151 protein-coding genes, 2 tRNA genes, 2 other RNA genes and 2 pseudogenes (1 of these 157 running past the window's edge) are annotated in these 171,108 nt (G+C 42.0%); 123 read left to right on the top strand and 34 right to left on the bottom strand.

The window, feature by feature from the left end; all coding sequences use genetic code 11:
* Positions 1–363 precede the first annotated feature (363 nt).
* From BVE84_RS10815 to BVE84_RS01300, 3 genes are all read left to right on the top strand, one after another.
* On the top strand, positions 364–540 hold the full coding sequence (locus tag BVE84_RS10815; protein ID WP_158071993.1) for a hypothetical protein: 177 nt from the start codon (positions 364–366) through the stop codon (positions 538–540).
* Between the two features lie 510 nt (positions 541–1,050).
* The gene (gene malQ, locus BVE84_RS01305; protein WP_076995272.1) at positions 1,051–2,571 is read left to right on the top strand and encodes a 4-alpha-glucanotransferase; all 1,521 of its coding nucleotides are present in this window, start codon (positions 1,051–1,053) and stop codon (positions 2,569–2,571) included.
* 103 nt (positions 2,572–2,674) lie between these two features.
* Positions 2,675–3,202, top strand: coding sequence for an ABC transporter permease (locus BVE84_RS01300; protein WP_076995271.1), 528 nt, complete (start codon positions 2,675–2,677; stop codon positions 3,200–3,202).
* A 38-nt stretch (positions 3,203–3,240) separates the two neighbouring features.
* Here BVE84_RS01300 and argS read toward each other — a convergent pair whose 3' ends face one another.
* Entirely contained in the window at positions 3,241–4,929 is a 1,689-nt protein-coding gene (gene argS / locus BVE84_RS01295) for an arginine--tRNA ligase (protein ID WP_076995270.1), read from the bottom strand.
* Between the two features lie 111 nt (positions 4,930–5,040).
* Here argS and argR point away from each other — a divergent pair, with 111 nt between their 5' ends.
* From argR to BVE84_RS01190, 22 genes are all read left to right on the top strand, one after another.
* Positions 5,041–5,478 (top strand): arginine repressor, encoded by a 438-nt coding sequence (argR, locus tag BVE84_RS01290; protein WP_076995269.1) that lies wholly within the window; start codon positions 5,041–5,043, stop codon positions 5,476–5,478.
* Between the two features lie 10 nt (positions 5,479–5,488).
* On the top strand, positions 5,489–8,020 hold the full coding sequence (gene mutS / locus BVE84_RS01285; RefSeq protein ID WP_076995268.1) for a DNA mismatch repair protein MutS: 2,532 nt from the start codon (positions 5,489–5,491) through the stop codon (positions 8,018–8,020).
* A 409-nt stretch (positions 8,021–8,429) separates the two neighbouring features.
* A complete protein-coding gene (mutL, locus tag BVE84_RS01280) occupies positions 8,430–10,370 on the top strand; it encodes a DNA mismatch repair endonuclease MutL (protein WP_076995267.1) in 1,941 nt (646 codons plus the stop codon).
* A gap of 13 nt (positions 10,371–10,383) precedes the next feature.
* Positions 10,384–10,974 carry a Holliday junction branch migration protein RuvA gene (gene ruvA / locus BVE84_RS01275; protein ID WP_076995266.1) on the top strand — a complete coding sequence of 197 codons (591 nt, stop codon included), beginning with the start codon at positions 10,384–10,386 and terminating at the stop codon, positions 10,972–10,974.
* Between the two features lie 8 nt (positions 10,975–10,982).
* Positions 10,983–11,543 carry a DNA-3-methyladenine glycosylase I gene (locus BVE84_RS01270; RefSeq protein ID WP_076995265.1) on the top strand — a complete coding sequence of 187 codons (561 nt, stop codon included), beginning with the start codon at positions 10,983–10,985 and terminating at the stop codon, positions 11,541–11,543.
* A gap of 270 nt (positions 11,544–11,813) precedes the next feature.
* Positions 11,814–13,016 carry a competence/damage-inducible protein A gene (locus BVE84_RS01265; RefSeq protein WP_076995264.1) on the top strand — a complete coding sequence of 401 codons (1,203 nt, stop codon included), beginning with the start codon at positions 11,814–11,816 and terminating at the stop codon, positions 13,014–13,016.
* A gap of 34 nt (positions 13,017–13,050) precedes the next feature.
* Positions 13,051–14,196: a recombinase RecA gene (gene recA, locus BVE84_RS01260; RefSeq protein WP_076995263.1), complete on the top strand. Its 1,146-nt coding sequence runs from the start codon at positions 13,051–13,053 to the stop codon at positions 14,194–14,196.
* A 202-nt stretch (positions 14,197–14,398) separates the two neighbouring features.
* Entirely contained in the window at positions 14,399–14,797 is a 399-nt protein-coding gene (spx, locus tag BVE84_RS01255; RefSeq protein WP_075099515.1) for a transcriptional regulator Spx, read from the top strand.
* Between the two features lie 185 nt (positions 14,798–14,982).
* Entirely contained in the window at positions 14,983–15,249 is a 267-nt protein-coding gene (locus BVE84_RS01250) for an IreB family regulatory phosphoprotein (protein WP_075099514.1), read from the top strand.
* Positions 15,249–15,668: a Holliday junction resolvase RuvX gene (gene ruvX, locus BVE84_RS01245; protein ID WP_076995262.1), complete on the top strand. Its 420-nt coding sequence runs from the start codon at positions 15,249–15,251 to the stop codon at positions 15,666–15,668. The genes BVE84_RS01250 and ruvX overlap by 1 nt, the downstream gene beginning before the upstream one ends.
* 10 nt (positions 15,669–15,678) lie before the next feature.
* On the top strand, positions 15,679–15,978 hold the full coding sequence (locus BVE84_RS01240) for a DUF1292 domain-containing protein (protein ID WP_076995261.1): 300 nt from the start codon (positions 15,679–15,681) through the stop codon (positions 15,976–15,978).
* Between the two features lie 741 nt (positions 15,979–16,719).
* A complete protein-coding gene (locus tag BVE84_RS01235; RefSeq protein WP_076995260.1) occupies positions 16,720–17,649 on the top strand; it encodes a helix-turn-helix domain-containing protein in 930 nt (309 codons plus the stop codon).
* 178 nt (positions 17,650–17,827) lie between these two features.
* On the top strand, positions 17,828–19,066 hold the full coding sequence (locus BVE84_RS01230; protein WP_076995259.1) for a bifunctional folylpolyglutamate synthase/dihydrofolate synthase: 1,239 nt from the start codon (positions 17,828–17,830) through the stop codon (positions 19,064–19,066).
* Positions 19,067–19,974: 908 nt separating this feature from the next.
* Positions 19,975–21,516, top strand: coding sequence for a quinol oxidase (locus BVE84_RS01225; protein ID WP_076995258.1), 1,542 nt, complete (start codon positions 19,975–19,977; stop codon positions 21,514–21,516).
* A 151-nt stretch (positions 21,517–21,667) separates the two neighbouring features.
* Positions 21,668–23,878 carry an anaerobic ribonucleoside-triphosphate reductase gene (gene nrdD, locus BVE84_RS01220; protein WP_076995257.1) on the top strand — a complete coding sequence of 737 codons (2,211 nt, stop codon included), beginning with the start codon at positions 21,668–21,670 and terminating at the stop codon, positions 23,876–23,878.
* Entirely contained in the window at positions 23,856–23,993 is a 138-nt protein-coding gene (locus tag BVE84_RS10935) for a hypothetical protein (protein WP_167366950.1), read from the top strand. The genes nrdD and BVE84_RS10935 overlap by 23 nt, the downstream gene beginning before the upstream one ends.
* Before the next feature lie 44 nt (positions 23,994–24,037).
* Positions 24,038–24,538, top strand: a complete 501-nt coding sequence (locus BVE84_RS01215; protein ID WP_076995256.1) for a GNAT family N-acetyltransferase — start codon at positions 24,038–24,040, stop codon at positions 24,536–24,538.
* Entirely contained in the window at positions 24,538–25,134 is a 597-nt protein-coding gene (nrdG, locus tag BVE84_RS01210; protein WP_076995255.1) for an anaerobic ribonucleoside-triphosphate reductase activating protein, read from the top strand. The genes BVE84_RS01215 and nrdG overlap by 1 nt, the downstream gene beginning before the upstream one ends.
* 78 nt (positions 25,135–25,212) lie before the next feature.
* Complete coding sequence (gene glf / locus BVE84_RS01205) at positions 25,213–26,316, top strand: UDP-galactopyranose mutase (protein ID WP_076995254.1); 1,104 nt, start codon at positions 25,213–25,215, stop codon at positions 26,314–26,316.
* Positions 26,317–26,757: 441 nt separating this feature from the next.
* On the top strand, positions 26,758–26,862 hold the full coding sequence (locus BVE84_RS01200) for a putative holin-like toxin (RefSeq protein ID WP_076995253.1): 105 nt from the start codon (positions 26,758–26,760) through the stop codon (positions 26,860–26,862).
* A gap of 281 nt (positions 26,863–27,143) precedes the next feature.
* A complete protein-coding gene (locus BVE84_RS01195) occupies positions 27,144–27,230 on the top strand; it encodes a putative holin-like toxin (RefSeq protein ID WP_341864562.1) in 87 nt (28 codons plus the stop codon).
* 195 nt (positions 27,231–27,425) lie between these two features.
* Positions 27,426–27,854, top strand: coding sequence for a DUF771 domain-containing protein (locus BVE84_RS01190; protein ID WP_076995252.1), 429 nt, complete (start codon positions 27,426–27,428; stop codon positions 27,852–27,854).
* Between the two features lie 91 nt (positions 27,855–27,945).
* Here the strand turns inward: BVE84_RS01190 and BVE84_RS01185 are convergent.
* From BVE84_RS01185 to BVE84_RS01175, 3 genes are all read right to left on the bottom strand, one after another.
* Positions 27,946–28,018 (bottom strand) — tRNA-Lys (locus tag BVE84_RS01185).
* Positions 28,019–28,023: 5 nt separating this feature from the next.
* Positions 28,024–28,219, bottom strand: a non-coding RNA gene (gene ssrS, locus BVE84_RS01180) — 6S RNA.
* A gap of 96 nt (positions 28,220–28,315) precedes the next feature.
* Positions 28,316–29,602 carry a replication-associated recombination protein A gene (locus tag BVE84_RS01175; RefSeq protein ID WP_076995251.1) on the bottom strand — a complete coding sequence of 429 codons (1,287 nt, stop codon included), beginning with the start codon at positions 29,600–29,602 and terminating at the stop codon, positions 28,316–28,318.
* A gap of 86 nt (positions 29,603–29,688) precedes the next feature.
* On the opposite strand from BVE84_RS01175, the gene BVE84_RS01170 reads away from it, so the two are divergent.
* From BVE84_RS01170 to dtd, 5 genes are all read left to right on the top strand, one after another.
* Positions 29,689–30,159 (top strand): DUF3013 family protein, encoded by a 471-nt coding sequence (locus tag BVE84_RS01170; RefSeq protein WP_076995250.1) that lies wholly within the window; start codon positions 29,689–29,691, stop codon positions 30,157–30,159.
* A 133-nt stretch (positions 30,160–30,292) separates the two neighbouring features.
* Entirely contained in the window at positions 30,293–31,237 is a 945-nt protein-coding gene (gene prmA, locus BVE84_RS01165) for a 50S ribosomal protein L11 methyltransferase (protein WP_076995249.1), read from the top strand.
* A 1-nt stretch (position 31,238) separates the two neighbouring features.
* Positions 31,239–31,988 (top strand): 16S rRNA (uracil(1498)-N(3))-methyltransferase, encoded by a 750-nt coding sequence (locus tag BVE84_RS01160; protein WP_076995248.1) that lies wholly within the window; start codon positions 31,239–31,241, stop codon positions 31,986–31,988.
* 266 nt (positions 31,989–32,254) lie between these two features.
* The gene (locus tag BVE84_RS01155) at positions 32,255–34,456 is read left to right on the top strand and encodes a RelA/SpoT family protein (protein WP_076995247.1); all 2,202 of its coding nucleotides are present in this window, start codon (positions 32,255–32,257) and stop codon (positions 34,454–34,456) included.
* Between the two features lie 8 nt (positions 34,457–34,464).
* Positions 34,465–34,908 carry a D-aminoacyl-tRNA deacylase gene (gene dtd, locus BVE84_RS01150; RefSeq protein ID WP_076995246.1) on the top strand — a complete coding sequence of 148 codons (444 nt, stop codon included), beginning with the start codon at positions 34,465–34,467 and terminating at the stop codon, positions 34,906–34,908.
* Positions 34,909–35,342: 434 nt separating this feature from the next.
* On the opposite strand, the gene BVE84_RS01145 is transcribed toward dtd, so the two are convergent.
* The 4 genes from BVE84_RS01145 to BVE84_RS01130 form a co-directional block, all read right to left on the bottom strand.
* Entirely contained in the window at positions 35,343–35,990 is a 648-nt protein-coding gene (locus BVE84_RS01145; RefSeq protein WP_076995245.1) for a metal-dependent transcriptional regulator, read from the bottom strand.
* A gap of 727 nt (positions 35,991–36,717) precedes the next feature.
* A complete protein-coding gene (locus BVE84_RS01140) occupies positions 36,718–37,650 on the bottom strand; it encodes a metal ABC transporter substrate-binding protein (protein ID WP_076995244.1) in 933 nt (310 codons plus the stop codon).
* A 10-nt stretch (positions 37,651–37,660) separates the two neighbouring features.
* Positions 37,661–38,512, bottom strand: coding sequence for a metal ABC transporter permease (locus BVE84_RS01135; RefSeq protein WP_076995243.1), 852 nt, complete (start codon positions 38,510–38,512; stop codon positions 37,661–37,663).
* Entirely contained in the window at positions 38,509–39,234 is a 726-nt protein-coding gene (locus tag BVE84_RS01130) for a metal ABC transporter ATP-binding protein (protein WP_076995242.1), read from the bottom strand. The genes BVE84_RS01135 and BVE84_RS01130 overlap by 4 nt, the downstream gene beginning before the upstream one ends.
* A gap of 297 nt (positions 39,235–39,531) precedes the next feature.
* On the opposite strand from BVE84_RS01130, the gene BVE84_RS01125 reads away from it, so the two are divergent.
* From BVE84_RS01125 to BVE84_RS01115, 3 genes are all read left to right on the top strand, one after another.
* Positions 39,532–41,565 (top strand): bacteriocin-associated integral membrane family protein, encoded by a 2,034-nt coding sequence (locus BVE84_RS01125; protein WP_076995241.1) that lies wholly within the window; start codon positions 39,532–39,534, stop codon positions 41,563–41,565.
* A 1-nt stretch (position 41,566) separates the two neighbouring features.
* Positions 41,567–42,199, top strand: a complete 633-nt coding sequence (locus BVE84_RS01120; protein ID WP_076995240.1) for a putative bacteriocin export ABC transporter — start codon at positions 41,567–41,569, stop codon at positions 42,197–42,199.
* Between the two features lie 131 nt (positions 42,200–42,330).
* Entirely contained in the window at positions 42,331–44,223 is a 1,893-nt protein-coding gene (locus BVE84_RS01115) for a M13-type metalloendopeptidase (protein WP_076995239.1), read from the top strand.
* Between the two features lie 76 nt (positions 44,224–44,299).
* Here the strand turns inward: BVE84_RS01115 and BVE84_RS01110 are convergent, their stop codons facing one another.
* Positions 44,300–45,076: a glycyl-radical enzyme activating protein gene (locus BVE84_RS01110; protein ID WP_076995238.1), complete on the bottom strand. Its 777-nt coding sequence runs from the start codon at positions 45,074–45,076 to the stop codon at positions 44,300–44,302.
* Between the two features lie 120 nt (positions 45,077–45,196).
* Between BVE84_RS01110 and BVE84_RS01105 the strand changes: the two genes are divergently transcribed.
* From BVE84_RS01105 to BVE84_RS11285, 14 genes are all read left to right on the top strand, one after another.
* The gene (locus tag BVE84_RS01105) at positions 45,197–45,943 is read left to right on the top strand and encodes a DeoR/GlpR family DNA-binding transcription regulator (protein WP_076995237.1); all 747 of its coding nucleotides are present in this window, start codon (positions 45,197–45,199) and stop codon (positions 45,941–45,943) included.
* A 29-nt stretch (positions 45,944–45,972) separates the two neighbouring features.
* The gene (locus BVE84_RS01100; protein ID WP_370592822.1) at positions 45,973–46,956 is read left to right on the top strand and encodes a sugar-binding transcriptional regulator; all 984 of its coding nucleotides are present in this window, start codon (positions 45,973–45,975) and stop codon (positions 46,954–46,956) included.
* Positions 46,957–48,006: 1,050 nt separating this feature from the next.
* A complete protein-coding gene (locus BVE84_RS01095; RefSeq protein ID WP_076995235.1) occupies positions 48,007–48,327 on the top strand; it encodes a PTS lactose/cellobiose transporter subunit IIA in 321 nt (106 codons plus the stop codon).
* 17 nt (positions 48,328–48,344) lie between these two features.
* The gene (locus BVE84_RS01090) at positions 48,345–48,650 is read left to right on the top strand and encodes a PTS sugar transporter subunit IIB (protein WP_076995234.1); all 306 of its coding nucleotides are present in this window, start codon (positions 48,345–48,347) and stop codon (positions 48,648–48,650) included.
* 16 nt (positions 48,651–48,666) lie between these two features.
* Complete coding sequence (locus tag BVE84_RS01085) at positions 48,667–49,968, top strand: PTS sugar transporter subunit IIC (RefSeq protein ID WP_076995233.1); 1,302 nt, start codon at positions 48,667–48,669, stop codon at positions 49,966–49,968.
* Between the two features lie 132 nt (positions 49,969–50,100).
* The gene (locus BVE84_RS01080) at positions 50,101–52,542 is read left to right on the top strand and encodes a glycyl radical protein (protein WP_076995232.1); all 2,442 of its coding nucleotides are present in this window, start codon (positions 50,101–50,103) and stop codon (positions 52,540–52,542) included.
* A 12-nt stretch (positions 52,543–52,554) separates the two neighbouring features.
* Entirely contained in the window at positions 52,555–53,223 is a 669-nt protein-coding gene (locus tag BVE84_RS01075) for a fructose-6-phosphate aldolase (RefSeq protein ID WP_076995231.1), read from the top strand.
* Positions 53,224–53,240: 17 nt separating this feature from the next.
* Positions 53,241–54,332, top strand: a complete 1,092-nt coding sequence (locus BVE84_RS01070) for a glycerol dehydrogenase (RefSeq protein WP_076995230.1) — start codon at positions 53,241–53,243, stop codon at positions 54,330–54,332.
* 268 nt (positions 54,333–54,600) lie between these two features.
* Entirely contained in the window at positions 54,601–57,102 is a 2,502-nt protein-coding gene (gene leuS, locus BVE84_RS01065) for a leucine--tRNA ligase (RefSeq protein WP_076995229.1), read from the top strand.
* 21 nt (positions 57,103–57,123) lie between these two features.
* Complete coding sequence (locus tag BVE84_RS01060; RefSeq protein WP_076995228.1) at positions 57,124–58,083, top strand: hypothetical protein; 960 nt, start codon at positions 57,124–57,126, stop codon at positions 58,081–58,083.
* A 786-nt stretch (positions 58,084–58,869) separates the two neighbouring features.
* Positions 58,870–59,676, top strand: coding sequence for an amino acid ABC transporter substrate-binding protein (locus BVE84_RS01055; protein WP_076995227.1), 807 nt, complete (start codon positions 58,870–58,872; stop codon positions 59,674–59,676).
* Between the two features lie 8 nt (positions 59,677–59,684).
* Positions 59,685–60,344 carry an amino acid ABC transporter permease gene (locus BVE84_RS01050; protein WP_076995226.1) on the top strand — a complete coding sequence of 220 codons (660 nt, stop codon included), beginning with the start codon at positions 59,685–59,687 and terminating at the stop codon, positions 60,342–60,344.
* 12 nt (positions 60,345–60,356) lie between these two features.
* A complete protein-coding gene (locus BVE84_RS01045) occupies positions 60,357–61,091 on the top strand; it encodes an amino acid ABC transporter ATP-binding protein (RefSeq protein ID WP_076995225.1) in 735 nt (244 codons plus the stop codon).
* A 384-nt stretch (positions 61,092–61,475) separates the two neighbouring features.
* A complete protein-coding gene (locus tag BVE84_RS11285) occupies positions 61,476–61,841 on the top strand; it encodes a type II toxin-antitoxin system RelB/DinJ family antitoxin (RefSeq protein ID WP_083708202.1) in 366 nt (121 codons plus the stop codon).
* On the opposite strand, the gene BVE84_RS01035 is transcribed toward BVE84_RS11285, so the two are convergent.
* Positions 61,831–62,592 carry a trypsin-like serine protease gene (locus tag BVE84_RS01035; protein WP_076995223.1) on the bottom strand — a complete coding sequence of 254 codons (762 nt, stop codon included), beginning with the start codon at positions 62,590–62,592 and terminating at the stop codon, positions 61,831–61,833. The two genes, BVE84_RS11285 and BVE84_RS01035, sit on opposite strands and share 11 nt — an antisense overlap.
* Before the next feature lie 302 nt (positions 62,593–62,894).
* On the opposite strand from BVE84_RS01035, the gene BVE84_RS01030 reads away from it, so the two are divergent.
* The 11 genes from BVE84_RS01030 to BVE84_RS00980 all read left to right on the top strand — a co-directional run bounded on the left by BVE84_RS01030 (position 62,895) and on the right by BVE84_RS00980 (position 75,979).
* A complete protein-coding gene (locus BVE84_RS01030; RefSeq protein WP_076995222.1) occupies positions 62,895–64,124 on the top strand; it encodes an IS110 family RNA-guided transposase in 1,230 nt (409 codons plus the stop codon).
* 1,082 nt (positions 64,125–65,206) lie between these two features.
* On the top strand, positions 65,207–65,734 hold the full coding sequence (gene tadA / locus BVE84_RS01025) for a tRNA adenosine(34) deaminase TadA (protein ID WP_076995221.1): 528 nt from the start codon (positions 65,207–65,209) through the stop codon (positions 65,732–65,734).
* Between the two features lie 30 nt (positions 65,735–65,764).
* An RNA gene (gene ffs, locus BVE84_RS01020) (signal recognition particle sRNA small type) lies at positions 65,765–65,863 on the top strand.
* Between the two features lie 921 nt (positions 65,864–66,784).
* On the top strand, positions 66,785–68,134 hold the full coding sequence (locus BVE84_RS01015) for a glucose-6-phosphate isomerase (protein ID WP_076995220.1): 1,350 nt from the start codon (positions 66,785–66,787) through the stop codon (positions 68,132–68,134).
* Between the two features lie 466 nt (positions 68,135–68,600).
* Positions 68,601–70,052, top strand: coding sequence for a PTS ascorbate transporter subunit IIC (locus BVE84_RS01010; RefSeq protein WP_076995219.1), 1,452 nt, complete (start codon positions 68,601–68,603; stop codon positions 70,050–70,052).
* A gap of 143 nt (positions 70,053–70,195) precedes the next feature.
* Positions 70,196–70,474, top strand: coding sequence for a PTS sugar transporter subunit IIB (locus BVE84_RS01005; RefSeq protein ID WP_076995218.1), 279 nt, complete (start codon positions 70,196–70,198; stop codon positions 70,472–70,474).
* Between the two features lie 86 nt (positions 70,475–70,560).
* A complete protein-coding gene (locus BVE84_RS01000) occupies positions 70,561–71,046 on the top strand; it encodes a PTS sugar transporter subunit IIA (RefSeq protein ID WP_076995217.1) in 486 nt (161 codons plus the stop codon).
* An 854-nt stretch (positions 71,047–71,900) separates the two neighbouring features.
* Positions 71,901–72,566: a 3-keto-L-gulonate-6-phosphate decarboxylase UlaD gene (locus BVE84_RS00995; RefSeq protein WP_076995216.1), complete on the top strand. Its 666-nt coding sequence runs from the start codon at positions 71,901–71,903 to the stop codon at positions 72,564–72,566.
* Between the two features lie 3 nt (positions 72,567–72,569).
* Positions 72,570–73,433: an L-ribulose-5-phosphate 3-epimerase gene (locus BVE84_RS00990; protein WP_076995215.1), complete on the top strand. Its 864-nt coding sequence runs from the start codon at positions 72,570–72,572 to the stop codon at positions 73,431–73,433.
* Positions 73,434–74,150, top strand: coding sequence for an L-ribulose-5-phosphate 4-epimerase (locus BVE84_RS00985; protein ID WP_076995214.1), 717 nt, complete (start codon positions 73,434–73,436; stop codon positions 74,148–74,150).
* A gap of 134 nt (positions 74,151–74,284) precedes the next feature.
* Positions 74,285–75,979: a BglG family transcription antiterminator gene (locus tag BVE84_RS00980; RefSeq protein WP_076995284.1), complete on the top strand. Its 1,695-nt coding sequence runs from the start codon at positions 74,285–74,287 to the stop codon at positions 75,977–75,979.
* 239 nt (positions 75,980–76,218) lie between these two features.
* Here the strand turns inward: BVE84_RS00980 and BVE84_RS00975 are convergent, their stop codons facing one another.
* From BVE84_RS00975 to BVE84_RS00965, 3 genes are all read right to left on the bottom strand, one after another.
* Positions 76,219–76,998 (bottom strand): formate/nitrite transporter family protein, encoded by a 780-nt coding sequence (locus BVE84_RS00975; RefSeq protein ID WP_076995213.1) that lies wholly within the window; start codon positions 76,996–76,998, stop codon positions 76,219–76,221.
* A gap of 376 nt (positions 76,999–77,374) precedes the next feature.
* A complete protein-coding gene (locus BVE84_RS00970) occupies positions 77,375–78,619 on the bottom strand; it encodes an NAD(P)H-dependent oxidoreductase (protein ID WP_076995212.1) in 1,245 nt (414 codons plus the stop codon).
* Positions 78,620–78,631: 12 nt separating this feature from the next.
* The gene (locus tag BVE84_RS00965) at positions 78,632–79,234 is read right to left on the bottom strand and encodes an NADPH-dependent FMN reductase (RefSeq protein ID WP_076995211.1); all 603 of its coding nucleotides are present in this window, start codon (positions 79,232–79,234) and stop codon (positions 78,632–78,634) included.
* A 104-nt stretch (positions 79,235–79,338) separates the two neighbouring features.
* Here BVE84_RS00965 and BVE84_RS00960 point away from each other — a divergent pair, with 104 nt between their 5' ends.
* From BVE84_RS00960 to BVE84_RS00930, 7 genes are all read left to right on the top strand, one after another.
* Positions 79,339–79,704, top strand: coding sequence for a YbaN family protein (locus tag BVE84_RS00960; protein ID WP_076995210.1), 366 nt, complete (start codon positions 79,339–79,341; stop codon positions 79,702–79,704).
* Between the two features lie 161 nt (positions 79,705–79,865).
* Positions 79,866–80,957 carry an L-ascorbate 6-phosphate lactonase gene (gene ulaG, locus BVE84_RS00955; RefSeq protein WP_076995209.1) on the top strand — a complete coding sequence of 364 codons (1,092 nt, stop codon included), beginning with the start codon at positions 79,866–79,868 and terminating at the stop codon, positions 80,955–80,957.
* Positions 80,958–81,476: 519 nt separating this feature from the next.
* Complete coding sequence (gene tkt, locus BVE84_RS00950; protein WP_076995208.1) at positions 81,477–83,447, top strand: transketolase; 1,971 nt, start codon at positions 81,477–81,479, stop codon at positions 83,445–83,447.
* 213 nt (positions 83,448–83,660) lie between these two features.
* Entirely contained in the window at positions 83,661–84,359 is a 699-nt protein-coding gene (gene dapD / locus BVE84_RS00945; protein WP_076995207.1) for a 2,3,4,5-tetrahydropyridine-2,6-dicarboxylate N-acetyltransferase, read from the top strand.
* An 8-nt stretch (positions 84,360–84,367) separates the two neighbouring features.
* On the top strand, positions 84,368–85,498 hold the full coding sequence (locus tag BVE84_RS00940) for an N-acetyldiaminopimelate deacetylase (protein WP_076995206.1): 1,131 nt from the start codon (positions 84,368–84,370) through the stop codon (positions 85,496–85,498).
* 734 nt (positions 85,499–86,232) lie between these two features.
* Complete coding sequence (locus tag BVE84_RS00935) at positions 86,233–86,772, top strand: 5-formyltetrahydrofolate cyclo-ligase (protein WP_076995205.1); 540 nt, start codon at positions 86,233–86,235, stop codon at positions 86,770–86,772.
* Positions 86,756–87,430 carry a rhomboid family intramembrane serine protease gene (locus BVE84_RS00930; protein ID WP_076995204.1) on the top strand — a complete coding sequence of 225 codons (675 nt, stop codon included), beginning with the start codon at positions 86,756–86,758 and terminating at the stop codon, positions 87,428–87,430. Before BVE84_RS00935 ends, BVE84_RS00930 begins: the two co-directional genes overlap by 17 nt.
* A 313-nt stretch (positions 87,431–87,743) precedes the next feature.
* Here BVE84_RS00930 and galU read toward each other — a convergent pair whose 3' ends face one another.
* Entirely contained in the window at positions 87,744–88,643 is a 900-nt protein-coding gene (gene galU / locus BVE84_RS00925; RefSeq protein ID WP_076995203.1) for a UTP--glucose-1-phosphate uridylyltransferase GalU, read from the bottom strand.
* 11 nt (positions 88,644–88,654) lie between these two features.
* Positions 88,655–89,671: an NAD(P)H-dependent glycerol-3-phosphate dehydrogenase gene (locus tag BVE84_RS00920; protein WP_076995202.1), complete on the bottom strand. Its 1,017-nt coding sequence runs from the start codon at positions 89,669–89,671 to the stop codon at positions 88,655–88,657.
* Positions 89,672–89,929: 258 nt separating this feature from the next.
* On the opposite strand from BVE84_RS00920, the gene BVE84_RS00915 reads away from it, so the two are divergent.
* The 6 genes and pseudogenes from BVE84_RS00915 (at position 89,930) to BVE84_RS00890 (ending at position 97,141) form a co-directional block, all read left to right on the top strand.
* A complete protein-coding gene (locus BVE84_RS00915; protein ID WP_076995283.1) occupies positions 89,930–91,639 on the top strand; it encodes an ABC transporter ATP-binding protein in 1,710 nt (569 codons plus the stop codon).
* Positions 91,640–93,403, top strand: coding sequence for an ABC transporter ATP-binding protein (locus BVE84_RS00910; protein ID WP_076995201.1), 1,764 nt, complete (start codon positions 91,640–91,642; stop codon positions 93,401–93,403).
* A 470-nt stretch (positions 93,404–93,873) separates the two neighbouring features.
* Positions 93,874–94,317, top strand: coding sequence for a dUTP diphosphatase (locus tag BVE84_RS00905; RefSeq protein ID WP_076995200.1), 444 nt, complete (start codon positions 93,874–93,876; stop codon positions 94,315–94,317).
* 2 nt (positions 94,318–94,319) lie between these two features.
* On the top strand, positions 94,320–95,681 hold the full coding sequence (radA, locus tag BVE84_RS00900; protein ID WP_076995199.1) for a DNA repair protein RadA: 1,362 nt from the start codon (positions 94,320–94,322) through the stop codon (positions 95,679–95,681).
* Between the two features lie 171 nt (positions 95,682–95,852).
* Positions 95,853–96,317 (top strand): annotated as a pseudogene (locus tag BVE84_RS00895) (beta-class carbonic anhydrase).
* 68 nt (positions 96,318–96,385) lie between these two features.
* Entirely contained in the window at positions 96,386–97,141 is a 756-nt protein-coding gene (locus tag BVE84_RS00890) for a TIGR00266 family protein (protein ID WP_076995198.1), read from the top strand.
* Positions 97,142–97,533: 392 nt separating this feature from the next.
* On the opposite strand, the gene BVE84_RS00885 is transcribed toward BVE84_RS00890, so the two are convergent.
* The 7 genes and pseudogenes from BVE84_RS00885 to BVE84_RS00855 form a co-directional block, all read right to left on the bottom strand.
* The gene (locus tag BVE84_RS00885; RefSeq protein ID WP_076995197.1) at positions 97,534–98,799 is read right to left on the bottom strand and encodes a tyrosine-type recombinase/integrase; all 1,266 of its coding nucleotides are present in this window, start codon (positions 98,797–98,799) and stop codon (positions 97,534–97,536) included.
* Complete coding sequence (locus BVE84_RS00880; protein WP_083708200.1) at positions 98,774–99,139, bottom strand: MerR family transcriptional regulator; 366 nt, start codon at positions 99,137–99,139, stop codon at positions 98,774–98,776. Before BVE84_RS00880 ends, BVE84_RS00885 begins: the two co-directional genes overlap by 26 nt.
* Positions 99,117–99,740 carry a replication protein gene (locus BVE84_RS00875; protein WP_076995282.1) on the bottom strand — a complete coding sequence of 208 codons (624 nt, stop codon included), beginning with the start codon at positions 99,738–99,740 and terminating at the stop codon, positions 99,117–99,119. The genes BVE84_RS00880 and BVE84_RS00875 overlap by 23 nt, the downstream gene beginning before the upstream one ends.
* 152 nt (positions 99,741–99,892) lie before the next feature.
* Positions 99,893–100,393, bottom strand: coding sequence for a hypothetical protein (locus BVE84_RS00870; RefSeq protein ID WP_228062206.1), 501 nt, complete (start codon positions 100,391–100,393; stop codon positions 99,893–99,895).
* Positions 100,394–100,495: 102 nt separating this feature from the next.
* Positions 100,496–101,526, bottom strand: a pseudogene (locus BVE84_RS00865) (ATP-binding protein).
* A 55-nt stretch (positions 101,527–101,581) separates the two neighbouring features.
* Complete coding sequence (locus BVE84_RS00860) at positions 101,582–101,890, bottom strand: hypothetical protein (protein ID WP_076995281.1); 309 nt, start codon at positions 101,888–101,890, stop codon at positions 101,582–101,584.
* Positions 101,891–102,164: 274 nt separating this feature from the next.
* Positions 102,165–102,596 carry a sigma-70 RNA polymerase sigma factor region 4 domain-containing protein gene (locus tag BVE84_RS00855; RefSeq protein ID WP_076995195.1) on the bottom strand — a complete coding sequence of 144 codons (432 nt, stop codon included), beginning with the start codon at positions 102,594–102,596 and terminating at the stop codon, positions 102,165–102,167.
* A gap of 341 nt (positions 102,597–102,937) precedes the next feature.
* Here BVE84_RS00855 and BVE84_RS11070 point away from each other — a divergent pair, with 341 nt between their 5' ends.
* The 6 genes from BVE84_RS11070 to BVE84_RS00835 are packed head-to-tail and all read left to right on the top strand — an operon-like array spanning position 102,938 to position 106,518.
* Positions 102,938–103,252, top strand: a complete 315-nt coding sequence (locus tag BVE84_RS11070; protein ID WP_228062202.1) for a hypothetical protein — start codon at positions 102,938–102,940, stop codon at positions 103,250–103,252.
* Positions 103,253–103,257: 5 nt separating this feature from the next.
* Positions 103,258–103,584, top strand: a complete 327-nt coding sequence (locus BVE84_RS11065) for a hypothetical protein (RefSeq protein WP_228062203.1) — start codon at positions 103,258–103,260, stop codon at positions 103,582–103,584.
* Complete coding sequence (locus tag BVE84_RS11060; protein WP_228062204.1) at positions 103,542–103,793, top strand: hypothetical protein; 252 nt, start codon at positions 103,542–103,544, stop codon at positions 103,791–103,793. Before BVE84_RS11065 ends, BVE84_RS11060 begins: the two co-directional genes overlap by 43 nt.
* Before the next feature lie 10 nt (positions 103,794–103,803).
* Entirely contained in the window at positions 103,804–104,364 is a 561-nt protein-coding gene (locus BVE84_RS00845) for a hypothetical protein (RefSeq protein ID WP_076995194.1), read from the top strand.
* Positions 104,361–105,011 carry a type II restriction-modification system restriction endonuclease gene (locus BVE84_RS00840; RefSeq protein ID WP_167366949.1) on the top strand — a complete coding sequence of 217 codons (651 nt, stop codon included), beginning with the start codon at positions 104,361–104,363 and terminating at the stop codon, positions 105,009–105,011. The genes BVE84_RS00845 and BVE84_RS00840 overlap by 4 nt, the downstream gene beginning before the upstream one ends.
* Complete coding sequence (locus tag BVE84_RS00835) at positions 105,001–106,518, top strand: methyltransferase (protein ID WP_076995192.1); 1,518 nt, start codon at positions 105,001–105,003, stop codon at positions 106,516–106,518. The genes BVE84_RS00840 and BVE84_RS00835 overlap by 11 nt, the downstream gene beginning before the upstream one ends.
* 415 nt (positions 106,519–106,933) lie before the next feature.
* On the opposite strand, the gene BVE84_RS00830 is transcribed toward BVE84_RS00835, so the two are convergent.
* The 7 genes from BVE84_RS00830 to BVE84_RS11045 form a co-directional block, all read right to left on the bottom strand.
* The gene (locus tag BVE84_RS00830; RefSeq protein ID WP_076995191.1) at positions 106,934–108,199 is read right to left on the bottom strand and encodes a tyrosine-type recombinase/integrase; all 1,266 of its coding nucleotides are present in this window, start codon (positions 108,197–108,199) and stop codon (positions 106,934–106,936) included.
* An 86-nt stretch (positions 108,200–108,285) separates the two neighbouring features.
* Entirely contained in the window at positions 108,286–108,537 is a 252-nt protein-coding gene (locus BVE84_RS00825) for a helix-turn-helix transcriptional regulator (protein WP_018376544.1), read from the bottom strand.
* A gap of 70 nt (positions 108,538–108,607) precedes the next feature.
* A complete protein-coding gene (locus tag BVE84_RS11055) occupies positions 108,608–108,766 on the bottom strand; it encodes a hypothetical protein (protein ID WP_244157385.1) in 159 nt (52 codons plus the stop codon).
* Between the two features lie 209 nt (positions 108,767–108,975).
* A complete protein-coding gene (locus BVE84_RS00820; RefSeq protein ID WP_244157384.1) occupies positions 108,976–109,986 on the bottom strand; it encodes a Rep family protein in 1,011 nt (336 codons plus the stop codon).
* Positions 109,987–110,085: 99 nt separating this feature from the next.
* Positions 110,086–110,364: a hypothetical protein gene (locus tag BVE84_RS00815; protein ID WP_076995190.1), complete on the bottom strand. Its 279-nt coding sequence runs from the start codon at positions 110,362–110,364 to the stop codon at positions 110,086–110,088.
* A 501-nt stretch (positions 110,365–110,865) separates the two neighbouring features.
* Entirely contained in the window at positions 110,866–111,129 is a 264-nt protein-coding gene (locus BVE84_RS11050) for a coiled-coil domain-containing protein (protein ID WP_244157383.1), read from the bottom strand.
* Positions 111,083–111,376 (bottom strand): hypothetical protein, encoded by a 294-nt coding sequence (locus BVE84_RS11045; protein ID WP_244157382.1) that lies wholly within the window; start codon positions 111,374–111,376, stop codon positions 111,083–111,085. Before BVE84_RS11045 ends, BVE84_RS11050 begins: the two co-directional genes overlap by 47 nt.
* A 217-nt stretch (positions 111,377–111,593) precedes the next feature.
* Here BVE84_RS11045 and BVE84_RS00805 point away from each other — a divergent pair, with 217 nt between their 5' ends.
* Entirely contained in the window at positions 111,594–112,967 is a 1,374-nt protein-coding gene (locus BVE84_RS00805; protein ID WP_076995189.1) for a hypothetical protein, read from the top strand.
* 49 nt (positions 112,968–113,016) lie between these two features.
* Here BVE84_RS00805 and BVE84_RS00800 read toward each other — a convergent pair whose 3' ends face one another.
* Together BVE84_RS00800 and BVE84_RS10985 are read right to left on the bottom strand one after the other, a co-directional pair.
* Positions 113,017–113,352 carry a hypothetical protein gene (locus BVE84_RS00800; protein ID WP_076995188.1) on the bottom strand — a complete coding sequence of 112 codons (336 nt, stop codon included), beginning with the start codon at positions 113,350–113,352 and terminating at the stop codon, positions 113,017–113,019.
* Between the two features lie 15 nt (positions 113,353–113,367).
* Positions 113,368–114,390 carry a hypothetical protein gene (locus BVE84_RS10985; RefSeq protein ID WP_179098460.1) on the bottom strand — a complete coding sequence of 341 codons (1,023 nt, stop codon included), beginning with the start codon at positions 114,388–114,390 and terminating at the stop codon, positions 113,368–113,370.
* Positions 114,391–114,576: 186 nt separating this feature from the next.
* Here BVE84_RS10985 and BVE84_RS00785 point away from each other — a divergent pair, with 186 nt between their 5' ends.
* The 3 genes from BVE84_RS00785 (at position 114,577) to BVE84_RS00770 (ending at position 117,887) form a co-directional block, all read left to right on the top strand.
* Positions 114,577–114,894 carry a helix-turn-helix domain-containing protein gene (locus BVE84_RS00785; protein ID WP_003032102.1) on the top strand — a complete coding sequence of 106 codons (318 nt, stop codon included), beginning with the start codon at positions 114,577–114,579 and terminating at the stop codon, positions 114,892–114,894.
* Between the two features lie 55 nt (positions 114,895–114,949).
* Positions 114,950–115,795 (top strand): hypothetical protein, encoded by an 846-nt coding sequence (locus BVE84_RS00780; protein ID WP_076995186.1) that lies wholly within the window; start codon positions 114,950–114,952, stop codon positions 115,793–115,795.
* Positions 115,796–116,414: 619 nt separating this feature from the next.
* Entirely contained in the window at positions 116,415–117,887 is a 1,473-nt protein-coding gene (locus BVE84_RS00770) for a serine/threonine-protein kinase (protein ID WP_076995184.1), read from the top strand.
* 225 nt (positions 117,888–118,112) lie between these two features.
* Here the strand turns inward: BVE84_RS00770 and rpmG are convergent, their stop codons facing one another.
* Entirely contained in the window at positions 118,113–118,262 is a 150-nt protein-coding gene (rpmG, locus tag BVE84_RS00765; RefSeq protein WP_002262412.1) for a 50S ribosomal protein L33, read from the bottom strand.
* A 15-nt stretch (positions 118,263–118,277) separates the two neighbouring features.
* The gene (rpmF, locus tag BVE84_RS00760) at positions 118,278–118,460 is read right to left on the bottom strand and encodes a 50S ribosomal protein L32 (RefSeq protein WP_076995183.1); all 183 of its coding nucleotides are present in this window, start codon (positions 118,458–118,460) and stop codon (positions 118,278–118,280) included.
* 316 nt (positions 118,461–118,776) lie between these two features.
* Here rpmF and hisS point away from each other — a divergent pair, with 316 nt between their 5' ends.
* The 33 genes from hisS to BVE84_RS00595 all read left to right on the top strand — a co-directional run bounded on the left by hisS (position 118,777) and on the right by BVE84_RS00595 (position 162,769).
* Positions 118,777–120,057, top strand: coding sequence for a histidine--tRNA ligase (gene hisS, locus BVE84_RS00755; RefSeq protein WP_076995182.1), 1,281 nt, complete (start codon positions 118,777–118,779; stop codon positions 120,055–120,057).
* A 256-nt stretch (positions 120,058–120,313) separates the two neighbouring features.
* Positions 120,314–122,962, top strand: a complete 2,649-nt coding sequence (gene adhE / locus BVE84_RS00750) for a bifunctional acetaldehyde-CoA/alcohol dehydrogenase (RefSeq protein WP_076995181.1) — start codon at positions 120,314–120,316, stop codon at positions 122,960–122,962.
* A gap of 484 nt (positions 122,963–123,446) precedes the next feature.
* Complete coding sequence (locus tag BVE84_RS00745; RefSeq protein ID WP_076995180.1) at positions 123,447–124,439, top strand: acetylxylan esterase; 993 nt, start codon at positions 123,447–123,449, stop codon at positions 124,437–124,439.
* Between the two features lie 88 nt (positions 124,440–124,527).
* On the top strand, positions 124,528–125,235 hold the full coding sequence (locus BVE84_RS00740) for an N-acetylmannosamine-6-phosphate 2-epimerase (RefSeq protein ID WP_076995179.1): 708 nt from the start codon (positions 124,528–124,530) through the stop codon (positions 125,233–125,235).
* Positions 125,236–125,391: 156 nt separating this feature from the next.
* The gene (locus tag BVE84_RS00735; protein WP_076995178.1) at positions 125,392–126,717 is read left to right on the top strand and encodes an ABC transporter substrate-binding protein; all 1,326 of its coding nucleotides are present in this window, start codon (positions 125,392–125,394) and stop codon (positions 126,715–126,717) included.
* A gap of 219 nt (positions 126,718–126,936) precedes the next feature.
* Positions 126,937–127,824, top strand: a complete 888-nt coding sequence (locus BVE84_RS00730; protein WP_076995177.1) for a carbohydrate ABC transporter permease — start codon at positions 126,937–126,939, stop codon at positions 127,822–127,824.
* A 10-nt stretch (positions 127,825–127,834) separates the two neighbouring features.
* On the top strand, positions 127,835–128,665 hold the full coding sequence (locus BVE84_RS00725; RefSeq protein WP_076995176.1) for a carbohydrate ABC transporter permease: 831 nt from the start codon (positions 127,835–127,837) through the stop codon (positions 128,663–128,665).
* Between the two features lie 792 nt (positions 128,666–129,457).
* The gene (locus tag BVE84_RS00720; RefSeq protein WP_076995175.1) at positions 129,458–129,910 is read left to right on the top strand and encodes a NanQ anomerase/TabA/YiaL family protein; all 453 of its coding nucleotides are present in this window, start codon (positions 129,458–129,460) and stop codon (positions 129,908–129,910) included.
* A 14-nt stretch (positions 129,911–129,924) separates the two neighbouring features.
* On the top strand, positions 129,925–130,578 hold the full coding sequence (locus BVE84_RS00715) for a YesL family protein (protein WP_076995174.1): 654 nt from the start codon (positions 129,925–129,927) through the stop codon (positions 130,576–130,578).
* Between the two features lie 134 nt (positions 130,579–130,712).
* Positions 130,713–131,639, top strand: a complete 927-nt coding sequence (locus tag BVE84_RS00710; RefSeq protein WP_076995173.1) for a dihydrodipicolinate synthase family protein — start codon at positions 130,713–130,715, stop codon at positions 131,637–131,639.
* A gap of 52 nt (positions 131,640–131,691) precedes the next feature.
* Complete coding sequence (locus tag BVE84_RS00705; RefSeq protein ID WP_076995172.1) at positions 131,692–132,603, top strand: ROK family protein; 912 nt, start codon at positions 131,692–131,694, stop codon at positions 132,601–132,603.
* Between the two features lie 257 nt (positions 132,604–132,860).
* Positions 132,861–139,379 (top strand): sialidase domain-containing protein, encoded by a 6,519-nt coding sequence (locus BVE84_RS00700; RefSeq protein ID WP_076995171.1) that lies wholly within the window; start codon positions 132,861–132,863, stop codon positions 139,377–139,379.
* Between the two features lie 460 nt (positions 139,380–139,839).
* The gene (locus BVE84_RS00695) at positions 139,840–140,688 is read left to right on the top strand and encodes a MurR/RpiR family transcriptional regulator (protein ID WP_076995170.1); all 849 of its coding nucleotides are present in this window, start codon (positions 139,840–139,842) and stop codon (positions 140,686–140,688) included.
* Between the two features lie 650 nt (positions 140,689–141,338).
* On the top strand, positions 141,339–142,130 hold the full coding sequence (locus tag BVE84_RS00690) for a hypothetical protein (protein WP_083708233.1): 792 nt from the start codon (positions 141,339–141,341) through the stop codon (positions 142,128–142,130).
* 126 nt (positions 142,131–142,256) lie between these two features.
* Positions 142,257–143,741: a threonine synthase gene (thrC, locus tag BVE84_RS00685; RefSeq protein ID WP_076995169.1), complete on the top strand. Its 1,485-nt coding sequence runs from the start codon at positions 142,257–142,259 to the stop codon at positions 143,739–143,741.
* A gap of 126 nt (positions 143,742–143,867) precedes the next feature.
* On the top strand, positions 143,868–145,145 hold the full coding sequence (locus BVE84_RS00680) for an MATE family efflux transporter (RefSeq protein ID WP_076995168.1): 1,278 nt from the start codon (positions 143,868–143,870) through the stop codon (positions 145,143–145,145).
* 165 nt (positions 145,146–145,310) lie between these two features.
* Positions 145,311–146,165 (top strand): DNA adenine methylase, encoded by an 855-nt coding sequence (locus BVE84_RS00675; protein ID WP_076995167.1) that lies wholly within the window; start codon positions 145,311–145,313, stop codon positions 146,163–146,165.
* Positions 146,155–146,961, top strand: coding sequence for a DNA-methyltransferase (locus BVE84_RS00670; RefSeq protein ID WP_076995166.1), 807 nt, complete (start codon positions 146,155–146,157; stop codon positions 146,959–146,961). The genes BVE84_RS00675 and BVE84_RS00670 overlap by 11 nt, the downstream gene beginning before the upstream one ends.
* Positions 146,948–147,814, top strand: a complete 867-nt coding sequence (locus BVE84_RS00665) for a type II restriction endonuclease (RefSeq protein WP_076995165.1) — start codon at positions 146,948–146,950, stop codon at positions 147,812–147,814. Before BVE84_RS00670 ends, BVE84_RS00665 begins: the two co-directional genes overlap by 14 nt.
* A gap of 630 nt (positions 147,815–148,444) precedes the next feature.
* Positions 148,445–148,711 carry an ACT domain-containing protein gene (locus BVE84_RS00660; protein WP_076995164.1) on the top strand — a complete coding sequence of 89 codons (267 nt, stop codon included), beginning with the start codon at positions 148,445–148,447 and terminating at the stop codon, positions 148,709–148,711.
* A gap of 10 nt (positions 148,712–148,721) precedes the next feature.
* Positions 148,722–150,059 carry a PFL family protein gene (locus BVE84_RS00655; protein ID WP_076995163.1) on the top strand — a complete coding sequence of 446 codons (1,338 nt, stop codon included), beginning with the start codon at positions 148,722–148,724 and terminating at the stop codon, positions 150,057–150,059.
* Positions 150,060–150,128: 69 nt separating this feature from the next.
* Positions 150,129–150,824: a histidine phosphatase family protein gene (locus BVE84_RS00650; protein WP_076995162.1), complete on the top strand. Its 696-nt coding sequence runs from the start codon at positions 150,129–150,131 to the stop codon at positions 150,822–150,824.
* Positions 150,825–151,093: 269 nt separating this feature from the next.
* Positions 151,094–151,414: a PadR family transcriptional regulator gene (locus BVE84_RS00645; RefSeq protein WP_083708235.1), complete on the top strand. Its 321-nt coding sequence runs from the start codon at positions 151,094–151,096 to the stop codon at positions 151,412–151,414.
* Positions 151,415–151,532: 118 nt separating this feature from the next.
* Complete coding sequence (locus BVE84_RS00640) at positions 151,533–152,060, top strand: DUF2812 domain-containing protein (protein ID WP_076995160.1); 528 nt, start codon at positions 151,533–151,535, stop codon at positions 152,058–152,060.
* Complete coding sequence (locus BVE84_RS00635; protein WP_076995159.1) at positions 152,057–152,266, top strand: hypothetical protein; 210 nt, start codon at positions 152,057–152,059, stop codon at positions 152,264–152,266. The genes BVE84_RS00640 and BVE84_RS00635 overlap by 4 nt, the downstream gene beginning before the upstream one ends.
* Positions 152,263–152,949 (top strand): CPBP family intramembrane glutamic endopeptidase, encoded by a 687-nt coding sequence (locus BVE84_RS00630; protein ID WP_076995158.1) that lies wholly within the window; start codon positions 152,263–152,265, stop codon positions 152,947–152,949. The genes BVE84_RS00635 and BVE84_RS00630 overlap by 4 nt, the downstream gene beginning before the upstream one ends.
* A gap of 160 nt (positions 152,950–153,109) precedes the next feature.
* A complete protein-coding gene (hrcA, locus tag BVE84_RS00625; protein ID WP_076995157.1) occupies positions 153,110–154,144 on the top strand; it encodes a heat-inducible transcriptional repressor HrcA in 1,035 nt (344 codons plus the stop codon).
* A gap of 274 nt (positions 154,145–154,418) precedes the next feature.
* Positions 154,419–154,943, top strand: a complete 525-nt coding sequence (grpE, locus tag BVE84_RS00620; RefSeq protein ID WP_076995156.1) for a nucleotide exchange factor GrpE — start codon at positions 154,419–154,421, stop codon at positions 154,941–154,943.
* A 65-nt stretch (positions 154,944–155,008) separates the two neighbouring features.
* The gene (gene dnaK, locus BVE84_RS00615) at positions 155,009–156,832 is read left to right on the top strand and encodes a molecular chaperone DnaK (protein WP_076995155.1); all 1,824 of its coding nucleotides are present in this window, start codon (positions 155,009–155,011) and stop codon (positions 156,830–156,832) included.
* Positions 156,833–157,728: 896 nt separating this feature from the next.
* Entirely contained in the window at positions 157,729–158,859 is a 1,131-nt protein-coding gene (gene dnaJ / locus BVE84_RS00610; RefSeq protein ID WP_076995154.1) for a molecular chaperone DnaJ, read from the top strand.
* 261 nt (positions 158,860–159,120) lie between these two features.
* On the top strand, positions 159,121–160,554 hold the full coding sequence (locus BVE84_RS00605; RefSeq protein WP_076995153.1) for an amidase: 1,434 nt from the start codon (positions 159,121–159,123) through the stop codon (positions 160,552–160,554).
* Positions 160,555–161,129: 575 nt separating this feature from the next.
* Positions 161,130–162,008: a transporter substrate-binding domain-containing protein gene (locus tag BVE84_RS00600; RefSeq protein ID WP_076995152.1), complete on the top strand. Its 879-nt coding sequence runs from the start codon at positions 161,130–161,132 to the stop codon at positions 162,006–162,008.
* A 92-nt stretch (positions 162,009–162,100) separates the two neighbouring features.
* Complete coding sequence (locus tag BVE84_RS00595; protein ID WP_179098463.1) at positions 162,101–162,769, top strand: amino acid ABC transporter permease; 669 nt, start codon at positions 162,101–162,103, stop codon at positions 162,767–162,769.
* A gap of 135 nt (positions 162,770–162,904) precedes the next feature.
* On the opposite strand, the gene BVE84_RS00590 is transcribed toward BVE84_RS00595, so the two are convergent.
* A complete protein-coding gene (locus tag BVE84_RS00590; RefSeq protein WP_076995150.1) occupies positions 162,905–163,360 on the bottom strand; it encodes a Fur family transcriptional regulator in 456 nt (151 codons plus the stop codon).
* Between the two features lie 146 nt (positions 163,361–163,506).
* Between BVE84_RS00590 and truA the strand changes: the two genes are divergently transcribed.
* The 9 genes from truA to BVE84_RS00545 form a co-directional block, all read left to right on the top strand.
* Positions 163,507–164,256 (top strand): tRNA pseudouridine(38-40) synthase TruA, encoded by a 750-nt coding sequence (gene truA / locus BVE84_RS00585; protein WP_076995149.1) that lies wholly within the window; start codon positions 163,507–163,509, stop codon positions 164,254–164,256.
* Complete coding sequence (locus tag BVE84_RS00580) at positions 164,246–165,007, top strand: bifunctional hydroxymethylpyrimidine kinase/phosphomethylpyrimidine kinase (protein WP_076995148.1); 762 nt, start codon at positions 164,246–164,248, stop codon at positions 165,005–165,007. The genes truA and BVE84_RS00580 overlap by 11 nt, the downstream gene beginning before the upstream one ends.
* On the top strand, positions 164,997–165,473 hold the full coding sequence (locus BVE84_RS00575) for an ECF transporter S component (protein ID WP_076995147.1): 477 nt from the start codon (positions 164,997–164,999) through the stop codon (positions 165,471–165,473). The genes BVE84_RS00580 and BVE84_RS00575 overlap by 11 nt, the downstream gene beginning before the upstream one ends.
* A gap of 5 nt (positions 165,474–165,478) precedes the next feature.
* A complete protein-coding gene (locus BVE84_RS00570) occupies positions 165,479–166,036 on the top strand; it encodes a TIGR01440 family protein (protein ID WP_076995279.1) in 558 nt (185 codons plus the stop codon).
* A gap of 117 nt (positions 166,037–166,153) precedes the next feature.
* Positions 166,154–167,437 carry a trigger factor gene (gene tig, locus BVE84_RS00565; RefSeq protein ID WP_076995146.1) on the top strand — a complete coding sequence of 428 codons (1,284 nt, stop codon included), beginning with the start codon at positions 166,154–166,156 and terminating at the stop codon, positions 167,435–167,437.
* A 202-nt stretch (positions 167,438–167,639) separates the two neighbouring features.
* Positions 167,640–168,233 (top strand): DNA-directed RNA polymerase subunit delta, encoded by a 594-nt coding sequence (gene rpoE / locus BVE84_RS00560; protein ID WP_076995145.1) that lies wholly within the window; start codon positions 167,640–167,642, stop codon positions 168,231–168,233.
* 113 nt (positions 168,234–168,346) lie between these two features.
* Entirely contained in the window at positions 168,347–169,951 is a 1,605-nt protein-coding gene (locus BVE84_RS00555) for a CTP synthase (protein WP_076995144.1), read from the top strand.
* 114 nt (positions 169,952–170,065) lie between these two features.
* Positions 170,066–170,151 (top strand) — tRNA-Leu (locus BVE84_RS00550).
* 180 nt (positions 170,152–170,331) lie between these two features.
* On the top strand, positions 170,332–171,108 hold the 5' portion of the coding sequence (locus tag BVE84_RS00545) for a class II fructose-bisphosphate aldolase (RefSeq protein ID WP_076995143.1). The gene runs 105 nt beyond the window's last position; 777 of the gene's 882 nt are visible here — the first part of the coding sequence; it begins with the start codon at positions 170,332–170,334; the stop codon falls past the right edge of the window.

The following is a 171,108-nucleotide window of genomic DNA, read 5'->3' as shown; positions in this document are numbered from 1 at the left end:
ATAAAGCATCACAACGTCAAGTTTTTCTTCTACCGACTTTGGACTTCTTTTTGACATACGAAAACTCCCCTTATAGTTTCTAGTGAATTTTTGTTTTTTCACTGTCCACTATAAGGGGAGTATATCATTTCGGATAGGTCTTGATTTGTTAGCGTTATCATTATATAATGTAAACAAGCAAACGTTTGCGATTATTACTCTATCAACATCAATATCTGAATCACCAGGAAAACTGAGGGTAGTTGAAATAGTGGAAGACTATTCAAGTTGGAAAGGAGCGGGCTGAAAACCTTCACCGGAGCTTTCCACTCGTTAAAACTCCTATTTTTGCTTTGCTCGCTTCAACAGTCTAGGAATAGACTGTTGAAGGTGGGAAATAAAACGAGTGAAACTCGTGTCAAACAGTCTAGGAATAGACTGTTGAAGGTGGGAAATAAAACGAGTGAAACTCGTGTCAAACAGTCTAGGGATAGATTGTTGAAGGTTGGAAATAGAACGAGTGAAACTCGTGTCAAACGCTCTTGTATCTTGACGAATTGAACACGCCCTAAACTCTGTGCGAAAAAGACAAATCTTCCTAGAGTCTAACAACTCTTCGTCAGATTTCCTATTTTCGCTTTGAGTTTTTTCCGGGCTTTGTATCTTAGCTAATTGAACACGGGCTAAAAGCTCGGAAAATAGATAATCTTTCCTAGAATCAAGGATTCTTCGTCAAGATTCCTAATTTTCATTCGCTTTTGATACGCCCTTTGTATCTTGTGTCAGGACATCAGAGGTTGATTTTTGACGAGTATAGTCATTTAGTTTATACCTAAAGGTAGCCACAGCTGTCATTGACGAAAGCCGAAACAAATCAAAAGGATACTTCGCCAAGAGTCTCGGTGAATTGAACACGGGCTAAAAGCTCGGAAATAAAACGAGTGCAACTCGTGTCAAACAGTCTAGGGATAGACTGTTGAAGTAGCCTGCAGCTCGTTGCATAGTACTAAAAGTAAACTAAAAGACTATATAAACAAACAGTAGCTATACTATTTAAAGGAGTTTAGTAATATGAAAGAAAGACAAAGTGGGGTACTGCTCCATGTCTCCTCGTTGCCAGGAAAATATGGGATTGGAACTTTCGGGCAGTCTGCTTATGACTTTATTGATTTTTTGGTGAGAACCAAGCAGCGCTATTGGCAGATTTTGCCGCTAGGAACGACGAGTTATGGGGATTCTCCTTATCAGTCTTTCTCGGCTTTTGCAGGTAATACCCATTTCATTGATTTTGACTTATTGATAGAAGAGGGTTGGCTAGAGGCTCACGAGGTAGAAGGAATTGATTTTGGCGCTAACCCGACAGAAGTGGATTATGCGAAAGTTTTCCATGGACGCCGTCCAGTTTTAGAAAAAGTTGTTGCTCGCATGAAGGCACAGGGCCTCCCAGCAGATTATTATACTTTCTTAGAAGAGCAGGCTTCTTGGCTGGATAATTTTGCAGATTATATGGCGATTAAGGAGCATTTTGACCTCAAAGCATGGACAGAGTGGGAAGATAGTGCTATTCGCAGACGAGAAGAGGTAGCTCTAATCGCTTATCGTGAACAATTAGGCGATCGAATCGATTATCACCGCGTGACCCAGTATCTTTTCTTCCGCCAATGGGGTGCTTTGAAAGCGTACGCCAACGACCGCGGTATAGAGATTGTTGGGGATATGCCGATTTATATTGCGGCAGACTCGGCTGATATGTGGGCCAATCCTCAATTTTTTAAAACAGATGAAGAGGGGCGTCCAAGCGTCGTGGCAGGTTGCCCACCAGATGCCTTTTCAGAGATTGGTCAGTTATGGGGGAATCCAATTTATGACTGGGAAGCAATGAAGGAAGATGGTTTTTCTTGGTGGATTGCGCGCTTGCGTGAGAGCTTCAAGCTGTATGATATGGTAAGGATTGATCACTTCATTGGCTTTGCTTCTTTCTGGGAAATTCCAGCAGGCGAGACAACGGCTGTCAATGGGCGCCGCGTTGAAGCACCTGGTTTTGAATTATTTGCAGCTATTAAAGAAGCCTTGGGTGATTTGAACATCATTGCAGAGGACCTAGGTTCTGTGACCGATAAGGTGCTGGAGCTACGCGACACGACAGGCTTCCCTGGTATGAAAGTCCTACAATTTGCCTTTGACCCCCATGGAGATAGCATTGAAATTCCGCATAACCACCGTCGAAATGTCGTCGCCTATACCGGTACGCATGACAATAGTACGATTCGTGGTTGGTATGACAATGAAGTGAGCGACGAAGCGAAAGCCTACTTAGATATGTACAGCAATCGTCATCCTGATGAGTCTATCAACCATGCCATGCTTCGGATGCTGTTTGGCTCAGTTGCCTTTATGGCTGTTGCAACGATGCAGGATTTACTGGGATTGGATGGTTCAGCGCGAATGAATTTACCAAATACCTTGGGGGGGAACTGGACCTGGCGTATGACAGCAGAGCAATTAACTCCAGACGTAGAGGCAAATTTACTTGAATTGACGACGACCTACCGTCGCCAAAATGTGAGACAATTCTCCATTACCAACCAATAAAAGGCGCAGTTTCGAGTTTTCTTCTCACCTAGGGATTGACAAGGCAAAAATAAAGGGGTATAATGTTTGTAACAAAACAATCATACAAAAAGGAGATTATGTGATGAAAAAACCAATTCATTTATATATTTTGGCTACACTTTCTGGTCTTGCAAGCCTTATGGGAATTTGGGGAGCATTTTTTGGGAAATTTGATGAAGAGGCAATCCGAGCATCTTACGCTAGTTTCCAAGCTAAAGGGGTCGATGTAGATCAGCTGGTGAATGCCGCCAAGGCAAGTATGGAATTTAGTACAAATGGAATCAATAAGACCTTGATAATCATCCAGTTGGTACTGATTATTGCGACCATTGTTTTTCTATTCCAAAAGAAAAATGAAACGGCTTCCTATACTTATATTGGTTATCTGTTTACGACCTTAATCACCTCTACTTATGGCTATATTGGTGCGAAAGGGTTGAGTGCCATATATACAGATGAGCTATCCCGTAAAGCTACTGAGGTAGCCGCTTTAGGAGCCTATATTTTTAGTATCGTTCTCTTTGTCCTCTTCTTCGGTTTGACTGTTTTCTTCTTGCTTCGTAAACCAAAAGAAAAACCATCTGTGGCGCAGACAGCTACTGATATTTAACGAACAGAAAACTCCTTGAATGTTCAAGGAGTTTTGTTTTACATTTTTTCAGGAGCTTCCACGCCGAGGAGACGAAGGGCTTCTTTGAGGACAACGCCTGTCGTATAAGCTAGGGCTAGGCGACTATCGCGTTCTGGATTTTCGTCGAGAATACGGGTATGTGCATAGTACTTGTTAAACGACTGGGCAAGTTGGATTGCGTACTTGGCAATCAAGGATGGGTCATACTTATCGGCTGCTTTTTCGATGACAGTTGCGAAGTTTTGGAGATGCTTGATAATCTCCCAGCTTTCGGCATCTGTCAGCTGATACTGATTGTCAACCTTAGGTGTAAAGTTAGCCTTACGAAGAATGGATTGAATCCGTGCATAAGCGTATTGGACGTAGGGACCAGTTTCGCCTTCAAAGGATACCATAGCTTCTAAGTCAAAGTCATATCCATTTTCGCGGTCTGTTTTAAGGTCGAAAAATTTGACGGCACCGACTCCAACTGCTTCTGCAACAGCTTCCTTATTTTCTAAATCGGGATTCTTTGCTTCGATTTGGGATAAGGCACGAGAAACGGCTTCGTCGAGGGTCGGTTCCAAGAGGATGATGTTTCCTTTACGGGTAGATAATTTCTTCTTGTCTTTTGTCACCAGACCAAAGGCGATATGAAGTAGGTCATCGCTCCAGTCATATCCCATTTTCTTGAGGACAGCTTTCAGTTGTTTGAAGTGATTGGCTTGCTCTTGACCAACGACATAGATACTTTTGGCAAAGTTGTAATTTTCCTTACGGTAAAGAGCTGTTGCAATATCGCGCGTGATGTAGAGGGTAGCACCATCTGATTTCATGATGAGAGCTGGCGGTAGGTTGTCGTTTTCAAGGTTGACAATCATCGCACCGTTTGATTCTTGTAGGAGGTTTTTCTCCTTTAGCATCTCAATTCCCTTATCCATCTTATCATTATAGAAGGCTTCTCCTTGGATATAGTCAAAGGTGATGTTTAGCTTGTCATAAATACGGTTAAATTCAACCAAACTTTCATCGCGGAACCATTGCCAGAGTTCAAGGGCCTCTGCATCACCGTCTTCCAATTTTTTAAACCATTTGCGGCCTTCTTCGTCCAATTCAGGATTTTCATCTGCCTCAGCATTGATACGCACGTAGAGTTTGAGCAACTCTGCGATTGGATTTGCCTCAACAGCTGCCTTGTCTCCCCATAATTTGTAGGCGACAATCAAGAGACCAAACTGTTTGCCCCAGTCACCTAAGTGGTTAATCCGAAGTGCCTTGTATCCCATTTTTTCATAGATATTGGCAAGGGCATCTCCGATGACGGTGGAGCGTAGGTGACCGACAGAGAAGGGCTTGGCGATGTTGGGGCTTGACATATCAATCGTGACGTTTTGCCCGTTGCCACGGTGCTGTTGACCGTAGTGGTCATTTTCTTTTATGACTTGGGTTAGGGTTGCGTGTGAAATGGCAGCCTTATCTAGGAAAAAGTTGACGTAAGGTCCAGTTGCAACAATTTTTTCAAAACCTTCCGAGTCAAGTGTTTCAACGATGTCAGCTGCAATGGCTTGAGGAGCCTTTCGTTCGACCTTTGCTAATGAAAAAGCTGGGAAAGCAATGTCCCCCATTTCAGATGATTTTGGTTTTTCTAATAGTGTGTAGATAGCTTCTAAATCGAGACTAGAAATAGCAGTTGCCAGTTTTTCAGCAACAAGCATTTTTTGATTCATAGTAAACCTCCAGAGTTATTCATTCTATTTTAACATATTTCTGCTTTTACGCATGAGAAAACGGCTAAAATTTGTTATAATACTCATTATCATACAGTTAGAGGTAGATGAGTGAATAAAGCAGAACGACAACAGTTAATTCAAACCATGATTCGTCAGGAAAAGATTCGCACTCAGGCAGAAATCAAGCAAGGACTTGAGCAACATGGTATTTCCGTAACTCAGACGACCTTGTCAAGGGACTTGCGTGAATTGGGATTAGTGAAAATGCATGAAAATGGCAGCTCTTACTATAGCCTGTCTAGGAGTGAAGAAGCAGATTTTAGTCAGCTATTGGCTCAATATGCCTATAAGGTAGAGCGGGCTAGTTTCATCTTGGTGCTTCATTCAGAACTGGGAGAGGCAGCCTTAATGGCTAATATTATTGATATTGAAAAGCCTGCGACTATTTTAGGAACCCTGGCAGGTGCAGATACCTTGCTCGTCATCTGTCGTGATGAAGAGGCAGCCAAGCAGGTTGAAGCAGAGATAAACTCTTATTTAGACTGAGAGGGGCGGGATGACAAAAGAAAAAATTTCACCTGGTATGCAGCAGTATCTGGATATTAAAGCCAATTATCCAGATGCTTTTTTACTCTTTCGTATGGGCGACTTCTATGAATTATTTTATGATGACGCGGTTGAGGCAGCACAGATTTTGGAGTTGGCCTTGACCAGTCGTAATCGCAATGCGGAAAATCCAATACCAATGGCAGGAGTACCTTATCATGCGGCTCAGCAATACATCGATACTCTGGTCGATTTGGGACATAAGGTCGCAGTTGCAGAACAAGTAGAAGACCCCAAGACAGCTGTCGGTGTTGTCAAGCGTGAAGTGGTGCAAATCATCACACCTGGAACCGTTGTGGATTCGTCGAAGATTGGTTCGGAGAGTAATTTTCTAGTGGCTATTGAGCGTCAGGGAGCAACCTATGCTTTGTCTTATATGGATGTGGCAACAGGTCAGTTTTTCGTGACGAGTCTGGATGATTTTACAAGTTTGTGCGGGGAGATTCGCAATTTGCGGGCGCGTGAACTGGTCATTGGCTACCAGTTGCCAGAAGAGGAAGAGCAAGTGCTGACTAGTCAGATGAATCTTCTCCTATCGTATGAGGAGACGGTAGCAGATGACATTGAGCTGATTGATCCGTCCCTGATTGAAGTAGAAAAACGTGTTGCCGGAAAGCTACTTAGTTACGTCTTGCGGACGCAGCTGCGTGATTTGGTACATTTGCAAAAAGTACAACATTATGAGATTAAGGATTACCTGCAAATGGACTATGCTACTAAGTCCAGCCTTGATTTATTGGAAAATGCTCGGACAGGTAAGAAGCACGGCAGCCTCTATTGGCTCCTTGATGAGACCAAGACAGCGATGGGCTTACGCTTGTTACGTTCTTGGATTGATCGTCCCTTAATTGATCGAACCAAAATTGAATCCCGCCAACGTGTTGTGCAGGTATTTTTGGACCATTTCTTTGAGCGCAGTGATTTGATTGAGAGCTTAAAAGGTGTCTATGATATTGAACGTTTAGCCAGTCGTGTCTCTTTTGGTAAAACCTTGCCCAAAGACTTGTTACAATTAGTTCAGACTCTGGAGAATGTTCCTGCGATGAAGGCCATTTTAGAGCAGATGAACGAATCTGTCCTCGCACCATTGATTGCAGGATTGGATACGATTCCAGAACTTCATACCTTGATCAGTGAAGCGATTGATCCAGCCGCTCAAGGTGCGATTACAGACGGAGATATTATTAAAACAGGTTTTGATGCAACTTTGGATCAATACCGCTTGGTCATGCGAGAAGGGACAGGATGGATTGCTGAAATTGAGGCTAAGGAGCGGGAAAATTCGGGAATTAATAATCTAAAAATTGATTATAATAAAAAAGATGGTTACTACTTCCATGTGACCAATGCAAATCGCAATAATGTTCCAGAGCATTTTTTCCGTAAGGCAACCTTGAAAAATTCAGAACGCTACGGTACGGAGGAACTAGCCAAGATTGAAGGGCAGATGCTTGAAGCGCGTGATAAGTCGGCTCATCTGGAGTATGAAATTTTCATGCGTATCCGTCAAGAGGTGGAAAAATATATCAGTCGCTTGCAGCGTTTGGCGCGAGTCATTGCGACGGTTGATGTCCTTCAAGCCTTTGCAGTTGTTGCAGAAAAACAGCGCTATGTATGTCCACATTTTACCGATAGTCGTCAGTTGACCATTGAGCAGGGACGCCATGCAGTTGTTGAGAAGGTCATGGGCAAACAGACCTATATCCCCAACTCGATAGTCCTTGGTGAAACGACCAACATGCAACTGATTACAGGACCAAATATGAGTGGGAAGTCCACCTATATGCGCCAGTTAGGTATGATCGTTATCATGGCACAGATGGGTTCCTATGTTCCTGCCGAACATGCTACTTTGCCGATTTTTGATGCTATCTTCACGCGGATTGGGGCTGCGGATGATTTGGTCAGCGGTCAGTCTACTTTCATGGTAGAGATGATGGAGGCTAATAAGGCAGTTCGTTTGGCTAGTGAGCAATCGCTGATTCTTTTTGATGAATTGGGGCGTGGAACCGCGACCTATGATGGAATGGCTCTCGCTCAGTCCATTATCGAATATATCCATGATCGCATTGGTGCTAAGACTCTTTTTGCGACCCATTACCATGAGTTGACAGATTTGAGTGAAACCTTAAAGCACTTGGAAAATGTCCATGTTTCGACCTTGGAAAATGATGGTCAAGTGACCTTCCTGCATAAGATTGCACCAGGTCCAGCGGATAAATCTTACGGAATTCACGTGGCAAAAATTGCTGGGATGCCAGAGGAATTGTTGCAGAGGGCAGATACCATTTTAAAATCCTTGGAAAATCAAGTTCAAGTACCGCAGGAAGTGGAAAAACTATCGCAGGCAGAGCCGCTTGGGCAACTGGATCTCTTTGCTGAGCAGCATCCAGCGTTAGAGCGCTTAGCGCTACTTGATGTATATAGCATGACACCACTTGAAGCTATGAATGCCTTAGCAGAGCTAAAAACACTACTGTAAAAAAGAGGAGTAAGAAAGAATCGAGATGTTGAGGACTCGATTGTACTTGCTCTTTTTTGTGATTAGAATGGGGGGAATCCTCTTTGATACTCCCTACAATCCAAAATGCCCCATTGTTAACCTATCTCGGTGAATGGATCTCGGACTACAATCTGTGCAAAAAAGATAGGCAGCTGTTTTGGCTTCAGCCAATTACAGATGAGAATCCCTTTAAGATATAGGCTGGAGCAGAGTTTTATCTCCGTCTTTGTTTCCTAGTCTACTGCTGATGTTTATTGAGTATTATTTTCTGCAACAAGGAGCAGTCTACTAAAGAGCGGGAAGAGCTTACTCTCCCCTGCTTTTTTCCTCATCTCATATTTGTCACCTTTGTGGTATAATAGGGGCATTAGAAAGATAGGAATAGACTATGGCAACAATTATTGAATTACCAGAAGTCCTAGCCAATCAGATTGCAGCAGGAGAAGTGATTGAGCGTCCTGCTAGTGTGGTCAAAGAATTGGTCGAAAATTCTATCGATGCGGGCGCTACTCAAATCAGTGTTAGTATTGAAGAATCGGGACTCAAAAAAATTGAAATTAGTGATAACGGGGAAGGGATTGCACCAGATCAGGTATCGCTGGCTCTTCGTCGTCATGCGACCAGTAAAATAAAAACCCAGTCAGACTTATTCCGCATTCGGACGTTGGGCTTTCGTGGGGAGGCCCTACCCTCTATAGCCTCCGTTAGTCGCATTCGGATTGAGACTGCGACAGAGATGGTAAATTACGGTCTTGTCCTTGAAGCAGAAGCAGGGCAAGTGACAAGAGAAGAGGTGCTCAGTCGCCCTGTTGGTACACGAATGACTGTGGAAGACCTGTTCTACAATACTCCCGCGCGGCTCAAATATATAAAAAGCCAGCAGGCGGAACTATCCCATATTGTGGATGTGATGAATCGATTGAGTTTAGCTCATCCTGATATTGCCTTTAGCTTGATAAACGAAGGGCGAGAGTTGATTCAAACAGCAGGTACCGGAAATCTCCGACAGGCTATTTCCGGTGTTTATGGAATTGCTTCAGCCAAAAAAATGATTGAGATTGTAGCAGAGGATTTAGATTTTCAAGTATCAGGCTATGTATCCTTGCCCGAATTGACACGAGCTAATCGCAATTATATTAGTATCTTTATCAATGGACGCTATATCAAAAATTTCCTGCTGAATCGTGCGATTTTAGATGGCTATGGTAGCAAATTGATGGTTGGACGTTTTCCCTTAGCTGTGATTGATATTCAGATTGATCCTTATTTGGCAGATGTCAATGTTCACCCCACCAAGCAGGAAGTGCGACTGTCTAAGGAAAAAGAATTGATGAGTCTCCTTAGCGGAGCAATTACAACAGCGCTCAAAGAGCAAGATTTGATTCCAGATGCCTTGGAAAATCTGGCTAAATCAAGTGCTAGATCTAGGATTCAGACTGAACAAATGGCTCTACCGTTGAAAGAAAGCAATCTATACTACGATAGCGTTCGACAGGATTTTTTTGTCAAACCTCAAATGGTTTCTGAGGATATGAAGGAAGTGGAGATAGTTCAGCAGCTTGACAAAGGAAAGGAAGAACTTGTTGACAAGCCTGTCAACATCAAATTTGCCCACCGAGAGGAAGTCGTATCAGATGATTCAGATCATCCACCTCTTGGAAGAAAAGAGCTAGGAAAATTACTCGAACGATTAGAGAGTGAAGAGACTTCAACGTTTCCTGAATTGGAATATTTTGGTCAAATGCATGGAACCTACCTATTTGCTCAAGGGAAAGCAGGCCTCTATATTATCGATCAGCACGCAGCTCAGGAACGGGTCAAGTATGAGGAATATCGTGATAGCATTGGGAATGTAGACAGTTCTTCTCAGCAGCTATTGGTTCCCTATCTCTTTGATTTTCCTGCGAATGATGCGCTGGTTCTCAAACAAAAATTAGATGCCTTGTGTCAAGTTGGTGTCAACTTAGAGGAATACGGTGTCAACCAATTCATTTTGCGGGAACATCCGATTTGGATGAAAGAAGATGAGATTGAAGCGGCAATTTATGAAATGTGCGACATGCTCTTATTGACAGACGAGGTCTCTATTAAGCGTTACCGTGCAGAGCTAGCTATCATGATGTCCTGCAAGCGGTCGATTAAGGCCAACCATTCTTTGGATGCTTACTCAGCTCGCCATTTGTTACAGCAACTAGCGACCTGTAAAAATCCTTATAATTGCCCGCACGGTCGACCAGTTCTTGTCCATTTCACAACATCAGATATGGAGAAAATGTTCAGACGCATTCAAGAAAATCATACCAGTTTGCGAGAGCTAGGTAAATATTAGAGAGAAAGAAAATATGTACGACTATATTAAAGGGATATTAACCAAAATAACCGCTAAGTATATTGTAGTGGAGCTAGGAGGCATTGGGTTTATCTTACAGGTTGCCAATCCTTACGCCTATTCGGGAGCCATGAATCAGCAGGTGACAGTCTATACCCACCAAGTGATTCGTGAGGATGCCCACCTCTTGTATGGCTTTCGGACAGAGGCTGAAAAATCTGTTTTTTTGAGCTTAATTTCTGTTTCAGGAATTGGTCCGACAACGGCTCTCGCCATCATCGCGGTGGATGATAACGAGGGGTTAGTGCGAGCAATTGAGCAGAAAAATATAGCCTATCTGACTAAGTTTCCAAAGATTGGTAAAAAAACAGCCCAGCAAATGGTACTGGATTTGGAGGGCGAGTTTGTCCTCTCTAGTCAGGCAGAGCCTCCAAGTCTCGCTGTTGAAACATCAGAGAATAGAGCCTTGGATGAAGCTATGGAAGCTATGGAAGCCTTAGGTTACCGTCCGGCTGAATTGAAGAAAATCAAAAAATTCTTTGAGGGTACAACAGATACGGCTGAAAATTATATCAAATCAGCCCTCAAGATGTTAATGAGATAGGTGAGAGAATGAAGCGATGTGCTTGGGTTAAAGAAAGCAACCCTTTGTATATAGCCTACCATGATCAAGAATGGGGGCGAGCGGTTAAGGAAGATCAGGCTCTTTTTGAACTCCTCTGCTTAGAAAGCTATCAGGCTGGCTTATCTTGGGAGACTATCCTGCATAAACGGAGCGCTTTTCGCCAAGTTTTTTATGAGTATGATGTTGAAAAAGTGGCACAGATGTCGGACAGTGAGTTGGAGAAGCTACTAGAAAATCCAGCTATTGTCCGCCACAGAGCCAAGATATTTGCCACACGGCAGAATGCCCAAGCCTTTCTCAGGGTTCAGAAGGAATATGGGACCTTTGCGGCCTATCTTTGGTCTTGGGTGGACTTTACACCGATTGACAATCATGTAAAGGATTATCAAGAAATTCCGAGCAAGACTCCCCTGTCAGAACAACTATCGAAAGACTTAAAAAAGCGAGGTTTTAATTTTGTTGGACCAGTTTGTATCTATTCGTATATGCAGGCGACAGGTCTTGTCAACGATCATGAGATAGATTGTCTCGTCCGTCAGCCAGTATGAAAAGGCATTTGTATGGGTGGTTAGGAGGCTAGCTATTGCGATATGAATGAAGAGGAACTACATCGAAAATAATAGCTCCAGTCATTAAAAGGAATCTATGCTCTCTGATAATGAGAGAGGCTAGTCGAGTAGCGCCTGGTCCTCGAATTTCCGTCACATGATTGTATCCATGCTAGGGGAATCTATTTCAACGAATGGTGTGATTCTTTTTGTACTATGATGCTATTCTTGTGAAAAAGTTTTACGAATAAATAAGATGAGGAGGTTTGTATGAAGGCAGAATTGATCGCTGTCGGGACTGAGATTCTGACAGGGCAAATCATCAACACCAATGCTCAGTTTTTATCAGAAAAATTGGCAGAATTAGGTATAGATGTCTTTTTTCATACGGCGGTAGGTGATAATGAAAAGCGTCTCCTGTCTGTCCTAGACAGTGCGAGGAAGCGCAGTGATTTGGTGGTGCTTTGCGGAGGATTGGGACCGACAGAAGATGATTTGACCAAGCAAACTCTGGCCCTATTTTTAGGGAAAGAATTGGTCTTTGATCCAATAGCTGTAGACAAATTAGACCGTTTTTTTGCAAGTAGAAAAAATCGGATTCGTACTCCGAATAATGAGCGACAGGCTCAGTTGGTAGAAGGAAGCACTGCTCTTTACAATCCAGCAGGTCTGGCAGTAGGAGGTATGATTGAACAGGACGGTGTGACCTATGTTGTGTTACCTGGCCCACCTAGTGAGTTGAAAGCTATGTTTACAGAAAGTTTACAGCCCTTGCTACTTCAATCAACTGAAAAATTGTATTCGCGGATCTTACGATTTTTTGGGATTGGGGAGAGTCAGTTAGTGACGATTCTGGCTGATGTGATTGCGTCTCAGACGGATCCAACGTTAGCTCCTTATGCCAAGACGGGGGAAGTCACCCTACGTCTGTCTACAAAAGCTGAAAGCGAAGACCGTGCTAATCAAAAATTGGATCACCTGGAAAAACTCATTTTAGCTCGAGAACCTCTAGCCACATGTTTCTATGGATACGGTGAAGAAAATAGTCTATTTAAGATTGTGGCTCGTACATTAGAAGCGCAAGGTTATCCCTTTGCACTGGTGGAAAATGTCACTGCTGGGATGCTGCAAGCGGACTTGACACTTGCTTTACAGAATCGTCAGCTATTTGAAGGTGGTCGTGTGGTCAAAGAAGAGGTCACAACTGCTGAACGCGCAGAAGAATTGGTCCGAGTTATTTGTGAGGATTTAGGGGTTGGTTTAGGGCTAGCTCTCTTGGGAAAAATCAAGCCAGAATCTCAAGTAGATAATATCAAGGCGAATTACTTTATTGCCCTCTATGTAAAGGGTGAGGTGTCTGTGACAGAGGTTGATTTGGGCGGTTACACAGAGGAACATATGCGTCGCATTGCCTGTTTGCATGCCCTGAATACTATGCGTAACATTTTGTTAAACCATAAAATTTTGCTATAATGAGCTAAGAAACTAGAAGTAGAGGAGAAATAAATTGGCGAAAAAACCAAGTAAAAAATTAGAAGATATTACCAAAAAATTTGGAGATGAGCGGAAAAAAGCCTTAGATGATGCTCTAAAAACGATTGAAAAGGACTTTGGTAAGGGGGCGATTATGCGCCTCGGAGAGCGGGCCGAACAAAAGGTACAAGTCATGAGTTCGGGGAGCCTGTCGATTGATATTGCACTGGGAGCGGGTGGTTATCCAAAAGGACGAATCATAGAAATCTACGGTCCCGAAAGTTCTGGTAAGACGACCGTAGCTCTCCATGCAGTAGCTCAAGCGCAGAAGGAAGGTGGGATTGCAGCCTTTATCGATGCGGAGCATGCGCTTGATCCAGCCTATGCTCAAGCACTCGGTGTCAATATTGATGAATTGCTCTTATCTCAACCGGATTCTGGGGAGCAGGGACTTGAAATTGCTGGTAAGTTGATTGATTCAGGTGCGGTTGATCTCGTGGTTGTTGACTCGGTTGCAGCCCTTGTTCCACGCGCCGAGATTGATGGTGAGATTGGTGATAGCCACGTTGGTTTACAGGCTCGTATGATGAGTCAGGCTATGCGCAAGTTGTCCGCCTCAATCAATAAGACGAAAACCATTGCAATTTTTATCAACCAGTTGCGTGAAAAAGTTGGCGTCATGTTTGGAAATCCAGAAACAACCCCAGGGGGGCGGGCGCTTAAATTCTATGCCTCTGTCCGTATGGATGTTCGCGGAAATACCCAGATTAAGGGGAGCGGTGACCAAAAGGATACTAATGTCGGAAAAGAGACCAAGGTTAAAATTGTTAAAAACAAGGTCGCTCCTCCTTTCAAAGAAGCCGTTGTGGAAATTATGTACGGGCATGGTATCTCACAGACGGGGGAGTTGATTGAAATTGGTAGCAATCTCGGCATTATAAAAAAGGCGGGTGCATGGTATTCTTATAATGATGAGAAGATTGGTCAAGGGTCAGAAAACGCTAAAAGATACTTGGCAGAACATCCAGAAGTATTTGCCGAAATCGATCGCAAAATTCGTGTACACTACGGTTTGATGGAAGATACAGAGCCGACGGAAGTAGCGGAGAAAACAGAAGTTCCGACAGATGTCCAAGACGTTGTTCTTGATTTGGATGGTGGAATTGAATTAGAAGATTAAACATCAAGAAAGAGGTTAAGATTTGATTCTTAGTCCTCTTTTTATTGAGTATTCGTTTAAAAATACTTCATCTTTAGCATAATTTTGTTATATTTTACAGAATAATGAGGCGAAAAGTGAAAAATAGGTCTTTAGACTGAAGCCTTTCTATGGTATAATAGAGTATAATCTGTTTAAGTAAGTGTAGCAAAGGAGAGACTACATGATTAAAATTTATACAGTTTCAAGCTGTACAAGTTGTAAAAAAGCAAAAAACTGGCTCAATGCTCACCAGTTATCGTATAACGAGCATAATTTGGGAAAAGAGTCAATCAGCAAAGAAGAGATTTTAAACATTCTAACCAAGACGGAAAATGGGATTGCAAGTATTGTATCCTCCAAAAATCGATATGCTAAAAATCTCGATTGTGACATTGAGGACCTAAGTGTCAACGAAGTGATTGAGCTGATTACAGAAAATCCACGTATTTTAAAAAGTCCCATCTTAATTGATGAAAAACGTCTCCAAGTGGGCTATAAGGAAGATGATATTCGTGCTTTTTTACCTCGTTCTGTACGCAATGTGGAGAATGCACAGGCTCGTTTACGTGCAGCCCTATAAAGTATATCTATAGAGAAAAGTTTGATTTTTGGGAGTCAGACTTTTTTTGAACAAAGGGAATGTAATCTGAATAAGATGAACACGCAAAAGTTTGTGAAATAGGGGCTGATATAGAGTCGAATCATTGATAATACAGGGAAAGTATGCTATAATGGAACGATAGAATAAAGAAAGAAGGTGTAAGTATGGGATTCACAGAAGAGACCGTTCGTTTCCGTTTGGATGATGTCAATAAACAAGAAATCAGCGAAACCTTGACAAATGTGTACCGCTCTCTTGATGAGAAAGGTTATAATCCAATTAACCAAATCGTAGGATATGTATTGAGTGGAGATCCAGCTTATATCCCTCGTTACAATGATGCACGTAACCGAATTCGTAAGTATGAGCGCGACGAAATTGTAGAAGAATTGGTACGTTTTTACTTGAAGGGAAATGGGATTGACCTCTGATGAGAATAATGGGATTGGACGTAGGTTCAAAAACGGTTGGGGTGGCGATTTCAGATCCTCTTGGTTTTACAGCACAGGGACTAGAAATTATTCCGATTGATGAGGACAAGGGCGATTTTGGCTTTGATCGCTTGACGGAGCTGGTTCAGCACTACAAGGTTGACACGTTCGTCGTAGGCTTACCTAAAAATATGAATAACACCAGTGGTCCACGGGTTGAGGCGAGTCAAGCCTACGGTGAACGATTGGTGGAGCTATACGGTCTGCCAGTCAAGTATCAGGATGAACGCTTAACAACAGTAGCAGCGGAGCGTATGCTAATTGAACAAGCAGACGTTAGTCGTAATAAACGGAAAAAAGTTATTGATAAATTAGCAGCACAGCTCATTTTGCAAAATTATTTGGATAGAACATTTTAAGGAGTGACACATGGCACATAACCACGAACACGATGAACGCGAGTTCATTACCTTAGTAGATGATAATGGTAATGAAACCTTATTTGAAATTCTCTTGACTATTGATGGTCAAGAAGAGTTTGGTAAAAATTACGTTCTCCTCATACCTGCGAGTGCAGAAGAAGATGAAAATGGTGAAGTTGAGATTCAAGCCTATTCATATATTGAGAATGAAAATGGGACAGAAGGTGATTTACAAGCAATTCCAGAGGATGCAACAGCTGAATGGGATATGATTGAAGAAGTCTTTAATAGCTTTATGGAGGAGTAAAATAGCCCAGTGGGCTATTTTAGCCCTGCCCCTCGAAATTTAGAGAGGTCAGGTAGTTGGTAGCGGACGTTTTTAATCTCGCTTCTACAAATTTAGGGAAAGCGAGAGCCCAGTGGGCTATTTTAGCCCTGCCCCTCGAAATTTAGAGAGGTCAGGTAGTTGGTAGTGGACGTTTTTAATCTCGCTTCTACAAATTTAGGGAAAGCGAGAGCCCAGTGGACGTTTTCTTGCCTCAAAAACCAAGTATAGATAGTAGACTAAATAACAGAAGATATGTGAGTGTGACCCGCTCACTTATTTTTTTAACATAGCATCTATTAAGTGTAGAGAAATGAGAAAGCAAGAAGTGCTGTAGAGGTTCTAGCTTCCTCCTGTAAAAATAGGAAACCTCATTACAGTTAAGGAAATGAAAGAAGGGAAAATTTCCCTCCAACTGATTCATCTTACTCCCAAGAGGCTTCCGCAAATATAGACCTAGAAAATAGAGATACGCCCTAGTCAGAGTTTCGCTATGCCACAGTGACAGATTTATAGGCTACAAAGAGTAGAGCAATAGCAGACGAAGGAAGATAGGACGAACGTTCATCACGTCAGGTTGACAACTGCTCATTTTGATTTTCAAAGAGCATAAGAAAATATCAAATGGGAAAGTATTGCTATTTTTTTTACAAAAGAGTGATAGAAAATTGCCATACTTTATTATTTTTGGTATAATATATAGGTGTTCTAGGAGAGTGAAGGATGAAGAAGGAAGGTTTCGGAGAAAAAGTTCGTAGATTAAGGGAAGAACGTGGCTGGACTAGGGAGCAGTTTTGTGATGATGAGCAGGATTTAACGGTACGGCAGTTGACACGAATCGAGTTAGGCGTATCGAAGCCGACCCTGACCAAAATATTTTTTATTGCGCATCGTTTGGGGCTGTCCTTGTTTGAGGTCATGCCTGATTATATTGATTTGCCTGATCAATATTTAAAACTCAAGTATGATATTTTGCGCACTCCAACCTATAATCAACTTGATTTGATTGAAAAGCGCAATGAGAAGTTGCTTGAAATTTATGAATGCTTCTACGATAGGTTGCCAGACATCGAACGGCTTGCTATAGATGCCTTGCAGTCAACGATTGACGTATTAGAAACTCATTCGGACGTCTTTGGTAAAGAAATCATCAAAACTCATATTCCTCGAATAGAATGGAAACAGAAATATGACGTCAATGACTTATTGATTATCCATCTCTTTATTGAACATGCCTACCTGTCAACGATGGCGCAGAACTCTGCTAATCGAAAGGTGTTTTTGAGGCTGGTGTCAGAATTGCCTAAACAAGTAGTGATGATGGAGCCAGAGGATCTTTTTGTCCTGCGCAATGTCATCTTTGCTGCTATCCGCGTGTTAGGGGCAAAGGAAATTTCCGATCCTATCCCGGCCTTATTTCAAGGACTTGATCAGATCATGCAGATTACACAGGATTTTCAAAAATATCCGATTTTTAGTATGCTGCGGTGGAAATATGAGCTCTTGGTACACCAGGATGTCCAGCGGGCTTACGTTTACTGCAAAGAAGCAATGATTTTTGCGAAGTTGATGGGAAATCGTCATCTGATGGGGCAGTTACATGACCAATGGCGACTTGATACCATGGATTTTACGACATTTTTGTCCTGTTGATTTTCTTGCTAGTCTACTATACTAAGACTAGCAAGAGAAAAGGAGGTAAGAAGGATGACAGCAATGCATGATGTTGTTGCGATTGATTGGTCAGATTGGTGGGTGAAATAACCCATCAATTTTTTGATTTTTCCCCCTAAAATTGCTACTATTAAAAGAAGTATAGATGGAGGAAAGAATGACAAGGTTAGATAGGTGGTTACAGGCTAAGCAGGGGAAGGTCTATCGTTATAAGATGGAAAAAATACAATATGCTCTAGATTTGCTAGGGCATCCTGAGAAAGGGTTGCCTGTTGTTCATGTGGCAGGTACTAATGGAAAAGGTTCTACCATAGCTTTTTTAAAAAAATTACTAGAGCTACATGGTTTTCGAGTTGGAACATTTGTATCCCCACACTTGGTGACAGTCCATGATCGTATTTGTATCAATGGTCAGCCTATTCCAGAAGCTACTTTTCAGAAATGGATGGAGAGGATTTTTGTACTAGAGCAAAAAGTGGAGCAGGTCTATGAGCCCTTTCGCTATTTTGAAGTGGTGACCTTGGTGATGTTACTCCATTTTAAGGGGCAAGCTCTAGATTTTGCCCTAATTGAGGTTGGGATAGGCGGTTTGCTAGATACAACGAATGTTGTAGACCCCTTGGTGACGCTCATTACTTCTATTGGTCTAGATCATCAGGATTTGCTCGGCTCTCGTTTAGAAGATATTGCTGAGCAGAAGGCAGGGATTATCAAACCGGGAGTTCCAGTGGTAGTGGGTCCAGTTGACTCTATCGCACTTGCTGTCTGTCGTAAAAAGGCTAGAGCCTTGCAGGCCCCATTTTATTGTGAAGGAGTAGACTTTTCCTTGAAAGATGGCTTGTTTACAAATAGGACTAATAGACTAGGTAATCTCAAGCTGGGATTGGCAGGTCGTCATCAAGAAAATAATGCTTCCCTTGCCTTGCAAGTTTTTTGTCTATTGATGGAAGAGCGTAGATGTCCAATAGAGGAAAAAATTGTACAGAGGGCCTTGGAGACAACGACCTGGGCAGGTCGTTTGGAAAACGTTGGGAAAGGAGGACGGATTTATTTAGACGGGGCTCATAATCTTCCTGCTATTGAATGCTTGGTGGATTTTATACAATCTTTTTCTGAACAAAGGGTAACTATTCTGTTTTCCGCCCTAAAACGAAAAGATTTTAAAAAAATGTTGGAATGTATAGAAAAGAGGGTCCCACATGCTGAGTTGGTGTTAACTAGCTTTGCCTATGATGGTGGTCTCAGGGAGCATGATTGTCCAGATCATCTGCTGTATGTAGCAGATTATGCACAATTTATCAAGGAGTGGGAGATGGAGGCTAAATGTGATGAGCGGTTGTTTATCACAGGATCACTCTATTTTATTTCAGAAGTCCGGAAATATTTTTTAAAGTAGTAACGATTCTATTATTGTTACGAATGGGGGGAGCATGTATCTTTTCAAACAAGACGGGACTATTGAGAAAAGTTTTCCGTAATTGAACTCGAGCTACAACTCACTGCCAAAAAGACCAATCTCATTGGTTGCAAGACAACCTGCTTCGATTGTCTATTTTGCCTAGGGGGACTTCAATAGTCTGGGACTAGACTGTTGAAGGTTGGAAATAGAGCGAGCATTGCTCGTGTCAAACGCTCTCGTACCTTATGTAATTGAGTTCGGACTAAGGTCTGTGTGAAAAAGATAATTCTTCCTAGCTTCAAAGGTATGGTATACCTTTGAAGGCGGGAAATAGGAGTTTGCCTTAGCAAACTCTCAGCAACCCTCTGCGTCAGAATTCCTATTTTCACTTAGACCTTTTAACGTCCTCACATCTTAAATGAACACGCCCTAAACTCTGTGTGAAAAAGATAGACAGCTGTTTTGGCTTTAGCCGATTACAGATGAGATTGAAACAGTTCGGTGAACTGTTTCAACTGGTCACCTAGAAACACGAAAGTGACCCCAGAAGTTTGAGCCAAGAAGCAGGAAAGCTAGGAAATAAGCTGAAAACCTCCACTGGAGCTTTTCACTCGTCGTATTTTCTATTTTCACTTTGAGTTTTTCACAGGCTTTGTATCTTTTCTTATTTCCAACTGGAAGTAGTGTTCAACTATGCCAACTGCCTGTGCTTCTGCTGTTCAGCTGTTGATTTTTTATAGAGTGTTACAGAGGAGAAAAAGCTATTTTAGGTTTGGGTAAACTCAATTTCACCCTCATTCTGAGGGTTAGAATGAGGGTGTCGAACCGAAGGTCATCATCAAAATAAGAAATGACAGACTCTACACTTTTTGTTATAATGAAATGAATTGTGTAAGGAGAATCCAATGACAGAGACAGAAGTGACGTACAGTCGTTCAGAGAGGTATTCAAGGCGTGGTCGCCGTAGTCGCCAAGAGGGACAGCCTCAATCGTTTAATGGAGACAGTCAGGAAAAACTACCAAAAACAAAGATAGTCTCCTCTTTATTGTGGGGATTGGTATTAAGTTTTTTTAGTGTTGCAAATCCTTTTTTGACTTCGCTTGCGACAAACATGCAGTCACAGGATTTGTACGCAGGTTTTGCCATGCATGCTGGCCAGAGTCCGTATGGACATTTTTTCGGTACGAGTGGGGTGCTATATTATTTATTAGTATATATTGGTTCGGCATTTGGAACGACAGTAGGCCTTATTCTTTTACAATGGCTGAGCTTATGTATTACAGGTGTTTACTTTTATAAAATCTGTAGTTACCTCAGTCAATCAAGCCGTGTGGCAGTAAGAGTGCAACATTGGTTTTATCTATTTATTTTCGTCTTAAATATTGGTGGTCTCCAAGCAAGTTTGTTTGCCTTATCACCTGTCTTAGCTGGTCTGTGGTTTGTTTTGCGTTATATGGAGCGGAGAACCCGTGATGAAGGATTTATTCTATATGGAATCTACGCTGCGATTGCTTTTATGCTCTACCCTAAGAGTGTGCTGCTATGGCTGGTGTCTGCCCTTATACTAACTGTTTACAATGTGGTACAGCGCCAAAAGGCAAGAGGGTTTTACCAAGCCTTGGGGACGATTTTTGGCTTTCTTCTCGTTGTTTACTCGGCAGGCTATTATACCTTTGTAGAGCAGATATTAGGCGCGGCTATTCAGCAGACATTTTTCTATGAGTTTTCTCTGAATGTTTCCTATCATAATTTTATTGGGACGCTTATTCAACTCTTTTTATTCTTGCTTTTATCGGGATTTTTAAAGAATCTATTTCAGTTATTATTGGCAATGAGACAGGAAAAATTCGTATATTTTAAATGGATCGTAGCCATCACTTTCGTCGTGCAACTCCTATTTTTAATCGCAGATGGGCGCTTTGAGCTGAGCCATTTGTTACTACTCTTACCTTATGGTTTTATCATGGGTCTACTCGCTCTATCTTCTGCTACTTTAGATGAAGAAGTGCTTGCGAAAAAAATGAATCGCTACTCCTATCTTAAAGCTCATATCTATCTACCATTAGTGATGGTGTTGCTCTTATTGGTAAGACCAGTAGTTACCTATTTTACTGCTAGTGATGTGGTAAGAGAACGCCAAGAGGTAGCTCGCTATATTAAGGAGCAATCGCAAAGTTCAGATGAAATTTATGCTTGGGATGACAGTGCCCAGATATATCTCCAGAGCGAACGCTTATCAGCAGGAGAAATTTTGACAGCGAAACCATACTTGGATACGAAGGACAACCAAGATAGCCTTGCTTTTGATCTCAACAAGAATAATGCGCGCTATATTGTTGTCAACACTCAGCTTCCGCTTCTCGATAGTGTCCAATCAAACCTAGAAAAGAATTACGAAGTGGTCGATAGAGGGCTGCGCCAGTTTGTTTTATATGAGAAAAAATAATGAAAATGATTGCGTGTGCAATCATTTTTTTATGATAGAATTGTCTATATATTGTGTTTTTTATAAAAAAATAAGAAAATTACTACTAGATGTTGATTTTATTGTTGTGAAGTGATAGACTAGAGAAAGACACAGAAAGGAAGAGTGAGAGATGTTAGTACAAACAAAACAGATGACCGTTCCTTCTATTCTCGTCCTCAAGCGAGATGGACGCTCAGTCGCATTTGATGCAGATAAAATCTTGATAGCGCTTGGTCGAGCCAATGATGAGCTAGACCATCCTTGCTCAGGAGTAGTGCTTCATCAGGTTGTGGAAGCTGTATTAGCGGAGATTGGTCGCCGCTTTCATCAGGATATTCAGATTTATGAGATTCAGACCATTGTTGAGCAAGAATTGCTCAAGTCCCACTTGTATGAGTTAGCCGAGGTCTACATTCAGTATCGGACCAAACGAGATTTTGAACGTCATCAAGCCATGGATATTAACTTTACCATTGAAAAACTGCTGACAAAAGATCAGACAGTGGTCAATGAAAATGCTAATAAAGACAGTGATGTTTTTAATACTCAACGGGATTTGACAGCAGGAATTGTTGGAAAATCTATTGGGCTCAAGCTATTGCCATCCCATGTGGCCAATGCCCACCAAAAGGGTGATCTTCATTTCCATGACCTAGACTATAGTCCTTATACCCCTATGACGAATTGTTGCTTGATTGATTTCAAGGGGATGCTAGCAAATGGTTTTAAAATTGGGAATGCGGAGGTAGAAAGTCCTAAGTCTATCCAGACGGCTACTGCTCAGATTTCACAAATTATTGCTAATGTTGCCTCCAGTCAATACGGGGGATGTACCGCAGATCGAGTGGACGAGTTACTGGCTCCTTATGCGGAATTGAATTATCAGAAGCATTTGAAGGATGCTAGTCAGTGGGTCTTAGCTGAAAAGCAGGAAGAGTATGCGCGTGAAAAGACTAAAAAAGATATTTATGACGCCATGCAATCGTTAGAATATGAGATTAACACCTTATTTACTTCAAATGGTCAGACCCCCTTTACGTCTTTAGGATTTGGATTAGGAACTTCCTGGTTTGAGCGTGAAATTCAAAAGGCGATTCTACGGATTCGGATTAAGGGCTTGGGTAGTGAAGAACGGACAGCTATTTTTCCAAAGTTGATTTTCAGCTTGAAACGTGGGGTAAACTTGGAGGAAGGTAGTCCCAATTATGACATCAAGCAGTTGGCCTTGGAATGCGCGACTAAGCGGATGTATCCGGATGTTTTATCCTATGATAAGATTATCGAGCTGACAGGCTCCTTCAAAGCGCCGATGGGCTGTCGCTCCTTTTTACAGGGATGGCTAGATGAAAATGGTGAAGAGGTTAATGCTGGTCGGATGAATTTAGGGGTTGTGACTCTCAATCTTCCTCGGATTGCCATGGAATCTGGCGGTGATATCCTCAAGTTTTGGGATCTTTTTGAAGAGCGTATGGAGATTGCCAAAGATGCATTGGTGTATCGTCTGCATCGGGTCATGGAGGCGCGACCAGCCAATGCTCCAATTCTCTATCAGTACGGTGCGTTTGGGAATCGCCTAGGCAGAGATGATGAGGTCGAGCAGCTCTTTACCCAGCGCCGAGCAACGATTTCTTTAGGTTATATTGGTTTGTATGAAGTTGCTACGGTCTTTTATGGAAGTCATTGGGAGACAAATCCCGCTGCGAAAGAATTTACGCTGGATATTATTCGGGTTATGAAGGAGCGGGTCGGCAGTTGGTCGGATGAGCATGACGTACATTTTTCGATTTATTCAACACCATCTGAGAGTTTGACAGATCGCTTCTGTCGTTTGGATCGGGAAAAATTTGGTCTAGTCAAGGATATTACAGATAAGGAATATTATACGAACTCTTTCCACTACGATGTGCGTAAGAATCCAACACCTTTTGAAAAATTGGAATTTGAAAAAGACTATCCAGAGGCAGGTGCGACAGGTGGCTTTATCCATTATTGTGAATACCCTGTCTTGCAACAAAATCCTAAGGCTTTGGAAGCTGTTTGGGATTTTGCCTACGATCGGGTGGGATATTTGGGGACTAACACGCCGATTGATCGTTGTTATCAATGTCATTTTGAAGGGGATTTTATACCGACTGAGCGAGGGTTTAGATGTCCAAATTGTGGCAATACAGACCCTAAAACGGTGGATGTAGTCAAGCGAACCTGTGGCTATTTAGGTAATCCGCAGGCGCGACCGATGGTCAATGGCCGTCATAAGGAGATTGCTGCGCGTGTCAAACATATGAACGGATCAAGCATACATGTAAAAGGAGAGATGAATGGGGAAGTACCAATTAGATAATAAAGGCAAGGCCCTTGTTGAGCGCTACCATGAGAAACATTCTAGGGATGTTACGAATAAAAAAGACAAGATTGCCCAGTTGCGGGAACAATTTTTAAAAAAGCAAGGGAAATAATGAAAGGGAGGGCGTTGCCCTCCCTGTATCGTAAGGAGGAGTCTATGGAGCTTAGAAAACCAACTCTAGCAGATAAAACAGCTGTTTTAGAGATGATCGAGGAATTTTACAGGGTGGATAGTCCGATAGATGGCTTTTTTGGTGGAGAGGATGTTGACTATGAAGGCTGGTTAGAAAAAAATGCTGCTAGTGAGATGGGCTTGGGACTTCCAGAAGGGATTGTGCCGTCCATTCAATATGTCTCTTTTGATGCTAACAATCGCCCCTTGGGCTTTTTGAATCTTCGTTTATGTCTCAATGAACGCTTGCTGAGACGTGGAGGACATATTGGATACAGTATTCGCCCCAGTGAGCGTAGGAAAGGCTATGCGAAGGAGCAGTTGCGCTTGGGGTTATTAGAAGCGCGGTCTAAGAATATCTCGCGCCTATTGGTGACCTGCCATGTGGACAATGAGGCTAGTCGGCGTACTATTCTTTCACAGGCGGGACAGTTGGAAGAGCGACTCGGGGAGATAGAACGTTATTGGATTGAGGTGAGGGAGTGATGAATAATCCAAAACCGCAAGAATGGAAGAGTGAGGAATTGAGTCAAGGGCGAATTATCGATTATAAGGCTTTTAACTTTGTGGATGGAGAAGGAGTGCGCAACTCTCTTTATGTTGCGGGTTGCCTATTTCATTGTGAAGGGTGCTACAATGTCGCAACCTGGTCTTTTAAGGCGGGGATTCCCTACACACAGGAGTTGGAGGAACAAATCATGAAGGATCTAGCCCAACCCTATGTGCAGGGCTTGACCCTGCTAGGTGGGGAGCCATTTTTAAATACAGGAATCCTCATTCCCTTGGTCAAACGGATTCGCAAGGAACTGCCAGATAAGGATATCTGGTCTTGGACGGGCTATACGTGGGAAGAAATGTTACTGGAGACACCTGATAAATTAGAGTTGTTACGTCATATCGATATTTTGGTAGACGGACGCTATGATCGAACGAAGCGGAATCTCATGCTACAGTTTCGAGGGTCAAGTAATCAGAGAATCATTGATGTGCAGAAATCTCTAGCCCAACATCAAGTCGTTATTTGGGACAAATTGCAGGATGGATCGAGTCAATATGAGCAGGTAAAACGGGATGAGCAGTAGTCTAAAATATGATATAATGGTAGCATTATTGGTAAACATCTACCCTGTATGATGTTTAGATGAAGGAAGAAAGAAACTATGTATGATTATCTCATTGTTGGAGCAGGTTTATCAGGGGCAGTATTTGCCTATGAGGCCACCAGGCGTGGCAAGAGAGTAAAAGTGATTGACAAGCGCAATCATATTGGAGGGAATGTCTATTGTGAATCAATGGGAGGAATCAATGTCCATAAATATGGAGCACATATTTTTCATACTTCCAATAAGCGGATTTGGGACTACGTCAATCAATTTGTAGCATTCAACCACTATATCAATTCCCCGGTTGCTCATTATCGAGGGAAGTTGTATAACCTACCTTTTAATATGAACACGTTTTACGCTATGTGGGGGACCAAAACTCCGCAGGAGGTTAAAGAGAAAATAGCAGAGCAGACCCAGCATTTACAAGCTACTGAGCCTAGGAACTTAGAGGAGCAGGCCCTGAAATTGATTGGGAAAGATGTCTATGAGATTCTCATCAAGGGCTATACGGAAAAGCAGTGGGGACGATCAGCGACGGATTTACCTCCCTTTATCATCAAACGGCTACCGATTCGTTTTACCTTTGATAATAATTACTTCCATGATCGTTACCAAGGGATTCCAGAGGGTGGTTATAATAGCATCATTGAGAAGATGCTGGAGGGGATTGAAGTTGAATTGAACGTAGATTTTTTTGAGGACAAATCAACTTGGGAGTGTCAGGCTAAAAAAGTGGTTTTTACAGGGATGATTGATCAGTATTTTGATTATAAACATGGTGACCTGGACTACCGTGGGCTTCGTTTTGAGCATGAATTACTTGAGACGGATAATTACCAAGGAAACGCTGTGGTTAATTATACGGAAAAAGAGGTGCCGTATACTCGCATTATTGAGCATAAGCATTTTGAGTTTGGGAATCAGAAAAAAACGGTCATCACGAAGGAATATCCAACAGCTTGGCATAGGGGTGATGAGCCTTATTATCCCATCAACGACGCAGAAAACAATGCTATTTTTGCGAATTATGCCAAGGAGGCAGAGGCCATCAAGGACAGGGTCATTTTCTGTGGTCGTTTAGCAGACTACCAATATTATGATATGCATCAGGTCATTGAAAGAGTGCTTGATGTGGTGGAAGCGGAGTTTCATGAATAAGCACCAAAGTGGTTACGGCCAGTTTGGTGCTTTTGTATGAGAGCGATGCAGTGTTTACTGAATACTTGCTGAGCCTCGTTCTTCTATTTCAGACTTGTTGACAAATTCTCTCACATTTTCATTTATAAGTTCGGATTTCTGTGGTCACTTTCTTGTTTCTAGGTGACCAAATGAAACTGTTTTTCACCCAGAGTTTAGACGATGTTCCATTCGCCAAGATACAGACAAAGGGCGTCAAAAACTCAAAAATTATTTTTTCATCTAGAATTAGAGATTTTATCAATAAATGGAAACAGAAAAAGATGAATGACTGAGCATTCATCTTAAAAAATATGACATACTAAAAAGGTAGAAAAGTTAAGACAGTGGCTCTAATTTCTGAAAGGTGGTGGTGCTTATGGGCAATTCATCAAAATCTGACAGAAAGGAGGAAGCCTAAAGTTGACAGCTTTTGAAGTCGTACAACTCATTTTTGGATTTGGTAGTTTCACTATCGGGCTAGTTAGTTTGTGCTGTAAAATCTTCAAAGATGACAATAAAAAATAACCGTTCTTAACTTTGGCGAGTTAACGGTTATTTTTTAACGGTTATTTTCTGCCACCGTCTTAAACGGTTCTGCATAGGGTAGTTGTTTGTCCAACTGCCCTTTTCTATCATCATTGTATCTAACATCATCTAAAATGTCAACAAAGTATATAAAAATATGGTATACTAGAAAGGCAGAAAAGTTAAGACGGTGGCTCTAATTTCTGAAAGGTGGTGGTGCTTATGAATGTAAGTGCTAAAATCCAAAGAGAAAGGAGCGGATATTGTCGGTTTACGAGGCAATGCAACTAATGCTAGGGTTTAGTAGTTTCATACTTTCCCTTATCGGTTTAGTTGTTACTATCGTAAAATTGAGCAATAAAAAATAACCGTCTCAACTTTGACCGGTTGACGATTATTTTTTAATAATTGAAAAACTAGTCACCGTCTTAAACGGTTCTGCATAGGGTAGTTGTTTGCGCAACTGCCCTTTTCTATTATCAGTATATCTAAAATGGGATAGAATGTCAAATAGGTACATAAAAATAGCTTGTTTTTTATTTTTATAAGGAGGAGGGATAGTGATGGTAGATATTGTAAATAATACGCAGGTATTTAATGTGTCAATATCCGTTCCTGATAATTTGTTAGTAGTGAGTAAGGGGGAGTATTTAGATCTGTTACGAAAAACAGATGAGGGGCAGTGCTGGTCTATTGATGAGGCTGTTAAATTGTTAGGTTTTAGTAAAACTAAAATTATAAATGATATTTTACTGAATCCAAGATTTAAGAAGGAGTTAGATATAGCTGATAAAATGAGTATAGCAGGAATTCGTCATACTTACGGGAGCTACTTATTAGCTAATAAAGTGGATATATGGGTTGTTGCAAAAATCTTAGGTCACAAAGATATTCAGCAGTCGATAGAAACGTACGGACATTTATTGCAAGAGATAGAAAAAGAAGGGTATCAAGAAATAAGAGAATTGTTGGTTATAAATAAAAAGGTCTAAGAAAAAAGAATTTTTGACCAGATTTTGACCAAAATGTTGCAAGATAAGCAAAAAAGCCTTGCGATACAAGGCTTTCGGAGATGTGCGAACATCCTCCCTGTAGGGATCGAACCTACGACCCACGGATTAAGAGTCCGCTGCTCTGCCAGCTGAGCTAAGGAAGGAAAAGAAAAACGCTGTATTGGTACCGGTGATTCAGGAATTGTATTGATCCCGCACAGTAAGTAGCAGGTGGGTAACTCGTTTCTAACTTCAGTCGCTTCCGTGTGAGACGGCCTGCATACTGTTAGAAAACTCTTGTTTCCCTAGTAATACAAAAATAGTCGGTCAACACATAGGTATGAATTCGTATACCACAGCAGTTCTTATCTATGTATTTATCTTACCATATTTTGAAAAAAAATCAAGAGAAAATTGACAAAAAAGAAAGCGTTGTCGTAAAAAGTATGTTCCGTACTCTATCAAGGTTGTGATGAACTGTGTTTTTTTAATTCTATAATTCTTTCTTGAGTTAGTTTGAGAGCTCGCTCGTATTTTCCGGTTTCGTTAGCTTCAAAATAGTGTTGCTGAGTGAGTGCATCCGGTAGGTATTGTTGGTCTACCCACTTTTCAGGGAAATGATGAGGATAGAGGTAGCCTTGTGCATTTCCTAATTCATTGCTTCCTTTGTAATGTCCGTCTCGGAGATGTCTTGGAATCGGTAAGTGTCCATGTTTTTTGAGGTCAGCAAGAGCCTGATCCATAGCTACGTAGGCGGAATTTGACTTTGGAGATAAGGCGAGATCGATCACGACATTGGCTATAGGAATACGGGCTTCTGGAAAACCTAACTTTTGAGCAGCTTCAAGAGCAGTCACTGTGTGGATCTGGGCATCGGGATTAGCGAGGCCAATATCTTCGTAAGCGATGACCATGAGGCGTCTAGCAAGGCTTGGTAAATCTCCAGCCTCAATTAGGCGGGCAGCATAATGGAGGCTGGCATTGACGTCACTTCCTCGAATAGATTTTTGAAGGGCAGAGAGAACATCGTAATGTCCGTCTCCGTTTTTGTCCATGGTGATATAGCTTTTTTGCAGGCTATTTTTCATAGTATCCAGCGTAATATGGTGGCTACCTTTGGCATTTTTAGGAGTGGAAAGGACAGCCAACTCTAAGGCATTGAAGGCAGAACGGAGGTCCCCATTCGTACTTGCTGCAATGAAATCACGTGCGTCATCATCTAATGTGACGGGGAAATCAAAGCCACGTTCAGGCTCTGAAATAGCTGTCTGAATAGCTGCTTTGATGTCATCATTTGAGAGGGGTTCGAGTTCAAAAATTTGCACGCGGCTGCGAATGGCAGGGGTCACAGAGAAGAAAGGATTTTCTGTAGTGGCTCCAATCATGATGAGATTTCCATTTTCAAGCAAGGGGAGTAAAAAATCTTGCTTGGTCTTATCCAGCCGATGGATTTCATCAAGGAGTAGAATCAAGCCACCGGAAAACTTAGCTTCCTCTGCAATTTCTTGGAGCCGCTTTTTGGTATCGACAGTGGCATTGAAGGTACGAAAGGCGTATTTGGAAGTTCCTGCAATAGCGCTAGCAATACTGGTCTTACCAATCCCTGGCGGACCATACAAAATCATGGAGGATAGTCGCTTGGCATCTACCATGCGACGGATAATTTTTCCTTCCCCGATCAAGTGCTCTTGGCCGATGACCTGATCGATGGTTTTGGGACGCATTTTTAGGGCAAGATTGTCAATCATGTGGTTTCGTCCTTTCTGTCTTTTTGGCTGGTTTTGTGTTACACTTATCTATATATTCTATCATAAATACTATAAAGTGAGGTAAGATGAGTAAGTACGGTTTTTTAGATGTGTTAGGCCAGAAAATGGAGCAGGAATTTCCCTATGATTTTGAAATTCATTGGGACAAGAAAAATCATGCAGTGGAGGTGGCTTTTTTACTGGAAGTGGAGAATAAGGCAGGCATTGAGATAGTAGATGATGAGGGAAATAGAACGGCGGAAGATATTTTCTTTGAAGAAGTGGTTTTATTTTATAATCCCTTGAAATCAAGTGTGAGGAAAGAGGACTACTTAGCGGTCCTCCCCTATGAGCAGAAAAAGGGTTTATCAGGCGAATTTATCTCCTACTTTGTTGCATTTCTAGCAGAGACAGCAGAAAAAGGTTTGGACGACCTCATGGATTTTTTGGCAGATGATGCTGCAGAAGAATTTGCGATTGTCTGGGATAAGGAGGCTTTTGAAGCTGGTAGGGGTAAGGTAGAGGAGACAGACTTTTACCCTTATCCGAGGTATTAATACTCAATAAAAATCAAAAGTAGACTAGGAAACGAAGGCGAAGGTAGAACTGGCGTTCACCGAGACAAGTTGACGACGTATCCTTTTGATTTTTAAAGAGTATAAGTAAGAATTTGGGAGTAAAGGAGAGACTATGTGGCAAGAATTACGGGTACAGCTTGAACGTCAGGGAGAAGAGATTGTCTCCAATCTCTTGGTTGAGTTAGGGGCGCAAGGTGTTGTTATTGAAGATACGGCGGACTATCTGGGTAAGGAAGATTTATTTGGGGAAATCATGCCTGAAAAGGAACAGGCGGACTCAATTACGATTATTACGTATTACCCGGAAAATATATGTATAGCAGATGTTAAAGCAATGCTGTTGGCACGTTTAGAAAAGGTCAGTGACTTTTTGGATCCCAGAACAGTTCGTCTGGAGGACCAGATTTTGAAAGAGGAAGACTGGGCGGATAATTGGAAGAAATACTATGAGGTAGCGCGGATTACCCACGATTTGACCATTGTGCCGTCTTGGACGGACTATGAAGCGACAGCAGGTGAGAAGATAATTCGTTTGGATCCAGGTATGGCTTTTGGGACAGGGACGCATCCGACGACGAAGATGAGTTTATTTGCTCTAGAGCAGGTGTTGCGAGGTGGTGAGCGTGTTCTTGATGTAGGAACTGGGAGCGGGGTCCTTTCGATTGCCAGCTCCCTTCTTGGTGCGGGTGACATTCACGCCTATGATCTGGATGAGGTCGCGGTACGTGTGGCCCAAGAAAATATTAGTCTCAATGCTCATACAGATAATATTACGGTCAAAACAGGAGACCTACTTCGTGGTGTGGAGCTTGAAGCAGACGTCATCGTGGCCAACATCTTGGCGGAAATCTTGGTAGATTTGACAGATGATGCTCATCGCTTGCTCAAGGATGAAGGGTATCTGATTATGAGTGGTATCATTGCGGATAAGTGGGATATGGTGCGCTCAGCAGCTGAATCGGCAGGCTTTTTCCTCGAAACTCAGATGATTCAAGGAGAATGGAATGCGGCTATTTTTAAGAAAACCAGAGATAGATCAGGGGTGATTGGGGGCTAGGATGCAACAGTATTTTATCAAGGGCAGAGCGCCGCGGGGTGTTTTCCAGATTAGCGATAAGGACACTGCCAAGCACATGTTTTCTGTCATGCGGTTGCAGGCAGATGAACAAATTGTCCTAGTCTTTGATGACGGTATCAAACGCTTGGCGCGCGTGGTGGACAGCCAGCATCAATCTGTTGAAATTATCGAAGAACTAGCAGATAATGTCGAACTACCTGTTTCCGTCACTATTGCTTGTGGTTTTCCCAAGGGCGATAAATTGGAATTTCTTGCTCAAAAAACGACAGAGCTAGGAGTAAGTCAGTTCTGGGCTTTTCCAGCAGACTGGTCGGTGGTCAAATGGGATGAGAAGAAGGTTGCGAAAAAAATTGAAAAATTGCAGAAAATTGTCCTTGGAGCAGCTGAGCAAAGCAAGCGTAATCGGGTGCCTCAGGTCAGCCTATTTGCCAATCAGTCGGATTTTCTTGCAACTTTTGACCAGTTTGATTGTGTTCTTATCGCCTATGAAGAATCTGCTAAAGCAGGTGAGCGAGCAACTCTGATAGAGGTTTTAACGCATTTCACAGGTGGGGAAAAGATTCTCTTTATCTTTGGTCCTGAAGGCGGACTGTCGCCTGATGAAATCGAACGGTTTGAAATCAAAGGAGGACGCCAGGTCGGTCTTGGTCCGAGGATTATGCGAGCAGAGACGGCTCCGCTTTATGCCCTAACGAGTGTCAGTGTCTTAACGGAATTGATGAGGGCTTAGGTGTAGGAGCTGTTTCGGCTTTAGCTAAGACAGCTGGGCCTAAAAACTAATGATTTTTATTGAGCAGTAGGCTACGGGTGTGAAGAAAGGGGATTTTCAGAGAATCGATATTCATTGCGGAGATGAATGGTAAAAAATGCCTGTGGCTAGAAAATGGTTACAGGCATTTTCTTCGTGTGTACGGCGCTTTTGGAGGACTCCCATCTTTTTCTTTTAGCGTGAAAGTGGTAAAATAGTAAGAAACAGTGTGCGAATGAGGAAGAGGAATGAAAGAAATCAATCTAACAGGGGAAGAGGTCATTGATCTGACGGCTCAGTATATGCCTAAAGAGGATGTAGCCTTTGTACGCAAAGCGCTGGAATACGCTCTTGCAGCTCACAGCCAGCAGTTTCGCAAATCAGGCGAGCCTTATATTATCCATCCTATTCAGGTAGCGGGTATTTTAGCGGGTTTGCAGCTTGATGCAGTGACGGTTGCCTGTGGCTTTTTGCATGATGTAGTAGAAGATACAGCTATTACATTGGATGAAATGGAAGCAGAGTTTGGCTCGGATGTGCGGATGATTGTGGATGGGGTGACCAAACTTGGGAAAGTTGAGTACCAATCGCACGAAGAACAATTAGCTGAAAATCATCGCAAGATGCTAATTGCTATGTCTAAGGATATGCGGGTCATATTGGTTAAGTTAGCAGACCGTTTGCATAATATGCGTACCTTGAAGCATTTACGGAAGGATAAGCAGGAGCGGATTTCACGTGAAACAATGGAAATTTATGCTCCACTTGCTCATCGTCTAGGGATTTCGTCTATCAAGTGGGAATTGGAGGACATGGCCTTTCGCTATCTGAATGAGACGGAGTTTTACAAGATTACGCATCTGATGACTGAAAAGCGTAGGGAACGGGAAGCCTTAGTCAATGAGGTGGTTGATAAGATTCGCGAGTTTGCAAGCGAGCATCATCTTTATGGTCATATCTATGGTCGTCCCAAGCATATTTATTCGATCTATCGAAAGATGCATGACAAGAAGAAGCGATTTGATCAGTTGTATGACTTGATTGCCATTCGTTGTATCATGGAAACACCGAGCGATGTCTACGCCATGCTAGGATATATTCATGAGTTGTGGCGTCCGATGCCGGGGCGGTTTAAGGATTACATAGCCAACCCCAAAGCAAATGGTTACCAGTCGATTCACACGACAGTCTATGGTCCAAGAGGACCGATTGAATTTCAGATTCGGACCGCAGAAATGCACCAGGTAGCGGAATACGGGGTCGCAGCCCACTGGGCGTATAAACGCGGCGGTAAGGCAAGAGCCAGTCAGCAGGAACTGAAATGGATCAATAATTTGATTGAATTGCAGGCAGATGCTGGAGATGCACAGACCTTTGTCGATTCTGTCAAGGATGATATTTTCACCGAACGAATCTACGTATTTACACCAGACGGGTCCGTCAGAGAATTACCGAAAGACTCTGTGCCGATTGACTTTGCCTATGAAATCCACACCAAGGTTGGCGAAAAAGCAACAGGAGCTAAGGTCAATGGTCGCATGGTCCCCTTGACCACTAAGCTCAAAACAGGCGACCAAGTTGAAATTATTACAAGTGCCAATTCTTTTGGGCCAAGTCGTGACTGGGTGAATCTAGTAAAAACGCATAAAGCTAGAAATAAAATTCGTCAATTTTTCAAAAACCAAGACAAGGAACTATCGATTACCAAGGGACGTGAGTTGGTTCAGAATCTCCTACAGGAAAATGGCTATGTGGCGAATCAATATTTGGATCGCAAGCATTTGGACGATGTATTGCAAAAAACGAGCTATAAGACTGATGAGGCTCTCTTTGCAGCGGTAGGCTTTGGAGAAATTTCTGCCATGTCTATCTTTAATCGTTTGACTGAAAAAGAGCGACGTGAGGCAGAACGTGCCAAAGCAAAGGCTGTTGCGGATGAACTGGTCAACGGTGGCGAGGTGAAGCAAGATAATAAAGATAGCCTCAAGATTCGCCATGAGGGCGGTGTGGTGATTGAAGGAGCCTCAGGCCTTTTGATTCGTCTTGCCAAGTGCTGTAACCCAGTACCGGGTGATGAGATTACGGGGTATATCACGAAGGGTCGTGGTGTAGCAGTTCATCGGACGGATTGTATGAACCTAAAAAGTCAGGAAAACTATGAAGTTCGCTTGATTGATGTGTCCTGGGAAGATGAGCCGTCTAGCAAGGAATATATGGCTAATATTGACATCTATGGGTTGAATCGATCAGGTCTCCTGAATGATGTCTTGAAAGTCTTGACCAATTCGAGTAAAAATATTTCCTCTGTCAATGCTCAGCCAACCAAGGATATGAAGTTTGCGACCATTCACGTATCCTTTGGCATTCCAAATCTGGCAACGCTGACAAGTGTTGTGGATAAAATCAAGTCAGTACCAGAAGTGTACTCGGTCAAACGGACAAATGGGTAGGTGAATAGATGAAAATAGTTATTCAACGGGTAGCAGAGGCGGCTGTTACCATTGATCAGCAAATTCACGGACAGATTAAGCAGGGTCTTCTTCTTTTGGTCGGTATTGGGCCTGATGATGGCAAAGAGGATGTGGACTATGCAGTGAGAAAGATTACCAATATGCGAATTTTTTCGGATGAACAAGGGAAGATGAATCGGTCTATTCAGGATATTGAAGGACAAATCTTATCTATCTCACAGTTTACCCTGTTTGCGGATACGAAAAAGGGCCATCGTCCAGCCTTTATAGGAGCGGCTCCGCCGGACCTTGCGCGGAAATGTTATGAGGAGTTAAATCAAGGTTTGGGAGCTGTCGTTCCTGTTCAGACAGGTATATTTGGAGCGGATATGCAGGTGTCCCTTGTCAATGATGGACCTGTGACCATTTTGCTCGATACCAAACAGAAATGATAAAATGTAAAGAAAAATAGGGGATTGGGGCAGGTGACTTAGGTAACGGCTAACCTCGCTGTCTAATTTTTAGTCTCGGGTTTCTATGGTCACTTTCGTGTTTCAACTGGTTAATCCTCACTTTCCAATTTCTATTTCTTGGCACGGGTTTCTATAGTCACTTTCTTCTTTTGGGGTGACCAGCTGAAACAGTTCACCGAACTGTTTCACTCCCATTTTTGCTTTGCTCGCTTCAACAGTCTAGGGATAGACTGTTGAAGGTTGGAAATAGAACGAGAGAAACTCGTGTCAAAAGTCCTCGTATCTTGATGAGTGAAAAGCTCCAGTGGAGGTTTTCGGCAGATTTCTTAAAGGTAGCTGGGAGTTTGCTTTGGTTATCTATCATGCACTCAAAAGACCTGACACAGCGTGTATCAAGTGCTGTGTCAGGTCTTTTATGCTTTTTCGATATACAATCCCTTTGCGATGTTAAAGGGGAGGGCGATGGTTGTTTCTCCGCAATGAATGAGGAGGTTTTGGGTAAGGGGATCGATTTGCTGAACAGAAAAGACATCATTTAAGGTGAGATGGATTTGTTCAAGGAATTGAAGAAGAGAGAAAGAGTCGTTGATTCGGACCAAGCGGTAGCTTCCGGTCTCTGTGACTTTATCAAGGGTATCCTGATACTCTTCCGTTAACAGTTGGTCTTTGAGAGGAATGGTACCTCCGTGTGGACAGGTCTTTGGTGAACCTAGAAAGTGATCAAGCTGATCGATAAAATGATCCGAGACAGTGTGTTCGAGGACTTCGGCTTCTTCGTGTAATTGGTGACTTGTATAGCCTAGGTGTTCAAGGAGAAAAACCTCAATTAAGCGATGCTTCCGATAGAGACGAGCGACCATTTTTTGACCGAGAGGAGTCAGCAGATAGCCAGCTTGTCTATCTTTTTGAATCAGCCCTTCTTCAATCATTCGCTTCGCCATTTCGGTGACGGCAGGCGGAGAGACTTGCATACGTAGTGCTACCTCCTTGTTGGTGATTTTTTCCTTTTGCGTGCTGATTTCATAGATACATTTTAGGTAGTCTTCTTTATTAGGGGTCATCTGAGGGTCCTCTCTTTTTCTCTTATCTAGTATAACAAAAATTGAAAAGAAAAGTAAGATACAAAGGGCTTTTGACACGAGTTTCACTCGTTCTATTTCCCACCTTCAAAGGTATACCATACCTTTGAAGCTAGGAAAAACTATCCCAAAGGGATTCTCAGCTGTAATCAGCTAAAGCTGAAACAGCTGCCTCTCTTTTTTCCGAGGTTTTAGGCTGAACTCAATTCCAAGATACAAAGCCCGTATAAAACTCCAGTGGAGGTTTTTAGCTTATTTCCTAGCTTTCCTGCTTCTTGGCTCAAACTTCTGTGGTCACTTTCGTGTTTCTAGGTGACCAGTTGAAACAGTTCACCGAACTGTTTCAATCTCATCTGTAATCGGCTAAAGCCGAAACAGCTGCCTATCTTTTTTCTCACATTTTAGTCCGAACTCAGTTACAATTTACCGAGACTCTTGACAACGTATCCTGTTGATTTTTAAAGAGTAGTATAGAATACTTCGTCGTCATTTCTTGAAAAGGAAGTTAGATCAGAGGATAAAAACAAACTCCTGTGTGGCTCATCGAAAGAGTATCGCACAAGGAGTTTGAAATTTTATATGGACCATTTACGGACGTGCATCCATCAAAGCTAGAAGATATAGAGGTGTCCAGAGATGGCTGTTCTTGCAAGTAGAATCGCATCAAGTGGGGCTTTGACGAGGCTTATCCGTAAATGTCCCCTATAAACTATTTAGCTAAGCCTTCTGCAATTTTATCCAAATTCCATTTCATCATGGCGTAGTAGCTGTCTCCATCTTCTCCTTCTTCAGCGACAGAGTCGGTGAAGATTTTTGCATAAATCGGGATATTGGTGTCTTTTGAAACAGTCTTCATTGGATGATCATTGACACTACTTTCGACAAAGAGAGATGGAACCTTGGATTGACGTAGTGTTTCAACCAAGCGCTTAATTTGGTCAGGTGTTCCCTCTACTTCTGTGTTAATCTCCCAAATATAGGCAGATGGGACCTGATAGGCTTTTGAAAAATACTTGAAACAGCCTTCGCTTGTTACAATCATTTTCTTCTCGGCAGGGATATTGTTAAATTTTTCTTTGGCTTCTTTATCTAAGGCATCGAGTTTTTCAAGATAGGTAGCTAGATTTTTCTCATACGTATCTTTGTTGTTGGGATCCTTTGCAATCAGTTGTTTGGCAATGTTTTTCGCGTAAATCATCCCGTTTTCAAGATTAAGCCAAGCGTGGGGATCCTCTTTACCTTTTTCATCTTCTCCTTCAAGATAGATGACTTCGACACCATCGCTGACAGCGAAGTAGTCCTTATTTTCCACCTTATTAGCATTTTTGACCAGTTTTGTAAACCAAGCATTTCCACCAGTTTCGAGATTGATTCCATTGTAGAAAATGAGGTCTGCTTTTGATGTTTTTTTCACATCTTCGGGCAGGGGTTCGTATTCATGGGGATCTTGGCCGACTGGAACGATACTGTGCAAATCAATCTTGTCCCCAGCGATATTCTTAGTCATATCCGCCAGAATGGAGTTGGTGGTCACAACTTTTAACTTAGAAGACTCGGTGCTTGATTCCCTTGTGGAATTTGAGCAGGCAGCAAGGCCTAGGATTGCAAGGATTACAACCGCTAGAGTAGATAATTTTTTCATGAATTTCTCCTTATGAATGGGATGATTTTTTTAAATAGCGCATCAGAATGCCTTGTTTTGGGGCAAAAAGGAAGCTAATCAAAAAGAAAGTGGCTGATGTCAAGACGATACTAGAACCGGCAGCAATATTAAAACTATATCCTAGAAAGAGACCAACGATAGAAGAAAGAGCTCCTAAGGCAGAAGATAGGAAAATCATGTTTTTTAGACTGCTGACATAGAGATAGGCAGTAGCGGCTGGTGTAATCAGCATGGCAACAATGAGGATGGTTCCGACACTTTGCATGGCTGTGACAGAAACCAAGGTGAGCAAAATCATGAGTAGGTAGTGGTATAGATTTACCGGCATTCCCATAGATTTTGCAAGTAGTGGATCAAATGAGGTAATCAAGAGCGGCTTGAAAAAGAGGAAAATCAAGAAGAGGACGACAGCGGCAACGCCAATCGTAATCCATTTATCCATGTCTTGTACCGCAAGGATATTCCCAAATAAAATATGGAATAAGTCGGTAGAGCTATTGGCAACCCCGATAAGGATGACCCCTAGAGCTAAAAAGGATGAAAAGGTAATCCCGATTGCAGTATCACTCTTGATGATACTATTTCCCTTGATATAGGTAATCATGACCGAGGCGAGAAGTCCAAAGGCAATCGCACCGATAAAAAAGTTAATACCCAAAATGTAAGAGAGGGCAACCCCTGGTAGAACCGCATGGGAAATCGCATCCCCCATGAGGGATAGACCTCGTAAGATGATAAAGCACCCAACTGCTCCAGCAACAATACCAATGACAATTGCTGTTACCACAGCATTTTGTAAAAAGTGGAAACTATGTAAACCTTCGATAAATTCTTGAATCATTTCTTATCATCCTCCATGAGTATCAGATTCTCACCGTAGGCGGCTTGGAGGTGTTTTTTAGTAAAGGTTTGTGAGGTTTCTCCAAAGGCTACGACTTCACGATTGAGCAGTAGAACTTGGTCGAAGTAGTATTTGACCTTGCTCAAATCATGGTGGACGATGAGGATCGTTTTCCCTAATTTTTTGAGATTGCGCAGTGTGGTCATGATAATGTTCTCACTGACAGAATCAATTCCTACAAAAGGTTCATCTAAAAAGATGTAGTCGGCTTCTTGGACGAGACACCGAGCGATGAGCACACGCTGAAATTGACCGCCAGATAATTCGCTGATTTGTTTGTCAGCGTAATCCAGCATTCCGACGATTTCAAGGGCACGTGCTACCTTTGACCAATCCTGTTCTTTGAAACGTTGAAACAGGCTGATTTTGGGGTAGAGTCCTAGAGAAACGCATTCTTTGACCTTGATAGGGAAGTTAAAATCGATGGCAGCTTTTTGTTCGACATAGGCGATTTTGCTGCGCTGTTTGCGAATATCGTTCCCGTCAAGGGCTGTCTCCCCTTGATGGTCAACGATATGGAGCATGGCTTTTAGTAGGGTAGATTTCCCTGCTCCGTTGGGTCCTAGGATACCTGTAATCGTAGGACCTTGAATGGTTACGTTAACAGTGTCTAAGGCTAAGACAGTGTGATAGCTGACACTGAGATCTTTTATTTCAATCATCTGTACACTCCTTATTGTTTTAATATACCTTAACTTAAAAATTAAGTCAAGTTAATTTTTGAAAATTCTCAGCATTTTCTCATCTTTTTCTAACAATAGAGGAGAATGGTAGCGGTGAAATGGATTTCTTATATAAAAATACTTGCAATACAGGGATTTTTATGCTATAGTAATATCAGATATAGAAAACGCTTTCAAAAAGGAGGTTATATCTAAGGCAGTCGGTGGTCAAGCTGATTTGTTCTAGTATGAGTGTAGTTGCCTTATCTAAATGATGAAGGTTAGAAAGTAGGTTCTATGAGACGCATTTTTATCTTTTTATCCACCTTGCTCCTATGTGTTTACATGGTCATCAGAATCCATGACCAACAACATCAATTAGTCTTTTCAAACTACGATGCGGTCGATCTTGTCGGTACAGATGGAGCGCAGCCCAGAGCAAAACGTGAGGACTTTACAAGAGCTTTAAATGAGCTGGCAGAAGCTCATAATAGTGTCATTGCCAGGCGGATTGTTGAGCCAAATGAAAAAGGGGAAACCTATTTTGCTTATGAGTTCTATGGATCTGGTAAGCGACCGGAGTCTCTAAGCCAGGCTAGGGCAGAAAGTGCCAGAGATAGTGATTTAGTCAATAGCTACCTGATCGTATCGGGATCTGTGACGGCCGAGGAGCTGGTGTCGACCATGGGTCAGTTGGGCTACAAAGGGGTTTCTACGCCGGCTACCTTCATAGGGGTCCTATTGCTGGTCATTTTACACGATGAGGTGGCTTTGCTGAGTTTCATTCTATTTGTATTGACCTTTGTGTCCATGACCTTGATTTATCGAATCAAGGACTTGAGGAGTACAGGACTTAGGAGGATTGCCGGACTGAGCTTTGGAAGGATCATGTGGGCTTCTGTTTGGGTAGATGTAAAGGCGGTCCTCCTATCCTATCTGGTCACCAGTTTTATCGGTGTTTCGAGTCTTTATTTGCTGGGGCTGTCGCATCGCCTTCCCATTTCTCTCTTATGCTTGGGCTTAGGAGCTTATAGTCTCCTCCTCGTGGCTCTATCTCTCTTTTTGAGTTTCATCTATCTCTTGGGACTAAGGGCGGGTTCCTTAATTGAGATTTTAAAGGGGAGGCTTCCTCTAAAACGCTTGCTCAGTTTGATGTTAGTGGGACAGCTGCTCTCAGTCTTGGTGGTGGGCTACGTTGCTAATAGTATCTTACTAGAGTACAAGGAACTCCAGATTCTAGGAAGTTCCGCCAAAGAATGGGACAAGCAAGGCGACTATTATCAAGTGCGCGGTAGTTATTCTGCCGGCCTCACCAAGGGAGAAGAGGAAGATAGGCGGCAAAAGGTCTGGTATGACCTTGCCCAAACAGCTATCACGGAGAGGGATGCTATTTTTGTTAGGAGCAATGTGCGACATCTTTTTTTTAAAGAACTGTACGGAGATGCATCAGGCGTGCGTCTGACAGACTATGCTCCAGATGGCAATACCTTATATGTCTCCCCTAACTATCTGGAAGCACAGCATGTCGAGGTTGGCAGAGACTTTCTGACACAGATGAAGAATTTGAAAGAGGGAGAGTTTGGGCTACTGCTCCCCCAAAAGTTACAAGCCAGGCAGGCTGAGTTTGAAACCATTTACTCAGAGTACCTGTCTGATGGGTCAAGGTTGGGTCTGGAAGCTACCAGTCAGCCTCTGTTTCAAGCCAAGGTCCATACTACCATCGTGAGAGACGGACAGAAGCGCTTTCTTTACAACAATGATGAAGTTGCCCAAATCCAGTATTTAGAGGACCCCATCTTGGTTGTGCTGACCCCCAAGGCAATGGGAGATACTGTGGCGACCCGTTTGTTTTGGGGCGTAGAGGTGACTAATTCCCTTCATTTGAGAGGCTATCAAGACAGCATTGATTTGCTCAAAGAACAAGGGGCTTACCACTGGGTGTCCTATCTACTGAATGATCGGATTACCTATTATAAACATCTATCAGAGAGTCGCAGTCGCTTTTTCTCTCTCCTTATTGGAAGTGCTTTGGGCTTAGCGACCTCGGTACTCCTGTTTGACTGTATGAATCTAATCTATTTTGAGCAGTTTAGACGAGAGATCTTTATCAAGAGATTGGCAGGTTTGAGGTTCGATGAAATCCACTTTTCCTATCTCATAGCACAGATGATAGTCCTAGCTCTAGGAAATGCTGGCATTGTCTACCTTACCCAAAATATGGTGATTAGTTTGGTGACAACGGCGGTCTTTCTTGGAAATATGCTCTTGATTTTGTACCGGCAGAGTAAGGCAGAAAATCAAGAAGCAGTTACAGTATTGAAAGGAAAATAGCATGATTGAAATCAAAGGGTTACAAAAACGTTTTGCCAATCGGGTGATTTTGAATCAGGTAGATGTGGTCTTTGAAAGAGGGAAAATCTATGCGCTTATTGGGGAAAGTGGTAGTGGAAAGACAACGCTCTTAAATATAATTGCTAAGTTAGAACCCTATGACAAGGGTGATGTCCTCTATGATAAAAAGGACATCAAGGAGATTAAAGAACATCTCTACTATCGTGATTATCTAGGGTATCTATTTCAACAGTTTGGCTTGATCGAAAGCGAAAGTGTCGCTGCCAATTTAGAGTTAGGTCTCGTCGGAAAAAAGCTAACCAAAGCACAGAAAGAAGAACGGAAACGTGAGGCTTTAAAAAAGGTTCATTTAGAATATATTTCCTTGGAACAGAAGATTTTTGAGCTATCGGGCGGGGAATCCCAACGTGTAGCGCTGGCAAAGGTCTTTTTGAAAGATCCTCCGCTTGTTCTAGCAGATGAGCCGACAGCTGCTCTTGATCCGCTCAATTCAGATGAAGTGATGAAGCTATTGTCCTTTTTGAAGAGTGATAGCAGAATTATCATCATAGCGACCCACAATCCAGCTATCTGGGAAAAGGCAGACGTGGTGATTCGCATGGAGGATTTATAGGTGATGGTGACGAAGTTTGAATTGGAATGATCTACCCATTTTTACATTTCTAGAGTATTGCTACGTAAAATGCCTGCAAATTCTGCTTCTTTTTGCTATCATGGAGGTAGAAACATAGAAAAGAGGTTCTTATGGTACGTTTACAAGATGATTTTTATGAAGCGATAAATGGGAAGTGGGCAGAAGCAGCTGTTATCCCGGATGATAAGCCCGTAACAGGTGGTTTTATCAATTTGCGCGATGAGATTGAAGACCTAATGCTTGCAACGACAGATAAGTGGCTGAAAGGCGAAGAGGTACCTGAAGATAGGGTCCTACAAAACTTTATCAAATACCACCGTCTTGCAGCGGATGATGCAAAGAGAGAAGCGCTAGGCATTGCCCCTGCCCTTCCCCTGATAGAGGAGTATAAAAACCTTGGGTCTTTTGCAGACTTTACTGAAAAAATGGCGGAGTTTGAGTTGGCAGGTAAACCAACCTGGTTGCCATTTGGCATTGCTCCAGACTTTATGGATGCCAAGACCAATGTTCTCTGGGCAGGAGAGCCAGGTACGATCTTGCCAGATACAACCTACTATGATGAGGAACACCCGCAAAAAGCAGAGCTTTTGAGCCTATGGCGACAATCTGATACCGATGTGTTGCGCAAGTTTCATTTCTCAGATGAAGAAATCACAGATTTGTTGGATAAGGTGGAGGCTTTGGATGCGCGTGTGGCACAAATTGTGCTATCTAATGAAGACAAGTCAGAGTATTTCAAGCTCTACCATCCCTACGATTTCAAGGAGTTTGCAGCCCTTGTTCCAACCCTTCCTTTGGAACCATTCTTTACGCAAGTCATCGGGCAAGTTCCAGACAAGATTATTGTTGAAAATCCTCGTTTTTGGGAGCTTGCAAAAGAGTTCTACTGTGAGGAGAATTGGGAGTATCTGAAAGCTAGTTTGATTATGAATGCGATTGGTTCGGTCACTTCCTACCTAACTGATGAGATACGTGTCTTATCGGGGGCTTATGGCCGTGCCTTATCCGGTACTCCAGAGGCGCAAAGCAAGAAAAAAGCAGCCTTTTATCTAGCTGAGGGTCCGTTTAACCAAGCCTTGGGCTTGTGGTATGCAGGGGAGAAATTCTCTCCCGCAGCTAAGGCTGATGTAGAGCAAAAAATTGCTACTATGATTGAGGTCTATAAGGAGCGTCTAGCAGCCAATGATTGGTTGACAGAAGAAACGAAGCAACAAGCGATTGTTAAACTTGGTGTGATTAAGCCCTACATCGGCTATCCTGACCAACTACCAGAGCGCTACTATGATAAGGTCATTGATGAAAGCAAGTCTTTGCTTGAAAATGCCCAGTTCTTGAAAGAACTCTCTATCAAGTATTCGTGGAGCAGGTGGAACCAGCCAGTTGATGATAGCGAGTGGGGCATGCCGGCACATATGGTCAATGCCTACTATAGTCCACAACAAAATAAAATCGTTTTCCCGGCAGCTATTTTACAAGCACCGTTTTACTCACTGGAGCAAACGTCATCTGAAAATTATGGCGGAATCGGTGCGGTGATAGCCCATGAAATTTCTCATGCCTTTGATACCAATGGCGCTTCCTTTGATGAAAATGGTAGTCTGAAAAACTGGTGGACAGATGAGGACTATGCAGCTTTCAAGGAAAAAACGCAAAGAGTAGAGGCGCTCTTTGATGGGCAAGATTCCCACGGTGCCAAGGTAAATGGCAAGCTAACTGTTTCTGAAAACGTGGCTGATTTAGGCGGACTTGCTGCTGCCCTGGAGGCTGCAAAAAGGGAGGCGGACTATTCAGCAGAAGAGTTCTTTACGAACTGGGGACGCATTTGGCGCTTGAAAGGACGGACAGAGTACATGCAGTTGCTGGCTAGTGTCGATGTCCACGGACCGGCAAAACTTCGGGTCAACCTACAAGTACCAAACTTTGCTGAGTTTTTTGAAGCCTTTGGTGTCACAGAAAAAGACGGCATGTGGCGTAAGCCAGAGGACCGCGTCGTGATTTGGTAGTATACAAAAAAGGGCGGCTAGCCCTTTTTGGTTGTAGAAAAACTAAAAATGATAGTTCTGTCATCTACCCCTTGTCTCAGAAATAGCAGTTGATGCCATGGTTCAGAAACACGTGTTGGTACTCGTAGAGATCTTCTGGATGTAAGGCTTTTACCTTGTTCATAGTGTATGTGCGATTCAACAGTTGATACTTATTTTCACCAAACTGATGAAAGGGGAGTAATTGGACTTGATCAATCTGAAGCTGATTGAATAGTGTAGCGAACTCTTTCGCATCTTCTAAAGAATCATTAAAATCTGGGATGACGGGTATTCGCAACACAATTTCCTTGCCTTTAGAAAAGGCGTAATGGATGTTTTTGATGATCAGTTGATTTTCTACACCAGTGACGGTCCGATGTTTTAGAGAGTGATAGTGTTTCAAATCAGTGTAGATAAAGTCGACATATTGAATCAAGTCGACAAATTTTTCATGGCTTACGAAGGCTGTCGTTTCAATGGCTGTATGAATCCCTTTTGCCTTAGCAGCCTGTAAAATAGCCTTTGCAAAGTGAAACTGGGCAAAGATTTCTCCTCCTGACAAGGTCATACCTCCTCCAGATTCTTCGTAGAAATCTTTGTCTTTTAGCACTTCTTCAATGATGTCGTCAACTGATTTTTCTTCCCCCATCGTGATAGGGAGTTTGGTCGTTGCATCAAGCATCGGTTCTGGTCGCAGTCGTTGTGATTCAGGATTTGAACACCAAGGACAACGTAAGGGGCAACCTTTTAGGAAGACAGTTGTCCGAATACCAGGGCCGTCATGGATAGAAAAATGTTGGATGTTGAAAATAATGCCTTTAGTCGTACTCATTGTAAATCCTCTTTTTGTTTCATTATATCATTCAAATGAAAACAAATCAATTACGAGCGTAAGTTTATTTTACTTTGTTTATCGGATGAAATTTGGTACACTAGAGAAGGAGGTCATCGTATGGAACGCTTAGATCAAATAGTAAAACTTGTATCGCAATATGAGAAGATTGATGTGAATACATTGTCAGGAATGCTGAATGTTTCGAAAGTTACGATTCGGAAAGATTTGGATAAATTAGAGAGTAGGGGGTTATTGCACCGGGAGCATGGCTATGCTGTTTTAAATAGTGGTGATGACCTAAATGTTCGCCTGTCCTTTCATCATGATTTGAAACGGAAAATTGCTCAAACAGCAGTGGGGCTTATCCAAGATAATGAGACCGTTATCATCGAGTCAGGCTCCACCTGTGCTCTTTTAGCAGAGCAAATTTGTCAACAAAAGCGGAATGTCACCATCATCACGAATTCCTATTTTATTGCAGATTATATCCGTTCTTATGATTCGTGTAAGGTTATCCTATTAGGGGGGGAATATCAAAAAAATTCTCAGGTGACGGTAGGCCCTCTTTTAAAAGAAATGATTTCGCTGTTTCATGTCAAGAAGGCGTTTATTGGGACAGATGGATTTGCAGAGGGGGAAGGGTTCACTGGAAAGGACTTGATGAGAACAGAGGTTGTGCGAGCGATGGCTGATGCAGCAGAAGATGTTATTATTTTGACCGACTCAACGAAATTTAGTAAGCGAGGGACTGTCAGTCAATTTAGCGCGACAGAGGTAAGCCGTGTCATAACGGATGACCAAATACCGATTGAGAAAGAGAAGCTATTAACAGGTCAAGGAGTCCAGGTCACAAAAGTTCGCTAGACGGGAGAAGAGAGATGGGTAGGAGAGAAATAGCAGCAAACAATAGAAAGCAGCTAGCGAAAGTCGCATATCTATATTACATTGAAGGAAAAAGTCAGGCTGAGGTAGCAAAAGAACTCGGTATCTATCGAACGACGATCAGTCGAATGTTAACAAGAGCTCGAGAAAAAGGAGTTGTCACGATAGAAATTCATGAGTTTGATACGGATCTCTTTCATTTAGAGCATTACGTCAAAGAAAAATACAATCTGGAAAATATTGAGATTGTATCCAGCGTCGCTTCTTCGGACAAATCACTGGAGGAGATGATGGCTAATGCTGGAGCAGCTATGATACGGGGAGAGTTGAAAAACCATAGCAATGTAGGGATTTCTTGGGGGAAGACCTTGAGCAATGTGGTGGCGAAAATGATTCCGCGCCAGATGAAAAATGTGCATTTCTACCCACTGGCAGGTGGTCCCAGCCATATCAATGCCCGCTACCATGTCAATACCCTTATGTATGAGTTGATGCATAAATTTCATGGAGAGTGTTCGTTCATCAATGCGACCATTGTACAAGAAAGCAAGGATTTAGCATTAGGTATTCGATCCTCTAAGTATTTTGAAGAAATTATTGATAACTGGGAGAGATTAGACCTTGCGATTGTCGGGATAGGTGGTCGAGTAGACAAAGATAATCGTCAGTGGTTGGATATGTTGACCGATGAAGATTTTAAGAGAATGAATCAAAGCGGTGCAGTTGGGGAAATATGCTGTCGGTTTTTAGATGCACAGGGAAGGGAGATTGCTGATGATGTAGTGGATCGAACCATTGCGATCTCTTTGGCAGAGCTTGGTAAAGTTCCTCGTTCTATTGCGATTGCTTATGGAGACAACAAGGTGGAGGCCATGCTGGCAGTATTGCGCCAGGGCTATATCACCCATCTTGTCACCGATTATCGGACCATTTTACAGGTGTTGGAATTGGATGGGGATCGCTCATTTTCTAGCGACCCCGATATAACCTTATAAGCTACAGGCTATCTTTGAAAGCTAGGCATTGTTTGCCCCTGTTTTCAGAGATGGCTTTTTTCTTGATTTTTCACAGAGGGTGTTTACTCTAAAAAAGTATCCGAATGGGCGACAAAGGTAAAGGTAGTTGGGGCGGGAAATAGGCGTTTGTTTTGGCAAGTTCTCAACTACCTTTAAGGAATAAGCTCCTCTATTGGAGCTTTTCACTCGTCAAATTTCCTATTTCCTAGGTCAGGCTTCTGTGGTCACTTTCTTATTTCAACTGGTTAATCCTCGCTTTCCGATTTCTTGGCTCGGAGTAACCTAATCCACTGGATTAGGTTACTCCCCGAACTTCTATGGTCACTTTCTTATTTCTAGGTGACCGTTGAAACAGTTCCCCAAACTGTTTCAATCCTATTTTCGCTTTGAGTTTTTCACGGGCTTTGTATCTTGTGTAATTGAACACGCCCTAAACTCTGTGCGAAAAAGATAAATACTCCTAGAACCCCCAGTTTCTTCGTCGTATTTCCTATTTTCGCTTTGAGTTTTTCACGGGCTTTGTATCTTGTGTAATTGAACACGCCCTAAACTCTGTGCGAAAAAGATAAATACTCCTAGAACCCCCAGTTTCTTCGTCGTATTTCCTATTTTCGCTTTGAGTTTTTCACGGGCTTTGTATCTTAATGTAACTGAACACGGGCTAAAAGCTCGGAAAAAAGATAGGCAGCTGTTTCAGCTTTAGCTGATTACAGATGAGAATCCCTTTAGCGGATAGGCAGCTGTTTTGGCTTTAGCCAATTACAGCTGAGAATCCCTTTGGGATAGCAATAGTCAGGGAAGTGACTATTGCTACCCGAGCCTAAAAATTAGATAGCGAGGTTAGTGGTTGCAAGACAACCTGATTCGATTTCCTATTTTTCATTCGCTTTTTACACGCCCTTTGCATCTTATTTTTGCACAAAAGTAGCAAAAAATGAATATACGCACAAAAGTATTGACGAAGTGACCAAGCAGTGCTATAGTATAGGTGAAAGCGCTTTACAAGAAAAAATAAGACGAGGTAAGGAAATGGACGTTATTGTACCTAATCAAATTATTATGGGGTTGATTCTCAATGCAGGAGATGCCAAGCAGCATATCTATCAGGCGTTGAATCATGCGAAACATGGAAGGTTTGCAGAAAGTGAGGAAGAGGTGGCATTGGCAGATGCAGCCCTGCTGGAAGCCCACAATATGCAGACCCAGTTTTTAGCCCAGGAAGCGAGTGGAACAAAAACGGAAATTACTGCCTTATTTGTACATTCGCAAGACCATTTAATGACCAGCATTACAGAAATAAATCTGATAAAAGAAATAATTGATTTAAGAAAAGAATTGGCTAACAGCTAGTGAGGAGAGACAGGAAAATGGTAAGAATTGGATTATTTTGTGCAGCAGGATTCTCAACAGGTATGCTAGTGAATAATATGAAAATAGCAGCCAAGGAAGCAGGTATTGAGGCAGAAATTGATGCCTTTTCACAGGCTAAAATCGCAGACTACGTTTCGCAAATAGATGTTGCGCTGCTCGGACCTCAGGTTGCCTATACGCTAGAAAAGTCAAAGGCTATTTGTGATGAGGCCCAAGTCCCCATCGCTGTTATTCCGATGGCAGACTATGGAATGTTTGATGGTAAAAAAGTGCTACAATTAGCGCTGGATCTCGTGAGCTAGAGAGTGGAGGTATACAATGGCTCAATTTGATACGACTAAAATAATCGGTCCAATTATGAAATTTGTCAATATGAGAGGGATTATTGCCCTAAAGGATGGGATGTTGGCGATTTTACCATTGACAGTGGTGGGAAGCCTATTTCTGATTATGGGTCAGCTTCCCTTTGAGGGCTTGAATCAAGCCATAGCAGGTGTATTTGGTGCTGATTGGACAGAACCATTTATGCAGGTATATAGCGGCACATTTGCCATTATGGGCTTGATTTCCTGTTTTTCTATCGGCTATTCCTATGCTAAAAATAGTGGTGTAGAACCTTTGCCTGCAGGAGTGCTATCCCTATCTACCTTTTTCATTCTACTGAGATCTTCATACGTTCCTGAACAAGGAGAGGCCATTGGAGATGCGATTGCAAAAGTTTGGTTTGGTGGACAAGGTATTATTGGTGCGATCATCATTGGGTTGGTAGTCGGTGCGATTTACACCATGTTTATTCAACGCCATATTGTCATTAAAATGCCTGAGCAGGTACCACAAGCCATTGCCAAGCAATTTGAGGCAATGATCCCCGCCTTTGTTATCTTTTTGCTATCAATGATTGTGTATATTGTCTCTAAAGTGGCCACAGGTGGTGGCACCTTTATTGAGATGATTTATGATGTCCTTCAAGTACCACTGCAAGGATTAACTGGTTCTCTTTATGGCGCTATTGGAATTGCTTTTTTCATCTCTTTCTTATGGTGGTTTGGAGTGCATGGACAATCCGTTGTCAACGGGGTTGTCACAGCCCTCTTACTATCTAATTTAGATGCCAACAAGGCCATGCTAGTAGCAGGTAATTTGTCTGTGAAAGAGGGAGCGCACATTGTGACGCAACAATTTTTGGATAGCTTTTTAATCATGTCTGGATCAGGCATTACCTTTGGAATTGTAGTAGCGATGTTGTTTGCAGCAAAATCAAAGCAATATAAGGCCCTCGGGAAGGTTGCTGCGTTTCCTGCTCTATTCAACGTCAATGAACCTGTTGTTTTCGGCTTTCCGATTGTGATGAATCCAGTCATGTTTGTTCCATTTTTACTGGTTCCCATATTAGCGGCGGTCCTTGTCTATAGCGCGATTGCCATTGGATTTATGGCCCCATTTTCTGGTGTGACCCTGCCGTGGAGTACCCCAGCTATTATCTCTGGATTTATGGTTGCAGGCTGGCAAGGTGCAGTAGTGCAACTACTGATTTTAGTCATCTCCACACTGGTTTACTTCCCCTTCTTTAAAGTACAAGACGCGATAGCGTATAAGAACGAACAAGAAGCTGCTGCCTAGAAATTATTGCACAGATGTGCAGAATCGAATATGTTTTCTGTAAGATTCTTTATTGATTGACAAAAAAGAGCAGAATCAGTACAATTTAATTACAAACGAAACAAAAAAATTTTCTAATGAAAGGAAAGAATCATGAAAACAATGGTAGAAGTTGCTAGCACCAGCATTAAAACGGAGTATTTTGGCGATTTAACGGAGCGCATGCATAAGTACCGGGAAGATGTCCTTAATAAAAAACCTTACATTGATGCAGAACGCGCTGTCTTGGTGACAAGAGCCTATCAAGAGCATAAGGAAAAGCCAAATGTCTTAAAGCGTGCCTATATGCTAAGAGAAATCTTGGAGAATATGACGCTTTACATTGAAGATGAAACGATGATTGTAGGAAATCAGGCTTCTTCTAATAAAGATGCTCCTATTTTCCCTGAGTATACTCTGGAGTTTGTCCTAAATGAGCTTGATCTATTTGAAAAGCGTGATGGGGACGTCTTTTATATCACAGAGGAAACAAAAGAGCAGTTGCGGAGCATTGCCCCATTTTGGGAAAAGAATAATTTACGTTCAAAAGCAGGGGTTATGCTGCCGGAAGAAACGCAGGTATATATGGAAACAGGGTTCTTCGGAATGGAAGGGAAGATGAATTCTGGGGATGCCCACTTGGCAGTCAATTATGAAAAGTTACTGCAATATGGTTTGAAAGGTTTTGAAGAAAAGGCAAGAGCAGCAAAAGCAGCCTTAGATTTGACAGATCCGGCAAGTATCGACAAATATCATTTCTATGATTCCATCTTTATTGTCGTTGATGCAGTCAAGACCTACGCAGAACGCTTTGTCAAACTGGCTCAGGAGTTGGCTGAGACAGCGAGTCCTAAGCGCCGAAAAGAGTTGCTTGAAATTGCAGCTATTTGCTCAAAAGTACCGTATGAACCAGCAACTACCTTTGCAGAAGCTGTTCAGTCTGTTTGGTTTATCCAATGTATCCTCCAAATCGAATCAAATGGGCATTCGCTCTCCTATGGTCGCTTTGATCAATACATGTATCCTTATGTGAAAGCAGATTTAGAGTCCGGTCGTGAAACGCAAGAGAGCATTGTGGAGCGCTTGACTAATCTCTGGATTAAAACAATTACGATCAATAAGGTACGTAGTCAAGCACATACATTTTCATCTGCGGGTAGTCCCTTGTATCAAAATGTGACGATTGGTGGACAGACGCGGGATAAGAAGGATGCCGTCAATCCACTATCCTATCTTGTGTTGAAGTCTGTAGCACAGACACACCTGCCGCAACCGAACTTAACCGTTCGCTACCATGCTGGCTTAGATGCACGCTTTATGAACGAGTGTATCGAAGTGATGAAACTTGGCTTTGGAATGCCTGCTTTTAACAACGATGAGATTATCATTCCTTCCTTTATTGAAAAGGGAGTGCTAGAAGATGATGCTTATGACTACAGCGCGATTGGCTGTGTTGAGACGGCTGTACCCGGTAAATGGGGCTATCGCTGTACCGGTATGAGTTATATGAACTTTCCGAAAGTGCTACTCATCACGATGAATGATGGAATTGACCCAGCTTCTGGCAAGCGGTTTGCTCCAGCATTTGGTCATTTCAAGGATATGGAGAGCTTTGAGGAGTTACAAGCCGCCTGGGATAAGACCCTCCGCTACCTCACTCGGATGAGTGTGGTCGTTGAAAATGCGATTGATTTGTCCCTTGAGCGAGAAGTACCAGACATCCTTTGTTCGGCGCTGACAGATGACTGTATTGGACGAGGCAAGCACCTGAAAGAAGGTGGGGCTGTTTACGATTATATCTCAGGATTACAGGTTGGGATTGCCAATCTATCCGATTCACTGGCTGCGATTAAGAAACTTGTCTTTGAAGAGGGGCGCCTAACACCAGCTGAGTTGTGGCAGGCTTTAGAGACGGACTATGCAGGTGAGCGTGGCAAAGAGATCCAAGACATGCTAATCCATGAGGCTCCTAAGTATGGAAACGATGATGATTACGCAGACCAGTTGGTACGAGATGCATACGATATTTATGTGGAAGAGATTGCCAAGTATCCAAATACGCGCTACGGTCGAGGACCAATCGGAGGTATTCGCTATTCTGGAACCTCCTCTATCTCAGCCAATGTGGGTCAAGGACGTGGAACGCTGGCAACTCCAGATGGACGGAATGCAGGAACGCCATTAGCGGAAGGATGTTCACCGTCGCACAACATAGATAAAAAAGGTCCGACTTCTGTCTTGAAATCTGTTTCAAAATTACCAACGCACGAAATTGTAGGCGGTGTCTTGCTCAATCAAAAAGTGAATCCGCAGACACTTGCAAAGGAAGAAGATAAGGAAAAATTGATTGCCCTTCTTCGGACATTCTTCAACCGTCTCCATGGTTATCATATTCAATACAACGTTGTGTCACGTGAAACATTACTAGACGCACAAAAACATCCAGAAAAGCATCGGGATTTGATCGTGCGTGTTGCAGGTTACTCAGCTTTCTTCAACGTTCTGTCGAAAGCTACACAAGATGATATTATTGGACGGACGGAACATACATTGTAAAAGAGGTTTTATATGGAATTTATGCTTGATACAGTAAATCTTGATGACATCAAAAAATGGGCGAAGATTCTCCCGCTTGCAGGGGTGACATCCAATCCGACCATTGTCAAAAAAGAGGGACAGCTTCACTTTTTTGAACGGATTCAAGAGATACGGGAAGTGATTGGAGACTCGGCTTCGATTCATGTCCAAGTAGTAGCGAAAGACTACGAGGGAATCCTTCGTGATGCTCGCAACATTCAGCAGAAACTCGGGAGTGATATCTATATTAAAATTCCTGTGACGACAGATGGATTAGCGGCAATAAAGGTTTTAAAAGAAGAAGGGGCTCGGATTACTGCCACTGCTATCTACACAACATTCCAGGGCTTATTAGCAATAGAGGCTGGGGTAGACTATCTAGCTCCCTATTATAATCGGATGGAGAATTTGAACATTGATCCAGAGGAGGTCCTCTGTCAGTTAGCACAAGCGATTGCCAGATCAGGGTCACAGAGCAAGATTTTAGCGGCCTCTTTTAAAAATGTTGCTCAAGTGAATCGTGCCTTTGCCTGCGGTGCTCAAGCAGTCACGGCAGGAAGTGAGGTGTTTGCAGCCGCCTTTGCCATGCCGGCTATTGATAAGGCAGTTGATGATTTTGCCAAAGATTGGGAGGAAGCACAGGGACAGTTACATATCTGAGACAGAAAGAGGTTTCTATGAAAGCATTGGCCAGTCCATCTCGTTATATTCAGGGAAAGGATGCCCTGTTTGAACACGCAAAGGAATTATTGAGCTTAGGGCATCAGCCCTTGTTGCTCTGTGATAGTCGGGTCTTTGACTTGGTGGGCGAGCGCTTCATAGCCTATTTAACTCGTTACGGTATGCGAGTGACTGACAGAAGGTGCGATGGGATCGTTTCTGAAAATGCAATCACCCATCTTCTTGCAGATATATCAGGGCAACGAGTGGATATGATTATTGGTCTCGGTGGCGGTGAGACGATGGACCATGCCAAGGTGCTTGCTGACATCCTAGCGTTACCGCTTGTAGCAGCACCGACGCTTGCTTCTACAGGTGCGCCGACGTCATCCTTATCGGTCATCTATACGGATGAGGGGACTATTGAAAACTATCGACACCATGGCAGGAGTGCTGATCTTGTCTTGGTGGATTCAGCAGTGATTGCACAGGCTCCGAGGCAACTGCTGGCCTCCGGAATCGCCAATGCTTTGGCCTCCCAGATGGATGGGCGTTTAGTGCAACAGCCAGATGGAAGTGTGGAATTAGGAACAACTTCAAGTCTAGCGACTCTTGCCCTTGGTCGACAATGTCAGCAGACCTTATTTACCGATGGGCGAGCTGCTATGCAGGACTGTGAACAGCAAAGGGTCACACCAGCTCTTGAAAACATCATTGAGGCGAATATCTTACTGAGTGGTCTTAGTGGTGGAGGTGTAGCTTTTACACTTGCCCTTGCGATTGGCAGTGGGCTGACAGCCTTGGCAGGGGATCGTTGCCATTTGACTCACGGAGAAAAAATAGCCTATGGGACCTTGGTAGAACTCCAGCTTGAAAATCGTCCACTCGGAGAACTGAACCGCTACATTTGTCTCTATCAAGCGATTGAAATACCGACGACTTTGGCGGAGTTCCATTTGGAGACTGCTCATTATGATGACCTACTTTGGGTGGGTCAACAGGCAATCCTCACAGCTGAGACTATTCACCACCTGTCGATGGATGTTACAGCAGCTGCGATTGCTCAGGCGATTCTGGCGGTTGACCAGCATGTGAGAAGTTTGAATTAGTGAGATGACATACGCAAAAAAGGGTGGCTACCCTTTTTTGCGTTATGGGGGAGTTGAGGCTCTTTAAAAATCAAAAGGATACTTTTTCGCATTGCTAGCTTTCACAACTTTCTGTTGTGAAAGGGAGTCTGACACTGATGTTTATTGGGGATAAAAACTGTAAATGGAGAAATTCCAACATTTTCTGTCGGGTCACCTGCTGCAAATGTCCTGCAACATGGTATAATGGAAATATCATACAATATGGGAGAATGGGAGAGAAATCGCTATGACTTTTTACAATCATGGAGTGATTGAGCCTAAGTGGCAAAAATACTGGGCGGAACATCACACTTTTAAAACAGGCACGGAAAAAGAGAAGCCAAATTTTTATGCCCTAGATATGTTTCCTTATCCAAGTGGAGCTGGACTCCACGTCGGGCATCCAGAAGGCTACACAGCAACAGACATCTTGAGTCGCTACAAGCGTGCCCAGGGCTACAATGTCCTTCACCCTATGGGCTGGGATGCCTTTGGTCTACCTGCCGAGCAATACGCTATGGATACGGGAAATGATCCAGCAGTATTTACTGCGCAAAATATTGCCAATTTCAAGCGCCAAATCAATGCTCTAGGCTTTTCATACGATTGGGATCGTGAAGTCAATACGACGGATCCTAACTATTATAAATGGACCCAGTGGATTTTTACCAAACTCTATGAAAAAGGTCTTGCCTATGAAGCGGAAGTGCCTGTTAACTGGGTTGAAGAACTTGGTACAGCCATTGCCAACGAAGAAGTCTTACCTGATGGGACTTCTGAACGCGGAGGTTATCCAGTCGTTAGAAAACCGATGCGCCAGTGGATGCTAAAAATCACAGCTTATGCAGAACGTCTACTCAATGATTTGGAAGACTTAGATTGGCCCGAATCCATTAAGGATATGCAGCGCAACTGGATTGGGAAATCACTCGGAGCTAATGTCACATTTGCCGTTAAGGGAACCACAAAAACGTTCACAGTCTTTACGACTCGACCAGATACCCTCTTTGGGGCAACCTTTGCAGTGCTAGCACCCGAGCATGAATTGGTAGAACAGATCACATCTGCTGAACAGGCTCAAGTGGTGGCAGACTATAAACATCAAGCCAGCTTGAAATCGGACCTTGCTAGGACCGACCTTGCTAAAGAAAAGACAGGTGTCTGGACAGGAGCGTATGCGATCAACCCTGTCAATGGTCAAGAAATTCCGATTTGGATTGCTGATTATGTACTGGCGAGTTACGGTACAGGGGCAGTTATGGCGGTACCTGCGCATGACAGTCGTGACTGGGAATTTGCCCGAGCCTTTGACTTGCCGATTGTCGCAGTCATTGAAGGAGGCGATGTCGAGCAAGCAGCCTATACAGAAGATGGTCTCCACATAAACTCTGATTTCCTCGATGGTTTGAACAAGGTAGAGGCGATTGAACGGATGATTGCTTGGCTGACAGAACATCGTGTCGGTGAGGAAAAAGTCACCTACCGCTTACGTGACTGGCTCTTTAGTCGTCAGCGTTACTGGGGGGAACCTATTCCTATCATCCATTGGGAAGATGGTACTTCAACGGCTGTTCCGGAGGAAGAATTGCCACTTGTTTTACCAAAAACAAGCGACATTAAGCCTTCTGGTACAGGGGAGAGTCCACTTGCCAATCTGACAGACTGGCTGGAAGTCACCCGTGAAGATGGTATCAAAGGTCGCCGTGAGACCAATACCATGCCACAGTGGGCGGGGTCAAGCTGGTATTACCTTCGCTATATTGATCCTCACAATACGACAAGGCTGGCAGATGAAGAACTTCTAAAGGCTTGGTTGCCAGTAGATATTTATATTGGTGGGGCAGAACATGCAGTCCTTCACCTGCTCTATGCACGCTTCTGGCACAAATTCCTCTATGACATCGGTGTGGTACCGACCAAAGAGCCCTTCCAAAAGCTCTTTAACCAGGGAATGATTTTAGGAACGAGCTACCGCGATCATCGTGGGGCGCTTGTTGCGACCGATAAAGTAGAAAAACGTGATGGCTCATTCTTTAACGTTGAAACGGGAGAGGAGCTCGAGCAAGCGCCTGCTAAGATGTCCAAATCCCTGAAAAATGTAGTCAACCCAGATGATGTGGTCACCCAATACGGTGCAGATACCCTTCGCGTCTATGAAATGTTTATGGGACCACTTGATGCGTCAATTCCTTGGAGTGAAGAGGGCTTAGAAGGTAGCCGTAAATTCCTCGACCGCGTATATCGCCTGGTGACATCAAAAGAAATGGTGGCAGAAAATCAGGGTAACTTGGATAAGGTATATCATGAAACTGTCAAAGTTGTAACGGAGCAGATTGAAACGCTCAAGTTCAATACAGCCATTGCCCAATTGATGATTTTTGTCAATAGTGCTAATAAGGAAGAGGGACTATACGTCGAGTATGCCAAGGGCTTTATCCAGTTACTGGCTCCATTTGCTCCGCATTTAGCAGAGGAACTCTGGCAGATTGTGACGGGTTCAAACGACGGCATTTCCTATGTACCATGGCCAACCTATGACGAATCTTTCTTGGTAGAGGCTGAGGTGGAAATCGTGGTGCAGATTAAAGGAAAGGTGCGGGCAAAACTTGTCGTTGCTAAGGATTTAAACCGAGAAGAGCTACAAAATCTGGTGTTAACAGATGCCAAGGTGCAGGCAGAGCTGCTAGATAAGGAAGTCGTCAAAGTGATCGTCGTTCCGAATAAACTGGTCAATATAGTAGTAAAGTAATGGAATCCAGAGGAGATGAAAATGAAAGAGCAAAAGTATAAAGGATTTTGGGGCCCTTTTCTGGCGGGGGTGCTGGTTATTTCCCTAGCAGTTGGCTACGGTTTTATCGGTTACTTTCAGACAGGTCTTGCCTCCCTCCAAAGTAGGGGACTGGTTTATAAACCTTATTCTAGTCACGGAGAGACGACCATTACCGTATCTTTGATCATTCCAGAGGCGATTGGTGAGCTAGAAAATGGGAATCAGCTGTATCTGATTGGCGATGATTCGGGTCATCTATTGGGCTTAGAAGCCAAGAAAGATGAGCCGCTAGTAAAGGAGATGATTGCTCAAGGGGAAAAGCTGTCACAAACGCCCAAGCCTCTAGCAGTCTACGCCTATCAGTTAGGGATTGATACGGATTCTGAAATTCAGGACTACCGTTCCTATATTGTCAACTTTTTTGCAGGTAGTGAAGTAGCCCAAGATGTCGTGTCCAATTCCTATGTTTCCCTTGCGGAATACCAAACTGGTAGGCTCTATGCCATCTTAACGATGCTTATAATTGGAGGATTTGGTCTCTTCCTACTGTACTCGGCGGTTAGACGCTTCCGGGCAAATACACGTGCTTATCAAGAGTTGTATGCTATCTACCCAGAGTTGACTGGTAGCATCGAGCAAGCACTCTACGGGGCAGATTGGAGCAACCAAGAACTAAAGATTGCGATTTATAGGAATCATCTCTTTACCTATCAAGGAGGATTCCATCTGGTTGATTTAGCGGAGGTGGAGCGACTCTATCATTATGAGCTGAGAAGTAGAGCCTACGGTCTGATTACGACCTCACGTTCTTCCTTTCTTTCTGTTATTAAGAAAGGGAGTAGGAAGCTCCATCAACTACAATTTAAAAATAGAGGCAAACAGACCGATGAGATGCTCTCTCCCCTCTTTGAATACCTAATCGAACACTTCCCTACCATCCAAGTAGGATATGACAAATAGAAGGGGCAAGGAACCTCATTCCCTTCTGCCCTTTACCGCAACTCAATTACCATGGGAATATGGATAGCCAAACTGTGACATAATGGAGTGCTCCAATCGTGATGTTGAACCCGATGGAGCCCTCCTTTTTGTTTGTTCTCTCTGACTTATGGTACTCTATCCAATCAACCTCTGACACTCTTCAAACCTTGTCTAGTCTGGTAGCGATGTTCGTTAGGGAGTATAAATACTGTTAATCACGGTGATAAGAAATATGTATTGGTCAAGAAGTGAGAAGAATGATATGATAAAAGGCAATGATTTGATACTCGTGAACAATCAACCTCTGACGTTGCTAACTCACCTTGCTGAGTGAAAAGCTCCTGTGGAGGTTTTCAGCCTGTTCCTTTAAAATAAAAGGAGACTATTGAGAGAAGTCTTACGTAATTGAACACGCCCTAAACTCTGTGTGAAAAAGATAAATTTTCCTAGAAAATCCAGTTTCTTCATCAAATTTCCTATTTTCACCTTGAGTTTTTTACGGGCTTTGTATCTTTCAATTACCTGCGGTTTCATTGCTTAGTCAGAGGTTGATTTTTATAGAGTATAAAGAAGAACTCCTCCAATACTCAATGAAAATCTCGTCAGTCGGTATCAATGTCGCTGGTTCGTACCCTATGAAAGTGTTTATGGTGCATTTGAACCATGGAGCATAGATGGTATCGTATGGGGGAGGCATTGAGTATCAGAAGGTGAGGAGGATGTGGGGCAGGCCTTGTAGGAGGCTAGAAATATAGGAGAAGTTGGATGAAAAGATTAGCAGTGTGGGCAGTAGGACTTGTCGCAGGTGTGATACTGGTTGCTTGTGGTTCTACCTCGCAACAACAGCTCGCAACAACAGGTTCTTTACTGGAACAAATCAAGGAAAAAGGTGTATTGAAAGTTGGGACCGAGGGAGCCTATGCTCCTTATAGTTACCATGATGAGAGCGGAAAATTAGTGGGCTACGATGTTGAAGTCGCTGAAAGAGTCGCTGAAAAGCTAGGTGTGCAGGCAGACTTTATCGAAACAGAGTGGGATTCGATGATTGCAGGACTGGATGCAGGACGGTTTGATACCATTGCAAATCAAGTCGGTGTGACAGATGAGCGCCAGGAAAAATATGACTTTACAACTCCGTATACCTATATCTATGGTGCCTTGATTACGCTCAAAGATGATACGACAGTAAAGGACTTTAGCGACATCAAAGGGAAAAAGTCAGCCAATAGCTTGACCAGTAATTGGGCTGAAGTTGCTAAAAGTAATGGTGCTGAAATTGTTGGTGTAGACGGTTTCCAACAAGCGATTGAACTACTGATTTCTAAGCGTGTGGATGTGACACTCAATGACAATGTCGTGTACCTAGATTACATCAAGCAACATCCAGAAGCTCCGGTCAAGGTTGCAGCTCTGTCAGAAGATGTGCAAAAGACAGCTCTACCAGTTGCCAAAGGGCAGGATGATTTGGTTCAGGCGATCAATCAAGCCTTGAAGGAGTTGGCAGATGAAGGTGTCCTGACAGAATTATCCAAGAAATATTTCGGTGACGATGTTTCACAAGTGAAAAAATAGAGGGCATTATGACAGATAGATTATGGCAGATTCTTCTTGATTCATTTAGCCAGATACTGATACCAGGATTGTTAGTGACGATTCCGCTAACAATCCTCTCTTTCGTGTTCGGTTTATTGATAGCAGTATTCACAGCCTTAGTGCAGATTGCCCGGATTCCTGTGCTGAAACAGCTTGCTAGATTTTATATCTGGCTTATTCGAGGAACGCCCCTTTTGGTGCAACTCTACGTGATTTTCTACGGTTTACCGAGCCTGGGGCTGGTCTTGGATGCTTTTCCGTCGGCTGTTTTCGTTTTCTCTATCAATACAGGAGCCTATGCAGCTGAAACGATTCGGGCATCGATTGAATCAGTTCCTAAAGGGCAGTTGGAGGCGGGCTATTGTGTTGGGATGACCTTCTCGCAGACGATGAGACGTATTGTACTGCCTCAGGCTTTTCGAGTAGCCTTTCCTCCCTTGTCTAATTCTTTGATTAGCCTGGTGAAAGATACCTCGCTTGCAGCTAATATCACCGTTTTAGAGATGTTTATGGCAACCCAGCAGATTGCGGCAAGGACCTATGAACCGTTTGCCCTGTATTGTGAAGTTGGCTTGATCTACCTACTATTTTCAACGGTCTTGACTAAGTTGCAATCCTACGGTGAAATGAAATGGAAGGTCTATTAAGGGAGGGACAAGATGATAGAAGTACAGAAGATAAACATGTCTTTTGGTGCGAATCAGGTCTTGCGAGATGTGGATTTGCAGGTAAAACAAGGGACAGTAACAGTCATTCTAGGTCCATCGGGGTCAGGAAAGACGACCTTGCTACGCTGCATGAATTTTTTAGAGCGGGCAGATAGTGGTCAGTTTCTATTTGGTGAAAGGAGCTATGATTTGGCCAACATTCGCCAGAAAGAAATAGCTGAGATTCGCAAACGTACAGGATTTGTCTTTCAAAACTACAACCTCTTTGCCAATAAAACGGCTCTGGAGAATGTGACGGAGGGCTTGATTGTGGCGCAGGGATATAGCAAGACCGAAGCGGATATGATAGGGAAGAAAGCCCTTGATAAAGTGGGGTTGAAAGAGAAATACCATGCCTACCCGAGTGCCTTGTCAGGTGGGCAGCAACAGCGGGTGGGGATTGCACGTGCCATTGCTAGCAACCCTGCGGTCATCTATTTTGATGAGCCGACCTCTGCCCTTGATCCAGAGCTAATCAGCGGTGTCTTACAGGTTATGGTGGAGTTGGCAAAAGAAGGGATGACCATGGTGGTTGTGACCCATGAGATGACCTTTGCTCGTGAGGTAGCCGATAGAGTAATATTCATGGAGAATGGTCAGATTGTCGAGCAAGGAAGCCCTGAGGAAATGTTTGTTTCTCCCAAGAAAGAACGAACCAAGCAGTTCTTATCTCGGATTCCCCATTAGTAGATACTCTTTAAAAATTAAAAGGATACTTCGTCAAGAGTCTCGGTGAATTGAACTCGGACTACAACTCGCTGACAAAAAGATAAATACTCCTAGCTTCAAAGGTATAGTATACCTTTGAAGGCGGGAAATAGAAGTTTGCCTTAGCAAACGTCCTTTACTTCTTCGTCGCATTTTCTATTTTGTCTAGGAGTTGTTTTACCTCCTCGTATCTTGACGAGTGAAAAGCTCCAGTGGAGGTTTTCAGCCTGTTCCCTTGAAATAGGATGGAACTATTGAGAAAAGTCACGACTTTTCTTATTTCCAACTTGAAATAGTTATCAACTATTTCAACTACCTTCGCCTTCGTTTCCTAGTCTACTTTTGATTTTTATTGACTATCCGATTGTTATTCGTGTTGATGAAGAATTAAAAGAGGAAGCGACCAAACTATATAAAAGCATGGGTCTTGATATGACAACGGCTATTAAGCTGTTTCTTACGCAATCTATTCCTTTCACATTGAAAGCGTATGATAGTACATGTTATGATAATAATGGACGCTACATATCAGATGAGGAGCTTGAATCTGCTAAACTATGGCTGAAACAGTATGTAAAAGAAGGAGCAACTGCTCGAAAATTAGATGTAAATAGCAGAGAAGATATGGTTTTTATTTTATTCCACCATCTATCAGTAATTTACGAATTGTTTCGGAAGCTAAAAAAGCACTTAATCATAACAAGTGCTTTTTTGACTACTAATCAATAGAACTAGGAATGCCATTGGGATCAAGTAGTTTTTGTTTAATCTCCAATGTAAGAGGGGTAATAGTTGCACGATTACAAATGTTTTGTCCTCGACATTCATCTGTACCAGCTGTCAAGATGCCAATAATTTCTCCGTTGAGATAGACTGCAGATCCAGAATTTTCCTTAGCTGCTCCTAAATCAGCTATCAAAGTTCCGTCATCTGCAACTGAAAGTATTTTGCCTCTAGCTTTTGTGAAATCAGTTTTTGTATGACTTGAGTAACCGACTGTATCGACTGTTTTTCCGACTAATTTAGTTAAGTTTTGATAAATTTTTAACTTTGCAGGTCTGGTACGAGTATTGATAGAAATCGGTTCTGTAATTTCTGTGATACTAATGTCGTTTTTCAGGTCTTCGAAACCTGTGTAACCAGGCATAATTTTAAAAGGATTGCTGTTTCCTTGACTGTAGACTTTAAAATACTCACTGGCATCTGGGGCAAGTGATATTGCAGTTATATTACTATTATAGTACCCGCTTCTGTCAGTGATACTATGAGCAGATGATAAGAATTTACCATTCCCGATATAGGTGCCTGTTGATCTCATGGTTTGACCATCTGATTTTGTCACGTACCAAGAATAGGTAAGATTGTAAGGGAAGTTTTTTTGTTCCCTAGGAGTCACAGGTTGTCTTGTGCCTGCAAAAACTAGACTTGGTGCGAGTAAACACACGGTTAGGAAAAGAGATAGAAAAAATTTCCTCTTCATATTTATAATTCATTCCTTTCGTTTCACTCAAGGCACAACACCTAATGAAAAGGTGCTATGCTCTTTGTTTTAGTTTATAATTAAAGTGAGAAAACCTATCACAACTACAAATCACGGGGAGGAGAGTAAGTGAGTGGTATAGCCACTACCTCGCATATTTATAGGTGTGGTTCATCCCATCAAGCACAACTAACTGTGACTGTGAGCACGTAAACTTATAATTGAATAAGCGACTCGTTTGTGAAAGGGAGGAACAGTCAAGGGATAGGCTCTTCTCAAATTTTTGTGAAGGGAGACCCCTCATGTTAAAAATTGTTTACCCAAATTGTTGTGGCATCGATGTGCATAAAACTTTTATCGTAGCGGTTATTGCTATCACCGACAATCACGGAATCACTAGCTACCACCGTAAACGGTTCTCTACCTTTACGAACGGACTTCTTCAGCTACGAGATTGGTTAGAATACTATTCCTGCTTTGATGTCTGTATGGAATCAACTGGTAAATACTGGATTCCTGTTTTCAATATCCTCGAAGGACACACCAATATCTGTTTGGCTCATCCTAAGTATGTCAAAGCTATTCGAGGTAAGAAAACCGACAAAAAAGATGCACAATGGATTGCCGACCTCTTCAAGCATGACCTCGTTGCTTCTTCCTTTATCCCACCTCTCAAAATTAGACAACTCCGTGACCTCTTCCGCTACCGCATGAAGCTCACACAGCTTCAAGTCAGCGAGAAAAATCGTTACCAGAACTGCCTCACTTGGTCTAACCTCCAGATTGCAAGTGTCGTTTCCGATGTCTTCGGAAAAAGCGCTCAAGCTATTATCAAGAGCATCCTTGACAATCCAGACGAGAAACCAAACATTGAACAGTTGGTTCACAAGAGAATGACGGATAAAGTTCAGGACTTAGAAATCGCTACACAAGGCGACTTAACCCCTGAACAAGCTGAGAAAATCAGAGTTATCAAAGCCCACTACGATGCTCTCGCTATCTGTAAAGAGGACTTAGAACAGATGATTCGTGAACTTGGTCGTGAATACCAAGAACAAGTCAAGCTCATTCAAACTGTACCTGGTTTCAAGGATGAACTCTCTGCTCTCAGAATCATTTCTGAAATTGGAGCAGATATGTCTGCTTTTGAATCTACTGGGAAACTCTGTTCTTGGGCGGGACTAGTCCCTGCCAACAATGAGAGCGCTGGCAAGAAATACTCTACTCGCATTTCCAAAGGTGGCAGATACCTCAAACCATTTCTTGTACAAATCGCTAACGCTGTTGTCAAGTCAGATAAACATCTCGAGTTTCGGAACAAATATCTCAAGCTAAAGAAACGTCGTGGACACCGAAAAGCGATTATCGCCATCTGCCGTAAACTTCTAGTAGCTATCTACCAAGTGCTTCTTAAGAAAGAAAACTATAACCCAATCTTGCAAGGCTTAACCGAAATTAGAAACCCTGACAAGACAATGTCTGTTCAAGATGCTATTCGATTTGCACAACAACACGGATTCAATATTAGTTAAGTTTTTAAAAATTAAGGTTTAAGACCTCTTTTTAGTGTGCCCAAAATTGGGGTAAATAATAAATCAATTAACTTTTATTCTTTTTTCAAACTTTGCTCCTTTATATTTGATATCTCTATCATATTACTATTTCTATAAAAAATAAAGCGTTTTCTGTGTTTTGAAAAATAAAAGGGTCTGAGATAAAAGTCCCATAATCAGAAAAAATCAGAGATTCACGTTTTGATGTGAGTCGTTGATTTTAATTTTGTGTTATAGTAACTATGCATGAGCTAGCCTTTCTAATATGATTTCGACAACTATATTTTATCAATACTATCTCATTGGTGCAAAAAGCAAGGGCATCCATTCTCTTTCTTTTTGCTGTAGTCAAGGAGACTTTTGCCCCAGACTCCTCCATCTAGTCAGATGAGAAAATTGAATACGTTTAGAGTGTTTTATTGTTGTCTATTACAGTGTATGTTGTTTTTGAGCTAGCCTAATACTCTTTAAAAATCAAAAGGATACGTCGTCAAGAGTCTCGGTGAATTGAACACGGGCTAAAAGCTCGGAAAAAAGATAGGCAGATGTTTCAGCTTTAGCTGATTACAGCTGAGAATCCCTTTAGGGATAGATTTCCTCGTGTTCAACAAACACGTCGTCAATCTCCTATTTTTCAGTCGCTTTTTACACGCCCTTTGTATCTTGTAATTGAACTCGGACTACAACTCGCTGACAAAAAGATAAATACTCCTAGCTTCAAAGGTATAGTATACCTTTGAAGGCGGGAAATAGAAGTTTGCCTTAGCAAACGTCCTTTACTTCTTCGTCGCATTTTCTATTTTGTCTAGGAGTTGTTTTACCTCCTCGTATCTTGACGAGTGAAAAGCTCCAGTGGAGGTTTTCAGCCTGTTCCCTTGAAATAGGGGGGAACTATTGAGAAAAGTCACGACTTTTCTTATTTCCAACTTGAAATAGTTATCAACTATTTCAACTACCTTCGCCTTCGTTTCCTAGTCTACTTTTGATTTTTATTGAGTATAAAAACCACTTATTGAAGAATTTTGATTGATATTAGTGTTTAAAAAAACTATAATACGGATATGGAAATAAGAAGCGACTATAGTCAGGAAGAAAAAGAATATTTTATGCGGGAGGCCTTAAAAGAGGCAGGACGTTCTTTGGAAAAAGATGAAATTCCGATAGGGTGTGTCATTGTCAAAGACGGTAAGATTATCGGACGAGGACATAATGCGCGTGAAGAGTCCAATCAAGCGATCCTGCATGCGGAAATCATGGCCATTCAAGAGGCTAATCAGCAGGAGGCTAACTGGCGTTTGTTGGATACGACCCTGTTTGTGACCATTGAACCCTGCGTCATGTGTAGCGGAGCTATCGGTCTAGCGCGTATCCCACGGGTTATCTATGGCGCTCCTAATCGGAAGTTTGGCGCAGCGGGTAGTCTTTACAATATCCTTCAAGACGAACGCCTCAATCATCGTGTCGGGCTTGAATCGGGGATTTTAGAAAGTGAATGTGCGACCATCCTGCAGACCTTTTTTCGCCAAGGGCGCAAGAAAAAGAACGCCCAAAAGCAGGAGGAGCAGCCAGATATGGAGTCACTAAAATAGTAATGCTTGCACAATCTGAGATTTATGGTATAATGATAGGTGGAGCAACATCTGTGCGTGAAGCGGGTCAGGGGAGGAATCCAGCAGCCCTAAGCGATGTCGGGTGTGTGCTCTTTTTTGATACAACCATCTGGTCACTGTCATTGGGTATAAGAAATAGTTTCCAAACCTTGATACTCTTTAAAAATCAAAAGAATACGTTGTCAAGAGTTTCGGGGAGTGAATATCACGATTGGAGCTTTTCACTCGTCGTATTTCCTATTTTCACTTTGAGTTTTTCACGGGATTTGTATCTTATAACTGAGTTCGGACTAAGGCCTGTGTGAAAAAGATAATTCTTCCTAGAGTCTCTAGACTCTGCGTCAGAATTCCTATTTTCACTTAGACCTTTTAACGTCCTCACATCTTGTGGAATTGAGTTCAGCCTAAAACCTCGGAAAAAAGATAGGCTTTCTTGTGTTCATCGAACACTGTGGCAGCCTCCTAATTTTCAGTCGGTTTTTACACGCCCTTTGTATCTTGTAATTGAACTCGAGCTACAACTCACTGAAAAAAAGACCAATCTCATTGGTTGCAAGACAAGCCGCTTCGATTGTCTATTTTTTCTAGGAGTTGCTTCAACAGTCTAGGGATAGACTGTTGAAGGTTGGAAATAGAACGAGTGAAACTCGTGTCTAACGCTCTCGTATCTTCTCTTATTTCAACTACCTTCGGCTTCAATTATAAGGAAATGAGCGGTGCTAATCTCCTGTCCAACCTTTCACAATTCTCAATTATGAAAGCTAGTCTACTGTTGATTTTTATTGAGTATGACACCTCGACGATGGTTTCATAATAAGAGATAGTCTAGATCGCAGAACCATAGTTAGTGAGTATTAGCCATTTGTGGCGAGCCAATGAGAGATATGAAAGATAAAATCTGCAGTTTTTCAAAAATTGTAAGAAAATATGCCGGTCGTTTTATGAAAATAAATGAAAACGTAGAATTTCCTTGAAAAAAAATCAATAAAGCGTTATCATTAGCTATATAGAAAAAATGGAGGATTTACAATGGCACATATCCAATTTGATTATTCAAAAGTTTTAGGACAATTCGTTGCTCCAACGGAATTGGACTTTTTACAAAGCCAAGTGACAGCGCTGGATACGGACTTGCGTAACGGTACTGGAGCTGGAGCTGAAATGCTTGGTTGGTTAGATTTACCAGAAAACTATGACAAAGAAGAGTTTGCTCGTATTCAAGATGCGGCAGCAAAAATTCAATCAGATAGCGATGTATTGGTGGTCATCGGTATCGGAGGCTCTTACCTTGGTGCAAAAGCAGCGATTGATTTCTTGAATACTTCTTTTGCAAACCTACAAAGTAAAGAGGAGCGCAAGGCGCCACAAATTTTATATGCTGGAAACTCCATTTCATCTAGCTATTTGGCTGATTTGGTTGACTATGTAGCAGATAAAGATTTCTCCGTGAACGTGATTTCAAAATCAGGTACTACTACTGAACCTGCGATTGCCTTTCGTGTCTTTAAAGAGTTGCTCGTAAAAAAATACGGTCAAGACGAAGCCAACAAGCGCATTTATGCTACAACAGATCGTGAACGTGGAGCGGTTAAGGTAGAGGCTGATGCAAATGGTTGGGAGACATTCGTTGTTCCAGATAATGTCGGTGGACGGTTCTCTGTTTTGACAGCTGTAGGCTTGTTGCCGATTGCAGCATCAGGAGCAGATATTACAGCCCTTATGGAGGGGGCAAATGCAGCTCGTAAGGATTATGCTTCTGATAAGATTGCAGAAAATGAGGCCTACCAATATGCTGTTGTTCGGAACATTCTTTACAGAAAAGGCTATGTGACAGAAATCTTGGCCAATTATGAGCCATCCTTGCAGTACTTTAGCGAATGGTGGAAACAATTAGCTGGTGAATCAGAAGGTAAGGACCAAAAAGGAATTTACCCAACGTCAGCGAACTTCTCAACCGACCTACATTCACTTGGTCAATTTATCCAAGAAGGCTACCGTAACCTCTTTGAAACGGTTATTCGCATCGACAAACCGAGAAAAAATATCTTGATTCCAGAAATGGCAGAAGATTTAGATGGTCTCGGTTATCTTCAAGGAAAAGATGTTGACTTCGTGAACAAAAAAGCAACGGATGGTGTGCTTCTTGCGCATACAGATGGAGGTGTGCCAAATATGTTCGTCACTCTTCCACAACAAGATGAGTTTACGCTTGGCTACACCATCTACTTCTTTGAACTAGCGATTGCCCTTTCAGGTTACCTCAATGGTGTAAACCCATTTGACCAACCAGGGGTAGAAGCCTATAAGAAAAATATGTTTGCCTTGCTAGGTAAACCAGGATTTGAAGAACTAGGAGCAGAGTTGAACGCTCGTCTTTAATCCTTATATAAGAAACAGGAACCAGCTGAAAAGGCTGGTTTTTTGTCTACAGCCTTCAATCGTCTATCCTTAGACTATTGAAGGAATCTTTATACTCTTTAAACATCAAAAGGATACTTGGTCAAGAGTCTCAGTGAGTAAATACCACGACTGGAGCTTTTCACTCGTCAAAACTTCTATTGTTTACTTTGAGTTTTATACGCCTTTTGTATCTTGTAATTGAACCCGAGCTAAGAAATTGGAAAGCAAGGATAAATACTCTGCTTGTGAATGTAGGGTCTGAAAGCAAGCCAAAAGACGATAAAAATGAATGGGAGTCGACTTGAGAGGTCTTGACCTCTTTTTTTGCCTTTTCATACAGTCCAAACGTGAACACATTCCTGTGCTTTATTTGGTCTTTTTGTATGCGTTTACAAATAATATAATGAAGACAGGAAAAACAAAAATAAAGAAAAGGAGAAATAGAATGGAGATTTTGAATAACATTCTGAATTGGTTCTCGCAAAATATTTTGCAGAATCCAGCCTTCTTCGTCGGACTTTTAGTCCTTGTGGGATATGCCCTCTTGAAAAAGCCAGGTCATGATATCTTTGCAGGCTTTGTCAAAGCTACAGTAGGGTATATGATTTTGAACGTGGCAGCTGGTGGCTTGGTAACAACTTTCCGACCAATCCTCGCAGCGCTCAACTTTAAGTTCAATATCGGTGCAGCAGTAATTGACCCTTACTTTGGTCTGACAGCTGCCAACACTAAGATTCAGGAAATGTTTCCTGACTTTGTTGGGGCAGCAACAACAGCGCTCTTGATTGGTTTTGGAATCAATATTTTGCTGGTTGCTCTTCGTAAAATTACCAAAGTTCGGACTCTATTTATCACAGGTCATATCATGGTCCAACAAGCAGCGACTATCTCGTTGATGGTCCTCTTCCTCATTCCTCAACTGAGAAATGGATTTGGGGTTACAGCGATTGGGATTATCTGTGGTCTTTATTGGGCAGTCAGCTCGAATATGACTGTGGAAGCGACTCAACGCTTGACAGGGGGCGGAGGTTTTGCCATCGGTCACCAACAACAATTTGCTATTTGGTTTGTTGATAAAGTTGCTGGAAAATTGGGTAAGAAAGAAGAGAACTTGGACAACTTAAAATTGCCGAAATTCTTGTCCATTTTCCACGATACCGTAGTGGCCTCTGCGACTTTGATGTTGGTATTCTTCGGTGCCATTCTCTTAGTCTTAGGCCCAGAAGTAATGGCGAATAAAGAAGTCATCACCTCAGGAACACCTTTCAATCCAGAAAAACAAGATTTCTACATGTATATTATCCAGACCGCCTTTACCTTCTCTGTTTATCTCTTTATCTTGATGCAAGGGGTACGGATGTTCGTAACGGAGTTGACCAATGCCTTCCAAGGAATCTCAAGCAAACTCCTTCCAGGTTCTTTCCCAGCGGTAGACGTTGCGGCAGCCTACGGTTTTGGCTCTCCAAATGCAGTGCTTTCTGGTTTTGCCTTTGGCTTGATTGGACAGCTGATTACCATCGTGTTATTGATTGTGTTCAAAAATCCAATCCTTATCATCACCGGTTTCGTACCAGTATTCTTTGACAATGCAGCGATTGCGGTCTATGCGGATAAACGTGGTGGCTGGAAAGCAGCGGTTATCCTATCCTTTATCTCAGGTGTGCTTCAGGTAGCACTTGGTGCAGCCTGCGTTGCCTTACTTGATCTAGCTGCTTACGGCGGCTACCATGGAAATATTGACTTTGAATTACCATGGTTAGGATTTGGTTATCTCTTCAAAGCGCTTGGTGTGATTGGATATGTTTTGGTTTGCTTGTTCTTCCTTGCAATCCCACAAATTCAATTTGCTAGAGCCAAGGATAAAGAAGCGTATTACCGTGGGGAAGCCCAAGAATAAGTCGGTTTATTCGATAGTCTAGTTCTCTTACTTTGCTGAGCAATCTGCGTTTTGTTACTCGGTGTTTCAAGCACACAGAACGCGAGCAAGTAATCAATGGATAGTTTTAAAAAATTAACATCATTTATCAGGAGGAAAAGAAAATGGTTAAAGTATTAACAGCATGTGGAAATGGTATGGGATCATCTATGGTGATTAAGATGAAGGTAGAAAATGCCCTTCGTAATCTTGGTCAAAGTGATTTCACGGTTAATTCTTGTAGTGTTGGTGAGGCAAAAGGTCTTGCGGCAGGCTATGACATTGTGATCGCTTCGATTCATCTAATTGATGAATTGCAAGGGCGTACCAATGGGAAATTAGTCGGACTTGACAACCTTATGGACGACAATGAAATTAAGACAAAGTTGCAAGAGGTCCTATAAACTTCTTTGAGTGTAGGATAGAAACGGTTTAGAGCTTGGGACGAACATTTCCAAGCTCTTTGATAGAAAAGCAAAGGAGAAACTACATGAATTTGAAACAAGCCTTTACAGAAAATAAGTCGATTCGTCTTGGATTGACAGCAGAGACTTGGGAAGAAGCAGTGCGCTTGGCGGTTAACCCCTTAATTGAAAGCGGGGCAGTCACAGAGGAATACTACCACGCCATCATTGAATCAACCAATGAACATGGCCCTTACTATATCTTGATGCCAGGTATGGCGATGCCCCATGCCCGTCCAGAAGCAGGTGTGGTACGTGACTCCTTTGCCTTGATTACTTTGACAAAACCAGTCGTTTTTCCAGACGGTAAGGAGGTCAGTGTTCTCTTGACTCTTGCTGCAACCAGTTCAGCTATCCACACATCTGTTGCTATTCCGCAAATCATCGCCCTCTTTGAATTGGAAAATTCTATCGAACGTTTGGTGAAGTGCCAATCAGAAGAAGAAGTTCTTGCCATGGTAGAAGAGTCGAAAAATAGCCCCTATCTTGAGGGATTAGACCTAGAATCCTAATGGAAGTATTGGGGCTATAGAAGTAGTCAGTGAAGTGAAATAATCCAGTGGATTGAAACAGTTCAGTGAACTGTTTCAACTGGTCACCTAGAAACACGAAAGTGACCATAGAAGTTGGTGAACTGTTTCAACTGGTCACCTAAAAACATGAAAGTGACCACAGAAATTCAGTGAACTGTTTCAACTGGTCACCCAAAAACATGAAAGTGAGCACAGAAGTTGGTGAACTGTTTCAACGGTCACCTAGAAACACGAAAGTGAGCCCAGTTTCAAAGGTATGGTATACCTTTGAAGGCGAGAAAGAGGAGTTTGCTTTGGTAACCTCTCAGCTACCCTCTGCGTCAGAATTCCTATTTTCACTTAGACCTTTTAACGTCCTCACATCGTAATTGAACTCGGACTACAACTCACTGTCAAAAAGACCAATCTCATTGGTTGCAAGTCAACCTACTTCGATTGTCTATTTTGCCTAGGAGTTGCTTACGTCCTCGTATCTTATGTAACTGAACACGCCCTAAACTCTGTGCGAAAAGATAGGCAGCTGTTTCGGCTTTAGCCGATTACAGCTGAGAATCCCTTTGGGATAAATACTCCTAGAAACTCCAGTTTCTTCGTCGCATTTCCTATTTTCGCTTTGAGTTTTTCACGGGCTTTGTATCTTGATGTAACTGAACACGGGCTACGAGCTGTGCAAAAAAGATAGTTTTTTCTAGCTTCAAAGGTATGGTATACCTTTGAAGACGGGAAATAGAAGTTTGCCTTAGCAAACTCTCAGCAACCCTCTGCGTCAAAACTCCTATTTTTGCTTTGCTCGCTTTACGCCCTTTGTATCTTAATTAGAAAAGAGAATTTATATGACAAAACGTATTCCAAATTTACAGGTTGCCCTTGACCATTCAGATCTACAAGGTGCGATTAAGGCGGCGGTATCTGTCGGTCATGAGGTTGATGTGATTGAGGCAGGAACGGTTTGCTTGCTCCAAGTAGGAAGTGAATTGGTTGAAGTGCTTCGTAGCCTCTTCCCTCATAAAATCATCGTCGCAGATACTAAGTGTGCAGACGCTGGTGGTACGGTTGCTAAAAATAATGCCGTGCGTGGTGCAGACTGGATGACCTGTATCTGTTCAGCGACAATTCCAACCATGAAAGCAGCCTTAAAAGCCATCCAAGAAGTTCGGGGAGACAAGGGAGAAATTCAGGTAGAACTCTATGGAGACTGGACATTTGAACATGCTCAAATGTGGTTAGATGCGGGGATTTCTCAAGCTATTTATCACCAATCTCGTGACGCTCTTCTTGCAGGGGAAACTTGGGGTGAAAAAGACTTGAACAAGGTGAAAAAATTGATTGACATGGGCTTCCGTGTATCTGTCACAGGAGGGCTTGATATTGATACCTTGAAACTCTTTGAAGGAGTAGATGTCTTTACCTTTATCGCTGGCCGTGGCATTACAGAAGCAGAGGATCCAGCAGCAGCAGCGCGTGCCTTTAAGGATGAAATTCGCTGTATATGGGGGTAGGCCATGGCTAGACCAATTGGAATTTATGAAAAAGCAACTCCTAAGCAGTTTACTTGGTTAGAACGGTTGGAGTTTGCCAAAGAACTTGGTTTTGACTTTGTAGAGATGTCAGTAGACGAAAGTGACGCCCGTCTAGCTCGGCTTGATTGGACAAAGGAAGAACGTCTGGAAATTGTCAAAGCGATTTACCAAACAGGAATCCGTATTCCAACCATCTGTTTTTCTGGTCATCGCCGTTATCCGCTTGGTTCAAATGACCCTGTTCTTGAAGCCAAGTCGCTCGAAACCATGCAGAAATGTATTGAGCTAGCGCAGGATTTGGGTGTGCGGGTTATTCAGCTGGCAGGTTACGATGTCTATTATGAGGAAAAATCACCAGCAACTCGCGAGCGCTTCTTGACCAATTTGCGCAAGGCCTGTGATTGGGCAGAACAGGCTCAGGTGATGCTGGCTATTGAAATTATGGATGATCCATTCATCAATAGTATTGAAAAATACTTAGCAGTTGCGCAAGAAATCAACTCGCCCTATCTCTTTGTCTACCCAGACACGGGGAATCTCTCTGCCTGGCACAATGATTTGTATAGCGAGTTTGCCATCGGTCATCAAGCAATTGCAGCCCTTCACTTAAAGGATACCTATGCTGTAACAGAAACATCCAAAGGGCAATTCCGCGATGTGCCGTTTGGAAAAGGTTGTGTTGATTGGGAAAATACCTTTGCCATTTTAAAGAAAACCAATTATCAGGGACCATTTTTAATCGAGATGTGGTCTGAAAATTGTGAGACTGTAGAGGAGACGCGAGCAGCCATTAAAGAAGCCCAAGATTTCCTTTACCCATTGATTGAGAAAGCGGGGTTAAACTAAATGCCAAAATCACTAGAAGAAATGCGTCAGCGAGTCTATGAGGCCAATGTAGCCCTGCCAGAACATGGCTTAGTCAAGTTTACTTGGGGCAATGTCTCGGAGGTCTGCCGTGAATTGGGGCGGATTGTCATTAAGCCATCTGGTGTAGATTATGATAGGCTCAGCCCAGAGAATATGGTGGTGACAGACTTGGACGGCAATGTTGTTGAAGGGGAGCTTAACCCATCTTCTGACCTTGCGACTCATGTGGCGCTTTACAAGGCTTGGCCAGAAATTGGTGCAGTTGTCCACACCCATTCGACCGAAGCGGTTGGTTGGGCCCAGGCTGGGCGTGATATTCCGTTTTATGGAACGACCCATGCAGATTATTTTTACGGTCCGATTCCGTGTGCTCGTTCACTCACAGCTGAGGAGGTTGATACAGCTTATGAGAAGGAAACGGGAAGTGTCATCATTGAAACCTTTGCAGAGCGGGGGATTGACCCTGTCGCCGTTCCAGGAATCGTCGTACGCAATCACGGTCCATTCACTTGGGGGAAAGATCCTGCGCAAGCAGTGTACCATTCTGTCGTACTGGAAGAAGTTGCGAAAATGAATCGCTTCACTGAGCAAATCAATCCTCGAGTAGAGCCAGCTCCTAAGTATATCATGGACAAGCATTATCTCCGCAAACATGGCCCAAATGCCTACTATGGGCAAAAAGGCGATGAGCATTAAGAGTCGGTTGAATATACAAGAGAGGGAATGGAAATAACTGGAAATTCCCTCTTCTTATTTTGGGGAGTCGTGGGTTTTGCCCTAAAACTGGTATATTGGTATACTATCTATAGAACAAGAAGGAGATGACGCGAGTGGTGTTATTAGATAAGAGTAGCTATGAATTGCTGACGTATGTAATGCGGTTGACAAAGCCAGAAACAGTCATGAGTATTTCGCGGGCAATGGGGCAGTCCAGACGAAAAATCTATTATCATCTTGAGAAAATCAATGCTTCTCTCCCTAATGATATTGAACCAATTATCAGTGTTCCAAGAGTGGGGATCTTATTGTCTACACGCCAGAAGGGAGCCTGTCAAGTGCTACTAGACAGTGTGGACTCTTACAGCTATGTGATGAGCATGGAGGAGCGGATTCAGCTCATGACCATCTATATCGCTATTACCTCTGAACGTGTGACGATTGAAAAACTGATGGCGCTGACGGATGTTTCACGCAATACGGTTTTAAATGATTTGAGTGAACTGCGCGCCCAACTGACGACGGAGCAATTCAAGGTCTACCTCTATGCGACTAAGTCAGAAGGCTACTTTTTCAAATGCCACCCGCTCAATAAAATCCAGTATATGCACTCCCTGCTCTATGACATCTTTTCAAATCCCAACGAGGGCTTTGTCACCCTTCTGAATAAAAAGGTGCCTTATTTTAAAGGGTGTGCACTATTATTCAGTGCTGATATTGTCACCTTTCTGGCAGAACAGGTCAATCAACTCGAGATTGATTTGGGTAAAAAAATCAATCACTACGAGATTGAATTCATGTTGAAAGTCTTGCCCTACCTACTTCTCAGCTACCGCAATATGACCCTAAAATCTATCGAGCAAGAAGAGATTCAGCGGGAATTTGCCTTGATTCATAAGAGGATTGAATATAAGGCGGCTCAGAATCTGGCGGTCTCTCTCTTCGACCGTTTTGAGGTAGCGCTTGATGAGATTGAAATTTCCCTGATTGCGATGCTCCTCCTATCTTATCGGAAGGATAAAGACATCCATACCAATAGTCAGGACTTTGCTGAGATGAAGGAGACCTTGGAGCATTTTGTCGATGAGTTACTACGCTGTTCAGCCTTTGAAATTGACAATCGTGAAACCTTGATGCGCCATCTCGTCATGCATGCAAAGGCCCTGCTCTTTCGGAAAACCTATGGTATTCTCTCAAAGAATCCCCTGACAAACCAGATTAAACAAAAATATAAAGACTTATTTGTCACCGTCAAAGTGGTGGCTGCTCATACCTTGGAAGCAGAGTGGATGATTCAAATGAATGATGATGATATATCCTATTTCACCATCCACATCGGAGGTGCCTTGAAGCGCAGACAAAATAAGGGGAAAACTTTTCGCAATATTTATCTAGTCTGTGACGAGGGGGCGGGTGTCCAAAAGTTATTGTATAAACAGTGTCAAGTCTATCTACCAGTAGATACCATCAAAGCTGTTTTTACAACAGAGCAATTTCATAGCGTAGAGGATATCTTGGAAGTGGACTTACTGATTTCTACTAGTGACAATCTGCGGACCAGCTTTCCTATCTTGCAGGTGAATCCTGTGCTAACCTATGAAGATGTCATGAAACTGAACTACTTCTTGACCTATCATACGAAGAAAGATAGTGCCAAGCAAATTCGACCACAGCTACAGCGACTCCTGTCGCGCTACATCTCGGCAGAAGAAGAGGTGAGAGAAGCGACAGATAAAATACAGGAATTATTCCAAAGTGATTTCTTCTTGGCAACCGTTGAAAACGGTGGGCTAAAGGACCTATACTAACCTTGGTAGAACTGGACAGGATGTCCAGCTTTTTTAGATTGTAGGGAAGTGTCTTAGCAGGCTTTCGGTGAAGCCCTTCATCTAGTTGCCTTCAGTTGATGGTTGAAGAGTGTGAGAAGGTAGTAGTGATCGTTCGATTAGATAAAAAAACGATTTCCGTTTGGAAATCGCCTTTTAGATATTCTCGGAAATACGACATCTTGCGGTGGGTGTAAAGAGATAGATGGTTTCCTGGATTGCTATTTTGTATTCGCTTCATTGAGCCAGGCATAGGCTATACCAATGAAGAGTCCTCCTCCCAGCCAGTTTCCCAGAAAGACAACAAACCACTGGCGAAGAATGTTTATCAGATGAAAGCCTGTGATATTCTCTACAGGACTAAAGCCTGCTAGCATAAAGGAAGCAAAGTTGGCAACCAGATGTTCATTGATTAAGAATACAAACATGAAAATCGCCGCTATCACAATGAAGAATCTGGCACTTTCCTCCTTGAGGAACAGATAGCCCATGATAGCCATATTCACAAACATATTGGCTGTGATTCCTTCAATGAAATTCATCCAGTCAGTCTTTGCCAACTTCAGTTGAACAGCATTGATGACAAAGCTCTTATCCGTTAGTTGCTGAAAGGAAAAGGATTGATTTAATAAATAGGCCAAGATGATTGCTCCGACTAGGTTAAAGAAGGTACAGTAGAGCAAGATAGCCGTGACCTTTTTCCAGGAAATCCGTTTATAGTAAGCAGCAGCGGACAGATACATCATGTTTGAGGTGGCGAGTTCTCCATTAAAAATCAAGACAAAGACCAGACCGATAGCAAAAATAAAGGTAAAGACAAAGCGAGCCAAAGCGGGGAATTGGCTGGCAATGACATCTGCTCCGATGATACCGACGGCAGTTGACATGGTCAGATAAGCCCCGGCAAACATAGAATAGAGGGCGTAACGATTCTTGTCCCTATCAAAGAGGGCTTCCTTTCTAGCACAGGCGACGGTGATTTTTTCCTTAAATACTGACATTATCTTTTTCCATTTCTAAGATGAGAAAAGCACCAGTAGCACTTTTCTGCTGATATTCTCCTATTTTTACTTTGAGTTTTTCACGGGCTTTGTATCTTATGTAACTGAACACGGGCTACGAGCTGTGCAAAAAAGAGAGTTTTTCCTAGAACTTGAAGTTCTGCGTCAAAACTCCTATTTTTGCTTTGCTCGCTTAACGCCCTTTGTATCTTATAATTGAGTTCGGACTAAGGTCTGTGTGAAAAAGATAGGTAGCTGTTTTGGCTTTAGCTGAATACAGATGAGAATCCCTTTAGGGATAGGCTTTCTTGTGTTCATCGAACACTGCGGCAGCCTCCTAATTTTCAGTCGGTTTTTAACGGCTTCACATCTTAGATTATCCAGCTGATTCAGAGGCGCCAGAGGTTGCATCTGTAGCCGGAGTCGCGTGTCCTGCGCCTGCCTCAGAGGCACCCGATGTAGCATCCACAGGAGCATGACCGTGTCCACCAGCGGTAGCGGTACCTCCTACTAAGCGTTGACCAGTTGTCTCCAGGTACCAATCCAGCCAAGGCTTGAAGTTAAAGATGATTTCATTGATTCCTGCGTAGGACCCATCTGGATAGTACATGGCTTGGTAATTATGAGTATTGATAATCTCAGGTGGTGTGCCTGGAACAATGGTACGGACATACTCTTGATTGCCATTGCGGAGGGTACCAATGACCCACTCGACATTTTTCATACGAGCTGGAGGCAGTGTGCCGTGGACGGTCGCTATACGATTACCCACCTGCTCTTTCACACGCTTGCCTAACATGGTATTTGGCTCTTGATGAGCGTTATTGTAGTAGAGGAATTGGTTGTTATCATCCGCATAGGTCAACTCAAATGGCATGGCATTTAAGAACATGTTAAGTTGGTCAACTGTCAAGAGTCCATGGTCTAGCTTAACGTAGGTATTTCCCTCAACAGCTTCCACTTGTTTGGCTGCTTTTTCCAACCATTCTGGATCGTCAGGGTCAATCCCTTGAACGGTTGTGGCAATCGGTTTTGTGCAATAGAGGTCTTCTGGCTCAACTGGTTTAGGTTTTTTCAACTTAGATACCACTCCTACGTATTTAATAAAATTATCAACACAGGTTTCGAGGAATGTTACGGTTCCCTCATTGACAATATTACCATTTGTATCAAAGGCTTCTTTTGCCTTTCCGAGTAAAAATTCATTGCCTGGAAGGGTGTAGGCATTGACACCGGGTGCTTCTAAAATCTTACGGAGATGAACCTGGGCCCTAGAGGTACCTTGGTCATAATAAGATGCACCCACAATCATAACAGGCTTGTTTTCCAGTGGATGGAGTTTGAAAGAGAGCCACTCCAGCGTGCTTTTCAGAGCTGGGGTGATGGTATGATTATGCTCTGGTGTCGCAATGATGACACCGTCTGCACGAGTGATTTTATTGTAAAGGTAGCGGATAGCAAAGCTATCAGACTGGTCGTCGTCTTGATTGAACATCGGAACGTCCTTAATTTCCAAGAGTTCCATTTCACACTTGGTCTTGAAATGACGTTGCATAAATTGCAAGAGCTTACGATTATAGGATTGATCTGCATTTGACCCAACAATACCAACAAATTTCATCTTTTTTCCTCCTTATAGGCTAGACCAGTCAAAGTTTTCAGCTTCTTTGCGAAGCAAGTCCTTAGCATGCGAGAGTTTTCCAATCATTTTCACATAGAGACGGAAGTCATCAAAAATGGCTTCCAATTTTTGCAAGGTTTCCAGATCGATCAGATTTCCCTGTTCATCAAAGGCTTGAAGAGAGTGCGAAAGTAAGAATTCATCTGGTAAAACGCTGGACTTTAACTCCGGCGCATTTAAAATCTGGCGTAGCTGGAGCTGGGCACGGGATGAACCCAAGGTGCCATAAGAGGCTCCTGTAATCATGATGGGCTTGTTTAGCAGAGGGAAAATTCCATAGGATAGCCAAGCGAGGGCATTCATTAGAACAGCCGGAATAGAGTGGTCATACTCAGGTGTTCCGATGATAACACCTTCTGCCTGTTCGATTTTTTGAGCTATTTCAAGTACAGACTCTGGAATCTGTCTATCAGATGGTTTGTTAAATACAGGGAGGTCTTTGATTTCGACCAGCTCAATCTCCGCCTTGTCTGCAAAATGTGCAGCTATAAACTGTAAGAGTTTGCGGTTGGTCGAGTTCGCAGAGTTTGTCCCCACTAAGGCAATGAGTTTCATCGTCGTTCTCCTTTTATTGAAATATACGCTTAGGTATATGATAGCGTTTTCTGTTTGCTTTTGCAAGTCTTTTTTTCATTTTTATTTTATGCTATAATCAGTACATGAAAAAATGCATCTTTTTACTTTGTGGTCATATCAGTCTTATCGTGGGCGTTATTGGAATTTTTTTACCACTTATCCCGACAACCCCTCTCCTACTTTTGGCAGGTTTTTGCTTTGCCAAAAGTTCAAAACAACTAGAAGCCAGAGTGCGTAAGAGTAATATATACCAGTTTTATGTGGCAGATTATGCAGAGACCAAGGCCATTGATCGCAGGCGAAAGAAAACGATTATCCTGCAAATTTATCTCTTGATGGGGATTTCGATTTATGTTGCCCCGCTCCTTCCTGTTAAGATCCTTCTTGCTTGCCTGACGGTATTTATCACCTACTACCTCTTTTTTGTCATTCCTGATAAAGACGATTAAGGGGCTGTTTCGTGGATCTTATACTTTTTAAAAATCAAAAGGATACTTGAACAAGAGTCACAGTCCAGACGTGAACACATACCTGTGTTTTATTTGGTCTTTTTATGCGCAAATGAAAGCGTTATACTAAAGGCGTATATAAGATTTCAGGAGGAACTATTATGGCAAAAGTCAATGACATCACAAGAGAATCATGGATTTTGAGCACCTTCCCAGAATGGGGTACGTGGCTCAATGAAGAGATTGAAGAAGAAGTGGTTCCAGAAGGAAACTTTGCAATGTGGTGGCTTGGTAACTGCGGTGTTTGGATCAAGACACCCGGTGGAGCAAATGTGGTAATGGACCTATGGTCATCGCGTGGTAAGTCGACTAAAAAAGTAAAAGACATGGTTTGGGGACATCAAATGGCCAATATGGCAGGAGTTCGTAAACTGCAACCAAACTTGCGCGTGCAGCCAATGGTCATTGATCCGTTTGCCATCAATGAATTGGACTACTACCTCGTTTCACATGTCCACAGTGACCACATGGATATCAGCACTGCTGCTGCTATTGTGAACAATCCTAAATTGGATCATGTAAAATTTGTTGGTCCAGTTGAAAGTGGCGACATCTGGGAAAAATGGGGTGTACCTGCTGATCGGATTATTCGCATCGCACCAGGTGACAGCTTTGAATTCAAAGACATCAAGGTACATGCAGTTGAGTCCTTTGACCGTACTTGTTTGGTCACTCTTCCAATCGAAGGGTATGACGAAAATGGGGGCAAATTAGCAGGACTTCCTGTGACAGACGAACTCATGGCTCGCAAGGCAGTCAACTATGTCTTTGAAACACCAGGTGGAACGATTTATCACGGTGCCGATTCACACTTCTCTAACTACTTTGCCAAACATGGTCGCGACTTCAATATTGACGTTGCCATCAACAACTACGGTGACAACCCAGTCGGTATTCAAGACAAGATGACGTCTATCGATCTTCTCCGTATGGCTGAAAATCTCCGCGCTAAGGTCATCATCCCTGTTCACTATGACATTTGGTCCAACTTTATGGCTTCGACCGATGAAATCCTGGCATTGTGGAAGATGAGAAAAGAGCGTTTGCAGTACCAATTCCACCCATTCATCTGGGAAGTCGGTGGTAAATACACTTATCCAATGGATCAGGATCGTATTGAGTATCATCACCCACGTGGATTTGATGACTGCTTCCTAGAAGATTCAAATATCCAATTCAAGGCCTTGCTATAAAAGCGGGTATTCAAGACAGAGTGATAACACGAAAGAAGGGACGCCTCCCTTCTTTTTAGTGTGACGGGCATGTCTATCTCTTATATAAAAGCATCTTATACTCGTCAAAAATCAACTTCTGACGTCGTTACATAAGATACAAAGGGCGTTTGACACGAGTTTCACTCGTTTTATTTCCCACCTTCAACAGTCTATTCTTAGACTGTTGAAGCGAGCAAAGCAAAAATAGGAGGTTGACAAAGTGTTCGATGAACACGAGGAAATCTATCTTTCAACTACCTGCAGTTTCATTGCCTAGTCGAAGTTTGATTTTTATTGAATGCTACTTGTGAATACAGGTTCTTAAAATAGCTATACTACTAAACCGTATGATGATAAACTCGAGAGGCTGTGTGATGGGGAGGATAACTGAGTTTTTACCTCCTATTCAAAAATAAGTCCAAATGTTGAACTGATAGAAACAACGAAAACGCTTTATGTTATAATAGAACTGGAATAACTTTTTAAGAGGAGGAAGATATGTCACACTTATCAGTTAACGCGATTCGTTTTCTTGGAATAGATGCCATTGAACAATCGAAATCAGGTCACCCAGGAGCAGTCATGGGACAGGCTCCAATGGCCTACAGTCTTTTTACCAACCAAATGCGTATCAATCCACAGGTACCAAATTGGGTGAATCGTGATCGCTTTGTTTTGTCAGCTGGACATGGTTCTATGTTGCTCTATGCCCTTCTTCATCTATCAGGTTTTGAAGAGGTTAGCATGGAGGAAATTAAAAACTTCCGTCAATGGGGGTCTAAAACACCAGGTCATCCAGAATACGGTCATACGGCTGGGGTTGACATTACGACGGGTCCTCTTGGTCAAGGAATTGCAACTGCGACAGGATTTGCGCAAGCAGAACGTTTCCTTGCAGCTAAGTACAATAAGGACGGCTATAAGATTTTTGACCACTATACCTATGTCATTTGTGGCGATGGGGACTTGATGGAAGGGGTGTCAGCTGAGGCAGCTTCTTATGCTGGCTTGCAAAAATTAGACAAACTCATCGTTTTATACGATTCAAATGATATTAACTTGGATGGGGAAACGAAAGACTCCTTTACAGAAAATGTCCTTGCTCGCTACGAGGCCTATGGTTGGCATACAGATTTCGTAGCAGACGGAACAGATGTGGTAGCGATCAACCAAGCTATTGAAAAAGCAAAAGAAGCGGGCAAGCCAGCTCTGATAGAGGTCAAAACCATTATCGGGCATGGTTCACCAAACAAACAGGGGACAAATGCGGTTCACGGTGCGCCTCTTGGTCCGGAAGAAGCAGCAGCAACGCGCAAGGCCTTAGATTGGAATTATGCACCATTTGAAGTCCCGGCAGAAGTGTATGCCGACTTCAAGGAAAATGTAGCTGACCGTGGTGTGGCAGCTTATGATGCTTGGGTAAAATTGGTGGACGAGTACAAGCTAGCTTATCCAGAATTGGCAGCAGAAGTAACCGCTATTTTGGAAGGTCGCGATGTGGTTGACATCAAACCAGCCGACTTCCCAGTCTATGAAAATGGCTTCTCACAGGCAACTCGTAACTCATCACAAGATGCTCTCAATGCAGCAGCTAAGGTCTTGCCAACCTTCCTTGGTGGTTCGGCAGACTTGGCTCATTCAAACATGACCTATATTAAGGAAGATGGCTTGCAGGACTCTGCTAACCCACTCAACCGTAACATTCAGTTTGGTGTGCGTGAATTTGCTATGGGGACCATTTTGAACGGTATGGCAGCTCACGGCGGACTTCGTGTCTATGGTGGTACTTTCTTTGTTTTCTCAGATTACTTGAAAGCAGCCATTCGCTTATCGGCTCTTCAAGGACTTCCAGTAACCTATGTCTTTACACATGACTCTATTGCAGTAGGTGAAGATGGTCCAACTCACGAGCCAATCGAACATTTGGCAGGACTTCGCGCTATGCCAAACCTCAATGTTTTCCGCCCAGCAGATGCGCGTGAGACGCAGGCTGCTTGGTACTTGTCATTGACAAGCAAGTCTACTCCTTCAGCACTTGTCCTCACTCGTCAAAACTTAACGGTTGAAGAAGGAACAGACTTTGACAAGGTGGCTAAAGGGGCGTATGTGGTCTATGAAGAAGCAGGATTTGATACGATCCTTCTGGCAACAGGTTCAGAAGTGAATCTGGCGGTTACAGCGGCGAAACAACTTGCAACAGAAGGTATCAAGGTCCGAGTGGTCAGTGTGCCATCAACGGAACTCTTTGACGCACAAGATGCAGCCTATAAGGAAGAAATCTTGCCAACTGCTGTCCGCCGTCGTGTAGCGATTGAAATGGGAGCAAGACAAAGCTGGTATAAATATGTCGGTTTAGACGGGGCAGTTCTTGGGATTGATACCTTTGGAGCTTCTGCACCAGCCGCTAAAGTCATCGAAGAATATGGCTTTACAGTTGAAAATGTTGTAAACATTGTGAAAGGATTGTAACCAACACTCTAGATGGCTTGGTAGTAAAAGACAGCTGAACAGGCTGTCTTTTTAGCTTGTAGACAAAGTAGTTGATTTTTATTGAGTATTAGTTTACTAAAGGAAGCATTCAAAGTATCTTAAAAGACTATGCTTGATAGTGAAGATTGTTTCCAAATATTCTGAAAATTTGATATAATAGGGGACAACGATTATTTGAGAAATGGAGATGTTATGACAGCGACAAAAATGAACGCCCAAGAAATTATTCAATTTATTGCCCAAGCAGAGAAAAAGACGACCGTCAAAGTGACCTTTGAAGGGGAGCTAGTAGCTGCGGTTCCTGAAGGTGTCATCAAGATTGGCAATGTTCTGTTTGGTGACTGGAAAGAGGTGGCGCCGCTTCTTGTGAATCTCACGGAGAACAAGGACTATATAGTGGAGCAGGATGCACGAAATTCAGCAGTGCCGTTGTTGGATAAGCGGGCGGTCAATGCCCGTATTGAGCCAGGAGCTATTATTCGCGATCAAGTTTCGATTGGAGACAATGCGGTTATTATGATGGGGGCAGTTATCAATATCGGTGCTGAAATCGGTGAGGGAACTATGATTGACATGGGGGCTATCCTTGGTGGGCGTGCCACAGTGGGAAAAAATAGTCATATCGGCGCAGGAGCTGTACTAGCGGGAGTGATTGAACCAGCCAGTGCAGAGCCAGTTCGTGTGGGCGATCATGTCTTGGTCGGTGCCAATGCTGTTGTCATTGAAGGAGTGCAGATTGGTAGTGGCTCGGTGGTAGCTGCAGGTGCGATTGTGACTCAGGATGTTCCTGAAAATGTGGTGGTTGCAGGGGTACCTGCTCGCATCATTAAGGAAATCGATGCTAAAACGCAGCAAAAAACAGCTCTGGAAGATGCCCTTAGAACCCTCTAGGAGATACTATGCTTGATTTAATTGCGATACGGCGTGCCTTGCACCAAATTCCTGAAGTAGGAATGGAAGAGTTCAAAACTCATGCCTTGCTCATGGAGACCCTCGATAAGCTGTTGGATAGTTGCCCCTTTGCTCAGATTCAAACGTGGGAGACTGGAATCCTCGTCTACTTGGCAGGAACTGAGGGGAGAAAAACGATTGGTTGGCGTACGGATATTGATGGCTTGCCGATTGTCGAAGAGACAGGGCTTGAGTTTGCCTCAATCCATGCAGAGCGGATGCATGCTTGTGGACATGATTTTCATATGACGATTGCGCTTGGACTATTGGAGCAGATGATTGCCAAACAGCCTTGCCACAACCTGCTCTTTTTATTCCAGCCTGCAGAGGAAAATCTTGCGGGCGGGATGTTGATGTATGAAGCAGGTGCTTTTGGTGACTGGTTACCAGATGAATTTTACGGCTTACATGTAAGACCGGATCTGAAGGTAGGACAGCTTGCGACCAACCGTGCGACCTTATTTGCAGGAACCTGTGAGGTTATCATTCGCTTTATCGGTCGTGGTGGTCATGCGGCTTTTCCGCATACGGCAAATGATGCCTTAGTGGCGGCCAGCTACTTCGTAACGCAGGCCCAGTCTATCGTCAGTCGCAATGTTGATCCGATTGAAGGAGCGGTAGTGACCTTTGGCTCTTTGCATGCAGGAACAACCAATAATGTGATTGCAGAAACAGCCTTTTTACATGGAACCATTCGCTCCTTGACCCAAGAAATGAGCCTCTTGGTTCAAAAGCGGGTACGTGAGATGGCCCAGGGAATTGCGCTCTCCTTTGGACTGGAGGTGGAGATTGAGTTGAACCAAGGTGGGTACCTTCCCGTGGAAAATAACCCCCAATTAGCAGATGAATGGATGACCTTTTTTGAGGAGAGGCCTGGAGTGGAAGTGATTGATTGCCCTCCTGCTATGACCGGAGAGGATTTTGGCTATCTCCTCAGTAAGGTACCAGGAGTCATGTTCTGGCTTGGCGTAGATAGCCCCTACCCCTTGCACAATCCCCGCTTAAATCCCAAAGAAGAAGCGATTCCCTTTGCCGTTAAACAGTTGACAGCCTTTTTACGTCATAAGGCAGAAGTATAGTAAGAGGAAAGCCGATCTAGGCAATCCTGTCCTTGGATTGGTTTGTAGGGTTAATACTCTTTAAAAATCAAAAGGATGCGTTGACAAGAGTCTCGGTGAATTGAACTCGAGCTACAACTCGCTGACAATAAAACTAATCCAGTGGATCAGTTTTACCCGAGCCAAGAAATCGGAAAGCGAGAATAAATACTCCTAGCTTCAAAGGTATGGTATACCTTTGAAGGCGAGAAATAGGAATTTGCTTTGGCAAGTTCTCAACTACCTTTAAGGAATAAGCTGAAAACCTCCACTGGAGCTTTTCACTCGTCGTATTTCCTATTTTCGCTTTGAGTTTTTCACGGGCTTTGTATCTTATAATTGAACACGCCCTAAACTCTGTGCGAAAAAGATAAATCTTCCTAGAGTCTAATAACTCTTCGTCAGATTTCCTATTTTCGCTTTGAGTTTTTCACGGGCTTTGTATCTTATGTAATTGAGTTCAGCCTAAAACCTCGGAAAAAAGATAGGCAGCTGTTTTGGCTTTAGCCAATTACAGATGAGAATCCCTTGGGGATAGGCAACTGTTTCGGCTTTAGCCGATTACAGCTGGGAATCCCTTTAGGGATAAATCTCATTGGTTGCAAGACAACCTACTTCGATTTCCTATTTTTCATTCGGTTTTTTAACGGCTTCACATCTTAATTGTGAAAGCTAGTCTACTGTTGATGTTTATTGAGTATAAGGAGTGATAAGATATGGAAAAACCAAGGATTCGCAAGGAGATGTTGCATCGCTTAAAAGGTTTGTCTGCACAGGACAGGCAGGAATGGAGCGAATGGGCTTGTAAAACCCTCTGCCACCAGGCCGCTTATCGGGAATCAAGGACGATTGCAACCTTTCTATCCATGTCTCATGAGATAGATACAAGCTACTTGATTGAACAGGCGCAAGCTGATGGGAAGCAGGTGCTTATTCCTAAAACCTACAGTGGGGGTCGGATGGTCTTTGTTCCTTATGATGCGAACGACTTGCTACTCAGTCCTTTTGGTGTCTGGGAGCCACAGTCGGATAGGGCTGTCGCTTCATCAGAAATTGATCTCATTCATGTGCCAGGACTTGCCTGGAATAGGGCCGGCTATCGGATTGGTTATGGGGGAGGTTTTTATGACCGCTATCTGAAAGACTACCGAGGGATGACAGTCAGTACCATCTATGGTTTCCAGCATTGTGAATTTAGCGAAGAAGCGTTTGACCAAGCAGTAAGAGAGGTATTATGCTATGAACAAGGCGATTAACACGCGTTATCCTGTGACCAATGTCTTATTGCTCGTGACAGCCCTGGTTTTTATAGTGATGCAGGTCGTACGTTTTGGAGAAGCTACGACTGCGCAGACCATCTATGATTTTGGTGGGTTATACGGACTTGCTGTGAAATTGGACCCAAGCCAGTTATGGCGGCTAGTCTCACCGATGTTTGTTCATATCGGCTGGGAGCATTTTTTCTTTAATAGTATGACCCTCTATGTTTTTGGTTATCAGTTGGAAGCAATTTTTGGCTCACGACATTTCTTGCTTCTTTATGTTTTATCAGGAATCATGGGGAATGTCTTTGTCCTATTTTTGACTCCAAATGTAGTGGCAGCAGGGGCCTCTACCTCCTTGTTTGGACTTTTTGGTGCGATGGTTGTTCTGCGCTATCATAGTCGGAATCCCTATTTGCAATCCTTGGGACAGCGCTATGTTGCTCTACTCCTTATCAATCTTGCTTTAGGCCTTTTCCGTCCGGAAATTAGTCTAGTAGGTCATATTGGCGGTGTTGTTGGTGGAGCTTTGGCAAGTGTTTTCTTGCCAATCCGAGAGGAGCAAGAGTTATTCACTAGCCGACAACAGCGTTTAGCTCTTCTGCTCTACGTGGTATTAACGGTAGGCTTGATTGTATCAGCCTTAGTCTAGTGATGTGAGACATGATGGGAGAGTTTTCACCTCTTCATGAACGTTTATCAGTTTTTTATCCAGCTTCTGCCAATCTCCCATAAGAGTAGATACTGGGGTTAGAACGAATGTCACTTGTGTCACCAACTCAATTCCACAAGATACAAAGGGCGTGAAAAACTCAAAGCAAAAATAAGGAGTTTTGACGGCCTATCCGTTTGATTTTTAAAGAGTATAACGACGTCAGAGTTTGATTTTTATAGAGGAAGAAGACCATAAAACAAAAGCACGAATCTCTCCATAGCTGTGATGGCTAGAAAGATTCGTGTTTTCTTTATTTTTGCTCTTCTAATTGTTTGCCAAGCTCAATGAGGTAGTGTTTGAGGTCCTCTTTGACTTGCGGATGCTGTAAAGCGTAGTCGATGGATGTTTTTAGGAAACCGAATTTATCTCCCACATCGTAGCGCCTACCCTTAAACTCCCGAGCAAAGACACGCTGCGTTTTATTCAGTGTATCAATGGCGTCGGTCAACTGAATCTCATTTCCTGCTCCGGGTTTTTGTTTTTCCAAAATATCAAAGATTTCAGGAGTGAGGAGGTAGCGACCGATAATCGCAAGGTCAGATGGTGCATCTTCAGGTGCAGGTTTTTCTACAAAGGTATCTACGCTGTATAGACCGTTGATGCCTTCCCCCTGTGGAGCAATCACTCCGTATGAAGAGACTTCTTCGTGAGGGACAGGCATCACAGCAATAGTAGAAGCATGGGTTTTAGCGTAATCATTCATCAACTGCTTGGTGAGGGGAATGGCTTTTTTATTGGTGATGTCCATTAGATCATCGCCTAGCATGACAACAAACGGCTCATTTCCTACGAAGGCTTTTGCCTGCAATACGGCATCGCCCAGACCTCGGGGATGACTTTGGCGGATAAAATGTAGGCGGATGCCAGTTGTTTCGTCAACCAATTTTAACAAGTCGTTTTTCTTTTTTTCCTTGAGGTTGTATTCTAATTCAAAATTAGAGTCAAAATGGTCCTCAATAGAGCGTTTCGATTTACCGGTTACCACTAAAATATCTTCGATCCCTGAAGCAAGTGCTTCTTCGACGATAAATTGAATCGTTGGTTTATCCACAATGGGCAACATTTCTTTTGCCAATGCCTTGGTTGCAGGAAGGAAACGAGTTCCCAATCCAGCTGCTGGAATAACGGCTTTTCTAACTTTTTTTGTCATACTATCCTCCTTTATGACCACTCATTTTCCTGACGGAATTCACTAGACATGATAGTTTTTATCGCTTCCTCAATGCTAGCCCCTTGATAGATAACGCTATAAATGGCTTGAGTAATAGGCATATAGACCCCGAGTTCTTGAGCAAGCTCATAGGCGACCTTGGTAGTAGAAATACCTTCGATGACCATGCCCATATTTTGCTCAATGTCCTCCAACTTTTCACCACGACCGAGCTGGTCCCCAGCTCGCCAGTTACGCGAATGGACAGAGGTTCCTGTAACAATCAGGTCACCGACCCCAGATAGACCACTGTAGGTCAGTGGATTGGCCCCCATTTCAACTCCTAGTCGGGTGATTTCGGTTAACCCTCGGGCGATAATAGCAGCCTTAGCGTTGTCTCCGTAGCCGAGACCATGAAGGGCGCCAGCACCAACTGCAATGATATTTTTAAGCGCACCAGCTGTTTCCACCCCAATGACGTCATTATTGGTATAAAGTCGGAAGTAGTGGTTGCTAAAAATGTTTTGGACATACTGGGCAACTTCTAAGTCTTTGGATGCTGCGGAGATGAGAGTGAGGTCTCGAATAATCGTTTCTTCTGCATGGCTTGGTCCAGATACAACGACAATCTCACTCCGAAGGTGAGCAGGAATCTCTTCTTCTAAAACGGTTGATAGGCGCTTGTGGCTTTCTGGTTCGAGACCTTTGGAAGCGTGCATGACCACTACTTTGTGGTCCAAGGTTTCAGCAACTTGTTTGGCTACTAAGCGCATGACCTTGGTCGGCACGACGAAGAGTACAGCCTCAACTCCATCAAGGGCATCGCCCAGTTCTTTATAGGCTTTGATGGCTGGATCTAGGACAATGTCTTTGAAATAGCGTTTATTCGTATGGAATTGATTGATTTCATCAATTTGCTCAGGGACGTTTCCCCAGATGCGTACCTCATGACCATTGTCATTGAGGACCTGTGATAAGGCGGTTCCCCATGATCCTGGACCGAGTACGGCAATTTTTTGTTGGTTCATCTTGCTTCCTCTTTCTTTGGGAATAATCCTCTTCATTCTATCATATTCATGAAAAATTTGCATGGGCAATTCTATGATGAAGTAAAGAAGAGAGGTAGGGGGACTTCTCAGAGGGCTGTCTCTGGTGTGGAGTTACAGTGGAAATGATTATTTTATGACGTCCATGTGTTTGTCGTGCGAAGAGGATGGGAATCATTGAAAGTCATATCCAAATGTGGTATAGTATGAAAGATACAATTTATTCTAGGAGGAGATATGATGCTGATAAAAGCGATTTTAAAATACAAGTGGCATGTTCTTGCGTCTATTTGTATGGTTATATTATATGTGAGTAGTAGCTTGTTGCAGCCTCGCTTTTTGCAAAATGTTTTAGCAGCTGTAGCAGAAAATAACCAAGCAGGTATCTATCAACTAGGTGCTTGGTTGCTTGGAATTGCAGGGGTGGGCCTGCTTGCAGGGGCGATCAATACAGTCCTTTCTGCCTACATTGCTCAGTCTGTTTCGGCAGATTTGAGGGAGCAGATGTTCAAAAAAATCCAAACCTTTTCCTACGCGAATATTGAAGAATTTAATGCAGGAAATTTGGTTGTACGGATGACCAATGACATCTCGCAGGTGCAAAACTTATTGATGATGTCCTTTCAGGTCTTGCTTCGGATGCCCTTGCTCTTTACGGGAGCGATTGTGTTTGCAATCATGACCATGCCGTCTTTATGGTGGATTGTATTGCTCATGATTGTCTTAATTGGTGCAGCTATGGCAGTAATCATGGGGATTATGGGGCCGCGCTTTGGACGTTTCCAGCAATTAGTAGATAAGATTAACGCCATTGCCAAAGAGAATCTCCGAGGTGTCCGGGTTGTCAAATCCTTTGTTCAAGAGAAGAATCAGGCAGAAAAGTTCCATCAGGTATCGGATGATTTGTTGGCCTTGAATCTTTTTATCGGACGGGGCTTTGCCTTTTTAGAGCCAGTTTTTATCTTGATTTCCTATCTTGCTATTTATGCGGCAATCTATTCGGTATATGGCATGCTGGACCACAATCCAGAAGCGATTAACAAACTGGCTTCCTTCAACACTTATCTGATTCAGATTATGTTTTCAATCATCATGGTTGGATTTATGGGAAGCAATGCCAGTCGCGCCCTCATTTCTATTCGTAGGATTAAGGAAGTCTTGACAACTGAGCCAGCGTTGACCTATCAAGATGTAGCAGACCAAGATTTGTCAGGGACTATCCGATTTGATCACGTCACCTTCACTTATCCAAAAGATGAACAGCCAACCTTGAAAGATATTAGCTTTGAGATCGAAGCTGGGCAAATGGTCGGTGTGGTCGGTGCAACAGGTGCTGGAAAATCAACCTTGGCGCAACTGATTCCCCGCTTGTTTGACCCTCAAGAAGGGCATATTGAAATTGGTGGTGTCGATATTAAGACTGTCAGTCAGTCCACCTTGCGCCAGAGCGTATCAATTATCTTACAAAAGGCCATCCTCTTTTCAGGCACCATTGCTTCAAACATCCGTCAAGGAAAGCAGGATGCTGATGATGTCGAATTGGAACGTGCAGCACGCATCGCCCAGGCCATGGAATTTATTCACCAGATGCCAGACCGTTACCAGAGCGATGTCGAGGAGCGGGGGAATAATTTCTCTGGTGGACAGAAGCAACGGATGTCCATTGCCCGTGGGCTTGTGGCCAACCCTAAAATTTTAATCTTAGATGACTCCACATCAGCCCTTGATGCCAAGTCTGAAAAATTAGTCCAAGAGGCCTTGAATAAAGATTTGAAAGGGACAACGACGATTATCATTGCCCAGAAGATTTCGTCTGTTGTGAAGGCAGACACCATCTTAGTTCTCGATGAGGGACGCTTGATTGGTCAGGGAACCCACAAAGAGTTGGTAGCAACCAATCGTGTGTATCGTGAAATTTTTGAAACCCAGAAAGGAAAGGAGGCAGAATAAATGAAAACAGCACGATTTTTTTGGACCTATTTTAAACAATTTAAAGTATCGTTTCTCATTATCTTTCTAGCCATCCTTCTGTCGACAGGTATGCAGGTTCTTGCTCCTGTCTATATGGGGAAGGCAGTGACAGAGTTGACCGAATTGGCGCAGAAAATGGCCGCGAAAGAGGCAGTGCCTACAGAGGTCTTTTTTGCGACACTGCAAAGTTTGTTAGTGGCGGTTATCCTGATGGCAGTCAGTGCAGTGACCTATGCCTTACTCTTTACGAGGATTATTTCTCGCTCCACCAACCAGATGCGTAAAGGATTGTTTGGCAAGTTGGAGCGCCTAACCGTCCGCTTCTTTGACCAGCATCAGGACGGGGAGATTCTTTCTCGTTTTACGTCAGACTTGGATAATATCCAAAATGCTTTTAATATGTCTCTGACAACAGTAGTCACCCAGTCTGTGCTGTATATTGGTATTGTCACCATGATGTTTATCCAACATGCTAAAATGGCCCTCGTGGTCATTGCAACCAGTCCGATAGCATTTGCATTTCTAATCTTTATTATCCGTATGTCGCGGAAGTATACGGACTTGCAACAAAAAGAAGTAGGGCAGCTCAATGCTTATATGGATGAGCATATTTCGGGACAGAAAGCCATCATTGTCCAGGGCTTGCAAGAGCAGGTCATCGAAGGTTTTATGGAGCGCAATGCTAAGGTCCGAAAAGCAACCTTCAAAGGGAGGATTTTCTCTGGTCTACTCTTTCCTGTGATGAATGGTCTGAGCTTGATCAATACAGCCATCGTCATTTTTGTAGGGTCTACGATTGCCCTATCAGATAGTAGCTTATCAACAGCTGCAGCTCTTGGTCTGGTAGTGACCTTTGTTCAATATTCGCAGCAATACTATCAGCCGATGATGCAGGTCGCTTCAAGTTGGGCGGAAATGCAGCTGGCCTTTACAGGAGCGCACAGGATTCAGGAAATGTTTGACGAACCAGAAGAAGTGCGTCCGCAGCATGCTCCTGCCTTTACGAGGTTGACAGATAGGGTTGAGATTGACCGGGTTGATTTCAGCTATATACCTGGGAAACCTATTTTGAAGCAGGTTAGTATTTCAGCGCCGAAGGGTCAGATGATCGCGGTAGTTGGGCCGACTGGCTCTGGCAAAACGACTATTATGAATTTGCTCAATCGTTTCTATGATGTGGATAGAGGGAGCATTCGCTTTGACGGTGTAGATATTCGAGAATTTGATCTGGACAGTCTCCGTCAAAATGTTGGGATAGTCTTGCAGGAGTCCCTCCTCTTTTCGGGGACGATTCGTGATAATATTGCCTTTGGAGCTGGGGATGTTTCTCTGGAAATGGTAGAAACAGCAGCACGGGCGACCCATATTCACGACTTTATCATGAGTTTACCAGAAGGCTACGACACTTATGTGGATGATGAAAATAATGTCTTTTCAACAGGCCAAAAGCAGTTGATTTCAATCGCGCGGACCCTCTTGACCGATCCACAGATTTTGATTTTAGATGAGGCAACCTCTAACGTAGATACCGTGACGGAAGCCAAGATTCAGTCAGCCATGGAGGCCATCGCAGCGGGGCGGACCAGCTTTGTCATCGCCCATCGTTTAAAGACCATTCTCAATGCAGATCAGATTATCGTCTTGAAAGATGGGGAAGTTATCGAGCGTGGCAATCATCAGGAACTGCTGAAATTGGGTGGGTTTTACGCAGAATTATACCAAAACCAATTTGTGTTTGAGTAGCTGACAGAGTGGGATAGGACACCCATGATGGTTTCAGTCTCATCCACAAAACAATAAAATAATATTCAATAAAAATCAACAGTAGACGAGGCTGGGACAAAAAGATTTTAATTTTTGAAATTCCTTATTATAAGTTCTGAAAAATTTAAAATTAACCAATAAAAACGAACGAAATTAAATTTATGTGACTGCAAATGTCATGTTCGTTCGTTTTTTCTATTTGGAGCTGGACTTTTGTCTCAGACCCATCGGGTGTTGATTGTCATTGAGTAGGAAAGTTATTATGGTTGATTTGTTGAGCGTATGACCCGCTAGTCAGTAATGACAGACTAGCATCGGGAGGTCATAGGCTTTCTCTGAGGATACAAGGGTTATTGTTTTTAGACTACAGTCCCCTTTTCATTGTTTTTTACGAATATATAGTATAATGGTTGTAATAGTAGATGATTTGAAATGTAAGGAGACAGAATATGAAACAACGTGGATTTGAATTGGTGTCATCATTCACTGATGAGGGTTTGCTACCAAGGCGTGAGACGGCGCATGCGGCGGGTTATGATTTAAAGGTGGCAGCACAGACAGAAATTGCTCCAGGGGAGATTCAGCTGGTGCCGACTGGCGTCAAGGCTTATATGCAGGCAGGTGAGGTGCTCTATCTCTATGACCGTTCGTCCAACCCTCGCAAGAAAGGCTTGGTCTTGATTAACTCAGTCGGAGTCATTGACGGCGATTACTATGGCAATCCTGCCAACGAAGGACATATCTTCGCCCAGATGCAAAATATTACCGATAATACAGTCGTACTGGAAGTTGGAGAGCGGATTGTTCAAGCAGTCTTTGCCCCTTTTTTACTGGCCGACGGTGATGAAGCGACAGGTCAGCGTACAGGTGGCTTTGGCTCAACGGGGAACTAAGTATGGCTAAGAAAAAAGCAACCTTTGTCTGCCAAAACTGTGACTATCATTCCCCTAAATATCTGGGACGCTGTCCAAACTGCGGAGCTTGGTCTACTTTCGTGGAGGAGGTGGAAGTTGCAGAAGTGAAGAATGAGCGCTTGTCCTTGACTGGAGAGCGGACCAAACCTGTCAAATTGAATCAAGTGACTTCGAGTCATGTTGCTCGAACTGAGACCGACATGGCTGAATTTAACCGGGTTCTAGGTGGAGGTGTGGTGCCAGGAAGCCTTGTTTTAATCGGTGGGGATCCAGGAATCGGGAAGTCTACCTTGCTACTGCAAGTATCGACCCAGTTGGCTAGTCGTGGAACCGTTCTTTACGTCAGCGGGGAGGAGTCGGCTGAGCAAATCAAGCTACGGAGCGAACGTCTCGGGGACATTGACAATGAATTTTATCTCTACGCTGAGACCAATATGCAGAGTATTCGGGCAGCAGTGGAGAAGATTCGACCTCATTTTTTGATTATTGACTCGATTCAGACTATTATGAGTCCTGAGATTTCAAGTGTTCAGGGATCGGTCAGTCAGGTTCGAGAAGTGACAGCCGAGTTGATGCAACTGGCTAAGACTAATAATATCGCTACCTTTATCGTGGGTCATGTGACCAAGGAGGGGACACTTGCTGGTCCTCGTATGCTAGAGCATATGGTGGATACTGTCTTATACTTTGAAGGGGAACGCCAGCATACCTTTCGTATTCTACGTGCGGTGAAAAATCGTTTTGGCTCGACCAATGAAATCGGAATTTTCGAGATGCAGTCCTCAGGTCTGGTGGAGGTTCTCAATCCTAGTCAGGTCTTTTTAGAAGAGCGACTGGACGGGGCGACTGGTTCTGCGATTGTGGTGACTATGGAAGGGACGCGTCCGATTTTGGCGGAGGTGCAAGCCTTGGTGACCCCGACTATGTTTGGTAATGCCAAGCGAACCACGACGGGGCTTGATTTTAACCGAGCCAGCCTCATCATGGCTGTTTTGGAAAAGCGGGCAGGTCTGCTCCTCCAAAATCAGGATGCCTACCTTAAGTCAGCAGGTGGTGTGAAGCTAGACGAGCCAGCGATTGATCTGGCTGTTGCCGTTGCGATTGCCTCCAGTTACAAAGACAAGCCGACCAATCCTCAAGAATGCTTTATTGGAGAAATCGGCCTGACAGGGGAAATCCGCCGTGTCAATCGGATGGAGCAACGGATTACCGAAGCTGCTAAGTTAGGCTTCACAAAAATGTATGCCCCCAAAAACTCCCTCATCGGTCTTGAAATTCCCAAAGGCATGACAGCAGTAGGGGTAACCACTATTGGTGAAGTCCTACAGAAGGTCTTTCGTTAAATCATGGGGTAGATCAAATAGATGGCAATAGCGAAGAAGCTAGAGGTTCATAAAAGATTCGGAAGTAGCCGCCTGCAGTTCTCTTATCGATCCTAGGCACTGACAAAAGTTCAAGAAGATGGTAGCCTAGTATGAAAAGAAAGTGATGTGTTGTTCACGAAAGGAGTTTTTATGTCCTATTTTCAGAATTTCATGAAGGCTCATCAGGCCTATGTTGATCTGCATGCTAGGCGTCATTTACCCCTAAAGCGATTGTGACCTGTATGGATTCGCGTCTGCATGTAGCACAAGCCTTGGGGCTAGCGTTCGGGGATGCTCATATCTTGCGAAATACTGGCGGTCGTGTCACAGATGATGTCATTTGTTCACTCCTTATCTCTGAGTAGCAACTAGGCACTAGGGAGCTTGTGGTCCTGCCTCACACAGATTGCGGTTCCCAGACCTTTATGAATGAGGTTTTTCAGCAAGAGTTACAGGAACGGTTGGGAGTTGCCCCATTAGGATTTTGTCAATGTAGAAGAAAGTGTCCGTGAAGAGCTGGAGTTCTTGCGGACCTCTCCCTTAATTCCAAATGATATGGTTATCTCTGGTGCTGTTTACGATGTGGATACAGGGCGTATGACAGAGGTTGTGTAGGGGCTTGACATTTTTTGAGAAAAGATATAAAATATTTGTATTAGAATAACGATACAAAGGAGGCTACCATGGCTGATAATCGGATGAACTATACTATTGATAGTAACATGCAATTTCCACTCGTTGAGATTGCTCTGGAAAGAGGCGAGACGGCTTATATTCAGCGAGGGAGTATGATTTATCATACACCAAGCGTGACCTTGAACACGAAGTTGAATGCGCGTAGTGGTTCAGGCCTTGGGAAACTGATGGGAGCAATCGGGCGTTCTATGACATCAGGCGAGTCCATGTTCATTACAGAAGCGGTCTCCAGTGCCGATGATGGCAAATTAGCACTTGCGCCATCCATGCCTGGTCAAGTGATTGCTCTTGAGTTGGGGGCTAAGCAATATCGTTTGAACGACGGTGCCTTTTTGGCCCTGGATGGTTCTGCTCAGTATAAGATGGAGCGCCAGAGCGTGGGACGCGCTTTGTTTGGAGGTCAGGGTGGCTTCTTTGTCATGACAACAGAAGGAGAAGGCACCTTACTCGCTAACGCTTTTGGGTCAATCAAAAAACTGGAGTTAAGGGGAGGGAGTATCACGATTGACAATGCGCATGTGGTAGCCTGGAGTAGGGACTTGAACTACAACATTCATCTTGAAAACGGCTTTTTGCAGTCGATCGGTACAGGTGAAGGTGTGGTCAATACCTTCTCAGGCTATGGAGAAATCTACGTTCAAAGTTTAAACATCGAAACCTTTGCCCAAGTCATCGGCAGTCACCTCATCACAGGTGGGGGAGATGGCGGAGGCAAGACTACCCTACTAGATGCATTTTTGTAATGAAAATCAAAGGAAGTGAGGGGAAAGCCTTAGTCAAGATGGTTGTGCCTTGACTTGGTCAGTCTATCTGTGAATGATTTCAATCTCGGCTAGAGTAGGCTTCTGAGACACTGGAAGTTGTAATCAAGTAACGAAAACAATTATTGATTTTGTAGATGGTAGAATCAAGGGACTTCCTCCCCTATCTAGCGTGAATAAATCTTAATCAGTTAAAACTGAGTTCTCTTGCTAAAATCAAAAGAAAAAAGCCTTTGAAACGTTGGTTTCATAGGCTTTCTGTATGTTGTCTTATTTCACCTCAGTAAGGGTTAAGTATTTCATGTAAAAACCTTATTAAATCAAGGTTTATTCGCCTTTTAAATAAAAAGGTAGTGATGAAGGTAGTGATAAACTTAAGTAGTCAATTCTTCCATTTTACTTAGGAAAATATCAACTGCTTCAAACTTCTTCTTGGGTGCTAATTCAGCATAAGTATCCATTATTGTGGTGATTGACTTATGTCCCATTCTCGCTTGGAGTTCTTTCCAGTTAGCGCCAGAATTTAGCATCATAGAAGCGTGTGTATGCCTAAATAAATGAAAACCATAGTCAGGTAACCCTAAAGCAGATAAACGCTTCTTAAGTGTTGCACGTTCGTTTCTATCACACATATAATTACCATATATAGTTGGAAAAATAAGTGTCGATTTTGGTAGACCATGTTTTTCAAAATACATGGTCATTTCATTATGAAAGTTTTTAAGCTCCTCAATAATGGATGCTGGCACGGCAACTCTACGATTTCCAGAATCCGTTTTTGGTGCTTGTTTACAAACCACTTCTCCTTTAATGCCTAATTTACTATTCGCACTCTTCCACATTAGTGTTTTATTGACAATGATTTCATTAGTATCAAGATCAAGGTCGGATATCTCTACAGCAAGTAGCTCATTGATACGCAATGCAGAAGCTAGAAGAGTATTGCAAATAACTTTAAAGCGTCTATTTGCTCTTGTATTTTGTAAAGTATCAAGATAAGACAGCCAACTTTTAAGCTCATTATCATGGAGTACCATAATACGCTCTTTGTTTGCCTTAGGCTTTAGTGGAATCTTGATTGTTTTGGCTGGATTTGTAGTTAAACCGCAATTTGTAATCCCAAAATCGAAAATATCACTAAGTTTGTGAGCCATAGCTCCAAAGTCTTTAGCGCTACCTTTTTTAGCACGTTTAACACCAGAATCGACAGATTTTTTTGCTTTTCTAGCTAACTTGTTTACCCAAAGTTGAACATCTGAAGGTTCAATCTGCTCTGGTTTGTAATCTCCAAATTGTGGAATAATGTAAGTATCAAGGTAACCTCTGACACGATTGATTGTATTTTGAGATGATACCCACGTTTTGAAATTACTAAACCAAACTTCAACAAGACTTTCAAAGTTATCAATTTGAATGGTTTCTTTTATAGTAGACCCAGATTTTTCAAATTGAATCTTAGCTTCAACAATTGTTCTATCTAAACTTTTTAATGTTTTAACAGTGATAGTTTTGGTAATGCGTTTTCCTGTTTTTAAATCAGTTCCAATGTAAACACCTTTGATTGAATAACTGATATCGTCATTTTTTTTGGTAGTTTTAGTAACTTTTCTACCGTTATATTGTATAATTTCTTTGTACATATAGCCTCGTAGATTCGGATATGAAAAAGGCTAGAATAGTACCCTCACAATCTTTATTTGATAATTCTATTCTAGCACATTTTAAAGTTCCCAATTTGTAAAATTCAATAACATCTTCCATTTTGTAATAGACAGTACGAGTCCCTTCAATCGGGGGTTCAAGACGTTTTAACCCTTTCATTTCCCAAGATTTCAACGTATTTGGAGAAACTTGTAAAATTTTTAAGAGTTCTTTTTGAGTTACAAGTCCGTAATTATTAGTCTTTTTCAGTTCTTGTTTGATAATACTAATGAGAGCATTTAGTAGTTCTTCAATTTTATTTAATTTCATCGTGTCCATCGGATATTCCTTCCTGTTCTTCAGTAACTTTTTCTAGTCGTTTTGGGTTATGCCGACGTGAATCCAGATAACGAGCAAAAAAGTAAGTTCGGTCAATGATTAGTCCTAATAGAGCGGTATTGTTATCTCGTGCATACCAGACCAACTCTTCAAATTCTGTAAAATCATTTTGTTCAATTGTATCAATGACCTCGGTTGTAAAATCATCAGAATTCTGTTGTACTAGAAACTTACCTAGTTCAAAACCACGTCCACTTTCAATGTCTTTAATATCGTAAAGAGTTTTATCAGGATTTTCTGCATGTATGAAGTAATCGTACATCCCTCTGGGAGACATTACGGGTTCAACGTGGGCAGGACCGTTTAATTTTTCTTTAATAAGTTCTGATACTTGAGAGTAACTTTTTAGAGAATCGAAATAAAATGCTCCGTGCTTATGTGCTTTCTTAAATTCTCCTGTTTCTTTATTTACATCCTTATCATGCCACGGCGACAATACAAAGGGAATGTGAATTTCTTCTAAGATTTCTAAGTAGTTATCTGGTGCACTTTCCTTATAGATTAGGAAAGCCCATTTATTTGAACGTTGTTCTTTTGCCACAGGCAAGCACCTCTCTTTAATTTATTTTAAAATTATGATTAATGATTATTGATTTTATGGGGGGTCGTAGTAACCCCCATAAAATCCTAGAGTATTGAATGGTGCTGTTTGGCTTTCACTTCGTGAGCCACAGCACCATTCCTTCTATCTGTTTATTTTCGTTTAGTACCAACAAAATATATCCATTTCCCGTTTCTTTCAGGACGAGAAAAATAGTAATCAAGATTCCGATTTGAAATTTCTTCACTGATAAGTGTTTCCGTTTCTTTTAGAATTTTGGTAGCCTGCTGAGTTTTAGGAACTCGAATTAGTAAAACAGCTTTATCTTCTCGAATGTCCACAATCGCTTTATGAACCGCCTTGTTAAAATATTTATTGATAGGGTTATAACGTGTCACTTGTATCTGTTCCACTGTAGTTACTGTTTCTGAATGTTCGTTTTGGTTCAGAAACATGCGGATAGCAACGGTTTGTCTAATGGATTTCCATAAATTGGCTAGATTATCTTGTTTTAATCGTAAATAAAACTCATAATAAGCGAGTACTGTAAAAAATGAGGTTGCGATGATGGAAACATATAAACTGATGGTATGAATCATGATTACAAACTGATATAAGAAAGTTAGATAAGTAATATCTTTCAAACTATTCATACTAATACTTAGTAGGATTGAACAAATTGTACCGAGTAATCCAATGACGAACAACAGGGTACATGAATTAAAAATCTTTTGATAGTAAGTTTTTTTCATTGGCTACAAAATACCTTTCTGTGTGTAATAGGTTGGACAAAGTAAAGGCAAAACTTGATAAGGGTGTTCATTATCAATAATTTGGATAAGCCCTATTCCTTTTCCAATCGGAATAACAATGCCTTCTGGGTCAAGGTCTGGAAACAAAAACTGTGTAGTTTTCTGATTGATATTTCCAATCTGAATGAGTACATTGAGCTGTTCACGCACTGATACAGGTATTGTATTATGGTCAAAACGCTGACTGACAAGGAGTAGATGAACCTTTGTTGCTCGTCCCAATAGTGCAATCTGAGACAATAGAGAGAAGAATGAATCTTTGATATTCTTATTAACACCTTCGGATAAAGCAAGCACCTCATCAATGACAATAGTCAGATGTTTAAATTCATGACGTGGATTTCCAAAGAGAATTCCTTGACGTTTATGAATGATGGTTAAGCATTGACTCAAACTTTCATTAATTTCTGATACGAAATCAGACTTGGAGCGGTTTTCTTGAGGGTGAATAACAGCAATTTGATGTTGCCTTGCCCAGCGTGAAGGAGTATCAAATTTAGGGTCAACGATAATCAAGTCAGAGATGTTTTTAGGACACTTAGCATATACGTCAGAGCATAGCTTTTCCCACTTCCTGAGTTTCCAGCAATAGCAATGGAGGTTACCTTATCATAGTTAATGACTAAATTTTTCATGATAGGAATATCATTACCTTTTAGAGATGTAGAAAATTGTTCAAGGTCTGGAATGACTAGACGTTCAGAAATCCCTTTTTTCCAAGGGAAGAATAGCCCTCGTTGAACATGAATATCATCTGTTTTCAATGCGACAAAGTAGGCAGAATTTTGCTTTAACAATGTGTATTGGGGATAGAGTGACGCATTGGCGATTAAGAAAATCTTTTGATACAAGTCGTCATCAATAATAAAGCCAGATGGAAGACGGGGAACGAAAATGAATCCGTTTTCTTGCACAAGAATATCAAATGAATTAGTGTAGGAGGTCTCACCCTGTAAAACAGAACCTAAAGCCATGTTTAGGCTCTGTAGCAGGTATTGTTCCAACTTAGCACGAGTTTGTGAAACAATCCTATCCTTTCAGTCCGTCTGCCTTAAAGTAAACGTTATAATTCACTTCGCATGCTTGTAAATTTTCAAAGGTAACCAGTGATAAGTAGTCTGGTAGATTAGGTTCTTCAAGGAACTTAACTTGAAACGGTGGGAGACCTTTTTGACCAAACCAAGTTTTGTAAGCGATAATTTCGCCAGTAGGTTTGCCATCTTCAAATTTTTGTTGCGGTTCAAGCTCGTCACTAAGCAAGTATACAGGTGCTTGAAGGTCAATGTATTGTTCTGCTGTTTGGGTTGAGTATCCGCCTTTGCGGTGTTGTGGTTTCATTTTCATAGTTTGAAATACCCCTCTGTATTAAATTAATTTGTAGAACGTGGTCGATATGCGCGGTTTGAGGTCGTGAGCTGGACTTAATTTTTACCCCCTTTTCTCTTAGGAGATTCAGAAGGATAAATTCGGAGTTTTTTTAAAAAATTTTTATAAAATTTTTATTTTATTATTTCTTTATTTTTTATCTCCTATATTTAAGGAGATTGAGATAGTGAAATTCGGAATAAGTTTCAAAAAAAACTGATAATCAGATTGATTACCAGATTAAGGATTAGCTATAATATTTTGTAAGTTGTTGCAATACCTTTTGATATTTTTTGAAGCGAGCTGTTACAGTTTTATCACTAAGTCCTGTAATCTCTGCTAATTTAGTTGAAGACATAGGTTTATCAGCCAATTTGTGAATCATAATAATTTGGTCTTCTTCTTTCAAACTTTTAATGAAATTCAGCACAGTATCGAATAGTTCATTAGTTAGAAACACTTCTTCACCAGATGGTGAGTTTCCCTTAGTCACTTCATATCTATCTGTTTCACGTCCATCAAGAGAAATGTTTTCATCAAGACTTCCAAGGTTATGATATCGATTTCTACGATTTGCATTAGCAAATGCTTTGTTTTCATCACGTAAAAATTTATCCCAACGCTCTAATTCTTTTTTATCCTCTGGAGTGAGACGGTCGTTAAAGGTTTTAATTGGCATAGTAGCCTCTTTCTAAGTCCATTTTTAGGACGGAAAGAAACTGTTATGAACCATACTGAATACCGAACAGATGTAAAAAGGCACACCAAAGAAACGGATAAACAGAGATATGTATAACTCGACTGTTATTGTCAGAGTCGTCATATATGTTTCGATCCGTCCATTTGATGCGCATCATTTAGGACTATTTTGTTATTTATTTGAAGAAGAAGGCATGTAATTTTGGTATAATTATTATTAAAATACTATGCCTTATCTTCACTATTCATTATGAAGTAGATAGTGTTATTTGCAACGTTACTAGAGTAGATAAAGTTACTAATTTTAATATGGGGAGAAAAATGTCTGATAATATTCCACGTTTGACTGGTGGCATTTTATTTGGTCTCATTCTTGAAGCAAGAAATCCTAGGACTAGAGTACGTAGTAGAGAAGTAGATAAAAATGATGGTTTAACTGAAGTTGATATCATGTTGTCACTCCTTGAAATTTTTATAGGCGAATCTCAGCCAAGACCTCAAGGGACTACGTTTAAAAAGAATGTATCTGACTATAAAAATGTGCTACCTCTACTACAACTTATTTGCCATTTGATAATCAAACATTTGTTGATTCTTTCAGAGATTCCATCGAACAAAATAAAAAAGACAAACTAGAAAGTATGTCTGTATTCATTAGTGAAAAGCTTTCAGAACAAAAATTGGGAAGGCTAGTTTCTGCTATTATAGAAACTATTTGTAATGATGAAATAATTGATGAATCGGAACAATTCAAAATTGCTATTAATGATACCGTATCTAAGTTAGAGCTATTAGATACTACGATTGTTGAAATCGAACCTTTCTTATTAGATGTGATGAGGTATATATTTGTAAATAAAATTGATAATACGCTCGGTAAAACAACATTTGAGTCATGGTATTCTCAGAATGGAGCAAATGGAGTATGGAAATTCAGCAATACAGGACTTGGAAAGTCTTTGACTTAGAAATAACTCGGTATAACAGAGATGTAGAACAAGTTGATGATGTAGAAGAATCACTCTTTGAAGAGGTGTTTACTGATACTGAAAATAAGTCGAATTTTGAACCTAAAAGTGGTGAATCTATAAAACAACAAATATTGAATAATCCTAAAATCATAAATCAACATGCTCAAAATATCTATAACATAGAGCATGTAGAAAATTTAAATTAAGGAGTGTAAATTGACAAACTTACTTAATAATCAAGGGAATTTACCATCAGAAATTCCACAACAAACGCTACAACACAATGCAGATAGAATTTACAACATTGAGCAGGCAAACAATGTAAATAATTTTATCAATTATGAACCTTCACGCAAGATACTTTCACCTAATGAGTACTACAACTTATTTATAATTAACGGTGAAAAGTATGAAGGTAATTCATTTATTATAAAAAATGATAGAATCTTTGAATACACCAATACAGCGATAAAACAAAAGATTTCTCAGTTTACATTAGAGGATATTGATGAAATAATAAGTCTACCAGCCTTATTTCTCCCAGAGTACAGTGATGCTAACCAAGAAATAAAGACTGGATTTTTCGGAAAGTTAGTAGATATAGATAAAAGAGCTGGATATACAAAATTTGATTTTTATAAAGAATCTGAGCTTGATTTAAACTCAGTGGTTCTTCATCAATCTGAGTTGAAGTTAGAAAATAAATGGGAGCTTAGCAGAACTCATTGGGCTATTAAGCGAGCAAATTTAAAACAAATTATAGAAGGAGTTAAATGATGGAAATTTTAACAGTAGATAAATTAATAGATGCAGCAGTTGCTTTCTCAAATCAAATATCTAGTGAAAATCATGTCGAACTGCTCGGTGTTACTGATGGAAAAGCTGTAGGAACCTATGTCGAGCATAGATTCAAAGATTATCTTTCAATGTCTTTTGATTTTAATTCAGGAAATAGTGCAAAAGGTATTGATTTACCGAGTGTGAATACAGATATAAAAGTCACTTCTATTAAACAACCTCAATCAAGTTGTCCGTTCAAATCCGCGAGACAAAAAATTTATGGTTTAGGTTATCACTTACTAGTGTTTGTTTATGACAAAATTGATACAGATACAGAATGTCATTTGAATATTATAAATACTACATTTGTTCATAAAAATAGAACAGCAGACTACACTCTAACAAGATTAATACTTGATTCCATAGAACACGGAGCTATAAAAGAAGATATCATAGGTTTATTGGAGGATAAAAGTGTTCCTGGAGATGAGATAATACATAATGATTTAGCTGAAGAAATAATGGCATGCCCACCTTTTGAAGGATATTTAACAATTAGTAATGCTCTGCAGTGGAGATTACAATATAAACGAGTTATTGGCTTGAATAATTCAGTTTCAGGAGTCATTAACTATGAGTGGTAAGAGAGAGTTTGGAGACTATCAGACACCACAAGAATTTGCAGACAGGATTTGCCATTTTTTACTCAAAAATAAGAATATCAATCCTAAAGTTGTAGTTGAACCAACTTGTGGAAGAGGTAATTTTTTGAGTAGTAGTTTGCAATTTGGAGCGGAGCGCTATTTTGGAATAGAATTGCAGAAAGAGTACTACGATTATTGTAAAGAGCGATTTAAACAAGAAAATATTAAAATTATCAATGAAGATATATTTAATTTTTCTTTGAAAGATAAGACGGGCACAGAGGATATTTTATTAATTGGAAACCCACCATGGGTGACAAATAGTACACTTTCCAGTTTAAATTCTACAAATATACCGAGTAAATCGAATATTAAGTTTTTGAAAGGTTTTGATGCTCTCACAGGAGCTAGTAATTTTGATATTTGTGAATATGTAATTTTACAACTTCTAAATGAGTATCAGGATACAAATGCTACGTTGGGAATGTTATGTAAAACAAATGTTGCTAGGAATATATTTAAAGAACTTCATAGAAGAAAAATTAACTTTGAATATTTTGAAATTATTGAATTTGATTCCAAAAAAATTTTTGATATTAATGCTTCTGCTTGCTTATTGTTAATGAAATTATCAGTTAAAGAATCTTTACCACTTTCGAGTGATATATATGAGTTTCAAGGTGAAGCTATAATAAAAAAAGGAGAGTTTGGATTTAAAGAAGGAAAATTTTATAGTAATCTGGAACAAACATTCGATTTTGATGGTAACTCTCAATTTGAATGGAGACAGGGAGTAAAACATGATAATTCAAAAGTTATGGAGTTAACTGATAATGATGGGCACTTATATAATGGTTTAAAGGAACGAGTTAATATCGAAAACAATCTTGTTTTTCCTTTGATAAAAAGTAGTATGGTAAAAAAAGCCATCATCATGAATTCAGAAAAAAGTGTTATTGTAACACAAAGATTTGTCAAAGAAAATACTGAACACATAAAATTTGATTACCCAAAGACTTGGGAATATTTGAATAGCCATCTATCCTCTTTTGAAAAGAGAAAGAGTTCAATCTATAAGAATGCGCCTCAATTCTCTATGTTTGGAATAGGAGACTATTCTTATTCGAGTTATAAAGTAGGAGTAAGTGGTTTCTACAAGAAACCTTTATTCAGTTTATTGTATGCACATGATGCTAAGCCTATTATGATGGATGACACAGGATATTTTATATCGTTTGATGATTATAACTTAGCTTATGTAGCGATGCTTTGCCTCAATTCTGTGGCAGTCCAGAGCTTTTTAGAAAGTATTGCTTTTTTGGATGCAAAACGTCCTTATACAAAAAAAGTTCTTCAAAGAATTGACTTTAAGAAAGTAGTTAGTTTTTTAACCATCGATGAGTTAATGAATACTGAAAAAGAATTGCAGATTAATCCTTATGTTACAGAGCTAATCTACAATCAATTTAAAGACTATGTTTTAGGGGAACAACTCACTTTGTTTTAAGAACAATATGAAAAATTCTTAAAAACGCAGGATTTTTAAATCCTACGTTTTTGGATTCCACAAATTTTGGAAAAGACTATGCTATTTCAAAAATTTTTAGGAATAAAAATATAGAAAAAGAGGAGCCTCATAATGAAGCTCCTCTTGCTTTTACCATATCCGAATCAATATTCTTATTTCAAAAAAAAGGTAGTGAAAAAAGTAGTGATTCGGTTGATTTTTATTGCAATGTAGTGAAATTTGAAATTTCAAGAATCGCTTTAAATCAAGGTTTCTACCGCCTATTGACGTGTATTGAATGCTTACTTCACCTCAGTAAGGGTCTAATAATGTCTATTTTAGCTATCGAAAGCCTTGATATAGCAAGACTTTTATGAATTGTCCTAAAAAGTGTAGAGAAAAATGTAGAGATAACTTAAACTGTTAATTTAGCAACTTTATCAAGATAAATATTAACTGCTTCAAATTTTCGTTTTGGAGCGATTTCTGCATAGGTATCCATAGTAGTGGATATAGACTGATGCCCCATTCTAGTTTGTAATTCTTTCCAGTTTGCTCCTGCATTCAACATCAAAGAAGCATGAGTGTGACGGAATAAATGAAAACCATAATCAGGTAGTCCAAGTGAGGATAGACGTTTCTTAAGTGTGGCACGCTCATTTCTATCACACATATAATTACCATAAATTGTTGGGAATATTAGGTCGGACTTAGGCAATCCATGCTTTTCAAAATAAGTATTCATCTCGTTATGAAATTCGACGAGTGAAGCAATTGTATCTGAAGGCACAGGAATTCTCCTATTTCCTGCATCGGTTTTGGGAGTTGGTTTACAAACCATTTCCCCCTTTATTCCTAACTTCTTATTCGCTCTTTTCCACATCAGAGTCTTATTTACAATAATTTCGCTTGTTTCTAAATCCAAATCATGAATTTCTAATGCTAGTAATTCATTGATACGGCAAGCTGAAGCGAGCAGAGTGCTACAAATGACTTTAAATCTACGATTAGCTCGTGTATCTGGTAAATCTGACAAAAATTTTAACCAATGTGATAAATCGTCATCATGAAGTACCATAATTCGTTTTTTATTGGCTTTTGGCTTTGGAGGTATTTTAACAGTGGATACTGGATTTTTTGACAGTCCATAGCTCGTTATTCCGAAGTCGAAAATATCGCTCAACTTATGAGTCACAGCTCCGAAATCTTTTGCACTTCCTTTCTCTGCTCTTTTCACCCCAGATTCAACAGATTTTTTTGCCTTTTCAGCAAGCTCATTAACCCATGATTGGATTTCAGAAGATTCAATTTTATCTGGTGTGTATTCTCCAAATCTTGGAATGATGTAAGTGTCAAGATAACCTCTTACTCGATTTAGTGTATTAGCAGATGTAACCCAATTTTGATAGTTTTTAAACCACTCTTCAGCAAGCTCTTCTAAAGTATTAATTCTTATAACTTCTTTTCGGGTGCTTCCCCGCTCCTCGAAATCCAGTTTAGCTTGAATATACTTTCTATCCAATTGGCGAAGAGTTTTAGCGGTAATGGAGGTAGTGACTTGTTTACCAGTTTTTTCATCTAGTCCTAGATAAACACCTCTTAAAACGTAGTTGACCTCACCATTGTTTTTGGTCTTCTTAATTACTTTTTTATTTTTATAGATAATTGTTTCAGTTTTCATAATGCCTCTTCATGCAGATAATGAAAAGGCTAAAATAGACTATCCTCTTTTCCTAATTAGATGAATCTATTTTAGCACATTCTTACCTAGTTTTCCAAAAAATTAAGTACATCTGATAGTTTGTAATATACTGTTCTAGTACCTTCAATTGGGGGTTCAAGTCGTGGCAAGCCTTTTTTCTCCCAACTTTTCAATGTGTTAGGAGAAATATCTAAAAGTATCAATAGTTGTTTTTGGGTAACTATTCCTAACTTGGAATTATTCTTGACTTGTTGCTTAACTAGAGTTACTAATACAGTGAGCAGGTTTTCGATTTGTTTCAATTCATCTTTATTCATGTCTATTGTCCTTTTTTGATGAAAATGAGATAATAGCGATAGAGATGTGCTATCGCTTATCTCGTCAATACTAGCCTTCACTTTCAGCTTTAGTCGGTTTTGAAGTGATGGCTTTTTTACTTTCCTCATAAGAAATTTCCCAACGATTATTTAATCGAACAGTCTCAATGAGAAATTTAAGTAAATCTTTAGAGCCCATTTCTTTAGCTGTTGAAAAATCATAGTCCAAGGATACTGTAATATCTTTGTGAGGGATTTTTCTTCTTATTGGAGTCTGTTTACGCTCGGGAAATGAACTACTATAAATGGTATTACCAGTACCATCTGTTCGTAATGTTATGAAATGATGAATTCGTCTGATAAACTGACTGAGGTCTTCATAGCCACTATCTTTGGTTTTAAAGAAAAATTCAAGTGGAGGCTTTCTACTCGTGATAATTATTGTTTTACAGCACCAGAACGATTTTTAAAGCGTGAAGAAATCGGAGAAGCTGTAAAAGGGTCTAGTAATTTTAGCCAATCTGAGGCGGACAATGCCTGCCCACGGACGTCGTCCAAGAGAATAATCTCCTCTCCTTTAACATCATCAAAAGGGTTTGTTGCCGCAGTAATGATGGCTTCCCAATCCTCTCCATTAGCTTTTGACAACAACTGAATCTCATGAGTTAGTTCTTTAGCTAATGTAGTTTTACCTAATCCAGATGCACCTTGAAAAAATATAATAGTTTTTTGGAACAATCCAAGTTCTAAATCTTTGAGAGTTTTTAGTGACTTTCGTTCAGCGTAGGTTTCAAATGCTTCATTCAATTTTGATTTGTTAAATGCATATATAGGATACAAGTCAGGGCTACTTAGAACCTCTGTCTTTTTGATTTTTCCTACAATAATGTCCATAATGAGTGCTTCTACATCAAATTTTGCTTGTTGAGAAGTCTTTTTAGCACGACCTTTTTCCCATACATGGATTCTTTCATTATAAATTGTTTCATAATCTTCACCTAGTAAAGTAACAACTTCAGAAGGAGAATAAAGGAATTTATTGTGGTCTTTAGCATGTACTAGGTAAGACAACAGATTATCATAAGCATATCTACCAGATTTCGGTTTTTCTAAATACTGTATTTCAAGATTTAGCGCATTTGCAATTTCAGTTAAAGTCGCCCCTTCTGAAAATTTGAAAAGAAAATGAACGTGAAACGATTTCAATACTTGTTCATATTTTTTTAGTTCTGGATTCCATACATATTTGGTATCTTTGTCATGAACGATAATATAAGCATCTGAAATTTTTGCTACGGAGGATAAATGTTCTATCATCTCTTTAAGTAATTCATCTGGAGCCCCCTCTATTGCTTTCTGGATTGCTTTTTCAGAATAACTTTGCCATAGCTCAGTTCTTAACTGCTGAGAACCTGCTATAACGGTTAAAATAGCCTTGTTTTTTCCCATAGTTTGATGTCCTTCCTTTAACTATTTCCCTAACTATTCTAAGGTGTACTACTGTTGACAAGCCCTTTCGTACACCCGTTAGAATAATTAGAGTTAAAATCACTTAAATGTCTTCAAGATTGAATCCACTGATGCGATGAGTCTTGCTTCAGCAATTTCAAATCTTGGCTTCGCACCGAAAGTATTAGATGTATTTTTTAGGGATACCTCATAAACCCCTAGCTGATTGATGACAGAACCCAAAATTTCTTTTTTGAATGGTATCAGCAAGGTTTTCCAGGATGGCGCATTGGTTTTAAGACAAGATACCCACCCATCCTTTTTTTCTTCTTTATTACTAATACCAGTTACTGTTATGATTTCTTTTGTCTGCGTCATAATATTATTCCTCTTTCTTTATTTGTTTGTTTTTTCAATTAGATAAACTGAAAAGACTGTTTCTCCTGATGAGAGTAAAAGTAGATTTTCAGCTGTAGATAACATTTAGATTTTCTTGACGATAAAAAAATCAAAAGAAACATCTAAATACAAAGTTGTAAAATTAGTTGCTGAACAGTTAAAATTTTAGCTGTATTTTAGCAGGTTTTTAAATCTTGTACGCTAAGAAAATGTCATAAGTTGAATACTTCGTTTAATCGTAATTATAAAATTGAAACTGTCGCTGATTGATAATGCGAGTTCTAGAAAGCATAGATTGTTACACTCATTCTGACGCATTACTTTCTGCGTCTTCACAACCGTTCAGACTTGATGCATAATGCTATCTGCAAAGCAGATTCATTCGCTTCACAATCTATGCTTTCTTCAAACTGCGCATTAGTTCATGTCAGCTTTTTCAATTTTATAAAATTAACTGATTAAATCTGAAGGAAATTCAACTTATGAGAAGTTTTCATAAAGCGAATACAAGATTCTAAGAACCAAGTTGCTGTCAATCCAGCTGAAAAAATTTTTTCGAAGTTCAGCATCAACTAATTTTTTACGTTTTTTGTATGTTTGCTGTAGTTCTTCAAGTTTATTTTTTAGCTCGTCAATTTCAATATCTAAATTGAAAATCTCACTGTCTTTCAAATCAACTTTTTCTTCAAGCTCAGACTCAAGAGAAGCAATTTCTTTTATCAGTTTGTCTTTTTTTTGAAACATACTCACTCAAAAATGAATCGAGTCTTGTGTTTGTGCTAGCAACACGCAGAGTTCCTTTATGTTCGCCTACCACTATGCCTAGAAAAATTGGTGCATGGTTATCGTTTGAAAAACCGACATTAATGTAATGTTCTTCTGGTTTGATTTCAATACCGCCACGAGCCTTCTTCGTTTCATCCATATCAAATAAAATAATCTTTCCTCGCAACTCATCTGGGATGCCATACCAAGTTGGAAACGTTAGCATAAATCTACCTCCTTTCCTTTTTCACAAACCTCTAACTTTTTTCTAGCTGAAGTTGTGATAGAATAAATAGTGTAATTGATGAGCTCTATCTCTTACACTATTAAGTTTACTAGAACTAGTAAATTTTGCTTCCTAAATTTTTATCAAAAAAACAGAGTAGTAGAGCATAAATACTCATCGGTTAAAGAATACATTAGAGAAATGATTGAGGTAGAACATGTTATTAATAATTAAAAATCGAAATAAAGTCATTTCTTTAGAGCAACTTTGTAATTCTATTCAGGATTTAAAAGATTATGTTGAGATAATTGCTGACTTGCAAAAGATAATGGATTCTACAGCAAATCGTTTTAGGTTATCAAAGCAGAGAAAAATTTATGAACAATGTAAATTCGTATACAATGTCTTAAGTAGTAGTACATATACAATAAACGACTTATATTTTGCTACTGAATTTTTGATTAAATTATCAGAGGCCAATGATGTAAATACTGTCAAAGAACGGGAAATTTTTAGTAGGACTATCGGAATACTGGTTAATATTTGTTCAAAAATATTAGAATCAAAAATAGAAATTAGAGATTTATGCTCAAAATGTCATGGTCAAGTGTTAGCGATTGAGCTTATCTTAAGACTAAATAGAGATATTATAAAATCAAAAATTTACTACACACAAAAAGAAGTGGCATATTTGTTTACACATCGTTATCTGCCATCGTTAGTTTATGAATTTCAGCAATTTCAAGGAGTCAATAATAAAGAAATATCGATAAATTGGATTGGTAGAAAATTAGCTGAAATTACACACCTTGATGATGAAATAATCTCATTGGATAGAAAGAATTATGTTTCAATAAATGCTATTAAAGAACTAGAACGGAGGATACCTCGTGTAGCAGATTCATTAGATACACTGTCCCCTATGGAGGAAACTATACTTGACATAGAGAGGACATTATCAAAAAAGCAGGGGGGATTAGTTGATTTAAAGGCGGATAGTAGTTTTTGGAAGTCTAATGTGGAGCAATATTTTCAAAGTTCGAACCATCTTCTGTATAAAGTAATTTTTATTGATTTTTATATTCAGCTATTTATTATAATTCAAAAGTTCTCGCTACCACTCACTGTTGATGAAATTATTACACAGATGGAATATCAATTTCAGAAAGAAACTGATTTTCGTGAATTTCTTAAAAACAATGAATCGCTTTTAAGAAACATGTCAGATAAGGTTCATGAGTTTGTTGAAAATATATCGGAGGGAAATCTTTTTGAAAATACATTAGCCGAGTTTTCGAAGATTCAAGATTTACATGGTATGCACCAGTCTATTTTAGATTTGAATACTACTCGTAATGAAATAAATCTTTATAAATTAGCAAGGGATGCTAAGGTATTTGATAGTGATTATTACTGGTATCACGATTTTTTGAAAAATACGCTGTACTCTTACAAGAGCTTCATGGATAAATCTGCAACGAAACATATTGAAAATATAGAAAATAACCTTCAATTTCTGGTACAAGAATCATCAAAAAAACAACTAGACTACATTCCGATTGAAGACTTTTTAAAGAAAAGAAGAGAGTAAAAAGCACCTCCGTTCAAAACGGAAGTGCTAATTTTATATGTACTCTGTATTATTCTCTTTTCAATTTAACCGTTCCGAAGCCATCTCCACTTACGGTTAATGTGTTTCCCGAAAGAGAATATTCAAGCTCTTCTCCTTCTACGTTAAATGTTTTGCTTTCTTTGTCCACTGTAAAATCTGTGCTAATATTGTCTACAAATAGTGAGCCCGAGCCATCACCTGCTTCAATACTAAGTGAACCATCTTGACCATCAATTATAATTGTCATGCTACTTCCGTCTTCTTCATAAGTATATGTTCCATCCAAGCTTTGGTTACTAGCAGAACATGCAGTAAGGAACAATACGGCTATAAGCGTCAATAAAAGTGCTTTAAATTTTTTCATCATCTTCTCCTTATCTTATTCTTCATCGTCAACGCTGTCTGAAGTAACTTGAACATTGTCAGGTCTTAAATCGTAGGTGTCATAAACTAGAGTCACATTTTCGCCGTCTTTTTGCTTTGTGACAAACGATGGGAAGCCAATATATTTCACATCATCTACTGATTCTGAAGCAAATTGAGAATAGGCTAAATGTGCAGAGAAAGATTCTTCCTTAATGACATAGGTATAATCAATAACATTATCATAGCTAAGTTTCTTGATAGGAATTGTTAGAGTTTCCTCTAGTGTTTCCGCTAAGTCCTCATCAGGTAAAATTTTCAATTGATAAACTGACGCTACCTTTTGGTTATATTGGTTTTCAATTTCTGTCAGTTTGTTTATTGCTGAAGTAGTATCTTTTCCATCAACCAATTGTCTAAGTGCAAGTGATACTTTTTCAAAAATAATTTGTTTATGGGTACTAGCCTTTTCAAATACTTTAGCTTGTTCAATAATTTCATCATCTGATAAAGCTGAAATGCTTTCAAGAGTAAGAGCATCTGGAATCGTAACATCAATGACTCCATCTGCATTACCATCCTCAGTATCATATTTCTTGATAATATCAGTTAGCATTTCTTCAGAAATTTTTTCTGCTGAATCTGTTCCATAAAAACTGTCAATGAAACCTTGGGCGTGTTGACCAGTTGAATAAACATTTTTTCCAACATAGTCAGCTTTAAATTGAGCAGAAGAAATGGTTGTTTCAGTATTTGTGGCGGCCTCATAAGAAGTATCATAATAAGTTACTTGATTATCTTCAAAGACATATACTCCCTTGATTTTTTCGCTCTCTATTTCGTACCAGATTTGGGGAGCTGTTTTGGATTGGTTAATATAGTTTCCGATACTGACTTCTTTTGTTTTTGCAGAAGAAGTTTTCTCTTGAGAGTGAGAAGTATTTGTGGAGGGTTTGCTGGTATTTGAACAGGCTAAGAGAATTGTTGTCGAGGCTAAAAAGGTTACACCTATTAATAGATATTTGTTTCGCTTTTTCATTTTGAAAAGTCTCCTTTAGTATTTTAAGTATTATTATTTTCAAAAATAATACTTAGTTATCTTTTATTTTACCACAAAAACATATCTTGAGTATTATTTTTTAACAAAAAAATACATTAAAAGCCTACAAATAATTTCTGATAAGTCATAGTCTTAGTGTATAGAATTAGAAAAGGGAGCAGTGCTATGTCATTAGGAAAAAGTGTATCTAACCGAATCTATGAATTGAGGATAAAAAAGCAACTAACTCAAGAGATGTTGGCTGATAAGGCGGGGATGGATGTCAATGCTCTTGGTCGAATTGAAAGAGGACAAAATTCTAATATTAAATTGGAAACTCTAAATAAACTAATTGAAGCCTTAGAGTTAGATTATCAAACGTTTTTTGCCTTCACTGATAGTGACAATGAGGTAGCTAAATTAATTGCTAAATTGTCATTAGTGGATGATGAAGAAAAGTATCTTGAAATTTTTAACAAGATATTGGATATAGAGTTGAAGTAGTATAGCGACATAATGAGTGATAGCATTTATTAAATATTTGGAGGGGACTACTGAAATGGCGGAAATGACATTTTCTATATGGAGGCTAGTTGTTGAGAACAACGATGCTGGTTTAATGAGCAAACTAGCTAATAGGGATACTTTTGCTAAATTAATAACAACAACTATTGACCCCATACGAATTCATCCTAATGATAAAGAAGCATTTTCAGTGAGTATAAAAAACACGAATGATTATATTTTTTGGATGATTGAGCATGGAAATACACAACCAAGGGACGAAACTGTCTACGACGCAGAGACAAAGCGTACTAGGAAAAATCCTAGAACGAAGAAAGAATTGGAATTTATGGAACAGTTCTTCGCTCTCTATGATTATGATAGGGAACTATTTTTTATTTCAGTGTTGAGAAAAAGAGGAATATTTAAGAAAATTCTGAAACAACTAGATGATAATTTAGATGTTGATATCCGAGGAATATATGTTAATGAAGAGGAGTTTATAAGTAAACTAAAAACTCTTTCCGAGGTTCGCTTTACTACGACCAACGATATATTTTCTACTGATTCTGATAGTAAAAATAGTTTAGAGAAGTTAATAGGTGGAAAGCCAGAAAATGACGTAATATTTAGTGTTGAATATAAACAGGAGCCAATACAGCAATTTAAAAGTTTTTTGAAAAAGCTCAGAAAAGAAAGAGAGAATTTTCAAATAAAGGGTTTGTTGATAAGAGGGACGGACTCTACTGGATTTGAAAGACTACTTAATCAGGATGAGTTTATTAAGAAAATCAAATTAAAAGATATTGATAAAGAAGAAAATGGTAAGTTTTCTTTTGAATATATACTCAAAAAAATATTGTCTGAAATAGAGAGGTTGTCTGATGACTTGGTTAAGTAAAAAAGATAGAAAAAATCTCTACTTTTCAGTGTTAGTGAGCATTATATTTTCATATTTTTTCTCTCCATTTATAACGCTAGAAATTGATTATATTGTAGAATTTTTTTCGATTATAATCGGATTTTTGATTAGCGCTATAGCTCTGTTGCATTCTTCTAATATCAGGATAGTATTGTATAACACTAAAAGTGAAGGTTATCCCAATTATTGGTATAAAATAATTTCCTACTATCGTGTAGCAATTATATATTTTTTATTCTTAATCTTAGTTTTAGTTGTTAAGATAGATTGCATACCAGATGGTTTATATCAAGAAATTTATTTAGCTGTATTGATAGAAGGAGTTTATTGGGTTTTGAAAATAGTAGTAAGTTTGTTCTACTTGTTGACGGTTGAGATAAACTCTAAGTGATATATGTGTAAAAGGAATGCTTTTGGTATTCCTTTTTATATTGGAATAAGTTCTATATTTTACAATTTATCATCGCTAAATAAATTGAAATGGTAAATAGAGTAGAATTTGATTTGGTATAATAGTAATAAAATCGAAGTACAGTAATTTTACAGTTTAGTTGAGAGTTGTTTTATAAAAAAGATTATAAGTTAGAATGGAGTTACAATGACAAAAATTACATTTCATGATAAAAATATCATAAAAAAATTTTTTAATAACGGTGGATATGTTCTGGATTTTTCAAATCGTACGTTTGATGAATTTACATATCACTCTATTGGTGTAAAAATTCAGGAGAAATACGGTTTATCAAAAGGGAAGTCATTTGAAGCATATATAGATGAAGCTCTTGATAACGATATTATAAAGTTGGTAAGAGATTTACTAATCTATTATGATGACCTCCCAGATAATAGTTCTGAAAAGAGTGATATTAAGAATAAACAAGCAGATAAGTTGAAAGAAAAACTAAATTCTTATTCCCATATAGAGAAAGAAATAGTAAAAACTGACGAGTCTTTTCTCACTAAAGGTGGATTTGCTGAAATTTATTTACAAAATCATTCTCAACGAATTGTAAAAAAGTTGAAGAATGAGTATAAACGCGACCCCACTCTTAGAAGCCGTTTTAAAAGAGAGTTTGAAATTATGCAGTCTCTCTCACAAATTAATGGGGTTATTAAGGTTTACGAATTTAATGAAACAGAGCTTAGCTATACGATGGAAAAGGCTGACTTTACTCTAAATGATTATATCGTAGATAATGAGTTGGAATTAAACCAAATATTTAATTTATTGTTCCAAATATTGACAATAATGGCTGAGGTTCATTCTCGAGATATTTATCATAGAGATTTGAGTCCAAGCAATATTTTTCTATGTGATGGGCTAATAAAGATATCTGATTTTGGATTAGCTAAAGATTCTACGGTCAATCATTCTCATTTGACTATGAACACAAATAACTATGGGCAGTTTTATTATTGTGCCCCAGAACAGATAACTGGTCTAAAAAATGCAACTAAAATGAGTGATGTTTATTCGCTAGGGAAGGTGGTTAATTTTTGTTTAACTGGAAATCCAACTAATGAAAAACATGTTCTGCGAACTTTTGTTCAAAAAGCTACTTCTTATCAACCAGAATTAAGGTTTGGAGATGCAGGAGAAATGCTTGAACAACTAAGTTATCACCTGCGAATTTTTCATCAAAAGGATTCAAAGCAGAAAATATTAAAAACGATTCAACAGAGAGAATATGATGAAACAATAACGATATATCTTAATAATATTTCAAATGTGGATTTGTGTCGGGAACTTATTGATGTAGGAGATGATTACAAATTGGCTTGTATTAAATTTATGAAAGTAAGCCCAGAAAATGCATTATTCTTAATTCAAAAACTTTTTCCATCATTAAAAGAAGTTGCAACCTCTTTTTCTTCAAATGATATTTTTGCATCTCTTGCGTTTGATGTATTAAAAGATGAGCATTTTGACTATTTGAGTAAAGAAATGGCTGCACGGATGTTATGTTATGTAGCTCGGGAAGTAAATCGTTTCTCTGCCCAGAGGCTTATAGAGGACTTGAAACGTAGTTCTATCGAACCAATGTTAGAAAATATTTTAGACGGTGAATAACTGTGTCGGTTTTCTTCAGTTGGTAAATAAGAAGCCAAAAAAAGGAACACCTCATACGAAGTGTTCCTTTTATTATCTGCATGTTCTACTTAAATTTTATTATCTAAAAAGTGTAGAGAAAAATGTAGTGATTCGATTGATTTGTAATGCAATCTACTGAAATTCAACATTTCAAAAATCGCATAAAATCAAGGTTTCTACCGTCTATTGACGTGTAGTGAATCCCTATTTCACTTCAGTAAAAATCACGTGTTTGCGTAATTTTGGTGAGTATTTTTTTAATTGAAGGCGGTCTGGGGTGTTACGTTTGTTTTTAGAAGTAAGGTACAAGCGTTCACCAGATTCTTTGTGTTCAAGTGTGATATTTACGCGCATGGTATCTCCCTTCTATTATTCAGCTGCAGCAGCTTTGGCGATTTTACGTCCTTTGTAGTATCCTTTTAAAGATACACGGTGAGAACGTGAGTAGTCTCCAGTAGTTTCGTCAAATTTTACAGCTGGAGCTGTTAATTTGTAGTGCGTACGACGTTTGTTTTTCTTCGCTTTTGATGTGCGACGTGCAGGTACTGCCATTTCTTTTATCCTCCGTATAGTATCAAGGGCCTAGAAAAGTGACTGACAATGAGGAAATCATCGACTGAACCACAGGATTAGAGGGTGATTGCTCTATTTTCTGAACTTTTAGCCCGTATTTAAATACCTTATTGTATGTATGGCTTTTGCCAACCCTAGTAGAATATCATATTTTCTTTGTAAAGTAAAGTTACTTGACAGTTTTTTTGAAAAAATTTTTAACAAATAGGAAAAAGGTCTGGAAATATGCTAGAATAGGAGGAAAGCACAGAAAGGAATCAAGAGGCCCTATTTTCAGGAGTCTCCATCTTAGTTTATGAAATTGCAAAAACCTAAAGGAACCCAAGATATTTTGCCGAGAGAGTCGGTCAAGTGGCAGTATGTGGAGGAATTTGCCCGCACCACTTTTGGCAAATACAATTACCAAGAAATCCGAACACCAATGTTTGAGCATTATGAAGTAATCAGTCGCTCTGTTGGAGATACAACCGACATTGTCAGTAAGGAAATGTATGATTTCTATGATAAGGGAGATCGTCATATCACGCTTCGTCCAGAAGGAACAGCTCCCGTAGTCCGCTCTTATGTAGAAAATAAACTTTTTGCGCCTGAGGTACAAAAACCCGTTAAGTTGTACTATATGGGGGCGATGTTTCGCTATGAACGTCCCCAAGCAGGACGGTTGCGTGAGTTTCACCAGATTGGGGTAGAATGCTTTGGATCTAGCAATCCTGCAACAGACGTAGAGACCATTGCAATGGCAGCACAATTTTTTAGGGAGATTGGTATCCAGAATATCACCCTACATTTGAATACCTTGGGAAGTCCAGCGAGCCGTGCAGCCTACCGTGAGGCCTTGATTGCCTACTTGACACCGCTCAAGGAGACCTTGTCAAAAGATAGTCAGCGCCGGTTGGAAGAAAATCCGCTCCGTGTACTGGATAGCAAGGAAAAAGAGGATAAGCTAGCTGTAGCAAATGCACCGTCCATTCTAGACTACTTAGATGAGGAAAGCCGAGAGCATTTTGATAGTGTTCAAAAGATGCTTGCGACCCTAGGAATTGACTATGTGATTGATACCAATATGGTGCGTGGTCTTGATTATTACAACCATACGATTTTTGAATTTATCACAGAGGTATCAGGTAGTGAGTTGACCATCTGTGCCGGTGGGCGCTACGATGGTTTGGTCGAGTATTTTGATGGACCGGCAACACCAGGGTTTGGCTTTGGAATGGGAATCGAGCGACTCCTCTTGGTGCTTGAAGGACAAGGGGTAACGCTGCCAGTAGCAGAGGAGTTGGATGTCTATGTCGCTGTCTTGGGAGAGCAAGTCAATGGTGAGGCTTTAGCCATTGTACAGGCATTACGAAATCAGGGGTTCAAGGCTGAACGTGACTATCTGGGGCGCAAGCTGAAAGCTCAGTTTAAATCTGCTGACCAGCTGAGGGCGACTGCCTTGATTACTCTGGGAGAGAGCGAGTTGGAGCAGGGTCGAGTGACGCTTAAGAACAATCAAACAAGGGAAGAAATACAGGTCTCCCTAGAGCAGATTTTGACGGATTTCGCTCCTGTGTTTGAGAAAGTGACGAAATAATGATAGAGGATCAGGAAATGAAGTAGATTTCCTGATTTTTTATTTGTGAAATAAAAAATTTTTGAGAAAAGATTCACAATCCCGTCAGGGAAAGACTTGTTTTTTGATAGATTTGGGAAATATTTCACAATCTAGCAAGAATAATTTGTGAAATGTTTAACAAATCCTTTACAAGGAGATAAAAAAAGTGTAGAATATATTTGTGAAAAAGTTAACAAATAAATGTTAACAGAAAACAATTTTGGAGGAACCCCAGATGGCTGATAAAAAACAATCACCAGAAGAACAGTTGCAAGCTGCACAAGCACACGTGGACGAATTGGTCCAAAAAGGTCTCGTGGCTCTTGAAGCATTCCGCGCATTAAATCAAGAACAAGTTGATTACATTGTTGCAAAAGCCTCAGTAGCTGCACTTGATGCCCACGGTATTTTGGCAGCACATGCTGTTGAAGAAACTGGTCGTGGTGTGTTTGAGGATAAGGCAACCAAGAATCTTTTTGCATGTGAACACGTTGTCAATAATATGTGTGGTGTCAAGACAGTTGGTATCATCGAAGATGATCCTGTTACAGGTTTGACTAAGATTGCAGAACCAGTCGGTGTCATCTGTGGGGTTACTCCAACGACCAATCCAACTTCAACAGCTATTTTCAAGTCTTTGATTGCTCTTAAAACACGCAATCCAATCGTATTTGGTTTCCACCCTTCTGCACAAGAATCCTCTGCACATGCAGCGAAAATCGTGTATGAGGCAGCTGTGAAGGCAGGTGCACCAAAAGACTGTATCCAGTGGATTTCAAAACCATCGATTGCAGCGACCAATGCCTTGATGAACCACGATGGTATTTCAACAATCTTGGCAACAGGTGGGAATGCCATGGTACGTGCAGCTTACTCATGTGGAAAACCAGCTCTTGGAGTAGGTGCAGGTAACGTTCCTGCCTACATCGAAAAATCAGCAGATATTCGTCAAGCAGCTCATGACATCGTGATGTCTAAATCGTTTGATAACGGTATGGTGTGTGCATCTGAGCAAGCGGTCATTATTGATAAAGAAATCTACAAAGAATTTGTGGAAGAATTTAAGTCTTACCATGTTTACTTCGTCAACAAGAAGGAAAAAGCCCTTCTGGAAGAGTTCTGCTTTGGTGCTAAAGCCAACAGTAAGAACTGTGGTGAAGCAAAATTGAATGCTGACATTGTCGGAAAACCAGCTGCATGGATTGCAGAGCAAGCAGGATTTAAGGTACCAGAAGGAACGAATATCCTTGCTGCAGAAGTTGCAGAAGTAGGACCAAAAGAGCCATTAACACGTGAAAAACTGTCTCCAGTTATCGCTGTACTGCAAGCGGATGATGTGGAAGATGGCCTTAAAAAAGCTCGTCAAATGGTTGAATTTAATGGTCTTGGTCACTCAGCTGCCATCCATACAAAAGACGAGGAACTTGCAAAACGTTTCGGTACTGAGATGAAAGCAATGCGGATTATTTGGAACTCGCCTTCTACATTTGGCGGTATCGGTGATGTTTACAACGCCTTCTTGCCGTCATTGACGCTGGGATGTGGTTCATACGGACGCAATTCAGTTGGTGATAACGTATCAGCTATCAACCTTCTTAACATCAAGAAAGTAGGGAAACGTAGAAATAATATGCAGTGGTTTAAAGTTCCTTCAAAAATCTACTTCGAGCGTAACTCTATTCAATATCTCCAAACTGCTGAAGGTTTGGAACGTGTTATGATCGTTACAGATAAATCAATCGAAAAACTTGGTTTCGTTCAACGTGTTATCGATCAGTTGAACCTGCGTTCTAATCAAGTGACCGTTCAAGTTTTCTCAGATGTTGAGCCAGATCCAGATATTACAACTGTTCGTCGTGGTGCTGAGGTAATGAAAGCATTTGAACCGGATACAGTTATCGCTTTGGGTGGTGGTTCTCCGATGGATGCCGCGAAAATTATGTGGCTCTTCTATGAGCAACCAGAGGTGGACTTCCGTGATTTGGTACAAAAATTCATGGACATCCGTAAGCGTGCCTTCAAATTCCCATCTCTTGGTAAAAAAGCAAAATACATCGGTATTCCAACAACATCTGGTACAGGTTCCGAAGTAACGCCGTTTGCCGTGGTTTCTGACAAGGCAAACAATCGTAAATACCCACTTGCGGATTACTCCTTGACTCCGACCATTGCGATTGTAGATCCAGCCTTGGTAGAGTCAGTTCCTGGCTTTATCGCAGCAGATACTGGTATGGACGTGTTGACGCACGCAACAGAAGCCTACACTTCTAACTTTGCAAATGACTATACAGACGGTATTGCGCTTCAAGCCATCAAACTGGTCTTCCAGTACCTCAAAAAGTCAGTGTTAGAATCCGACCCAGAAGCGCGCGAAAAGATGCACAATGCTTCTACAATGGCTGGTATGGCCTTTGCCAATGCCTTCCTTGGAATGAGCCACTCAATGGCACATAAGATTGGTGGTATTCACCACACTGTCCATGGTCGTACCAATGCTATTCTCTTGCCGTATGTCATTCGTTATAACGGTACTCGTCCAGCTAAAACAACTACTTGGCCTAAGTACAACTACTGGAAAGCGGATGAAAAATTCCAAGACATCGCTCGTATGTTAGGACTTCCTGCTTCAACTCCAGAAGAAGCAATAGACTCATACGCTAAAGCTGTCTATGAACTCGGTGAAGCAGTTGGAATCAAGATGAATTTCAAAGACCAAGGGATCGATGAAAAGGCTTGGAAAGATAGCCTGCATGAAATTGCCCTTCTCGCTTATGAGGATCAATGTTCACCAGCGAACCCTCGTTTGCCAATGGTAGCAGACATGGAAGAAATCTTGGCAGATGCCTACTATGGCTACAAAGAGCGTCCAGGTCGTATCAAATAATTGACCTGTTCCAATAAAATAAGATAAGGAGTGGAGCGAATCGTGATGCTAAAATCTCGATTGGCTCCCTTTTTTTGTTTCGGCTTTAGCCGATTATATAGTATGTTTAGTTTATCTTCTATTACTTATACTCTTTAAAAATCAAAAGGATACGTCGTCAACTTGTCTCGGTGAACAGTTTCAACTGGTCACCGAGAAATAAGAGAGAGACCATAGAAGTTCGGTGAACTGATTCAACTGGTCGCCTAGAAATGCGAAAGTGACCACAGAAGCCCGAGCCTAAAAATTAGACAGCGAGGTTAATCAGGTGTCCGTTTTTTGCTGGCAAGAAAGTAGTTTCAGAAAAAAGGGGCATGGGGTGGAATTTTCGCTTTTTAAAAATGATTATGAAAATATTTTCTTTTTTGATATAAAATGTTGAAAATATTTAAAGAAATGATATACTAAATGTAAAGGCTTACACAAACTGTAGAAAGGATTAAAAATGAGGGTTCCAGCATTACTCGAAGAAATGAAGACCTATCGTGGACGCGATGAGGTACCAGCTGATTTTGATGACTTTTGGAATCAGGCGATTGCAGCCTTAGACTTACCGGTGGCATACCGTTTAATCAAAAAAGAGTTCGGACTGCCGAGTGTCGATTGCTATGAAATTCAATTTAATGGAACAAATGGCGGAAAAATCTATGCTCGAATGGTGTTACCGAAAGGGGCAGAAAAGGTTCCTGTAATCTTCCATTTCCACGGCTATATGGGACGGGGGCTGGACTGGCCTGACATGCTGTCGTATACAACAGCTGGTTACGGCGCGGTTTCCATGGATGTGCGTGGTCAGTCAGGTTATTCGCTGGATGGGGCTAGAAATGTTCGGGGTAATACGGTCAAGGGTCAGATTATCCGCGGTGTCGTTGATAGACCAGACCTGCTCTTTTACAAGGATGTCTACCTAGATGTTTACAGTTTGGTAGAGTTGGTAGCGAGCTTTGACCGTGTCGATGAGACGCGCTTATCCAGTTACGGTGCTTCTCAAGGAGGTGCCTTAGCCCTCGTTGCAGCAGCGCTCAATCCTCGGATTACAAATACTGTTGCCATCTATCCCTTCCTCTGTGATTTTAGACGGGTTTTAGAGATTGGCAACACCAGCGAGGCCTACGATGAGCTGTTTCGTTACTTCAAGTTTCATGATCCCTTTCATGAAACAGAAGAAGAGGTTTTTGCGACCTTGGCCTATATTGATGTAAAGAATCTGGCCCATCGGATCAAGGGCTCTGTCAAGATGATTACGGGGCTAGATGACGATGTTTGCTATCCGATTACTCAATTTGCCATGTATAATCGCTTGGAATGTGAGAAAGAGTATCATCTCATGCCGGAATATGCTCATGAAGGGATGTTTGTCTATACGAACAATAAGGTATTCAACTGGCTCTGTGGCACCCATTTTGAAAGTAGGTCCTTATTTACGGAATTCAAATAAAAGAGCTTCTTTGGAGGAGACGAGACGGAAAGAGGTTTTGTTTTACCACAAAAAGAAAGCGCTTTAAAAGATAGAAAAGGAGGATGATATGGCAAGTCTATCAAAAGATGAACTGATTGCACAGATCAAAGATGGGATTATTGTATCTTGTCAGGCTCTCCCGCACGAACCTCTCTATACAGAAGAAGGGGGAGTGATGCCCTTGCTTGCAAAAGCAGCAGAAGCAGGTGGAGCAGTCGGTATTCGGGCGAATAGTGTAAGGGATATTGAGGAAATTAAACAGGTAACGGATTTGCCAATTATTGGGATTATTAAGCGAGATTATCCACCACAAGAACCCTTTATCACAGCGACCATGAAAGAGGTTGATGAGTTGGCGGCTCTTGACATTGCGGTCATTGCTTTAGACTGTACCAAGCGGGAACGCTACGATGGTTTAGGCATTGCAGACTTTATCGCTCAAGTAAAAGCTAAATATCCAGACCAGCTCTTGATGGCAGATATCAGTACTTATGAAGAAGGACTAACTGCTGTTGAAGCAGGTGTAGACTTTGTCGGTACGACCTTGTCAGGCTACACATCCTACAGCCGTCAGGCAGATGGACCAGACTTGGAATTGATTCAGCAGCTGTGCGAGGCGGGGGTTGATGTTATCGCCGAAGGTAAGATTTACTTCCCAGAAGAGGCGAAAATCATTCATGATTTTGGTGTTCGAGGAATTGTTGTAGGTGGTGCGATTACGCGACCAAAGGAGATTACCCAGCGCTTTGTTGCAGCGGTCAATCCGATAAAATAGGGAACACATGTGAGAGGATGACGAATAGAAATGAGACATCCCATCACTGCAAAGTAACATTTAAAAAGAGGAGTTGACGCTATAGGAAAAAAGAAATAATAGGACACAGTCGTTATTCACTGTCCATAAAAGGACCTAATTAAAAGGAGAAAGAGAATGAAATTAAACAAGTTAATGTGTTCGTTGTTGGCAGGTGCTTCTATTCTATCACTAGCTGCCTGTGGCAATTCTGGTGCTAGTGCTGATAAAAAGGAAGCGGCTGATGGTTCAGCTAAAACAGAGATTACCTGGTGGGCCTTCCCGGTATTTACCCAGGAGAATGCAAGTGATGCAGTAGGAACATATGAAAAATCTATTATTGAAGCCTTTGAGAAAGCAAATCCAGATGTAACAGTCAAGTTAGAAACGATTGACTTCAAGTCTGGTCCAGAAAAGATTGTGACAGCGATTGAAGCAGGTACGGCTCCAGACGTACTCTTTGATGCACCAGGGCGGATTATCCAATACGGTAAAAACGGTAAATTGGCTGATTTAAATGATCTTTTCACCGATGAATTTGTCAAAGATGTAGCTAATGAGAATATTATCAATGCCAGCAAGGCAGGTGATACAGCTTACATGTATCCAATCAGTTCTGCCCCTTTCTACATGGCGATGAATAAGAAGATGTTGGAAGATGCTGGTGTAGCAGATCTTGTCAAAGAGGGTTGGACAACGGCTGATTTTGAAAAAGTATTGAAAGCCTTGAAAGATAAAGGGTATACCCCTGGTTCGCTCTTTGCGAGTGGTCAAGGTGGCGACCAAGGAACTCGTGCCTTTATTGCCAACCTCTATAGTGGTTCAGTAACAGATGAGGCAGTTAGCAAGTATACAACAGACGATGCGAAGTTCATCAAGGGTCTTGAAATGGCTTCTAGCTGGATTCAAGATGGTCTTCTATCAAATGGATCTCAATTTGACGGTGGAGCAGATATTCAAAACTTCGCGAATGGTCAAACTTCCTATACTATCCTCTGGGCACCTGCGCAAAATGGTATTCAAGGCAAACTCTTGGAAGCAAGTAAGGTAGAAGTGGTTGAGGTACCATTCCCATCTGATGAAGGAACCCCTGCCTTGGAATACTTGGTAAATGGTTTTGCCGTATTCAACAACAAAGATGACAAGAAAATTGAAGCGGCTAAGAAATTCGTCAAATTTATCGCAGATGATAAAGAGTGGGGACCAAAGAATGTGCAACGTACAGGTGCTTTCCCAGTTCGTACCTCATTTGGTAAATTGTACGATGACAAACGCATGGAAACAATCAGCTCTTGGACTCAATACTACTCACCATACTACAATACAATTGATGGCTTTGCTGAAATGAGAACACTCTGGTTCCCAATGTTGCAAGCTGTATCAAATGGAGATGAGAAAGCTGACGCTGCTTTGAAGACATTTACTGAAAAGGCAAATGAGACCATTCAAAAAGCAATGAAATAGTCAATCAGATAAGGTCCATGCCTGTCGGATTGATGTGAAGGGATGATGCAAGGGATTTTATTCTGCGCCCTTCTCATCCGGACAATGTATAATCCTCCCCCTTTCTCGTCCATTTTCCTTGAATGAAAAGGGGGATTATTTTATCAAAGCAAGGCGGAAATACCATTGAATATCGGTTTTTATGCCTTCTCATATCTTATATAAGAAGAGGTGTTTAATGTGAAAGTTAATAAAATAAGAATGAGAGAGACAATCATTTCCTATGCATTTTTAGCACCGGTCTTAGTGTTCTTTGCTATATTTGTATTAGCTCCGATGATCATGGGATTTGTTACCAGTTTCTTTGATTATTCGATGACAGCTTTTCAATTTGTTGGCTTAGAGAATTATAAGCGGATGTTTCAGGACCCTATATTTATCAAATCCTTGATAAATACAGTTATTATCGTGATTGGGTCTGTGCCGGTTGTGGTCTTTTTCTCCCTGTTTGTGGCGTCCCAGACCTACAGTCAAAATGTGGTGGCTCGTTCTTTCTATCGTTTCGTCTTTTTCCTTCCAGTTGTTACAGGTAGTGTTGCGGTGACAGTTGTATGGAAATGGATTTATGATCCGTTATCAGGGATTTTGAACTTCGTATTGAAGTCGAGTCACTTGATTGAACAAAATATCAGCTGGCTTGGAGACAAGAACTGGGCCTTGCTGGCTATCATTGTGATTCTTTTGATGACCTCTGTCGGTCAGCCGATTATTCTCTACATTGCTGCCATGGGGAATATTGATAATTCTCTTGTCGAAGCAGCTCGTGTAGACGGTGCAACAGAATTGCAGGTCTTTTGGCAAATCAAATGGCCAAGCCTATTGCCAACGACCCTCTATATTGCCATTATTACAACCATTAACTCTTTCCAATGTTTTGCGCTCATTCAGCTCCTAACATCGGGAGGACCAAACTACTCAACGAGTACCCTTATGTACTATCTGTATGAAAAAGCCTTCCAACTTTCTGAATACGGTTATGCCAATACCATGGGTGTCTTTCTTGCAGTCATGATTGCCCTTATCAGCTTTGCCCAATTCAAGATTCTTGGAAATGATGTGGAATACTAGGAGGAAAAATATGACAAAGAAAAAATTAACTCCATTTACAGTGATTTCAACCATCATTTTGCTCTTATTGACAGTGCTTTTCATCTTCCCATTTTACTGGATTTTGACAGGAGCCTTTAAGTCTCAGCCAGATACGATTGTCATCCCACCCCAGTGGTGGCCTAGCATGCCGACGCTGGAGAATTTTGAACGCTTGATTGTGCAAAATCCAGCCCTTCAATGGATGTGGAACAGTGTCTTTATCTCGCTGGCTACGATGCTTCTGGTCTGTGTGACCTCCTCTCTTGCAGGGTATGTATTGGCTAAGAAACGTTTCTACGGTCAACGGATTCTCTTTGCGCTATTCGTTGCAGCGATGGCCCTACCAAAACAGGTTGTCCTAGTACCCTTGGTACGGATTGTCAATTTCTTGGGTATCCATGATACGCTCGCTGCGGTTATCTTGCCACTTATCGGTTGGCCGTTTGGGGTCTTCCTCATGAAACAATTTAGTGAAAATATTCCAACTGAACTGTTGGAATCTGCTAAAATTGATGGCTGCGGTGAGATTCGGACCTTCTGGAGCGTTGCTTTTCCGATTGTCAAGCCAGGTTTTGCGGCACTCGCAATTTTTACCTTTATCAATTCTTGGAACGACTACTTTATGCAGTTAGTAATGTTGACATCCCGACAAAATCTGACGATCTCACTTGGTGTTGCTACCATGCAAGCCGAAATGGCAACAGATTACGGGCTTATCATGGCAGGAGCCGCAATGGCAGCTGTCCCAATCGTCGCTGTCTTTCTTATCTTCCAAAAATCATTCACCCAAGGAATCACCATGGGAGCTGTAAAAGGTTAGAATGGTGCAGCGCACCATTCTAAGTTGGAGATAGGCAGACCGTAGGTCTGTGTTCGTAACACAGCGGGAGCCTGTTTCAATCGGGCGATAATGCAAACTGAAGGTTTGTCACTTCCCCAGCAGGAGCAGCGTACCATTCTAAGTTGGAGATAGGCAGACCGTAGGTCTGTGTTCGTAACACAGTGGGAGCCTGTTTCAATCGGGCGCTAAGGCAAACTGAATGTTTGTCTCTTTCCCAGTAGGTGCAGTGCACCATTCTAAGTTGGAGATAGGCAGACCGTAGGTCTGTGTTCGTAACGCAGCGGTAGCCTGTTTCAATCGGGAGATAAGGCAAACTGAATGTTTGTCACTTCCCCAGCAGGTGCAGTGCACCATTCTAAGTTGGAGATAGGCAGACCGTAGGTCTGTGTTCGTAACCCAGCGGTAGCCTGTTTCAATCGGGCGATAAGGCAAACTGAATGTTTGTCCCTTCCCCAGCAGGAGCAGCGCACCATTCTAAGTTGGAGATAGGCAGACCGTAGGTCTGTGTTCGTAACACAGTGGGAGCCTGTTTCAATCGTGCGATAAGGCAAACTGAATGTTTGTCCCTTCCCCAGCAGGAGCAGCGCACCATTCTAAGTTGGAGATAGGCAGACCGTAGGTCTGTGTTCGTAACGCAGCGGTAGCCTGTTTCAATCGGGCGATAAGGCAAACTGAATGTTTGTCTCTTCCCCAGTAGGAGCAGCGCACCATTCTAAGTTGGAGATAGTATGGATTTACTTGCTATGTCATTAGGAAAATAAGGAGCGAAAGATGATTGTTGATCGATTGCAGAATCTAGGTCGGTATCGTGGGCTTCATCCGAATCTGGATCAAGCGATTCACTATCTGCTGACACATGATATAGCGAGCGTTGCTATCGGTAAGCATGTGATTGATGAGGATAGGGTATTCTTTTTTGTGCAGGAGAACCAGCTCAATCAAGAACCAGATGACCGTTTTGAATACCACAAGCGATATGCAGACATGCACTTTTTGTTAGAGGGACAAGAATTGATGTACCATGGTCAGAAAGTCAAAGAAGTGATCAAAGAGTACGATATGACGAGCGATATTGGCTTTGTTCGTTGTCATCTGACGACACCGCTTCATCTGACCGAGGATAGGATTGCTGTTTTTTTACCAAATGAGCCACATCAGCCGAATCTCTACGATGGGGCAGGTGAGTGTGTACGGAAATGTGTAGTAAAGGTACTAATAGACTAGAGGGGAGATAGAAAATGAGAAATAGAAGCGCCCAGTTGCTATCCTCCATTTTTAATACAGATAATTGGTTGATGAGAGTCTGTGAAAAAATATTGGATTTGGTCACGGTCAATCTCTTATTTCTACTTTCTTGTTTGCCTATTGTGACGATTGGAATTGCCAAAATTAGTCTTTATCGGACGGTGCGAGACATACGAGTTAATAGAGGGGTACGAGTGGTACATACGTATAGTAGCTCTTTTAAGAGAGAGTGGAGACAAGGACTTGTTTTAGGAAGTATGGAACTATTGGTGAGCGCTATTTGCTTGGTCAACCTCCTGCTCTTGCGTGGGCAGACTGCTCTGATGTTTCAGGGGATGAAGATAGCCGCCATGGGCCTTTTCTTCCTGCTGTTGATGGTTATGCTTTATACCTACCCCTTGGTAGCCCAGTATGAACAAAGTTTACCAGGACACCTACAAACGGCTTTTGTCATAGCAGGACTGAATTTTCTTTGGACATTTGGCATGATTGGTTTCTTTGGCCTGCTTGTCTTTTTATTGCTCGGTTCCAGCTGGACGATTGTCTTTGGAGGAATGTTCTTCTTGTTGATAGGATTTTCCAGCCTAGCCTACGCGCAATGGATTATTCTTGAGCCGATTTTTAGAAAATACGATGGATTGAAATAGAAGAAAGCTAGAATGTATACTCTTTAAACCAAATTAAGCGCACCTTGCCGTACGTCAGTACAGCTTTTGGCTAGCTTCCTAGTTTGCTTTCAGATTTTATTGAGTATGCCTCTAGTTGAATAGTGGAGAAATAAATGAGAAATTTAAAAAAATATCATGGGATCATCCCAGCCTTATATGCGTGTTATGATGAAAATGGAGAAGTCAGTCGCAAGGGTGTACGTAGTTTGACCGACTACTTTATTCAAAAAGGGGTGCAGGGTCTATACGTCAATGGTTCTTCTGGTGAGTGTATCTACCAAAGTGTAGCGGACCGTAAAATAGTTTTAGAAGAAGTCATGGCAGTAGCCAAGGGCAAATTAACCATCATTGCTCATGTGGCCTGCAATAATACCAGAGATAGTATCGAGTTGGCGCGCCATGCTGAAAGCCTCGGGGTAGATGCGATTGCGGCCATTCCCCCTATCTACTTCCGCCTGCCAGAATATGCCGTCGCCCAGTACTGGAACGATATGAGTGCAGCAGCCCCTCATACGGATTTTGTGATTTACAATATTCCCCAGTTGGCAGGTGTGGCCTTGACGCCGAGCCTCTATATGGAAATGTTAAAGAACGAACGGGTCATCGGGGTGAAAAACTCTTCTACGCCTGTGCAGGATATTCAAATCTTTGCAAGTCTCGGTGGTGATGACCACGTGGTGTTCAATGGTCCAGATGAACAATTCTTGGCAGGTCGCCTAATGGGGGCTGTCGGTGGTATTGGTGGTACCTATGGCGCTATGCCAGAACTCTTCCTCAGATTGAATCAGTTGATTGAAGATAAGGACTTGACCACAGCCAAGGAGCTTCAGTTTGCCATCAATGAGATTATCCAGCATTTGACAGCTGCGCGTGCCAATATGTACGCTGTCATCAAGGAAGTCTTGCGGCTGAACGAAGGCTTGGATTTGGGAGGGGTGCGCTCTCCATTGACACCAGTCAGTGAAGAGGATCGAGAAATAGTAGAAGCAGCGGCACGCTTGATTCGAGAAACGAAGGCCCGCTTTTTGGGAGCTAGCTAATACTCTTTAAAAGGTGTTGGCCTACCTGCAGAAAGAGAAGGAGAGGAAAAGCATGAGAAAATATGTTGCCATTGATATTGGTGGTACCAGTATCAAGTATGGTTTACTTGATGAAGAAGAGCGCTTACTCGAACACCATGAAATACCAACAGAGGCTCATCAAGGTGGAGCAGCGATTTTGAAAAAGGTGGCAGGTATTGTCTCACATTATCTAGACAAGGTTAGCCTTTCGGGGGTCTGCCTTTCCTCGGCAGGGATGGTCGACCCTGATAAGGGAGAAATTTTTTATGCTGGACCACAGATTCCCAACTATGCTGGCACCCAATTCAAAAAAGAGTTGGAAGCCCAATTTGGTATCCCTTGTGAAATTGAAAATGATGTGAATTGTGCGGGGCTTGCGGAAGTCATATCAGGCAGTGGGAAGGGGGCAAAGATTGCGGTTTGCTTGACAGTAGGGACAGGAATTGGAGGCTGTCTCGTATTGGAGAATCAAATTTTCCATGGTTTTAGCAATTCAGCCTGTGAAGTGGGCTACCTTCATTTGCCAGATGGCGCTTTCCAAGACGTGGCCTCAACGACTGCCTTGGTTCACTTTGTCGCTGAAGCACATGATGACGACATTGCGGAGTGGAATGGACGACGGATTTTCCGAGAATTGAAAGAAGGGAATCCATTCTGCCAGCAGGGAGTAGACCGCATGGTCCATTATTTGGCAAAAGGGATTGCGAATATCTGCTATGTAATCAACCCAGAGGTTGTCATTCTAGGAGGCGGTATCATGGCGCAGGAAGCGATTCTGAAACCGAAAATCGAAGAGGCATTAAAAGCCCAACTCGTATCGAGTATCGCAGATAAGACCAAGGTCACTTTTGCCCAGCATCAAAATACAGCAGGAATGCTTGGAGCCTACTATCATTTCAAACAAAGATACGAAGGTAGAAAAAAAGCGCCTGAACATAGTTAATACTCTTTAAAAATCAAAAGGATACTTCCTAGTCTACTTTTGATTTTGATTGAGTATAAAGTTAGTTTTCAGCTACTCATCGTTTGTTTTTTTCAAAATACAGTCAGTATTTCCTCAAAAGACAGCCGTGATTAGCGAGAAACTACCCCTTTTATGAAAGCGTTTTAATTACAAATGCAGGTTCTCGATAAAAATGAAAAAGTAAATCGAAAGACCAAGTCTACAGTAGAATGTAAAAAATAAAGGAGTAAATGAAAATGAACCATAAAAAGGAGCAGTTTTTGAACAAATTGTGTCATTATTCTGTTCGGAAAACCAGCCTCGGTGTAGGGTCGGTTTTAATTGGTATTTTTGTGGGAGCCAGCGTGGTTCCTATGCCGCAGGTAGTCGCTGCGGAAGAAGTACGGGTTCATGAGGCAGGGACTGAGGGTCTGGCTCATGAAACACATTTAGAGGAAGAAGCACCTGCAAATAGTCCAGAACGGGTATCTAATCCATCCGTATCAGATCATCCAGCGACTAGCAACGAGACGGAGTCCTCAAATTCAAATCCAGAGCTTGCTCAGCCAGTTGTACCAGAAAATGAAAGCGCTGTCTCTGTTCCGACAGCTGGGGAACAGAATGAATCACAGCCAAATCGAGTATCTGAACAAGGGGCAGGCTCCGATAAGCCGATGACGACTCCTGTAGAAGAAGCTGGAAATCGTCCACTAGCTCCAAATCCGAAAGAGGCTGAAGTAGAACCAACTCCTAGCCATTCAAAGGAGCAGTCCCTTCCTATAGCTGATAGGGCGGCTTCTGACAGTGCTGCTGCTCCGGTAGCGAACGAGGACCCTTTTGCAGGAAATGAGGTGCTCCGTTATGAAGGACTGTCTGTCAATGAGGGGAATGGAAATCGAATTGATATTAGTGGTGATTTAGGAACCTTGCGTACTCTTGAATCGGCAACCCTCTATATGGAGTACAAACAACTAAAGGAAAATCCTGGGTTCTACAATCTATTTTCAGTGTCTAGTTCGACCAATCGCAATGAGTATATTAGTCTATTTGTCTTTGACAATGGTGTCCCAGGGCTAGATGGTCATAATCAAGATACATCTGATTTATTCTACAGCCGAAATTATGTGAAAGGTCCGTTGAAACTAAAACCGCAAGAATGGAATGCGGTTGCTGTGACGATTGACCCAGCGACCAATAAGGTGCGTATGTATGTCAATGGGGTGTTAAATCGAACAGAAGCCCTGTCGAATGTCCGTTTTGTCAAAGATCTCCAGACCGCAGATAAGGTCCAGTTCGGTGCTACATCGCGGGGGACCAGTGGCAATCACTGGGGAAGTATCTTTGATATCCGCAATTTTACGGTCTATAATCGGGTCTTAAGTCCAGAAGAAATCGCAACACGTTCTGAACTGTTTAGTCGCTCCTCTCTTCCTGAAGAATCGACCACTGAGGGGCTGTCCGATCCGATCAAGGTGATGGCTTCAGGCTCACATGGAGGAAAAAATTTAGAAAATGTGGGCTACTATCGTATTCCTTCGCTATTGGTAACAGATAAGGGGACCCTTATTGCAGGGGCAGATGAGCGCCATGACACCTATAGTGACTGGGGCAATATTGATATGATTGTCAAACGAAGCACGGATGGCGGAAAGACATGGTCAAGAACGATTAAAATGCTCGATCTACAGACCAATCCAAATGCTGCGAATAAGGCGACAGGAACGGTTATGTCTATCGACATGGCGTTGGTACAGGATCCAGCCACTAAGAGGATTTTTTCTGTCTATGATGTTTTTCCAGAAATGCAAGGAGCCTTTGGTCTACCGAATGCACCACAAGAGCGCTATACAGAAATTGATGGTCAGCATTATCTAAATCTATTCAAGGAAGGAGAAGAGAGGCCTTACACTCTCCGCAATGGTAAGGTCTATGACCCAAATGGTCAGGAAACAGACTATAGGGTTGTGACTGAGAGCAAGACAGCTCCTTATAGAGAAATTGGGGATATTTATAAGGGAGAAGAAAAACTCGGTAATGTTTACTTCCAGACCAATAGTGGCAGTCCGTTTCGTGTCGCTAAAATGAACTATCTCTGGATGTCTTACAGCGATGATGATGGTCAGACCTGGTCTTCTCCTAGAGATATTACGCCAACGATTTCTAAATCTTGGATGAAGTTTCATGGGGTAGGTCCTGGTTCAGGTATCGTTCTTCATACAGGAGAACATGCGGGGCGTATTGTGATTCCGACCTACACGACGAACTTTACTTCCCATTTTAGCGGTTCTCAGTCCTCACGGGTTATTTATTCAGATGACCATGGCGAAACATGGCATCTTGGAAAAGCGGTGAATGACGGTCGTACTTTAGCAGACGGGACAGTCCTTCAAGCGGAAACGATGAATCACTCCAATCAGCAAAATACAGAGGCGAGCCTTGTCCAACTCAATAATGGTCATTTGCTAATCTTTATGCGTAATCTCAGTGGCAAGGTACAGATGGCTCGTAGTAGAGATGGTGGGGCGACTTGGCTGGATGGTCTGACGAAGTTTGAAGATGTCAATGATGTCTATGTGCAACTATCTGCGACCCATACGGTTCAAGACGGTCAAGAATATGTTATCTTGGTCAATGCAGATGGTTCGGGTCGGAATAACGGAAAAATCCGATTGGCTAGAGTAGAAGCGGATGGTTCCTTGACTTGGATAAAGCACAAGGAATTACAGTCTGGTAAATTCGCCTATAATTCCGTCAAACAGATTTCAGATAAGGAGTTCGGGGTTCTCTATGAGCATTCGGCTGGCAATGAGAATGACTATAATATTGTCTTTAGAAAATTTACATGGGACTATCTCTTGGATGAATCCAAGGTGACCATTACCGAAATTGAAAAGGTGAGCGATGAGGTGGTTCGGATTCGTTTAAGCCATCCAGTCTTAGCTGTTGGTCAACCAAATCTCACCCTATCAAATGGGAACAAGGCTCAATTCCTCACCCAGTCCGATCGCACGAACCTCTACTATAGTATCACTGCGGCAGAAGACTGGGGGAGTGAGATAACAGGGGTTGTAGATGGTGAGATTGTTCAGCTTAATCATCTTCCTGTGGAGATAGCTGGTCGCTTGGATCCGAAAAGAAGAGAAGAGACTCAGCCACCAGTTAGTGATATTCGTTTTGAAGAAAAATACGGTTCACGAATCAGTGAGGTTTTTGATACCGCTACTGAAGGAAATTCCTGGGTATTTGTGGGCGGTAAGAATGTTCAAAGTCGCTTTGATCAACAAGCAGGCATTCGAAACTTTGTTGGTCAATTTGAAGAGTATATCCGCTGGACAAAGAGTGCGAATGAGAATGGTCGTGAACGCTATGTCATCAATGCGGCTAAGGCAGGTAAGGACATAGCAGCGATTGATGAACAGTTTGAGAGCTTGGTGACAGCCTATAATCCACGTGTCGTTGACTACATGCTGGGAGAAGAGGACTATCAAAAAGGAGTAGACTATCTGGCTACCTTCAAAGAGAAACTACGTTCATTTATTGAAAAAGGGCTTGCTCTAAGAGAAGATGATGGTTTTGTAGTACTACAGTCGCCCCATGCCTTTAAGGATGTGTCTAAAAACGATCAAATAGCTCTGTATACGCAGGCGATGAAGGAAGTTCTCGCAGACTACTATACTGATCCACGTAGAAATCGTCTTGTGTTTGCTGACCACTACTACCATACGAATACGCCTGGATTCAAGGAAAACTTCCTGCAAGAAGATGCCTTGACGCCAAGAGGTGAAGGAGAGCTAGCTAGGCAGTTAAGCTACTTCACGATTAAGCGTACGGATGCCTTTCCTACATCCGAAGCGGACTTTAATTTACAGCCGATTCCACAAGCTAAGTCCTACCTGGATCTGGCGCCAGTTGCTAGGTATCAGAATGGTCAGTTAGAGGTAACTGTACCGGAGGTGGACGGTGTGACGGAGTGGAGCTACACCCTACTGGTTGGTGCAAGGCAGATTGCTGACAAGGGATTAGGAAACCAATTTACGATTACGGGCTTGGAAGATGGACAAACGTATGAATTGATTGTGAAAAGTGCAGATGGTAGCAAGCAGTTAGCTGTCGTTGGAGGAACTTTAGTTGACCAAGAAGCAGCTGATAAGGTTTCATGGGCAAATGAACAGAATCAAGATATTCAAGATAAGTTGGCAGGTACGAAGCCTTTGACATGGTTGTTTATGGGGGATTCCATTACACATGGGGCTTTGTGGACAAAAGGATATGACAGTGTCCCACAATTATTTGAGAAATATCTGTTACAAGATTTGCATCGCGAGAATGACGTCGTCATCAACACAGCCGTATCGGGAGCTACTAGTGAGGATACTGTTCGTCGCTTAGAAAGCCGTTTGGAGCAATACCAACCGGATGTCGTCGTTGTGATGTTGGGAGCAAATGACAGCCTGACGGTTACTCCAGAGAAGTTTAAGGAAAACTTGCAGACAATCGTGAATAGGGCGAAACTTAAAAATGCCAGTGTTATCTTTAGGACGCCAACACCAACGAAAATTACTGCACGTTCTGCGAATCTTCCAGCTTTAATTGAGAAGATGAGGGAAGTAGCAGAGGAAAATCGAATCCTCTTGGTTGATCAATATACGCCTCTAAATGACCTTCTGACTAGTACACCATACCTATGGGAACCTAAGTATACTTACATGGCAGACAGTCCAGCCCTGCATCCAGGAGCAAATGGTCAGGCTTATCTGAATAGTTTGCTGATCGGGGCTATCGGTAATGTTCCTTATGCTAGCAGTCTTGGTAACCTAGCCTATCAGGTGGACAGGGTCGAGCATTATCATAGTCATAAGCCGGAGTTTGTCTTGCACAAGGACCGAGTTGAAGTTGACTTGGATAAGATAGCAGAGGCAATAGGGCTGCCTCTAGCCGATATTCTCGTGTCTGTTCATAAAGATGGAAGCGATAAGGTTGTAGAGGTAGGAGGCATTGCTGGCAAGGTTTCCTCAGGGCGTTTGGACGAGGGGAGCGATTACTATCTTGTGGTAAGAGCAAGAGAGTCAAATACTCCTATCACCCATCTACTGCGACGAAACTACTTCAGTTTAGGAGATAAGTTGGCAGAAAACGTACCGACTCTAGAGCGTCTCATTGACGATGAACTGCTCCGTCATACCTTGCTGGATACAGGGGTAGAGTATACAGCTCCGACAGTAGAGCGGTATAAGAATGCTCTAGCAGCCCTCCGTTTAGCCAAGGCGGATCAGTTGCCAAAAGAAGAAGTAGAAGCCTTGATTCAAGAGGTTTACCAAGCACGGGATGCCTTGATGGAAAAGAGAAACAAGCTGGGTGTAGGCGATTTTGCAGATATGGCAGCAGCTGCCCAACCTGGCGAAGAGATTGCTAGAGCCTTCGATAATAGTTCAGATAGTTTGTGGCATTCTCCTTGGAGTGGCAATTTCCGGAATCAAAAGATTCAGCTCCGTTTACAGGCGCCTGTGGAGTTAACTCATTTTGAATACGTTCCGCGACAAAGTGGTTCAAATGGACGCTTTAAATCTGGAATTTTAAAAGTGACGGATACAGCAGGTCAGGTTCATGAGTTTCCATTTAGTAACTGGGCAGATACGAGCGATACGAAGGTAATTCGTTTCCCAGAGGGGCTAGTAGCAACTGCTTTGGAGCTGATTATGAATGAATCCCATGGTTCACCAGCCAATCAATTTGGATCAGCAGCAGAGCTTCGCTTTGTATCGAAAGTCTATCCAGATCCTGTTTTAGATGAAGAACCGTATCAAACAGCCTTAGCAAATGTTAAGAAGAGAAAGAGTGACGAAGCCAAGCGGGGAATTGCGATGGTGGAAGCTCTTCATTACGAATTGGCTACCCATCACTTGTTAACAGACACGGTGTTAGCGAATCTCATCGAACGATTGAATGCTGTTCGATCAGATCCAATCATGGATTGGTTTGCAGATGAGCATGGTGACTTGGATAAGGATGGCGATATTGATGAGGAGGATGTTCGTGCTTGGTTACGAGATGAAACGAAGCCTTTAGGACCGCATGCTAAAGAAACGGCTCAAACACATGTCCTTTCCTTTGAAACTATTCGTCGAGAGAATGCTGAGCTGCCACTTGGGACGGAGCGAGTGATTCAGGTGGGCAGACAAGGAGAGCGGGTGGTTAAGATTCGCACCCTTAAGCTAGCGGATCGTGAGTTGGAAGAGATTGCTTCAGATATGGTGACTCTCCCTGCACTTGCAGAAATTATCGAAGTAGGAACCAAGGAAATTGCGCCGACCATCTCTTATCGAGAGGAAAAGCAAATTATAGAAGTTCCGTTTGAAATTTTGCGTAAAATCCATCCAGATTTACCTCAAGGGGTGGAGCGTGTGATTCAAACAGGAGAAGTGGGAGAAAAAATCGTCACGATTAGAATTACAACCGTGGATGGAGTCGAGCAGAGAGAGATTATCTCAGAAGAGGATATTAAGATTGTTCGACACCAAATTGTCGAAGTTGGTAGCAAGCGACAACCAGACATGAATTTACTGTCAACGAAAGAGGTTCCGACTAAGGATATGCAAGATCCGGCGCCAGCCCTCATTTCAAAGGAGCAAGTTCCTGTTAAGGATAAACAATTACCAAGGACTGCTGGTAAATCAGGAGTTAACGGAGGTATCTGGGGGACTGTTTGCCTTGGGCGCTTCCTATGGTCTGGTCAAAACTTCCAAGAGAAAGAAACGGTAGTTTTAGGGGCATCGTAAGATAGTCGATAAGGTCAGACCCGTATTGGCTACTCACATTCAGAACGTTTTTATTGAGTATTTGCTACTGAATGGCTAGCAGGACTCCTTATTCAGTAGAGTGTTCTGGGGATTTTGAGAGAGTTGGACATTCTTCATTTGCACAGCTAATACTACATGTACTTATAATCCCTGTCAGTTATCGGAGGTCAGGAAAGAGATGATTGTATCGCACCGAGCGTCATTATCTCTTTTCTGAACTTTTAGTCCGAACTCAATTACACAAGATACAAAGCCTGTGTTCATTTCCCCGGACTCTTAACCAAGTATCTTTTTGGTGTGTAAAGAGTATGAGTATAGGTGGGAGGGGAAGGCTGGTAGGGAGAGAATCACTTGAAGCTGATTGTTATATAGTGGAGAGTTGTCCGTATTTCTACTTGAAAAAATAGAGAACGAGATAGAAAAAAGAAAGGAAAGAGCGATGGTATCATTGGAGAAAAATGTGATTCCGACAATAGAAGCAGTTTATAGTAATTTTACGCACATTGAGCGCAAGATTGCCGATTATTTTCTCTCAGAAGCTGTTGAGACGGATGATTTATCTGCTAAAGCGGTGTCTGAAAAGCTCTATGTTTCTCTACCGTCTCTGACGCGCTTTTCCCAGAAATGTGGTTTTACAGGCTATCGGCAGTTTGTCTATGCTTTTCAAGAAGTCAGTGCTAGTGCAGATTCGTCCCACGTTAATCGCAATTTGACCAGGCATGTCTTGTCAGACTACGGTGAACTTCTGAATAAGACCTATTCGCTCATTGATGAAGAGCAATTTGTTCGTGTTGGGCATCTTTTAAACAATGCCAAACGGGTCTATATCTATGGTCAGGGAAGTTCTGGATTGGTGGCACGTGAGATTGAATTTCGTTTTATGCGACTCGGTATGGCCTGTAAGGCAGTGACGGATGACCACATGATTCGGATGAACCATGTAACCTTAAATGAGGAGTGTCTCGTTATTGGCATTTCTGTGTCGGGTGAATCCTTGAGTATTATCAATGCCGTTCGAGACGCGCGTGCTACAGGAGCTAGCACGGTCCTCTTGACATCTAAAAATCGGCAGGAGTTACGGGATACTTGCGATGAGTTGGTACTCGTAGCCATCAAGAAAAATCTTGCCCAAGGTACGATTATATCCCCTCAATTTCCGGTGCTTGTTGTCATTGATATTTTCTATGCCTACTATATTGATTTGGACCGAGACGCTCGTCATCAATTATTCACCAATACGCTGTCAGCCTTGCAAGTAATGGAAGAACGAGACGAAGATGGGGATTGAAACAGTTCGGTGAACTGTTTCAACTGGTCACCTAGAAATACGAGAGTGACCACAGAAGTTCGGTGAACTGTTTCAACTGGTCACCTAGAAATACGAGAGTGACCACAGAAGTTCGGTGAACTGTTTCAACTGGTCACCTAGAAATACGAGAGTGACCACAGAAGTTCGGTGAACTGTTTCAACTGGTCACCTAGAAATACGAGAGTGACCACAGAAGTTCGGTGAACTGTTTCAACTGGTCACCTAGAAATACGAGAGTGACCACAGAAGTTCGGTGAACTGTTTCAACTGGTCACCTAGAAATACGAGAGTGACCACAGAAGTTCGGTGAACTGTTTCAACTGGTCACCTAAAAATACGAGAGTGACCACAGAAGTTCGGTACCAAAAATACCCAAGCGAGACTAGCTTTCACAACCGATAATTGTGAAAGCTAGTCTATTTTTAATGTTTATGGAGCATAGAAGGAATAACGCCTGTCGACAGTCTATTGGCTATTGATAGCGCCATTCAGTATGTTTTCGAGAGTACAAATGGAAACGGCAGACTTTCACTAGGAAGCCTAAAAGCCCCCTTAAGTGGACGAAGTAAGGCGGGTATGATATACTAGGGCTACTTTACTAACGATAGACGGGGGAAGTGCGCGTGCAAATGGTAGATTGGATCGTTCGGTATCAGAAGCAACTGATGGTGGGGCTGTTCTTGTGTTTGGCCTTGGTGTCAGTATTTGTCCTAGCGGATTTTCAGCCTATTCTAAAGATGAATGCCCAGTCAATCTTGTCCTTAGATGAGAAAAAAGAAACGGTCCTTACTTTAACGGCTCTGACGGGGACAACCTCAACTGCCATTACCCTGATTCCTGGTGATGTCGGTACTCCTCTAGCAGAAAATATCGCTGATTTGGCGGACTATCTCCTCATCGTATACGCAGGTATTTGGTTGCAAAAATATTTGCTGTCCATTACCAGTATCGTGGTATTCAAATGGCTCATTCCAGCAGCCTGCATCTTGTTTGCAGGAAATGTCTATCTGAAAAGGGAGGGACTCAAACAGCTGGCGGTGCGCCTGTCTCTCTTTGCAACAGTTATTTTGTTCATCATCCCGACTAGCGTTTTGGTATCAAATAAGATTGAGTCAACCTATCAAGCCTCTATTCATCAGACCATCGCAGCTGCCCAGGAAGTGTCAGAAACGGCATCAGAGCAAAGTAGCGAAAGTTCTCTCTGGGAAAAGGTGACAGGAGCAGCTCGGGGGCTATTGGAGAAATTTGAGACAGCTTTTAGCAATATGGTGGATGCGGTGGCGGTGTTGATTGTGACGACCTGTGTCATTCCGATCCTGGTGTTTGCTTTCTTTATCTGGCTGTGCAACATCATCTTTGGCACGCGCCTGACAACTTCTATGCCTCAAAAACGAATGCTAGGGAGGGTGATTCGCAAGTAATCCCCACATGATAAGTTGTGATAGAAGAATTGTGAAAAACCGGATTTTCATCTGGTTTTTTCTTAGATTCATTCAATTTTCTGACAAATTATGATAGAATGGAAAAAAAGAGTTTGAGGATAAGACATGACATTAGTATACCAATCAACACGCGATGAGAAGAATACCGTAACAGCTAGTCAAGCGATTTTGCAAGGGTTGGCAACAGACGGAGGTCTATTCACTCCGTTGACCTATCCGAAAGTAGCCTTGGACTTTGACCGCTTGAAAGAGATGTCCTATCAAGAAGTAGCCAAATTAATTTTAGGGGCCTTTTTGGATGACTTTACACCAGAGGAGCTGGACCGCTGTATTAGTAAGGCCTATGATAGCAAATTTGACGATGAGCGGATTGCACCTCTTGTAAAACTGGATGGTCAGTACAATCTAGAATTATTTCACGGTTCAACGATTGCCTTCAAAGATATGGCTTTGTCTATCCTGCCTTACTTGATGACAACAGCAGCTAAGAAACATGGCTTGGAAAATAAAATCGTCATTTTGACTGCGACGTCTGGAGATACTGGAAAGGCAGCCATGGCTGGTTTTGCAGATGTCCCTGGTACAGAGATTATCGTCTTTTATCCAAAGGATGGCGTCAGCAAGGTGCAGGAATTACAGATGACCACTCAAACAGGGGAGAATACTCACGTGGTGGCCATTGACGGGAACTTTGACGATGCTCAGACCAATGTCAAGAAAATGTTTAATGACGAGTGCTTGCGGGCCAAATTAGAGCATAAACAGTTGCAGTTTTCATCTGCTAATTCGATGAACATTGGACGCCTTGTGCCACAGATTGTCTACTATGTCTATGCCTATGCGCAGTTGGTCAAAGATGGGGAGATTGTAGCGGGGGAGCTGGTCAACTTCACTGTTCCAACAGGGAATTTTGGGAATATCCTAGCGGCCTTCTATGCTAAGCAGATTGGCCTACCGATTGGGAAATTGATTTGTGCTTCCAATGAAAACAATGTCTTGACAGATTTCTTCCAGACCAAGGTCTATGACAAGAAGCGCTCTTTTAAGGTGACGACGAGTCCTTCGATGGATATTCTTGTATCCTCAAACTTGGAGCGCCTGATTTTCCATCTTTTAGGAAATGATGCAGCCAAAACAGCTGAGTTGATGGCAGCCTTGGCGGTAGATGGTCAGTATGAGGTACAGCCGGTAGATGAGGCTCTGTTTGGCCTGTTTGCAGCAGGGTGGGCGACTGAAGAAGAGACGGCTCAGGAAATCAAACGTGTCTATGATCATTCTCGGTATATTGAGGATCCACACACAGCAGTAGCGTCCAGTGTTTACCAAAAATATATAGCTGATACGAAGGATGCGACAAAGACGGTGATAGCTTCGACAGCTAGCCCTTATAAATTTCCAGTAGTTGCAGTTGAAGCGGTGACAGGAGAGACTGGCTGGAGTGATTTTGCGGCGCTTGAGCAGTTGCAGAACCTGTCAGGTGTGGGACTTCCGCAGGCAGTGAATGGCTTAGAAACAGCTCCAGTTCGTCATCGTACCGTCGTTGCAGCTGAGGATATGCAGGCAGAAGTTGAACGCTATCTAGGATTGTAAACAGGAAAATCATAAAGGTACAAAGGACGTCAAAAAGCGATTGTACCTGAACGAGGCAACTCTCCACTGGAGGGAGGCTTCCGTGCAAGAAAAAGAAGGAGGGAGCTTTTTAAGCTCCTTTATGATATGGTAGATTATCGAAAAATAATGCAAATTGCCCTACCAGCGATGGCGGAAAATATATTACAGATGCTCATGGGCATGGTGGACGGCTACCTTGTGGCTAGCCTTGGCTTGGTAGCTATTTCAGGTGTATCGGTAGCAGGTAATATCATCGCCATCTATCAAGCGATTTTTATTGCGCTGGGAGCGGCTATTTCAAGTGTCTTGGCACGTAGCAGAGGAGCAGGTGATGAGGAAAGCCAAGCCCGTCATGCGACAGAGGCTCTGAAGGTCACGCTCCTTCTAGGTCTTGGCCTGGGTCTTATTTCAATCCTCTTTGGTCCTACTATCTTGCGTCTGTTAGGGACAGAGGCGGCAGTAGCAGAAGCAGGAGCTCTCTTTCTGGCTATTGTAGGTGGGACCATTGTTTTGTTGGGCTTTATGACGAGTTTGGGTGCCTTGGTGCGAACGACCGGCAACCCCCGTCTTCCTATGTATATCAGTCTTTTAAGCAACTTGCTCAATGCCGTGTTCTCTAGTCTCTTTATCTTTGGCTTTCACTGGGGGATTGTTGGTGTAGCTTTAGGAACTGTTCTAGCACGTTTGGTTGGAGTCATAGTCTTATGGAACAGGCTCTCCATTTCTTTTGCTAGACCAGACTGGGGCTTGGATAAGGAGCTACTGGGTCTGTCCTTGCCTGCCGCAGGGGAACGGCTCATGATGCGAGCAGGAGATGTGGTGGTGATTGCGCTTGTCGTGCATTTTGGAACAGGAGCAGTGGCTGGAAATGCGATCGGTGAAGTCCTGACCCAGTTTAACTACATGCCTGCCTTTGGGATTGCAACGGCGACGGTTCTCATGGTAGCGCATAGCTTGGGACAAGGAAAAGCAGAGGAAATAGATCAGATTGCGAAAAAGACCTATTGGCTTGCGGTGGGCTTGATGTTGCCAGTGGCTGTATTGATGTATGTGTTAGGTAGCGCCTTGACCCGCCTATATACACAAGATAGCACTGCCGTTGCAGCCAGCCTTTTGGTTATTCTCTTCTCACTTCTTGGCGTCCCCTTTACAGCTGGGACAGTCATCTATACGGCTGTGTGGCAAGGCTTAGGAAATGGGAAACTCCCTTTTTATGCAACGGCGATTGGCATGTGGGGAATTCGGATTGGGATAGGCTACTTGCTTGGGATCGTTTTAAGATTTGGCCTGCCGGGTATTTGGGCAGGCACGCTTCTAGACAATGCCTTTCGCTGGATCTTCTTACTAGCCCTCTATCATCACCGTAAAAAAAGGTCTGTATAAGCTAGACTGCTCCATTATTTTTGTGATTGTGCTGATGACGAGTGTTTCAGAGTAGTAATGGCTTGTATACATGATCATCGAGATGGATTCTTTGGCATGATTTGTTCAAATCATGTTTCTAAAAATAGCCTCTCAAGGCTGAAAGAATGTGGTATACTATTGATAATGAACACAATAAAAAATACTTCAAGAACATTACAACCTTTTACGAAATGGACTGGCGGAAAACGACAATTACTCCCTGTTATTAAATCGTTTATGCCAGAGTCTTATCATCATTATTTTGAGCCATTTATTGGTGGGGGAGCCTTGTTTTTTGATTTGGCACCCAAGACGGCCTACATCAATGATTTTAATAGTGAGCTAATAAATTGTTACCAACAGATAAAAGATAATCCAGATGAGTTAGTCGCATTATTAACCCAGCATCAAGAGAATAATGCGAAAGAATATTATCTAGAGTTGCGTTCTGCTGACAGGGATGGGCGGATTGATAATATGTCACCTGTTGAACGTTCTGCGCGTATCATGTATATGCTGCGGGTTGATTTCAATGGCTTATATCGTGTCAATTCTAAGAATCAGTTTAATGTTCCCTACGGTCGCTATAAGAATCCTAAAATTGTCGACGTTGATTTAATAATGACCATTTCAAAGTACCTTAACGAAAACAACATTCATATTTTGAACGGGGATTTTGAAACAGCAGTTCAAGCGGTCCAGGCAAGAGATTTTGTTTATTTCGACCCTCCCTATATTCCCCTTTCTGAGACGAGTGCTTTTACTTCTTATACTCATGAGGGATTCTCCTATGAAGACCAAGTCCGATTGCGGGATACTTTTAAAATGTTATCTAAAAAAGGTGCGTTTGTCATGTTATCAAATTCTTCTAGTCCATTAGTTGAAGAATTATATCAAGATTTTAATATCCATGAGGTAGAAGTCACTCGAACAAACGGTGCTAAAACCTCTAGTCGTAGGAAAATATCGGAAATTCTCGTAACTAATTATGAAAAATAACGAATATAAGTATGGGGGAGTTTTAATGACTGAGCCATACTATAATAAAGGAAATTCCATTCTTGTTCATGCGGATACTTTCGAGTTTTTATCAAAAATGAAAGGTGAGAGTATTGATATGATTTTTGCAGATCCGCCGTATTTTTTAAGTAATGGAGGAATTTCTAACTCTGGAGGGAAAGTTGTTACAGTTGATAAAGGCTGCTGGGATAAGGTGGACTCGTTAGAAGAAAAGCATGACTTTAATCGAAAATGGATAAATTTGTGTAAAAAAGTTTTGAAGCCAAATGGCACCATCTGGATTTCTGGGAGTTTCCATAATATATATTCGGTTGGTATGGCTCTAGAGCAAGAAGGATTTAAAATTCTTAACAATATCACTTGGCAAAAGACTAATCCGGCTCCTAATCTATCCTGTCGTTATTTTACGCATTCAACTGAAACGATTTTGTGGGCTCGAAAAAATGATAAAAAAGCTCGTCACTACTATAACTATGCTTTAATGAAAGAATTGAATGATGGCAAGCAAATGAAAGATGTCTGGACGGGTTCACTTACGAAACAATCAGAAAAATGGGCTGGCAAGCATCCTACCCAAAAACCAGAGTATCTTCTAGAGCGAATTATATTGGCTTCAACTCAAAAAAACGATTGTATTTTAGACCCGTTCGTAGGAAGTGGAACAACTGGTGTCGTAGCTAAGAGATTAGGTAGAAAATTTATAGGAATAGATGCTGAGGAAGATTTTTTGAAAATAGCGAAAAGAAGATTGGAGAAAGAGGATGAAGGAGACTAGAGATTTTGAAGAATGGTTGTCCACGATGACAGATACTGTAGCTGATTGGACTTACTATACAGATTTTAAAAAAGTATATAAAAATGTTGAATCCATAAAAATCCCATTAAACATCATGAATAGTTTAATTGGAAGTGCTAACATTAGGGAGGAGTTCCTGACATTATTATCAGGTTATCCTGAGATTTTAAAAGTTATTCCGATTATTATTGCAAAACGTCTAAAAGATTTGATAATTGTAAAAGATGCTGAAAAAGATTTCTATTTTAATTTTAAAAAACGAGAGTACTCCGATGAAGAATATGCAGATTTTTTAGAAAAATCAGGGATATTTGACTTATTACAAAATCATTTAATATCTAACCTGGTTGACTATGTGACAGGTGTTGAAGTAGGGATGGATACCAACGGTCGTAAAAATCGTACAGGTCATGCTATGGAGAATATCGTTCAAAGTTATCTTGAGGCAGAGGGATATACTATAGGGGAAAATCTTTTCAAAGAAATTTATCAAGATGATGTTGAGCGACTATTTTCTGTAGATTTATCTGCGATTACTCATGAGGGAAACACTTCTAAACGATTTGATTTTGTTATTAAGACTGAAAATACTTTATATTTAGTGGAAGTTAATTTTTATTCTAGTGGTGGTTCAAAGTTGAACGAGACCGCCCGTTCCTATAAGATGATTACAGAAGAAACCAAGAGGATTCATAATGTTGAATTTATGTGGTTTACCGATGGTAAGGGGTGGAATAGTGCAAAAAAGAATTTACGGGAAACTTTTGATGTCTTGCCACTTTTATATAATATTAACGATTTAAAAAATAATATTTTAAAGACTTTAAAGTAGCTAAAGTTGCAAAAGAATAAAACGGTTTTGTGCAGTAATATTACGATGCGCTCCTCCTAGTCGGTAAATAGTGAGAATCCGAGCATTTTCATTAGAGACTAGAGGGGCGTTTTCCTATATCCAAAAAGCCAATACATAAATGCAACCTCTTCCTACCCAAAAAATGTTTGGTTTTTGCTTAGATTTGCCATGGAATCTTTCATCAAACTATACAGTGAGGATGCTTTGTGCTACAATGATGTAGTCATTTGGTTTATCTTCTATTACTTCGACGAGTGAAAAGCTCCAGTGGAGGTTTTCAGTCTACCACCTGTCATTAAAAAGTGGTGGTTTGAAACTCCGTTTCCCTATTTTCAACTTTGCCCACTTCGCTCTCGAATTTCTAGGCTCAGGCTGAAACAGTTCACCGAACTGTTTCACTCCCCCAGATTATTGGGACTCGCTTTGCTGTACTCTACGATTGTTATTGGCTATCGTCAGTATGATGTCCAACCTTCAACAGCCTAATGACTGTTGAAGTAGCCTGCAGCCCGTTGCATAGTACTACAAGTAAACGAAAAGACTATAAATATAAAGCACTCTTTGATGGCGAGGAGTTCGATGACTATAATGAAGTGTGAGGAATAAAGGATGAAAGCAATTATTACAGTTGTTGGAAAGGACAAAACAGGGATTGTAGCTGGTGTATCTGCCAAGATTGCCGAGTTAGGACTGAACATTGATGATATCTCCCAGACAGTTCTGGATGAATTTTTCACCATGATGGCGGTTGTATCTAGCGATGAGAAGCAAGATTTTACTGCCTTGCGCAGTGAATTTGACAGCTTTGGTGAGACCTTGAATGTCAAGATTAACATTCAAAGTGCAGCGATTTTTGAAGCCATGTATAACATCTAAGAGGTAGGATATGGATATTAGACAAGTGACAGAAACCATTGCCATGATCGAGGAGCAAAACTTTGATATTCGGACCATTACCATGGGAATCTCTCTCCTTGATTGTATGGATACGGATATTGAGCGAGTAGCAGAGAAAGTTTACCAAAAAATTACGACCAAAGCACGTGAGCTAGTTGTAGTCGGAGATGAGATTGCTGCTGAGTTAGGTATCCCCATCGTTAACAAGAGGGTCAGTGTGACTCCCATCGCCTTGATTGGTGCAGCGACGGATGCCCCAGACTATGTCCCCTTAGCCAAGGCGCTTGATCGTGCAGCCAAAGAAATTGGTGTTGACTTCATCGGTGGTTTTTCTGCCTTGGTGCAAAAAGGCTACCAAAAAGGAGATGAGATTTTAATCAATTCGATTCCTCGCGCCCTAGCCGAGACGGATAAGGTTTGCTCTTCGGTTAATATCGGCTCGACCAAGACAGGTATCAATATGACGGCCGTAGGCGATATGGGGCGGATTATCAAGGAGACAGCGGAACTTTCTGAAATGGGGGCTGCGAAACTAGTCGTCTTTGCCAATGCAGTAGAGGATAACCCTTTTATGGCAGGGGCTTTCCACGGGGTTGGTGAAGCAGATGTCGTTATCAACGTTGGCGTATCAGGGCCTGGTGTGGTCAAACGGGCTCTTGAAAAAGTGCGTGGAGAGAGCTTTGATGTGGTTGCTGAAACGGTCAAAAAGACAGCCTTTAAAATCACTCGTATCGGTCAATTAGTCGGTCAAATGGCGAGTGAGCGTCTCGGAGTCAAGTTTGGAATCGTTGATTTGAGTCTTGCTCCGACTCCTGCTGTTGGTGATTCTGTGGCACGGGTCTTGGAGGAGATGGGGCTTGAAACGGTCGGAACGCATGGGACAACGGCGGCCTTGGCTCTTTTAAATGATCAAGTAAAAAAAGGTGGAGTGATGGCCTGCAATCAAGTCGGTGGTCTTTCAGGGGCTTTTATCCCAGTTTCTGAGGACGAGGGGATGATTGCAGCTGTTCAGTCTGGTTCGCTTAACCTGGAAAAATTAGAAGCGATGACGGCAATTTGTTCGGTAGGATTAGACATGATCGCTATCCCAGAAGCGACCCCGGCAGAAACAATCGCCGCTATGATTGCAGATGAGGCAGCCATTGGAGTGATCAATCAGAAAACCACAGCAGTAAGGATTATCCCGAGGGGAAAAGAAGGGGATATGATTGAATTTGGTGGCTTGCTCGGAACGGCTCCGGTTATGAAAGTAAATCCAGCTTCCTCTGCGGCCTTTATCGCACGTGGTGGACAGATTCCAGCGCCAATCCACAGTTTTAAGAATTAGAGAAGCAGGAAACGATTGTCTTAGACGGTCGTTTTTTGATATAATAGAGAAAAATAAGGAGAAGTGCAAATGGCAGAAACAAGATTATACATAGCCCGCCATGGAAAGACCATGTTCAATACGATTGGTCGTATTCAAGGCTGGTGTGATACTCCCTTGACGAAAATAGGCGAAGAGGGGATTCGTGAGTTAGGACTTGGTTTGAAAGAAGCTGATTTGGAATTTAAGCTAGCCGTATCAAGCGACTTGGGAAGAACGGTGCAGACGATTACCATCGCCCAAAGAGAACTAGGTATTCTTGGAAAAATTCCTTACTACCAAGACAAGCGGATTCGCGAATGGTGCTTTGGTAGCTTTGAAGGGATGTATGATGGGGAATTGTTTAACGGAGTTTTACCACGGATTAGCGGAATTGTTGATGCAAGTACCATGTCCTTTGCCGAGATTGCAGCAGGTGTCTACGAAGCGGACTCAGCGAATTGGTCCGAACCTTGGGAAGTTTTGAAAGAGCGTATTTTGAGTGGCTTTGAAAGCATTGCAATAGATCTTGAAAAGCAAGGGGGAGGAAATGCCTTGGTCGTGAGTCATGGGATGACCATTGCTACGCTAGTTCACTTACTGGCGCCAGATCGTCCGACAAATTTAGCACTAGATAATGGGTCTATTACCGTATTGAAGTATGAAAATGGTCAATTTGGCATTGAAGCAGTTGGAGACCTCTCCTATCGACGCATTGGGGCAGAATTGCTCAAAAAGAATAGTTGATGATAAAGTAAGGGAGTCGCCTGAACCGATTATGTTATAGAGCAAGAGTGGGGAAGTCTTTGTCCAAAGATGTTGAGACTTCTTCGCTCTTTTCATGTTCTTTGATAATCAAAGGCGAACGAGGGAGCTAGGTGAACTCTGTGTGAAAAGATGGGTAGCTGTAATTGTCTAAAGCCGAAACAGTGGTCATCTTTTTTCTTGACAACTGTATCGAAGTGCGATATACTTTGTATCGAAGTTCGATGTATCGTACTGCAAGGAGGACGAATATGGAGGAAAAAATCAGGCGAATCTATCTTCCGATGACAGAGACAGCATTTTATATTTTGTTTGCCTTGCAGGAAGAACGACATGGTTATGATATTACCCAAAAGACCAAAGAAGTGACTGGAGGTCAGGTAGTGATTAGTCCGGGAACCATGTATGGCACTCTTTCTAAGATGGAAAAAGATGGCTTGATTGCCTTTGTTCGTGAGGAAGAAAAGCGCAAGCTCTATCTGATAACGGAATTGGGGCAAGAGGTTTTAGAGATTGAAAGAGCTAGAATTGAGCGTCTTTATCGAAATAGCCGAGGCGAGAAATATGACTAGCACAAATGGAGAGAAATTGATGTCCCGTCAAGCAGTGGATCCTCTTTCCGTGTTGGCAAAAGCGAGAGTGGTACAGGTGTCAACTAGCTATATGAAAGGACTTGAAAGGAGCTAGGATATGAAAAAAGAAGTGAAACTTTTCTTCATTACGGACTTTGAAAAAGAGGAAGCCTACTTGGCAGATATGCACCGCAGGGGCTGGAAATTGAAGGCAATACGGTTTTTCTGTCTCTTTCTATTTGAGCCTTGCAGACCAGAAGAAGTTGCTTATCGTCTGGATTTTAAGCCAAACTTGGGTGAGGACAGGGAGATTTATCATCAACTCTATGCAGATTATGGTTGGGAGTATGTCTGTGCCTGCAACAATTTTGCCTATTTCCGCAAATTGCGAACAGCTGGGGAGGAAGCCGACATCTACAGCGATAGACAGACAAAGTTGGAGATGATTGGTAGAATTTTTAAACGTCGCTTTCTATTATTAGTGTCCATGGGGGTCGTTATCTTTTGGAAGGCCCTTAGAAGTAGGGGCGATCTTTTCTCACCAGCATGGATAGTACTGTCAATCGTCTATTGTTTCTTAATTTTTTACTGTGGCATTGGATTTTATAAATTGAAAAACCAGTATGCGAAAGGAGAATTGAGATGAACAATGACCAGCGAAAAAGAGCTACTATCGCAGTATTGCCCATCTTATGTATCAATTTTGGGATGAATCTGCACCGTGTGCAGTTTGAACACGTGGTCCTCCTAACCTTCCTCGTCAATACCGTAGTCCTTGCTCACCCAATCTTGATAGGGCTAATCCTGTATCGCTTGTGGAAATTAGAAAAGAATAGAAAGGGGAAACTATGAAGAAAAAGTATAAAAATCTTTTAAAGATGATGGGGAGTTTAGTATTGTTGTTTCTCATCAGTCAGCCGTTGACGTATCTGATCTATTACCAGGGCAAGCTAAACTTATTGACGGCTTGGGGAGCCAGTTTACTCTACTTCGTCACAGTTTTAGGAATGCTTGTTTGGTTTTGGCGTACATATCACACACAGACAGCAGCGCGTCCTCTGCATCTGAAGGATGTAGGAATTGCCCTCTTATTTGGCCTGCTTGCAAGAGTCGTTGCTATTGTTGGCACTTTGTTGATTCTGCTCATGAGCGGACAAGCGACGAGTGCTAATGACACCGCCTTGTTTGGTATTGCAGCAACGTTAAAAAATGGCTTTTTTCCAGTTGCTCTTTTATTCTTATTCTATACTTCCTTAGTGGCACCGATTGTCGAGGAGCTGGTTTTTCGCGGTCTCTTTACCCAGCTGTTATTCAAGGATGGTCCCAAATGGCTCGCCTGTCTGCTATCATCAGCAGTATTTGCAGCCCTGCACCTCCACTCATTTGCTCCTATTGAGTTCCTCCTCTACTTTGCTTTGGGTAGTGTGTTGTACCTATCCTATGCGCGTCGGGGGGAGATTAAAGACTCCATCTTGGTTCATATCTTGAATAATGCGCTGCCAACCGTGGCCCTTGCGATGACGATTTTCGGATAATCTAGGTCCTCAGACTGATTTTTAGCACTCTTTCAAAAAGAGTGCTAATTTTTGGCTTTTCAACCTTGACAATCTGACAAATCAGTGTATAATAGAATCATAAAGTTAGCACTCGCTTATCTAGAGTGCTAATAGAGGAACCTAGAATGGGGGTGAGTTTTTGATAACAGAGCGCCAACATGACATTCTCAATTTGATCGTTGAAATCTTTACAAAAACGCACGAACCTGTGGGTTCTAAAGCTCTCCAAGAAAGTATCGCCTCAAGCAGTGCAACCATTCGCAATGAAATGGCGGCCCTTGAGAAGAAAGGGCTTCTTGAAAAAGCCCATACTTCTAGCGGTCGCATGCCCAGTGTGGAAGGTTTTAAGTACTTTGTGGAGCATTCGTTGACCTTTGACAGTCTAGTTGAAGAAGATGTCTATCAGGTTGTCAGACGTTTTGATAGAGAATTTTTTCGACTGGATGACATTTTTCAGACAGCAGCGGATAGTTTGTCAGAGCTGACAACTTGCACAGTGGCAGTACTTGATGTTGAGACGAGCCAGCAGAGGTTAACAGCCTTTGATGTCGTTGTCCTCAGTCAACATGCGGCCTTGGCTGTCATGACTCTGGATGAGTCGAAAGTCTTAACGAAGCAGTTTGCCATTCCTAAAAATTTCCTACCGGGAGATTTGACAGAAGTCAGCAGGCTAGTTCGGGAGAGATTGCTCGGAAAATCGGTGCTGGATATCCACTACAAACTCCGGACCGAGATTCCTCAGATTATCCAACGGCATTTTGTAACGACGGACAATGTACTTCATTTATTTGAACACATCTTTTCTGATCTTTTCACAGAAGAAATTGTGACTGCGGGGAAACTTCGCCTGCTTGATTTTGCGGATATTAGGGCCTATCAGTTCTTTGATTTTCCGCAGAAAGTAGCCCTTGAAATGCGGAGCAATCTTGCAGAAGATGAAATGCAAAGTGTCAAGGTAGCAGATAGTCGAGAACCCTCGCTCTCTAACCTAACCGTTGTGACGACGAAATTTCTGATTCCCTATCGTGGATTTGGAATCTTGTCTGTCATCGGTCCGATAAATATTGACTACAACCGCTTGATGAGTCTAATCAACCTCGTCAATCGTATTCTCATGATGAAACTCACCGATTTTTACCGGTACCTAAGCAGCAATCATTATGAGGTTCATTAAGATGTGAGAGCGTTAAAAGCTCACAGTGAAAATAGGAATCACGACGCAGTGCTAAGGCACTAGAAGGGATTATCTTTTTCACTTAGAGCTTAGCTCGAACTCAGTTACATTAAGATACGAGAGCGTCAGAAGCTCCCAGAGAAAATAGGAAGTCAGCCGCTGAGTCTTACAGACTCTAGGGTGAATGATCTTTTTCTCAAGGAGCTTAGCTCGAACTCAGTTACATTAAGATGTGAGAGCGTCAAAAGCATACAGTGAGAAAAGGAGGTTTTGTGTGACCGAAGAAATAAAAAAAGAAGAACAGCTTGAGGAAGTGGAGGGAGCAGACGAAGTAACCCAAGAAGAGCAACCCCAAGAAAAGTCAGAACTAGAGCTGGCAAATGAGCGGGCAGAAGAATTTGAGAATAAATACTTACGTGCCGTTGCTGAAATGCAAAATATCCAGCGCCGTAGTAGCGAGGAACGCCAGAATTTACAAAAGTATCGTAGTCAGGATTTGGGCAAGGCCATCTTGCCGTCACTGGATAACTTGGAGCGTGCCTTGGCGGTGGAAGGCTTGACAGATGATGTAAAAAAAGGTCTTGAGATGGTTCAAGAAAGTCTCATCCAAGCATTGAAAGAGGAAGGGATTGAAGAAGTAGCGGCAGATGGAGCATTTGACCCTAACTTCCACATGGCTATTCAGACTGTTCCGGCAGATGATGACCATCCAGCAGACACCATTGCTCAAATCTTCCAAAAAGGCTACAAATTGCATGACCGTATTTTACGTCCAGCAATGGTGGTTGTTTACGCATAGGAACTTGACCGAAATGTCATTAAACTAGTAACGATAGAGAAGAAAAAATAAAAGAGGTAAAAAACATGTCTAAAATTATTGGTATTGACTTAGGAACCACAAACTCTGCTGTGGCTGTTCTTGAAGGAACAGAAAGTAAAATTATTGCAAATCCGGAAGGAAATCGTACAACTCCATCTGTTGTATCGTTCAAAAATGGTGAAATCATTGTGGGGGATGCCGCAAAACGTCAAGCGGTGACAAATCCTGATACGATTATTTCTATCAAGTCAAAAATGGGAACTGCTGAAAAAGTAGCAGCAAATGGTAAGGAGTATACGCCACAAGAAATCTCTGCTATGATTCTTCAATACTTGAAAGGATACGCAGAAGAGTATCTTGGTGAAAAAGTAACAAAAGCAGTTATCACGGTTCCAGCTTATTTCAATGATGCGCAACGCCAGGCAACTAAGGATGCTGGTAAAATTGCAGGTCTTGAAGTAGAACGTATCGTCAACGAGCCGACAGCAGCAGCACTTGCCTATGGTCTTGACAAGACAGATAAGGAAGAGAAAATCCTAGTATTTGACCTTGGTGGAGGAACATTTGACGTGTCCATCTTGGAATTGGGTGATGGTGTATTCGACGTTCTTGCGACTGCGGGGGACAATAAGCTGGGTGGAGATGACTTTGACCAAAAAATTATTGACCACATGGTAGCAGAATTCAAGAAAGAAAATGGCATTGACTTGTCAGCAGATAAGATGGCAGTGCAACGTTTGAAAGATGCAGCTGAAAAAGCTAAGAAGGATCTTTCAGGTGTGACGTCCACTCAGATCAGCTTGCCGTTTATCACTGCGGGAGAAGCAGGTCCTCTTCACTTGGAAATGACGTTGACACGTGCAAAATTCGATGATTTGACACGCGACCTTGTAGAGCGTACAAAAGATCCAGTTCGCCGTGCCCTCTCAGATGCTGGATTGTCTATTTCAGAAATCGATGAAGTGATTCTCGTTGGTGGGTCAACTCGTATCCCAGCTGTTGTAGAAGCTGTTAAAGCAGAAACTGGTAAAGAACCAAACAAATCTGTAAACCCAGACGAGGTAGTAGCGATGGGTGCTGCTATTCAAGGTGGTGTCATCTCTGGTGATGTGAAAGATGTCGTTCTTCTCGACGTTACCCCGCTATCACTTGGTATTGAGACGATGGGTGGAGTCTTTACAAAACTGATTGAGCGTAACACGACGATTCCAACTTCTAAATCTCAAGTGTTCTCAACAGCGGCAGATAACCAACCAGCGGTAGATATCCACGTTCTTCAAGGTGAGCGTCCAATGGCAGCGGACAATAAAACGCTCGGCCGCTTCCAGTTGACCGATATTCCAGCGGCCCCTCGTGGAATTCCTCAAATCGAAGTAACCTTTGATATTGATAAGAATGGTATTGTATCTGTTAAGGCTAAAGACCTTGGAACTCAAAAAGAGCAAACCATTGTGATTCAATCAAACTCAGGTTTGACCGACGAAGAGATTGACCGCATGATGAAAGATGCAGAAGCAAATGCAGAAGCAGATAAAAAACGTAAGGAAGAGGTAGATCTTCGTAACGAGGTTGATCAGGCAATCTTTGCAACAGAAAAGACAATTAAAGAAACTGAAGGAAAAGGTTTTGACGCTGAGCGTGACGCAGCCCAAGCGGCTCTTGACGAACTAAAAGCTGCTCAAGAGGCTGACAACTTGGACGACATGAAAGCAAAATTGGAAAACTTAAACGAAAAAGCCCAAGGTCTTGCTGTGAAGATGTATGAGCAAGCCGCAGCTGCCCAACAAGCCGCTCAAGGTGCAGAAGGAGCATCCAATTCAGACCCAGCAGGCGATGACGTTGTAGACGGAGAGTTTACAGAAAAGTAAGATGTGAGGACGTTAAGAAAATGTCAAGAAAAATAGGGGATTGGGGTAGGTGACTCAGGTCATCAAGCCAATCCATCTTTTTTCTCACATTTTTAGTCCGAACTCAGTTGACGTAAGATGTGAGGACGTTACGAAAATGTCAAGAAAAATAGGGGAGTGACGCAGAAGTCAACGGAGAGTTTGCTACAGCAAACCCCTATTTCCCGCCTTCAAAGGTATAGTATACCTTTGAAGCTAGGAAATCTTCTACCTGTCTTTACTTGAAAAGCGATGGTTATCGCGTCGCTTTCCTTGCATCGTAACACAATTCGGAGAATTGTTATCTCGTGACACATTAAAATCAATCACAGAGGTTGCCATTCAGCCTCTGTTTTTGGTAATATGGCACAGGGATTGGTAATGCTTGTCGTAGTGTGACTGATACTGTTGATATTTATACTCTTTAAAAATCAAAAGGATACGTCGTCAACTTGTCTCGGTGAACGCCAGTTCTACCTTCGCCTTCGTTTCCTAGTCTACTTTTGATTTTTATTGAGTATTAGTGAGTATAAACTTAAAAATAATCAATCGCATTCCTATTCCTGTTTTTACGTGCAGCGTCGACATTTCTATCTTGGCTATGTGGCTATGTTTTATAGTTTAGTATCTTAACAGAAAGGAAATGAACCCGCCTTGCATTCTCGGTTCTTTCCACAAAATTATGAAAGGAAGAAAAGTGTTCGTAACTGAACACGGGCTATATTACCTCTCTTTTGAGTCGTTGCAAGATTCAACACTTTAACAGAAAGGAAATGAACCCGCCCTAAAAGCTGTGTGAAAAAGATAAATCGTAGAAAATTAGGATTTTCTACCAATTTCCTATTTTCACTTTGCTTTTTACGGGCTTGGTATCTTATATGAACAATACAGAATTTTACGATCGTCTTGGGGTTTCCAAGGATGCGTCTCAAGACGAGATCAAAAAAGCCTATCGAAAAATGTCCAAAAAGTACCACCCAGATATCAATAAGGAAGCTGGTGCAGAGCAGAAGTACAAGGACATTCAAGAGGCTTATGAAACGCTCAGCGATGACCAAAAAAGGGCAAGTTACGACCAGTTTGGGGCCGCAGGTGCCCAGGGTGGTTTTGGTGGCGGCGGCTTTAGCGGCTTTGATGGTGCAGGTTTTGGAGGTTTTGAAGATATTTTCTCTAGCTTCTTTGGCGGCGGAGGTGCTAGTCGTAATCCCAATGCGCCACGTCAGGGAGACGACCTTCAATACCGTATCAATTTGAAGTTTGAAGAGGCGATTTTTGGGGCTGACAAAGAAGTCAGTTACAACCGCGAAGCAACCTGTCGGACTTGTGCAGGTTCTGGTGCTAAGCCTGGTACTAGCCCTGTGACATGTGGTCGCTGCCATGGTGTTGGAGTCATTAACGTAGATACTCAAACACCACTCGGGATGATGCGCCGTCAAGTGACCTGTGATGTCTGTCATGGTCGAGGAAAAGAGATTAAAGACCCCTGCCATACTTGCCATGGCACAGGTCATGAAAAGCAAGCCCACACGGTAACAGTAAAAGTACCAGCTGGGGTAGAAACAGGCCAAAAAATTCGTCTAACTGGTCAAGGAGAAGCTGGCTTTAATGGTGGTCCTTACGGAGATCTCTTTGTAGTCATTCAGGTGCAGGCTTCAGATAAATTTGAACGTGACGGTTCAACCATTCACTACAAGCTAAACCTCAACTTTGTCCAAGCAGCACTGGGGGATACCGTTCATGTACCGACTGTTCATGGGGATGTCGATTTAGTCATTCCTGAAGGGACACAGACAGGTAAGAAATTCCGCTTGAAAGGTAAGGGAGCACCAAGCCTACGTGGTGGTGTGATGGGTGACCAATATGTGACGATCAATGTGGTGACTCCAACCAACCTAAATGACAAGCAAAAAGCTGCCTTGAAAGACTTTGCGCTTGCTGGAAATATTGCTGTTCAACCACAGAAAAAAGGTTTTTTCGATAAGGTCAAAGATGCCTTTGAAGATCTATAATAGCAAAAGAGTTTGAGTCAATCTCAAACTCTTTTGCTATAGTCTTTTTGTCTCTGTTTAGTATCTTTGGCTATTTCCTTTAGGTAGTACGAACGGGTGTAAGCTATTTGGGAGTTTCCTCAATCGTAAGGAATAAAAGGTAACCTAAATGACGGTGGTATGAATAGAAGTAGAGTCCCCATAGCAATGGCTTGCTGATTTTGGCATTTCGTGATAGGCTAAAATTATTGGTGAAATGGTTCGTAAAAAATGGAGGGGACTATGTATAAAGACGCAACAGCTATAGCAGAGGCTATTCAAAACGGTCGGGTGTCAGCTGAGGAAGTTGTTCGAGCCAGTATCGAGAAGATTGAGGCCTTAAATCCAGGCTTGAATGCAGTAGTGAGTACCCAGTATGAAGAAGCGCTGGAGCGTGCAAGAAATCTGAAAGTAGGAAATCGTCCCTTTGCAGGTGTTCCCATTTTGTTGAAAGACCTGGGTCAAGAACAAGAGGGACAATTATCTACCTCTGGCTCTCGCTTGTTTGCTCGTCATAGGGCGCAACAGAGTGATCGGTACACGCAGCGTATGGAAGAGCTTGGATTCATCGTGCTAGGGCGAACCAATACGCCAGAATTTGGCTTTAAGAATATTTCAGATAGTCGCTTGCATGGTCCGGTCAATTTACCATTTGATGTGACCCGTAATGCAGGAGGTTCCAGTGGCGGTTCGGCAGCTGCTGTATCGTCCGGCATGGTGACCTTAGCAGGGGCTTCAGATGGGGGCGGTTCGATCCGTATTCCAGCTAGTTTTAACGGTCTAATTGGTTTAAAGACTAGCCGAGGTCGGACTCCGGTTGGTCCCTCTTCGTATCGAGGTTGGCAGGGGGCATCTGTGCATTTTGCCTTGACAAAATCTGTTCGCGATACCAAGCGACTCCTCTATCACTTGCAGACCTATCAAGTGGAAGCCCCCTTTCCCCTACAGACCCTGTCTTGGGATAGCCTCTTTGCTTCCCGGCACAGACCGTTAAGGATTGCCTTTTCCCTCCAGTCCCCGATTGCTACACCAGTCTCGGTCGATGCGCAAGCAGCTGTTTTAGAGTGTATACCAGTTTTGGAAGCGCTGGGACATCAGGTGACGGAATTGAGAGACTATCCGCTAGATACAAGAGAATTGATTGCCTCCTATTACATGATGAATAGCGTTGAAACGGCGCAGATGTTTGGGAGGATTGAAGCTAGTTTGGGTCGCAAGATGACGATAGAAGATATGGAGCTGATGACTTGGGCTATTTATCGGAGTGGGCAAACCATTCCTGCCTATTCTTACAGCCAAATTTTACAAGAGTGGGACCGCTATAGTGCAGAGATGGCTCGCTTCCATGAGACCTATGACATCTTGCTAACCCCTACAGTAGCTGAGGTAGCTCCCAAACATGGTCAATTTGCCTTGGATGAGCATATGTCAGAAAAGTTGAGACACATGGATGCTTATGATATGAAAGAGCAACAGGAACTTATTTGGCAAATGTTTGAGAAGGCCTTGGCTTGGACACCTTTCACAGTTCAGGCCAATCTCACAGGGCAACCCTCTATCAGCTTACCAACGTATCAAACCGCGCAGGGGTTGCCGATTGGTGTTCAGCTCACTGCTGCTAAGGGACGGGAGGATATTCTTTTATCTGTGGCAGAAGAATATGAAAGAATGGTGTAGTTGCTTGACAGACTCTATGACAACGCTTACAGTCAATGCTTTTTAAAAATCAACAGGATACTTGGTCAACTTTTCACTCGTTAAATTTTCTATTTCTTAGCTCAGGCTTCTGTGGTCACTTTCTTGTTTCAACTGGTTAATCCTTGCTTTCCGATTTCTTGGCTCGGGCTTCTATGGTCACTTTCTTCTTTCTGGGTGACCAGCTGAAACAGTTCCCTGAACTGTTCCACTCCACTGGATTAGGTTACTCCCCGAACTTCTAGGCTCACTTTCTTATTTCTAGGTGACCGTTGAAACAGTTCACCGAACTGTTTCAATCCTATTTTTACTTTGCGTTTTTCACGCCCTTTGTATCTTACTTTCATTCTTGCTATTTACCCTTCCCGACCTTTCACCTTTCTCATTGTGAGAGCTGGTCTGTTCTGGAAGTTCATTGAGTAGATGGTCTTCTAAGAAAGCGCTTTGAATTTTCGGTTAAAATAATTGATAAAAGCTCGTCTTTGTGATACCCTCTTCTTATATGGTTTGTGATTTTTGAACAAGAAATTGCAAATTGGATAAAAAAGGAGATAATCATGTTGAAAAAATTAGCTACCTCAGCCTTACTGATGTTTTCGCTAACCTTGGCGGCTTGTTCTAGCTATGCCGATAAGAACTCTTCTGCCAATCAGACGGAGTGGGCACGAATCAGTGAAGCAGGAGTTCTGAAAGTTGCGACTCCCGGCACTCTGTATCCAACATCTTATCATGATGATGCAGATAAGTTAGTCGGCTATGAAATTGAGATGTTAAATGAAATCGGTAAACGCTTGAATATCGAGATGGATTACCAAGAAATCGGCGTTGCAGAAGCATTTACAGCAGTAGATAGTGGTAAGGTAGATATTGCGGTCAACAACTTTGATACAACAAAAGAGCGTTTGGAAAAGTATCATTTTTCCATTCCGTACAAGTATTCAATCGGTGGGATGATTGTTCGTGAGGATGGCTCATCTGGGATTGAGGCAGCGGATTTGAGCGATTGGAAGGATAAAAAAGCAGGTGGTGGCGCAGGGACTCAGTACATGAAGATTGCTGAAAAGCTGGGGGCAAAGCCTGTTATCTATGATAATGTGACCAATGATGTCTATCTGCGTGATGTATCAACTGGGCGGACGGATTTTATCCCCAACGATTACTATACGCAAGTGATTGCCATCAAATACATTACCCAGCAATTCCCAGAGATTAAGGTCAAAATGGGTACGGCTAAGTACAATCCGACCGAGCAAGGAATTGTGATGCGTAAGACAGATACGAGCTTGAAAGAAAAGTTAGATGAAGCTCTGAAAGCGATGAAAGAAGATGGGACCTTAAAGGCCATTTCTGAAAAATACTATGCGGGTCAAGATTTGACAGAACCTGAAAAAGGCGTAGAAAATCTACCGGTCATTGATACGGCTGATGTAAAATAGCTAGGATTGGAAGGTAGAAAGAATGAGGGCGAGGAAGATCCAAGTAGGTATACTTGAAACGCTCGCTCTCTTTTATAGTCTAGTGGAGGAATGTGATGAATTGGCAGGTGATGTTTAATCTGGAGTTGGCAAAAGAAGCTATTCCAAAAATTTTGGAAGGCTTGCCGTATACCTTGGCCTTATCTTTGGTCGGTTTTGCCTTAGGGACAGTCGGCGGTTTTTTTGTGGCTCTCTTGCGGATGTCACAACTGTCCCCCTTGCGCTACCTAGCCATGGTTCATATCTCCCTGATGCGGGGAATTCCGCTCATGGTTTTGCTCTTTTTTATCTACTTTGGGCTTCCGTTTATGGGCTTGGAGTTAGATGCTATTAGTGCGAGTATCATTGCCTTTACTCTTATGTCAAGTGCCTATATTTCAGAGATTATCCGCTCCTCGCTTTCTGCGATTGATAAAGGACAATGGGAGGCGGCGCGTTCTCTGGGCTTGAAGACATCGGTCATCTATCGCAAGGTCATCATTCCCCAGGCCATTCGGATTGCTGTGCCGCCTCTTAGTAATGTCTTGTTAGACATGGTCAAAAGTACCTCGCTAACCGCTATGATTACTGTACCAGAATTGTTTAATAAGGCTAAGATTGTCGGTGGTGCAAAGTCCGATTATATGACGGTTTATATCTGCGTGGCGTTGATTTACTGGGCGATTTGCACCCTATATGCACTAGGACAAGTGCAGTTGGAGAAGAAGCTCACAGTTTACTGAATAACGAAAAAATGAAGAGATAAGCGCTCTTCATTTTTTTCGTCATTCCCTTACTATCTCAACCCTTGGGAAAAGAGCTAGTAAGGTATGTCTTTTGATTTTTTAAGATATAGTAGAAGCTCTCCTCTTTGACTCCTACAAGTGTTGTTGGCAGTCTGGACAAATACCGTAGATAGTGAGGAGTTCCTTGGTAATCTGGTAGCCAGTCTGAGCTTGGACTTGTGACTCGAGGCTGGGTATATTCTCAGCAACCAAGTCGGTAATTTTACCGCAATGTTCGCAGATGACATTCAAGTGGTCGTGGCCCATAAAATCATAGTAGGTGGTCGTATCATTGTTTCGTTTTAACTCAGTCACAAATCCTTCTTCAACCAGCACTTTAAGATTGTTGTAGACAGTGGCAAGGCTCATGCTGGGATGGCTCGGAAGTAGATCCTTATAAATCATCTCGGCACTGGGGTGGTCTGGACTGTCAATTAAGTGACGGATAACGGCCTTTCGGGTTTCTGTTATCCGGATGCCTTTTTCTTTTAAATGGCTCACGACGTGCGCATAGGAGTCTTGGTGGTGATGATGTGTATGATGGGACATGGCACGCCTTCCTTTCAGGGTATTTTCTTCATTATACACTATTTAGCTTAAAAGAGCGAGTAAAGGTCTCATCCTACTATCTGCCCTAGGACAGATAGTAGGTAAAAGCCTTGTCACAGACTTTTAGGCTATGGTACAATCAAGTTATGACAAGATACAAAGCGATTATTTCCTATGATGGATACGATTTTTCGGGTTTTCAGCGACAACCACATGCACGGACAGTTCAGGAGGAATTGGAAAAGACTCTGCAACGCCTAAATAGTGGACAAGAAGTAGTAATCCACGGGGCGGGGCGGACCGATAGTGGGGTTCATGCCTACGGCCAGGTCATTCACTTTGACCTACCAGGGGTGCGAAATGTAGAGAGACTCCGTTTTGCCCTTGATACCCAAAGTCCAGAAGACATAGATGTAGTGGCTGTTGAACAGGTAGCAGATAACTTTCACTGCCGCTATGCCAAGCACCAGAAAACCTATGAATTTTTGGTGGATATTGGTCGGCCAAAAAATCCCATGCTGCGGCGTTATGCGACCCATTTTCCCTATGACTTGGTGATGGAGCGCATGCAAAGGGCTATTGCTGCCTTGGTAGGAACTCATGATTTTACAGGTTTTACAGCATCAGGGACGGCGGTGAAAGATAAGGTACGGACGATTACAGAAGCGCGTATCGAGCTAGATAATAGACGGAATTTGCTCATTTTTACCTTTACAGGCAATGGTTTTCTTTATAAGCAAGTACGCAATATGGTAGGGACCTTGCTCAAGATTGGGAATAACCGGATGCCAGTAGAGCAGGTGGAGAGAATTTTGCGGGAAAAGGATCGTCAATTAGCAGGTCCGACAGCCCCACCTAACGGACTATATTTAAAGGAGATTCGATATGAGGAGTAAGTATATAGTATCCTTGTCGGGCAATGATATTTTTAGTGGTGGTGGTCTGCATGCTGATTTAGCCACCTATACGGTCAATGGGTTGCATGGTTTTGTAGCAGTTACCTGCTTGACAGCGATGACAGACCTTGGCTTTGAAGTGTTTCCTACGGAGGAAGCAGTGTTTGAAAAACAACTGACCAGCTTGCAAGAGGTGGACTTTGCAGCGATAAAGTTGGGGCTATTGCCCAACGTAGCGATTGCTAAGCAAGCTCTTCATTTTGTACGCTCACACGCAGGTGTGCCAACCGTCTTAGATCCCGTGTTGATTTGCAAGGAAACGCATGATGTAGAGGTCACTAATCTGCGGGATGAATTGTTGGCATTTTTTCCCTATGTGACCATTGTCACACCAAATCTAGCAGAAGCGGAGCTATTGATCCAAAGAAAGATTCAAACCGTGACAGAGATGAAGGAGGCGGCGAGAATCCTGCATGAGTTAGGAGCACAACACGTTGTAATCAAGGGCGGTAGTCGTCTGGATCAAACTCGGGCGATCGATGTCTATTATAATGGATCAGACTACCATGTTCTGGAATCGCAGCTTTTGGATAAAAACAATACGGGTGCAGGCTGCACCTTTGCCTCAAGCATTGCGAGTCAACTAGCCTTAGGAGCTAGCGTTTTTGAGGCAGTGACTGTTTCTAAGGACTTTGTCTATGGGGCTATTCGAGCGTCGGATGAATATGGGGTGGTACAATATGAAAACTAAGCAGATACAGAAACTCGTCCTCTTATCGATGTTAACAGCTTTGACAACTGCTTTGGGCTACTTGTATGTGCCAACATTGACGGGTGTCATCACACTTTTGGATGTAGGTGTCTTTTTTACCGCCTTTTATCTAGGGTCAGAAGAAGGAGCGATTGTCGGAGGTCTATCCGGTTTTCTACTGGACATACTATTAGGCTATCCCCAGTGGGCCTTCTTTAGCTTAGTCTTTCACGGCTTACAAGGGTATGCGGCTGGTTGGACGGGAAGGAAGCGATTGGCGGGGCTTATCCTTGCTAGTATTGCCATGGTTGGGGGCTATTTTCTCGCCAGTATCCTTCTTTACAATCTAGCAAGCGCCTTGGAAAGTTTGGTCGGAAATCTACTGCAAAATATAGTTGGAATGGTGTTGGGAATGGTGCTTCTAAAAGCTATGACGAGTCTCAGAAAAGGTGGTGATTTCAGGTGAAGGAAATGGAAAGGATACAGCAGGAAACGAGGACCGTTATGGAAGAAGTGCTGGCCCTAAGTCAGATTCAACCGGGGCAGTTATTTGTCTTGGGACTGTCCTCAAGTGAGGTTATCGGTGGTCATATCGGCAAACAGTCAAGTCTTGAGGTTGGACAAGTCATTGTAAAGACTATTTTGGAGATAGTAGCAGAACATGGGGTTTTCTTAGCGGTTCAGGGGTGTGAACATGTGAACCGAGCCTTGGTGGTCGAAAGAGCTGTCGCTCTTGCCAAGGGATTGGAAATCGTCAATGTGCTACCGAGTTTACACGCAGGAGGTTCGGGTCAGCTAGCGGCTTTTGAATATATGGTGGATCCTGTCGAGGTGGAATTTGTCACAGCCTATGCAGGACTGGATATAGGGGATACTGCCATAGGGATGCATATCAAACATGTCCAAGTTCCTCTACGCCCGACTCTGCGTCAGATTGGTCAGGCCCATGTGACTGCTCTTGCCAGCCGACCAAAACTGATTGGCGGAAGCAGGGCCTTGTATCAGGAAGATGTGATTCGCAAGGGCTGACAGAGCTGCTTTGCTTACCGTCTATTTTCAAAAGAATTGTCACAAAAAGTTGGAGAATAAGTGGAAGATATGATATAATGGCTTGTATGCAATAAAATTTTAAGGAGAAATGACAGAATGTCTGTATCATTTGAATCAAAAGAAACCAACCGCGGTGTTTTGACATTTACAATTGCTCAAGATGCTATCAAACCAGAATTGGATCGTGTATTTAATAAGGTAAAAAAAGACATCAATGTACCAGGCTTCCGTAAAGGTCGCTTACCGCGCGCCGTCTTCAATCAAAAATTTGGTGAAGAAGCCTTATATCAAGATGCTATGAATGCACTTTTGCCAGCGGCTTATGAAGCGGCTGTGGCAGAGGCAGGGCTTGAAGTGGTTGCGCAACCTAATATCGATGTAGTGTCAATGGAAAAAGGCCAAGACTGGGTCATTACTGCAGCAGTAGTCACTAAGCCAGAGGTGAGATTGGGAGACTACAAAAACTTAGCAGTATCTGTTGAGGAATCAAAAGAAGTAACAGATGAAGAAGTAGAAGCAAAAGTGGAGCGTGAGCGTAACACTCTAGCAGAATTGGTCATCAAAGAGGGACCAGCAGCTGAAGGTGATACCGTTGTGATTGACTTTGTCGGCTCAGTTGACGGTGTTGAATTTGATGGCGGTAAAGGCGAGAACTTTTCACTAGCTCTAGGTAGTGGTCAATTCATCCCTGGCTTTGAAGACCAGTTAGTAGGTCACAGCGCAGGTGAAGAAGTGAAAGTAGAAGTGACCTTCCCAGAAGATTATCAGGCGGCAGACTTGGCAGGAAAACCAGCTCTCTTTGTGACAACCATTCATGAAGTAAAAGCAAAAGAAGTGCCAGCCCTTGATGATGAATTGGCAAAAGACCTCGATGAAGAAGTGGAAACACTGGATGAGTTAAGAGCGAAATATCGGAAAGACTTAGAAGCAACAAAGGAAAGTGCTTTTAATGATGCGGTTGAAACAGCAGCCCTTGACTTGGCAGTTGCAAATGCCGAAATCGTTGAGCTTCCAGAGGAAATGATTCATGAAGAGGTACACCGTGCTATAAATGAATTCCTCGGTGGCATGCAACAGCAAGGAATCTCACCAGATATGTACTTCCAAATCACTGGAACAACACGTGAGGATCTTCATAAGCAATACGAGGCAGATGCTGAAAAACGTACCAAGACAAATCTTGTTGTAGAAGCAGTAGCTAAAGCAGAAGGATTTGAAGCAACAGCAGAAGAAATCGAAAAAGAAATTGCTGAATTAGCGACTACTTACAACATGGAAGTAGAGCAAGTCCGTCGCTTGTTATCAGAAGATATGCTAAAACATGACATTGCAGTGAAAAAAGCTGTTGAAGTCATCACAAGTACTGCAACTGTAAAATAAGGATAAATAGGGGTTGAGAGGTTCTCAGCTTCTATTTTTCTCCAATTCTAGCTGGAGTGAAAATATCTTTGACTATTTGCTGATTTTAGCGTAAAATGATAAGGAAAGACAAACACGCTCCTTTGGATGCTTCAAAGGGTGTGGATGAATCTGTAGCATATAGTTTGCTGGAGGATTCGTATTTTACATAAGGAGACTAGCCTTGGAATTAAATGTATTTGTAGGACAAGAAAAAAGTGAATTATCCATGATTGAGGTAGCGCGCGCTATCTTAGAAGAGCGCGGTCGGGATCATGAGATGTATTTCAATGACTTGGTGAATGAAATTCAAAACTACCTTGAAAAATCAAATAGTGATATTCGTGCAGCCCTGCCTACCTTCTATTCTGATTTGAATGTTGATGGGAGCTTTATTCCCTTAGGGGAAAATAAATGGGGCCTTCGTTCTTGGTATGCAATCGATGAGATTGATGAAGAAGTCATTACCCTTGAAGAAGAGGATGAGGACGCACCAAAACGGAAGAAAAAACGGGTCAATGCCTTTATGGATGGGGATGAAGATGCCATTGACTATGGCAATGATGATCCAGAAGATGAAGATGGCTATGAAACGGTATCCTCAACAGAATATGATGACGATAACCCAGATGATGAGAAAGATGAGGCAGAATCGTACGATTCTGAAATAAATGAGATCATTCCGGATGAGGATTTGATGGATGAAGAAGTAGAGTTGAACGAAGAAGATGATGACTATACAGAAGATGACGAAGAAGAAAATGCTGATGAGGAGTAATTCTCGTTTGACAAATAGTCCTGTTTTCGTTATTCTATTAGTCGGGCACCTCTTTTGAGGTCGAGCTCCCTGTTTCAGGGAGCTATTTTTGTTTTTTGAGGAGGAAGGATTGCATGACAAAGTATATTTTTGTGACAGGTGGAGTAGTTAGCTCAATCGGGAAAGGAATTGTTGCTGCAAGTTTGGGACGCTTGTTAAAGAATCGGGGTCTAACCGTCACGATTCAAAAGTTTGATCCTTATATCAATATTGACCCAGGCACCATGAGTCCCTATCAGCATGGGGAAGTGTTTGTCACAGAAGATGGGGCAGAAACCGATCTTGATCTTGGTCATTATGAGCGTTTTATTGATAGTAATCTGAACCGATATTCTAACGTCACGACTGGTAAGATTTACAGTGAGGTGCTTCGCAAGGAGCGCCGTGGAGAATATCTTGGGGCGACAGTTCAAGTGATTCCCCATATCACGGATGCTCTAAAGGAAAAAATCAAGCGGGCCGCCACGATAACAGATGCAGATGTCATCATCACAGAAGTCGGTGGGACAGTTGGCGATATTGAAAGTCTGCCCTTTCTTGAAGCCCTTCGCCAGATGAAATCAGAAGTGGGGTCAGACAATGTCTTTTATATCCATACAACGCTTCTACCGTATTTAAAAGCGGCAGGTGAAATGAAAACCAAACCGACCCAGCATTCTGTAAAAGAATTGCGAGGTCTTGGGATTCAGCCCAATATGCTCGTTATCCGGACCGAAGCATCTGTTAGTCAAGGGGTGAAAGATAAGTTGGCTCAATTCTGTGATGTGGCGCCAGAAGCGGTCATTGAATCACGGGATGTTGAGCATCTATATCAAATTCCTCTTCAATTACAGGCGCAACACATGGATCAAATCGTCTGTGACCACCTAAAAATCGACGCTCCAATAGCAGATATGACGGAATGGTCAGCAATGGTGGACAAGGTCATGAACTTAAAAAAACAAGTCAAGATTGCCTTGGTTGGAAAGTACGTGGAATTGCCAGATGCTTACATTTCAGTAGTAGAGGCCTTGAAACATGCTGGTTATGCCAATGATGCAGACATTGAACTTGATTGGATCAACGCCAACAGCGTGACTGAAGCTAATGTGGCAGATTTACTCGGTCATGCGGATGGGATTCTCGTCCCTGGTGGCTTTGGGCAGCGTGGAACAGAAGGAAAAATCCAAGCCATCCGATATGCTCGGGAGCACAAGGTACCCATGCTTGGAGTGTGTCTGGGGATGCAGTTGACCTGTATCGAGTTTGCCCGCCATGTCCTTGGACTTGAAGGGGCAAACTCCACAGAATTGGTAGCTGATACTCCTTATCCAATTATCGATCTGATGCGTGACCAGGTGGATGTAGAAGATATGGGGGGAACGCTTCGTCTTGGCTTGTACCCGTCGAAGCTAAAAAAAGGGAGCCGTGCAGCGACTGCTTATCACCATCAGGAAGTCGTCCAACGCCGCCATCGTCATCGCTATGAATTTAATAAACACTTCCGCGAGCAGTTTGAAGCGGCCGGCCTTGTTTTCTCAGGTCTATCACCAGACAATCGTCTAGTAGAAATAGTAGAAATCCCAGCGCACCCATTTTTTGTAGCCTGCCAATATCACCCAGAATTATCCAGCCGTCCTAACCGCCCTGAGGAGTTATATACAGCCTTTGTATCTGCTGCCCTAGACCATCAGCGGTGACTTCGTAGACTCAGGCCTTCTTCAGATAAGAAGATTTTCTTTGTAGATGAAAAAAATCTTCAGTAACTATTGACAAGGAATAGAGTACTTGGTATACTAGTAAGGTACTCAATCGCGGGGATGGCGGAATTGGCAGACGCGCAGGACTAAGGATCCTGTGACCGCTTTAGGTCGTGAGGGTTCAAGTCCCTCTCTCCGCATGACAATAGCACAAGCTGGATTATCTATCCAGCTTTTTTCTGTAAAGAAGTGGTAATGGTTTTTTCAATTTTTTTAAAACGAGGTGGAAAGAACAGAAAAAAAGTAGCGTTTTTTCTCAAAAAGTGATAAAATAAACAATGTAAGTGGGAAAGCCCACAAAAATAAAAGGAGGCTAGAAAATGCCAGTCGTTTCAGCAGAAAAATTCGTTCAAGCCGCTCGTGACAATGGATACGCAGTTGGTGGATTTAACACAAACAACCTTGAGTGGACTCAAGCAATCTTGCGTGCAGCAGAAGCTAAAAAAGCTCCTGTTTTAATCCAAACTTCAATGGGAGCAGCGAAATACATGGGTGGCTATAAAGTGGCTCGTAACTTGATTGCTAACCTTGTAGAATCAATGAACATCACTGTTCCAGTTGCGATTCATCTTGATCATGGTCATTATGAAGATGCACTTGAGTGTATCGAAGTTGGCTACACTTCAATCATGTTTGATGGTTCCCATCTTCCAGTTGAAGAAAACCTTGAAAAAGCACGTGAAGTAGTTAAATTAGCTCATGCAAAAGGGATCTCAGTTGAGGCTGAAGTTGGAACAATCGGTGGAGAAGAAGATGGAATCATCGGTTCTGGTGAGCTTGCTCCAATCGAAGACGCAAAAGCAATGGTAGAAACTGGTATTGACTTCTTGGCAGCAGGTATTGGGAACATTCACGGTCCATACCCAGAAAACTGGGAAGGTCTTGACCTTGATCACTTGAAGAAATTAACAGAAGCTGTTCCAGGTTTCCCAATCGTTCTGCATGGTGGTTCTGGTATTCCAGATGAGCAAATCCAAGCAGCAATCAAACTTGGTGTGGCAAAAGTAAACGTAAATACTGAGTGCCAAATCGCATTTGCAAACGCAACACGTGCATTTGCTCGTAACTACGAAGCAAACGTAGCAGAATACGATAAG

Origin of the sequence: Streptococcus azizii (genome assembly GCF_001984715.1) — a bacterium.
GTDB lineage: Bacteria > Bacillota > Bacilli > Lactobacillales > Streptococcaceae > Streptococcus > Streptococcus azizii.
Note: the sequence above shows the minus strand (reverse complement) of the source record. Positions and strands in the feature narration are given on the sequence as shown.

Bases quoted from the DNA above. Each gene is read 5' to 3' on its own strand.
- malQ (WP_076995272.1), top strand. From the start codon at position 1,051: ATGAAAGAAAGACAAAGTGGGGTACTGCTCCATGTCTCCTCGTTGCCA.
- BVE84_RS01300 (WP_076995271.1), top strand. From the start codon at position 2,675: ATGAAAAAACCAATTCATTTATATATTTTGGCTACACTTTCTGGTCTT.
- argS (WP_076995270.1), bottom strand. From the start codon at position 4,929: ATGAATCAAAAAATGCTTGTTGCTGAAAAACTGGCAACTGCTATTTCT.
- mutS (WP_076995268.1), top strand. From the start codon at position 5,489: ATGACAAAAGAAAAAATTTCACCTGGTATGCAGCAGTATCTGGATATT.
- mutL (WP_076995267.1), top strand. From the start codon at position 8,430: ATGGCAACAATTATTGAATTACCAGAAGTCCTAGCCAATCAGATTGCA.
- ruvA (WP_076995266.1), top strand. From the start codon at position 10,384: ATGTACGACTATATTAAAGGGATATTAACCAAAATAACCGCTAAGTAT.
- BVE84_RS01270 (WP_076995265.1), top strand. From the start codon at position 10,983: ATGAAGCGATGTGCTTGGGTTAAAGAAAGCAACCCTTTGTATATAGCC.
- BVE84_RS01265 (WP_076995264.1), top strand. From the start codon at position 11,814: ATGAAGGCAGAATTGATCGCTGTCGGGACTGAGATTCTGACAGGGCAA.
- spx (WP_075099515.1), top strand. From the start codon at position 14,399: ATGATTAAAATTTATACAGTTTCAAGCTGTACAAGTTGTAAAAAAGCA.
- BVE84_RS01250 (WP_075099514.1), top strand. From the start codon at position 14,983: ATGGGATTCACAGAAGAGACCGTTCGTTTCCGTTTGGATGATGTCAAT.
- ruvX (WP_076995262.1), top strand. From the start codon at position 15,249: ATGAGAATAATGGGATTGGACGTAGGTTCAAAAACGGTTGGGGTGGCG.
- BVE84_RS01240 (WP_076995261.1), top strand. From the start codon at position 15,679: ATGGCACATAACCACGAACACGATGAACGCGAGTTCATTACCTTAGTA.
- BVE84_RS01235 (WP_076995260.1), top strand. From the start codon at position 16,720: ATGAAGAAGGAAGGTTTCGGAGAAAAAGTTCGTAGATTAAGGGAAGAA.
- BVE84_RS01230 (WP_076995259.1), top strand. From the start codon at position 17,828: ATGACAAGGTTAGATAGGTGGTTACAGGCTAAGCAGGGGAAGGTCTAT.
- BVE84_RS01225 (WP_076995258.1), top strand. From the start codon at position 19,975: ATGACAGAGACAGAAGTGACGTACAGTCGTTCAGAGAGGTATTCAAGG.
- nrdD (WP_076995257.1), top strand. From the start codon at position 21,668: ATGTTAGTACAAACAAAACAGATGACCGTTCCTTCTATTCTCGTCCTC.
- BVE84_RS10935 (WP_167366950.1), top strand. From the start codon at position 23,856: ATGGGGAAGTACCAATTAGATAATAAAGGCAAGGCCCTTGTTGAGCGC.
- BVE84_RS01215 (WP_076995256.1), top strand. From the start codon at position 24,038: ATGGAGCTTAGAAAACCAACTCTAGCAGATAAAACAGCTGTTTTAGAG.
- nrdG (WP_076995255.1), top strand. From the start codon at position 24,538: ATGAATAATCCAAAACCGCAAGAATGGAAGAGTGAGGAATTGAGTCAA.
- glf (WP_076995254.1), top strand. From the start codon at position 25,213: ATGTATGATTATCTCATTGTTGGAGCAGGTTTATCAGGGGCAGTATTT.
- BVE84_RS01195 (WP_341864562.1), top strand. From the start codon at position 27,144: ATGCAACTAATGCTAGGGTTTAGTAGTTTCATACTTTCCCTTATCGGT.
- BVE84_RS01190 (WP_076995252.1), top strand. From the start codon at position 27,426: ATGGTAGATATTGTAAATAATACGCAGGTATTTAATGTGTCAATATCC.
- BVE84_RS01175 (WP_076995251.1), bottom strand. From the start codon at position 29,602: ATGATTGACAATCTTGCCCTAAAAATGCGTCCCAAAACCATCGATCAG.
- BVE84_RS01170 (WP_076995250.1), top strand. From the start codon at position 29,689: ATGAGTAAGTACGGTTTTTTAGATGTGTTAGGCCAGAAAATGGAGCAG.
- prmA (WP_076995249.1), top strand. From the start codon at position 30,293: ATGTGGCAAGAATTACGGGTACAGCTTGAACGTCAGGGAGAAGAGATT.
- BVE84_RS01160 (WP_076995248.1), top strand. From the start codon at position 31,239: ATGCAACAGTATTTTATCAAGGGCAGAGCGCCGCGGGGTGTTTTCCAG.
- BVE84_RS01155 (WP_076995247.1), top strand. From the start codon at position 32,255: ATGAAAGAAATCAATCTAACAGGGGAAGAGGTCATTGATCTGACGGCT.
- dtd (WP_076995246.1), top strand. From the start codon at position 34,465: ATGAAAATAGTTATTCAACGGGTAGCAGAGGCGGCTGTTACCATTGAT.
- BVE84_RS01145 (WP_076995245.1), bottom strand. From the start codon at position 35,990: ATGACCCCTAATAAAGAAGACTACCTAAAATGTATCTATGAAATCAGC.
- BVE84_RS01140 (WP_076995244.1), bottom strand. From the start codon at position 37,650: ATGAAAAAATTATCTACTCTAGCGGTTGTAATCCTTGCAATCCTAGGC.
- BVE84_RS01135 (WP_076995243.1), bottom strand. From the start codon at position 38,512: ATGATTCAAGAATTTATCGAAGGTTTACATAGTTTCCACTTTTTACAA.
- BVE84_RS01130 (WP_076995242.1), bottom strand. From the start codon at position 39,234: ATGATTGAAATAAAAGATCTCAGTGTCAGCTATCACACTGTCTTAGCC.
- BVE84_RS01125 (WP_076995241.1), top strand. From the start codon at position 39,532: ATGAGACGCATTTTTATCTTTTTATCCACCTTGCTCCTATGTGTTTAC.
- BVE84_RS01120 (WP_076995240.1), top strand. From the start codon at position 41,567: ATGATTGAAATCAAAGGGTTACAAAAACGTTTTGCCAATCGGGTGATT.
- BVE84_RS01115 (WP_076995239.1), top strand. From the start codon at position 42,331: ATGGTACGTTTACAAGATGATTTTTATGAAGCGATAAATGGGAAGTGG.
- BVE84_RS01110 (WP_076995238.1), bottom strand. From the start codon at position 45,076: ATGAGTACGACTAAAGGCATTATTTTCAACATCCAACATTTTTCTATC.
- BVE84_RS01105 (WP_076995237.1), top strand. From the start codon at position 45,197: ATGGAACGCTTAGATCAAATAGTAAAACTTGTATCGCAATATGAGAAG.
- BVE84_RS01095 (WP_076995235.1), top strand. From the start codon at position 48,007: ATGGACGTTATTGTACCTAATCAAATTATTATGGGGTTGATTCTCAAT.
- BVE84_RS01090 (WP_076995234.1), top strand. From the start codon at position 48,345: ATGGTAAGAATTGGATTATTTTGTGCAGCAGGATTCTCAACAGGTATG.
- BVE84_RS01085 (WP_076995233.1), top strand. From the start codon at position 48,667: ATGGCTCAATTTGATACGACTAAAATAATCGGTCCAATTATGAAATTT.
- BVE84_RS01080 (WP_076995232.1), top strand. From the start codon at position 50,101: ATGAAAACAATGGTAGAAGTTGCTAGCACCAGCATTAAAACGGAGTAT.
- BVE84_RS01075 (WP_076995231.1), top strand. From the start codon at position 52,555: ATGGAATTTATGCTTGATACAGTAAATCTTGATGACATCAAAAAATGG.
- BVE84_RS01070 (WP_076995230.1), top strand. From the start codon at position 53,241: ATGAAAGCATTGGCCAGTCCATCTCGTTATATTCAGGGAAAGGATGCC.
- leuS (WP_076995229.1), top strand. From the start codon at position 54,601: ATGACTTTTTACAATCATGGAGTGATTGAGCCTAAGTGGCAAAAATAC.
- BVE84_RS01060 (WP_076995228.1), top strand. From the start codon at position 57,124: ATGAAAGAGCAAAAGTATAAAGGATTTTGGGGCCCTTTTCTGGCGGGG.
- BVE84_RS01055 (WP_076995227.1), top strand. From the start codon at position 58,870: ATGAAAAGATTAGCAGTGTGGGCAGTAGGACTTGTCGCAGGTGTGATA.
- BVE84_RS01050 (WP_076995226.1), top strand. From the start codon at position 59,685: ATGACAGATAGATTATGGCAGATTCTTCTTGATTCATTTAGCCAGATA.
- BVE84_RS01045 (WP_076995225.1), top strand. From the start codon at position 60,357: ATGATAGAAGTACAGAAGATAAACATGTCTTTTGGTGCGAATCAGGTC.
- BVE84_RS01035 (WP_076995223.1), bottom strand. From the start codon at position 62,592: ATGAAGAGGAAATTTTTTCTATCTCTTTTCCTAACCGTGTGTTTACTC.
- BVE84_RS01030 (WP_076995222.1), top strand. From the start codon at position 62,895: ATGTTAAAAATTGTTTACCCAAATTGTTGTGGCATCGATGTGCATAAA.
- tadA (WP_076995221.1), top strand. From the start codon at position 65,207: ATGGAAATAAGAAGCGACTATAGTCAGGAAGAAAAAGAATATTTTATG.
- BVE84_RS01015 (WP_076995220.1), top strand. From the start codon at position 66,785: ATGGCACATATCCAATTTGATTATTCAAAAGTTTTAGGACAATTCGTT.
- BVE84_RS01010 (WP_076995219.1), top strand. From the start codon at position 68,601: ATGGAGATTTTGAATAACATTCTGAATTGGTTCTCGCAAAATATTTTG.
- BVE84_RS01005 (WP_076995218.1), top strand. From the start codon at position 70,196: ATGGTTAAAGTATTAACAGCATGTGGAAATGGTATGGGATCATCTATG.
- BVE84_RS01000 (WP_076995217.1), top strand. From the start codon at position 70,561: ATGAATTTGAAACAAGCCTTTACAGAAAATAAGTCGATTCGTCTTGGA.
- BVE84_RS00995 (WP_076995216.1), top strand. From the start codon at position 71,901: ATGACAAAACGTATTCCAAATTTACAGGTTGCCCTTGACCATTCAGAT.
- BVE84_RS00990 (WP_076995215.1), top strand. From the start codon at position 72,570: ATGGCTAGACCAATTGGAATTTATGAAAAAGCAACTCCTAAGCAGTTT.
- BVE84_RS00985 (WP_076995214.1), top strand. From the start codon at position 73,434: ATGCCAAAATCACTAGAAGAAATGCGTCAGCGAGTCTATGAGGCCAAT.
- BVE84_RS00975 (WP_076995213.1), bottom strand. From the start codon at position 76,998: ATGTCAGTATTTAAGGAAAAAATCACCGTCGCCTGTGCTAGAAAGGAA.
- BVE84_RS00970 (WP_076995212.1), bottom strand. From the start codon at position 78,619: ATGAAATTTGTTGGTATTGTTGGGTCAAATGCAGATCAATCCTATAAT.
- BVE84_RS00965 (WP_076995211.1), bottom strand. From the start codon at position 79,234: ATGAAACTCATTGCCTTAGTGGGGACAAACTCTGCGAACTCGACCAAC.
- BVE84_RS00960 (WP_076995210.1), top strand. From the start codon at position 79,339: ATGAAAAAATGCATCTTTTTACTTTGTGGTCATATCAGTCTTATCGTG.
- ulaG (WP_076995209.1), top strand. From the start codon at position 79,866: ATGGCAAAAGTCAATGACATCACAAGAGAATCATGGATTTTGAGCACC.
- tkt (WP_076995208.1), top strand. From the start codon at position 81,477: ATGTCACACTTATCAGTTAACGCGATTCGTTTTCTTGGAATAGATGCC.
- dapD (WP_076995207.1), top strand. From the start codon at position 83,661: ATGACAGCGACAAAAATGAACGCCCAAGAAATTATTCAATTTATTGCC.
- BVE84_RS00940 (WP_076995206.1), top strand. From the start codon at position 84,368: ATGCTTGATTTAATTGCGATACGGCGTGCCTTGCACCAAATTCCTGAA.
- BVE84_RS00935 (WP_076995205.1), top strand. From the start codon at position 86,233: ATGGAAAAACCAAGGATTCGCAAGGAGATGTTGCATCGCTTAAAAGGT.
- BVE84_RS00930 (WP_076995204.1), top strand. From the start codon at position 86,756: ATGAACAAGGCGATTAACACGCGTTATCCTGTGACCAATGTCTTATTG.
- galU (WP_076995203.1), bottom strand. From the start codon at position 88,643: ATGACAAAAAAAGTTAGAAAAGCCGTTATTCCAGCAGCTGGATTGGGA.
- BVE84_RS00920 (WP_076995202.1), bottom strand. From the start codon at position 89,671: ATGAACCAACAAAAAATTGCCGTACTCGGTCCAGGATCATGGGGAACC.
- BVE84_RS00915 (WP_076995283.1), top strand. From the start codon at position 89,930: ATGCTGATAAAAGCGATTTTAAAATACAAGTGGCATGTTCTTGCGTCT.
- BVE84_RS00910 (WP_076995201.1), top strand. From the start codon at position 91,640: ATGAAAACAGCACGATTTTTTTGGACCTATTTTAAACAATTTAAAGTA.
- BVE84_RS00905 (WP_076995200.1), top strand. From the start codon at position 93,874: ATGAAACAACGTGGATTTGAATTGGTGTCATCATTCACTGATGAGGGT.
- radA (WP_076995199.1), top strand. From the start codon at position 94,320: ATGGCTAAGAAAAAAGCAACCTTTGTCTGCCAAAACTGTGACTATCAT.
- BVE84_RS00890 (WP_076995198.1), top strand. From the start codon at position 96,386: ATGGCTGATAATCGGATGAACTATACTATTGATAGTAACATGCAATTT.
- BVE84_RS00885 (WP_076995197.1), bottom strand. From the start codon at position 98,799: ATGTACAAAGAAATTATACAATATAACGGTAGAAAAGTTACTAAAACT.
- BVE84_RS00880 (WP_083708200.1), bottom strand. From the start codon at position 99,139: ATGGACACGATGAAATTAAATAAAATTGAAGAACTACTAAATGCTCTC.
- BVE84_RS00870 (WP_228062206.1), bottom strand. From the start codon at position 100,393: ATGAATAGTTTGAAAGATATTACTTATCTAACTTTCTTATATCAGTTT.
- BVE84_RS00860 (WP_076995281.1), bottom strand. From the start codon at position 101,890: ATGAAACCACAACACCGCAAAGGCGGATACTCAACCCAAACAGCAGAA.
- BVE84_RS00855 (WP_076995195.1), bottom strand. From the start codon at position 102,596: ATGCCAATTAAAACCTTTAACGACCGTCTCACTCCAGAGGATAAAAAA.
- BVE84_RS11070 (WP_228062202.1), top strand. From the start codon at position 102,938: ATGTCTGATAATATTCCACGTTTGACTGGTGGCATTTTATTTGGTCTC.
- BVE84_RS11065 (WP_228062203.1), top strand. From the start codon at position 103,258: ATGTCTGTATTCATTAGTGAAAAGCTTTCAGAACAAAAATTGGGAAGG.
- BVE84_RS11060 (WP_228062204.1), top strand. From the start codon at position 103,542: ATGGAAATTCAGCAATACAGGACTTGGAAAGTCTTTGACTTAGAAATA.
- BVE84_RS00840 (WP_167366949.1), top strand. From the start codon at position 104,361: ATGATGGAAATTTTAACAGTAGATAAATTAATAGATGCAGCAGTTGCT.
- BVE84_RS00835 (WP_076995192.1), top strand. From the start codon at position 105,001: ATGAGTGGTAAGAGAGAGTTTGGAGACTATCAGACACCACAAGAATTT.
- BVE84_RS00830 (WP_076995191.1), bottom strand. From the start codon at position 108,199: ATGAAAACTGAAACAATTATCTATAAAAATAAAAAAGTAATTAAGAAG.
- BVE84_RS00825 (WP_018376544.1), bottom strand. From the start codon at position 108,537: ATGAATAAAGATGAATTGAAACAAATCGAAAACCTGCTCACTGTATTA.
- BVE84_RS00820 (WP_244157384.1), bottom strand. From the start codon at position 109,986: ATGGGAAAAAACAAGGCTATTTTAACCGTTATAGCAGGTTCTCAGCAG.
- BVE84_RS00815 (WP_076995190.1), bottom strand. From the start codon at position 110,364: ATGACGCAGACAAAAGAAATCATAACAGTAACTGGTATTAGTAATAAA.
- BVE84_RS11050 (WP_244157383.1), bottom strand. From the start codon at position 111,129: ATGTTTCAAAAAAAAGACAAACTGATAAAAGAAATTGCTTCTCTTGAG.
- BVE84_RS11045 (WP_244157382.1), bottom strand. From the start codon at position 111,376: ATGCTAACGTTTCCAACTTGGTATGGCATCCCAGATGAGTTGCGAGGA.
- BVE84_RS00805 (WP_076995189.1), top strand. From the start codon at position 111,594: ATGTTATTAATAATTAAAAATCGAAATAAAGTCATTTCTTTAGAGCAA.
- BVE84_RS00800 (WP_076995188.1), bottom strand. From the start codon at position 113,352: ATGAAAAAATTTAAAGCACTTTTATTGACGCTTATAGCCGTATTGTTC.
- BVE84_RS10985 (WP_179098460.1), bottom strand. From the start codon at position 114,390: ATGAAAAAGCGAAACAAATATCTATTAATAGGTGTAACCTTTTTAGCC.
- BVE84_RS00785 (WP_003032102.1), top strand. From the start codon at position 114,577: ATGTCATTAGGAAAAAGTGTATCTAACCGAATCTATGAATTGAGGATA.
- BVE84_RS00780 (WP_076995186.1), top strand. From the start codon at position 114,950: ATGGCGGAAATGACATTTTCTATATGGAGGCTAGTTGTTGAGAACAAC.
- BVE84_RS00770 (WP_076995184.1), top strand. From the start codon at position 116,415: ATGACAAAAATTACATTTCATGATAAAAATATCATAAAAAAATTTTTT.
- rpmG (WP_002262412.1), bottom strand. From the start codon at position 118,262: ATGCGCGTAAATATCACACTTGAACACAAAGAATCTGGTGAACGCTTG.
- rpmF (WP_076995183.1), bottom strand. From the start codon at position 118,460: ATGGCAGTACCTGCACGTCGCACATCAAAAGCGAAGAAAAACAAACGT.
- hisS (WP_076995182.1), top strand. From the start codon at position 118,777: ATGAAATTGCAAAAACCTAAAGGAACCCAAGATATTTTGCCGAGAGAG.
- adhE (WP_076995181.1), top strand. From the start codon at position 120,314: ATGGCTGATAAAAAACAATCACCAGAAGAACAGTTGCAAGCTGCACAA.
- BVE84_RS00745 (WP_076995180.1), top strand. From the start codon at position 123,447: ATGAGGGTTCCAGCATTACTCGAAGAAATGAAGACCTATCGTGGACGC.
- BVE84_RS00740 (WP_076995179.1), top strand. From the start codon at position 124,528: ATGGCAAGTCTATCAAAAGATGAACTGATTGCACAGATCAAAGATGGG.
- BVE84_RS00735 (WP_076995178.1), top strand. From the start codon at position 125,392: ATGAAATTAAACAAGTTAATGTGTTCGTTGTTGGCAGGTGCTTCTATT.
- BVE84_RS00725 (WP_076995176.1), top strand. From the start codon at position 127,835: ATGACAAAGAAAAAATTAACTCCATTTACAGTGATTTCAACCATCATT.
- BVE84_RS00720 (WP_076995175.1), top strand. From the start codon at position 129,458: ATGATTGTTGATCGATTGCAGAATCTAGGTCGGTATCGTGGGCTTCAT.
- BVE84_RS00715 (WP_076995174.1), top strand. From the start codon at position 129,925: ATGAGAAATAGAAGCGCCCAGTTGCTATCCTCCATTTTTAATACAGAT.
- BVE84_RS00710 (WP_076995173.1), top strand. From the start codon at position 130,713: ATGAGAAATTTAAAAAAATATCATGGGATCATCCCAGCCTTATATGCG.
- BVE84_RS00705 (WP_076995172.1), top strand. From the start codon at position 131,692: ATGAGAAAATATGTTGCCATTGATATTGGTGGTACCAGTATCAAGTAT.
- BVE84_RS00700 (WP_076995171.1), top strand. From the start codon at position 132,861: ATGAACCATAAAAAGGAGCAGTTTTTGAACAAATTGTGTCATTATTCT.
- BVE84_RS00695 (WP_076995170.1), top strand. From the start codon at position 139,840: ATGGTATCATTGGAGAAAAATGTGATTCCGACAATAGAAGCAGTTTAT.
- BVE84_RS00690 (WP_083708233.1), top strand. From the start codon at position 141,339: ATGGTAGATTGGATCGTTCGGTATCAGAAGCAACTGATGGTGGGGCTG.
- thrC (WP_076995169.1), top strand. From the start codon at position 142,257: ATGACATTAGTATACCAATCAACACGCGATGAGAAGAATACCGTAACA.
- BVE84_RS00680 (WP_076995168.1), top strand. From the start codon at position 143,868: ATGGTAGATTATCGAAAAATAATGCAAATTGCCCTACCAGCGATGGCG.
- BVE84_RS00675 (WP_076995167.1), top strand. From the start codon at position 145,311: ATGAACACAATAAAAAATACTTCAAGAACATTACAACCTTTTACGAAA.
- BVE84_RS00670 (WP_076995166.1), top strand. From the start codon at position 146,155: ATGAAAAATAACGAATATAAGTATGGGGGAGTTTTAATGACTGAGCCA.
- BVE84_RS00665 (WP_076995165.1), top strand. From the start codon at position 146,948: ATGAAGGAGACTAGAGATTTTGAAGAATGGTTGTCCACGATGACAGAT.
- BVE84_RS00660 (WP_076995164.1), top strand. From the start codon at position 148,445: ATGAAAGCAATTATTACAGTTGTTGGAAAGGACAAAACAGGGATTGTA.
- BVE84_RS00655 (WP_076995163.1), top strand. From the start codon at position 148,722: ATGGATATTAGACAAGTGACAGAAACCATTGCCATGATCGAGGAGCAA.
- BVE84_RS00650 (WP_076995162.1), top strand. From the start codon at position 150,129: ATGGCAGAAACAAGATTATACATAGCCCGCCATGGAAAGACCATGTTC.
- BVE84_RS00645 (WP_083708235.1), top strand. From the start codon at position 151,094: ATGGAGGAAAAAATCAGGCGAATCTATCTTCCGATGACAGAGACAGCA.
- BVE84_RS00640 (WP_076995160.1), top strand. From the start codon at position 151,533: ATGAAAAAAGAAGTGAAACTTTTCTTCATTACGGACTTTGAAAAAGAG.
- BVE84_RS00635 (WP_076995159.1), top strand. From the start codon at position 152,057: ATGAACAATGACCAGCGAAAAAGAGCTACTATCGCAGTATTGCCCATC.
- BVE84_RS00630 (WP_076995158.1), top strand. From the start codon at position 152,263: ATGAAGAAAAAGTATAAAAATCTTTTAAAGATGATGGGGAGTTTAGTA.
- dnaK (WP_076995155.1), top strand. From the start codon at position 155,009: ATGTCTAAAATTATTGGTATTGACTTAGGAACCACAAACTCTGCTGTG.
- dnaJ (WP_076995154.1), top strand. From the start codon at position 157,729: ATGAACAATACAGAATTTTACGATCGTCTTGGGGTTTCCAAGGATGCG.
- BVE84_RS00605 (WP_076995153.1), top strand. From the start codon at position 159,121: ATGTATAAAGACGCAACAGCTATAGCAGAGGCTATTCAAAACGGTCGG.
- BVE84_RS00600 (WP_076995152.1), top strand. From the start codon at position 161,130: ATGTTGAAAAAATTAGCTACCTCAGCCTTACTGATGTTTTCGCTAACC.
- BVE84_RS00590 (WP_076995150.1), bottom strand. From the start codon at position 163,360: ATGTCCCATCATACACATCATCACCACCAAGACTCCTATGCGCACGTC.
- truA (WP_076995149.1), top strand. From the start codon at position 163,507: ATGACAAGATACAAAGCGATTATTTCCTATGATGGATACGATTTTTCG.
- BVE84_RS00580 (WP_076995148.1), top strand. From the start codon at position 164,246: ATGAGGAGTAAGTATATAGTATCCTTGTCGGGCAATGATATTTTTAGT.
- BVE84_RS00575 (WP_076995147.1), top strand. From the start codon at position 164,997: ATGAAAACTAAGCAGATACAGAAACTCGTCCTCTTATCGATGTTAACA.
- BVE84_RS00570 (WP_076995279.1), top strand. From the start codon at position 165,479: ATGGAAAGGATACAGCAGGAAACGAGGACCGTTATGGAAGAAGTGCTG.
- tig (WP_076995146.1), top strand. From the start codon at position 166,154: ATGTCTGTATCATTTGAATCAAAAGAAACCAACCGCGGTGTTTTGACA.
- BVE84_RS00555 (WP_076995144.1), top strand. From the start codon at position 168,347: ATGACAAAGTATATTTTTGTGACAGGTGGAGTAGTTAGCTCAATCGGG.